Source organism: Mucilaginibacter sp. BGA-UO-ETr-C110 (assembly GCF_059567985.1).
Genome location: NZ_JCAQPB010000002.1, coordinates 3,920,492 through 4,151,177 on the forward strand (window position 1 = coordinate 3,920,492; position 230,686 = coordinate 4,151,177).

The 230,686-nt window shown below is 41.2% G+C and carries 186 protein-coding genes, 5 tRNA genes and 1 riboswitch (2 of these 192 cut by a window edge); of the genes, 66 read left to right on the top strand and 125 right to left on the bottom strand.

Annotated features, from left to right (window positions below):
* The 4 genes from AC57BQ_RS16890 to AC57BQ_RS16905 all read left to right on the top strand — a co-directional run.
* Positions 1-511, top strand: partial view of a Crp/Fnr family transcriptional regulator gene (locus AC57BQ_RS16890; RefSeq protein WP_496407403.1) — the 3' portion only. Its footprint begins 95 nt before the window's first position; 511 of the gene's 606 nt are visible here — the last part of the coding sequence; its start codon lies beyond the left edge, outside the window; the stop codon is at positions 509-511.
* A gap of 178 nt (positions 512-689) precedes the next feature.
* On the top strand, positions 690-1,622 hold the full coding sequence (locus AC57BQ_RS16895) for an NAD-dependent epimerase/dehydratase family protein (RefSeq protein ID WP_496407404.1): 933 nt from the start codon (positions 690-692) through the stop codon (positions 1,620-1,622).
* Positions 1,623-1,718: 96 nt separating this feature from the next.
* A complete protein-coding gene (locus AC57BQ_RS16900; protein ID WP_496407405.1) occupies positions 1,719-2,540 on the top strand; it encodes a universal stress protein in 822 nt (273 codons plus the stop codon).
* 120 nt (positions 2,541-2,660) lie between these two features.
* Positions 2,661-4,361: a M3 family oligoendopeptidase gene (locus AC57BQ_RS16905; RefSeq protein ID WP_496407406.1), complete on the top strand. Its 1,701-nt coding sequence runs from the start codon at positions 2,661-2,663 to the stop codon at positions 4,359-4,361.
* A gap of 97 nt (positions 4,362-4,458) precedes the next feature.
* Here AC57BQ_RS16905 and AC57BQ_RS16910 read toward each other — a convergent pair whose 3' ends face one another.
* Positions 4,459-4,980, bottom strand: coding sequence for a hypothetical protein (locus AC57BQ_RS16910; RefSeq protein WP_496407407.1), 522 nt, complete (start codon positions 4,978-4,980; stop codon positions 4,459-4,461).
* Between the two features lie 489 nt (positions 4,981-5,469).
* On the opposite strand from AC57BQ_RS16910, the gene AC57BQ_RS16915 reads away from it, so the two are divergent.
* A complete protein-coding gene (locus AC57BQ_RS16915) occupies positions 5,470-6,132 on the top strand; it encodes a hypothetical protein (RefSeq protein ID WP_496407408.1) in 663 nt (220 codons plus the stop codon).
* Between the two features lie 168 nt (positions 6,133-6,300).
* Here AC57BQ_RS16915 and AC57BQ_RS16920 read toward each other — a convergent pair whose 3' ends face one another.
* The gene (locus tag AC57BQ_RS16920; RefSeq protein ID WP_496407409.1) at positions 6,301-6,966 is read right to left on the bottom strand and encodes a phosphatase PAP2 family protein; all 666 of its coding nucleotides are present in this window, start codon (positions 6,964-6,966) and stop codon (positions 6,301-6,303) included.
* A gap of 80 nt (positions 6,967-7,046) precedes the next feature.
* On the opposite strand from AC57BQ_RS16920, the gene AC57BQ_RS16925 reads away from it, so the two are divergent.
* Positions 7,047-8,762: an amino acid permease gene (locus tag AC57BQ_RS16925; protein WP_496407410.1), complete on the top strand. Its 1,716-nt coding sequence runs from the start codon at positions 7,047-7,049 to the stop codon at positions 8,760-8,762.
* 98 nt (positions 8,763-8,860) lie between these two features.
* Entirely contained in the window at positions 8,861-9,277 is a 417-nt protein-coding gene (locus AC57BQ_RS16930; protein ID WP_496407411.1) for a DUF5655 domain-containing protein, read from the top strand.
* 109 nt (positions 9,278-9,386) lie between these two features.
* Here the strand turns inward: AC57BQ_RS16930 and AC57BQ_RS16935 are convergent, their stop codons facing one another.
* From AC57BQ_RS16935 to AC57BQ_RS16950, 4 genes are all read right to left on the bottom strand, one after another.
* Complete coding sequence (locus AC57BQ_RS16935) at positions 9,387-10,004, bottom strand: phosphatase PAP2 family protein (protein ID WP_496407412.1); 618 nt, start codon at positions 10,002-10,004, stop codon at positions 9,387-9,389.
* A 137-nt stretch (positions 10,005-10,141) separates the two neighbouring features.
* Entirely contained in the window at positions 10,142-11,077 is a 936-nt protein-coding gene (locus AC57BQ_RS16940; RefSeq protein WP_496407413.1) for a hypothetical protein, read from the bottom strand.
* A gap of 9 nt (positions 11,078-11,086) precedes the next feature.
* On the bottom strand, positions 11,087-11,974 hold the full coding sequence (locus AC57BQ_RS16945) for a FimB/Mfa2 family fimbrial subunit (protein ID WP_496407414.1): 888 nt from the start codon (positions 11,972-11,974) through the stop codon (positions 11,087-11,089).
* Positions 11,975-12,184: 210 nt separating this feature from the next.
* Entirely contained in the window at positions 12,185-14,134 is a 1,950-nt protein-coding gene (locus AC57BQ_RS16950) for a KUP/HAK/KT family potassium transporter (protein ID WP_496407415.1), read from the bottom strand.
* 266 nt (positions 14,135-14,400) lie between these two features.
* Between AC57BQ_RS16950 and AC57BQ_RS16955 the strand changes: the two genes are divergently transcribed.
* The 12 genes from AC57BQ_RS16955 to AC57BQ_RS17010 all read left to right on the top strand — a co-directional run bounded on the left by AC57BQ_RS16955 (position 14,401) and on the right by AC57BQ_RS17010 (position 27,196).
* Positions 14,401-14,850 (top strand): T9SS type A sorting domain-containing protein, encoded by a 450-nt coding sequence (locus AC57BQ_RS16955; RefSeq protein ID WP_496407416.1) that lies wholly within the window; start codon positions 14,401-14,403, stop codon positions 14,848-14,850.
* Between the two features lie 208 nt (positions 14,851-15,058).
* A complete protein-coding gene (locus AC57BQ_RS16960; RefSeq protein WP_090467506.1) occupies positions 15,059-15,670 on the top strand; it encodes a fumarylacetoacetate hydrolase family protein in 612 nt (203 codons plus the stop codon).
* A 3-nt stretch (positions 15,671-15,673) separates the two neighbouring features.
* The gene (locus tag AC57BQ_RS16965) at positions 15,674-17,392 is read left to right on the top strand and encodes a M23 family metallopeptidase (RefSeq protein ID WP_496407417.1); all 1,719 of its coding nucleotides are present in this window, start codon (positions 15,674-15,676) and stop codon (positions 17,390-17,392) included.
* Positions 17,393-17,513: 121 nt separating this feature from the next.
* Positions 17,514-17,975 (top strand): thioredoxin-dependent thiol peroxidase, encoded by a 462-nt coding sequence (gene bcp, locus AC57BQ_RS16970; protein WP_496407418.1) that lies wholly within the window; start codon positions 17,514-17,516, stop codon positions 17,973-17,975.
* A gap of 51 nt (positions 17,976-18,026) precedes the next feature.
* Positions 18,027-18,872: a transketolase gene (locus tag AC57BQ_RS16975; protein WP_496407419.1), complete on the top strand. Its 846-nt coding sequence runs from the start codon at positions 18,027-18,029 to the stop codon at positions 18,870-18,872.
* Between the two features lie 120 nt (positions 18,873-18,992).
* Positions 18,993-19,967, top strand: a complete 975-nt coding sequence (locus AC57BQ_RS16980) for a transketolase family protein (RefSeq protein ID WP_496407420.1) — start codon at positions 18,993-18,995, stop codon at positions 19,965-19,967.
* A gap of 16 nt (positions 19,968-19,983) precedes the next feature.
* Entirely contained in the window at positions 19,984-20,538 is a 555-nt protein-coding gene (locus AC57BQ_RS16985; protein ID WP_370997538.1) for an RNA polymerase sigma factor, read from the top strand.
* A gap of 61 nt (positions 20,539-20,599) precedes the next feature.
* Complete coding sequence (locus AC57BQ_RS16990; protein ID WP_496407421.1) at positions 20,600-21,544, top strand: hypothetical protein; 945 nt, start codon at positions 20,600-20,602, stop codon at positions 21,542-21,544.
* 12 nt (positions 21,545-21,556) lie between these two features.
* Positions 21,557-22,045, top strand: coding sequence for a hypothetical protein (locus tag AC57BQ_RS16995; RefSeq protein WP_090467519.1), 489 nt, complete (start codon positions 21,557-21,559; stop codon positions 22,043-22,045).
* Between the two features lie 133 nt (positions 22,046-22,178).
* Positions 22,179-23,372: an aspartate aminotransferase family protein gene (locus tag AC57BQ_RS17000; RefSeq protein WP_496407422.1), complete on the top strand. Its 1,194-nt coding sequence runs from the start codon at positions 22,179-22,181 to the stop codon at positions 23,370-23,372.
* Positions 23,373-23,728: 356 nt separating this feature from the next.
* Entirely contained in the window at positions 23,729-26,011 is a 2,283-nt protein-coding gene (locus AC57BQ_RS17005) for a glycosyltransferase family 4 protein (RefSeq protein ID WP_496407423.1), read from the top strand.
* Between the two features lie 177 nt (positions 26,012-26,188).
* Entirely contained in the window at positions 26,189-27,196 is a 1,008-nt protein-coding gene (locus AC57BQ_RS17010; RefSeq protein ID WP_496407424.1) for a glycosyltransferase family 4 protein, read from the top strand.
* Between the two features lie 285 nt (positions 27,197-27,481).
* Here AC57BQ_RS17010 and AC57BQ_RS17015 read toward each other — a convergent pair whose 3' ends face one another.
* Positions 27,482-28,084 (bottom strand): TetR/AcrR family transcriptional regulator, encoded by a 603-nt coding sequence (locus AC57BQ_RS17015; RefSeq protein ID WP_496407425.1) that lies wholly within the window; start codon positions 28,082-28,084, stop codon positions 27,482-27,484.
* Positions 28,085-28,382: 298 nt separating this feature from the next.
* Between AC57BQ_RS17015 and AC57BQ_RS17020 the strand changes: the two genes are divergently transcribed.
* Both AC57BQ_RS17020 and AC57BQ_RS17025 read left to right on the top strand, forming a co-directional pair.
* Positions 28,383-30,785, top strand: coding sequence for a mechanosensitive ion channel family protein (locus tag AC57BQ_RS17020; protein ID WP_496407426.1), 2,403 nt, complete (start codon positions 28,383-28,385; stop codon positions 30,783-30,785).
* A gap of 13 nt (positions 30,786-30,798) precedes the next feature.
* Positions 30,799-31,092, top strand: coding sequence for a hypothetical protein (locus tag AC57BQ_RS17025; protein WP_496407427.1), 294 nt, complete (start codon positions 30,799-30,801; stop codon positions 31,090-31,092).
* A 277-nt stretch (positions 31,093-31,369) separates the two neighbouring features.
* Here the strand turns inward: AC57BQ_RS17025 and AC57BQ_RS17030 are convergent, their stop codons facing one another.
* Positions 31,370-32,869, bottom strand: coding sequence for a glycoside hydrolase family 130 protein (locus AC57BQ_RS17030; RefSeq protein WP_496407428.1), 1,500 nt, complete (start codon positions 32,867-32,869; stop codon positions 31,370-31,372).
* A 188-nt stretch (positions 32,870-33,057) separates the two neighbouring features.
* On the opposite strand from AC57BQ_RS17030, the gene AC57BQ_RS17035 reads away from it, so the two are divergent.
* A complete protein-coding gene (locus AC57BQ_RS17035; RefSeq protein WP_090467532.1) occupies positions 33,058-33,735 on the top strand; it encodes a response regulator transcription factor in 678 nt (225 codons plus the stop codon).
* A gap of 95 nt (positions 33,736-33,830) precedes the next feature.
* Positions 33,831-35,153, top strand: a complete 1,323-nt coding sequence (locus tag AC57BQ_RS17040) for a sensor histidine kinase (protein WP_496407429.1) — start codon at positions 33,831-33,833, stop codon at positions 35,151-35,153.
* Between the two features lie 97 nt (positions 35,154-35,250).
* On the opposite strand, the gene AC57BQ_RS17045 is transcribed toward AC57BQ_RS17040, so the two are convergent.
* The 3 genes from AC57BQ_RS17045 to dnaE all read right to left on the bottom strand — a co-directional run bounded on the left by AC57BQ_RS17045 (position 35,251) and on the right by dnaE (position 41,183).
* Positions 35,251-36,171 (bottom strand): DUF58 domain-containing protein, encoded by a 921-nt coding sequence (locus AC57BQ_RS17045; RefSeq protein ID WP_090467742.1) that lies wholly within the window; start codon positions 36,169-36,171, stop codon positions 35,251-35,253.
* 110 nt (positions 36,172-36,281) lie between these two features.
* Entirely contained in the window at positions 36,282-36,602 is a 321-nt protein-coding gene (gene trxA / locus AC57BQ_RS17050) for a thioredoxin (RefSeq protein WP_090467536.1), read from the bottom strand.
* 996 nt (positions 36,603-37,598) lie between these two features.
* A complete protein-coding gene (gene dnaE / locus AC57BQ_RS17055) occupies positions 37,599-41,183 on the bottom strand; it encodes a DNA polymerase III subunit alpha (RefSeq protein WP_496407430.1) in 3,585 nt (1,194 codons plus the stop codon).
* Positions 41,184-41,416: 233 nt separating this feature from the next.
* On the opposite strand from dnaE, the gene AC57BQ_RS17060 reads away from it, so the two are divergent.
* The 3 genes from AC57BQ_RS17060 (at position 41,417) to AC57BQ_RS17070 (ending at position 49,436) form a co-directional block, all read left to right on the top strand.
* Positions 41,417-46,609, top strand: coding sequence for a translocation/assembly module TamB domain-containing protein (locus tag AC57BQ_RS17060; RefSeq protein ID WP_496407431.1), 5,193 nt, complete (start codon positions 41,417-41,419; stop codon positions 46,607-46,609).
* Positions 46,610-46,613: 4 nt separating this feature from the next.
* On the top strand, positions 46,614-48,869 hold the full coding sequence (gene tamL / locus AC57BQ_RS17065) for a translocation and assembly module lipoprotein TamL (RefSeq protein WP_496407432.1): 2,256 nt from the start codon (positions 46,614-46,616) through the stop codon (positions 48,867-48,869).
* A 141-nt stretch (positions 48,870-49,010) separates the two neighbouring features.
* A complete protein-coding gene (locus tag AC57BQ_RS17070) occupies positions 49,011-49,436 on the top strand; it encodes an aspartyl protease family protein (RefSeq protein ID WP_496407433.1) in 426 nt (141 codons plus the stop codon).
* A 319-nt stretch (positions 49,437-49,755) separates the two neighbouring features.
* Here the strand turns inward: AC57BQ_RS17070 and gyrB are convergent, their stop codons facing one another.
* On the bottom strand, positions 49,756-51,714 hold the full coding sequence (gene gyrB, locus AC57BQ_RS17075; RefSeq protein WP_496407434.1) for a DNA topoisomerase (ATP-hydrolyzing) subunit B: 1,959 nt from the start codon (positions 51,712-51,714) through the stop codon (positions 49,756-49,758).
* A gap of 429 nt (positions 51,715-52,143) precedes the next feature.
* Here gyrB and AC57BQ_RS17080 point away from each other — a divergent pair, with 429 nt between their 5' ends.
* On the top strand, positions 52,144-52,743 hold the full coding sequence (locus AC57BQ_RS17080; RefSeq protein ID WP_496407435.1) for an OmpH/Skp family outer membrane protein: 600 nt from the start codon (positions 52,144-52,146) through the stop codon (positions 52,741-52,743).
* A gap of 121 nt (positions 52,744-52,864) precedes the next feature.
* The gene (locus tag AC57BQ_RS17085; RefSeq protein WP_496407436.1) at positions 52,865-53,344 is read left to right on the top strand and encodes a nucleoside deaminase; all 480 of its coding nucleotides are present in this window, start codon (positions 52,865-52,867) and stop codon (positions 53,342-53,344) included.
* 196 nt (positions 53,345-53,540) lie between these two features.
* Here AC57BQ_RS17085 and AC57BQ_RS17090 read toward each other — a convergent pair whose 3' ends face one another.
* Positions 53,541-53,954 (bottom strand): RNA-binding S4 domain-containing protein, encoded by a 414-nt coding sequence (locus AC57BQ_RS17090; protein WP_496407437.1) that lies wholly within the window; start codon positions 53,952-53,954, stop codon positions 53,541-53,543.
* A gap of 497 nt (positions 53,955-54,451) precedes the next feature.
* Here AC57BQ_RS17090 and AC57BQ_RS17095 point away from each other — a divergent pair, with 497 nt between their 5' ends.
* Positions 54,452-55,888 (top strand): N-acetylneuraminate synthase family protein, encoded by a 1,437-nt coding sequence (locus AC57BQ_RS17095; RefSeq protein ID WP_496407438.1) that lies wholly within the window; start codon positions 54,452-54,454, stop codon positions 55,886-55,888.
* Between the two features lie 78 nt (positions 55,889-55,966).
* Here the strand turns inward: AC57BQ_RS17095 and AC57BQ_RS17100 are convergent, their stop codons facing one another.
* Both AC57BQ_RS17100 and AC57BQ_RS17105 read right to left on the bottom strand, forming a co-directional pair.
* Complete coding sequence (locus AC57BQ_RS17100; protein WP_496407439.1) at positions 55,967-56,764, bottom strand: DUF4249 domain-containing protein; 798 nt, start codon at positions 56,762-56,764, stop codon at positions 55,967-55,969.
* Between the two features lie 15 nt (positions 56,765-56,779).
* A complete protein-coding gene (locus AC57BQ_RS17105) occupies positions 56,780-59,104 on the bottom strand; it encodes a TonB-dependent receptor (RefSeq protein ID WP_496407440.1) in 2,325 nt (774 codons plus the stop codon).
* A 237-nt stretch (positions 59,105-59,341) separates the two neighbouring features.
* On the opposite strand from AC57BQ_RS17105, the gene AC57BQ_RS17110 reads away from it, so the two are divergent.
* The 8 genes from AC57BQ_RS17110 (at position 59,342) to miaA (ending at position 67,139) form a co-directional block, all read left to right on the top strand.
* Positions 59,342-60,418 (top strand): sensor histidine kinase, encoded by a 1,077-nt coding sequence (locus AC57BQ_RS17110; RefSeq protein ID WP_496407441.1) that lies wholly within the window; start codon positions 59,342-59,344, stop codon positions 60,416-60,418.
* On the top strand, positions 60,415-61,137 hold the full coding sequence (locus AC57BQ_RS17115) for a LytR/AlgR family response regulator transcription factor (RefSeq protein WP_496407442.1): 723 nt from the start codon (positions 60,415-60,417) through the stop codon (positions 61,135-61,137). Before AC57BQ_RS17110 ends, AC57BQ_RS17115 begins: the two co-directional genes overlap by 4 nt.
* Before the next feature lie 150 nt (positions 61,138-61,287).
* Positions 61,288-62,103, top strand: a complete 816-nt coding sequence (locus tag AC57BQ_RS17120) for a 2,3,4,5-tetrahydropyridine-2,6-dicarboxylate N-succinyltransferase (RefSeq protein ID WP_496407443.1) — start codon at positions 61,288-61,290, stop codon at positions 62,101-62,103.
* Between the two features lie 80 nt (positions 62,104-62,183).
* Positions 62,184-63,170 (top strand): glycosyltransferase family 9 protein, encoded by a 987-nt coding sequence (locus AC57BQ_RS17125; protein ID WP_496407444.1) that lies wholly within the window; start codon positions 62,184-62,186, stop codon positions 63,168-63,170.
* Between the two features lie 77 nt (positions 63,171-63,247).
* Entirely contained in the window at positions 63,248-63,814 is a 567-nt protein-coding gene (locus AC57BQ_RS17130; protein ID WP_496407445.1) for an L-threonylcarbamoyladenylate synthase, read from the top strand.
* A 189-nt stretch (positions 63,815-64,003) separates the two neighbouring features.
* A complete protein-coding gene (locus AC57BQ_RS17135; protein ID WP_496407446.1) occupies positions 64,004-65,422 on the top strand; it encodes a CCA tRNA nucleotidyltransferase in 1,419 nt (472 codons plus the stop codon).
* 34 nt (positions 65,423-65,456) lie between these two features.
* Positions 65,457-66,116 carry an IS1096 element passenger TnpR family protein gene (locus AC57BQ_RS17140; RefSeq protein ID WP_496407447.1) on the top strand — a complete coding sequence of 220 codons (660 nt, stop codon included), beginning with the start codon at positions 65,457-65,459 and terminating at the stop codon, positions 66,114-66,116.
* A 105-nt stretch (positions 66,117-66,221) separates the two neighbouring features.
* Positions 66,222-67,139 (top strand): tRNA (adenosine(37)-N6)-dimethylallyltransferase MiaA, encoded by a 918-nt coding sequence (miaA, locus tag AC57BQ_RS17145; RefSeq protein ID WP_496407448.1) that lies wholly within the window; start codon positions 66,222-66,224, stop codon positions 67,137-67,139.
* On the opposite strand, the gene rfbA is transcribed toward miaA, so the two are convergent.
* A complete protein-coding gene (gene rfbA, locus AC57BQ_RS17150; RefSeq protein WP_496407449.1) occupies positions 67,134-67,994 on the bottom strand; it encodes a glucose-1-phosphate thymidylyltransferase RfbA in 861 nt (286 codons plus the stop codon). The two genes, miaA and rfbA, sit on opposite strands and share 6 nt — an antisense overlap.
* 411 nt (positions 67,995-68,405) lie before the next feature.
* Here rfbA and cysD point away from each other — a divergent pair, with 411 nt between their 5' ends.
* Both cysD and cysN read left to right on the top strand, forming a co-directional pair.
* Positions 68,406-69,311, top strand: a complete 906-nt coding sequence (gene cysD / locus AC57BQ_RS17155) for a sulfate adenylyltransferase subunit CysD (RefSeq protein WP_090467578.1) — start codon at positions 68,406-68,408, stop codon at positions 69,309-69,311.
* 118 nt (positions 69,312-69,429) lie between these two features.
* Positions 69,430-70,674, top strand: a complete 1,245-nt coding sequence (gene cysN, locus AC57BQ_RS17160) for a sulfate adenylyltransferase subunit CysN (RefSeq protein WP_496407450.1) — start codon at positions 69,430-69,432, stop codon at positions 70,672-70,674.
* 432 nt (positions 70,675-71,106) lie between these two features.
* Here the strand turns inward: cysN and rfbD are convergent, their stop codons facing one another.
* The 9 genes from rfbD to AC57BQ_RS17205 form a co-directional block, all read right to left on the bottom strand.
* Positions 71,107-71,973, bottom strand: coding sequence for a dTDP-4-dehydrorhamnose reductase (gene rfbD / locus AC57BQ_RS17165; protein ID WP_496407451.1), 867 nt, complete (start codon positions 71,971-71,973; stop codon positions 71,107-71,109).
* A 41-nt stretch (positions 71,974-72,014) separates the two neighbouring features.
* Positions 72,015-72,569: a dTDP-4-dehydrorhamnose 3,5-epimerase gene (gene rfbC / locus AC57BQ_RS17170; protein ID WP_496407452.1), complete on the bottom strand. Its 555-nt coding sequence runs from the start codon at positions 72,567-72,569 to the stop codon at positions 72,015-72,017.
* Between the two features lie 104 nt (positions 72,570-72,673).
* Complete coding sequence (locus AC57BQ_RS17175; protein WP_496407453.1) at positions 72,674-73,759, bottom strand: mannose-1-phosphate guanylyltransferase; 1,086 nt, start codon at positions 73,757-73,759, stop codon at positions 72,674-72,676.
* Between the two features lie 130 nt (positions 73,760-73,889).
* Positions 73,890-75,299, bottom strand: a complete 1,410-nt coding sequence (locus AC57BQ_RS17180; protein ID WP_496407454.1) for a UDP-glucose 6-dehydrogenase — start codon at positions 75,297-75,299, stop codon at positions 73,890-73,892.
* A 104-nt stretch (positions 75,300-75,403) separates the two neighbouring features.
* A complete protein-coding gene (locus tag AC57BQ_RS17185) occupies positions 75,404-76,387 on the bottom strand; it encodes a UDP-glucuronic acid decarboxylase family protein (protein ID WP_496407455.1) in 984 nt (327 codons plus the stop codon).
* A 23-nt stretch (positions 76,388-76,410) separates the two neighbouring features.
* Positions 76,411-77,337, bottom strand: coding sequence for a GDP-L-fucose synthase (gene fcl, locus AC57BQ_RS17190; protein WP_496407456.1), 927 nt, complete (start codon positions 77,335-77,337; stop codon positions 76,411-76,413).
* An 8-nt stretch (positions 77,338-77,345) separates the two neighbouring features.
* Positions 77,346-78,461, bottom strand: a complete 1,116-nt coding sequence (gmd, locus tag AC57BQ_RS17195; protein WP_419701195.1) for a GDP-mannose 4,6-dehydratase — start codon at positions 78,459-78,461, stop codon at positions 77,346-77,348.
* A gap of 151 nt (positions 78,462-78,612) precedes the next feature.
* A complete protein-coding gene (locus AC57BQ_RS17200; RefSeq protein WP_496407457.1) occupies positions 78,613-79,857 on the bottom strand; it encodes a WcaI family glycosyltransferase in 1,245 nt (414 codons plus the stop codon).
* 224 nt (positions 79,858-80,081) lie between these two features.
* Positions 80,082-81,863 carry a hypothetical protein gene (locus AC57BQ_RS17205; protein ID WP_496407458.1) on the bottom strand — a complete coding sequence of 594 codons (1,782 nt, stop codon included), beginning with the start codon at positions 81,861-81,863 and terminating at the stop codon, positions 80,082-80,084.
* Positions 81,864-82,148: 285 nt separating this feature from the next.
* Here AC57BQ_RS17205 and AC57BQ_RS17210 point away from each other — a divergent pair, with 285 nt between their 5' ends.
* Positions 82,149-82,721 (top strand): WcaF family extracellular polysaccharide biosynthesis acetyltransferase, encoded by a 573-nt coding sequence (locus tag AC57BQ_RS17210; RefSeq protein WP_496407459.1) that lies wholly within the window; start codon positions 82,149-82,151, stop codon positions 82,719-82,721.
* Between the two features lie 31 nt (positions 82,722-82,752).
* On the opposite strand, the gene AC57BQ_RS17215 is transcribed toward AC57BQ_RS17210, so the two are convergent.
* The 36 genes from AC57BQ_RS17215 to AC57BQ_RS17390 all read right to left on the bottom strand — a co-directional run bounded on the left by AC57BQ_RS17215 (position 82,753) and on the right by AC57BQ_RS17390 (position 123,635).
* Positions 82,753-83,853, bottom strand: a complete 1,101-nt coding sequence (locus AC57BQ_RS17215; RefSeq protein ID WP_419702117.1) for an acyltransferase family protein — start codon at positions 83,851-83,853, stop codon at positions 82,753-82,755.
* Positions 83,854-83,884: 31 nt separating this feature from the next.
* Positions 83,885-84,916, bottom strand: a complete 1,032-nt coding sequence (locus tag AC57BQ_RS17220; protein WP_496407460.1) for an acyltransferase family protein — start codon at positions 84,914-84,916, stop codon at positions 83,885-83,887.
* A gap of 81 nt (positions 84,917-84,997) precedes the next feature.
* Complete coding sequence (locus AC57BQ_RS17225; protein WP_496407461.1) at positions 84,998-86,170, bottom strand: glycosyltransferase; 1,173 nt, start codon at positions 86,168-86,170, stop codon at positions 84,998-85,000.
* A gap of 9 nt (positions 86,171-86,179) precedes the next feature.
* Positions 86,180-86,767, bottom strand: a complete 588-nt coding sequence (locus tag AC57BQ_RS17230; protein WP_496407462.1) for an acyltransferase — start codon at positions 86,765-86,767, stop codon at positions 86,180-86,182.
* Positions 86,757-87,398, bottom strand: a complete 642-nt coding sequence (locus AC57BQ_RS17235) for an acyltransferase (protein ID WP_496407463.1) — start codon at positions 87,396-87,398, stop codon at positions 86,757-86,759. Before AC57BQ_RS17235 ends, AC57BQ_RS17230 begins: the two co-directional genes overlap by 11 nt.
* Before the next feature lie 37 nt (positions 87,399-87,435).
* The gene (locus AC57BQ_RS17240; protein WP_496407464.1) at positions 87,436-88,659 is read right to left on the bottom strand and encodes a glycosyltransferase family 4 protein; all 1,224 of its coding nucleotides are present in this window, start codon (positions 88,657-88,659) and stop codon (positions 87,436-87,438) included.
* Positions 88,660-88,661: 2 nt separating this feature from the next.
* Complete coding sequence (locus AC57BQ_RS17245; protein WP_496407465.1) at positions 88,662-89,936, bottom strand: oligosaccharide repeat unit polymerase; 1,275 nt, start codon at positions 89,934-89,936, stop codon at positions 88,662-88,664.
* Positions 89,937-89,980: 44 nt separating this feature from the next.
* Positions 89,981-90,943: an NAD-dependent epimerase/dehydratase family protein gene (locus AC57BQ_RS17250; RefSeq protein WP_496407466.1), complete on the bottom strand. Its 963-nt coding sequence runs from the start codon at positions 90,941-90,943 to the stop codon at positions 89,981-89,983.
* Positions 90,940-92,052, bottom strand: a complete 1,113-nt coding sequence (locus AC57BQ_RS17255; protein WP_496407467.1) for a glycosyltransferase family 4 protein — start codon at positions 92,050-92,052, stop codon at positions 90,940-90,942. Before AC57BQ_RS17255 ends, AC57BQ_RS17250 begins: the two co-directional genes overlap by 4 nt.
* On the bottom strand, positions 92,049-93,554 hold the full coding sequence (locus AC57BQ_RS17260) for a lipopolysaccharide biosynthesis protein (protein WP_496407468.1): 1,506 nt from the start codon (positions 93,552-93,554) through the stop codon (positions 92,049-92,051). Before AC57BQ_RS17260 ends, AC57BQ_RS17255 begins: the two co-directional genes overlap by 4 nt.
* A 61-nt stretch (positions 93,555-93,615) precedes the next feature.
* Positions 93,616-94,569: a GDP-mannose 4,6-dehydratase gene (locus tag AC57BQ_RS17265; RefSeq protein ID WP_496407469.1), complete on the bottom strand. Its 954-nt coding sequence runs from the start codon at positions 94,567-94,569 to the stop codon at positions 93,616-93,618.
* Positions 94,570-94,705: 136 nt separating this feature from the next.
* Complete coding sequence (locus AC57BQ_RS17270) at positions 94,706-97,057, bottom strand: GumC family protein (RefSeq protein WP_496407470.1); 2,352 nt, start codon at positions 97,055-97,057, stop codon at positions 94,706-94,708.
* 19 nt (positions 97,058-97,076) lie between these two features.
* Entirely contained in the window at positions 97,077-97,901 is an 825-nt protein-coding gene (locus AC57BQ_RS17275) for a polysaccharide biosynthesis/export family protein (RefSeq protein ID WP_496407471.1), read from the bottom strand.
* Between the two features lie 404 nt (positions 97,902-98,305).
* Positions 98,306-98,617, bottom strand: coding sequence for a DUF3467 domain-containing protein (locus tag AC57BQ_RS17280; protein ID WP_076374980.1), 312 nt, complete (start codon positions 98,615-98,617; stop codon positions 98,306-98,308).
* Between the two features lie 228 nt (positions 98,618-98,845).
* Positions 98,846-103,132, bottom strand: a complete 4,287-nt coding sequence (gene rpoC / locus AC57BQ_RS17285; RefSeq protein WP_496407472.1) for a DNA-directed RNA polymerase subunit beta' — start codon at positions 103,130-103,132, stop codon at positions 98,846-98,848.
* A 109-nt stretch (positions 103,133-103,241) separates the two neighbouring features.
* Positions 103,242-107,045, bottom strand: coding sequence for a DNA-directed RNA polymerase subunit beta (rpoB, locus tag AC57BQ_RS17290; protein ID WP_496407473.1), 3,804 nt, complete (start codon positions 107,043-107,045; stop codon positions 103,242-103,244).
* Positions 107,046-107,261: 216 nt separating this feature from the next.
* The gene (gene rplL, locus AC57BQ_RS17295) at positions 107,262-107,645 is read right to left on the bottom strand and encodes a 50S ribosomal protein L7/L12 (RefSeq protein ID WP_090473137.1); all 384 of its coding nucleotides are present in this window, start codon (positions 107,643-107,645) and stop codon (positions 107,262-107,264) included.
* A 63-nt stretch (positions 107,646-107,708) separates the two neighbouring features.
* Positions 107,709-108,227, bottom strand: a complete 519-nt coding sequence (rplJ, locus tag AC57BQ_RS17300) for a 50S ribosomal protein L10 (protein ID WP_090473138.1) — start codon at positions 108,225-108,227, stop codon at positions 107,709-107,711.
* A 2-nt stretch (positions 108,228-108,229) separates the two neighbouring features.
* Entirely contained in the window at positions 108,230-108,928 is a 699-nt protein-coding gene (gene rplA, locus AC57BQ_RS17305) for a 50S ribosomal protein L1 (protein WP_090473139.1), read from the bottom strand.
* A gap of 29 nt (positions 108,929-108,957) precedes the next feature.
* Positions 108,958-109,398: a 50S ribosomal protein L11 gene (gene rplK / locus AC57BQ_RS17310; protein WP_090473140.1), complete on the bottom strand. Its 441-nt coding sequence runs from the start codon at positions 109,396-109,398 to the stop codon at positions 108,958-108,960.
* Positions 109,399-109,603: 205 nt separating this feature from the next.
* Complete coding sequence (nusG, locus tag AC57BQ_RS17315; protein ID WP_076374894.1) at positions 109,604-110,146, bottom strand: transcription termination/antitermination protein NusG; 543 nt, start codon at positions 110,144-110,146, stop codon at positions 109,604-109,606.
* Between the two features lie 15 nt (positions 110,147-110,161).
* Entirely contained in the window at positions 110,162-110,356 is a 195-nt protein-coding gene (gene secE / locus AC57BQ_RS17320; protein ID WP_076374892.1) for a preprotein translocase subunit SecE, read from the bottom strand.
* A gap of 19 nt (positions 110,357-110,375) precedes the next feature.
* Positions 110,376-110,446, bottom strand: a tRNA-Trp gene (locus tag AC57BQ_RS17325).
* Positions 110,447-110,525: 79 nt separating this feature from the next.
* Positions 110,526-111,713 carry an elongation factor Tu gene (tuf, locus tag AC57BQ_RS17330; RefSeq protein WP_090473141.1) on the bottom strand — a complete coding sequence of 396 codons (1,188 nt, stop codon included), beginning with the start codon at positions 111,711-111,713 and terminating at the stop codon, positions 110,526-110,528.
* Positions 111,714-111,782: 69 nt separating this feature from the next.
* Positions 111,783-111,854: transfer RNA gene (locus tag AC57BQ_RS17335), tRNA-Thr, on the bottom strand.
* Between the two features lie 116 nt (positions 111,855-111,970).
* Positions 111,971-112,043: transfer RNA gene (locus tag AC57BQ_RS17340), tRNA-Gly, on the bottom strand.
* Between the two features lie 80 nt (positions 112,044-112,123).
* Positions 112,124-112,204: transfer RNA gene (locus AC57BQ_RS17345), tRNA-Tyr, on the bottom strand.
* Between the two features lie 65 nt (positions 112,205-112,269).
* Positions 112,270-112,342: transfer RNA gene (locus AC57BQ_RS17350), tRNA-Thr, on the bottom strand.
* Between the two features lie 240 nt (positions 112,343-112,582).
* The gene (gene hpf, locus AC57BQ_RS17355; protein WP_496407474.1) at positions 112,583-112,930 is read right to left on the bottom strand and encodes a ribosome hibernation-promoting factor, HPF/YfiA family; all 348 of its coding nucleotides are present in this window, start codon (positions 112,928-112,930) and stop codon (positions 112,583-112,585) included.
* 14 nt (positions 112,931-112,944) lie between these two features.
* A complete protein-coding gene (locus AC57BQ_RS17360) occupies positions 112,945-113,892 on the bottom strand; it encodes a tyrosine-type recombinase/integrase (RefSeq protein ID WP_496407475.1) in 948 nt (315 codons plus the stop codon).
* Between the two features lie 48 nt (positions 113,893-113,940).
* Positions 113,941-114,132 (bottom strand): 30S ribosomal protein S21, encoded by a 192-nt coding sequence (gene rpsU, locus AC57BQ_RS17365; RefSeq protein WP_076374884.1) that lies wholly within the window; start codon positions 114,130-114,132, stop codon positions 113,941-113,943.
* 160 nt (positions 114,133-114,292) lie between these two features.
* Positions 114,293-115,783 carry a SusD/RagB family nutrient-binding outer membrane lipoprotein gene (locus tag AC57BQ_RS17370; RefSeq protein WP_496407476.1) on the bottom strand — a complete coding sequence of 497 codons (1,491 nt, stop codon included), beginning with the start codon at positions 115,781-115,783 and terminating at the stop codon, positions 114,293-114,295.
* 20 nt (positions 115,784-115,803) lie between these two features.
* A complete protein-coding gene (locus AC57BQ_RS17375) occupies positions 115,804-118,989 on the bottom strand; it encodes a SusC/RagA family TonB-linked outer membrane protein (protein ID WP_496407477.1) in 3,186 nt (1,061 codons plus the stop codon).
* 998 nt (positions 118,990-119,987) lie between these two features.
* Positions 119,988-121,163, bottom strand: coding sequence for an acyl-CoA dehydrogenase (locus AC57BQ_RS17380; RefSeq protein WP_496407478.1), 1,176 nt, complete (start codon positions 121,161-121,163; stop codon positions 119,988-119,990).
* Positions 121,164-121,308: 145 nt separating this feature from the next.
* Positions 121,309-122,268, bottom strand: coding sequence for a hypothetical protein (locus AC57BQ_RS17385; protein WP_496407479.1), 960 nt, complete (start codon positions 122,266-122,268; stop codon positions 121,309-121,311).
* A 29-nt stretch (positions 122,269-122,297) separates the two neighbouring features.
* Positions 122,298-123,635 carry an MBOAT family O-acyltransferase gene (locus AC57BQ_RS17390; protein WP_496407480.1) on the bottom strand — a complete coding sequence of 446 codons (1,338 nt, stop codon included), beginning with the start codon at positions 123,633-123,635 and terminating at the stop codon, positions 122,298-122,300.
* Between the two features lie 913 nt (positions 123,636-124,548).
* Between AC57BQ_RS17390 and AC57BQ_RS17395 the strand changes: the two genes are divergently transcribed.
* Entirely contained in the window at positions 124,549-124,854 is a 306-nt protein-coding gene (locus tag AC57BQ_RS17395; protein ID WP_496407481.1) for a hypothetical protein, read from the top strand.
* Positions 124,855-125,140: 286 nt separating this feature from the next.
* Here AC57BQ_RS17395 and AC57BQ_RS17400 read toward each other — a convergent pair whose 3' ends face one another.
* Both AC57BQ_RS17400 and AC57BQ_RS17405 read right to left on the bottom strand, forming a co-directional pair.
* The gene (locus tag AC57BQ_RS17400) at positions 125,141-125,668 is read right to left on the bottom strand and encodes an adenine phosphoribosyltransferase (RefSeq protein ID WP_496407482.1); all 528 of its coding nucleotides are present in this window, start codon (positions 125,666-125,668) and stop codon (positions 125,141-125,143) included.
* Positions 125,665-126,531, bottom strand: coding sequence for a helix-hairpin-helix domain-containing protein (locus tag AC57BQ_RS17405; RefSeq protein WP_496407483.1), 867 nt, complete (start codon positions 126,529-126,531; stop codon positions 125,665-125,667). Before AC57BQ_RS17405 ends, AC57BQ_RS17400 begins: the two co-directional genes overlap by 4 nt.
* Before the next feature lie 80 nt (positions 126,532-126,611).
* On the opposite strand from AC57BQ_RS17405, the gene AC57BQ_RS17410 reads away from it, so the two are divergent.
* Positions 126,612-128,366, top strand: coding sequence for a bifunctional lysophospholipid acyltransferase family protein/GNAT family N-acetyltransferase (locus AC57BQ_RS17410; protein WP_496407484.1), 1,755 nt, complete (start codon positions 126,612-126,614; stop codon positions 128,364-128,366).
* A gap of 353 nt (positions 128,367-128,719) precedes the next feature.
* Here AC57BQ_RS17410 and AC57BQ_RS17415 read toward each other — a convergent pair whose 3' ends face one another.
* Together AC57BQ_RS17415 and AC57BQ_RS17420 are read right to left on the bottom strand one after the other, a co-directional pair.
* Positions 128,720-129,604: a hypothetical protein gene (locus AC57BQ_RS17415; RefSeq protein WP_496407485.1), complete on the bottom strand. Its 885-nt coding sequence runs from the start codon at positions 129,602-129,604 to the stop codon at positions 128,720-128,722.
* Between the two features lie 12 nt (positions 129,605-129,616).
* Positions 129,617-130,504 carry a FimB/Mfa2 family fimbrial subunit gene (locus AC57BQ_RS17420; RefSeq protein WP_496407486.1) on the bottom strand — a complete coding sequence of 296 codons (888 nt, stop codon included), beginning with the start codon at positions 130,502-130,504 and terminating at the stop codon, positions 129,617-129,619.
* Positions 130,505-130,702: 198 nt separating this feature from the next.
* Between AC57BQ_RS17420 and AC57BQ_RS17425 the strand changes: the two genes are divergently transcribed.
* Positions 130,703-132,106: an APC family permease gene (locus tag AC57BQ_RS17425; RefSeq protein ID WP_496407487.1), complete on the top strand. Its 1,404-nt coding sequence runs from the start codon at positions 130,703-130,705 to the stop codon at positions 132,104-132,106.
* A 165-nt stretch (positions 132,107-132,271) separates the two neighbouring features.
* Here the strand turns inward: AC57BQ_RS17425 and AC57BQ_RS17430 are convergent, their stop codons facing one another.
* From AC57BQ_RS17430 to rpsT, 8 genes are all read right to left on the bottom strand, one after another.
* Positions 132,272-135,577: a TonB-dependent receptor gene (locus AC57BQ_RS17430; RefSeq protein WP_496407488.1), complete on the bottom strand. Its 3,306-nt coding sequence runs from the start codon at positions 135,575-135,577 to the stop codon at positions 132,272-132,274.
* Between the two features lie 102 nt (positions 135,578-135,679).
* Positions 135,680-136,222 (bottom strand): Mpo1 family 2-hydroxy fatty acid dioxygenase, encoded by a 543-nt coding sequence (locus tag AC57BQ_RS17435; RefSeq protein ID WP_496407489.1) that lies wholly within the window; start codon positions 136,220-136,222, stop codon positions 135,680-135,682.
* A gap of 164 nt (positions 136,223-136,386) precedes the next feature.
* Positions 136,387-137,952 (bottom strand): ribonuclease Y, encoded by a 1,566-nt coding sequence (gene rny / locus AC57BQ_RS17440; protein ID WP_496407490.1) that lies wholly within the window; start codon positions 137,950-137,952, stop codon positions 136,387-136,389.
* 231 nt (positions 137,953-138,183) lie between these two features.
* Positions 138,184-138,474 carry a cell division protein ZapA gene (locus AC57BQ_RS17445; RefSeq protein WP_090473157.1) on the bottom strand — a complete coding sequence of 97 codons (291 nt, stop codon included), beginning with the start codon at positions 138,472-138,474 and terminating at the stop codon, positions 138,184-138,186.
* A gap of 20 nt (positions 138,475-138,494) precedes the next feature.
* The gene (locus tag AC57BQ_RS17450; RefSeq protein ID WP_076374860.1) at positions 138,495-138,785 is read right to left on the bottom strand and encodes a hypothetical protein; all 291 of its coding nucleotides are present in this window, start codon (positions 138,783-138,785) and stop codon (positions 138,495-138,497) included.
* A 124-nt stretch (positions 138,786-138,909) separates the two neighbouring features.
* Positions 138,910-141,309, bottom strand: a complete 2,400-nt coding sequence (pheT, locus tag AC57BQ_RS17455; protein WP_496407491.1) for a phenylalanine--tRNA ligase subunit beta — start codon at positions 141,307-141,309, stop codon at positions 138,910-138,912.
* A gap of 106 nt (positions 141,310-141,415) precedes the next feature.
* On the bottom strand, positions 141,416-142,114 hold the full coding sequence (gene radC / locus AC57BQ_RS17460; RefSeq protein ID WP_090473291.1) for a RadC family protein: 699 nt from the start codon (positions 142,112-142,114) through the stop codon (positions 141,416-141,418).
* A gap of 86 nt (positions 142,115-142,200) precedes the next feature.
* Positions 142,201-142,455, bottom strand: a complete 255-nt coding sequence (rpsT, locus tag AC57BQ_RS17465) for a 30S ribosomal protein S20 (RefSeq protein ID WP_076374856.1) — start codon at positions 142,453-142,455, stop codon at positions 142,201-142,203.
* 217 nt (positions 142,456-142,672) lie between these two features.
* Here rpsT and AC57BQ_RS17470 point away from each other — a divergent pair, with 217 nt between their 5' ends.
* On the top strand, positions 142,673-143,425 hold the full coding sequence (locus AC57BQ_RS17470) for a class I SAM-dependent methyltransferase (RefSeq protein WP_496407492.1): 753 nt from the start codon (positions 142,673-142,675) through the stop codon (positions 143,423-143,425).
* 3 nt (positions 143,426-143,428) lie between these two features.
* Here the strand turns inward: AC57BQ_RS17470 and AC57BQ_RS17475 are convergent, their stop codons facing one another.
* The gene (locus tag AC57BQ_RS17475; RefSeq protein ID WP_496407493.1) at positions 143,429-144,094 is read right to left on the bottom strand and encodes an HAD family hydrolase; all 666 of its coding nucleotides are present in this window, start codon (positions 144,092-144,094) and stop codon (positions 143,429-143,431) included.
* A gap of 85 nt (positions 144,095-144,179) precedes the next feature.
* Between AC57BQ_RS17475 and AC57BQ_RS17480 the strand changes: the two genes are divergently transcribed.
* Positions 144,180-145,145, top strand: coding sequence for a zinc dependent phospholipase C family protein (locus tag AC57BQ_RS17480; protein ID WP_496407494.1), 966 nt, complete (start codon positions 144,180-144,182; stop codon positions 145,143-145,145).
* 13 nt (positions 145,146-145,158) lie between these two features.
* Here AC57BQ_RS17480 and AC57BQ_RS17485 read toward each other — a convergent pair whose 3' ends face one another.
* The 11 genes from AC57BQ_RS17485 to AC57BQ_RS17535 all read right to left on the bottom strand — a co-directional run bounded on the left by AC57BQ_RS17485 (position 145,159) and on the right by AC57BQ_RS17535 (position 155,877).
* Positions 145,159-145,812 carry a DedA family protein gene (locus tag AC57BQ_RS17485; RefSeq protein ID WP_496407495.1) on the bottom strand — a complete coding sequence of 218 codons (654 nt, stop codon included), beginning with the start codon at positions 145,810-145,812 and terminating at the stop codon, positions 145,159-145,161.
* A gap of 161 nt (positions 145,813-145,973) precedes the next feature.
* Entirely contained in the window at positions 145,974-146,726 is a 753-nt protein-coding gene (locus tag AC57BQ_RS17490) for a DUF4397 domain-containing protein (protein WP_496407496.1), read from the bottom strand.
* Between the two features lie 11 nt (positions 146,727-146,737).
* Positions 146,738-147,442, bottom strand: a complete 705-nt coding sequence (locus tag AC57BQ_RS17495; protein ID WP_496407497.1) for a DUF4397 domain-containing protein — start codon at positions 147,440-147,442, stop codon at positions 146,738-146,740.
* 113 nt (positions 147,443-147,555) lie between these two features.
* Positions 147,556-148,680, bottom strand: coding sequence for a DNA polymerase III subunit beta (gene dnaN / locus AC57BQ_RS17500; RefSeq protein WP_090473165.1), 1,125 nt, complete (start codon positions 148,678-148,680; stop codon positions 147,556-147,558).
* 33 nt (positions 148,681-148,713) lie between these two features.
* Positions 148,714-151,119 carry a gliding motility-associated ABC transporter substrate-binding protein GldG gene (gldG, locus tag AC57BQ_RS17505; RefSeq protein WP_496407498.1) on the bottom strand — a complete coding sequence of 802 codons (2,406 nt, stop codon included), beginning with the start codon at positions 151,117-151,119 and terminating at the stop codon, positions 148,714-148,716.
* A gap of 244 nt (positions 151,120-151,363) precedes the next feature.
* Positions 151,364-151,720, bottom strand: coding sequence for a nuclear transport factor 2 family protein (locus AC57BQ_RS17510; RefSeq protein ID WP_496407499.1), 357 nt, complete (start codon positions 151,718-151,720; stop codon positions 151,364-151,366).
* A 523-nt stretch (positions 151,721-152,243) separates the two neighbouring features.
* The gene (locus tag AC57BQ_RS17515) at positions 152,244-152,747 is read right to left on the bottom strand and encodes an outer membrane beta-barrel protein (protein WP_496407500.1); all 504 of its coding nucleotides are present in this window, start codon (positions 152,745-152,747) and stop codon (positions 152,244-152,246) included.
* Positions 152,748-152,927: 180 nt separating this feature from the next.
* Positions 152,928-153,464 (bottom strand): hypothetical protein, encoded by a 537-nt coding sequence (locus tag AC57BQ_RS17520; RefSeq protein ID WP_496407501.1) that lies wholly within the window; start codon positions 153,462-153,464, stop codon positions 152,928-152,930.
* 162 nt (positions 153,465-153,626) lie between these two features.
* The gene (locus AC57BQ_RS17525) at positions 153,627-154,130 is read right to left on the bottom strand and encodes a hypothetical protein (protein ID WP_496407502.1); all 504 of its coding nucleotides are present in this window, start codon (positions 154,128-154,130) and stop codon (positions 153,627-153,629) included.
* A gap of 269 nt (positions 154,131-154,399) precedes the next feature.
* Entirely contained in the window at positions 154,400-155,110 is a 711-nt protein-coding gene (locus AC57BQ_RS17530; RefSeq protein WP_496407503.1) for an ATP-binding cassette domain-containing protein, read from the bottom strand.
* A 101-nt stretch (positions 155,111-155,211) separates the two neighbouring features.
* Positions 155,212-155,877: a flavodoxin reductase gene (locus AC57BQ_RS17535; RefSeq protein ID WP_496407504.1), complete on the bottom strand. Its 666-nt coding sequence runs from the start codon at positions 155,875-155,877 to the stop codon at positions 155,212-155,214.
* Positions 155,878-156,026: 149 nt separating this feature from the next.
* Here AC57BQ_RS17535 and AC57BQ_RS17540 point away from each other — a divergent pair, with 149 nt between their 5' ends.
* The 4 genes from AC57BQ_RS17540 to AC57BQ_RS17555 all read left to right on the top strand — a co-directional run bounded on the left by AC57BQ_RS17540 (position 156,027) and on the right by AC57BQ_RS17555 (position 160,130).
* Positions 156,027-157,508, top strand: coding sequence for a glycine--tRNA ligase (locus tag AC57BQ_RS17540; protein ID WP_496407505.1), 1,482 nt, complete (start codon positions 156,027-156,029; stop codon positions 157,506-157,508).
* A 630-nt stretch (positions 157,509-158,138) separates the two neighbouring features.
* A complete protein-coding gene (locus tag AC57BQ_RS17545) occupies positions 158,139-158,720 on the top strand; it encodes a hypothetical protein (RefSeq protein ID WP_496407506.1) in 582 nt (193 codons plus the stop codon).
* Positions 158,721-158,900: 180 nt separating this feature from the next.
* Positions 158,901-159,998, top strand: a complete 1,098-nt coding sequence (locus AC57BQ_RS17550; RefSeq protein ID WP_496407507.1) for an AI-2E family transporter — start codon at positions 158,901-158,903, stop codon at positions 159,996-159,998.
* Positions 159,999-160,019: 21 nt separating this feature from the next.
* A complete protein-coding gene (locus AC57BQ_RS17555) occupies positions 160,020-160,130 on the top strand; it encodes a hypothetical protein (protein ID WP_496407508.1) in 111 nt (36 codons plus the stop codon).
* Here AC57BQ_RS17555 and AC57BQ_RS17560 read toward each other — a convergent pair.
* From AC57BQ_RS17560 to AC57BQ_RS17575, 4 genes are all read right to left on the bottom strand, one after another.
* Positions 160,098-161,435: a M16 family metallopeptidase gene (locus tag AC57BQ_RS17560; RefSeq protein WP_496407509.1), complete on the bottom strand. Its 1,338-nt coding sequence runs from the start codon at positions 161,433-161,435 to the stop codon at positions 160,098-160,100. The two genes, AC57BQ_RS17555 and AC57BQ_RS17560, sit on opposite strands and share 33 nt — an antisense overlap.
* Before the next feature lie 14 nt (positions 161,436-161,449).
* Complete coding sequence (locus AC57BQ_RS17565) at positions 161,450-162,829, bottom strand: M16 family metallopeptidase (RefSeq protein ID WP_496407510.1); 1,380 nt, start codon at positions 162,827-162,829, stop codon at positions 161,450-161,452.
* Between the two features lie 152 nt (positions 162,830-162,981).
* Positions 162,982-163,677 (bottom strand): hypothetical protein, encoded by a 696-nt coding sequence (locus AC57BQ_RS17570; RefSeq protein WP_496407511.1) that lies wholly within the window; start codon positions 163,675-163,677, stop codon positions 162,982-162,984.
* 159 nt (positions 163,678-163,836) lie between these two features.
* Positions 163,837-165,681 carry a UbiD family decarboxylase gene (locus tag AC57BQ_RS17575; protein WP_496407512.1) on the bottom strand — a complete coding sequence of 615 codons (1,845 nt, stop codon included), beginning with the start codon at positions 165,679-165,681 and terminating at the stop codon, positions 163,837-163,839.
* A 208-nt stretch (positions 165,682-165,889) separates the two neighbouring features.
* Here AC57BQ_RS17575 and AC57BQ_RS17580 point away from each other — a divergent pair, with 208 nt between their 5' ends.
* The 4 genes from AC57BQ_RS17580 to AC57BQ_RS17595 all read left to right on the top strand — a co-directional run bounded on the left by AC57BQ_RS17580 (position 165,890) and on the right by AC57BQ_RS17595 (position 167,834).
* On the top strand, positions 165,890-166,726 hold the full coding sequence (locus AC57BQ_RS17580; protein ID WP_496409481.1) for a sulfite exporter TauE/SafE family protein: 837 nt from the start codon (positions 165,890-165,892) through the stop codon (positions 166,724-166,726).
* A gap of 79 nt (positions 166,727-166,805) precedes the next feature.
* The gene (locus tag AC57BQ_RS17585; protein ID WP_496407513.1) at positions 166,806-166,985 is read left to right on the top strand and encodes a hypothetical protein; all 180 of its coding nucleotides are present in this window, start codon (positions 166,806-166,808) and stop codon (positions 166,983-166,985) included.
* A 178-nt stretch (positions 166,986-167,163) separates the two neighbouring features.
* Entirely contained in the window at positions 167,164-167,547 is a 384-nt protein-coding gene (locus AC57BQ_RS17590) for a DUF1634 domain-containing protein (RefSeq protein WP_496407514.1), read from the top strand.
* 71 nt (positions 167,548-167,618) lie between these two features.
* Positions 167,619-167,834, top strand: coding sequence for a KTSC domain-containing protein (locus tag AC57BQ_RS17595; protein WP_496407515.1), 216 nt, complete (start codon positions 167,619-167,621; stop codon positions 167,832-167,834).
* 4 nt (positions 167,835-167,838) lie between these two features.
* On the opposite strand, the gene AC57BQ_RS17600 is transcribed toward AC57BQ_RS17595, so the two are convergent.
* Positions 167,839-170,292, bottom strand: coding sequence for a TonB-dependent receptor domain-containing protein (locus AC57BQ_RS17600; RefSeq protein WP_496407516.1), 2,454 nt, complete (start codon positions 170,290-170,292; stop codon positions 167,839-167,841).
* A 269-nt stretch (positions 170,293-170,561) separates the two neighbouring features.
* Between AC57BQ_RS17600 and AC57BQ_RS17605 the strand changes: the two genes are divergently transcribed.
* The gene (locus AC57BQ_RS17605) at positions 170,562-171,875 is read left to right on the top strand and encodes a serine aminopeptidase domain-containing protein (protein WP_496407517.1); all 1,314 of its coding nucleotides are present in this window, start codon (positions 170,562-170,564) and stop codon (positions 171,873-171,875) included.
* Between the two features lie 757 nt (positions 171,876-172,632).
* Here the strand turns inward: AC57BQ_RS17605 and AC57BQ_RS17610 are convergent.
* A complete protein-coding gene (locus AC57BQ_RS17610) occupies positions 172,633-173,100 on the bottom strand; it encodes a DinB family protein (protein WP_496407518.1) in 468 nt (155 codons plus the stop codon).
* Between the two features lie 300 nt (positions 173,101-173,400).
* Between AC57BQ_RS17610 and AC57BQ_RS17615 the strand changes: the two genes are divergently transcribed.
* Positions 173,401-175,194 carry a DUF885 domain-containing protein gene (locus AC57BQ_RS17615; RefSeq protein WP_496407519.1) on the top strand — a complete coding sequence of 598 codons (1,794 nt, stop codon included), beginning with the start codon at positions 173,401-173,403 and terminating at the stop codon, positions 175,192-175,194.
* Between the two features lie 257 nt (positions 175,195-175,451).
* Here the strand turns inward: AC57BQ_RS17615 and AC57BQ_RS17620 are convergent, their stop codons facing one another.
* Positions 175,452-175,709 (bottom strand): hypothetical protein, encoded by a 258-nt coding sequence (locus AC57BQ_RS17620; RefSeq protein ID WP_496407520.1) that lies wholly within the window; start codon positions 175,707-175,709, stop codon positions 175,452-175,454.
* A 155-nt stretch (positions 175,710-175,864) separates the two neighbouring features.
* Here AC57BQ_RS17620 and AC57BQ_RS17625 point away from each other — a divergent pair, with 155 nt between their 5' ends.
* Entirely contained in the window at positions 175,865-176,785 is a 921-nt protein-coding gene (locus tag AC57BQ_RS17625; protein WP_496407521.1) for a DUF6263 family protein, read from the top strand.
* A gap of 224 nt (positions 176,786-177,009) precedes the next feature.
* Here the strand turns inward: AC57BQ_RS17625 and AC57BQ_RS17630 are convergent, their stop codons facing one another.
* Both AC57BQ_RS17630 and AC57BQ_RS17635 read right to left on the bottom strand, forming a co-directional pair.
* A complete protein-coding gene (locus tag AC57BQ_RS17630) occupies positions 177,010-177,369 on the bottom strand; it encodes a hypothetical protein (protein WP_496407522.1) in 360 nt (119 codons plus the stop codon).
* An 8-nt stretch (positions 177,370-177,377) separates the two neighbouring features.
* Complete coding sequence (locus tag AC57BQ_RS17635) at positions 177,378-177,995, bottom strand: TNT domain-containing protein (RefSeq protein WP_496407523.1); 618 nt, start codon at positions 177,993-177,995, stop codon at positions 177,378-177,380.
* A 465-nt stretch (positions 177,996-178,460) separates the two neighbouring features.
* Between AC57BQ_RS17635 and ligA the strand changes: the two genes are divergently transcribed.
* The 3 genes from ligA (at position 178,461) to dapA (ending at position 184,070) form a co-directional block, all read left to right on the top strand.
* Positions 178,461-180,476: an NAD-dependent DNA ligase LigA gene (gene ligA, locus AC57BQ_RS17640; RefSeq protein WP_496407524.1), complete on the top strand. Its 2,016-nt coding sequence runs from the start codon at positions 178,461-178,463 to the stop codon at positions 180,474-180,476.
* Positions 180,477-180,582: 106 nt separating this feature from the next.
* Positions 180,583-183,039 (top strand): DUF5686 and carboxypeptidase regulatory-like domain-containing protein, encoded by a 2,457-nt coding sequence (locus tag AC57BQ_RS17645; protein ID WP_496407525.1) that lies wholly within the window; start codon positions 180,583-180,585, stop codon positions 183,037-183,039.
* 152 nt (positions 183,040-183,191) lie between these two features.
* Entirely contained in the window at positions 183,192-184,070 is an 879-nt protein-coding gene (gene dapA, locus AC57BQ_RS17650) for a 4-hydroxy-tetrahydrodipicolinate synthase (protein ID WP_496407526.1), read from the top strand.
* A gap of 77 nt (positions 184,071-184,147) precedes the next feature.
* On the opposite strand, the gene AC57BQ_RS17655 is transcribed toward dapA, so the two are convergent.
* From AC57BQ_RS17655 to AC57BQ_RS17665, 3 genes are all read right to left on the bottom strand, one after another.
* On the bottom strand, positions 184,148-184,327 hold the full coding sequence (locus tag AC57BQ_RS17655; protein ID WP_022830046.1) for a BF3379 family histone-like protein: 180 nt from the start codon (positions 184,325-184,327) through the stop codon (positions 184,148-184,150).
* Positions 184,328-184,637: 310 nt separating this feature from the next.
* The gene (locus AC57BQ_RS17660; protein ID WP_496407527.1) at positions 184,638-186,071 is read right to left on the bottom strand and encodes a glycoside hydrolase family 125 protein; all 1,434 of its coding nucleotides are present in this window, start codon (positions 186,069-186,071) and stop codon (positions 184,638-184,640) included.
* Positions 186,072-186,308: 237 nt separating this feature from the next.
* On the bottom strand, positions 186,309-188,045 hold the full coding sequence (locus AC57BQ_RS17665; RefSeq protein WP_496407528.1) for a phospho-sugar mutase: 1,737 nt from the start codon (positions 188,043-188,045) through the stop codon (positions 186,309-186,311).
* A gap of 155 nt (positions 188,046-188,200) precedes the next feature.
* Between AC57BQ_RS17665 and AC57BQ_RS17670 the strand changes: the two genes are divergently transcribed.
* On the top strand, positions 188,201-188,728 hold the full coding sequence (locus AC57BQ_RS17670; protein WP_496407529.1) for a hypothetical protein: 528 nt from the start codon (positions 188,201-188,203) through the stop codon (positions 188,726-188,728).
* A gap of 20 nt (positions 188,729-188,748) precedes the next feature.
* Here AC57BQ_RS17670 and AC57BQ_RS17675 read toward each other — a convergent pair whose 3' ends face one another.
* Positions 188,749-189,528 (bottom strand): heparin lyase I family protein, encoded by a 780-nt coding sequence (locus AC57BQ_RS17675; protein WP_496407530.1) that lies wholly within the window; start codon positions 189,526-189,528, stop codon positions 188,749-188,751.
* Positions 189,529-189,701: 173 nt separating this feature from the next.
* Here AC57BQ_RS17675 and AC57BQ_RS17680 point away from each other — a divergent pair, with 173 nt between their 5' ends.
* The gene (locus AC57BQ_RS17680) at positions 189,702-190,745 is read left to right on the top strand and encodes a LacI family DNA-binding transcriptional regulator (protein WP_496407531.1); all 1,044 of its coding nucleotides are present in this window, start codon (positions 189,702-189,704) and stop codon (positions 190,743-190,745) included.
* Between the two features lie 221 nt (positions 190,746-190,966).
* Here AC57BQ_RS17680 and AC57BQ_RS17685 read toward each other — a convergent pair whose 3' ends face one another.
* The 22 genes from AC57BQ_RS17685 to AC57BQ_RS17790 form a co-directional block, all read right to left on the bottom strand.
* Positions 190,967-192,211 (bottom strand): aminotransferase class I/II-fold pyridoxal phosphate-dependent enzyme, encoded by a 1,245-nt coding sequence (locus AC57BQ_RS17685; protein WP_496407532.1) that lies wholly within the window; start codon positions 192,209-192,211, stop codon positions 190,967-190,969.
* A 269-nt stretch (positions 192,212-192,480) separates the two neighbouring features.
* Positions 192,481-194,082, bottom strand: a complete 1,602-nt coding sequence (ftsZ, locus tag AC57BQ_RS17690; RefSeq protein WP_496407533.1) for a cell division protein FtsZ — start codon at positions 194,080-194,082, stop codon at positions 192,481-192,483.
* Between the two features lie 126 nt (positions 194,083-194,208).
* Positions 194,209-195,549, bottom strand: a complete 1,341-nt coding sequence (ftsA, locus tag AC57BQ_RS17695; protein ID WP_090473201.1) for a cell division protein FtsA — start codon at positions 195,547-195,549, stop codon at positions 194,209-194,211.
* A gap of 4 nt (positions 195,550-195,553) precedes the next feature.
* Entirely contained in the window at positions 195,554-196,420 is an 867-nt protein-coding gene (locus AC57BQ_RS17700) for a cell division protein FtsQ/DivIB (RefSeq protein ID WP_496407534.1), read from the bottom strand.
* The gene (gene murC, locus AC57BQ_RS17705; protein WP_496407535.1) at positions 196,413-197,771 is read right to left on the bottom strand and encodes a UDP-N-acetylmuramate--L-alanine ligase; all 1,359 of its coding nucleotides are present in this window, start codon (positions 197,769-197,771) and stop codon (positions 196,413-196,415) included. Before murC ends, AC57BQ_RS17700 begins: the two co-directional genes overlap by 8 nt.
* A gap of 54 nt (positions 197,772-197,825) precedes the next feature.
* Positions 197,826-198,935 (bottom strand): undecaprenyldiphospho-muramoylpentapeptide beta-N-acetylglucosaminyltransferase, encoded by a 1,110-nt coding sequence (murG, locus tag AC57BQ_RS17710; RefSeq protein WP_496407536.1) that lies wholly within the window; start codon positions 198,933-198,935, stop codon positions 197,826-197,828.
* Between the two features lie 77 nt (positions 198,936-199,012).
* Positions 199,013-200,158, bottom strand: a complete 1,146-nt coding sequence (locus tag AC57BQ_RS17715; RefSeq protein WP_496407537.1) for an FtsW/RodA/SpoVE family cell cycle protein — start codon at positions 200,156-200,158, stop codon at positions 199,013-199,015.
* 104 nt (positions 200,159-200,262) lie between these two features.
* Positions 200,263-201,639, bottom strand: coding sequence for a UDP-N-acetylmuramoyl-L-alanine--D-glutamate ligase (gene murD / locus AC57BQ_RS17720; protein WP_496407538.1), 1,377 nt, complete (start codon positions 201,637-201,639; stop codon positions 200,263-200,265).
* A 62-nt stretch (positions 201,640-201,701) separates the two neighbouring features.
* Positions 201,702-202,943 carry a phospho-N-acetylmuramoyl-pentapeptide-transferase gene (mraY, locus tag AC57BQ_RS17725; protein ID WP_090473208.1) on the bottom strand — a complete coding sequence of 414 codons (1,242 nt, stop codon included), beginning with the start codon at positions 202,941-202,943 and terminating at the stop codon, positions 201,702-201,704.
* Positions 202,944-203,065: 122 nt separating this feature from the next.
* Positions 203,066-203,407, bottom strand: a complete 342-nt coding sequence (locus AC57BQ_RS17730; protein WP_496407539.1) for a four helix bundle protein — start codon at positions 203,405-203,407, stop codon at positions 203,066-203,068.
* A gap of 68 nt (positions 203,408-203,475) precedes the next feature.
* On the bottom strand, positions 203,476-204,936 hold the full coding sequence (locus AC57BQ_RS17735; protein ID WP_496407540.1) for a UDP-N-acetylmuramoyl-L-alanyl-D-glutamate--2,6-diaminopimelate ligase: 1,461 nt from the start codon (positions 204,934-204,936) through the stop codon (positions 203,476-203,478).
* On the bottom strand, positions 204,933-207,044 hold the full coding sequence (locus AC57BQ_RS17740) for a penicillin-binding protein (RefSeq protein ID WP_496407541.1): 2,112 nt from the start codon (positions 207,042-207,044) through the stop codon (positions 204,933-204,935). Before AC57BQ_RS17740 ends, AC57BQ_RS17735 begins: the two co-directional genes overlap by 4 nt.
* Positions 207,034-207,447 (bottom strand): FtsL-like putative cell division protein, encoded by a 414-nt coding sequence (locus tag AC57BQ_RS17745; protein WP_496407542.1) that lies wholly within the window; start codon positions 207,445-207,447, stop codon positions 207,034-207,036. The genes AC57BQ_RS17740 and AC57BQ_RS17745 overlap by 11 nt, the downstream gene beginning before the upstream one ends.
* Positions 207,444-208,346, bottom strand: a complete 903-nt coding sequence (gene rsmH / locus AC57BQ_RS17750; protein ID WP_496407543.1) for a 16S rRNA (cytosine(1402)-N(4))-methyltransferase RsmH — start codon at positions 208,344-208,346, stop codon at positions 207,444-207,446. The genes AC57BQ_RS17745 and rsmH overlap by 4 nt, the downstream gene beginning before the upstream one ends.
* Positions 208,339-208,803 carry a division/cell wall cluster transcriptional repressor MraZ gene (gene mraZ, locus AC57BQ_RS17755; protein WP_166090265.1) on the bottom strand — a complete coding sequence of 155 codons (465 nt, stop codon included), beginning with the start codon at positions 208,801-208,803 and terminating at the stop codon, positions 208,339-208,341. Before mraZ ends, rsmH begins: the two co-directional genes overlap by 8 nt.
* Positions 208,804-208,972: 169 nt before the next feature.
* On the bottom strand, positions 208,973-210,337 hold the full coding sequence (locus tag AC57BQ_RS17760) for a hypothetical protein (protein ID WP_496407544.1): 1,365 nt from the start codon (positions 210,335-210,337) through the stop codon (positions 208,973-208,975).
* A 69-nt stretch (positions 210,338-210,406) separates the two neighbouring features.
* Entirely contained in the window at positions 210,407-211,579 is a 1,173-nt protein-coding gene (locus tag AC57BQ_RS17765) for a redoxin family protein (RefSeq protein ID WP_496407545.1), read from the bottom strand.
* Between the two features lie 117 nt (positions 211,580-211,696).
* Positions 211,697-211,882 carry a hypothetical protein gene (locus AC57BQ_RS17770; protein WP_496407546.1) on the bottom strand — a complete coding sequence of 62 codons (186 nt, stop codon included), beginning with the start codon at positions 211,880-211,882 and terminating at the stop codon, positions 211,697-211,699.
* Between the two features lie 282 nt (positions 211,883-212,164).
* Positions 212,165-212,344, bottom strand: coding sequence for a hypothetical protein (locus tag AC57BQ_RS17775; RefSeq protein WP_496407547.1), 180 nt, complete (start codon positions 212,342-212,344; stop codon positions 212,165-212,167).
* Between the two features lie 132 nt (positions 212,345-212,476).
* Entirely contained in the window at positions 212,477-214,141 is a 1,665-nt protein-coding gene (locus AC57BQ_RS17780; protein WP_496407548.1) for a vitamin K epoxide reductase family protein, read from the bottom strand.
* 453 nt (positions 214,142-214,594) lie between these two features.
* On the bottom strand, positions 214,595-215,845 hold the full coding sequence (locus AC57BQ_RS17785) for a PepSY-associated TM helix domain-containing protein (RefSeq protein ID WP_496407549.1): 1,251 nt from the start codon (positions 215,843-215,845) through the stop codon (positions 214,595-214,597).
* A 37-nt stretch (positions 215,846-215,882) separates the two neighbouring features.
* Positions 215,883-218,366, bottom strand: coding sequence for a TonB-dependent siderophore receptor (locus AC57BQ_RS17790; protein ID WP_496407550.1), 2,484 nt, complete (start codon positions 218,364-218,366; stop codon positions 215,883-215,885).
* 186 nt (positions 218,367-218,552) lie between these two features.
* Between AC57BQ_RS17790 and AC57BQ_RS17795 the strand changes: the two genes are divergently transcribed.
* Positions 218,553-219,866 carry a polysaccharide deacetylase family protein gene (locus AC57BQ_RS17795; RefSeq protein ID WP_496407551.1) on the top strand — a complete coding sequence of 438 codons (1,314 nt, stop codon included), beginning with the start codon at positions 218,553-218,555 and terminating at the stop codon, positions 219,864-219,866.
* A gap of 31 nt (positions 219,867-219,897) precedes the next feature.
* Here AC57BQ_RS17795 and AC57BQ_RS17800 read toward each other — a convergent pair whose 3' ends face one another.
* From AC57BQ_RS17800 to AC57BQ_RS17810, 3 genes are all read right to left on the bottom strand, one after another.
* Positions 219,898-220,353 (bottom strand): DUF2314 domain-containing protein, encoded by a 456-nt coding sequence (locus AC57BQ_RS17800; protein ID WP_496407552.1) that lies wholly within the window; start codon positions 220,351-220,353, stop codon positions 219,898-219,900.
* Between the two features lie 602 nt (positions 220,354-220,955).
* Positions 220,956-221,294: a cupin domain-containing protein gene (locus tag AC57BQ_RS17805; protein WP_496407553.1), complete on the bottom strand. Its 339-nt coding sequence runs from the start codon at positions 221,292-221,294 to the stop codon at positions 220,956-220,958.
* Positions 221,295-221,535: 241 nt separating this feature from the next.
* The gene (locus AC57BQ_RS17810; RefSeq protein WP_496407554.1) at positions 221,536-223,404 is read right to left on the bottom strand and encodes a CocE/NonD family hydrolase; all 1,869 of its coding nucleotides are present in this window, start codon (positions 223,402-223,404) and stop codon (positions 221,536-221,538) included.
* Between the two features lie 163 nt (positions 223,405-223,567).
* Here AC57BQ_RS17810 and AC57BQ_RS17815 point away from each other — a divergent pair, with 163 nt between their 5' ends.
* On the top strand, positions 223,568-224,251 hold the full coding sequence (locus tag AC57BQ_RS17815; RefSeq protein WP_496407555.1) for a DUF6624 domain-containing protein: 684 nt from the start codon (positions 223,568-223,570) through the stop codon (positions 224,249-224,251).
* 185 nt (positions 224,252-224,436) lie between these two features.
* Here AC57BQ_RS17815 and AC57BQ_RS17820 read toward each other — a convergent pair whose 3' ends face one another.
* Positions 224,437-225,513 (bottom strand): family 16 glycosylhydrolase, encoded by a 1,077-nt coding sequence (locus tag AC57BQ_RS17820; RefSeq protein ID WP_496407556.1) that lies wholly within the window; start codon positions 225,511-225,513, stop codon positions 224,437-224,439.
* 428 nt (positions 225,514-225,941) lie between these two features.
* The gene (thiD, locus tag AC57BQ_RS17825) at positions 225,942-226,778 is read right to left on the bottom strand and encodes a bifunctional hydroxymethylpyrimidine kinase/phosphomethylpyrimidine kinase (protein WP_496407557.1); all 837 of its coding nucleotides are present in this window, start codon (positions 226,776-226,778) and stop codon (positions 225,942-225,944) included.
* A gap of 55 nt (positions 226,779-226,833) precedes the next feature.
* Positions 226,834-226,926: riboswitch (TPP riboswitch) on the bottom strand.
* Between the two features lie 404 nt (positions 226,927-227,330).
* Between thiD and AC57BQ_RS17830 the strand changes: the two genes are divergently transcribed.
* The 3 genes from AC57BQ_RS17830 to AC57BQ_RS17840 all read left to right on the top strand — a co-directional run.
* Positions 227,331-228,281: an endo-beta-N-acetylglucosaminidase H gene (locus tag AC57BQ_RS17830; RefSeq protein ID WP_496407558.1), complete on the top strand. Its 951-nt coding sequence runs from the start codon at positions 227,331-227,333 to the stop codon at positions 228,279-228,281.
* Between the two features lie 33 nt (positions 228,282-228,314).
* Entirely contained in the window at positions 228,315-229,547 is a 1,233-nt protein-coding gene (locus tag AC57BQ_RS17835) for an endo-beta-N-acetylglucosaminidase H (RefSeq protein WP_496407559.1), read from the top strand.
* Between the two features lie 124 nt (positions 229,548-229,671).
* On the top strand, positions 229,672-230,686 hold the 5' portion of the coding sequence (locus AC57BQ_RS17840; RefSeq protein WP_496407560.1) for an EndoS/ChiA family endoglycosidase. 317 nt of this gene lie beyond the right edge of the window; 1,015 of the gene's 1,332 nt are visible here — the first part of the coding sequence; it begins with the start codon at positions 229,672-229,674; its stop codon lies off the right edge, out of view.

Consider the following 230,686-nt stretch of genomic DNA (forward strand, 5'->3'; position numbering starts at 1 on the left):
GGAGGTAAGCACGCTTAAGAAAAAGAAAAACTTTGCAGAGCCCGGTAAAGTGTGCAACCATATCGGTTTGGTTGTAAAAGGATCGGTACGTTTTTTTCACATTAAAGACGGCGAAGAAATTACCGGCTACTTCAGCTTTGAAAATGAATTCGTTAGCTCATACAAAAGTTTTTTAACCCGTCAGCCTACCATCAGCTATATACAAACGCTGGAGGATACCCAATTTGTGACCCTGAGTTATAATGCCATGCAGCAAATTTATGATCATGAGCAAATCGGGAAGAAAATGGAACGTTTTGGTCGCTTAGTAGCCGAACATTACCTGATCTGCTATGAAGACCGTGTGGCATCCTTCGTTACCCAAACCCCGGAAGAACGTTATCATAAATTACTGGAAACCGGCGGCGAAGTTTTACAACGCATCCCACAACATTATATCGCCAACTTTTTAGGCATAACCCCCGTTTCACTGTCCCGCATCCGCAGAAGGATCATGAAGATAAGCGCTTGATTAAGCTGAAAGCCAGAAGTCTAAAGCCGAAAGCCACTTTCTAAATCCGAAATCGAAATTCCCAATTCCGAAATCAAAATAACATCCCAATTCCGAAATCTCCCAAATTCTTATCTTAAGTTAACGTTTTGATTTACAAAGGGCGGCTACCTTTGTTATACACAAAACAAGAAAACATATGCATACTATATTAGGAGCCGGTGGCCCGGTAGCCAACGCCCTCACCCAGGAACTGATCAACAATAATGATACTGTACGTTTGGTAAGTCGCAAACCCGTACAAATAGAAGCGACTAACGTAACCTGGCAAAAAGCCGATCTGTTAAATTACGACGAAATATTGCAGGCATCCTTAGGTTCAACAGTCATATACCTTTGCGCAGGTTTAGTTTACGACAAAGAGATATGGAGACAGCAATGGCCTGTAATTATTCAAAATGTGATCAATGTAGCCAAAGCAACAAATGCACGCTTGATATTTTTTGATAACGTTTACAGCTATGGCCTGGTTAATGGCGCCATGACCGAGGATACCCCTTACCACCCCAGCAGTGTTAAAGGCGAGATACGTGCAGGCGTTGCCAACACCTTAATGGCCGAGGTTAAAGCAGGCAACATCAGGGCCAGCATTGCCCGTGGAGCCGATTTCTACGCCACCAATTCTATGAATGCCTTTTTTGATATGATGGTGCTGGAGCGCTTTTCAAAAAAACTGAGCGCACAATGGATAGGCAAAGCCAAAACCCTGCACAGCTTCACCTATATCCCCGATGCCGGCAAAGCGATGTTCCTGCTGGGGCAACATCCCGAAAGTGATAACCAGGTATGGCATATGCCAACCGCACCCGCCATAACCGGGCAACAATTTATTGAACTTGCCGCCCGTATTTACAAGGTGAAACCAAAATTTTTCGCGGTTAATAAATTCCTGCTCTGGGCATATGGCCTTTTTAACAAAACTGTAATGGGCACGGTAGAAATGTATTATCAATATGATCACGATTACATTTTTAATTCCAGCAAATTTGAAAAAGCCTTTAATTTTAAAACCACCAGTTATGAGGATGGTATCCGGGAGATGTCAAAAACCTTGTATAAGGCATCCTCCTAATGATCCCGATGTTGTATTCCGCAATATTTACCTTGGGATAACAATTGATGTCATAATTGCAGCTAATTTCAACCTTTATAATTTCATCCTTATATTATGAAAACCATATTAGCTGCAACCAATTATACAGATCTGGCCGAAAACGCCGTTACCTGGGCCGCTGGAATAGCCCGTTTAAACCATCATAAATTAATTTTACTGAACGACTTCAGTGTCTCCGTACATGTGGAGAACGCGCGCCTTTCGGCCCAGCACGTGGAAGAAATGATAGAAGCCAACAGGCTGCTCCTGGAGTCAAAAGCATTATTACTGGCCGACGAATACGGCATCGAAACAGTAGCCAGAGCTACCTTCTCTTTTATAGACAATGCCATTAAGGAAATAGTTGCCGAATATCAGCCGGAATTTATTGTGATGGGAATGGAAGAAAAATCATTGGAGCAGGAGCTTTTGGGAAATACCACTACATCAATCATCAAAAAACTGCGAACCCCTGTATTGGCTGTTCCTGCTAAGGCAAAGTTCAGTGTTCCTAAAAAGGTACTTTTTGCCTGCGATGTACTGAACGGGGTTTCTGAGGAGATCCTGGCCCAGGTTAAAGATGTTGCTTTGGTTACCAAGGCCGAGATCGAAGTGCTTTTGATCAATCAAACCGTGGAAGAACTGCAGGAAGCAGGCGGAGATGCACGCGCGTTAAATCGCATCGACGACGGCCTGGAAGGTATTGATTATTATTACAAAAACGTTAAATCCGACTCTATTATTGACGGCATAGCCAACGAGATCAAAAAATTCGGCGCCGATCTTTTAATCATGGTTCCGGAGCAGCACGGGTTCTGGGGCTCCATGGTACACCGTAGCAAAACACGGATCATGGCCTCGGGTTTAAATATTCCTTTATTTTCGATTCCTGTTTAAATGATTTTAAGTTATTGATCAGAAAGCGGAGAAATGCAAATTTTCCCCGCTTTCCGGTCTTTCTAACTTCCCGACTAATCTGCATATTTGCACATACGCATATCTGCATATTCATAAATTATGATCCACAAAAAAACAAGAACATACATCCCGGCTACACTCGAAATGAAGTGGGAAAACCTGGAACCTATTTATAAAGAACTGCTTAACCGCCCCATCAATTCCGTTCAGGAGCTTGAAAAATGGCTGCATGATAAAAGCGAGCTGGAAGCCGCTTTGGAAGAAGATTTTGCCTGGCGCTATATCCGCATGACCTGCGATACGGCCAGTGAAGAACTGTTACAAAACTTCCAGTACTTTGCTACCGAAATTGAGCCTAAAGTTGCCCCTTATGGTAACGAACTCAATAAAAAGCTGGTTGCCAGCCCATATGTCAACCAACTTGACGGCGAAAAATATTTTATCTTTTTACGTGCTGTAAAAAAGGCTCTCGAACTATTCAGGGAAGAGAACATCCCGGTACAAACCGAGATCCAGGTTGAACAGCAAAAATACCAGTCGATCACCGGGGCGATGTCGGTTCATATCGATGACAAGGAGTTTACCTTAGAGCAAGCCTCCGTATTTTTAAAAGGTACCGACCGTGTAAAACGTCACGAGGTTTGGGAAAAGATAACCAAACGCCGCCTGCAAGATAAAGATCAGTTGAACGAACTGTTTGATCATCTGCGTAAGTTAAGACACACAGTAGCTACCAACGCCGGCTTTGAAAATTTCAGGGATTATATGTTCCAGGCCCTGGGCAGGTTTGATTATACCCCGCAGGACTGCTATGCCTTCCATGCTGCTATCGAAACCGAAATTGTACCCGTCCTACGCGAACAGGCCGCGAAACGTAAAGCAGCCCTTGACCTTCCCGAGTTAAAACCATGGGATATGGATGTGGATATATCGGGCAAACCGGCACTAAAACCGTTTAACAGCGGTAATGAGCTCATCGAAAAATCAATCCAGTGCTTCAGCAATATCAACCGTTACCTCGGCGAGCGTTTGGAGATCATGAAGGATAATAACCTGTTTGATGTAGAGAGCCGCATGGGTAAAGCACCGGGTGGTTACAACTATCCACTGTCTGAAACAGGTGCACCATTCATCTTCATGAACTCAGCCAATACTTTCCGCGATCTGACCACCATGGTGCATGAAGGCGGTCACGCGGTGCATACTTTTTTAACTGCCGACCTGGAACTGAATGATTTTAAACATTGTCCGTCGGAAGTTGCCGAGCTGGCCTCCATGTCGATGGAGTTGATCTCTATGGATAACTGGGATGTGTTTTTTGATAATGAGGAAGACCTGAAACGCGCCAAACGCGACCAGCTGTTCGACGTATTGAAAACACTGCCATGGGTAGCTGTTGTTGATCAGTTTCAGCACTGGATCTACACCAATCCAAATCATACAGACGAAGACCGTAAAACAGCCTGGATGGATATCTATGAGCCATTTGGCGCCGGCTTTGTTGACTGGAGCGAACATCCTGATGCCGAAGCCAACCTGTGGCAAAAACAACTGCATATTTTTGAAGTTCCCTTTTACTATATCGAATATGGGATGGCCCAGTTAGGCGCTATAGCTGTATGGAAAAATTATAAGGAAAACCCCGAAAAAGGTTTGCAGCAATATTTGGATGCCTTGAAATTGGGTTATACCAAAACCATTAAAGAAATTTATGAAACCGCGGGTATCAAATTTGATTTCAGCGCGGCTTACGTAAAAGAACTGGCCGAATTTGTAAAGGCCGAAATGGATAGATTATGATGAATATGGAAGCTTGATACCCTTCCAAGCAATGCAAGCAAAAGGCTGTATCTTTATTTAGAATACAGCCTTTTTACTAACCTGATCGTAAATATTTTTATTTGGAATAATTTAAGCTGAATTTCCCATTCGTTATTAGTTTTTTAGGAAGGTCATTGCTTCCTCCCAACGCAATACCCCCCTCTACCCAACCTTTAAATGTGCCGATAATTTTACCGGAGCTTATCGAGGTTATAGTAACACTGGGCAGGTTAGATGCATCATCATCATTGTTCAGAAAACTGTCGGCATCATTTCCTGGAGGTGTGAATAAAATTAAAGGTTTATCATCGTCGTTTATTGCTGCATCACTATAAGTTTTTCCTGCAGTTGTGGTACCTGATAAGGTGATAGATAAGTTTGTTCCGTCCTTTGCTGTGCCAGTAATGATAGTGAAAGGGTGCCCCTCAACACTGGCGACAGTAGCTGTTGCATTGGTATTAAAAGAGATTGCCTTTCCGTCAATATCAGCAGTAATATAATAAGAAACATTAGTATCCTCTTTGCTCTTTTTGCAAGAAGAAAAGGTTAATACCCCGAAAGCTACGGTTAATACAATAAATAATTTAATAGTTCGCATACTTGTTGTAGTTGATAAAGTTTATGTTGCTAAAGATATATTATTAATTTCAGGATCAGTGAAGCATTTTAACCTCCACAGTAGGTTTAACGATAAAAAACAATACTTTGCTGAATACGCAACATATATTTGGATGCCCTGAAAGTGGGCTACACCAAAGCCCCCTTCCAAACAAAAGGGCTTTTTTTTATTTACAAACAACCCAAAGTGTATTGTTTTTAATACAAATCAATCATCGCCAAATTCTTCCCGGCGCAGTGGGATATGTTTATACTCATCATACTCTGTAACAGCGTTATCCGTCAGTCGCCAGCTTAGGCAGGGCACTTTAAAACCAGGTGCCGGATAGCCTTTGGCATAACTCTTGTATTAACCATGCAGACAAAAACTGCTTTATATCTAATTGATAATCAATAAGATAATTGTCATAATAAGTTCATTATTAACTATTATTTTAAACCAACCGCTCCTTTGGAGGTTAAATTAAGTATGAAAAAGATAATTTTAAGTATAACAATCATATGCTTGTTTGCAACACTGGGTTTTAGCCAGGCTTTAAAACCGGTACAGATAGATAGTCTGGTCACGATATCGTTACCTGCTAATTTTTTAAAAAAAGACACACTGGGCCAGCAGATCTATTCTGGAAACGGAGCTTCGGGTTATATGGTAGTGATCAAGGCTAAAAATCCAGCCAATACCAAACCACTGGATAAAGAACGCGACTTGAACGAGGTGCTTAAAAATACTGTGAATGATATCCAGAAACAATCACGTATCGGTCATATCATGAACCTGCGTGATACCACGGTTGGCTCATTAAAGGCTAAAGTGTTTACGCTGCGCGTGGATAACAGTAATACTACCGGCGAATCGCCGCAGTTAAGGAGCTTTATCCTGATATATACCCGGGAAGCTGCATATACCATCGAATATCTGATCCCTGAAGAACGTCAGGATATAGCTAAAGCTGAATTAAAAGCGTTTAGCAACTCATTAAAAATAGCGCCCGAACTGCAACGTCATGACCAGTACGTATCTAATGATAAGGGTATTTCCTTTGGCGCCAAAGTAGCTTTATATGGAGGTTTACCTATAGTGCTTATTATTGTGCTGGTAGTTGTCCGCAGAAACAAAAGATTGGCGGCTTAAATTTAAGGAAGTCGTCTAAATAAAGAAAAGGCCCGGTTTTAAAACCGGGCCTTTTCTTATTATCCGTCATGCCGAACTTGTTTCGGCATCCCATAAGCAAGGTGTACAACATAATAGCTAAATGTCCTGAGGGATCCTGAAACAAGTTCAGGATGACTTGGCTAGTATCTATTTACGTAGCGTGTGTATCAACCCCTTACTCCATTTATCAGTATGGATAAATGCCTTACTATCTAACCAACTCAACCAGATCACCGTAACTATTACGCCGATGACCGAACCGGTTACCACATCCTCAAAAAAATGCTGGCTCAGGTACATTCTGGAATAGCCTACCGAGATAGCCACCAGTAAAGCCGGTATGCCCCATAGTTTATTTTTACATAAATAAGTGATCACCACCGTAGCCGAAAATATGGAAACCGTATGCCCCGAGGGGAAACTGTGCGTACCCAATATATATATACCCTTCACAAAGTGGATATGATCTAACTGGCTGGCAAAATACACCCTTGGCCTAGGAGCATCAAAAATGTATTTTAATATCTGTGCCACAATACTGGTAACCGCGTAGCTTGTGGCTAACAGTAACCCCTTTCGGTAACTGAACAGGCCAATGACCAGGGAAAGGATCACCGCCGTGAGCCCCTCGCCAATATCGGTTACGTAAGGCGCCAGGGTATCTGCCCATGGCCTGTTTAAGCCATTTACGGTGAAATATATAGTTTCGCGGCTATAGGATAATTTGATAACTAAACAAACACACAGCAACAGCAGGTATAGGATAAAAAACGGCCTTATCCGGTACAAAACATCTTTTATTCCTATCTTCATGGCGCAAAATAAGCATATACTTATTCAATGCAAAAAAATGATTATGTTTGAATTTGAGTTGAACTAATTAGCTGAAATAAATGTCGAAAAGTATATTTCGTAAGAAATCTGTAGAAAAAATATTACATGATGTGGAGTGTGGATTTAGTGACAGTGAGCACCCGGGAACCGCAACATCGCAACTCAAAAAAGAACTTAATGTAAAAGACCTCACCCTCATGGGCATAGCCGCCGTTGTGGGCGCGGGTATATTTTCAACCATCGGCGAAGCTTCCTTTCAAGGTGGGCCAGGTGTAAGTATATTATTTGTTATAACTGCTGTAACCTGCGGTTTTTCGGCCTTATGCTATGCCGAGTTTGCTTCGCGCATACCGGTTGCTGGAAGTGCCTATACCTATGCTTACGCCTCCTTCGGCGAACTGATAGCCTGGATCATTGGCTGGGATCTTTTAATGGAATATGCCATTGGTAACATTGCTGTGGCCATATCATGGAGCACCTATTTTGTAAACCTGTTGGAGGGCTTTCACATCCACATGCCAAGTTACCTGTATACCGATTATCTTTCGGCATTCCGTGCACATACCGAAGTTGCCCGGCTTACGGCTGGTCATGATCTTGCAGCCATTACAGATACACTTAAAATTAATGCATCAGCATGGGCCAACGCTCCTGGCTTTGGTAATTTCAGGTTTATAGCCAATTTGCCGGCCCTGGCTATTGTTTTTATCATTACCTATTTGGTTTATATAGGTATACGTGAAACCAAACGCGCAACCAACGCTATGGTTTATTTAAAAATTGCCATAGTATTAGTAGTTATAGTGATTGGCTTTTTTTATGTAACGCCAGCCAACTGGCACCCGTTTATGCCTAACGGCTTTAGCGGTGTTATGAAAGGTGTATCAGGTGTTTTCTTCGCCTATATTGGTTTTGATGCCATATCAACCACCGCCGAAGAGTGCGAAAAGCCCCAGCGAGATCTTCCCAGGGGCATGATCTACTCGCTTGTGATATGTACTGTGCTATATGTTTTAATATCGCTGGTACTTACTGGTATGGTAAGCTATAAAGACCTGCAGGTTGGCGATCCCCTGGCTTATGTATTTGCTAAGGTTGGATTGCATAATATCAGCTACGTGATATCTATCAGCGCGGTAATAGCTACTGCCAGCGTATTGCTGATATTCCAGTTGGGACAGCCCAGGATATGGATGAGCATGAGCCGCGATGGTCTGTTGCCAAAAGTTTTCTCACGTATACATCCTAAATACCATACGCCATCATTTTCAACCATAGTTACAGGCTTTGTTGTTGGTATACCGGCGCTATTTTTAAACTTAACAGTGGTTACCGATTTAACCAGCATAGGTACCCTATTTGCTTTTGTACTGGTTTGCGGTGGTGTACTGCTTTTACCACGTGAATCAGCAGTTAAAGGGAAGTTTCATTTACCTTACATCAACTCGCAGTGGATAGCCCCGGTAATGTTTATTATATGCCTTGTTTTCTTTTGGCACGATTTTCTGAATCTTTTCTCGGGCGAAAACATCCACCAAAGATTTCCTATTTTCTTGTTTATTATACTATCAACCAGTTTAACTGTATTGTCGTTTATTAAAAAGCTTTCTCTTATTCCGGTTTTAGGTTTGTTAAGCTGCTTTTATCTCATGGCACAGTTAACTTACGATAGCTGGATCCGCTTTTTAGTATGGCTGATTGCTGGCCTGGTTATTTACTTTACCTACAGTTATAAAAACAGCGTACTGGGCAGGGAGGTAAGTTCTAAGTCTTAAGTTTGAAGTCTTGAGTTCTGAGTATAAAAGATAAAACTTTATCTTTAAGTCTATTATTTTTAATACTTCCAACTCAAGACTTAAGACTCATAACTTTTATGACGTGGATATGCCCCATATGTAACCGCGAATTTTCTGCTACCAACCAGGTACATTCTTGTCGTGAGCGCAACCTGGGCGATTTTTTGCAGGGTAAGTCGGAATACACGGTGGAGCTTTTTGATCATTTCATTACGGAATATCTGCAAATAGCACCCATAAAAGTTTATCCTACCAAAAGCATGATCGCTATAGGCGCCCGTGTAAACTTTGCCTATGTTACCCAATTAGGCAAAAACTTTATTGATGTGGTGCTTCCCTTTAAGGAGATATATGAGGATAACCTGTGCTTTACCAAAATAAAAACGGTACCAGGCACCAATGATCACAACCATTATTTCAGAATGTATCTTAAAGAAGACTTGAACGATGAGGTCAGAAAATACATGAAAATGGCCTGGGAAAAGGGACAGTAGTTTGGAGTCTTAAGTTCTGAGTCCTAAGTCTTGAGTTCCAAGTGTAAAGAAGAGTGCTTTCGCCTATGAGCTATAGACTTAAAACTCAAGACTCAGAACTTCAGACTATCTACTGCGGGTAGGTCTTATGTTTCTTTTTACCCAGGATCCATTGCTGGGCCTTAAAACTCAGGTAAGCTGAACCTGCTCCTACAAGTGCTCCACCTAAAACATCGCTCGGGTAATGCACTCCTAAATACATCCGCGAATATCCTACAGCACCGGCATATAAAAACGAAGGTGCTATTACATACCATTTGGGTATAGCCAAACTTAAAGAGGTAGCCGCCGAAAAAGCAAATGCGGTATGCCCGGAAGGAAACGAAGGGTCTGTAGGACCTGGCGATTCTTTCAGCGTAATCAGATCTGGGTGTGCTATGTATGGCCGTGTACGGTTAAATATTTTCTTTAACACATAAGTGGAGCCGCCGGCAATTACCAGGGAGGCTCCTGCCTGTAAACCGGTAATTTTAAGATCATCGTCATGGTTTACAAAACCAGCTACCAACAAACCAACTGGTACAGCGGCATCAACATAAATAGCTTTTTTGGTAACAAATCTCCAGGTTTTATCGCCACCGCTAACCGGGCCATTAATATCTTTTAACAGGTTAAGATCAAGCCCCTGGGCAAATAAACCGGTGGCAAAAAACAATGCCCAACACGTTAAATATATTTTCTTTTTCACTTACAGGATTTTACTCAAACGCCGTAAATGTGAAAAAACATTCTGTAGTAATATTGGATTAATATTATCCTAACATTAATCAGGATAATATATCGACATTTTACAAACTTAGAGCCCTATTTTCGATCATTCAATGGTCAAAACGGAACGATAGTGGTATTCCCCCAAACTGGGTTTACCTGTATCTGCCAGGCATTAGATACGCTTCCAAAAAACGCACCGCTAAGTACTAAATCCTGGTTTTTCTGTACACTGATATTTGTAAAAGTATGGCTTGAACCTGCGCATGAAATTGTAAAAGAAAAAGGGCTCACAGTATTCGGTGTAATCAAACTAAAAACATAATTTGGTTTATTTTTTACAGAATCAGGTATGGCGTAAGTGGTTGGTAAGTAATCAAATATACTAAAAAAGGTATCAACTGCTCCGGTATTCATATTGTACATAGCGGGTTCCCGGTTAAGGTATGTAATCCCGATGCTTGTCGCATTATTCGGCATATTATCTGTAAACCTTATATCTACCCGGCCAACTATTCGTTCAAGCGTTACGCTTTGATTGGCCACAGGACCTGTAACTGCTAAATTAAATGTTTTACCAAAAGTATCTTTCCAGAAATTCGTTGGATTAATATCATCACCCGAATATTCAGGGCGTCCATAATAGGCACCGGTAAACCCTACTATTCCCGTATTTATATTCGGTATAAAGCCTACTCCTCCGGCGTATATAGCTATAGTGTAGTTGCCTTTCATTAATGAATCGGCAATAGAACCCGAATTGAATGTACTTCCACTGAAGCTTTTATGCTTAATAATTTTTTTAGTTGAATCGAATACAGTGTAATAAACACTATCAAATACAGCCCAGTTTGGCGTAGTGTTTACAGAAAGCTTATTAGTGGTTAATTTACCATTGCTGCTAACCATTTGCTGTGTAAAAGTATTTACATTAAATGTTACCGCGTATTTATGTTTATCCGTTGACAAGGGTTGTGTATTGGAGTGCTCCTTTTTACATGAAAACAGCATCATTATCATCAACACCGGCATAAAGTATATATATCTTTTCATCGCTTTAAATTAAAAGGTACCGTTTGTTATATTCCAGTTCGGATCAAATGTTAATTGGAAATCTGTAGGTTGATTAGGAATACCTGAAGCAAACACATTTCCTCTCAATACTGTTATTTGATTGGGCAAACAAGTTACATTGTTAATAGTGATTAAAGGGCTGAAAGCACCTGAACTGTACTGCTGTACTTTAACCGTAAATGGTGTATTAATGCTATAATTAAGTATGGGTAACAGAAAATTAGCCTGCCCTTTCTCGGCCGGTAAAAACGTGTGTGTGATTGTCCGCATGTATGAGCTGTTTGCAGCTGGTGCGCCGGTTGAGCACAAAAAAGAGTTATTATCAGGTATTGTTACCCGCAGGCTGTCAATATTAGCCGGAACATTATTGGTTGACAAAAGCCTGAGCTGCGTTAAAAGCCTGTTTAATATTACCGTTTGAGTTATCCCGCTTGATGTTACAGTAATGGAAACTTTACTATAAAAAACCTCGATATTTGGATTTACCGGAAAGTTATCAGTACTCAATGTTCCCGAACCAACAAGGTTAACGTTGGTGTTAGCTACAAAAACTACGGTGTAAGTACCAGGAGCAAAACTATTGGATATAATTCCAAAACCAGCGGTAGTGGTATCCTGCACTGCCTGATTTATCAAGCTGCCTGAACTATTATAAACCAGGTAGGTTAGCTTGCTTACATATTTTTTTAAAGTATCATTGGTAGCGTTTACCTTAAGTTTTTTTACGGCAGCAGTAAGTTTAACTATATTACCTACAGTAAAGGTTACCGTATATTTTTTTCCATCGGGCGGGGGGGTATTACCTGACGAATGATCTTTTTTGCAGGAGCCAAGCAAGATCATGGCTATTACCGCATAAAGTAATTCTTTTTTCATTAACTTGGGTTTAGATAACAAATATTAATATAATTTCTTTATAAAAAAAAATATATTTCGCTTTAATATAAAGGGTTACGTAAATTTAACATAATACAGCCGCATTGGTTACCAGTCGGTAAAACATAAAACGGGATGAAGTATCTGCTGGCCTATGCCTAACAAACACTTCATCCCGTTTAGGATATCAAACTTAATATGTCTTTCCGTTTAATTTACCCGGTGTATCTCTATAGCTTCAGGGATCGACAACATCAGTGGTACTTTCTCTACCGTAACAAAGCTCAGATCCAGACCAAAGCCCCGTTCTTCAGATAAACTCACCTTTTTAAGCTGTACGTAGAAATCCATGATAAACCGCTCGTAAAACGACAGGCTGTGCGAGCGTGACAATACTTTTTCGATCACCACAAACCTGAAATCGCCAACGATCTTATGTTTGTTTAATGATTTATAATGACTGGTAATATCCACTTCGCCTTTTTTAACCAGATCTTCCACCACTTTGCGGAACAGCAGATTTATCTGTTGCTCCACCCGGAAACCCAGCTTAAAGTCGATCCTGATGAGCTTGTTGGGCACCAGGAATTCTACTTCATACTCGCGTTTGTAAGGCTCATCAACAACGTCAACGTGTACCAGCCAATAAACATCGGCCCGTTTGGGTTGCTTTTGTAATATGGAGTAAACTATTTTGGATTCAATTTCGGAGTTGAAATTAGCGCTGGTCAAATATACCAGTTGCGACGCGTATTTAGGTACGGTTTCGTCTGCACTCAGTTCTTTCAAAATATCAAAGTAATCGTCGATACTTACAAACTTCACATAGCGGTTCCTGATCTTACGGGCGGTGTGCCAGGTCCACATTACGGTGAACAGGACGAAACCTATTGACAGGGTAAACCAGCCACCATCCAGGAACTTGTGTAAGTTACCCGCCAGGAAAGTACCCTCGATAGACACGTAAACGATCAAAAATATAGTAATGATATAGTTTGGTACCTTTTTGCGCTTCAGGAATTTAGATACGAGTATAGTGGTCATGAGCATGGCCACGGTGATACTTAAACCATAGGCCGCCTCCATCCTGTCAGAATGACGGAATATGAGCACCACGCCTAAACAACCAGCCCAAAGTATCCAGTTTACGCTGGGAACATATAGCTGCCCTTTTTGCTCTGATGGATAATTGATACGCACTTTGGGCCACAGGTTAAGTCGTACCGCCTCGGCTATCAGCGTAAACGAGCCTGATATCAGGGCCTGGCTGGCAATAATAGCCGCCACCGTAGCAATACCAATACCATATAGCAGGAACCAAACCGGCATTATTTTATAGAAAGGGTTATTAATATTAAGGTCCATCACAGTGCCATTGCGCTGCAATAACCAAACTGCTTGTCCCAGGTAATTTAATATCAAACAGGTTTTAACGTATATCCAGCTGATGCGGATATTGGATTTACCGCAATGCCCTAGGTCGGAATACAAAGCCTCGGCTCCGGTAGTACATAAAAACACCGCACCCAGTACAATAAACGCATTACCGCTGGTACTGGAGCTTAGTAATTTATAAGCATAATATGGATTTAATGCTCTTATGATGATTGGATCATGTATGATATAGCTTATCCCCAGTACCCCCATCATGGTAAACCAGATAAACATAATAGGTCCAAAAGCTTTACCTACCAGCGATGTGCCAAATTGCTGTATCACAAAAAGCACCGTAATGATAGCCATTACAATTTCGACAGTTGGCAAACGAGGATAATAGGTTTGCAAACCTTCTATAGCCGATGATATGGTAATGGGTGGGGTAATAATACCGTCGGCAAGCAAGGCGCAACCGCCTACTACAGCGGGCACTATGAGCCATTTTGCTTTACGGCGAACCAGCGAAAAGAGTGAAAAAATGCCACCTTCGCCTTTGTTATCGGCCCGCAGCGTGATCACTACATATTTCAATGTGGTTTGCAGGGTAAGCGTCCAGAAGATGAGAGATACACCTCCGAGTATTAATGTTTCGGAAATTCGTTGCTGACCAACTATAGCCTTAAATACGTATAATGGGGAGGTACCAATATCACCGTAAATTATTCCTAAACTGATGAGCAGGCCTGCGGCCGTCAGTTTTTGCAGATCTTTATGGTTCGACACTATTATATTTTAAAAGCAGCAAAAATATTAATTTTTTCGGTTAAACTTAAATAAAGATTAAACGTATAAACAAAAAAGAAGTCTAAACTGTAAAATGGACATATTTTGTTAAAATTTGTTAAAAAGTTTTATAAAAGCATCATTTTTTAAATTGATGAGGGCTTTATTTATACTTTTGTAGGCGAAGACTTAAAATGAGGCGAAAAATAACTTATTCTTTTATTTACACCTATACTTGGTTCGTACTAATTGCGATGGCAGTTTTTATGAACTTTGCTTTTGTCTCCGATGCCCGACCTACCCATACTAAAAAGGATACTACCTATCTGCGTGTTTCCAAAGGCAAAGGTTCCAAACCTTCCTATTTAAAAAATGGCCTGCACCTGGTGCTACCGCCATTAAAACCGGCAGTAACCTCAAGCGTAAAAGTAAGCGTATCGCACCCTGAAGATAAATTATTGAATGATGTGCAGTTATACCCTAATCCGGTTACCGATCAAATCAATTTAAAATATACCCTATCCCGCAATACCAACGTCACCATTAAAATAATGGATATACTGGGCAACGATATTACCACCATGTTTTCATCAAGGGTTGATTCCGGCGATCATAACATCAACTACCCTATAACCAACAAACTTTCCCGCGGCTTTTACTTTGTACGCGTTGTAGCCGGTACAGAATCGGTTATCAAACGAATCTCGGTACTGTAATTCGTAACAATTCATCTTTTTATTTTGTCATCCTGAGGCACGAAGGATCTATCGTTTAACTGTGTCGGTTGTATAATTAGATGCTTCACTCCGTTCAGCATGACAAATCCGCCTGCTCAGAGAAATTTAAATCCTATCCATCATTTTACCAAAATCCCCATACCACAAACCAAGCTATTTTTTTAGATTTGGCGTTTAAGCTTTACTTATGAAGATAATTGCCATTGGCCGCAACTATGCCGAACACGCCAAAGAATTAAATAACCCGGTACCCGCAGTTCCGGTTATTTTCATGAAACCCGAAACTGCCATTATCAAGGATAACAAACCTTTTTACCACCCCGATTTTTCTGACGACGTACATCACGAGATCGAGATCGTTTTAAAAATAAGCAAGGAAGGTAAACATATCAGCGAGAAATTCGCCGGCAATTACTACGAAGAGATTGCCCTGGGTGTTGATTTCACCGCCCGCGATATCCAGAGCAAGCATAAAGAAAAGGGCTTGCCCTGGGAGCTGGCCAAAGCATTTGACGGCTCGGCGCCTATCAGCGCTTTCGTGCCTAAAAGCAAATTCCCACAGATCTATGATCTGAATTTTAAACTGGATGTGAACGGCGAAACCCGGCAGCAGGGCAATACCCGCGATCTGCTCTTCCCGTTCGAAAACATTATTGCCTTTGTTTCACGATACATCACCCTTAAAAAGGGCGACCTTATATTTACCGGTACCCCACAGGGCGTATCAAAAGTAAAAGTTGGCGACAGGCTGGAAGGATATTTAGAGGATGAAAAATTGCTTGACTTTTACGTTAAATAAAACATGATCAAAAAACAACTGATTATTACCGCGCTATGCCTTGTTTTTAATTTGTGCATACAGGCACAAACATCTATACAAAGCAGGCAATACCCGCAAAATTATTTCCGCTACCCGCTTGATCTGCCGCCAACCACGGCCGGTTCATTTGGTGAGCTACGGCCGGCCCACTTTCATTCTGGGCTCGATTTTAAAACCAACCAACGCACCGGCTACCCGGTACATGCCGCTGCTGACGGCTTTGTTTCAAGGGTAAGGGTGCAATTTGGTGGTTTCGGCAGGGCCGTTTATATCACCCATCCTAATGGTTATACTACCGTTTATGGTCACCTAGAAGCTTTTTCGCCCGCCATAGCAGCCATAGTAAAAGCCTACCAGTACGATCATCAAACCTATGAGGCCGACTTTAATCTCGATCCTAAACAGGTGCCACTTCAAAAAGGCGATGTATTTGCCATGTCTGGCAATGCCGGGGCATCCGCCGGGCCCCACGTGCATTTCGAGATTAGGGACACCCAAACCGAAGAGACTATTAACCCCCAATTGTTTGGCTTAACCATTCCAGATCGGGTTCCTCCTACCATCACCTCTATCGGCATCTATCACCTCAATGGCAACCCCTTTAGCGAAAAAACCCAGAAAGAATTTCTGGCAGTAACCGGGGCTACCGGCACAGGCAATTATCACTTATTAAAACCACAGGTATTACACCTGAGCGGCTATGTAGGCTTCGGTATCAATACCACCGATATGAACAGTACCTCGGCCAATCATAATGGCATTTACTCGCTGGAGTTAAAGCTCGATGGTCAAACCGTGTACACCTTTACCGTAGAACGTTTTGCCTTCGATCAAACCCATGCCATCAACGCTTATATTGATTACCCCGCTTTTGAATCATCGCGCCGATGGATGCAGAAATGCTTTATCTTGCCGGGCAGTCACATATCCCTCTATCCGCAATCCAGCAACCGGGGCATCATCACTTTTGATGACAACGCCCTGCATGAAGTAGAGTATGTTGTAAAAGATGTGGCAGGCAATACATCTACCTTAAAATTAAAAGTACAGTCCGAAAAATTCACACCTCCTGCTTATAAAGTAGCCGGTACCTTATTCCATTTTGATAAAAAGAGCGAGTTCAGCACCGATAAGGTGAAAGTGAGCGTTATGCCAGGCAATTTGTATGATGATCTGGATTTTATTTATTCCGTATCACCCAAACCAGCCTCTGGTTTTTCGCAGGTGCACCATATCCATAACCGCCTCACGCCCATTCATGACAGTTATGACCTTTGGATAAAACCCGACGTGGATCTGGGTAAATACGCCGATAAAGCGGTCATCGTAAGTATAGCCGGCGGTTGCCAGGGTGGTTATTTCCAGGATGGCTTTGTAAAATCAAAAGTGACTGCCTTCGGTGATTATTATATCCGGATAGATACCATACCGCCGGTTATCCGTCCGCTCAATATCATCAACGGTAAAAATATGGCCTCGGCCAAAAGTATCAACTTTAGAATGAGCGATAACCTGTCGGGTATTAAGAGCTACAGTGGCACTATCGACAATAAATGGGTTTTAATGGAATGGGATTATAAAAGTAAAATACTAAGTTATACCTTTAGCGGCGAAATTGCTCCTGGTAAGCACGTATTTAAGCTGACAGTTGGCGACAATAAGAATAATTTTTCGGAATTTACAGCCGATTTTTATAAGTAGTATAATTTAGTATCAAGTAGTTAGTATCAAGTATCACGACTTCTTAAACGCGGTATTTATAATTAGCAAAAAAATCTTGATACTTGATACTAACTACTTGATACTAAAAAAAACAAAACCTATGGCAACATTAAAAGAAGGCGATAAAGCCCCTGATTTTACAGCAAAAGACCAGAATGGCAAAACCATTTCTCTTGCTGATTACAAAGGAAAAAATGTGATCCTTTATTTTTATCCAAAAGATGACACCCCGGGCTGTACTGCCGAGTCATGTAACTTTAGGGATAACTATCAGGTTTTATCAAAAATTGGCTTCGAAGTGATTGGCGTAAGCACCGACGATGAAAAATCGCACAAAAAATTCGAGACCAAATACAGCCTGCCTTTTACCCTGATAGCCGATAACGAAAAACAAATTGTAGAGGCTTACGGCGTTTGGGTAGAGAAAAACATGTACGGCAAACAATATATGGGTACCGCGCGCACTACTTTCCTAATCAGTGCCGATGGTATCATCAGCAAAATAATTCACAAAGTTGATACTCAAAATGCTTCACAGCAAATACTCGACCTGATAGCATAAACTTTTAAAAAACCATATCAAGGCTATTTTAGCCCTTCCCGAACTTTATTAATGAAACCTACTATTCAAGAATTAGAAAAAACCGCGTCGCAGATCCGTCGCGACATTGTACGTATGGTACACGCCTGCCAATCGGGTCACCCGGGTGGTTCATTAGGTTGTACAGAATATTTCACCGCCCTTTACTTCTCGGTAATGAACCACGACTCCAATTTTAACATGGATGCCGTTGGCGAGGATATTTTCTTTTTATCAAACGGGCATATTTCTCCTGTATTTTACAGTACACTGGCCCACGCTGGTTACTTTGACAAGGCCGAACTGGCTACCTTCCGTAAGCTGAATACCCGTTTACAGGGTCACCCTACCACGCATGAGCATTTACCGGGCGTGCGTATCGCTTCGGGCTCATTAGGCCAGGGTTTATCGGTAGCTATTGGCGCCGCGCTTACCAAAAAACTGAACGGTGATAAATCACTGGTGTTTACGTTACATGGCGACGGTGAATTACAGGAAGGACAAATATGGGAAGCCGCCATGTTTGCACCGCACAACAAAGTAGATAACTTGATATCAACCATTGATGTAAACGGTCAGCAAATTGACGGGCCTACCAACCTGGTACTGTCACTGGGCGATCTGCATGCCAAATGGGAAGCCTTCGGCTGGGATGTTCTGGAAATGAAAGGGAATGACATGGCCGATGTAGTAAAAACGCTGGAGCTGGCCAAAAGCCGCACAGGTCAGGGCAAACCTATTATGATACTGATGCATACTGAAATGGGTTATGGTGTTGATTTTATGGTGGGCAGCCACAAATGGCATGGTGTAGCACCAAACGACGAGCAGTTGCAGCTGGCCCTCGGTCAACTGGAAGAAACATTAGGCGATTATTGATTTGCCCTTTTTGAGGTTATACGTTAAACGTTTTACGTAATACGTCTAACTTCATTACCATTGTTCAAATAAAAAACGTACAACTTAAAACGTTCAACGTACAACCCTCTCACAACAGAAATGAAGAAGTACACTTACACAGATAAAAAAGATACCCGCTCGGGCTTTGGCGCCGGGCTGCTGGAAGCCGGCAGAAAAAACGACCAGGTAGTGGCCCTTTGCGCCGACCTGATCGGATCGTTAAAAATGAATGATTTCATCAAGGAATTTCCTGAGCGTTTTGTACAGGTAGGTATTGCCGAAGCTAACATGATGGGCATTGCCGCCGGTATGACCATTGGCGGTAAAATTCCGTTCACAGGCACTTTCGCCAACTTTTCAACCGGCAGGGTTTATGACCAGATCCGCCAGTCGATAGCATACTCTAACAAAAACGTAAAAATTTGCGCCTCACACGCAGGTTTAACCCTGGGTGAGGATGGCGCTACCCACCAGATCCTGGAAGATATTGGCCTCATGAAAATGTTGCCGGGCATGACGGTGATCAACACTTGCGATTATAACCAAACTAAAGCCGCTACCCTGGCCATTGCCGAGTATGAAGGCCCGGTTTACCTGCGTTTTGGTCGCCCGGTGGTACCTATTTTTACCGATCCTGATCAAAAATTTGAGATTGGCAAGGCATGGATGGTGAATGAAGGTGCAGATGTGACTATATTTGCCACCGGTCACCTGGTATGGCAGGCTATATTAGCCGGAGAAATACTGGCTGAGGAAGGTATTGATGCCGAGATCATTAACATACATACCATAAAACCTTTGGATGCCGAAGCCGTATTAAAGTCGGTAGCAAAAACAGGTTGTGTGGTTACTGCCGAAGAGCATAACCGCCTGGGTGGTTTGGGCGACAGCATTGCACAGGTGCTGGCCGTACATAACCCAACGCCGCAGGAATATGTGGCCGTTAATGACAGCTTTGGCGAAAGCGGTACACCAGAACAGCTGATGACCAAGTATGGCCTTGATGCTGAGCATATTGTACTGGCAGCAAAAAAGGTGATGAAAAGAAAACAAAATGCGGTAATAAGCATTTAACTATAAAAATTGAAAAATGTCGTTGCAGGTTGAAGATTCAGAGATTTTAAGTAAGTTCCAGGACGAAAAAACACGTAACGAAGCGTTTAACCTGTTATTGAAAAAATACCAGCAAAAAATTTACTGGCACATCAGGCGCATGGTTGTTGACCATGACGATGCGGACGATCTGGTGCAGGATGTTTTTATAAAGGTTTGGAAAAACCTGCTGGGTTTTAGAAACGACGCGCAGCTATATACCTGGATGTACAGGATAGCATCCAACGAGTGTATTACTTTTTTGAATAAGAAAAAGCAAAAAAATAATATCCCGTTGGATGATGTGGCTTATGAACTGGCTGATTCGCTGGCCGATTCGAGCTATTTTAACGGCGACCAGGCACAGCGCAAATTGCAGGAAGCATTGTTAACCCTGCCCGAGAAACAACGACTGGTTTTCAACATGAAATATTATGATGATATGAAGTATGAAGAAATATCAGATGTTTTGGGCACGAGTGTGGGTGCTTTAAAGGCATCTTTTCACCTGGCTGTCAAGAAGATAGAGGCTTTTTTATTGTCGAGAGATTAAATTCAAAATTAATACAGAATCACGTTAAACCTTTTAGCAATAAATTCATCTATAGTACTGTATGAAAAGCGATATGGACAATAGGGAGTGGCTGGATGATTATGAATCATTGAAACGGATCGATGCCAAGAATCCGTTTCTGGTTCCGCCTGGCTATTTCGATGAATTAGCGCAGCATATAACATCACGCATAAGGCTGGAAGAGTTAAAAAACTCATCCACAGGGTTTTCCGTGCCTGAAAACTACTTTGATCAATTAAGCAGTAACATACAAAGCCGCATACGTGTTGAGGACGCTGTGAACACACAGGACTCCGGTTTTACCGTACCTGAGAATTATTTTGACGAGCTTGGCAGCAATATTCAAAGCAGGATAACTATTGAGGAGGCCTTAAACCCGGAGCACCAGGGTTTTAGTGTACCCGAAAATTATTTTGATGAACTGAGCAGTAATATCCAAAGCAGGATAACTATTGAGCAGCAGATCAGCAACGAAGCGGAGAGCTTTACCGTGCCTGAAAATTACTTCGAAACATTGAGCAGTAATATTCAAAGCCGGATAGCGATTGAAGAACATATTAACAGCGAAGCCGAAAGCTTTACTGTGCCTGAAAACTATTTTGAGCAGTTAAGCCAGAATATCTTGAATAAAACCGTTAACGAGGAACAGGTTACAGCCAAAGTGGTTACCTTGCCTGTTACCGTTAAAAAGAAAGGTATTGTACGCAGGATGTTCGCGTCTCCAACTTTCAGGTACGCTACCGCAGCCTGCTTTGCCCTGATACTGGGCATTGGCGTAGTGATCAGAAATGCCGACGCGCCAGTAAAGCACGATCAATCTTTTTTACATGAGCAGCTGTCAACCGTACCGGTTGACGAAATAAAAAGCTACCTTCAACTGCATGCAGATGCAGGTGATACTCCTTCCCTGATGGACGGCGGTCAGCAAATCAACAGCGCAAGCCTGGATGCAGACCTGTCCGACTATTTGGAGAGTACTAATTAACGATACATTTTAATGAGTAAATTGATCAGGCATATTTTTGTTTTATTATTGATGATAGCAGCAGGCTATGAGTCCTTTGCTCAGGCAAGCAATAGCCTGGTACAGCGGCAAGGGATAACGCCTGCGCCATTGCGTAACAAAAAAAATGTACGCCAAAAGCTTGATGCAGCTCATGACAGGTTTATCAATAAACAACTTGACTTGACCGATGAAGAATCGGCCAAGTTTTGGCCTATATATCGCCAGTATCAGCAGGAAATTACTGCCGTTAACATATTAAAACGTCTTAACAATTCAAGCGCTGCCACTAATGGAACCGAGCAAATAGATAAAGAAATTTACTATGAAAGCCAGCAGGTTGCCATTCGCAAACGCTACCGCGATGCATTCTCCAAGATCCTGCCCCCAGAAAAGGTAAGCAAACTATATAAAAGCGAGCAGGCCTTTCGCGATGAGCTCATCAAACAACTCAGCGAACGCAGCGAGAGAGCAGGAAACTAATTAATTAGTGAATTATTGATTTACTGAATTATAGAAGTGTTGATCAGAATGATGATTTTTGCATTTTCAATTCAATAATTTTATACCTTCCTTACTCAATAATTCAGTAAATCAATAATTCAATAATTGCCCCATGCCTACACTTCGTCAGCTGTTTTTAGCCAATAACGCGCAAACCACCAACTTTCCGCTGTTGCTGGAGTTTGAACGGGCCGAGGGCGTATATATGTATGATACCGCGGGCAAAGCCCATACCGACCTCATATCGGGCATTGGCGTAAGCAGCCTGGGCCACGGTAATCCAAAAGTTATAGCCGCCATTAAACACCAGGTTGACCAATACATGCACCTGATGGTTTATGGCGAATACGTACAAACCCCGCAAGTGCGTTTTGCCGAAAAGCTGGTATCTGTACTGCCTCAAAATTTGCAGTCGGTATATTTTACCAACTCCGGCGCCGAAGCTGTTGAGGGGGCTTTAAAACTAGCCAAACGCTATACCGGCAGGCAGCAGATCATCGCTTGTCACAACTCCTACCATGGCAGCACCCAGGGCGCATTAAGTGTTATGGGTAATGAAGAATTTAAGCAGGCTTACCGGCCCTTGCTCCCGGGAATAAGTTTTATCCGTTTTAATGAGACAGATGATCTGCACCTCATCACCGATCAAACCGCCTGCATCATCATCGAAACCGTACAGGGCGAAGCCGGTATCCGTGTACCCGATATCACTTATATGCAGGCCCTGCGCAAACGCTGCGATGAAACCGGCACTCTGCTAATACTGGATGAGATACAAGCCGCTTTTGGTCGTACCGGTAAACTTTTCGCTTTTGAACATTTTGGTATTATGCCCGATATATTGCTGCTGGCCAAAGCGCTGGGCGGTGGCATGCCGGTAGGCGCTTTTATCTCCTCCAACACCATTATGGGCGCACTCAAAGAAAATCCTATCCTGGGCCATATTACCACCTTTGGCGGGCATCCCGTATGCTGTGCGGCAGGACTGGCCGCTCTGGAGGTATTACTGGACGAAAATCTGGTATCCGGCGTAGCCGAAAAAGAAGCCTTGTTCCGCAAGCTGTTGGTTCACCCGGCAATTAAACAGGTACGAGGCAAAGGACTGATGCTGGCCGTTGAACTGGACAGTTTCGACCTTAATAAAAAAATAATAGACCGCTGTATTGAACACGGTATCATTACCGATTGGTTCCTGCATTGCAGCAACTCTATGCGCATCGCCCCCCCACTTATTATTAACCAGCAACAAATTGAACATGCTTGCAGCGTGATATTAGAGGCGGTTGAGTATTATACCACAAATTAATATATTGGCTATTTGACTCAGCCGATCAATACTTCGTTTACCGGCATGAGCCAATCGTGAGCCCCATAGCAGCTTACCGGATATTATTCCGTACCTTAACACAGATTAAAAAAGTCGACTCATCTATTGAAAGTAACTTTCAGGTTACTTTATTGAATAATATATCATTTTTTATAGTTTGAATTAAATTGGTATGGTTTATGCAATTATGGTATAGACTATATAAAAGGCTCTGAAAAAGCCTGTTTCCTATCCAAACAGATCAGTTTTGCTCTTTTTTATAGTCATAGTTTAAACAATTAATTAAAAGGAATTGTTTAATCAATAACCGTACGTTCTTAACATCCTACCTACATATGAAAATAGCATATATATCAACCTACCCTCCGCGCGAATGTGGCCTGGCCACCTTCAACCAAAACCTGATGCGGGCCATTAACGCCAATTTTCCCGAAAGAAACTCGCTTGCACACGGCGGTTTTGTGGTCGCGCTAAACGATTCAGAGAGCCTGCAGCATTATGAGTACCCGGAGGAGGTGAAATATGTTATTCGCCAGGACCACCAGAAAGATTATATCCGCGCAGCCAATTATATCAACACCAGCAATGCCGATGTATGTATCATGGAGCATGAGTTTGGCATATATGGCGGCGAAAGTGGTATATATATTCTACCCCTGATCAACCGGCTCGAAAAACCCCTGATCTCGATATTGCATACCATACTGAAAGATCCCAGCTATGTGCAGCGCATCATCATCCGCGAAATAGCGGAGCAATCATCAAAAATAATTGTGATGAGCCAGCGGGCCGTGGAGTTTTTAACCACCATTTATGATATCCCTGCCGAAAAGATCCAGATCATTGAACATGGTGTTCCGGATGTGGAAGCGATGGATGACAACCCGGTTAAAAACCTATCGTCGTTCAAAAAACACCGCGTGTTGCTCACCTTTGGTTTATTAAGCCGTAATAAAGGTTTAGAGACCGTGATAAAAGCCCTGCCCCGCATTGTGGCCAAACACCCTGATGTAATGTATGTAATATTAGGCAACACCCATCCGGGCGTGATCAAAAGCTCGGGCGAGGAATACCGTGATCACCTTAAAACACTGGCTACCCAGTTGGGTGTATCAGCCAACCTGGCTTTCATTAACAAATTTGTTTCGGAAGAGGAATTGGTGAATTACCTCACCGCTTGCGAAATTTATGTAACACCTTATCTGAACGAGGCACAGATCACCAGCGGTACGCTTTCCTATGCCGTTGGTGCCGGTGCCGCGGTAGTATCAACCCCATACTGGCATGCTACTGAATTGCTGGCCGATAAACGCGGGCGCCTGTTTGATTTTAAAAACTCCGATACCCTGGCTGATACGGTGATAGAACTGCTTGACCAGGATCGTGTGCTGAAAGAATTGAAAGAGAACGCCTACCAGTATGGCCTGCATTTACGCTGGCCTGTTGTAGGTGCCGAATTTATTAAAGTTGCCCAGGAGGCTATTGTCCGGTTCGACTTTAGCGATAAGATACTTAAAAACAGCATTGTCGATCCCGAAATACTACCCAAATTCAGTTTGACGCACGTATTGCGTTTAACCGATGATACCGGTATTGTGCAACATGCCAAATACGGCATCCCCAATTTAAAAGAAGGTTATTGCCTGGATGATAACGCCCGTGCGCTTATTATGGCACTGATGGCCTATCAGCGTAGTAAAAGCCGCGAAGCATTTGAACTGCTGCCTATATACCTCAGCTACATCCACTATATGCAAACGGATGATGGTAATTTCCGCAACTTCCTGAGTTTCGATCGTCGTTATCTGGATGAAGTAGGTTCTGAGGATTCTTTCGGGCGTACCATCTGGGCGCTGGGCCATCTGATCAGCTGCGCGGCCAGTAATTCTTACCGTGAGTTTTCGTTGGAAATATTTCATAAATCGGTGCCGCATTTTTCGGCCCTGAAACATTTACGGGGAATGGCCAATACCATTATCGGCGTCAGCTTGTACCTGCAGGTATACCCTACAGATGAGGGTATGGTTAAAATATTAAGCGAACTTACCCAACCGCTCATCGATGCTTATGAAAATACACAATCGGAAGATTGGCAATGGTTCGAAGAAAAAATGACCTATGATAATGCCATACTCCCACTGGCGCTGCTGCACTCCTGCGAAATTACCGGGAACGAAGATGCCAAACGCATAGCATTGGCTACGATGGCTTTCCTGGATAAACTCACCCTGTCGAACGGCTATTTAAGTCCGGTGGGTAACGATCGCTGGTATTATCGTGGCGGTAGTTTCCCTGCGTTTGATCAGCAGGCTATTGAAACTATGGCCATGGTGCTGATGCACTTCCAGGCTTACCAGATATTCCGGATACCGCAATACGTGGAAAAAATGTTCCTGAGCTACAAATGGTTCCTGGGCGAAAACACATTGCGAGCGCCTTTATATGACCATGAAACCAAGGGCTGCTGCGATGGTTTGCTGCCAACCGGCATCAACCGTAACCAGGGCGCCGAAAGTACGCTGGCTTACCTCATATCGCACCTAACCGTACTGAAAGCCTTTGAACTCGAATACGAATACAACAAATATGGCAGCAGCCAGAAAATGGAAACTTGTTAGATGTGCAGATATGCAAATGTGCGGATGTGCAGATATTTTGGGTGTGCAAATTATTAATGTTCAAATGACTGATTTAAAGATCCGTAAACAACTATGCGTTATATATTAGTTCTAAATTATCATTTGCACATCTGCACATTTGAAATCTGCACATCTGCAAAATTCACTAATTAAGAAATGAAGGTCGCCGTATTAGCGCCTGTTGCCTGGCGTACACCGCCCAGGCATTATGGGCCCTGGGAGCAAATAGCATCAAACATTGCCGAAGGCCTGGTAAAACTGGGTATGGAGGTTACTCTTTTTGCTACCGGCGATTCTATAACCGCGGGCAAGCTGGAATCGATTTGCGCCACGGGTTATGAAGAAGACCGCGGTCAGGATGCCAAAGTATTGGAGTGCCTGCATATCAGCAATTTGATGGAGCAGGCCGGGCAATTTGATATCATCCATAATAATTTTGATTTTTTGCCCCTTACCTATTCGGGCCTGATCAATACACCTATGATCACCACTATACACGGCTTTTCATCGCCCCGCATTATCCCGGTGTATAAAAAATACAACCACAGGGGTCATTACGTGAGTATCAGCAATGCCGACCGCAGTCCGGAGCTGGAATACCTGGCCACAGTTTATAATGGCCTGGATACCGCCGATTTTGAGTTTTACGAAAAGCCCGATGAATACCTGCTGTACTTTGGCCGCATCCACCCGGATAAAGGCACAGCCGAAGCTATTGCCATTGCTCAAAAAAGTAGGCGTAAACTACTAATAGCAGGTATTATTCAGGATGAAAACTATTACCGTGAAAAGGTAGAGCCTTTTTTATCCGAAGAAATAGCATACATAGGCCATGCCGGACCAGAAAAGCGGAAGCAACTTTTAGGGAATGCTTATGCCCTGCTGCACCCCATCAGCTTTAATGAACCCTTTGGCATGAGCGTAGCCGAGGCCATGCTCTGCGGTACCCCGGTGATCGCATTTAACCGCGGATCAATGCCGGAGTTGATTCGGGATACGGAGACCGGTTTTTTGGTGGATACCGTTGATGAAGCCTCAGAGGCCGTTAACCAGATCAATTCGATTGACCGGGTGGCTTGCCATACCTGGGCTGCCTCCAGGTTTTCGAAGGATAAAATGGTAGCTGATTATTTAGGTTTGTATCAACGGATATTAGCCCCATAACTCGGCTTCCGTTCAGCTGAAAGCTGAAACCATGTACACCACGAGTTGGAAACCATAAGTGTTAGGAAGAAATAAAAAGTGTGTCATTTCGAACGAGGAACGAGGAGAAACTATCTCTTGAGCGATAGCGAAAAATCTTCTGCGATTTGCAATTGGGGCTTTGTATGCAGCAGAAGATTTCTCTTTCGCACAACGCTCGTCCCCACTTCTTGCTCTATCGAAATGACATTTTTTATAGAAATTCATTCTTCCGAACACTTGTGGTTGAAAACCCGCGGAAGTAGTTTATGAAACCTCAATTGTGCTGATAATTCCTCCAATGGCTTTCTTTAATACCATATTGTTCATAGCCGGGTCTATATTTTTATAATAGCGATTTAGCGAGACGAGACCATGCACAAAAGACATACAGATGAGGTAATTACACCGAAAGGCTTCTTCTGTCAATATATTTTCTTTTACCAGGGGCTGCATTTCTTGCCGGAACAGGTTGATAAATGTCGACAGCGCCGGGAATGCTTTTCCCACATCCTCAACACCGGAACCCACCATATACATTAACTGGTAAAGCTCATTTTCTTTGTTGGCAAAATGTACAAATGCCACCAGCATGGCCTCCATCCTTTCTTTCGGATCGGTCACTGATACCAATCCCTGTTTTATGCAATTGATCAGCATGGTAAAACCCCGTTTCGATAGCTCGATCAAAACCGCTTCCTTATTCAAAAAATAGGAATATACAATAGTGGGGCTGTATTCAATAGTGTCGGCAATTTTCCTGATGCTTACGGCCTCGCATCCTTCATTTTTGACGATATCCATTGCAGCATCAAGAATAAGCTGATGGACCTCTGCTTTTAAACGTTCTACGCGTTCTTTGCTACCCATATGTTTTATCAATTGGTGAAGGTAAAGTTAAGGCTTTTTATAATGATGAATATTGTGCTAACCCCATCGTCTATGCTCTCACAGGCAATGGAAAAATATCTTTTAGCTATTATCTTAGTATATAGATACTGAACATCAATGCTAAAAAACGATTTGCCCAAAGTTGCCGAATTTATGTTGGAAGATAAGTTCATCCAACATACATATATCACAAATTTTGTAAATAATTTGCGACATATAATAAATGACTTCCTTTCATTGTTTAATTTTCATTGTTAAATACGTAAAAAGCGCCTTTATGAGGAACCTTCGTTACCTGATTTTATCTTACTTATTATTGTTATCCAGCCTTACTGTAATTGCCCAGGAAGCTCATAATCTTAAACAAAAAAAGACCCAGCCCGATTCGGTGAAAAAATCGAAGGACCTGCCCGGACGAAACCGGGCGTCGTCCCTGTTTGCAGACTCCGGCAAGCTGAGCAGCAGCGATTACCAGCAACACATTGAAAATACGTACATGATTCTCAATAATATTGAGAACAAAAGTGAATTGGGATTGCAGATCAGTACTATCAGAACAAAACTAAAAGATGCTGATTCCATATTGTTCGTCTTAAAAGATAATGTATTGAATAACAGCGCGGCGCTAAACCTGCGGAACCTGCAGGTATTCAGGACCCTGCTACAGAACATTCAAACCGATCTTAAGGAACACAGAGTAATACTGGATAATACCGACAATGAATTAACCGCTCTTAAAGGCGGCATGAAGGCATTAATGAAGGATACGGTACTACGGCAGCTGATACGAGATTCTGTAATTCGTAAACAATACGCGGCACAGTTAAAGGATCTGCGGGGAGTATGGCTCGGTAGTACAGGAAAGCTAAAGAAAAGCGCGGCTATTATAAACCGCTTGCAAACACATACCTCGGCCAGTATGATCACTACAGTACAACTACTGGAAAAAGTGAACACCCTGCTTACCACTTCTGCAACCCGCATTTTTGGCAAAGAATATAATTATTTGTGGGAGAAGGACACGGATACAACCACGGCACATACCCGTTCGTCGTTTGGTAAAGCTTACCAGGGCGAAAAGAAAGCATTGAATTATTATTTCAAAGATACCGGCAATAAGCGGTTATTCCTGCTGCTCATTGGTGTGTTGTTCTTTGTATGGATCTATCGTAACATCCGCGTGCTGAAGCAAAAGAAAGCTATGGAAAGCATCAGTAAAATGGGATTCACCTATTTGCCTTCCGGATATATTGTTTCGGCATTTGTGGTTATGTTTACCATTGCACCATTGTTTGATCTGTATGCGCCATCCACCTACATTGAGTCAATGCAGTTTTTTCTGATGATCATTCTTACGGTAATCTGCTGGAAAAAATGGCCGCGCGAATTATTCCGGTATTGGATAGTGATGGTAGTGCTTTACCTCTGTTTCTCGTTTACGCACCATCTGTCCGATCCCGGATTTTGGCAGCGTTTCATGCTGATACTCCTCAACGTATTCTCCTTCATTTTTGGTTTGCTCTTCCTTTCAAAAATGAGGCAACACCTGCATATGAAAGGTTTTTTACGGTTTGTGATCATCCTGCATAATGTAATGAATGTGTTGGCAATTATCTTCAACATATGGGGGCGTGTTTCCCTGGCGCAAATATTAGGTAATACGGCTATATTTTCTTTTATGCAGGCAATAGGGCTCGCTGTATTTAGCCAGATATGTGTTGAAGCAATATTGCTGCAGATAGTGGCCAGCCGTGTTAAACTGGGCTATGAAGGCGATTTTGAATACGAACATGTACTCAAGAGCTTCCGCCGGCTTATTCTTTTCCTGGTGGTTATTTTATGGCTCATCGTATTTACCACTAACCTGAACATCTATACGTCGGTATTAGGTGGTTTGACTGATTTTCTGCAACTCCGCCGTAGCATAGGCAATGCCACCTTTACTTTAGGGGGTATACTACTCTTCTTTTTTATTATTTGGGTGGCGCATTTGCTGCAACGATATGTAGGTTATTTTTTAGGCGATACCAATACGGAGGAGGACATCAATGATAAGGGGCAACGGTCAAGACTCCTGGTTACCAAACTTATTTTGCTTTGCCTGGGGTACTTACTGGCGGTGGCTGCCTCGGGTGTACCGGTTGATAAGATAACCATTGTAATTGGCGCGCTTGGCGTTGGTATTGGTTTGGGTTTACAGAATATTGTAAACAACTTTGTATCTGGTATTGTACTGATATTTGACAGGCCACTGCAAATAGGCGACGTGGTTGAAATAGGCGGACAAACAGGAAAAGTAAGAGAAATAGGATTACGGTCAAGCACTATATTAACACAGGAAGGCGCCGAAGTAATTATTCCAAATGGCGACGTACTTTCCCAAAAAATAGTGAACTGGACACTCACCAACAGTCAACGGAGGTTGGAGATGGAATTGTCTGTAAGTGGGAGCACGGACATGGAAGTGGTTTCTTCGGCTATCAAAAAAGCGATCCTCGCTTCAAAATACGTTTATCACAGTCGTGATCCGCAGATATTATTTACAAAGGTGAACGAGGATGGTTTTGATATGAAAGCATTCTTCTGGAGTATTGACGTTTCTAAATCTGAGGAAGCAAAAAGTGAAATATTGCTTTTGCTGCACGAAAAGCTGAGTGCTGAAAATTTAAATATGAAATAGATCTCGAACATTAATGCTGAAAAACAATTTGCCCAAAGTTGCCGAATTTAAGCTGGAAGATAAGTTCCGCATTACAGGAAGGGGTATGGTGCTTACCGGTCAAATTATTTCCGGAACTATTTCAGCCGGTAATTCCGTGTGCATTAAATATGGTAATGACCTTATCGCGGCTAAAATACAGAGTGTAGAAATTGGACACAGCAATACACCACCCACTCATTTTATTGGTTTATTAATGGAACCAGAAAATGACCATTTAGAACTCACATTTGAAAAACTAATTGGAGAAAATCTGCCGATAATTTAGTATATTTACAATACATCAACAGCCCGGTTTTTCTGATCAAAAAGGAAAAATCGGGCTGTTTGGTTAAGGGAAAAACAGCTCTAAAACCAACCATTTTACACTTAGTTATTTGACAATCAACTACTTAATACTTTTTAAAGTTTCAAAAACTGCTCAAAACCGTGTTAAAATTTGTTAAAAAGTGTTAAAATGAGGGTTTTTCGAGCAGTTTTTGAGTGATTTTCATCCAATTTCGGCCCGAAAAGTGTTAAAATAAGAGGTTTAAAAAGTTTTTTGGTTAAGCTTTGTGTTTCCTGGTTTTTGCTTTATGCTCCGCCGCGTCTTCTTTTAATTTTTTCAAAAGTTCGTCCAGGCAAACTTCGGCAAAGGCGGTTGATGAGTCCGACACGCCATATGGAATAATGAGCTTGTCGTTATGCACAATGGCTCCGCAAGAGTACAGCACATTGGGTACATATCCTTCGCGCTCGTCGCTGTTAGGGATCAGCAGGGGCTCTTTCAGACGTCCAATTTCAATGGTGGGGTCGTCCAGCTTTAAAAGGCTCGCACCAAGCACATAACGCCGCATAGGACCTACACCATGGGTGATCATGATCCAGCCTTCCTCGGTTTCAATCGGCGATCCGCAATTACCGATCTGGATGAACTCCCAGGTAAATTTAGGCTGTTGGAGCAACACTGGTTTTTCCCAGATGTTGATCTTGTCGGAATACATGATATAGTTATTGCAGCCATCAATACGCGATATCATCGCAAACTTGCCATTCACCTTACGGGGAAAAAGGGCCAGGTTCTTATTTTGGGCACCTGCTCCGTAAAGCGGCATTATTTTAAAATTGTAAAAATCAGTGGTTTGCAGCAACTTGGGCATAATCAGCGAACCATCATAGGCCGTATAGGTGGCATAGTATACGTAGCTGCCATCTTCATTGAAAAACTTTACAAAACGGGCATCTTCGATACCCTTGCGTTCATACTCAGATATCGGGAATATGACCCTGTCGGATATATCGGTATCCAGCGAAAATACGATCTCATAGTAAGAATCGGCCAGCCAGAGAACCTTATCGTACTCCAGCCGCTTCATATCGCTTTCCTGCAGCTTCTGCGAATCGAGAATGATACGGCGCAGGTTGGCATATTCAAAATGATGATCGAGCTTTGATTCCAGCTCACTGATCACATCAATGCTGATCTGGGTAATGGCCGCCTTTTCAAAGAACAGTTTTTTATTATAAACCGCGTTCCTTACAATTTCGGCCTCATCAATATAGCTACCTGAGGGTTGAATGGTAATGTTATTCTGTTTATCGATCAATGCCCTTCTGAAAGTGATAGAGGAGATATGTCCCTCACCCACTGCCCTGAAGCTGATGATCACCCGTTTCTGACCATCCTCCAACTCGGTTTGATCAGGATCCTCTACAATTGACGGGTTAAAGAACGCCGCTGACTCAATGGAATATTCATGCGTAAAATAGGAGCCTATCAGTAGTTTACGGTAAACCGTAAGCGTGTCAAAATCAATATTCAACTCGTTAAATAATGGCTTTAGCTTACTGCAATGGCGGTTTAATACCCGGGTAATGTTACGGTGCCGTTTGGAATACTCCTGCAACAATGGCGAAATGATGCCAAAGGCTTCTTCTTCGCTGATGTCCATTACGCGTTCTATCACTTCTTTAGCACGGTCGTTCCCATTAAAAAAGAATCTTGCTATAACGCGTTTGGGATCAGGATTAACTCTTATGGGTTTGCGTTCGATGGAAAGTCTCATATAGAAGGTAGTATTTATTCTTTAACAGCATTAACGACAAATTGATTTGGGTAATTTATATAAAGAATCAAGTGCCAAGATACTTTTTATATGCTGCATCATGTGAAGTATATTTTAGTGTAACGGTTTTTATCCCGACTCTTGTATCTTGGCACTTGATTCTTATATCTTTTGTAAATTGCAGGCGTATGAATGTATTAATTGTTGAAGACGAAAAGGGCCTGGCCCTTGAAGTAGATGAGTTTTTAAGTCATGAAGGTTTTACGGTTGAACACGCGCGTACCAAAAAATCGGCAGAGGAAAAGATATTTGTAAACAACTATGACTTTATATTGCTTGACCTTGGTTTGCCTGACGGTGACGGCTTTGGCCTGTTAAAGATGCTAAAAGGCCTTGAAAAACGCGAGGATGCCGTTATTATACTCACCGCGCGCGGAGCTGTTGATGACCGTGTAATGGGCCTGGAACAAGGTGCCGACGATTATCTGGCTAAACCCTTTTCATTAAGCGAGCTTTTGGCACGTATGCACGCCATAACACGCCGAAAACACCGTTTGGAAAGTAATGATATTAATATCAAAGGGCTGCGCGTTAATATCCAGAACCGTACGGTAATGTATAATGATGAGCGTATTAATCTGACAAAAAAAGAGTTTGAAATATTTAATTACCTGGTATTGAATAAAAACCGGGTAATATCCCGCACCAACTTAACCGAGCATGTTTGGGGTGATGTACTGGAGATCAATTCCGACTCCAACTTTGTGGATGTGCATGTTAAAAACCTCCGTAAAAAACTATCTCAATATATACCTATTGATTGGTTTGAAACCGTAAGGAGTATTGGTTACCGCATTAATATTTGATAGATATGCAGATAAAGCATTTCAAATGTACAGATGAAAACAACAATCTAATAATTCAAACGTTGCAAATTCACTAATTCAATAATTATCCAAGGATGAAACTTCAGGTAAAGCTGGCTTTGTATAATACACTAACCAAAGTGGCCATCATTTTATTTACCGGCCTGCTTATCCTGTTATCCATTGAAAAAATATCTTATAACCATATTGAGGTACGTTTAGAGAATAAAAAAGAGGAGACTTTAAGGAGCCTTGAATCCCGCGAAATCAATCACTCTTTAAGCACTCAACAGGTTTACACCGATAACAATATACTCAATGAGGAATTCATCAACATTACGCCCGCTAAGTATGACCCAAATGTATCAAAAGGAGTAAAATTCACAACAGAGGCCCGTAATCTGGATAAGAACTTTCAAACCTATCGTATCCTATCTCATAATTTTAATTTTAACGGGCACACTTACCTGCTTCAAATAGGCGAAACGATTGAATCTGTTGAAGAGCTAAAGTCGATCATCAAAAAGTTTACTTTATTGGTATTGTTTATCGCTCTGGCACTTACGCTTATCAGCGACCTGGTATTCACCAAATTTTTGCTTGCCCCTTTTTATAAGATCATTGACCGCAAGCTGATCAAAGTGAATGATCCCATGAACTTTGACTACGAAAAAATTAAAACCACCACGCAGGATTTTGAGCTGCTGGATGACAGTATAAGTTCGTTGATGAAAAAGATATCAAACCTTTTTATACTGGAAAAACAATTCATCGCCAATGTATCGCATGAATTGCTTACACCGATATCCATCATCAGCTCAAGACTTGAAAATATATTGCTGCATGAGGATTTAAGTGAAGGCAGTGAAAATAAGATGCATGCTTCGCTAAAAACGCTCAACCGTCTAAAATCTATCATCAACAGCTTATTGCTCATATCAAAGGTAGAAAACAACCAGTTTAACAAAGGAGATATGGTGATGATAGCTGGGGTTATTAAAGAAATACACGAAGAATTGGAAGATCGTATAGAGGAGAAACACCTCACGTTTACCAATCACCTCAAATACATTTTTTCTATACAAGGTAACCGCCCCTTAATGCATACCTTGCTGTTCAACATCATCAACAACTCCATCAAGTACAACAACCCTAAAGGCAGCATTACTATTAGTGATGACCTTACGGATGATATTTACGCCATTACCATTACCGACACCGGCGCGGGCATGGAGCAAAAGCAAATAGATAACGCCTTTAACCGTTTTGAGAAATTTGATACCGACGAAAAAGAAAGTTATGGTTTAGGCCTGGCTATAGTGAAAAGTATCACCGCCTTTCATAATATTAAGGTTAAAATAAGCTCTGTAAAAAATGAGGGAACCGCCGTAAAGCTGATATTTGATCACGCGGCTTAACTTCACTAAATCTTCATTCAAACTTTATTACTTTGAGGAGTTTTAGTAAGTGTTACCCCTATTAAGAGGGCTATTTTTATTTAAGAATAGCCTTTTTTTATATCATCTTATTCCGCTTTACCAGGTAAGTTTTCAGTATGTTCTGGTAACCTTCCTGTATATCGGCATCAATCAAATCAATATGATATTGCGCGCATTTGAGCTCCAGTTCATGCCGGTATGCCGCTAAAGATTTTTTATAAGCATCGCGTATTTTACCTGGATGTACTTTTATCTCGGCCCCGCTTTCCATATCGATAAAATGGTGCGGCCTATTATCAAAATTAAAATCGAGTTCTTTTTGCTTATCGTGCACATTAAATATAACCACTTCGTGCTTATTGAACTTTAAATGCTGTATCGCAGCAAATAGCGACTGTAACTTTTCAGTATCGAGGTTATTTTCCAGCATATCGCTAAAAATGATCACCATCGAGCGCTGGTGGATCTCCTGGGCAATATGATGCAGTACATCGGTTATATTGGTTACCGTATTTACCCGCGGACTGTTATACATTTTTTCGAGCTCGGCATACAAATGAAATAAATGTGTGCTGGTTGATTTCGCTGCACTCAGCCAATCGATCTTATCCGAAAAGAGGCATAAGCCAAAAGCATCGCGCTGCTTTTTAAACAGATACATTAATGAGGCGGTGGCATAAACAGAAAACTGTAGTTTATTCAATCCCTTTTCGGGGAAATTCATGGACGATGAGGTGTCCAGCAATAAATAACAGCGCAGGTTGGTTTCTTCCTCAAACTGCTTTACAAATAGTTTTTCAGTTCGGGCCAGTAACTTCCAGTCGATATTTTTTACCGATTCACCATTATTGTACAAGCGGTGCTCTGCAAACTCTACAGAAAATCCGTGGAAGGGGCTTTGGTGCAAACCGGTTATAAACCCTTCTACTACCTGGCGGGCCAGTAGCTCCAGGTTGGCCAGTTGCCTTATTTGCTGATCATCATTTAACCGGGACATAGGGCTAATATAGGGTATAAAAAAAGCGTCACCAAATAAGGTAACGCTTTTTAAAGTAATTTAAATATGGTGGATTAAGCTATTTTGCAAACTTAATTTTGCCTTGTTGATTAAGCTAATTGCTTAGCTAATTTATCGGTTAATACTGATTTTGGAACAGCACCAATTTGTTTGTCCACAATTTCACCGTTTTTAAAGAATAATAAAGCAGGGATATTACGGATTCCATATTTCACTGATATTCCAGGATTGTTGTCAACATCAACTTTACCAACAACAGCTTTGCCTTCGTATTCTTTTGCGATGTCTTCAACAACCGGACCTACCATTCTACAAGGACCACACCATTCTGCCCAAAAGTCAATAAGTACGGGTTTGTCTGATTTCAGCACAAGTTCCTCAAAGTTCGCATCAGTTATTTCTAAAGCCATGATTTCTATTTTTTAAATTTTTGTATTACAAATATATACTATTCAAATAGCTTGCCACAACTGTGACCTGACAATGTGACAATTATATTAATATAAATTTAAACATCCACCATGCCTGGCCACTAGTAAAGTTTTGAAAACATTTCGGAAAAAGTCTAAAAAAGTGGGTTTACATGGTTTACACTTTTCATGGTTTACATTATTTTATTTATTTGAAAATCAGATAATTAAATTAATTTTCTTTCTCAATAACGGTTTACAGTGTAAACCATAAATGCAAGGTATTCTACGTGATTGAACAGCTCTTTTTTTTTATTTTTGACCATTTGAATAATAAAGTCAAAAATTATAAAAATCAAATAATATAAAAAGTGTCCCCATACTACAAAATTTGGCTATAGGTTACTTTTAAGTATTACTTGTATTAATGGTATCAATCCTCAATTCAGCACAATGTTGGTTTTATTAATAATAATAGCGGCTCCCATTGCTCAGATCATACTTTCAACTTTAAGGGTTAAAGGGCACATCGCTTTACCTATAGGAGCCATCATGGCCCTGACATTTTTTTTGGGGATAATTTTATCAGTTAGTTTAACGGTCGTTATTCCTCCTTACATTACACCATCAGGATTAAGATGTGGAACTGGGCCGGTTGTCGTTGCTATGGCAAGTATTTTTATTCAACTTGTGGCATCACCCGTTATCGGTATCATAAGCTACTTAATATACCGTTTCAAACAAAAGGCAATACTATTTAAGAGCTGATGAAAAAATTCACAGACCCTTTAGTCGTAACTCAGACAAATAATCCCTTAATTCAACACCGGCTGTATATTTAGCCTGTGGTCGGTGTTATCACCGTACCACCCAACGCGCCTCTCCGTTTATAAAGTACTGCATAATAATAGTGGTACGGTGATAACACCGACCACGGGCTAAGAGCCGATGAAAAAATTCACAGACCCTTTAGTCGTAACTCAGACAAATAATCCCTTAATTCAACACTGGTTGTATATTGGTTAAATTAAAAATATCAGCCATCAGGTCGTCGCTGGGGTTTACTTTGAATAATTTGGAGGCGAGTTCCACCTGTAGAGCTTCTTCCCTATCTTTGATCAAAAAGCGTAGTTTACAGTTTTGCACAGGGTATTTTTCGTTGTTTACCATGATGGCTTGCTGAATATCATCAAGCAGTTTGGTGTTCAGGCTATGTACATCCAGGCATACGGTTAATGATTTGGTCATTTTATCGCGCATTTCTGACAACAGGCTCATCACCTGTATACGCAGATCCCAGTTATCCTTTTGCCTGAATTTTTCTTCGATGTTACCTTTAATATGCAGGAAATAACCATCCATCATCAGGTTACGGAATTTCACATAGTCTTCGCCAAACATGGCAAACTCGTATGATTCATTGTAATCTTCCAGCACAAAAGTGCCAAATGGCTTACCCGTCTTGGTCATTTTATGCTGCACGTTTGATACCAATCCGCCTATTCTGATCTCCCCGCGTTTGCGGAGTTCGTTAAATGCGCCCATGATATCATCACCACCCTCACCCGAGCGGGCTTTTTGCATCAGTTTAAGGTCGCTGATGGTACTGTTACAGAACCTATCCAATTCTACCTTATAATTATCAAGCGGGTGCCCGGTTAAGTAGATACCGATCACCGTTTTTTCATATTTCAGTTTCTCTATCAGCGGCCATTCTTCCACATCGGGCATGGCAGGCTCAGGTACATAAGAAGCTACCGAACCGCCAAATAATGATGATTGCGAACTACTTTGTACATTCTGATAATCATTGGCATATTTGATCAGGCGTTCCACACCGGTTAATACACCCAGCTCAGTCTTGGCAAAAAACTGTGCCCTTTTTGTGCCAAACTCGTCAAAGGCACCGCCGTAAACCAGGTTCTCATATGATTTACGATTAACACTGCGGGTATTGGAACGGCGGGCGAAATCATATAAAGAAACATACGGGCCATTAGCATCACGTTCTTCAATAATACTTTCAACGGCCTTATCACCTACACCTTTTACCCCGGTCAAGCCAAAACGTACCTGCGCCTTTTTATTTACCGCGAATGACATGTCCGACTCATTGATATCCGGACCTAAAACTTCCACCCCCATCCTGCGGCATTCTTCCATGAAAAAGGTGATCTTTTCCATGTTATTCTGGTTATTTAAAACCGCGGCCATGTATTCAGATGGATAATGAGCTTTCAGAAAAGCGGTTTGATACGCCACAAAAGCGTAACACGTTGAGTGCGATTTATTGAAAGCGTATTGTGCAAAGGCCTTCCAGTCGTTCCATATTTTAGTTAGTTTATCTTTGGGGTGTCCTTTGGCTGTGGCCCCATCCATAAACTGGGCTTCCATTTTATTCAACACCTCAATTTGCTTTTTACCCATCGCTTTACGCAAAACGTCGGCATCGCCTTTACTAAAGCCCGCTAACTTCTGCGATAGGAGCATCACCTGTTCCTGGTATACGGTGATACCATAGGTTTCACCCAGGTACTCCTCCATATCCGGGAGGTCAAATACAATAGGTTCCTGCCCGTGTTTACGTTTAATAAAGTTGGGTATGTACTCTATCGGGCCCGGGCGATACAGGGCGTTCATGGCAATCAGATCCTCAAACTTATCGGGTTTCAGATCGCGGAGGTACATTTGCATACCATCACTTTCAAACTGGAACGTTCCGTTAGTATCGCCGCGCTGATAAAGCTCATAAGTTTTTTGATCATCAAGCGCTATGTAATCAATATCAATGTGCACACCATGATTTTGTTTGATCAACCTCAAAGCATCCTTCAGAATGGTTAGGGTTTTCAAGCCCAAAAAGTCCATCTTGATAACGCCGGCATCTTCAATTACACGACCATCATACTGGGTAACCAACAGATCGGAGTCTTTAGCAACGGCAACCGGCACAATATCGGTCAAGTCATAAGGGGCGATAATGATACCCGCCGCGTGTACACCTGTATTACGAACAGAACCTTCCAGTTTCTCGGCCTCACGCAATACTTGTCCGCGCAGGTCGTTTCCCTTCACAATTTCCTTTAATTCGGGTACCTGTTCAATAGCCTCTTTAAGGGTTATCCCTAAAGTATCGGGTACCAGCTTCTTAATGGCGTTCATTTCGGCCAGCGGCATATCCAATACCCGGCCCACGTCCTGTATACTGGTACGGGCAGCCATAGAACCATAGGTAATGATTTGTGCTACCTGGTTCTTGCCATATTTCTCCACCACATAGTCGATCACCTTTTGGCGACCGGCATCATCAAAGTCGGTATCAATATCGGGCATCGACTTACGATCCGGGTTCAGGAACCTCTCGAACAGGAGATTATACTTCATCGGATCGATATTGGTGATCCCCGTACAGTAAGCCACCACCGATCCCGCGGCCGAACCACGGCCCGGGCCTATAAATACCCCGATATCACGACCATGCCTTATAAAGTCGGCTACAATTAAAAAGTAACCGGCAAAACCCATGGTACGTATCGTGAACAATTCAAAGTTGATCCGTTCTTCAGTTTCGGGCGAAATATCTATATAGCGCTCTTTAGCGCCTGTAAATGTTAAATGTTTTAAATATTCCCATTGGTTAAGCGTATCGGCATCCGGCGTGTTGTGGATCTTAAACTCCTCCGGGATAACGAAATTGGGAAGCAGGATATCGCGCTTTAGTTTTAATACCTCTACCTTATCAACAATCTCATTGGTATTATCCAATGATTCAGGGACATCAGAGAACAGCTTGCCCATTTCTGCCTGCGTTTTAAAATAAAACTGGTCATTCGGAAAACCGAAACGGTAACCACGGCCACCTTCTTCATCGGTAGCTATGGGTGTGCTTTGCATATCCCCGGTGTTTACACAAAGCAAAATATCATGCGCGTTGGAATCCTGCTGATCCACATAGTGTGAATCATTGGAGCATATCACCTTTACATTATACTTTTTAGCATAGGTAAGCAACACATTATTAATAGTGGTTTGCTCCGGAATTTCGTGGCGTTGCAGTTCGATATAAAAATCTTCGCCAAAAAGGTCAAGCCACCATCTGAATTCCTCTTCAGCCTTTTCAGGTGTTTCCCGTAATATAGCCTGGGGAACCGATGCACCAATACAACAGGTGGTAGCGATGAGGCCTTTATGGTATTTTAATATCAACTCCTTATCAATACGCGGCCATTTGCTGTACAAGCCTTCCATATAGCCTAAGGAGCATAGCTTTACCAGGTTTTTGTAACCTTCAGGGTTTTTAGCCAGCATCAGCTGATGGCGGCGTACGTCTTTTTTCTCCTTGGTGAATTGCTTTTTATGCCTGTCTTCAACCACATAAAACTCGCAGCCCACTATAGGTTTTACGTTATGCTTGCCGGCTTCGGCCACAAACTTAAACACACCAAACATGTTACCATGATCGGTTATGGCTAATGCTTTCATACCATCAGCTGCAGCCTTTTTATATAGTTTTCCTATATCGGCGGCACCGTCAAGTAATGAGAACTGGGTATGTACGTGTAAATGAGAAAAATCTGGCATAGTGAATCCTTTTCAGCAAAATCCTGTAGAAATACAAAGTTATCAATAAAACAACTTTGCCGCATCATGTGTTGAAAAACTAAGCCCTAATAATTTTTTTATCTATGGGTTGAGGTACTTGGTTATTATGCTGATGAAGCTGTAACTTAAACCGGATTAATCAAATAGCCATTTATAGTATGCTGTTTGAGTTTTAACATTGAACAATCATCGCCCTTGAAAAATTTATACAGTTGAAAAAAATTGGACGAATAGCCCTAAAAACCATACTCTGGATAATTGCAAGTATCCTTTTCCTGGTGCTGCTTGTAGTTGTTCTGATACAGGTTCCTGCCGTGCAGAATTTCGCCAAGGATAAAGCGGTGAATTTTCTGCAGGGGAAAATCCATACTAAAGTACAAATAGGGCACATCAGCCTGGGCCTGCCTAAACTACTGGTGTTAGAGAATGTTTATTTTGAAGACCAGAAAAAAGACACCCTGATTGCCGGCGAAAAATTAAAGGTAGATATCAGCCTTTTTAAATTACTTGATAATAAGGTGGAGATCAATGAGATCAATCTGCAGGGCATCACCACCAATGTAAGCCGTGGGGCCGATAGTGTTTTTAACTTCGATTATATTATCAAGGCTTTTGTAGGCGAGCAAAAAAAGGAGGTAAAACCCGAAGACACCACCTCGACCATGAAGTTCTCGCTGGATAAGATCATTCTTGACCGCATCAATATCAAGTATAAAGATAAGATCACGGGTAACGATGTTAAATTCCTGCTTGGGCATTTTGATACCCGGATCAAAGACTTTGATATGGATAAAATGAAATTTACCATACCTAAGATTACGCTATCAGGTGTTAACGCGCGTATCATCCAAACACCAACCGGCCCTCCTCCGGTTGATACCGCCACCACACCGCTGAATATGGATCTGAATTTGGGTGTTATTGATATATCAAAAATAAAGGTAGACTACCAGAGCAGCGAAATGACCGCCAATGTGGATCTGAACAAGCTTTTGGTTGATATGGATAAGATCGACCTTAAAAAACAAAAGGTAGGCATTAAAAGTATTGAGCTGAATGATACCAAAGCAGCATTAAGCCTGGCTAAACCCAAAACTGTACAGAAAGCTATTGTAAAAGCAGTTAAAAAGTTGGACACCCTGGTATCATCGCCACAAACATCAAAATGGGCGGTTACTTTGGGTAAAGTAAATTTCAGCAATGATAATATCAAGTTTGATAACGAGGCGCAAAAGGCCATACCCAAAGGGCTTGATTTTGGGCACATGGATATCCGAAACCTCAACGCCGGCGCCGAGAATATCTCCTATAACCCGGATACCATTTCAGGCAAGATCAATTCATTTTCTTTTAGTGAAAAAAGCGGACTAAAGATCAATAAGTTCCACACCGCATTCTTTTACGGGCCAACCAACGCCTATATGAATGACCTTTTGTTGGAAACGCCGCAAACGGTTCTTCAAAAATCGGTTCAAGTGCGTTATCCATCCATTGATGCTATTACCAAAAACATCGGTGCGCTGGGCATCAACGCTAATTTAGATGGCAGCCGTTTAGGTTTAAAAGATGTGTTGCTGCTGATGCCGACGATGGCTACTATGGAACCTTTTAAAAGTTCGCCGGGTACAGTTTTCAAAATAAACGGCAAGGTTAAAGGCCAGGTGAATAATCTGGATATCCCCAGCCTGGAAATAAGCGGATTAGGCATTACCCATATTAAGGCCTCAGCCAAAATGAAGGGCCTGCCCGATGTGAATAAGGCCTATTTTGATGTTAACATAGTCGATTTTACGACCAGCAGCACAGATATCGCCAAATTAGCACCGGCAGGCAGTATCCCCCCTAATGTAAGCATACCCGAAAAAATGAACCTGAAAGGTACATTTAAAGGCGGCATGACCAACTTTGATACTAAAATGGCCCTACGCTCCAGTTATGGCGCGGTTGACCTGGTTGCGGCCATGAAAAATGGTGAACATAAAGGCAAGGAAATTTATACGGCCAAAATCAAGGCCAATGATCTGAATGTTGGCGCTTTAACCAAACGACCACAAATGGTTGGCAAAATAACGATGGATGCCAACCTAAAAGGTGTAAGCCTCGATCCTAAAAAAGCCAGCATACAGTTTAATGGTAACCTGGTCAAAGCCTATGTAAAGGGTTATACTTACCAAAACCTGGTACTGAAAGGCAGTTCTGAAAATGGTAATTATACCGCCGTTGCCCGCATGAAAGATCCTAACATTAATTTTAGCCTGGATGCCAAAGCTTATTTAAACCGCAAATACCCATCGGTTAACGGAACCTTACTGGTTGATAGCATTAATCTCCAAAAACTGAATTTTGTAAAGGATGATATGCGTTTTCATGGCAAAATGGTGGCCAACGTACCTACCGCCGATCCCGATTATCTGAACGCCGACATACTGGCAACCGATCTATTGGTGGTAAATAAAGGGCAGCGTATACAACTGGATACGGTAAGCCTTAAATCCACCGCTAATGCCGATAGCAGCACCCTGCGTTTAAAAACCCCTATTATGACAGCGCACATGGCCGGGAAGTACAAACTAACCCAAATAGCCGATGCCCTGCAGGATGTGATCAATAAATATTTCAATACCGCTATTGCTGGTGGGCAGCAGGTGGCGGAGAAAAGTCAAAAGTTAAAAGTTAAAAGTCAAAAAATAAAGACATCATTGCCGGTGGCTAAGCCAAAGTACTCGCCACAACAGTTTGTGTTTGATGCGCGCCTGGTAAAAACACCGTTGCTCACTCAATTTGCGCCTGATCTGAAACAGCTTGATCCTGTAGCGCTGAATGGTAGCTTTAACAGTGAGTCGGGCGAATTGGTGGTTAAAGGTTCTATACCAAAGGTTATTTACGGCACCAATACGGTTAACAATGTCAAGCTTGACATTAACACCAACAACAACGCGTTGAACTACAATTTGGCCGCCGATGAAATAAAAGTAGGCTCATCTTTAGACCTATTATATACCAGTATATCAGGCAAGGCACAGGACAACAAACTTAACATTAGCCTGGAGGTACGCGACGCTGCCAAAAAAGACCGATACCGCCTTGCCGGGATATTTAGCGTTTTGCCCAACCAATACCAATTTAGTTTTGCACAGGATGGCCTGCTGCTTGACTATTTACCCTGGGCCGTTAGTCCCGATAATTACCTGCAATATGGGCCTAAAGGAATACTGGCGCATAACTTTACCATTTCCAACACCAACCAAATACTTAGTGTAAACAGTAACCCGCAGGAGTTTAACGCGCCTATTACCGTTAACTTCAACAATTTCCGGATCGAAGCCCTCACTAAAATAGCCAAGCAAGATTCATTACTGGTTGGAGGAACAATCAATGGTAATGCCGAGATCAGTAATTTCCAGAAATCGCCTGTTTTTACTGCAGCCATTGATGTTAAGGATTTTAATTTCAAGGGCGATACGGTTGGTAATATAGCCGTTAAAGTAAATAATCAAACCGAGAACGCTTATGCAGCCAGCATGAGCATTACCGGAAAAGGTAACCAGGTTGATCTGAACGGCACTTACTATACCAGCCCCGAAAGCAAGTTTGATATGAACCTGAATATCGTAAACCTCAGCATGAAAAGCATTGAAGGCTTTAGCTTTGGAAGCTTACGTAATTCATCGGGCAATATAACCGGGCAGCTCAAAATAGCTGGTACTACCAGCGCACCGGCTGTGCGGGGCGATATTAACTTTAACAAGGTTGGCTTTAATGTAGCCATGCTCAATTCGTACTTCCGCATGCCGCAGGAAAGCATCACCTTTAACGATGAGGGCATCCGTTTTAATGATTTTACCTTAGTCGATTCTACCGATAACAAAGCCGTTATCAGCGGCAGCATCCTCACCAAAACATATACCGATTTTGCTTTTGGCCTGGATATCAATGCCCGAAACTTCAGGGCTATGAACTCTACCCAGGCCGATAACAAATTGTATTATGGCAAATTGTTCGTGGACACCCGGGTTAAAATAAGGGGAAATATGGACAAACCCATTGTAGATGCCAACCTGACAGTAAACGAAAAAACAGATATGACAATAGTGCTGCCCACTACCGATCCAAGCGTAGAAGACCGGAAAGGTGTAGTGGAATTTATTGATCAGAATGCCCCTAAATTAGATTCCATCCTACTGGCCAAACAGCTTGATTCCCTTAAAAAATCAAACTTAAAAGGACTGGATGTATCAGCAACTATCAATGTAAATAAAAACGCGGCCTTCACCATAGTAATAGATGAAAGCAACGGCGATGTGGTACACCTCAAAGGCGAGGCAAGCTTAAATGCAGCCATTGATCCAAGTGGTAAGATCAACCTGACCGGAACTTACGAGGTAAATTCCGGCTCCTATGAACTCTCCTATGCTACGGTAAAACGTAAGTTCAACTTTAAAAAAGGTAGTACCATTGTTTGGACTGGCGACCCAACCAGCGCTAATATCAACCTGACAGCTATTTATGTGGCCAATGTGCCCCCTATTGATCTGGTTGAAAATCAAAATACTGATAGCAACTCTGGTCTATACAAGCAAAAACTACCCTTCAACGTAAATCTGAGCCTTAAAAACCAACTACTTACTCCTGATATTAGCTTTGATATTGTACTGCCTGATAGCTCCTATAATGTATCAAACGATGTAATTACTAACGTCAATACGCGTTTGGCCCAGGTACGGCAGGATCCTAATGAAATGAACAAACAGGTACTGGGTGTATTGGTACTGGGACATTTTATAGGAGATAACCCACTGCAAAGCCAGGGAGCAGGCTTTTCTGCCGAGGGTTTAGTACGTAACAGTGTAAGTGGCCTACTCAGCGATCAGCTAAACAAACTGGCAGGCAACCTCATTGAAGGGGTTGATCTTAACTTCGGTTTAACTTCAGGCGAAGATTATTCCACAGGAACGGCCACCAACCGAACGGATTTGAACGTTGGCTTGTCCAAGCGTTTCCTGAACGACAGGCTTACCGTAACCGTGGGTAATAACTTTAACCTGGAAGGAAATCAGCAAGGCCAAAAGGCAGCCAATATAGCGGGCGACGTATCCGCGAATTACAAGCTGAGTAAGGATGGGCGCTATACGCTGCGTGCTTATCGTCGCGATGAGTTTATTGTGTTCCAGGGTCAGATCATTGAAACCGGTTTAGGGTTCACACTTACGGTTGATTATAATCGCTTCAAGGAAATATTCCGCAAGCGCACACAACAGGAACGCGAAATGCGCCGCAAATACCTGCAGCAGGAAAAAGACAAGAAAAAAGCGCAGGACGACGCCACTAATAAAGCCAATGACGCGGCAAAAGCTGAGGAACAAAAAGAGCAGGAGAAGAAACAACAAACACCCACCTCAAATTAAGCTTATGATCAAACACTTTAGATATATACTCATACTAACTGTTTTGCTGAATGCCTGTAGCAATACCAAGTACCTGGCTTCTGGCCAGAAATTGTATACCGGCGGCGAAGTAAAAATTCAGGATAAGGATATCAAAAAAAGTGATGCCAAAGCGCTAAGCGAGGAGTTGCAACCCCTGCTGCGCCCTAAACCCAATGGCGCTATCTTGGGTTTAAGGGTTAAATTATGGATATATAACAAAACCCGCACAAAAAAAACCAAGGGCCTGGCTCACTGGCTCAATACCAAATTTGGCGAACCCCCTGTTTTAGCAAGTGCTGTTAACCTGGAAAATAATAGCAACATATTACAAAACAGGTTACAGAATGAGGGCTATTTCCAAGCCCAGGTTATTGGCGATACCATTGGCAAGAAAAAAACAGCTAAAGCTGTATATACCGCCCAACCAGGGCCTGCCTATAAAATACGAAAAGTGATCTTCCCGACCGGTACGGAAAGTATTGATACAGCTGTAACCGGGACGGCTGCACAAACTCTTTTAAAGCCGGGGAATAACTATAATCTGGATGTTATTAAAAATGAACGCATCCGCATTGATGCCAAACTAAAAGAAGAAGGCTTTTATTTCTTTGCCCCAGAAAACCTGATCATGCGGGTTGATAGTACCATAGCAGGTCACCAGGTTGATATTTTTGTGGCAATTAAACGCGATATTTCAGAGAGGGCACAAGAAATTTATACCATTAATAATATTTACGTATACCCAAGCTACTCCCTGCGCGATACTTCCCTAAACCTGGATAAAGCACAAAAATACCGCTGGTACAATATTGTTGAGAAAAGAAAAACAGTGAACAGCTATATTTTTGCAAATACTGTTTTACTGCACCCTGGCGAAGTATATAACCGTACCGATCATAATAATTCCCTGAACCGTTTTGTAAACCTGGGGCCATATAAGTTTGTAAAAAACAGGTTTGAGGATGTAACTGATTCATCTAAATTGGATGTGTACTACTTTTTAACCCCTTATAAAAAGAAATCCTTACAGTTGGAATTACTCGGCCGTACCACATCAGCCAATTATACCGGTACGCAGATAAACATCAACTGGCTTAACCGGAATGCCTTCAAAGGCGGCGAAGCTTTAAAAGTAACCCTGTTTGGTAGCACTGATGTGCAGCTTGGCGGCGACAACAGCGGCTTTAACGTGTATCAGGCGGGTATACAAACAACCCTGTCATGGCCACGTTTTATTAGTCCGATATATCCCAAAGCCGATAATGCCTATATCCCTCATACCAATTTTACCCTGGGATACACGTTGGTCGACCGTCAAAAACTATACAGGCTCAATTCCTTTAATGCCTCATTTGGCTACCAATGGAAAGAGTCGGTTCACCGTTCGCATGAGTTAAATATTTTCAATTTTAATTTTGTTAATCCACAAAGCATATCGCAGCTTTATATAGATAGTATAAAGAACTCACCAAATCCGGCTCTAAAACACGTTATTGACAAGCAGTTTATTTTTGGTCCGAGTTACAGCTACACCTTTACCAATACCACCGAAGATTACCGGACCAATACTTTCTATTACAACGGTAAAATAAGCCTGTCGAACAATTTGTATGGCATTATTGCCGGAGCTGATACCTTGAACGGTAAAGTAAAGCAAATTTTCGGGGCCGTATTTAACCAGTTTGTGAAGCTTGAAAACGAGATCAGGTATTTCCATAAAACCGGCCCCAACAGTACGTTTGCCAGCCGTTTAATTGTGGGTATTGGTTTACCTTACGGTAACTCTACCCAATTACCCTACAGCCAGCAATTTTTTATAGGCGGCCCAAACAGTTTACGTGGTTTCCAGGCACGTTCATTAGGTCCGGGATCATATGACCCAAGGATTGAAGGGGGGACAAATGGCTTCCTTGCTGATGAATCGGGCGATATAAAAATTGAAGCGAATGTCGAGTATCGCCCAAAACTATTCAGTATAGTACGCGGTGCGCTGTTTGTTGATGCAGGTAATATCTGGCTGTTGCATACCGGCGGCAGACCAGGAGCTGCTTTTGGTAAAAACTTTGTAAATAACCTGGCTGTTGATGCCGGTTTTGGTTTGCGCTTTGACTTATCCGTATTGGTGCTTCGTACCGATATGGGCTACCCGCTCCGTACGCCATACTTACCAGAAGGACAACGCTGGGGTTTTAATTCGCGCTATGCCGTATTTAACCTGGCCATCGGTTACCCGTTTTAATTTAATTAGTGAATTATTGAGTTAGTGAATTACTGAATAAATTATTATTTAAAATATAGATTTTTACACTCATCATTACTAAGAACATTTATTAACTCATCACTCGCTAATTCACTAACTCAATAATTCACTAATTAAAAAATGACATCTATCCCCCTACAGATCATTGACCTGCATGACGACGGTTTTCACCCGCTGCTCGAAGTTATCTTGTTTGGAAAAGCCTTTACAGTGGTACTGGATACAGGTGCTTCCAAAACAGCATTTGACCGCACAGCACTTTTCGAGGCCAATGAAGCTATGGCGGTATTAGCCAGCGACAGGCTCTCTACCGGATTGGGGACCAACACTATGGAATCTTTCACAGCAATCATCAGCGGGATGTTGATAGGCGATATGAAGATCGCTGATTTTGAGGTTGCAGTGCTTGATCTTTCTACCATCAACATAGCTTACAGCCAAATGGGGCACCCGCAGGTATTAGGTGTTTTGGGCGGCGATATATTGATGAAATATAAAGCAGTGATTGATTATGGCAAGCAGGTGTTGAAACTCAAAAAACGGTAACATCAATCCTGACCTAAAACTTTTTAAACCTTTTATTTTAACACTTTTCTGCTCAGAATTGGATAAAAATCACTCAAAAACTGCTCGAAAAACCTTCATTTTAACACTTTTTAACAAATTTTAACATGATTTTGAGCAGTTTTTGAAACTTTAAAAAGTATTAATATACTGATTTACAATAAATCAATCAAAATAAGCGCCATTTTCGGCCCTTTTAAAACCTCTTTAAAACATCAGCAGCCCCATACTTTTCAGTACAGGGCTGCTGGTATTTTATAAGATTTGGCTATCGCTCTCCCCCTTTAGGGGGCCGGGGGGCCTATGTATCTATCTTGGCGTATTTGGCATTGCGCTCAATAAACTCGCGACGTGGCGCTACCTCATCACCCATCAGCATGCTGAAAGTATGATCGCACTCGGCGGCGTTTTCAATGGTGGCGCGTTTCAGCGTACGGGTTGCAGGGTTCATGGTGGTATCCCAAAGTTGGATATCATTCATCTCACCCAAACCTTTGTAACGCTGTACGTGTACGCTATCCTCTTTACCTCCACCTTTCAAGCGTTGTATAGCGGCATCGCGCTGCACATCGTTCCAGCAATATTCTGATTCCTTCCCTTTTTTAACCTGGTATAATGGCGGCGACGCGATGTATACATAACCGGCCTCAACCAGCTCCTTCATATAACGGAAGAAGAAAGTAAGGATCAGCGTAGTAATGTGCGAACCATCCACGTCGGCATCCGTCATGATAATGATCTTGTGGTAACGCAGCCTGGTTATATTTAAAGCTTTATCATCATCAGGTGTACCGCGGCTTACGCCCAGGCCGGTAAACATGTTCTTGATCTCCTCGTTCTCGTATATCTTGTGCTCCATGGCTTTCTCCACGTTCAGGATCTTACCACGTAATGGTAAAATAGCCTGGTATTCGCGGTCGCGGCCCTGTTTGGCGGTACCACCCGCCGAGTCACCTTCCACCAGGTATATTTCGCAAAGTGCAGGGTCGTTATTGGCACAATCTGATAATTTGCCCGGCAAACCAGATCCGGTCATTACGCTCTTGCGTTGTACCAGTTCACGGGCCTTGCGGGCAGCGGCACGGGCCGTAGCAGCCAGTATCACTTTATTAACGATCAGTCTGGCTTCTTTCGGATTCTCTTCCAGGTAATTACCCAGAATTTCGCCCACAGCCATATCCACGGCACCCATCACCTCGTTGTTACCCAATTTGGTTTTGGTTTGACCCTCAAACTGAGGTTCCTGTACTTTTACCGAAATTACAGCGGTTAAGCCCTCACGGAAGTCATCACCGGTGATCTCGATCTTCATGTTTTTCAACAGACCTGATTTATCGGCATAAGCTTTCAATGTACGGGTTAAGCCCCTGCGGAAACCAGCTACGTGTGTACCACCTTCTATCGTATTAATGTTGTTTACGTACGAGAAAACATTCTCAGAGTAAGTATCATTATACTGAAAGGCCAATTCAACCGGGATGCCATTTTTTACCCCATCCAGATAAATAGGATCAGGAATAATGGTTGAACGTGTCCCGTCTAAAAATTTAACAAACTCACGTAGACCACCTTCTGAGTAAAACTCCTCGGTTGGGAAAGTACCATCTTCCAAAGGCTCACGCTCATCTGTTAGCGTAAGGCGGATACCCTTATTTAAAAAGGAAAGCTCACGTAAACGACCTGCAAGTGTATCGTATTTATACTCTGTAGTAAGCGTAAAGATGGTAGCATCCGGTTTAAAGATAATGGTAGTACCCCTTTTATCTGTTTCGCCAATTGTTTTTACATCAAACAAAGGCTTACCTTCAGAGTATTCCTGTGTCCAGACTTGACCTTCGCGGTAAACCAGCGCCGTTAAATGAATTGACAGCGCGTTAACGCAACTAACCCCCACACCGTGCAATCCACCAGATACCTTGTAAGTATCCTTATCAAATTTACCACCAGCGTGCAGCACAGTCATTACTACCTCCAGCGCCGATTTTTTCTCCTTGGTGTGCATTGCGGTTGGGATACCGCGGCCATTATCTTCAACCCTTATCGAGTTATCCTTTAATATAAAAACCTTTATGGTGTCGCAGTGACCGGCCAGGGCTTCGTCAATAGAGTTATCAACTACCTCATATACTAAATGGTGCAAACCTTTAACGCCTGTATCACCAATGTACATGGACGGACGCTTACGAACCGCCTCTAAACCCTCTAATACCTGTATATTATCTGCTGAATAATTGGATTTGTCCTGATTTTCTTCGCTCATATTTATTTAGTACAACAACCTTCAAAAGTACGAAATTAACACGAGATTAACGATTAGTTGTTGATAAAAAACGATGTGTTGATAGATAATATATTGATGTGCAAGTGTGCAGATTAACTCCGTTGAGGGCGACGCCGTTTTAGATGTGCAGATGATTTTGTCTGAATCAGAGTTTTCAGAATTGATGGAGTTTTCATTTGCACATCTGCACATTTGAAATCTGCATATCAACGTATCATCTGCACATCTGATTAGGATACTTGTAATGAAAGATTATATTTGTCAAAATTTTTACTTAAAAAAGATAAACCTTCGTGTGCAGCTGCACAAAACGTTATAATTGCACAAAGGAGTTTGATAAAAAATAAATAAAGGCGCAATTTTTAACGATCGCCAGCTAAATAAAACACGAAAAAATCAATTAATTAAATGAAAACTACGGCTTCAACATTAACAAAATTCACATTAGGGATATTAATTGCCGGAAGCATAGCCGCCTGCAATCAAAATAAAACTGCCGACAAACCTGCAACTGCCGCTACAACTGCGCCAACTACGGATAAGGAAACCATTGTTTATATCAATTCTGACAGCTTATTAAGCAAATACGATTATTCAAAAGACATGAATAAACGTTTGGAAGAAAAGGGTAAATCTGCCCAAGGCGATGTGCAGGCAAAAATTCAGGCCTTTCAACGGGAAGGTGCCGAATACCAGAAAAACGCAGCTACCATGCCGGCCGACCAACGCCAAGCAACCGAGCAGCGCTTACAACGTAAACAACAGGAGTTACAGGGTTATCAGCAAAATGCCGGTGCCGAGTTTCAACAATTACAGGCAACTGAAAATGCTAAACTGTATGATAAAATAGCTGATTTTACAAAGGCATACGCTAAAGAAAAAGGATACAAACTGGTATTAACTTATTCAAAAGCCAACCCAACGGTATTATATGGCGATCCGTCATTAGATGTCACTGCCGATGTGGTAAAACGCCTGAACGAAGCTTACGCTAAAGACAAGAAGTAAGTTTTCGGATGTGCAGATTTTAGATGTGCAAATATGCAGATGAGATCAGCCTTCAAAAAATCATAAAATATTAACTTTAAAAACCTCAACTTCGGCTGAGGTTTTTTTAATTTAGAAGTATATGCAAAATACGGTTCACGAAAAGTTTATGCAGATAGCTATTGAACTATCTGAATATAATGTAAAGCAGGGCACCGGCGGTCCTTTTGGCGCCGTTATAGTAAAAGATGGAATGATTGTGGCCCGCAGCGCCAACCGTGTGGTACCTACTAATGACCCTACCGCTCACGCCGAAGTTTCGGTGATACGCCTGGCCTGCCAGGAGTTGGAGACTTATGATCTGTCGGGCTGTGAAATATATACCAGCTGCGAGCCCTGCCCCATGTGCCTGGGCGCTATTTACTGGGCGCGTATTGATAAAGTTTATTATGCCAATACCAAGGCCGATGCTGCCGCTATTGGCTTTGACGATCATTTTATTTATAACGAACTGGAAAGCCCGATGGCCGAACGTAAATTACCTTTTGTTCAATTGCTTCGCGACGAGGCCATAAAGGCTTTTAAACTTTGGGAAACAACAGAAAATAAAACGGATTACTAAAAACTAACAGACTTGTCATCCTGAGCGCAGCGAAGGATCTATTAGGCACTTAGGATGACAATGTTGTAGAAGCCGTATAAAGAATATAGGCCTTGTCAGTCTGAGCTCCGTCGAAGACTCGCGCGCAGAGGCCTGCCCACTATGGTTCGACGGGCTCACCATGACATCCTGTTTTTATCCTTTAGAATATATCTCCCTATTCGCTCTCCTCTTCCTTCTTGTCAAAATAATCGTCTTTCAGATCATCAATTTCGCGGCGGTCGCGCTTGGTTGGGCGGCCCGTACCCCGGTCCCGCTTTAATACAGGCGCATGAAACATGGATTTGAAGGCCTGCGTTTGTTCCACAGGAGTTATATCATCATAAAAATTCACCGCGGTTTTGGCATCAACCCGATTTTCGAGCAAACCGGTTACGCGCACCACCTTACGTTCAATTCCTTTAGCTACCTGGTAAGTATCGCCAATTTTTACTTCGTATGATGGCTTGATATTTTTGCCATCCAGTTTTACACGCCCCGCCTTACAGGCATCGGATGCCAGCGTACGTGTTTTAAAAAGCCTGATGGCCCACAGGTATTTATCTATCCTCAGTTTTTCTTTTTCGGGCATGGGTAAAAGTCGAACTTCAAAATTAAGAAATCCTTAACATTAATAATGCGTGGAGGCAAAGCAAATTTTAAAAGCCGACTCACCTGATCTACCCTTCGCCTAATCCCTCTCTATGCGCATGCAGAGCATAAAATAGTACGTCATTGCGAGGTACGAAGCAATCTCTACGTAAGCAAATCAATCAGAAAGGTTAACTCTGTATAGCATAGAGATTGCTTCGTACCTCGCAATGACGCTTTAAGATACCCCAGATAAGCCTTCATCCACCTTGTAAATACAGGGTTAATTTACAGGCCATTACTTAATAATTTCATAATCTAAATTTCGCATTATGTAAAAGCTGCCGCCTTACATTTAATCAATTACAATAAATCCGGTTTGCCCGGTTTGTAAAGGAAAATATTTTTATAAAAATAAAAAGACCCCTGAAGGTCACAACCTAAAAAATGGATTTTGCGAAAGGCTTATGCCGATTGGCAATTTAATTCACAAACCCGATGAATGAAATCTTAAAACAAAAAGCGGCAGGTATCAAATTATTGATAACCGATTGTGATGGCGTATTAACTGATGCCGGAGTCTATTATGGCAGCAATGGTGAGGACCTGAAAAAATTTAACATGCGCGATGGCATGGGCGTTGAACGGTTACGCAAATATGCAGGTGTACAAACCAGTATTATTACCGGCGAACTATCACCATCCATAGCTAAAAGAGCCGAAAAATTACAAATAACAGAACTGCATTTGGGCATAAAAGACAAGGTGGCTGTTTTTAAGGAAATATGCGATCGCCTGAACTTAAAGCGCGAAGAAATAGCCTACATCGGCGACGATCATAATGATCTGGAAGTAATAAGGCTGGCCGGTTTAACCGCATGCCCTGCAGATGCCCTGCCCCGTATCAAAAACGAGGTGGACATTATTTGCACACTAAACGGTGGTGAAGGTTGCTTTCGCGAATTTGCCGAATTGATCATCGATGCTAAAAGTAACGCGTTTTCGAGCAGCAGCCTTAATGGCACCATTACTTTAAACAATGGCAAGGTGATCGGTAAAGGTCAGCCAAGCTATATTATTGCCGAAATTGGTATTAACCACAACGGCTCATTGGAAACAGCCAAAAAACTGATAGACGAAGCCGTAGCCGCTAAAGCCGACGCCGTTAAATTTCAGAAACGTACCCCGGAGATCTGTGTACCTAAAGATCAGTGGGAAATTATGCGCGATACCCCATGGGGCCGTATAACCTATATTGATTACAAACGCAAAACAGAGTTTGGCATAGCAGAATACGCTACCATCGATCAGTATTGTAAAAAACTGGGTATCGACTGGTTTGTATCGGCCTGGGACGTGCCATCGGTTGATTTTATGGAGCAGTTTGATACCGTTATGTACAAACTGGCATCGGCATCATTAACTGATTTCGCACTGATACAGCGCATCCTGGAAACCGGCAAACCGCTGATGCTGTCAACCGGAATGTCAACCATCAAAGAGATCGAGGCTACCATGAATTATGTGATGGCCTTTGATGAAAATTATCCGCTGTTCATCGCGCACTCTACCTCGGCTTATCCATGCCCGCTGCAGGAGCTGAACCTGAAAATGATACAAACCCTGGAAGCCAAATACCCGGGAATCCCGGTTGGCTATTCGGGTCACGAAACCGGGCTGGCTACTACTGTAGCAGCCGTTACCCTGGGTGCTACCTTTGTGGAACGCCATTTTACACTTGACCGGGCCATGTGGGGATCGGACCACGCCGCTTCTGTTGAGCCACAAGGCCTGCAACGCCTGGTACGCGATATCCGCGATGTGGAAACCGCCCTGGGCGACGGACAGAAGAAAGTTTATGAATCTGAGCTGGCTCCTATGAAACGCCTGCGCGTAAACATCAGCGACGAATATAAAGAGAAGCCAGTGGCTTAATTAACAGTAATCCCGTATACTTTTACTTCCATGCACGAAAAGTTAAAGTATACGGGATTATCCTCGTAAAGATTTTTATTAATTTACCGTAATAGTCTTAATTTGATTGGTATGGGCACTAAAATAGCCCAACGCTTCAGGAGTAATATTACTGGGTGGGTTTGATGGTGTTACCCCTCCAATGGGGCCTTTATAGCCCTGCTGCATTAACGTGAACCAGTAGGTATACATGGTTTTATCAACACTCTGCATTTCAACAGTTACTTTATCGCCTGCGTATATACCTATATCATCCTGTGCTAAGTCAAAAGTAACTTTATTGCCATCTGTAAAATCATCATTATTAGCAAAAACACGTTTAACCTGCACATCATTAACATACAGCAAAAAATTATATTGATTGCCAACACCTTTAGGATCGTGATAATAAACCGTTATTTTTCTCTTGTTATCATCAGTGCTAAAATTGTCTTTAAAAGCCCTCACATTATCTAAAGCCACCTGTGCCGGCATCGTTGAACTGGCATCATAGGTTTTACCCTTGATTGTTGCACTTAGCTTATAAACACCACCACTAATCCCTGCCATTGTGGGTATTGTGTAAATACCGGGCGAGCTTTCCTGGAACGTATAAACATTACCATACTGATCATTCACCTTTACCTGCGCACCTGTTACCGGCGGATAGGTATTTGTATTTGTAAAGGCAACATTGGTGTTTAGCTTTATGGTTTGAGTGCCCGATACATTGGTAATATTTCCTTCAATCACCAACTTATCAGAATCATTAACTAACTGTACATCAATCACCTTATCGCAGGCCGAGATGACCAGCATAAAGGGGAGCAACATCAAATAAAATAGGGGAGTTTTCATATGAGTATGTTTAAGTTAAAATTTAAAGTCCCAGGTAACTGATGGGATCAGCGTAGCAAAAATGCTGGTCTCAACAGCCTCCGTCATGTTCGGATCGGTTTTACTGTCCCTGAAGCTTATGCTATAAGGATCCCTGTGTGCATATACATTATAAACACTAAATGTCCAGCTGGAATGGTACCGCTTATGTTCTTTACCTTCAAGCGTGGCGCCTATATCCAATCTGTTTGATGAAGGCATGCGGTAGTTATTCCGTTTAGAATAAGAAAAAGTAGTTAGGCCGCCTACATTATATTTCCCGGTGGGATAAGTAACGGCATTCCCGGTGCCATAAATAAAAGTGCCCGAAAATGTCCAGCGTTTACTGAGCTGATAAATGCCTACAACAGAACCATCGTGCGTGCGATCCTGCCTTGCCGGATAATAGGCTCCGTTGTTAATGGCATCAAACCTTCTTTCGGTTCTTGACAGGGTATACCCTATCCAACCGGTAAAACGGCCATATTTTTTCTTTAAAAATAATTCAATACCGTACGCCCTTCCTGTGCCATAAGTTAACTGTGATTCTACATCCTGATTAACCAGCAGTTGTGCCCCGTCTTTATAATCAATTTGATTCTGCAGCCATTTATAATACACTTCGACCGAAAACTCGTAGCTATTGTCATTAAACTTCTTAAAGTAACCGGTAGATACCTGGTCGGCTATTTCTGGTTTAATGTTTTTACTGCTCATCACATAAAGGTCTACTGGGGTACTGCTGGTAGAATTACTGAGCAAGTGTATATTTTGGGTATTACGGCTGTAAGAGGCCTTGAGGGAGTTATCATCATTAATAGTGTAACTCGCCGAAAAACGGGGCTCCGGGTTAAAATACCGCCGCACCACCGTTCCTGCCCCATAGGTTATAGAAGATGTAGCGGCACCATCGCTGTTAAAGGTTTTAAATGTGCCGGGACCTAATAAAAACATACCACTAAGCCTTACCCCGTACAGTATTGTTAAATGGTCGCCGGCTTTCCATTCATCGCTTAAATAGGCGGCAGTTTCATATCCATAGCGTTGTTCTACATGTTTGTCATTGTAAGCCGACTTCTGGGTGGTTGTTATATCACCAGGGGCGATATCATGGTGTAAAATATTAAATCCAAATTTTAGGACATGATTATTGGCGATGGAGTATTGCAGATCTTCTTTCAGGTTAGCATCAGTTATTTTTGAGGTGGCTTTAAAGCCATCATTATTCTGAAAACTTTCTACCATGTAATTATAATTACTGTAGATTAATGAAGTATTGGAAAACAGCCTGCTGCCAAACAAATGGGTAAACCTGATAGTCCCCGCCGAGTTTCCCCAATTTGTTCCAAAAACATTTTTCAAACCCAAAACGTCTTTGCCTAAATACCCGGATATATAAATGGCATTTTTATCGTCGAACTGATAGTTTGCCTTGGCATTGATATCATAAAAGTATATGGAGCTTCCGTTGATGCTTGAGTCCGGTACCGCTTTTAAAAAAAGATCGATATATGTTCTGCGGGCGCTCACCATGAATGATCCTTTATCTTTTACAATCGGGCCTTCAACTTTAATTCTCGAAGCAATAAGGCCGATACCACCCTGTACCGTAAAGTCTTTATCATTACCATCATTCATCTTAACATCCAAAACCGAAGATAAACGACCACCATACTCCGCCGGCATGCCTCCCTTATAGATACTAACATCCTTAATAGCATCAGAATTGAATGTTGAAAAAAAACCCAATAAGTGCGACGCGTTATATATCGGGGCCCCATCCAGCAAGATCAGGTTTTGATCAGATCCGCCGCCACGCACATAAAAGCCGGTATTACCTTCGCCTGCCGACTTGATACCAGGCATCAGGGTTATCGTTTTCAGGATATCCCTTTCGCCTAAAAGCACTGGCACCTGGTTTATCTGCGTCATGTTCAATTTCTCAACCCCCATCTGTGGCGATACCACATTGTCATTGCTAAATCGAGTGGCCCTCACAACAACCTCCTGCAAACTATTTTTGGGAGATAAGGATATATTAATAACCTCATTTTTATGAAGAGATACTTTTTGAGTGACCGTTTTATACCCAACGCAGGTAAATAATAATGTATATTCCCCCTCGGTAACAGCCAGTGAATAAAAGCCATAATTGTTCGTAGCTGTTCCAACTGCCGAAAGTTCCTGAAGGGTAATGGAAGCGCCTATTAAGGATTCGCCTGTAGCAGCATCCTTAACAGTACCGTTAATGGTAACCTTCTTTTGGGCATAAGCGGCAATGGCGGTCAGTGTTATGAAAATAGTAAAGATCGATCTGGCCATTTGCATATAGCACTAAGGTATCTTTATCAGTCACTAAACTATTTTAATTTATACGAAACCCCGTATAAATTATAGCAAGTGCGCTATCGCTTATACTAAAAAACGTGAGCGTTAAGCAAATTCAGATGAGTATTAATAAAATTATTAAACTAACATTTGGTATAATAATTTACACATTTGGTATAAACAAAATTTACAACCTGTTTAAAATGTTTATTTTTAAAGATCATTCATTCAATGAAACCTGAAACCGACACAAAGCAGTTAAATAATGATATGCTGATACAATTTTTAAGCAGCACGAAATATAGAATTTACAGGCATATTGCACTGGTCTTATTTCTCGGGGCTATATTTTCAAGCACGAAGGACACCTTTATTGAGCCGGTTAACACCTATTTAAAAATTACCTTCTTTCTTATCCTGATGTTGCTGTTTTATATTAACATGTACGTGTTGATACCTCGTTATGTATACAATGCCAGCTACGTAAAATACTTTATTTGGGTAATTGTACTATTTGTGGTGGCTTTGTTGTTTTTTGTATCGGGAAGATACCTGATCAACCCTTATTTTAAATTCCATAATAAGACAAGCAACGAAAACCCCAGTGTGCTGCTCTTTACTTTTATAACGTTGATATTTCTGATCCTGATAGCGGCCTCTGCTGCCATTAAATTATTTCAGCATTCTATTATTGTTAACCAGCGTATCAATGATCTGGAAACGGTTACCATACAAGCCGAATTAGAGCAGTTAAAAAACCAGATCAATCCACATTTTTTATTTAACATGCTCAACAATGTTAATGTACTAACACAAACCAATCCGGAAAAGGCATCGCAAGTGGTTATGAGACTAAGCGACCTGCTCCGTTACCAGCTTTATGATAGTACCAGGAACAAAGTTTTGCTTACCGCGGAGATCCGTTTTCTGGAAGATTTTTTGAACCTGGAAAAAATACGGCGTGATAATTTTGAGTTTATCATGTCACGTGAGGGAGACATTAGTGGGGTGCAGGTATCACCCTCGCTTTTTATTACCTTTGTTGAAAATGCGGTGAAGCACAACATGGATGCCGAAAACACATCCTATATTCATGTATTTTTTAAAGTAAAGCATAACGAGATCAATTTTATTTGTATCAATTCAAAACCCCGGCTTGAAATGATCAGCAATAATAATAATGGTAATGGCGGCTTGGGGCTGGGAAATGTAAAGCGGAGATTGGAATTGCTTTATCACGAAAAGCATTTTTTCCGGATCCAGGATGATAAAGATAAATTTCGTGTAGACTTAAAGATTATCCTATGAATTGTATCATTGTAGATGATGAACCCTTAGCACGGGAGGCCATTCAGTTATTTATCAACAAAACCCCTAATCTACAATTACTTAATAGTTTTGGAAGCGCCAATGCTGCGGCAAAATTTATTAATGAGACCGCAGTTGATCTGATTTTTCTGGATATTCAAATGCCAGGCATCAGCGGAATGGAGTTTGCCAAAATGATACCCGCAAAAACCTTACTCATTTTCACCACCGCTTATGCAGAATATGCCTTAGAAGGTTTTGAGGTTGAAGCTATTGACTACCTCATTAAACCCATACGGTATGAACGCTTTCTGAAAGCGGTGAATAGGGCACAGTTTTACCAGGATATTTTAAAAGCCGATCATTCGAACAACAAAATTGAGAACATAGCGGAGGACTATTTTTTTGTTAAAGCCGACCGGAAATATATTAAGATCTATTTTAAAGACATCCTGTTTATAGAAGGACTTAAAGATTATGTAGTAATGCAAACCGACGATCAAAAGATCATAACGGCCATGAATATTAAAACCATTCATGAACAACTGCCCCAAAACCTTTTTGCCCGTATCAGCAAATCTTATATCATCAACATTAATCAAATAACCGCTTTTGATAATAACACGGTGAACATACGCAAGTATGAAATATCCATTGGCAATGCTTACCGCACTTACTTTTTTGATGAATTTGTGACCAAGAAAATATTAAGCAGGTAAAACTCTTCTTCCGAACCTTTAGGGTTTGCCTTTACTGCTCAACTTTAACTTCTGTAGTTTTACTTGTTTTAAAAGGTTAGCGACTAATCGCCTAATTTCAACCAATTCTCCCTAAAATTCCTTTAATTTGCCAAAAGTTTAATTTTACCAATGCAAGATCTTAAAAAACTGATTGAAGATGCCTGGGAAGACAGGAATCTGCTGAACTATAATGAATATACCACCGCTATCGAAACCGTTATTGAACGCTTAGATAAAGGCGAGATCCGTGTAGCCGAACCAATTGGTTCACGCTGGCATGTGAACGAGTGGATTAAAAAAGCAGTAGTGCTGTATTTCCCTACCCGTCAGATGGAAGAAATTAAGGTTGGCCCTTTTGTTTTTCATGATAAAATGAAACTGAAGACCAATTATAAAGCTACCGGTGTACGCGTGGTACCTCACGGTATTGCCCGTTATGGCGCTTACCTGGCAAAAGGTGTTATCATGATGCCATCGTACGTAAACATTGGCGCTTACGTTGATGAAGGTACTATGGTTGATACCTGGGCTACTGTAGGTTCATGCGCGCAGATAGGCAAGCATGTACATTTAAGCGGTGGTGTTGGTATTGGCGGTGTACTGGAGCCATTACAGGCTGCCCCGGTTATTATTGAAGACAACTGTTTCCTTGGATCACGTGCTATTGTGGTTGAAGGTGTGCATGTAGAACATGAGGCCGTATTGGGTGCCAATGTGGTTTTAACCGCGTCGACCAAGATCATTGATGTAACTGGTTCAACCCCGGTTGAATATAAAGGTCGTGTACCCGCACGTTCAGTAGTTATCCCGGGCTCATATACCAAAAAGTTCCCTGCCGGCGATTACCAGGTACCTTGTGCCCTGATCATCGGTACCCGCAAGGAATCAACCGATAAAAAAACATCATTGAACGACGCGTTAAGGGAAAATAACGTAGCGGTTTAATAATTGGTTGATTATGTTGGATTAAGTGAGTAGTTTAATCAACCATTCACTTAATCAACTACTCACCTAATCAACATAGAATGAAAATACTGATAAGGCTGCCCAACTGGCTTGGCGATGTGGTGATGAGCACCGCATTTGTTAACGCGGTTGGCCAGCTTTATCCTGATGCTCAGATCGATGTGATCATCAAAAAAGAGCTCAGCAACATAGCCCCCCTTATACCGGGCTTAACCCAAATCCATCCTTTTTCAAAACAGGAATTTAGCGGCCTGGGTGGTGTTTATCGCTTTGGTAAAAATCTGAAATCCGAAAAATACGACCTCTTTTTTAATCTGCCCCAATCCCTTTCGTCGTTGGTGATGGCCTGGGCCACGGGAGCAAAAAAACGGGTAGGCTTTGGTAAAGAAGGCGGCTTCTTTTTGCTGACCAACTCTCTCAAAAAGCCTGTTAACCAACACCGGGTTGATGAATATGTATCCTTATTGGAGCAATTTACCGGTAAAGCCATAACTCATAAACAGGTTAAGCTGAATGCCCCCGTAACAGAACCTAAACAAAACAACCGGGTGCTGATCAATTTTAATTCAGAAGCATCATCCCGCAGAATGCCGTTGGATAAAGGACGGGCACTGTTGAATAAATTAAGCACTGCTTTTCCGGACGTAATTTTTGGATTGATCGGTTCGCCTAAGGAAGCAGATTTTGTAAGTCAGCTTATTACCGGTTCCGAAAACCCCGAAAGGCTGGAGAATTATGCCGGCAAAACCGATCTGCCGGGTTTATGCAGCCTGATGGCGCAAAGCGTGGCCATGTTAACTACCGATTCCGGTCCGGCCCATTTGGCCAATAGTGTGGGTACGCCCGTTATCGTATTGTTTGGCGCCGGCAATGAGCATAACACGGCTCCTTATAACAAACAAAATTTAACCGTACTGCGTTATGGTAAACTAACCTGCGAACCTTGTGTACGCAATACCTGCAAGCTTTATGGCGTTCCGCGTTGTATGGAACTGCTGGATGAATTGCAAATTATAAACGCATTAAATCAAGAATTAAGATATTAGAACCAAGAATCAAGAGGAAAAAATATTTAACTATTTTCCTGGTTCTTGACTCTTGGTTCTAATAAAATATACCAACCATGCTTAAAGACGAAGTTGCCAAAGCGCTTAAAATAGTACAGGAAGGCGGCATTATCCTGTACCCTACAGATACCATTTGGGGTATTGGCTGTGATGCCACTAATACCGAAGCCGTGCAAAAGATATATCGCCTAAAACAGCGCGATGAAGCCAAAAGCATGATCATTTTGCTGGATACCGAAAACAAACTGGAAAGCTATGTACAGGAGGTTAATGCCCTGGCTTATGATCTGATCGAGTATACCGAAAACCCTTTGACCCTGGTTATGCCAGGTGCAAAAAATATTTCACCGGCTTTAATAGCTCCTGATGGCAGCATCGGTATCCGGGTTACCAGTCACCAGTTTTGCCAGCAATTGATACAGCGATTGCGCAAACCTCTGGTGTCAACCTCGGCTAATATCAGCGGGAAACCATCCCCGCAGTATTTTTCACAGATCGATCAGGAGGTTATTGATGGTGTTGACTATGTGGTTGATATTGATCAGCATAGCAAAGAAATTAAAAACCCATCAACCATTATGAAACTGGCTCCCGATGGCCGGTTTGAGTTTCTACGCAGGTAGAAGAGAGAGTCAAGAGGTTAGAATCAAAAGACAAGACTAAAGCGCAAATTAAAAGGTATAGCGACTTGTCTTGATTCTTGACTCTTAGCTCTTGATTCTTTTTTTATGTTTTAGAACTTAGGATTTACCATTACCTTTGACCTTCGTTTTAGAATTTAGGTTTTAGAACTCAGAATTTTATTAAGCTACATGAAAGCCCACCTTCAGCACCCTGTATTTTCTATAATATCAAAACTTGCGGCGCAGCACAATCTGCAGGTTTATGCTATTGGTGGCTTTGTGCGCGATATTTTCCTTAATCGCCCTTCAAAAGATATCGACATTGTAATTATAGGTAACGGTATTGCTTTTGCCGAAGCTGTGGCGACTAAACTGAAAGTAAAGGTAGCCGTGTATAAAAACTTCGGGACAGCATCCCTTAAATATCAGGACCTGGAAGTGGAGTTTGTAGGTGCCCGTAAAGAATCATACCGTCGCGATTCCAGGAAACCCATCGTAGAGGATGGCACTTTGGAGGACGATCAGAAACGCCGCGATTTCACCATCAACGCACTTGCTATTTCCCTGCACCCGGATACTTTTGGTGATCTGCTCGATCCGTTTAGCGGCATAGCCGACCTGGAAAAAAAACTAATTCGGACACCGCTTAACCCGAATGAAACCTTTTCTGATGATCCGCTGCGTATGATGCGGGCCATCAGGTTTGCTACACAGCTCAATTTCCGGATAGATGATATCGCCGTAGAAGCGATCAGGAACAATGCCGACCGCATCAGCATCATATCGCAGGAGCGCATTACCGACGAGTTGAACAAGATCATTTTGTCGCCGGTGCCATCTATAGGTTTCAACTATTTATTTGATACCGGCCTCTTGCATAAAATATTTCCGTTAATGGCCAACCTGTACGGCGTTGATTATATTGACGGTAAGGGTCATAAAGATAATTTTTATCATACCTTGCAGGTATTGGACAATATTTGCGAAACCACGCCCGATCTTTGGCTGCGCTGGGCCGCTATATTACATGACATTGCCAAACCGGCCACCAAACGTTTTGAACCCAGCCACGGCTGGACATTTCATGGCCATGAGGATCGTGGTGCACGCATGGTACCAAAAATATTTGCCCAGTTAAAACTGCCGCTTAACGAAAAAATGAAGCAGGTGCAAAAACTGGTACAACTCCATTTGCGCCCTATTGTATTATCACAGTCTATTGTTACCGATTCGGCTGTACGCCGGTTGCTTTTTGAGGCAGGAGATGATATTGAAGGCCTGATGCTGTTGTGTAAAGCAGACATCACCACCAAAAACGAATATAAAGTAAAAAAGTATCGTAACAATTTTGAGCTTGTTCAACAAAAGTTAAAAGATGTTGAAGAGCGCGATAGCATCAGAAACTGGCAACCACCCGTTACCGGTATTGATATTATGCAGCTTTTTGGCCTTAAAGAGGGTCGTGAGGTAGGAATTATCAAAAATCAGATACGAGAAGCCATACTGGAAGGCGAAATTCCAAACACCCGCGAAGCGGCTTTAAACTTTACAATTGCCAAAGGTTTAGAAATTGGCTTAAAAGTTGTGGCAGACACAAAATTGAATTAAAAGATTATTTTTGTCCCCAAAATTCACAAAAACAATGGCACTATACAGGTTCAGGGTAACTTTCGAAGATTATGATGATGTGATGAGAGAAATTGATGTTAAATCAAATCAAACCTTCGAGGATCTCCACCGCGCAATACACCAGTCAACCGGTTACAATCCCGAGTTTTCATCTTCTTTTTATATCAGTAATGATCAATGGACAAAGGGTGAAGAAATTACTTATTTACCCAATCAAAAAAGGATTGACCGTGGCGTATCATTAATGAGCAATGTAAAACTGCTGAGTTTTATTGACGATCCGCACCAAAAATTTTACTACACTTTTAATTTCGATCGTCCTTTTGATTTTCACGTCGAACTGATGAAGATCATCCTTGACGAAACACCGGGTACAACTTATCCAGCCGTTATAAAATCCGTTGGCGAAGCGCCAAAACAATTCGGTAACGTATTTAACCCAACCGTATTGCCGCCTGTAAACGAGGATTTCGACTTCCTGAATGAGATGGCTTTTACACCCGAGGATGCTGAGGATTTTTCGGAAGTAACAGACACAGAAGTTGACGAGCTGCCGGAAGAAAAACACGAGGCCGAAGAGGAAGAAGAAGATGAATTTGGCAACGAATTTGCCGACGACGAAGGCTTTGATGAAGAAGATCGCCCGCACCGTGGTGGTGGCGATGATTATTAATTAGTTGCTTCGCAGTTCATGGATCATGGTTAATGGTTCATTGTCAGGGAATATAGATTTTTCATGGCCTTGAAAAAACCGACTATGATCTATGAACCATTAACTATGATCCCAAAAAACAAAACCCTTATTGTAGTTGCAGGCCCTACGGCTGTGGGTAAAACGGCAGCAGCCATTGAACTGGCCAAACATTATCATACGGTAGTGGTATCTGCCGATTCCAGGCAGTTTTTTAGGGAAATGAGTATTGGTACTGCCAAACCCAGTGAGCAGGAGTTAGTTGCTGTAAAACATTATTTCATCGATTCGCATTCTATAACCGAACCATTTTCTGTAGGCGATTTTGAAAAACAAGGGCTTGCTTTGCTGGATGAATTATTTAAAACACATGACCAGGTGATTTTGGCCGGAGGTTCTGGTTTATATATTAAAGCGATATGCGAAGGTTTTGATGATCTGCCAACAGCCGATCCTGCTATCCGGGAAAGATTAAACCAGGAACTGGAAGAAAAGGGTCTCGCTCATCTGCAACAGCAATTACAATTGGCCGATCCTGTTTATTATAACGAGGTAGATTTGGGTAATCCGCAACGCATCATCAGGGCTTTGGAGGTTTTTGAAAGTTCGGGTAAACCTTTCTCCTCATACCGGCAGGCTACCGTAAACAAACGTCCCTTTAATATCATTAAACTGGCACTTAACTTGCCTCGTGAGGTATTATACAACCGTATCAACCACCGGGTTGACCTCATGGTGCAACAGGGCTTATTAGCCGAAGTAGAGGCATTACTCCCCTCCCGTCATCTCAACGCACTGAACACCGTAGGCTATGCCGAACTGTTTGATTATTTTGATGGTAAAACCAGTCTTGAAAAGGCTATTGAAATGATAAAACAAAATACCAGGCGATTTGCCAAAAGACAACTCACCTGGTTTCGTAAAGACAATGCTTTTCACTGGTTTCAGGCCAGCGATGCAAATGTACTCGATCAAATGACCGGTACTATTGATACAGTTTTATGATAGCAGGCTTTGCAAGTAAACACCATAGCCGCTCTTAATATATTTAGCTACCAACACTTTTAACTGTGTATCATCAATAAACCCACGACGGTAAGCTACTTCTTCAATACAACCAATTTTGGTCGACTGGCGTTTTTCAATCACGCGTACGTATTCGGTGGCATCGCTTAGGGAATCAAAAGTTCCGGTATCCAGCCAGGCTGTACCTTTATCCATTACCCCTACGTGTAAATTTCCCTGCTCCAGGTAATATTTATTCACATCAGTAATTTCATATTCTCCGCGTGGCGAAGGTTTAAGATCCTTGGCTATCTGGATAACGCTGTTATCATAAAAATACAATCCCGGTACCGCGAATTTGGATTTTGGCGCAGTTGGTTTCTCTTCAATTGATACGGCTTTAAAGTCCGCGTCAAACTCCACAACACCATATCTTTCCGGATCGGCCACATGGTAGGCAAAAATAGCCGCGCCATCCACGTCATTAAAGCTGCGTATCAATTCGCTAAAGCCCGTACCGTAAAATATATTGTCGCCCAGTATCAGCGCAACCTTATCGTTACCAATAAACTTTTCGCCAATTACAAATGCTTGTGCCAGGCCGTTTGGTTTTTCCTGTATAGCATATTCAAATTTACAACCCAACTCGGCTCCATCACCCAGCAGGCGTTTAAATCCTTCGTTATCTTCGGGGGTAGTGATGATCAATATCTCCCTGATATCGGCTTGCATTAAAACCGATAATGGATAATAGATCATAGGCTTATCATAAATCGGCATCAGCTGTTTACTTATTGCCCTGGTAATTGGATAAAGCCTGGTACCTGATCCTCCCGCTAAAATAATTCCTTTCATTAGATTGATTTGTATTATAGATTTTTAAAAGTAGTTATTTTTTACGCATAACCTATGCGTAGGTTGCTATAATAACATATTTTAACGGTAGAATATTATTATTGCCGCTTAACTTCATTTACTTTAATATACTAATAACATATTCGTCATATTTCCTGTCGATGTCCCGATTTTAGCACCCACTGAAATTTATAATGAGGATTGCTAATTTTCAGGTTTAAAATAGATTAGATAACGATAAAATGAGCATAATTTGCTAATATTGCAGTTTGATTGCCAAATACTACTATTTAGGTGGATTTAGCGGGTTTTTCATCAATATAAATTGTTTTTTAAAGGAGATGAAGCTATCATGAGCCGGTTTAACCATTCCGGTTTGTGCGCTTTAACTCAGGATGGTTTCATTTAAACATGCACAAATATTATCTTACTCATCTGCAGGAATTAGAATCAGAGGCCATATACGTTATACGTGAAGTTGTAGCCCAGTTTGATCGTCCTGCTATATTGTTCTCTGGCGGAAAAGATTCCATTGTGGTAACTCATCTTGCCCGTAAAGCTTTTTGGCCCGCCAAAATCCCTATGCCCCTTATCCATATTGATACCGGTCATAATTTCCCCGAAACTATGGCTTTTAGGGATAACCTGGTGGCCGACCTGGGCGTACAGCTCATTGTAGGTTCGGTACAGGAGTCTATTGATAAAGGTCGTGCTGTTGAGGAAAGCGGTATTAACGCGAGCCGTAACGAATTACAAATAGTTTCATTACTGGATACAATTGAGAGCCACAAGATCGACGCGGCTATTGGCGGTGCACGCCGCGATGAAGAAAAAGCACGCTCAAAAGAACGTTTCTTTTCGCATCGTGATGAATTTGGCCAGTGGGACCCAAAAAATCAGCGACCAGAGCTTTGGAATATTTTCAACGGCCGTAAACGCATGGGCGAACATTTCAGGGTATTCCCAATAAGTAACTGGACGGAGATGGACATCTGGAATTATATCCTGCAAGAAAACATAGCTATTCCCTCCCTTTATTTTGCTCATAACCGCGAAGCTGTTTACCGTGATGGTACCTGGCTGCCGGCATCAGAGTTTTTAGTATTGCGTGATGGCGAAAAAGTGGAGAACAAACTGATGCGTTTCCGCACTTTAGGAGATATCACCATAACCGGTGGCATCGAATCAGACGCGGATACACTGGAAAAAATAGTAGCAGAGGTATCAGCCACCCGCAGCACCGAACGTGGCAACAGAAGCGATGATAAGCGCTCTGACACCTCAATGGAAGACAGAAAAAAACAAGGTTATTTTTAAAGAGAGTATCAAGTAGCCAGTATCAAGTATCAAGACAGCTTCATTAAACGGAGTTGATCATTTTTAAAAATCGTGATACTTGATACTAGCTACTTGATACCCACCACCACATAAAAAAATGGAACTATTACGTTTTACAACAGCCGGCAGTGTAGATGATGGAAAAAGCACGCTTATTGGCCGGTTATTATATGATTCCAAATCGATATTTGAGGATCAGATGGCGGCCGTAAAACAGTCGAGCGAAAGAAAGGGACTACAACACATTGATCTTTCTTTATTGACCGACGGTTTACGTTCTGAAAGGGAACAGGGCATTACCATTGATGTTGCCTACCGCTATTTTGCCACCCCTAAACGTAAATTCATCATTGCAGATACCCCGGGACATATCCAATACACCCGCAACATGGTTACCGGTGCTTCTACAGCCAATTTAGCTTTGGTGCTGATAGATGCCCGTAAAGGTGTTGTGGAGCAAACCTGCAGGCACTCTTTTATCGCTTCGTTATTAAAGATACCGCATATTATTGTGTGCATCAATAAAATGGATCTGGTTGATTATTCCGAAGAAGTATTTAACAAGGTAGTGGAACAATACGAAGATTTTGCGGCCAAGATAGATGTTACCGACATTCGTTATGTACCCATCAGCGCACTGGAAGGTGATAACGTAGTAAACGATTCTGTAAATATGCCATGGTATAAAGGCGAAAGCCTGCTGCACACCCTGGAAACAATCCATATAGGCAGCGATGAGAACCACTCAGACGCCCGCTTCCCGGTACAAACCGTGATACGCCCACACGCGGCCGAATATCATGACTACCGTGGCTATGCAGGTCGTATAGCAGGTGGCATATTTAAACCGGGCGATAAAATCACCGTTCTGCCATCGGGTTTAACATCATCAATCAGATCTATCGATACCTATTCCGGTCCGGTTGCAGAAGCTTTTGCGCCCATGTCTGTATCTATTACGCTGGAAGACGATATTGATATCAGCCGCGGTGATATGATCGTAAAAGATGACAGTGAACCCGAAGTAAGCCAGGACCTGGAAGTAATGCTTTGCTGGATGGGCACTAAAGGGCCACGCCCCGGCGCTAAATACCACTTAAAAACCACCACCCGTGAGGTAATGGCTATTATTAAAGAGGTAAGCTACAAACTGGACATCAACACCATGGAAAAGCTGGAAAATGCCGGTGACATCAAAATGAACGAGATGGCCCGTGTACGCCTGCGTACTACCCAGCCTGTTGTATTTGATGAATATCGCAAAAATCGCATCACCGGCTCGCTCATCCTGGTTGACGAGGCCACTAACGAAACCGTAGCCGCAGGAACAATACTGGTTTAGTCCCCTGAAGAGGGTAATGGCTCATGATTAGAGAACATAAGTCAATAATATGATAAAAAGCGGGGCTGTCACCCTGAGCTCCGTCGAAGGGTAGAGCGCAGAGGTCACATCACCATGCTTCGACGGAGCATGACAGCCTTTTTTGGCAAATGTCTTATCATGGGCTATTACTCTTCCGTGGGGAGGGAATTAAAAATGACATTTTTTATCCCAAAAACATGGTTTACACTGTAAACCGTTTTTTATGACAAAATAAAAAATAATTAATTGATAATCAATTAATTAAATAAGTGTAAACCATAAAAAGTGTAAACCATGTAAACCCACTTTTCTAACAAAATGGGACACTTATTTAGGATTAAAAAAACAAAGCCATGTTTCTTTTGAGAAACATGGCTTTGTTTTTTATGATGCTAATCAAAAGCTCCCCCTTTAGGGAGTTGGGGGGCTAAGTCTTTCTAAACAGGTTATCAGGCTATCCCGCCAGTAAGGTATCTGGATATTAAAAGTAGTTTTGATCTTTGCTTTGTCCATGACCGAAAATGCCGGACGAGTTGCCCGTGTTGGATATTCGCTGGTACGTATCGGATACGTTTTCACCTGGGTTGCTGACAGATCAAATATCCCTTTTGCAAAATCATACCATGAGGTTACTCCTTCATTGCTGTAATGGTAAATTCCAAAACTTTCGCTGCCCGATGCAATGATATCTAATATAGCAGCAGCCAGATCAATAGCATAAGTAGGCGTACCTACCTGGTCGGCTATAATTTTCAGCTCATCACGTTCAGCGCCTAATTTGAGCATGGTTTTTACAAAATTATTACCATACTCAGAGTATAACCAACTGGTACGAATAATGAAGTGCCGGGGTAATAGGGTTACAACATCCTGCTCCCCTTCTAATTTAGTAAGGCCGTATATGCTTATAGGGTCAGCTATATCAGTTTCAACAAGCGGATAAGGCTTATTACCCTTAAAAACAAAATCTGTTGACGTATGAACCAGTATAGCGCCATATTGCTTACAGGCCTGCGCCAGGTTGGCTGCTCCGGTCCTGTTTATTTTACGGGCCATATCTACATCGTCCTCTGCCTTATCAACGGCGGTGTAGGCGGCACAGTTAATGACGTAAGCCGGTTTGTATTGTTCAAATACTTTTGATATAGCATCAGTATCCAGGATATTGGCTTCTGTTTCAGGGGGGAAAATGATGGAAGTTATACCTTTTTCGTCCGAAACTTTTTTAAGGCATTGCCCCAGCTGCCCGGAAGCCCCAAAAACCACAATGTTTTGCATATCAGTATTTATCTAAATTAAAAATTTATTGATGTTCAGCATTAAAACCCAAAGTCGGTAACATCCTTCAGAAAAGGTAGTTCTTTGTCTTTATCAGATACGTTGAGTTCGGCACCGGTTAGTTGCCAGTTGATGTTCAGGTCAGGATCAGCATAGTGCAAGCCTCCTTCAGATTGCTTATTATAACCATTATCGCATTTGTATTGAAATATAGCGGTATCGCTTAATACGATAAATCCATGCGCAAATCCCCGCGGAATAAAAAACTGATGATGATTTTCCGCAGATAATAATACACTATAATGCTGGCCATAAGTTGCCGATCCTTTACGCAAATCTACCGCTACATCCAATACTTCGCCCTGTGTTACCCTTACCAGTTTGGCCTGCGCGTGCTCACCCTTTTGTAAGTGAAGACCACGAAGTACCCCTTTGGTTGAAAACGACTGATTATCCTGTACAAAATGAACCGGGTGCCCTACAGCATTATTAAAAGTTGTTTCATTAAATGATTCAAAAAAATAGCCCCTATCATCATTAAAAACACGCGGGGTTAACACAATAAGCCCGGCAATCGGGGTTGGAGTAATGGTCATATAATTATTAATGTTTTGCACCGGTATTAACCCGGATAGTGCAAAGCTATTAGATATTATTAAAGCTGTAGGATATTATTTAAAATGAACAGGGCATGCTGTTATTAAATATACTTAGTACCAAATTTGGCTTTTACATCAGCCACTACCTGTTTTACATTCTGTTCCTGATCACGCGGACAGATCAGCAGGGTGTTGTTAGATTCTACCACGATAAAGTCATGCAGTCCCTGCAGTATCACCAGTTTCTCGCCCGGTACGTTCACCATGCAGTTGGATGAATCATACATGATCACCTTTTCTGAGGGGATCACTACATTACCTACATAATCCTTCTCACCCAGGTCATAGATCGAAGCCCATGTACCCAGGTCGCTCCAACCAAAGGCCGATGGCAGTACATACACATTGTCCGCCTTTTCCATGATCCCGTAATCGATCGAGATATTGATACATTGCTGATAGGCTTTATGCACATAACTCTTTTCCTCTTCGGTATTATAAACCGGCCGTGCTTCTGCAAAGATCTCATGCATCTCGGGCAAATGACGACCGAAAGCTTTTACGATTGCCTTAGCCGACCATACAAAGATGCCCGCGTTCCATAAAAAGTCACCGCTCTGGATAAATGTTTTGGCTATTTCCAGCGTGGGTTTCTCGGTAAATGTTTTTACTTTATGAAAATCCTGGTTGATGGCCTGATCGGTATACTGGATATAGCCATAACCTGTATCCGGACGTGAGGGTTTGATACCCAGAGTGATCAGACTATCGGTTGATGCCGCTGTTTGCAGTGATTTTTCGATGGCACTCACAAAGGCATCCTCGTCCAGGATCTGCTGATCTGAAGGGGCTACCACGATAACCGCCTCCGGGTTCAGGCTTTCGATCTTAAAGCAGCCATAGGCAACGCATGGTGCGGTATTACGCATCACCGGCTCGGTCAGAATCTGGCCATCGGCCATGTCCGGTAACTGCTGTTTCACCAGTTTGGTGTAATTCTCGTTGGTCACCACATAGATGTTTTCTTTGGGGCATACTTTCAGAAAACGTTCATACGTGTTTTGGATCAGGGTTTTTCCTGTACCCAGGATATCTATAAATTGTTTGGGATGCGATGACCGGCTTATGGGCCAGAAACGGCTCCCGATGCCGCCTGCCATGATGATCGCATAATTGTTTTTATTCATCGGTAGTAAGGGGGGTTAATAACATGTAATAGATGTTGTATACAATATCCGGATTAAAAATACGGAATAAAAAAGCAGTTACGAATTTCGCAACTGCCGGTAAACTTAAATTACTTCAGGGTGCAATAGATCACTTCTCTAAAACATTAGTACCTATTGACCTTACCTGGAATCCTATAGCCCTTAATTTATCGGCGTCAAGCAAATTCCTTCCGTCAAATATTTTAGCGGGTTTTAACATATTATCATAGATCCTTTGCCAGTCATAACCTTTAAATTCATCCCACTCGGTTAAAACAGCAATAGCATGCGAACCTTTGCAGGCCTCATAAGGATCTTTAAAAACACTAACTCCTTTTTTATTCTCCTCCTGCTCGCGGGTACGCAGATAATCCAAATCAGCATACACCTGGCTTTCCGGAACTTTCGGGTCATAAACAGCAATATCGGCTTGTTCATGTAATAAATGATCGGCTACATAAATAGCTGCCGATTCCCGGGTATCGTTTGTATCTTTTTTAAACGCCCAGCCTAAAAATGTTATTTTTTTGCCGTTAACTGTGTTATACAGGTTCTTGATGATCTGGTTGGCAAACCGCCTTTTCTGGTGGTCATTCATAATAATTACCTGCTCCCAATAATCAGCTACTTCCTGCAACCCATAGCTACTGGCTATATAAACCAGATTTAAAATATCTTTCTGGAAGCAAGAGCCACCAAAGCCTACCGAAGCTTTTAAAAACTTTGAACCAATCCTGCTATCTGTTCCAATTGCTCTTGCAACTTCATTAATATCCGCTTCTGTTTGTTCGCAAATTTCGGTAAGTGAGTTAATGGATGATACACGTTGTGCCAAAAATGCGTTAGCTGTTAGCTTTGACAACTCTGACGACCAAACATTAGTGGTTAATATACGCTCTCTTGGGATCCAGTTAGCATACACATCAACCAGGGCCTGTACAGCTATTTTACCTTCCGGGGTGCTGTCGCCGCCTATTAATACACGATCAGGAGCATCCAGATCTTCTATAGCTGTTCCCTCGGCTAAAAATTCTGGGTTTGATAGTATCTGAAACTGAACATTGTTACCTGTATGGGTAAGGATGTCTTTTATGGCACTTGCCGTTCTAACAGGCAAGGTGGATTTTTCAACAATAATTTTATTATCCTTGGCAACGCTCGCAATCTGCCTTGCACAAAGCTCAATCCACTTCAAATCAGCAGCTTGCCCTTTACCGGCGCCATAGGTTTTGGTTGGTGTATTAACAGATATAAATATCATTTGGGCTTCGTCGATGGCCTTGTCTACTTCGGTAGAAAAAAACAAATTACGTCCGCGCGCCTCAGCTACTACTTCGCTTAAACCAGGTTCATAAACAGGGATATTTTTTGTATCCTCATCATTCCAGGCTGCAATGCGTGCCACATTCAAATCCACTACGGTAACTTGAATATGTGGGCATTTTTTAGCAATTACTGCCATGGTTGGGCCACCTACGTACCCTGCTCCAATACAGCAAATCTTCGTAATATTTTTCATGTAGTTTAATTGTTAATGTTAAATGTAATACACCCGGATCATATCCACCTTCATCCGCTATATTACGATTGTTTTATGCTTCTTATATAGTATGGTAGTGTATGTTATTTATTATAGTATGCAAAATCTTTGTGGTTTATTTCTTTTTCGGGCAGGGATTTAAAATAATCCAGCGTGATCTTTAAACCCTCGCTTCTGGATACTTTGGGCTCCCAGCCTAAAATAGCTTTGGCCTTGGTGATATCCGGCCGGCGTTGTTTAGGGTCATCAACAGGCAAAGGCAGGCTGATGAGTTTTTGATCGGTACCGGTTAGCTTGATGATCTCTTCGCCAAATTGTTTGATCGTGATCTCATCCGGGTTGCCGATGTTCACCGGTTGTGCATAATCACTGTGCAACAGGCGGTAAATACCTTCAACCAGGTCATCCACATAACAAAATGAACGGGTTTGTGAACCATCGCCAAACATGGTTAATGATTCGCCCCTTAAAGCCTGGCCAATAAAGGCGGGTAATACCCGTCCGTCATTTAAGCGCATACGCGGGCCATAGGTATTAAAGATCCTTACGATACGGGTTTCCAGCCCATGAAAGGTATGGTAAGCCATGGTAATGGCTTCCTGAAAACGTTTGGCTTCGTCATAAACACCCCTTGGGCCTACCGGGTTTACATTACCCCAATATTCTTCGGGCTGAGGGTTAACGTTCGGGTCGCCGTAAACCTCCGATGTAGAGGCGATCAGCATCCGGGAACCTTTGGCACGGGCCAGTCCCAGCAAATTATGTGTACCCAATGAACCCACCTTTAAGGTTTGTATCGGTATTTTTAAATAATCAATAGGACTTGCCGGCGAAGCAAAGTGCAATATGTAATGCAATTCGCCGGGAACATATACAAATTTGGATACATCATGGTTATAAAACTCAAAATTCTCCAGTTTAAACAAGTGTTCAATATTACGCAGATCGCCGGTGATCAGGTTATCCATGCCAATTACATGGTAGTCTTCTTTTATGAACCTATCGCACAGGTGCGAGCCCAGAAAGCCGGCTGCTCCGGTTATTAATATCCGTTTACGAGTTGACATATTTAATTGTTCCTCTGACTTATTTATATTTTAGAAAGAAAATCCTGATAAGCTAACTTTATACCATCTTCTAACTCAATAGTATGTTTCCAGCCTTTGCTATGCAGTTTAGATACGTCCATTAATTTTCTTGGAGTTCCATCTGGTTTCGAGGTATCAAATTTAATCTCACCTTCATAGCCAACTATTTTTTTGATGAGCAGGGCCAGATCCTTGATCGACAGATCTTCACCTGTACCAATATTCACCAAACCGGCCTCGTCATAATTCTGCATCAGGTAATAACAAGCTTCAGCCAGGTCATCAGCAAATAAAAATTCGCGCATTGGTGAACCTGTACCCCAGAGAGTAACATCAGACGATTCCTGCACTTTCGCTTCGTGAAAACGACGGATAAGCGCAGGCAATACATGCGAATTTTGCGGGTGGTAGTTATCGTTATAACCGTACAAATTGGTAGGCATTACCGAAATAAAATTACACCCGTACTGGTCACGATAAGCATCGCACATTTTTATACCTGCAATTTTGGCTATGGCATAAGGTTCGTTGGTATGTTCAAGCAATCCTGTTAGCAGATACTCTTCTTTCAAGGGTTGCGGAGCCAATTTGGGGTAAATACAACTTGAACCCAGAAACATTAGTTTTTTCACCTTATTAACATAAGATGAATGAATAACATTGTTCTGGATCTGCAAATTTTCATACAGAAAATCTGCGCGGTATGTATTGTTAGCAATAATGCCACCTACTTTAGCTGCAGCCAAAAATACGTAGTCAGGTTTTTCAGTATCAAAAAACTCCGTAACTGCTCGCTGATCACGAAGATCTAACTCGGACGAATTACGGGTTATTATATTATCAAACCCTTCTTTATGTAATTTTCGATATATAGCAGACCCAACCATGCCCTTATGGCCTGCTATATATATCCTGGAATTTTTATCCATTATATCGTTTATTCGAACTGGTTTCTAATAGCGTAGCCTGAATCCTTTAACAATTTCTCTCTTCTGAAAAGATCCACATCAGATGCAACCATTTCTTTTACAAGGCGCTGCAGATCATATTTAGGCTCCCATCCCAATTTTGTTTTTGATTTTGTAGGATCACCTATTAAGAGATCCACTTCGGTTGGGCGGAAATATTTTTCATCAACGGCAACTACTTCTTTACCAATTTCAATTTGGAAATCAGGATTTGCACAACTTACTACATAACCCTTTTCTTTTGCACCTTCACCTTTAAATTCAACAACTATTCCAACCTCTGCAAAAGCCAGTCGAACAAACTCGCGCACTCTTGTGGTTACACCAGTAGCAATAACATAATCTTCAGGTGTTTCTTGTTGCAGGATCAGATACATCGCTTCAACATAATCTTTAGCATGTCCCCAATCTCGTTGTGCATCAAGGTTACCTAAAAATAATTTATCCTGTAAACCCATCGCTATTTTAGCTGTTGCTCTTGTTATTTTACGGGTTACAAATGTTTCGCCGCGCAAAGGGCTCTCATGGTTAAATAAGATGCCATTACAAGCATAAATGCCGTAAGCTTCCCTGTAGTTCACGGTTATCCAGTAAGCATACATTTTGGCCACCGCATATGGGGAACGAGGATAAAAAGGGGTAGTTTCTGACTGTGGAACAGCCTGAACCAAACCATATAACTCAGACGTAGAAGCCTGGTAAATTTTTGTCTTTTTCTCTAATCCTAAAATACGGATAGCCTCTAATAAACGTAATGTTCCGATACCATCAGCATTAGCTGTATATTCCGGCGTATCAAAACTTACCTTTACGTGAGACATTGCACCCAGGTTATAGATCTCATCGGGTTGAACCTGCTGAATGATACGTATTAAATTGGTGCTATCACTTAAGTCACCATAATGCAGTATCAACCTTTGGTCATCATCATGAGGATCCTGATACAAATGATCAATCCTATCGGTATTAAACAAAGAACTACGGCGTTTAACGCCATGCACTTCGTATCCTTTAGCTAATAACAACTCTGTTAAGTAAGCACCGTCCTGTCCGGTTATACCTGTAATGAGGGCAATTTTTTTCATAGTTTATATAGTAGTGACTTAAAATATTTAAACATCAACACCACAAAGTTCAGTTTTTTTTGACTATTTACATAATTAGCATTAAAAACCCTGCAATATAGCATTAAATCTGCTATTTAATTAATATTTTCATAAAAAAACAAGGACATTGTTAAATAATGTTACCAATAAAATCTCCCATAACATTATCTATACTGAGAAATCTTAAAGCGTAATCCCTCGCATTATTTCTTTTTAGTTCAATATCCGAATTCGTTTGAACTTCACCAATGGCTTTTGCAAGCAGTTCTTCATTTTCAGGTTCAACAATGTAACCCACATTATACTTGCTTACAACATTATACAATGATGTGCCTTCAGAAGAAGTAACCATGCAAACCCCACCTACAGCCAGAATAGTTGTTAGCTTTGATGGCATCACCAGGTCACTTGCGCCCGCTTTCTGCAAAATAAGGTGCAGATCGGCCATATTTAAAAACTCATTAAACACTTCTTTTTCCTGAACTGGTAAAAACTGCACATTTTCGAGCCCGCGCTCATTGGCTGTTTTAATAAGCTTGTCTTTATACGGGCCAGAACCACAAATTATAAATTTAATATTTTTTACATCAAGCAAAATCTCGGCAACCTTCAATATGCTATCAAGCCCTTGCTTTTCACCTATTGCACCAGAGTACAAACAAACTATATCATTTGTTTGATACCCCCACTTATTTTTTAATAAATGACGCGATGGAAGCGGAAAGAAAAGGGTAGTATCAACCCAATTCGGAAAAAACAAGATGTCCTTATCAACTTTAGCCCTTATTTTACCGATCATTCCTTCAGAGATGCTACTTACATGATCAGCTTTCGTCAATATATCTTTTTCGATTTTAAATATATAGTCAAACAGCTTTTTGCTCGATAGCATGTTCAAATCCTGTGCCGCTTCAATCTGAAGATCCTGAATATGGTAAAGTAATTTACCTCCATTTAATTTTCTAAGCATTAAACCTAAATAAGCTAAATGAAAAGGGGGCGCAACAGTAATGATCAGATCATACTTTTTACGAGTAATTACCAATTGAAGGATTTTCCAGAACATGGATGACCAAAACGAGAAGTCCTGAATCATTCTTTTTTTCCCGGTCGGATCTGCGGGTACGTATGACGGACAGCGGAATACTGTTAACAAATTACCATTTTGGGGGTACTTGATCACCTCCTTTTTATACCAGCGATTTTTATAAGGCGGCTGTACTTTCCAATATGGATAATAAGGGTATGTAGTAACAACAGTGCAATCGTATCCGTTCTTTGCCAACCAATCAATCATTTCGCCGTTATACTTACCGATGCCGGTTGGTTCAGGAGAGAAATTGTGGCTGATGAGAAGAATTTTTTTTTTACTCATCTTTAAATTAGAATACCAATAATTACTTTTTATATTATAAATTTTTCAATTTTATAATACCAAAAGTAAATTTATTTGATCAAATAACCGTAAATTTTATTAATTTTTATTGTATAAACTTTTCCACCATAATCATTACGTCTATCAACAGTCAATCTTTTTAAAGATATTATCCCATTAACAACAGGTATGATAATTAACTTTTAATGCGTTTAAAATTTGAGTTACTTATAAGAATTCGCCTTATACATCAAGTTTGTTTTAGTATCTACATTCTGAAAAAGCTTGTACTGGCCGGCAAATGATCCGTTTTTGGTTTGCTTACCCAAAACCTGTATGTTAGGGGCTAAAGAGAATACAAATACATCGCCGGGGTTAGGTGTCTGGGTAAAAGTACCCATAACCCCAATATTATCAGCATCGTATCTGAATACCCGTTTTACTACAAATTTATTACTCTTATTAGCTGTATAACCAATAGCATTAGGAGTTACCTGCCTGGAATTTTTATCACGAACAAATGCAGTGTATGGAACTGTTACGGTATTATTATCAACCACATTCCCAACAGTCATTTTTATTGAATTGGCAGGAGAAAACAACGCGGTGCGTGCTCCGTTTGTACAATTCCAGATATTAGATCCTATTTTGATTGAATCTGTACCTTTATTAAAAGCTATGCTTAATAATGATTGTGAGGTAGTACCTGTGGTATTAAAAGTATTACCATCCATATATATTACCCGTGGACTGGCATTAAGCGGTCCATTAAATGTGCTATTCAATAATTGTAATACATTTAAACCACCCGCATTTGTCATAGCGGTAATGTTGGAGTTCCTGATTATTGTTGAATCCAGTACTTTATCGGGTTCACAGTAATATTTAAATGTAGTTCTATTGATCATTAATTTTTTGCCCTGGCCTAAATATGCAGCAGGTGCATTTAAGTTTGAAATGGTAGCTCTAATAAACCCATAAAGTTCAAATCTGCCATTTCGGATACTTACTGCATATTTACCTGTCCAGCCATTAAATGGAAGAAAGGTAATATCATTCATCACTAAATTTTCCATTGTGGTAAAATTGTCCCTGTCCAAACTTATAATTCTTGGTGCCCCTACACCTCCTTTTAACAAGCCATCGGGCCATCCAGAATCATAACTGTTAACCAGCTTTCTGTCCAAATAAATGGTTCCTGAAGCCGCATTTATTGTTTTAACTTTAGCATATTCAAAATATCTTGGGTCGGGCGGAAATCCACCAAAATCTTCATGATGCAGCCCATAGAGCAGCACCCAATCGCCCACGTTAAAGTTACCGGCATCCTGCGGGCTTATGGTTTTTATAAGATTTGTTTTAGCCTGGGCGCTATTTATTTTATAACCATAGCTAACGTCGGATATGTTTTTAACGGTGTAATAATTATTATCCACATTATCAAAACATGAAGGAGAATAAAGACCGGCGTTGGCATGCGGGGATCCTAATGGATCAATAGCCCCGTGCGTACAGATCACATTACAACCATTTCCGTTAACGGTAAGGTTTTTAATGCCGCTTATCCAGTTGTTAAAGGAGGTTAGATAAGTTCCCGGCTGCATTTTTAAAATGACTTTTTTACCATTTAATGCCCGGGCCTTTTTATTAAACGCAATAAATGCATTGGTACAATCAGTACCGTAAGTAATGCCCGCACTGCTTACAGAGGTCATAGCATTAGCACTCAGGCTAGCTGATGAGCCCGAGTTCACAGATGAGATCTGGGCTATTAAAGTATTGCCCCCTGCACCAGCCCCTGTAATATAAATTTGCTTACCAACATCGCTTTTTTTAAATGCTCCACTTGGGCTTGTTAATACTGAACTCCCGGCATTAATATTGCCATCTGACAGGACAACGCCATCGGCTTTTGCCCCATAAAACTCCAGGCTTAGTGTAGTACTTTGAGCATGCGCTTTACAAATTTGAACTACAACTAAGAAAATAAAAATTGCTTTTTTCATTAGAAATTTATTTACTAATTTATCGCAGGAGTTATATGATAAACTAAAGTATTAACGTACTTATTGTATTTTAAGGTTAATTTAGCTGTGATAAAAAATCAATCCGTTTTATAACAATCAAATAGATTTACATATTTGTGCAACAATTAATTTATTCGATTTGAGCAATAAACAAAAGGAGCCTCTTTGTGTTTTCTTTTTTTTATAAATAAATTCTCTCTCTTAATTTATACTGCAGACATACAATAATAGTACATTACATCAACAACCCGATAACAATTATTAATGATTCCGGAAAACATTCAATCAAAAGTCAGGCTTAAGGATTTTAATCCTGCAACAAATTTTGACCGTAAGGCATCCAAGTTAAAAGTAGTAAGCTGGTATTTATTTAAAATGGTGTTTTTTCTGACCGCTTTCCCCTTCCCTAACGCGCTTAAAAAGTTTCTTTTAAAATTATTCGGAGCCAAAGTGGGCACCGGCGTGGTTATTAAACCCCGTGTAAATATTCACATGCCATGGAACCTTGAAATTGGCGATGATGTATGGATAGGTGAAGAAGTGTTTATATTAAACTTTGATAAAGCTGTAATTGGCAGTAATGCATGCCTCTCACAAAGAGCATTTTTGTGTGGTGGTAACCATAATTACCTTGATCCAACAATGCCATACCGCAATGGTCCAATCACCATTGAAGATGGTGCATGGGTTGGTGCAAGCTGTTTTATTGGGCCTAACGTTACAGTGGGTGTAGATACCATAGTAACCGCAGGTACAATTGTTGTATCAAGTTTACCCGCCAATAGCATATATAAGGGCAACCCCGCAACCTTTGTAAAAAACAGGTGGAAGAACTAAGCAAAAACGCTTATCAGAACATGCTGAAAAATTATTTTGTTTTGGGTTCAAACCGATCCTTTAGCTTTAAAAATTTCTTTTCATAAAAATAGTAGGATATACAAGCCACAATAACCAATAAGCAAATATTAAATGGCAGCTTGCTCATAAAAGGAGGCAGGTTTTTTGTTGTGGTAGTAAATAGTTGCTGCCATATATAAAGACTGTAGGAGAGCACCCCTATAAATCCCATTATTTTTGAATTTAAAAATTTAAAAATAAAATCGCTGCTATGCACCAGGTTTGAAATTATTAGATACGCCGCCAAAAATGAGATCAGGAGATTGGTGAATACAATTTTCACACTATAGTTCTGATCATACTGAATAAAGAAAAATGAGGCTATAATAAGCAGGTTAATAACTACTTTATATTTTGAGATAAACGTAAAATTAAAATAGTTTTTAAACATCAATACAGAAAATAGGCAACCTACAGCAATGCTTTGAAATTTAATTAGATAATGGGTACCAGCATACACAATACCTGTATTTAACTGGTGAACATAGTCAGCTAATAACAAAATAACGGGTAATAAAAACACTATAAAAATGATTATCCATAAGTAAACCTTAAAGTTCTTTTTTAGCAGGTAAGGGAAAAACATATAAAACTGCTCTTCAACCGATAATGACCAAAAATGCTGTGTAATTATGGAATTATAATGTTTAAGAAAATAAGAGAAGTTCATTATATAAAGCCCGGCAGCAACAAAGGTTACAAAACTTATATGTAATTTAAAGAAGTAATTCAGTAACAGAACTACAAATATATACAGATACGCAACCGGAAATATCCTTAGCAAACGTCTTATATAAAACCGTTTAAGAGATATCGTTTTGGTTTTAACCTTTTCTTTAATAAGCAACGTTGTTATCAGGAAACCGCTGATCACAAAAAAGATAGCTACTCCAAGGCCGCCGTTAAAAATTAAAAAGTTTTTCCCTTCGTTGATGTGAAAAATAATAACAAAGATTATGGAAACACCTCTAAAGCCATCAAGTGAAGGATAATGAGACTGCTTTAATATTTCGGGGATTTCCGTTATCTCCGAAAAGAGACTTGTACTGATTTTTTTTAACGAATTAACCATCTTTTCTTTAAAATTTTTATTTATATCAGTGTTATTTTTTGATTAAACTATGCTTTTCTTGTGGCCCCTTGATCTTTGACTCAACCCACTTTCTTCTGAGGTTATCAATTGGCTTATCATAAAATCTGAAAAGAAGATAAGAAAGCCCTAAAGTAATTACCAAATACCCTATTGTATAAGGTAGCCTTTGTACAAAGCTCAGATCCCTTGAATAATAATTATAGGGTGCTATGAGTGCCCAATGAGCTAAATAAAGTACAAATGACATTTCACCAATCGCTCTGTCGGTCTGGTCACTTTTACGCCTGACGCTGTTACTGAAAAAAGGGATTAAAAACAAGGGTAATGCCGTGTTCAGATAGTGATTAAAATCGCAATAGGGATCTTTTAATGTATGAGCCCTTAAAACAGGTATACAATAAATCAGCAATAGAATAAAAAAGAACATCCCATTAAAGATGAGCTCAGTTCGTGCCGAAAAAGTAAGTTTCTTCAAAAAAATGACCATCCCTACTATAAAGAAAAACAACAATGGGAATACCGTTGTCGGAATTTCTGTTACAGGTACCAATAGTGTATGAATTATTAAAACGATAAAACTTAGCGCAGCTATAATGTATAAAAAAATGTCTTTCTTTTTAAAGATCATGTATAGCAAAGGAAAAAGCAGATAATATTGTAATTCAAGATCCAATGACCATGCTGGTGCTAAAGGAAACCTTTTTACTGTATTTAGCCCCAGGATGAAAATATTTGACAGATAAAAGCCAACAGACCTGTTTGCCATTAAGGATAAAAAAACCTGATGATCATAAATTGATTTTAACAATATAGTGATGGCATTAAATAATATAAACACAGGAAGCAATCGCCAAAACCGACTTACATAAAAATTCACGACAGAACTTTTTGAATATTTATTTTCGTACATCAGTGTAATCCAGTATCCACTCAGCATAAAAAAACTAAGTACCGCAAATTCGCCCAAAGGAAGAAGCTTTGAAATATGGAAGGCAACTACTGTTAAGGCAAGTATTATTCTGACAACACCTGGTTTAAGCATAATTTTAAAAGTAAATATTTATAAAGTACATCGTTTAAATATAGACCGGCTTCAACTTGTAAATATGTATTAACAGGGTTATCAATCAAATTTTATCGTTGCAGGTGGGGGTGTATTATTAATTGCCCAACTATACACGTCTTTCATTTGTACCGCTATTGACTCCCATGTAAATTTTTGCTTTACCAGTTCATATCCGTTATTACCCATGGTAGTAAGTTCCTGATCAGACATAGCAAAAAACTCGTTTAATCCCCTCGCAATATCATCGGCATCGGGCTCAATTTTTAATGCCGCATTGGCCGTAAAGCCTTCCGGAAGGTTACAGGCCGGCGTAATTACAACGGGAAGATTATATGACCAGGCTTCAAGCACAGCCATTGGCATACCCTCGCTAAACGATGGCAGAATAAATGCATCAACCGAACGAAAACACATATCCTTCTCTTTATGAAACTGCGGTCCTATAAAAATAACATCCTTTTCCAAACCCAGCTTAGCTTGTAACTGTAATAAGGTATTTAAATACTCTTTACCATTGCTTTCGCCGGCAATGGCAATTTTCCAGTTCTTTTTATCACTACCTATTTTAGCCCAGGCATGCATTAAGTTTTCAATACCTTTTTTAGGGTGCAACCTGCTCAGGAACAATAGAGTTTTACGGTTGTCATTAACCTTCCAATCTGGTATTACACCATCAGCCGGAGGTGTTTTAGCAGGTAAAAAAACACCATTAGGAACAATAGCTATCGGATTTTTACAGCCAAAACTTCTGATTGCCTCATATTCCGGCTCGCCAAGAGCATGTATACAACTTGCGTTTTTCAGGTGCTCACTTTCGTATAAAGTAAGACCGATCTTTTTCTTCCAACCCCGTACGTTTAATATCCATTTATCTAACATACCTCGCGGGGCTATTAAGTAAGGCTTGTGGTTTTTTTGTGAATATTTTAAATTCACATAGGATGAATATAAATAAATTCCCTGAGTATGTGTAATATCAGGCATTATCTGATATACCTTACTCTTAAGATCGCGGGAGTAAGCTAACTTAGGGGTGCCGACTATATGATATTCCTCCAATTTAAGCGGTTCGTATGCTTTTATATCCAGGTCGCTGTACTCATCCCTGAAAGCTAATACAACAGGATCTATGTCATCTAATTTTAAAAGGGACTGCCCCAGGTTTCTGACACTGTTATACAAGCCTCCTGCATTACGAGAATTAGAGGCACTTAATAAAAGTACTTTCATAGCATATATTTATTTTCTGTAACGAATTATTTTAGCCGGATTGCCACCAACAATAGCCCATTCAGGTACATCCTTGGTCACAACACTACCCGCTCCTACTATAGAATGGCTGCCTACATGTACTCCCGGGAGTATTATGGTACGGGTACCAATCCAAACATCATCGCCTATAATTACAGGTTTACGAGGAGTGGCTCCCTGGTGTGTCATAGGTATAGTAACATCACTAAAATGATGGCTGGCCGACAGAATGGAAACATTGGGGCCCATCATTACTTCATCACCAATCACCGTATCGTTGCCTATCCAGGCTCCCTTATTTAAGGATGAATTCTCACCAATCTCCACATTTACACCAGTTCCAAAATCCACATCTGCGTGTACTTTGAAATTTTTAGCGGCTTTTCTAAATATCTTTCTGGCCAGCATTTTTCTTATCCGCATGCTCAACCCGCTTAAAGGCAACGGGGTATCAGGTAAATGTTTGGCAATGCAATAATAAAAAGTCAAGCAAATAGATTGCCCTAACGATAGTTTCTGACGCTTTCTTACATCTGATGATTTATCAACAAAAAAGCCTTTTAAATCATTCTCCATTGTTTCGCATTTTAATTACTTTGGCGGGTACTCCTGCTACTACCGAGTATGCAGGCACATCCTTACTTACAACCGAATTTGCTCCAATTACCGCTCCATCACCAATTATTACACCAGGTAAAATAATACAGCCCCGGCCTATCCAACAATCTTTACCAATTTCAATGGGGGCGCCGTAATAGTCCTGATTTTTTATAGTGGTATGTACATCATCAAATTTGTGATTGTAGTCTCTTATACTGGTATACTCACCTATGGATGTACTTTCACCTATGGTTATAGAAAAGAGTGAGGTAATATAACAGCCATCGTTTATGGACACCTTATTGCCAATAATTATTTTTGATTGCGGTGCTCCCTGGAAAACACACCGTTTGCCTATGCGTACGTTATCCATTAATCGGATATCGGCACAAGGCCAGATAAACTCCGGCATACCATCAATGGCTACATTTTTACCGATGTACCTAAATCCATACCGGCCGGCGGTGAGCATCCAGATCAGGTTAAACTTTTGTCTTATCCACCTGCCAAAATACCATACTAGTGCAAAAGGTAACCTGGGGCCGAAAGCACGCATTTTTTGAAGGGTGCTGCCAGTTGCAGGTCTTGCAAATTCTTTTTCGTGCATACTATCTTGTCCTTTTTAATAATTAATTTTAAGGGGGTTATTTATTTATTAAAACATCAGTCAGTTTTATTCCATATTCTTTGACTGAATAAAGAGCCGATTTTTCCAACGAACTAATAGCCATGTTAAATCTCAATTCGGGTTGAGCTAACAGTTTAGTGATACTGCTTTTCAACCCCTCTACATCTCCGGCATTACTTAAAAAACCGTTTAGGCCATCTTCAATAACACTTCCGCTTTGATAGGTTGTTACAATAGGCAATCCCCAGCTCATGGCTTCAATTAAAACTAAAGCCGAACCTTCCAGGTAAGATGGAAAGAAAAACAGATCGGCATTTAAATATTGTTTAGCCAACTCCTCATTTGATAGCTTCCCTAAGTAAGTTAAATTTTTGTTGGGATATTTTTGTACCAGTTCCTGAGCGTCATTTTCTAAAAGACCGGCCAAAAGAAATTGTACCGGTTCATTTTTAAATGCTTCGGCTATAGTTAAAATATCTTTAATGCCTTTCCTGTATCCCGAGTTGCCAGCAAACAAAATATTAAATGAGTCCTGCTTTTTCGCAAATTTCTGTTCTATCTGATTAAGAATAGTTTCCCGACTCACATTGGGTGTGTAACCATAGTTCACTACAGAAACTTTGTTTATATCAACTGATCCATCTTTAATCAGTTCGTTCTTCACATACTCGGATGGGACAATGATATTACTAGAATAACCCCATTCCTTACGTTCAATATCTTGTTGAAAGCGACAATAATCAATATGTGAAGAGTAATCAATCCCATATTTTTCCTGGAAAAGCTGCCACATTTCAATTTGACTACTTCGGGGAGCTACGCATTGTTCCAGATATGCTTTCCATCCTTTATCATGTGCCCATTCCAAAAAGTCGATACTAATGGTATCAAAGCCAAAATATTTACCAGGCTGCTTATCCTTTGCATAAGCTATCAATCTATCGCCTAAACGTTTATTTGCAGCTTTAAAGGCAGTTATCCGGTCGGAATACTTTAGCCTGAAACGAAATGACAATGCCCCAAGCCAATCACCAGACACCACATCATTGGTGAAACCCGGATCATATTTTTTATATTTTGCAGTTAGTTTTGGGCCAATTAATGGAAGATTAGCCAAACTTCCTTTTGTAGAAAAATAAGTATCAGTAACAAACTGATCTAATAACCCTCTTTCGTAAAGTGCTTTGGCAGCAGCGGAATGTCTTGGGACACCCAATTGCCCAACTATAAATTTTGTCATCTTTAAACCTTTTCCATTATATAAAACTTTTTATTAATGCGTGAATATCTTCTGGCCCCACCATATACAAGCAGATACATAATTATATTAGTGGGAATAAAAAACATTGAGTCATAAACCGAGAAAAGAATAAATGTGGAGAAGAAGCAATAAAACATAACAGCAGACACATTATCCTTCCTGATAGCTTTGAGGTAATATCTTTTAGTTATAGCCGCAAAAATAAAGAAGAAGATAAAACCGAAATATCCAAACTCAAAAAACACTGCGGCAAAGCCCGTGGGTGACAGGTAATTTCGATACTCATCTCCATCGTATTTTGCGTGTTTATCTCTCAACGTTTTTAAATCAAGATTATAAGGCAGCATTAATGATTCCTTAAATTTTTGACCAAAAACATTACTACTGGCAAATTGGTATACAAATACATTATAGGTAGTTACCCCCCAGTTAAAATTACCGCTTAAGTCTGCAACCTCCACGTTACGAGCGGCATCTACCACCTCATTCCTATTATCCCCAGCCACATATGATGCCATTAAAGCTGTTGGTGATATAGTAAGTAAAGAATTAAAGTTCCCTTTCAGGGTATAATTTCGGTAAGCCGGTAAAAAGGTGATAATGAATATGCCTACAAAAACCGCCGGCAATATCAGGCCCTTGCGTACTTTAATATTTCTTATAAAGTATAACGGAAAAACTAAGGTGATTATCAGGTTAAATACTTCGCTTCGCCGCCCATCAATAATAATTAACTTAAGTGAAAACAAAATTGATATAACCAGAAAAAACAATTTATCTTTTGTTGGCTTTAAAAGATAAAGCGTTAAAAGCATAATAGTTGCAGGGCGTAAACAGCGTGCAGGATACAGTAATATAGCATAAGTACCTCCATTACGGGATTCAGCATCGTACCCTCCCATAGCAATGAGGGCACCGAAAGATATGACCATGATCACATATAAAAACCGGCTCATTTTATCGGGATCATACGCACTTATAATTTCAACTTTCGGCTTGCGTTTATTACCATACGATATATAACCTACTATGGCAGCCCAATAACACAACACCGAGAATAAACAATACCTTATATACTCGGAATCTGTTATCAGTTTACTATTATCAATAACTCCTAATAAAGTAGGTAATATCCACACCATTACTGCCATACTATACAGAAATGGAAGCTGGTATATTTTATCCCTATCCTTATATGCCTGTATTACAGGAATAATAGTAGAAATCAATAAAAGTATAAACGAAAACTCTCTCATTATTTTACCACTTCAACATTGCACACTATTTGCATTTAAACTTATCAGTTACTCAAATTCATAAACCATTCATACAACGAGTTTAAGCCACTATCAATACTTACGGTTTCTTTAAACCCTATACGTTGTAATTTACTTATATCCGCTCTCCACTTTTCAGGATCACCGGTGCGAGCCACTCCGCCAAATTTAATATCAGGCAAACTTACAGCTTCTTTAAATAAACAATTCGCGGCCTCACCTATACTAGTTTCTTTACCGTTAGCAACATTATATACATTAAACTGTGTTTCTTCACTCGCATCGCAGGTTGCAATTAAAACAGCTGCCTGTGCCACATCCTTAGCATGAATAAAGTCTCTTGATTCTTTACCTGTGCCAAATAAACTTAATTCAACCACTTCATTGTTCTGAAGTTTATCCAGTGATGTCTTATACCTGTTAAGCACATCCCAGAAAAGCTGTTTACGCAAGCCCTCCCCATAAGCCGAGAATATTCGTAAAACACTGCTTCTTATGTTATAATAATTGCTGTAATGCTGAACCAGATTTTCGGCCAGTAATTTATGAATACCATAAGGAGAAATAGGCTTTAAAACAGCGGTTTCCTTTATAGGCAACGAATCTGGATTACCGTAAACCGCGGCACTTGAAAAAAGTACAAAATGTGCAGCAGAACAATATTGTTTTATCCACTGCAGGAATGCTAATGTTGGGGGTACCAGGTTATTAAAATCTTCGGAGGGGTTTTCTACCGATAATTGTATAGACGCACCACCTGCCAGATGGAATATATAGTCGAAGCTGTTATTTTTAAATAACAATTCTGTTTCATTATCTAATAATCCCGCTGTTGAAAATCCGCTCCATATTTCTTTTTTAAAAGGGTCCCGGATATCTATGCCATATAATATTGCATCTTCCTGACTACATAAATCGGCCAAATACGTACCTAAAAAACCTGAAGCTCCTGTGATTAAGACTTTTTTATTGCTAAATTTTTTCATGATACTGTCCTTTTACTAGCAGAGAAGTAACCTTTGGGATCACTAAGCATTTTTAACCAGGTCCTGTTAAATGCAAGATTGCTATAATTCTCTTCGTAAATATTATTTATATACTGGGCGCTAAACTTGTTCCCGTTTATCATATCAATAAAGCTACTAAAATTTGAATGCAGGCTATCTTTATCAATCTCTGAAATAAATAAGCCCTCCTTATTTGTTTCGCCTACTTCGGGCATTGCGCCAATTGTGGTTGCAAAAACAGGCCTTCCAAATCGCATAGATTCAATTAAAGCCAAAGGTAGACCTTCGGTGGCTATCGAAGGAATGATTATACTATGATGAGTACCAATGAGATCAGGAAATTCTGCATCACTATAAAACCCTTTCAAAGAGATCTGATTGTTCAAACCCTGGTCATCGATTTCCTGCTGGATACTTTTTGCTTCAGGTCCGCCTCCGTAAATATTCAGTGTTATACGTTGATTAGTTTTAAAAACCGCAGCCGTTGCCTTTATAAAATCCTTTAGTCCTTTATTCCAGGCTAAGCGTCCAAAATAAGCAATACGGATACCCTCATCTAAAGCTGGTATAGCTTTATAACTATCTGCCTCGTACTCTTTTGAAAAACAGGGAAGAAAATCAACAGGCTTACTCGTTGATACATTTAATGTAAATGGCTTGATCATCCCCTTTGTTTGTACCGCAACCGCATCAAAATCATTTACCATTTTTAACCTCAGTTTATCGGCTGTAGCTTCAAAATGCACTTCCTCAAATATTTTAAAGGTAGATTTTGGCAATTTAGAGGCTATCAGTGCATAACCATAGCCTAAGCCTGTTGCAATAAATACATCAGGAGCAAATGCTTTTGCCCTGCGCCCGGCACCGGCAAGTTTCAAAACCTTTTTTACCTTATCAATTATTGTAGTCGGTTTGTACGGAATAATAATTTCCTCAATACTTTCATTATTGAAAATCTTATCATTTGTGTCATTTATATTAATGCACATAATCTGGAAATCAGCCTGCTGTAAGTACTTCACCAAAGTAGTATAGTGAACACTCAGGCCACCAAGATGTCCGTTATTACCCATTACTAATAGCTTCATCTTCGTTTTTTCACTATGTTTAAGGTTTGTTTTCTTTGTTCTGCATTAAAACCGGTAAACCATAAAATTAACAGATAAGTTATAGCGGTGAACATTAATAAAACCAGATGTATTTTACCGGAAACCCGTTCATCTGCCATTAAAATTAAAACCGATACTGCACTAATAATAAATGTATATTTTAACGATGGTAATGCCTCCTTTAATCTATTTAGGATTTCAAGTTGTTTTGCTAATCGATAAAACACATAACAGGACGAAGGGGTAAGTACAATCAGGTTTCCTAACACGATACCTTTTAAACCAAAAAAGTAACCACCCAAAACGGTCAACAATAAACCTGCAATGGTGATACAAACCTGTAACCTTGCATACCACCTGATGGTGCCCAGTACAATTAGAACATTTTCATTTAAACTGGCAAGGGTAACTACTGCCATGTAAAAAGCAAGCAGTATAGTAAAGTAGAATCCTTCATACTGACTTGGTCCTACCCAAACCAAAACTATGTATTTGTGAAATAAAATCAGCCCCCAAAATGCCGCTATCAAAATAGTTATTTTTGACTTCAACGTTTGCAGGTATAGATTTCGTAAAGTTTCCCATTCCTCTTTTATTACCATTTCGTTCATTCCTGGTAATAAGTTATACATGATTAAATTTATATAAGTAAACATCATCATGGGCGGGGTAACCATTGAATAATAATGCCCTGCAGAAACAGCCCCTACCATTATACCGGCAATAAAAACAGTGCTACTTTGAAATGCTCTGGTTGCTATGTTTATCAAAAATGAGTCTATTCCGAAAGAAAAAAGTTGTTTAAATACAGATTTATCGTATATCTTCCAGGAGAATTTTATATCCGGATTCTTCACTTTGAAATATATCATCTGGGAAAATGCAGCCAGAAAATCGCCTATAACATTGGCTAAAACAATGCCTGTAATACCATAGTGAAGCTTAATAAAAATTAAGGTTAAAATAAATCGCAAACAAATACCTATAGTGAGGCATATATTTGCAACTTTCATGTTTTGTGTGGCATACAAAACAATATTGAACATGGTAAAATAATAACGGATACAATACCATATGGCTAATATGATCATTGCATTTCGTGCATCGGATTGTAAGGACCCTTTTAATCCTAATGATGAAGGCAAAATGAAACTTAACAAAGCAATGATAAGTCCCATGATGGCACAAGCAACAAACAGGTACCAACGGCCAATATTAAAAATATTTATAAATTTCTTTTTCCCATCAACCGGATCGTTAAAAGATTGGGAGAGATAGCGCGATAACATGCTTGTAAAGCCAAGATCAAGCAGGGTAAGGTAACCCACAATTTGCATGATAGAGGCATACCCGCCTAACGATGCTGAGCCGCCGTTTTTTATCAACAGTGGGGCTATCGTTATTTGCAGCACCATAAATGTAATCTGGAATAAGCCTTGCGTTAATAATCCAGAAAGAAATTTCTTTATCCTTTGGTCCAAATCTTTAAATTAATTATTTTGATAACTATACCTGATCCTACTGGTCCAAAGAAATCGACTACTAAATATTTTCCGATTCTTTCTTATACCATTCTAAAAAAGAAGATAAGCCTTCTTCTAACTTTACCTGGGGTTTATAGCCTAATAGTTTTTCGGCTTTTGCAATATCAGCGTAGGTCTGTGATACATCACCCGGCTGATTTGGCAATCTGTTTATGATCGCTTTCTTTTCGCAGATGTTTTCTATTGCTTCAATAAGCCCTTTTAATGTCACCGTTTGATGATTTCCAAGATTAATGATCTCAAATTCAGATCCGCTATACTCTATTGCGGCTTCAATACCCTGAATGGTATCAGTAACAAAAGTGTAATCTCTGCTTGTTGAACCATCACCAAAAACAGGTATAGGAGTATTATTGAGGATAGATTTAAAAAACTTATGAATAGCAAGGTCCGGACGCTGACCGGGGCCGTAAACAGTAAAAAACCTTAAAGCTATAAACCTTATCCCATATAAATGGCTGTATACGTGTCCCAGCATTTCACCTGAAAGCTTTGTTGAAGCATAAGGGCTGATGGGTAACAATTGCTCATTTTCATGCCAGGGCACATTTTCATTTACGCCATACACACTACTTGACGAAGCAAACACAAACTGCTTAATATCATTTTTCCGGGCAAATTCAAGTAAATTTTGTGTTCCGCTTACATTTACATCCTGGTATAATATAGGATCTAAAATGCTCGGTCGTACTCCGGCTTTAGCAGCCAGATGAACTATTACATCAATTTTTCCCGCTTTTTCTAAATCTTGCAGGTTACGGATATCGCCTCTGATAAGCGTGAAATTTTCATGATCTTTAAAAGAACTGATATTTAAGTCCTTTTGCTTTAATGAATAAAAATCATCAAAATTATCAATGCAAACTACATTATATTTATTGGTTGATAATAGCTTCTTTATAAGGTTACTACCTATAAAGCCAGCCCCTCCGGTTATCAGTATATTTTTCATGAACAGCTGTAATTATGAACCATGTTAACTTCAATATATCTTTATAGCAAAATTTAAGATATATGAATTTGAGATTTGATGAGCTACAATTGATACAAATTCAAATGCATAAATGTAGCTCGCCCCCTATATTTCGTTATTTGTTTCGACGTAAAAGCTTGGATAATCCTTTCGCTGGCTTAGCTTCATCATAATAACCATAGCCGTATCCATAGCCATAGCCATAACCGTACGCCTGATCAGCATCAACAGAATTGAATATGATATTCATGTTCTTAAATACTTTACGCTGATATAATTCGTCAATTGCTCTTAAATGGGATTTAACAGTATAGTTATGCCTTACTATAAACATGGTGGCATCAGCCCACTTGCTTAATATCTGCGCATCGGTCACTAATCCTACAGGTGGCGCATCAAGTAAAACATAATCAAATTCTTTGATGAGTTCGTTAATTAATATTTCAATCTTTCCATTAACCAACAATTCAGCAGGGTTATGTGGTACCGCCCCACTGGTAATAATAAAATAGTTATCCAACTGAGGTATTGTTCTTATAATGTCTTTATAATTTACTTTCCCTATAAGATAATTTGATAAACCTGTTGTATTTTCTATTCCAAGAGCCGAGTGTAATTTGGGTTTGCGAAGATCGAGTTCTAATATAATCACCTTTTTATCGGTGGTAGCTAAACTTGCACCTAAGTTCAGGGAAACAAAAGATTTACCTTCACCACTTATATTTGATGTAAATAACAATACTTTACGTTCCTTTTCGGGACTAACAAATTGCAAATTTGTTCTTAAAACCCTAATCTGTTCTGATATTTTTGACCTCGGTCTTGTAACCACCACCAATGGGGCCACTTCATCCAGGTGCGCAATTTCACTAAGAATTGGTGTTTTTGTGAACTTCTCAATGTCAGACCGGCGTCTTACCTTAATATTTAATAATTCTCTTAAATAAATTATCAGGAAGGGCAATAAGATACCGCCTAAAAAGAATACGATATAGATAACTTTTTTTACCGGTTTAATGGGCTTATCTACAAACTTAGCTACATCAATTGTACGGCTATCAGCTACTGATGAGGCCAATGACAGCGCTGTTTCCTCTCGTTTTTGTAAAAGGTAAGTAAACAGATTGTTTTTAATATCCTGTTCACGCATTACATCTATCAAACCTCGCTCTTTTGACGGAACGCTTTTGATAATACCTTCAAACTTTTTGCTTTGAGTATTTAATTGATTGCGGGTTATTTCCATACCCTGTTTAACGTTCTGTACAGTTTCTAAAAGCGATTGCTTTAACGATTTTATCTGATCATTAATAGAACTAACAACAGGGTTGGTTTCAGGTATAGTTCTAAGCAAACTCTCTTTTCTTATCTTCGCCTCTGCTAATTGCTGAACTAAACCCAATATTGTAGGATCATCAATTCCCATTACAGAGGGTAAATTTACCTTATCATCAGCAGAGTTACTTAAATACTGCTCCAGGTTTTTAATGCTACCTTCTGCAAGGTTCAACTTATTCAGCTCAACATCATTAGTTGCTACGTTTTGCAAAAACAATTGTGATTGGGCCGAAACATCTGTTATACTATTGGTAGACTTATAATTGGAAACATTTTTTTCGACCAGGTTTAATTCCTGGGCCAGGCCGTCCAGTCTTTCTTTAATAAACACAAGCTGAGCCGAAGTAATTTTATTTTTATCTTCAATTGCTGCATTGTTATAAACCTCAACCAGTTTATTCAGTACATCCTGACCCCGCTGCGGAACGGCATCTTCCAATGTTATAATTAATACGGTAGCATCTTTACTGGCCGGATCAATATTTAGTTTATCAATATATTGCTGCGCAACTTCAGCAACAGTCATAAAATCTACATAAACAATATAATGATATAATGATCCTTTGGGATTTTGTGGGGTGATCTGTATTAAACCTGCTTCAGTTTCAACCGGATGATTAAGCGGAACTTTTTTACCGTTAAGTAAAGCTTCATTATCATTTATGATCTGAACTTTCCAGGTTGTATTATAACTTTCCGAATTGCTTTTAAATAAATCAATTTTAAAAGGTTTGTTTTTATATAAAATCTTTTTTGAAATACGGTTACGTACATAATAATCCGTTTGAAGGTGCAAAGAATCAACCACCTTTTCCATTAAGGTATTGGACTTTAAAATTTGAACCTCATTATCAATAATTTTATTTGATGAATTAAGGTCAAGCTGCTTCAGGATATCCTTCTCATTGCCACCTACCGAGTTTTTATCATCTTTGATTAAAACATCGGTTTCAACTTTGTATTGTGGAATTTGGTAAGCGGCGAATATATAGGCCAGGCCCATAAAAATAATTATAGATACAGCAAACCACTTCCAGTTTCTTATATATTTATAACTAACCTCCCAAAAACTAACCTCATTCTCAATGGTATCCTTTACTAATTGGCTAGATAGATCGTTGATGCTCATGTATTGTTATACTTGTAAATTAGTTTTTTGTAAGAAGAATTATAGCAGTAATTAAACTAACCACTGATGGTACCAGAATGTATGTTCTATCATTAACCTGAGCCTTACTTTTACCCGGTTCAACATACACCACATCATTTGCATGTAAATAATAATAAGGAGAATTAAACACATCGCGGCTGTTCAAATTAATGGTGCCGAACTCCTTTTTTCCATTTACATCTCTAATTATCTGAACATTGTTCCTTTTAGCAAAAATGGTAAGATCACCTGCCATACTTAATGCTTCGGGAAGTGTGATCTGTTCATTTGGAATAATATAAACAGCAGGTTTGGCAACCTCTCCTAACACAGAAATCTTGTAATTTGAAATACGTACAGTTACAGTAGGTTCTTTCAAATATGTCAATAAATGTCTTTTAATAGTGTCTCTTGCATCAACAGTAGTAAGACCATTTACTTTTATTACTCCAATAAGCGGTAATTCAATATTTCCGGATGCATCAACCAAAAAACCAGGTGATGAAGACTGGGTAAGCGCCGGTGCCGTAGAAATACCTTGTGTTGAAGATTGGGAGCTAGCACTACTTGCAGCTACTGCTCCGGTTGCCTGGGTGTACGGATTAAAAAAGCTACTGGCTTCCGGGCTTAATGAATTTATATATATTGATAAAATGTCGCCCGTTTGAATATGCGGAACATATAAACGCGATGTTGAGATGGTATCTGATTGATTAGGTGCCTTCTGAAAATATGCTATTTTCTTTGCATCAAAACACGAAGAAAATAACAATATGATGGTCAAAAAGAGTATAGGTGCTTTAATTCTGTCGAAATTGATCATATTTTAGGCTATATTTTTAATTATATATTTCAGTTTTGAATTACTGAAAGAGGGTACTTTTTTAAGTATCATAAGATGAGGAGGGATAAAAAAAGTTGTTTCAATATCATACGAAAGATTTCCTGTGGTTAACTTAAACATTCATTCAACTATAGACGGTTATTACCTTATACATTAAAAACAAAATGATGAATAAATCTCTGAAAACAATATTTTTAGTATTCAATTTGTACAATCTCACTACGCTTATATCATAGCAGCGCTGTAAAATATACGCATATAAATCCATCGCAATCTACACACTTTTTTCTATAAATAAACAAAAAATAAAAATATTATCAAACAAATGCCTATTTTCATTATCAATTATCAATTCTAACGGCATTTTAATACAAATATCAAAATTAAGCTTGTCCCATTGTTCCACCAAAATTCATTGGAAATCCAGATGGTTCCTGCTGAACTTTAATACGTCCATTAATCGATTCAAACTTTTCCAGATTGTCTTCCAGTGCGGTTAACAAACGTTTAGCATGTTCGGGGGTTAAAATAACCCGAGACTTTACCTTTGCTTTTGGTATTCCGGGCATTACTCTGATAAAATCAAGTACAAACTCTGAACTTGAGTGAGTAATTATCGCCAGATTTGAATAAATTCCTTCCGCTATTTCTTCGGAAAGTTCGATATTCAATTGATTTTCATTTTGTTCTTCCATTTCACTAAAATAATAAAGCCATTCATTTGTCAAAAGGCTTATCAATAATAACAAATATTGTTCAACCTTATGTATAAATGCTTCATCGTAAGCAACGAAATTCTAAAACCATCTTGTTTACATTTTGTTTTATTTTTTTTAAAAATTTCCATTGTCCGATTATTTTTTGATCATAAAACAAAAAAGCCCCCCGATTTACGGGGGGCTTTGGTAAATATTGCGGATAAATTACGCTTCTATTTCTTCGGCTTTTGAAGCCATTAAGCGATCAAATTCTTCTTGTGAACCTACACGGATATTTTCGTATTCGCGTAAGCCTGTACCAGAAGGGATCAAGTGACCAACAATAACGTTTTCTTTTAAGCCAAGCATTAAGTCTTTTTTACCTGCTATAGCAGCCTCATTCAGAACCTTAGTAGTTTCCTGGAATGATGCAGCCGAGATAAACGACTTGGTGCCCAACGATGCCCTGGTAATACCTTGCAGTATCGGACTTGAAGTTGCAGGAATAGCATCACGAACTTCAACCAATCTCAGATCCCTACGTTTTAGAACAGAGTTCTCATCACGCAGTTTTCTTAATGAAACTATCTGACCGGCTTTTAATGTAGTTGAATCACCTGGCTCAACAACAACCTTTTTGTCAAATATCTCATCGTTCTCGGTCATGAAATCCCAGCTATCAACAGCTTCACGTTCCAGGAAGCGGGTGTCACCGGCATCTTCGATCTGTACTTTCTGCATCATCTGGTGAACGATAACCTCAAAGTGCTTATCGTTGATCTTCACACCTTGCAAACGGTAAACCTCTTGTATACCATTTACCAGGTATTCCTGTACTGCAGCCGGGCCTTTAATAGCCAGGATATCAGCAGGAGATATAGAACCATCAGATAATGGCATACCGGCTTTCACAAAGTCGTTATCCTGTACAAGGATGTGTTTAGACAATGGAACAAGGTATTTTTTAACCTGACCGTCTTTTGATTCGATAGTAATCTCGCGATTACCACGTTTAACGCCACCTAAGGTTACCACACCGTCAATCTCTGTTACTACAGCTGGGTTTGATGGGTTACGTGCTTCAAATAACTCAGTTACACGTGGCAAACCACCGGTAATATCCCGGGTTTTACCAGTTGAACGAGGAATTTTAGCAATAACCTGTCCTGTTTGTAGTTTTTCGCCTTCTTCAACAGCAATGTGTGCTCCTACAGGGATGTTATATCCTTTTATTACATTACCTTTTGTATCAGTAATTTGAATAACAGGGTTTTTTGTTTTATCCCTGGTATCGATAATTACTTTTTCACGGTGACCTGTTTGCTCATCAGATTCCTCACGGAAAGTGATACCATCCAATACAGCTTCAAATTGAGTTAAACCTGCAAATTCAGATATGATCACCGCGTTATACGGATCCCATGAACAGATACGGTCGCCTTTGGTTATTTTGCTACCATCTTTAATATACAGGTATGAACCATAAGGGATATTGTTGGTAACAATGATCTTGTTACTCCCCTCTTCCACAATACGGAACTCACCAGAACGGCCTAATACCACATCTACATCACCTTCTTCGGTTTTGTATTGAACGGTACGTACGTTTTCAAATTCAATGATGCCATCAAACCTTGCATTGATCTGTGATTCAGCAGCAATGTTTGAGGCGGTACCACCCACGTGGAATGTACGTAATGTTAACTGTGTACCCGGCTCACCGATTGACTGTGCAGCTATTACACCTACAGCCTCGCCTTTTTGCACGCGTTTACCGCTTGCAAGGTTACGACCGTAACATAAAGCACATACACCACGCTTGCTTTCGCAAGTTAATACGGAGCGTATTTCAATACCCTCTAAAGGAGAGTTTTCAATCTTTTTACCTACTTCTTCAGTAATATCCTGACCAGCTGATACCAACAATTCGCTGGTGATAGGGTCATGAACATCATGTAAAGAAGTACGGCCTAAGATACGGTCATATAATGGCTCAACAATATCTTCATTGTCTTTCAGGGCTGTTGTGTAGATACCTCTTAAAGTACCGCAATCAACCATACCAACAATCATATCCTGGGCAACATCATGTAACCTACGGGTTAAGTAACCCGCATCGGCCGTTTTCAACGCCGTATCCGCCAAACCTTTACGGGCACCGTGAGTGGAGATAAAGTACTCCAATACGGATAAACCTTCTTTAAAGTTTGAAAGGATCGGGTTTTCGATGATCTCACCACCTGAACCTGATTTTTGAGGCTTAGCCATCAAACCACGCATACCTGCAAGCTGACGGATCTGCTCTTTTGAACCACGGGCACCTGAATCAAGCATCATGTACACCGAGTTAAAGCCCTGATTATCGTTGCTCAGGATGTCCATTACATTCGCTGTTAAGCGGTTGTTGATACGTGTCCAGATATCGATAATTTGGTTATAACGCTCGTTATTAGTAATGAAACCCATGTTGTAGTTACCCATTACCTCTTCAACTTGTTTAGAAGCTGTTTCGATCAGTGTAACTTTTTCAGCAGGGATATTGATATCCTTCAGGTTAAATGATAAACCACCCTGGAATGCCATTTTGAAACCTAATTCCTTAATATCATCAAGGAACTGGGCTGCACGGGCCATACCGGTAATTTTAACTACCTCACCAATAATATCACGCAGTGATTTTTTGGTAAGTAGTTCATTAATATAACCTACTTCAACCGGTACGTGCTCATTAAATAACACACGGCCTACAGTAGTATCAATGATCTTGCTTACAATGCTGCCATCTTTTTCTTTGATCAAACCTTTAACCTTGATAAAGGCATGCAGATCAATCATTCGCTCGTTGTAAGCAATAATTACTTCTTCAGAAGAATAGAAAGTTAAGCCTTCGCCTTTTACAACACGGCCAGCATCAGTTTTACGGCCTTTGGTTATGTAGTACAAACCAAGCACCATGTCCTGTGATGGTACAGTAATAGGCGTACCGTTTGCAGGGTTAAGGATGTTGTGTGATGCAAGCATCAGGATTTGGGCTTCCAAAATTGCCGCATTACCTAGTGGTACGTGAACGGCCATCTGGTCACCGTCAAAATCCGCGTTGAAAGCCGTACAGGTTAATGGGTGCAATTGGATCGCTTTACCTTCAACCAGTTTTGGCTGGAACGACTGGATACCTAACCTGTGCAGCGTAGGCGCACGGTTTAGTAATACAGGGTGTCCTTTCAATACGTTTTCCAAAATGTCCCAAACTAATGGGTCTTTACGGTCAACTATCTTTTTGGCAGATTTTACTGTTTTAACCACACCACGCTCAATCATTTTGCGGATGATAAATGGTTTAAACAGCTCGGCGGCCATATCTTTTGGTAAACCACACTCGTGTAATTTAAGGTTTGGACCTACAACAATTACCGAACGGGCAGAATAATCCACACGTTTACCTAATAAGTTTTGACGGAAACGGCCTTGTTTACCTTTCAGGATGTCTGAAAGTGATTTCAGAGCACGGTTACCTTCGGTTTTTACCGCATTTACTTTACGTGAGTTATCGAATAACGAGTCAACAGCTTCCTGTAACATACGTTTTTCGTTACGTAATATAACTTCCGGTGCTTTGATCTCGATCAACCGTTTTAAACGGTTGTTACGGATAATTACACGACGGTAAAGGTCATTCAGATCCGAAGTTGCGAAACGGCCACCTTCCAGTGGTACTAATGGACGCAACTCAGGCGGGATAACCGGAACGATCTTAACGATCATCCACTCAGGGTTATTCTCGATACGGGTTTTAGCATCACGGAAAGCCTCAACAACCTGTAAACGTTTTAAAGCTTCGTTTTTACGTTGTTGTGAAGTTTCGTTTGCTGCCTGGTGACGCAGGCTGAATGATAACTCATCCAGGTCAAGGCGCTTCAATAACTCTTCAAGAGCTTCGGCACCCATTTTAGCCACAAATTTTTGTGGATCCTTGTCATCAAGGTATTGGTTTTCTTTTGGAAGGGTATCTAACACGTCAAGATATTCCTCTTCAGTAAGGAAATCCATTTTGTTGATGCCATCAGCTTCTTTGATACCTGGTTGTATAACTACATAACGCTCGTAGTATATGATCAGATCAAGCCTTTTTGTTGGTAAACCTAAAAGGTAACCAATTTTGTTTGGTAATGAACGGAAGTACCAGATATGAGCAACAGGAACTACAAGGTTAATGTGGCCCATGCGCTCACGGCGTACTTTCTTTTCGGTTACTTCAACACCGCAACGGTCGCACACGATACCTTTGTAACGGATACGTTTGTATTTACCGCAATGGCACTCATAATCTTTAACCGGACCAAAAATACGTTCGCAGAATAAACCATCGCGCTCAGGTTTATAGGTCCTGTAGTTGATGGTTTCTGGTTTTAAAACCTCACCGCTTGAACGCTCCAGGATGGACTCAGGAGAGGCCAGGCTGATCGTAATTGTGGTGAAATTACTTTTGATTTTATTATCCTTTTTGTAAGACATAGTCTCCTTTGTTTTTAATTATTGAAGGAATGAATTATTGAATTATCGAATTCGAAAATTACTGAAGGACTGAATTAATCAATAATTCAATCCCTCAATAATTCAATAATTATTCTAACGTGATATCTAAACCTAAACCTCTTAACTCATGAACCAATACGTTGAATGATTCAGGAACAGAAGGAGTTGGCAGGTTTTCACCTTTAACAATAGCCTCGTAAGTTTTGGCACGGCCGATAACATCATCCGATTTAACGGTTAATATTTCCTGCAGTATGTTTGATGCACCGAATGCTTCGAGTGCCCAAACCTCCATCTCACCAAAACGCTGACCACCAAACTGGGCTTTACCACCCAATGGTTGTTGTGTAATTAATGAGTATGGCCCGATAGAACGCGCGTGCATCTTATCATCAACCATGTGACCTAATTTCAGCATGTATATAATACCTACTGTAGTTTGCTGGTCAAAACGATCACCTGTTAAGCCATTGTATAAATAGGTACGGCCTGATTCTGGTAAGTTTGCCTTTTTAACCCACTCTTCCACTTCTTCATGGCTTGCACCATCAAAAATCGGGGTAGCGAATTTAATACCAAGCTCTTTACCGGCCCAACCTAATACGGTTTCATAGATCTGACCTAAGTTCATACGTGAAGGTACACCCAGTGGGTTCAACACAATATCAACCGGTGTTCCATCCTCAAGGAAAGGCATATCCTCGTCACGTACAATACGTGCAACGATACCTTTGTTACCGTGACGACCAGCCATTTTATCACCCACTTTAAGCTTACGCTTTTTAGCGATGTAAACTTTGGCCATTTGTACGATACCTGATGGCAGTTCATCACCCACACTGATAGCGAATTTATCACGACGATAAGCACCTAATTCCTCATTAACTTTGATGTTGTAGTTATGAAGTAAAAGCTTGATCTGATCGTTTTTATCATCATCAGTTGTCCATTTAGTTGGATTAATATTTTCGTAGCTAAGCTCAACTAAAATTTTCTGGGTGAATTTTACACCTTTTGGTACTAAAAGCTCTTTGTAAATGTTGTAAACACCTTGTGATGTTTTACCATTCACGATCTCAAATAACTTTTCGATCAAAGTATTTTTAAGTTCTTTTACAGCTCTTTCGTGTTTAGTATCCAGTTTCTCCAACTGTGCTTTTTCTTCGGCCTTAGAGGTCTTTTTAGCACGGCTGAACAATTTGGTATCAATAACAACACCTGCAATAGATGGCGGAGTTTTCAATGACGCATCTTTAACGTCACCTGCTTTATCACCAAATATGGCACGTAACAGTTTTTCTTCCGGTGATGGATCTGATTCACCTTTTGGAGTGATCTTACCAATCAGGATGTCGCCTTCTTTAACCTCAGCACCTACACGGATAATGCCGTCTTCGTCAAGATCTTTGGTAGCTTCTTCTGATACGTTAGGGATATCCGGTGTCAATTCCTCTTCACCACGTTTAGTATCACGTACTTCCAATTCAAACTCTTCAACGTGAAGTGAAGTGAAAATATCTTGTGAAACCACACGCTCAGATATTACAATCGCATCCTCAAAGTTATATCCCTGCCAAGGCATGAACGCCACTTTTAAGTTACGGCCTAATGCAAGCTCGCCATTCTGAGTAGCATAACCTTCGCAAAGAACTTCACCTTTTGATACTCTTTGGCCTTTTTTAACAATCGGCTTCAGGTTCATGGTGGTGCTTTGGTTGGTTTTCTTGAATTTGGTTAAACGATAGCTTTTTGAATCGCCATCAAATGAAACCAAACGGTCAAGCTCATCACGGTCATATTTAATACGGATCTCGTTGGCATCAACATACTCCACTACACCATCGCCTTCGGCGTTGATCAGTGTACGTGAATCTTTTGCCACACGTCCTTCCAGTCCGGTTCCAACAATTGGCGCTTCAGGGCGTAACAATGGTACGGCCTGGCGTTGCATGTTTGATCCCATCAATGCACGGTTAGCATCATCATGTTCCAGGAACGGAATCAGCGAAGCCGCGATAGAAGTGATCTGGTTTGGAGCGATGTCCATTAAATCAAGTTTCTCCGGATCAATGATCGGGAAGTCACCTTCAAAACGTGCTTTTACTTTTGGCAATGCAAACACACCTTTATCATCATAATGGGCATTAGCCTGACCAATGGTTTTTCCGTCTTCGTCTTCTGCAGATAAATAGATAACCGCTTCATCAACCTGTACTTTACCTTCAACCACACGTTTGTACGGTGTTTCGATAAAGCCTAAGTTGTTGATCTTGGCGTGTACGCAAAGTGATGATATCAAACCAATGTTCGGTCCTTCCGGAGTTTCAATGGTACACAACCTACCGTAGTGGGTATAGTGTACGTCACGAACCTCGAAACCAGCACGCTCACGTGACAGACCACCGGGCCCAAGGGCTGACAGACGACGCTTGTGCGTGATCTCTGCCAGTGGATTGGTTTGGTCCATGAACTGTGATAACTGGTTTGTTCCGAAGAACGAGTTGATCACTGATGATAATGTACGTGCGTTGATCAGATCGGTTGGAGTAAACACCTCGTTATCACGGATGTTCATACGCTCACGTATAGTACGTGCCATACGTGCCAAACCAACACCAAACTGAGCATATAACTGCTCACCCACTGTACGAACACGACGGTTTGATAAGTGGTCAATATCATCCACCTCAGCTTTAGAGTTGATCAGTTTGATCAAGTACTTTACAATGGCAATAATATCCTGCTTGGTTAATACCTTTGTTTCATCAGAGGTATTCAATTTCAACTTACGGTTGATGCGGTAGCGGCCCACATCACCCAAATCATATCTTTTATCAGAGAAGAATAAACGATCGATGATACCACGGGCTGTTTCTTCATCAGGTGGTTCAGCGTTACGTAACTGACGGTAGATGTGCTCAACCGCTTCTTTCTCCGAGTTCGAAGTATCTTTTTGTAAGGTATTGTATATAATAGTATAATCACCGCTGGTGGCAGCATCTTCCTTATTCAGGATGATGGTTTTAACACCGGCATCAATGATCATATCAATATGATCGTCTTCCAATACGGTTTCACGCTCAAGGATGATCTCATTACGGTCGATAGAAACCACTTCACCGGTATCTTCATCCACGAAATCTTCAACCCATTTTTTAAGCACCCTTGCAGCAAGCTTACGGCCAATGAATTTCTTCAGACCAGATTTGCTTACTTTTACTTCGTCGGCCAGTTCAAACAGCTCTAATATATCTTTATCAGAGTCATAACCAATGGCACGAAGCAGTGTAGTAACCGGGAATTTCTTTTTACGGTCAATGTAAGCATACATCACGTTGTTAACGTCAGTAGCAAACTCAATCCATGAACCTTTAAAAGGGATAACACGGGCAGAGTATAATTTTGTACCGTTGGTGTGGCGGCTTTGGCCAAAGAACACACCAGGTGAGCGGTGTAACTGTGAAACAATTACGCGCTCGGCACCATTTATAACAAATGTACCTTTAGGGGTCATGTATGGGATAGTTCCCAGGTACACATCCTGTACAATAGTTTCAAAATCTTCGTGCTCCTCATCATTACATGAAAGGCGAAGCTTGGCTTTTAAAGGCACACTGTAAGTTAATCCGCGCTCTATACACTCTTGTATATCGTAACGTGGCGGATCAATAAAGTAATCAAGAAACTCTAAAACAAAGATGTTTCTTGAATCCGATATCGGAAAATTTTCAGCAAACACTTTAAACAAACCTTCTTTATAACGGTTGTCTGAGGTGGTTTCCAATTGAAAAAATTCCTGGAAAGATTGTAACTGAACATCCAGGAAATCAGGGTAATCAAGTACCTTTCTGCTGGTTGCAAAGTTTACTCTTTGATTATTGTTGTTTGCCAAGGTATTATAATTTTAGTTTATTAATAAACCTGTGTGAGATATGAGTATTGTGATGTGAGACGAAGGGTTTGAATATCTTTTATCGGGCCACTATAACCTACAAAAAGAGGATCCAGGCCTCAGATCGAATATCTCAAATCTATTAACGTATATAAACAGCAATAGACCCCGACCAAAATAGGTCGGAGTCTCATGCTATATTTTTATTGGGTTAACTTATTTAACCTCAACTACTGCTCCAGCTTCTTCTAATTGAGTTTTCAAAGATTGAGCTTCTTCTTTAGTTACACCAGTTTTTAATTCTTTTGGTGCGCCGTCAACAAGATCCTTAGCTTCTTTCAAACCTAAGCCAGTTAAGTCTTTTACTAATTTAACAACTGCTAATTTTGAACCACCTGCTTCTTTCAGGATAACGTCAAATGCAGTTTGTTCTGCAGCAGCAGCAGGGGCATCATCGCCACCAGCAGGAGCAGCAGCAACAGCTACAGCTGCAGCAGCAGGCTCAATACCATACTCATCTTTTAAGATCTGAGCTAATTCGTTTACTTCTTTTACTGTTAAGTTTACCAACTGTTCAGCAAACGCTTTTAAATCCGCCATTTTATTTAAATTTTACTTTTAATGCTTTTTGTTTCTTAATATCGAACTTTAATAAGGTGTTCGTTAACCTCTTTCCTGTAATGTTTTTACAAGGCCTGCAATTGTATTTCCGCCTGATTGTAATGCAGAAATAACGTTTTTGGCAGGTGATTGTAGTAATCCGATTATCTCTCCGATCAGTTGTTCCTTTGATTTTAGTTTGATCAAAGTATCGATCTGGTCATCACCGATAAATATCGCCGAATCAATATAAGCTGCTTTTAAAACTGGTTTAGCACCTGCTTTTCTCAATTGTTTGATCAGCTTTGCCGGAGCAGTTGCTGATTTTGAGAAAAGTATTGATGATGAACCTTTTAATACATCAAATATTGGAGTGTAATCACCACCCGCAGCTTCCATAGCTTTTCTAATTAAGCTATTTTTTGCTACCTTCATCGTAATGTCGCTTTCGAAACATTTACGACGGATGTCATTGATCTTTGCAACCGTCAAATCTGAGGTATCAGTAATATAAAAATTACCAAACTCATTCATCTGCTCAGTAAGGGCAAGAACAAGATCGTGTTTTTCTTCTTTATTCATGATTAAATCCCCGCTACTGTTTTAGTTTCAATTGCAATTCCTGGCGACATAGTTGAAGAGATATGAATACTCTTGAAATATGTTCCTTTAGCTGCAGATGGTTTTAATTTTGAGATAGTTTGCAATACTTCTAATGCATTCTCATAAATTTTATCTGCAGAGAAAGATGCTTTTCCTATTGAGGCATGGATAATACCTGTTTTATCAACTTTGAAGTCGATCTTACCACCTTTTACATCAGTTACAGCTTTTCCAACTTCTGGAGTTACTGTTCCTGATTTAGGGTTAGGCATAAGGTTACGTGGGCCTAATATACGACCCAAACGACCTACTTTAGCCATAACACTTGGCATAGTGATGATAATATCAACATCAGTCCATCCACCTTCAATCTTGGCAATATAATCATCCAAACCTACGTAATCTGCACCTGCGTCTTTTGCTTCTTGTTCCTTATCAGGAGTACAAAGCACCAGTACACGTACAGTTTTACCGGTTCCATGAGGCAATGTTGCAATACCACGTACCATTTGATTGGCTTTACGCGGGTCAACACCTAAACGAACATCTATATCAACTGATGAATCAAATTTAGTAAGGGTTAATTCCTTTACCAAAGCTGATGCAGCTTCTAATGAATACGATTTGTTTGCCTCAATTTTGGAGAGTGCCACTTTTTGATTTTTTGTTAATCTAGCCACTGTCTTAAACTGATTTTAATATAAATTAATTAATTCCAGGGAGCCGTACCTGATACGGTTATTCCCATACTACGGGCAGTACCTGCCACCATTTTCATGGCTGATTCAACTGTGAATGCGTTTAGATCCACCATTTTATCTTTAGCAATAGTTTCAACCTGTTCCCAATTTACATTGGCAACTTTCTTACGGTTGGGCTCTGCTGAACCACTTTTTAATCCTGTTACTTCCAATAATTGGATTGCAACCGGAGGGGTTTTAATGATAAAATCGAAAGATTTATCAACGTAAACAGTAATCAAAACAGGCAACACTTTACCAGGCTTATCCTGGGTACGTGCATTAAACTGCTTGCAAAACTCCATGATATTCACGCCCTTTGCACCTAAAGCAGGTCCAATTGGAGGTGATGGGTTTGCAGCGCCGCCTTTTACCTGCAGCTTTACCATCGCACCGATTTCTTTTGCCATTTTAATTTACTTTAATTATAACTCAATGTTAGTAAGTGGAAGCTAAGTAACATTTAAGATTTTTATAGTTGTCAATTTTCGGTGATCGGTCCTGAGTTTTTTAACTCTAACTTAATACCTAAACTTCTTTCTTTTAATATTCATTGAGTAAGTTTATCACGTAAAGTTCTGCCTTTCCAACTCAGAACCCGTGACTAAAAACTTACTACTCTTTCTCTACCTGCATGTAATTCAATTCAAGCGGCGTACGGCGCCCGAATATCTTTACCATTACTTTCAGTTTCTTTTTCTCTTCGTTAACCTCTTCTATCACGCCGCTAAAGCCATTGAACGGCCCGTCCATAACTTTCACGTTTTCGCCTATATAATAAGGAACGTTCATTGTTTCGCCTTGCGCGCTCATTTCGTCAACCTTACCTAAAATACGGTTAACTTCGGCCTGGCGCAGCGGGATGGCGTTTCCGGCTTTATCGCCTAAAAAACCTATCACACTGTTTATATTTTTGATGATGTGTTCGGTTTCACCGTCGAGCACAGCTTCCATCAGCACATAACCCGGAAAATAATTACGCTCTTTAGCGATCTTCTTTCCGTCGCGCATCTGGTAATACTTTTCAGTTGGTATTAATACCTGAGGTACCAAATGCGTAATGCCCAAACGACTAATTTCGGCATCTATATATTGTTTTACCTTCTTTTCTTTACCACTGATGGCCCTAACTACATACCACTTCAATTGATCACTCATCGTTGTCTTCTGATATTATGTTAGTGAATGATAAAATATACCAAGCAAATAATTAATAATCTGGTCCATACCTACAATAACCAAAGCGATAATAATTGCAGCAACCAGTACCAAAATAGCACTGCTTTGCAATTCGCGCCAGGTTGGCCAAGTTACTTTTTGAGTTAACTCGATGTATGATTCTTTAATATATTCAGCTACGCCTGCCATTTTTTATTGTTTGCTTATGCACGGGAACAAGGATTCGAACCCTGATCAAAGGTTTTGGAGACCTCTATTCTACCGTTGAACTATTCCCGTGTATATTTTATAATAAGAAAACATAAGTTTTGCTTTTTACAGTCAAACTTATGTTTCCAATTAACCTTTTTTGAAATTCTTATTTTAAAATTTCAGTTACCTGGCCAGCACCTACAGTTCTGCCACCTTCACGGATAGCGAAACGTAAGCCTTTTTCCATAGCGATAGCGTTGATCAATTTTACAGTGATGGTAACGTTATCACCTGGCATAACCATTTCTACACCTTCAGCCAGTGAAATCTCACCAGTTACGTCAGTTGTACGGAAATAGAATTGCGGGCGGTATTTGTTGAAGAATGGAGTGTGACGGCCACCTTCTGCTTTTGATAATACGTAAACTTCTGCTTTGAAGTCAGTGTGTGGAGTTACTGAACCTGGTTTGCAAATAACCATACCACGACGGATATCAGTTTTTTCAATACCACGTAACAATAAACCTACGTTGTCACCAGCTTCACCACGGTCAAGGATCTTACGGAACATCTCAACACCTGTTACGGTTGATTTCAAGTTCTCAGCACCCATACCTAGGATATCAACAGCTTCACCTGAGTTGATTACACCACGCTCAATACGACCGGTAGCAACAGTACCACGACCAGTGATTGAGAATACGTCCTCAACCGGCATCAGGAAAGGAAGCTCAGTTAAACGTGGAGGGATAGGGATGTAGTTATCTACAGCATCCATCAACTCCATGATTTTGCCAACCCAGGTAGGATCGCCGTTAAGACCACCTAATGCAGAACCCTGGATAACTGGGATATCATCACCTGGATATTCGTAGAATGATAATAATTCACGAATTTCCATTTCTACTAATTCTAATAATTCCGGATCATCAACCATGTCAACCTTGTTCATAAATACAACAAGTGCAGGTACACCTACCTGACGTGCTAACAGGATGTGTTCGCGGGTTTGTGGCATCGGACCGTCAGTAGCAGCAACAACAATGATTGCACCATCCATCTGAGCAGCACCAGTAACCATGTTTTTCACATAATCCGCGTGACCTGGACAGTCAACGTGTGCATAGTGACGGTTAGCTGTTGAATACTCAACGTGTGCTGTATTGATGGTGATACCACGCTCTTTTTCTTCAGGAGCTGAGTCAATTGAATCAAATGAACGAGCTTCTGATAAACCTGCATCAGCTAATACTTTAGTGATAGCTGCAGTAAGGGTTGTTTTGCCGTGGTCAACGTGACCGATTGTACCGATGTTTAAGTGCGGTTTACTGCGGTCAAACTTTTCTTTTGCCATGATTTATAATTATTTTGTAGGTTAATTTATACTTAAAAATGTATTCTTGTTTTACTCTTTATTTTATTGAGCCAACAATGGGATTTGAACCCATGACCTCTTCCTTACCAAGGAAGTGCTCTACCCCTGAGCTACGTCGGCTTATTATTCTTTAGTTTGCAGTTGTTAGTTCTCAGTTTGCAGTGCTTGTTATCATTTACAGTTACCTGCCTCAATCAAACTGCTTACTGCCCACGGCTAACTGCCTACTGTAACCGAGCGGAAGACGAGGTTCGAACTCGCGACCTATAGCTTGGAAGGCTATCGCTCTACCAACTGAGCTACTTCCGCTTTTTTTAAATTCCAAAAACTAAACTCTAAACTCTAATGTGAATTAGAATTTAGAATTTAGCTTGTTCTGGAATTTCCAGTGGGGGGAGAAGGATTCGAACCTTCGTAGCCGAAGCAACGGATTTACAGTCCGTCCCATTTGACCGCTCTGGTATCCCCCCATTAGTTAGTTTCGGATTTAAAATGTCCAAAGTTGAAGCTAAACACTTCAATCCGAAAAAAACTGAGCCTCCTATCGGGATCGAACCAATGACCTACTGATTACAAGTCAGTCGCTCTACCAGCTGAGCTAAGGAGGCTTATATTTATTTAGCTTTTCTTATTTTATAACCCTAAAGAGGTTTCAAAATTGAGAGCGGCAAAACTAATAAGCTTTTTTATATTTTAAAGAACAATCCCAACTTTTTTTTCAGTGCTTAGCACCTCTCTGAAAGGGATTGCAAATCTACAAAAAATTAAACCTGTACAAAATTTTTTATCAAAAAAAATCGACGAGTGGAAAACTCGTCGATTTTTGCCTAAAAAAGGGCTTTTTTATACTATAAATCGTCCTCGGCCGCCATCAATATCGCCTTTTTGGCTGCGGTGTCGGCAATGGTTTTCTTCTGTTTATGCTTTTCTATCTGCTTGCGGAGACTTTCAATGGCCAGATCGGTAGCCTCCTCGAAACTTTTACACTTCTCTTTTGCAAAAATCTGGTTACCTGGAAGCAACAATTTTAGCTCCGCTATTTTATTTGCCTCATCTTCTACATTTTCCAGTTTTAAATAAACTTCCCCGCTAATTATCTGATCATAAAACGTATCCAGCTTATCAGCCTTTTTCTGAATAAAATCTAATAATTTCCTGTCTGCGGTAAAATGAATTGATTGCACTGTAATTTTCATGTTTCCTCCTTGAATTACGCCTTTGGATGGGCTTGTTTGTAAATAGACTTTAATCTTTCAACTGAATTGTGTGTATAAATTTGGGTTGCGCTTAAATTAGCATGGCCCAAAAGTTCTTTTATTGAATTTAAATCGGCTCCGTTGTTGAGCAAACTTGTTGCAAACGTGTGCCGGAGTACGTGGGGGCTCTTTTTATCCTGGGTTGATATGTTGGAGAGGTATTTATGCACTATTAAATATATTAGTTTTGGGTAAGCATCTGCGCCCTTATTTGTAACGATTAATGTTAGCGAATTGTTATTAAAATTTTGATTTTTCTTTAACTCCAGGTATTTACCCAGCAAGATACGCAGTTCGGTGTTCACCGGTATAATGCGTTCTTTGTTTCGTTTACCCAACACCTTTAGGGTACCCTCATAATTGTTAATATCCTGATCCTTAAGACCCAGGAGCTCGGCCAAACGCATACCGGTACCAAACAACATTTCAACCACCAGCTTGTCGCGCTGACCTACAAAATCATTTGTAAATATTTCGTTATCATCCAGCATCTGGGTCAAACGGGCGTCCTCAACAACTACCGGAAGATTCTTGGGTATTTTTTGTGACCGTATTTTGGATGTTGGATTATCTGTAATAATACCTTCCTGCAATAAAAATTTAAAGTACTTACGCAGCGTGGCCATTTTGCGGTTTACAGAACGGGCTATAATTTTTTGCCCCATGAGCTCCACCATCCAGTTACGGATATCCTGGTAGCTTATCTGGCCGGGATGGGTAATAATTGATCCAGAGGCGTCATTTACCCCTCCTGTATTGTTCAAAAAGCGCATGAACTGATCCAGGTCTGATCTATAAGCCGATACCGTGTGGGGAGAGTATCGCTTTTCGAACTTAATGTATTGGATAAAACGCTCTAAAAACATAAAAACTATTTGAACATCCAGAGATTGAATGTACAAATAGTTTTAATATAGTGTTAAGAAATTTGAAAAATTCTTTTACAAGAATTAAACAGTTTCCTGATTCATATTTTGCTTGTAGATTGCATGTTTAACAACATGACGACGAGTTACAGATTTTTTCTCGAATGCCTGACGGCTGCGAAGTTCTCTCAACACACCTGTTTTCTCAAATTTTTTCTTGAAGCGTTTCAATGCTTTATCTAATGATTCGCCTTCTTTTACGTTGATAATGATCATAATTCCTAAAATACCTCCTTTCAAGGAGGGTCAAAGGTAAGCACAAATATTTGAAAATCAAATAGGATGTGTATTTTTTTATACCTGTATCAATTATATAATGCTTACTATAAATAGCAAAGGCCGCCAATGGCAGCCTTTGCTATTTAAATAACTCCTGTTATTTTTTATCCCAGTACATCCTGGTGTTCATCAAATCAGCTCCCTGACGTGCTACTACAGCGTCATAATTAGCTTTATTTTGATTAGCCTCTGTTTGAGGATATTGTTGCCTGCGCGGAATATTCTGGCCCGGGCTTAATGATCCTGGTACAGGGTCAAGCAGTGTAGGTAAGCCTGTTCTGCGGTACTCTGCCCATGATTCCCAGCCATCACCTAAAAATCCTGCTATCCATTTTTGTAACAGTATTTGATTTAAGGCCGTGCCTGCAGAGAATTTTACTGAAGCTTGTGCCAAATAGGTTGAAGCATCAGTTATACCATTTTGAGCTAAAGATGCGGTTACACCTTGATTGTAATAATCAGCAGCAGTACCATCACCACCAGATATCCAGCCCAAATGCGCTGCTTCTGCCTGGGTAAACAATACCTGTGCATAAGATGTCCATACGGTTGGCGAACTCTGGTTAGAAACCGCCAATCCGATCAATGATATATTCCCTGGCTTAGTCCGGGTACCTTTAGTATAAGCACCCAGGGCATCGCCAAAGGTACCATAAGGTAAACCTACATAGGTGCTTGAAGCGGTAGGAGCCGCATAAACGCTTAATCTTGGATCATTAAGACCGCTAAGCGTATTTACCAATAAACTGCTTACCGCATAATCATAACGGCCATTACGGTAGTTAGTATAATATGGGTTCTCATTGGTTGAAGCGCCAAGGTAAGCGTAAGATGCATTATCATCATTTGAGCTCATTAAGCCACCTGCTACAGCTTTTGCATATTCTGTTTTTCCGGTAGTCGGATCAACTTTTGAAAGCCTTAAAGCCATTACGGCGTGTAAAGAATTTGCCCAGTGTTTCCATTTGGTATTATCACCGTTAAATAAAATATCGCCGGATAATGAAGCACCTGTGTCAAATTGATTTTGAGCTTCATCCAGTTCCTTCATCAAAGCGGTATATATATCCTTTTGAGCATCAAACACCGGAGTAACATTAGATATGCCACTTAAAGCCTGTGTATACGGAATATCTCCCCATCTGTCAGTTATGGTCAGATAAATAAAAGCGGTAAGGATACGCGCAGAGGCTATCTGATTAGCATTTGAACCGAATTTAGTAGTTGATGACAAAGCTTTCTTTGCCGGATCTGAATTGGTAGCAATAATAGTTTTTAAATCCTGTAAGGGGCCAGTATAATACGTTGCATAATCATATTGTTTTAAAGCAAACAATGATTCGTTTGTATAAAACGTTTCTGACATATACTGCGAGTATAACTCACCGCAAAAGGAGTTGATATTGGTTGTTGCACCAGCACCGTTAATGCCGCCTAAAAACTGTATGGCGTTGGTTAACATATAACCCGTTTGCACATTAGGCGATTGATTGGGACTGACGTTTACATCGCCCCCCACTTTACATGAAGCCAGGATAATTACACCAGCCCCAATAATATATTTACTTATATTGAATAGTCTTTTCATGATTTTTTGATCTTATCTTATTAGAAAGTTAATTTAAGGTTAAAACCTAAGTTTCTTGTGTTTGGTAACTGCCCGCCTTCATAAAAGGATGTTTGCAGTTGTGATGGATCGACACCTTTAACTTTGGAATAGATCATCCATGGGTTTTGAGAGGTTATACCAAAATAAGCAGATTGGAACGGAGTTTTAGCTAACATCTTTTTAGAGAATGTGTAACCAATGCTAACTTCTCTTAATTTCACATAAGAAGCATCATAGGTCCATTTTTCCCATATCTGGCTATATACCTGCTCGTATAATGAACGTGTTTCAACATAAGTGGTGTTTGGCGTTCCATCTTCATGAACACCTGCTACCAGGGTACCACCGCCATCTGCTACAGCATTACGTACCGGGTTACCTTTGGCATTGTTACCAACGGTTTCAGCACCAAGGCCCGAACCATTCAGGTTTTGCTGGGTAACTGATACAAATTTGCCGCCTTTTTGAAAATCAAGGGAGAAAGCCAGTGTAAAGCCTTTATAATTAACTGAGTTTGTAAAACCACCGGTATAACTTGGCAGCATGCTACCTAAATTAACCGTGTTGTTTACTATTGGCATACCTGTATCATCAACTACGATGTTACCACTCTTATCACGTGTAAAGCCAGAGCCAATGATTTGGCCATATGAGCCGCCAACTACACCATTAACACCAAAGCTTGGGGAACCAACAAAACCGAAACCTGTTGGAGCTGCCGCCAGATTGCCACCTGATAAGGTATAGGGAGCTGTACCATCAGGAGCAACAGGTAAGGTTGTTGTACCTGGATATAGCGATAAAATTTTGTTACGGTTAAACGCGATGTTAAAATCAACATTCCAGATAAAATCTTTTGATTTAACAGGTGTACCGCCAAGGGAAATTTCAATACCGTTATTTCTGATTGAACCTGCATTCACTACAGCGCTTGAGTAACCAGAGGTTCCGTTAACAGGTAATGATAATATTTGATCTTTTTGTGTACGTGTATAGTAGTTAAAATCAAACTTGATCCGGTCCTGAATAAAATGCAATTCTGTACCTGCTTCATAAGAGGTAGAAAGAGATGGTTTTAAATTTGCATTTGGTAAAGCGTTAGGTACGGTTTGTGTAGGCGACGTGCCGTAAGGGTTTGAACCTAAATTGTAGGTTTGATAAATTTGATATAGCCCTGCATCAGAACCTAACTTGGCTGCTGATAATCGTAATTTACCAAAAGTAAATATATCATTCTTCGGCATTAACTCCGTAAATACAAATGAAGTTGAAAGACCGCCATACCAGTATGAATTATTGTTTACAGGCAATGTTGACGACCTATCATTACGTGCATTAAAATCAAGATATAAGAAATTCTTATATCCAAATGAAGTATATCCGTAATAGCTATTTACCCTACTTAGGCCATTATAACTAATTGCTGTTGGAGCGTTTGAAGAGTTACCTAAGCTATAAAGATCTGGTATTGCCAAACCACCATTGGTATTACCACCGGTAAACAAATAACGATCCTGACGACTTTCGGCATATACACCGGCTTTTACAGACAGATCACCAAAAAGGTGATTGTAAGTAACATTTCCTACATAGTTATTTTCTTTGTAGGTATACTGGTTTTGAGTGTATTGATCGAGATTCAGCGTTCCTGAAGCTGTTCTGTTATTATCATCACGATTCAAAAGATCTTCCCTTGCAATCAATGACACAGATAAGTCTTTTGTGAATTGATAAGTAGCCGTTAAATTACCGTATATGCGGTTACTGTTTGATTTAGAAGTATTTTCATAAACCTCTGTATATGGGTTATCCCAATAGTGAGGAGTAAGATCGTCCGGACTGGTAATATTCCATGAAGTAAAAGTACCATCTGGTCTTTGGTAATTTTTTAGCTTGCTCATGTCAATATCCCTGTGAAACCACTGGCTGAATGAACCGGCGGTTTGAGTTCCGTAACCTTCATCAGGTATATTGCTTGAATTGATTTGCGAGAAGTTAACATTTGCACTTACCGTTAATTTCTTGGTAAGCTTTAACTCACCATTTAAACCTACGTTATTACGTTTTTGATCACTGTTTGGTGTAATACCTGTACGATCAATATTGGTGTAGGATACGCGGAAATTATAATTGTCGGCTGCTTTTGAAAATGCAGCATTGGTATTATAAGTAACTCCCGTTCTGTAAAAATCACGAACGTTGTTTGGCTGAGCTACAAATGGAACTAATTTACCATAACCCGGGTTTGATGGATCCCAGAAATACCATGGGGCATATAAAGTGCCGTCCATTTTAGGACCCCAGCTTTCATCAACACCATAATCATAATACTTTACCCCGTTAAAATTAGCATTAGAGGCCGGAGACGACGCCGGATCATAGGTATAAGTATTCCAATTTATACTGGTGCCACCACCATATTGATTTTGATAGTTAGGCAGCTGATAAACTTTTTCAAAAGTGGTTGATTGGTTAAATGATATACCTATACCTTTATCAACACCTTTTTTAAGTTGAATAACAACCGCACCTTCAGATGCACGCTGACCATACAAGGCTGTGGCTGCAGGACCTTTTAAAACCGTTAATGATTCAATATCATCGTTGTTTACCCCATTAGGGTCTGTAATAACACCATTTACTACATAAATTGGGTTACCTCCTGATAAAGAGTTAACACCACGGATACGAATAGTAGATGTTCCGAATTTAGCGCCAGAACCACCCAATACCTGCACACCGGCAATTTTACCGGCGAGGGCAGTGTTTAAGTCTGATTGCTTGGTAACCGTTAAATCATCGCCTTTAACCGCCTGAGCAGCATAACCTAATGATTTTTGCTCACGCGAAATACCTAAGGCGGTAACAATTACTTCATTTAAGCCTTTGCTCGATGACACCAAAACAACATTTAGCTGGCTTTTTCCACCCGCAGGGACATCCTGGGTGGTATAACCAATAAAACTAAATGATAAAATTGCATTAGGGGGAACATTTAAGGAAAACTTACCGTTGACACCGGTTTGGGTACCGGTAGTTGTCCCTTTTACTTTTACGGTTACACCAGGCAAGGGTAACCCATCTTCTTTAGCCGTTACCGTACCAGTAATGGTTTGGCTTTGCGCAAACAGCTGTGTAGCAGCCAATAATATACCGCACAAAACAAGGAGTATTCTTTTTTCCATAGAAAAAAATTAGTTAATAGTTAAGCGGGTAAATCTACAGATGGCTGTAAGAGAAAACCAAACAAAGTATGTAACATTTCTTTTACAAACATTTTTTTAACCAAAACGTTCTTTTTTTTCCAGTTCAATAAAACAAATTATTTTTTTTGTCGTTATACATGCATTACTGATCCATTCAGTTAATAATAAGACAGTTAATTTAGTTAATTAAAAAGGGAGAAAATACGCGAGGTATTTTCTCCCTTTATTTTTTTATAACCATCAGTAATACAGAGATATTCAATAGTTCCGTATCAGCAATTTAAAACAAGAAAAGGATGGGAAAACCCATCCTTTTCTTGTTTATCGGAATAATTCCGTTAATTATTTGGCCACTTTTTTTGCTGGGATCAATGGTAATATAATAACAGCTAAAAAGGCAACAACTTCTAATACAACTAACATAACTTTAATTTTTTGATTAATATTTAATTCTTTTCTACACCGGTTGCGGCTAAAAACATGCCATAGCTAAAAAGTTGTATTTATCAGAAAATCAGGCATTTTTTGATTTTGCTGAAATTTTTAAATGAATAAAAAAAAGGATGGATTATTAAATTTTAGAGCTAATTTTCGGTAAGTGATGATAAAAAACTGATTTTTAAGAGCAATAAATCCTGATTTATTAAAAAAACACAGGTGTTTATGCCAGATAAATCTGACATAATACCCAAAACCCCTTAAAACTAAAAAGCGAAAAAACTGGTTTTGCAGTTTAACTGTATCGACCGTTAAGCAATGGTCAATTTTTCATTTTTTTGTCAAACTAAATCAGGGAAACATATGGATTCCTTTTCAGTTAGTCATCAGTGTGTAAATATTGTCAATTTGTCAGCAAGCATGACAAAGCACAACTTACTGACAAACAGACATTTAAAAATAACTAATAAAGGGGGCAAACCCCAGGTAAACTGGGCACTAACAACAAGTAGGTTATTAGCTATATGTCGATATGATCTCTATCCTCTCAATACTTCCCTGCTGATCACGATCTTCTGTATTTCTGAGGTTCCCTCCCCTATGGTACACAGCTTAGCATCGCGATAGTATTTTTCAACCGGGAAATCTTTGGTATAACCATATCCGCCAAATATCTGTACAGCTTCGTTAGCAGTACGTACCGCTACCTCAGATGCATAATATTTTGCCATAGCCGATTGTTTGGTTACCGGCAGATGCCTGGTTTTCAGGTCAGCAGCCTGCATCACCAAAAGTTCGGCAGCTTCAATCTCAGTAGCCATATCAGCCAGTTTAAAGGATATACCCTGGAAATTGCTGATAGATTGTCCAAATTGCTTACGTTCTTTGGAATAAGCTACCGCTGCTTCAAACGCGCCCTTTGCAATACCTAATGATAAAGCAGCTATAGAAATACGGCCGCCATCCAATATGGTCATAGCTTGTTTAAAGCCTTCGCCCTGCTTACCTAATAAGTTTTCTTTGGGTACGCGGCAATTATCAAATATAAGTTCGGTAGTTTCCGAGGCGCGCATACCCATCTTATTTTCCTTTTTGCCATGGGTAAAGCCTGGCGTACCTTTTTCAATAACTAAGGCTGATATCCCTTTCGAGTCGCCTTTTTCCCCTGTTCGCACCATCACCACGGCCACATTACCCGATTTACCATGGGTAATAAAGTTTTTTGAACCATTTACTATATAATGATCGCCATCCAATACAGCTGTAGTAGCCATGCCCATCGCGTCAGATCCTGTGTTCGACTCGGTAAGCCCCCAGGCACCCAGCCACTCGGCTGTAGCCAGTTTAGGCAACCATTTGAGTTTTTGCTCTTCGTTACCGAAAGCTAGTATATGACCGGTGCATAAAGAATTATGTGCGGCCAGCGACAAACCTATCGAACCGCATACCCGGGCAATTTCTGATATGACGGTTACATATTCGGCATATCCAAAACCCGAGCCGCCGTACTGTTCAGGTACGACTACACCCATCATGCCCAGTTCGCCCATTTGTTTAAATAATTCAAGCGGAAAATGCTGTGCCTCATCCCATTCCATTACGTGTGGTCTGATATTTTTTTCGGCAAAATCCCTGGCCATCTGGCCCACCATGCGTTGGTTATCGTTAATAGAAAAATCAAACCCTACGGGGCTGTCTGTTAATAAAGAATCCATGTTTTATAATTGGTTATTAGCAAAGTAACGGATTAATTATCAACATAGTTTTATCCGGATCGGGGTCAAAAAAAAGTACAAATTGGTATCTGGTATAATTATCAGGTTTAGTTAATTTAAAGCTGCTAATTAGTGACAAATGAATTTAAAATTTATTTTTTATAATTCTGCTTCCTGGTGTTTTATTAGTGATCAAGAGTGGAAAATTCTTATTCTTACTCTTTTCTATCGTTAATAGTAAGCTATCAATTTTATAAGTGAGCTTCTTTGCGCCCAGGTCATCTAAATGGTCGGCGTCATAAAAATCACCTGCCTTAAATGAACCGTTGTTAAGTAAATTAATGTAAAAAACATTATCATATTTTTTACTTATTGTGTAAAGCATATTTATAGTACTATTAAGTTGTTCAGGATTTAAATTTTGCACGTAGGTTTTATAAGCGGGCGAGGTATACAACAAAACTTTAACATTATTTTTATTTGCGTACTCAATAATGGATCTTAAAACCTCCACATTTTCATTAAAATAGCCTTCTTTTATAACAAAATGTCTTTTTGCAGCTAATTTCCCGGTTTTAAGCAGATCCTTCTTTTTACTCGACAAATAATCAGTTCCCCAACCCAACCTTGAACAAAGTACGGCATGCTCATGATTTAAATAGGCAGACTTGATCCTTACCATATCCAGAAGCAATTTATTGCTCAACACTTCACTATTATCTGTATAGTTATGGCTGCTTATGCCGTAGTAAATATTATAATCCTTAACACGCCAACTTTCTATACCATTTCCAAGTTTTCCGTATAAAGAAAAGTAATCAACAGGCAGTATGATAAATTTCAAATTCTGCCAGTTTTTATCGTATTTCTTTATTATTTGCCAATCGTAAAATAAGGATTGGGCCACATAGGCCGCGTTAAAGCTTTTATGGCTCATAAGCTGTGGATCAATACCGTAGTAAGCATGCGAAGACCCTAAGACAAGTACATTGATGTTATTTGAATTTTTATCAAGGTAATTGCATTTATACTGATAATCATTCGGTATTTTTCTCAAGAGTACTTCCATTAAAACAGCCGATATAACTATGGGAGATAAAAACATCAGCACATAGGTGATAAACTTTTTCATAGTTAAAATTGAAAATAAATGAACTGCTGCTCTGAACCCGCAAAATACCATATGCCAAATACAAGGGCATAATAAAATGACCACCTCACAAATTTTGGAAAAGCAATTTTAGGACTCTCTAAAGCATATTGATGTTCGCGGCCTATCCATTCAACCATTAAAAAGAGACAAATAAGCAGTATAAACGGGTTGTTTAACTGGCTTGGATAGGTAAAAAAAGGGCTTGAAAACATTTCGGTAATGTATTTAATAGCATCCCCTACGCTTGCAGCCCTGAAAAATATCCAAGCAAAAACCGTAAGACTAAAGGTGATTAATATCCCTGCAAACTCCCTGGCGCTGGATAACAGTTTTCCCTTCGCTACAATTTCAAGGTTAGTCCTATTTTTATTTAAGATAAGCAGAGGCAAAAAGTAAATCGCATTTAAACCGCCCCATATAATATAGGTCCAGTTTGCGCCATGCCAGAAACCACTCACCAGGAATATGATAAATGTGTTCCTGATCTTCATCCACATCCCTCCTTTACTGCCGCCCAAGGGGATATACAGATAATCTTTAAACCATGATGAAAGTGAAATATGCCAGCGTCGCCAAAACTCTGCTATATCACGCGAAAAATAAGGGAAGGCAAAGTTTCTTAAAAGCTCAATGCCAAACAGCCGGGCTACCCCCAGGGCAATGTCTGAATAGCCAGAAAAATCGCAATAGATTTGAAAGGCGAAGAAAACAGCCCCTATAATATGATCACTACCCGAAAAATGCGAAGAATTGTTAAATATCAAATTTACATAATGCGAACACTGATCGGCAATAACTATCTTTTTAAATAATCCCCATAAAATTTGCCTTAATCCATCAATTGCTTTGGCGTAGTCAAAAAAACGCTTCTTTTTAATCTGGGGTAAAAGATGGGTAGCACGTTCGATTGGGCCCGCTACCAGCAGCGGAAAAAAACTAACAAACACCGAGTAGTCAATAAAACTTTTTTCGGGTTTGATGCGCCCTTTATAAATATCTATCACGTATGATAAACCATGGAAGGTGTAAAAGGAAATGCCTATCGGCAGGATCACTTTAATTATCCAGGGATCTACCTTAAAACCAAACTGGGCGGCAGCTTCGGCAAAAGAGACCGAGAAAAAATTGTAATACTTAAAGAAAGCCAGAAAACCAAGATTTACGGATATACTGATCCAGAGCCACATTATTTTATATTTAATATTGAGGGCTTCGGCTATTTTTATCCCGGTAAAGTAATCAAGTAATGTTGAAAAGATCAGCAGGAATAAAAACCTGTAGTCCCAGCTGGCATAAAAAAAATAGCTTGCAACAAGCAAGAGTATATTTTGGGCCTTTAAACTCCTATTAGTAACAAACCAGTACAGTATAAAAACCACCGGCAAAAAAAGCGAAAAGCTTATTGAGTTAAACAACATACTAATAAAGTAAAGGTAATTTATATAGCTTTTTATATCTCCTTCAACCTATCTCGTTTCACATAAACCGGTTAAAAGTAAAGTAATGATCGCGACTATAAAATGACGCACATCACGAATATTGATAATTGGGGGATTTAGCATAGTAACTAAAGCCGCCCAATATCCTTAGCGAATGATTTTAAAACAACAAAAAATGTAAGCAGGATTGTTACAGCTCCATTTCATTATGATTTAAGTAATAGTTTTATTGATAAAGTAAATTTTATTCTTTATAGTTTAATATAATCAACGCAACCAAAATGAACAATTTATAAATGAAGGTATTCAAAAGAACGGTTACAATCCTAAAACGAGGCGAAGCTTTCAATTTAGAACTCTTTTTTGACTTGTCTCCCAACCTGTTGTGCGTAACCAGAGTATGACGGATATTTTAAAAAGATCAACCCTATAGTTTCTAAAACATTAGGGTACACCAATGCAAAATTGTACTCCAGGCCGATTAGTTCATTTATTCATCCGGCAGATACGGATATTACCGCGAAAATCTTTTAAAAAACATCTCTCTTTTAAATTTCGAAAACGGGTATGTATCCAAAGAAGGTGAAATAGTTTGGCTTTCCTGAATCTCGATGCTCGTTGATAGCGAACAAATAGTGTTTGCTATCGCGAAAAACGTTATCCATAAGAAGAAACTTGAGGAGGACAGAAATACCTTGCTTGCCAATTTAACAAAGATCTTAAACAATTAACGGATACCACCTCACATGACCTCAGATCGCCGGTCAGTAACTTAATATCGGTTTTTCATTTGTTGGATGTATATAAAATTGAGGATGAGGAAACACTTAAATTTATAGGCTTGCTGAAATCGGCCACAGAAAATCTGAAGGATACTTTAAACAGGTATGTGGACGATTTGAGTCAAAAAGACATATTAAGTGTCCACATAGAAGAACTTGATTTAAATGATTGCTTCCAGATAGTAAAACGATCGTTAAGCACATTAATATCTAACTCCAAAACAATTATTAATGCTGATTTTTCTGAAATAAAAAAGATCAAATTTAACAGAGCCTACTTAGAAAGCATATTACTCAACCTGATCACCAATACGTAAAACGGGTTGTATTCCTGTTATCACCATATATTCGAAACAAGTAAACGGCGTTAATCAGTTAATATTCAAGGACGAGGGTTGGGGTTTTGATATAGATAAAGTAAAGGACAGAATATTTGATCTTAATCAAAAATTTCACGAGCATTCAGATAGTAAAGGCATTGGCTTGTACCTGGTTCATAACCATGTTACCAGTTTAGGCGGCTATATAACTATTGAAAGTAAATGAAGGAACAATGTTTGTTATTGTTATTTCATCTAAAGATTAATAACCGTCTTCCAATTCCTAATACTCGGCTAATACCACCAATGTATCACTGATAGGTGTTATCCGTTTACGGCCCTCCAAAAAGCCAAGCTCTACTACAAAGGAGAAACCGGCTATTTCGCAGCCCATTTCTTTGATCAGTTCGCTTGCGGCTGTAACAGTACCACCGGTTGCCAGCAGATCGTCGTGGATCAATACGTGCTGTCCGGCTTCAAAAGCATCTATATGACATTCAATAATAGCCGTACCATATTCCAGCTTATAGGCCTTCTGCTTAATAGTAAATGGCAGCTTACCGGCCTTCCGTATCGGCACAAAAGGTACCCCCAGTTTAGTAGCCAGTGTAAGTCCGAATAAGAATCCCCGGCTTTCAATTCCGGCTACCACATCTATGCGTTTGCCTTTTAATTGTTCAACAAAGGCGGTAACAATGTTATCGCACAAAACAGGATCTTTTAGTATAGGGGTTATGTCTTTAAAAATGATTCCCGGCTTGGGAAAATCAGGAATATCACGAATGGCAGACTTTATTTGCTGGGTTATCATTTGAAAGTTAAATATGGCTCAATTTTACGCAAAATTCCATCATCAAGTATGGCAATATTTTTCATATCGTCAATTGATGCATAATCACCATGCTGATTATGGTATTCCAATATAGCATTGGCCTGTTTAAAGCTCAGATACGGGAACCGCCTGAGTTCATTCAAAGAGGCCGCGTTCACGTTCATTTTGGTAATATGCTTATTATCTACAGTGATGCCGCCTTGTATTTCGGTGTATTTAGCTTCATCAATACCGAACACTTCTTTTAATTGCTCCTTATTATAAAAACCGCCCACACGCTCCCGATACCTGATAATGCGCATGGCAAACGCAGGCCCTACCCCCCTGATACGGATTAGCTTTGCCGAGTCGGCGCTATTCACCTCAATTACTTCACCTGGCGCGGCTTTTTCGGTATGATGATAGGTATCCGGAATATTGATAAAAGGCTCCAGGCGTTGATAGTCGGCATCAGTAATGGAATATATCTTTTTCACATCGGCCTTATTATAAAACCGACCACCTTTTTCCTCATAATTTTTAATCACTTTGATCTGACGCTCGCTTAAACCCAGTTTTTGCCAGCCGGCATCGGATAATTCATTCGGATTGAAGGTAAATAATTTGGCATTAGCTATTTTCGACTCATTGGTCCAGGAGTTACCCGTCGAGCTTACCTTTTTACCTTTACTTAGCAGGGCAACGGCCTTATCAAACTCATTAAAATTTATTATATTATCTTTGCGGAACATTTGATAAACATAAGGCGCTGCTAAAACCAATGCCATTAAAATAATAAGCACTACCATTCCGTTCCATTCTTTTTTGGTTACAGACAGGTAGTTTTTAAAATATGCCTTCATTTACAGCGTTTATCGATTGTTAAAATAAATAAATTTTCAGGATATTTATAAGTTAATTAAAACACCCCTTTTTATAAAAAATGAAAGTAATAACCACCGAAGAGTTTGCCAAAGCCACCAAACTGGATAAGTTGAAAATGCCGGGCCTGGCCGCTTTATTGATGGAGCTCATGAAAATTAACCAGGTCAATGAACTGTTTGCACAGGCCCAACCAAAAGAAGGCCCCGAGTTTGTTGATGCCATTTTAGAGGGTTGCGGAATTGATATTGAATTTGACGAACGCGAGTTACGAAACATACCCAAAACCGGTGCCTTTGTTGCCATTGCCAATCACCCCTACGGTGGCATCGAAGGTATGGTACTTTTAAAAATATTATGCATGGTAAGGCCCGATGCTAAATTGATGGCCAACTTCCTGCTTAAAAAGATCCCCAACCTAAGTGATTATTTTATAGCGGTTAACCCGTTTGAAAATGTAGAACATTCATCCAGCATCAGCGGCTTAAAAAACACACTTGAACTCTTAAATAATGGTACCCCAATCGGTATTTTTCCGGCAGGCGAAGTGTCTACCTTTAAAGTTGAACAAAAGCAGGTAACTGACCGCCTTTGGCACCCGGTGGTAGGTAAAATCATAGCCAAAGCAAAAGTGCCTGTAGTACCCATTTATTTTCATGGCAATAATGGCCTGCTGTTTAATTTGCTTAGCCTGATACATCCTGCCCTTCGTACAGCCAAATTACCGTCTGAATTATTTAACAAACACGGCCATACGATTAAACTGCGTATAGGTAAGCCTATTAATGTAGAGGATATACCTGATCATAACAACAGCGCCAAACTGCTTAACTTTTTACGTGCCCGCACCTATGCCCTCGGCACCGGACTGGAGGAAGAAAAAAAGTTATTCAGCCCGCGCAACCTGTTTAAAATAAAACGCCTGCCAGAAGCTGTGGCTCCCGAAATAGATTCGGCTATACTGGATAAAGAAATAGAGCCCCTGCGCGAAAATTACAAGGTATGGACAGAAAAAAACTACGAGGTATTTATAGCCCCTACTTCTGTTATCCCAAATGTTATACGCGAGGTTGGTCGCCTACGCGAGATTACTTTCCGAGAGGTGGGTGAAGGCACTAACAAGGCCATTGACCTTGATGAATACGATATTTATTATCACCACCTCTTTATCTGGGATTTTGAAGCTAAAATGATCGTAGGCGCTTACCGGATAGGTTTGGGCGACGAAATATTTTACAGCGTTGGCAAAAATGGTTTTTATATTACCGAACTGTTTAAGCTCAAAACTCAGTTTACGCCAGTATTGCGCAAAAGCCTGGAACTGGGCCGCTCATGGATCCGTAAGGAGTATCAGACCAAACCTCTTCCCCTATTTTTACTGTGGAAAGGCATTCTCAAATTCCTGATCGATAACCCGAGATACCGGTACCTTATCGGACCGGTAAGTATCAGTAACTCATTCTCCAAATTCTCCAAATCGCTTATTGTTGATTACATTAACCGTAACCATTTTGACCATGAAATGGCGCAGTATGTAAAACCACGCAAGAAATTCAAAGTCGACTTTGCCAAAATAGATACCGACCTGCTCATGGCCGGCGAAGATAGTTTCAAAGGGCTCGACAACCTGATATCGGAAGTAGAAACCCGCAATATGAAAGTTCCGGTACTGTTGCGCCAGTACATCGCGCTTAATGCCAAGATCATCAGTTTTAATATCGACCCTAAATTTGCCGATTGCCTGGATGGTTTCCTGGTACTCGACCTGGAAAAAGTGCCTCAGGATATTTTGGAAAAACTGGGCAAAAATCTGTAGTCAATAAATGGCATTTAACGATGGTTAAAAACTTTTTAAACCTTAAATTTTAACACTTTTTTAGTCAAAAACAGGGTAAAAATGTTTGCTTTTTGGCCATTTTAACAAAGTTTTAACGCATTTTAACACTTTTTAACAAATTTCTGATGGGTTTTGAAAGGTTTAAAAAGTATTAAATATTTGACTATCAAATAACTACGCACAAAACGGCCGGTTTTTGGCCGCTTTTGTTCTTTAACCAAACAGCCCGGCTCTCCTTTATTTAGGGGCCGGGCTGTTTGCTGATATAAAGATACAAAATATTTATCTGAATCGGAATTAGTATTTCCTCACGGTACCTACCCGGGAAACTGTTAAAAACTTACAACAGTAGGCGTAGGATTCCAAACCTGGTTTACGCTTGCTTGAAACCCATTGTTATTACTCGTTCCTCCAAAAAGGTTACCCGTGTAAATTGTTTGCTGATTTTTTTGTACGCTTACGTTTTTGGCCTCTCGATGTAAATACGTATGTAGCCCAATATAATCTAACGTAAATGAAATTGGGGTAGTTGAGCCTAAAGTTAGATGATCTATTTTAAAATTGCTTTGTCCTATTGCCGAAGCTGGTATAGTTATACTGTAGCTTGAAGATGCCGGCGTATATGGAACAGAATAGAATATGGAATAACTTCCCCATTCCTGGCTAAGTGCTAAATCAAAACGAATAGCATCTGCAGGAATTGGGTCCTTAATAATGAATTGAATATCTGCTACAATGCGTTCTAATGTAATTGTTTGGTTGAGATTGTTACTCGTTACGGTTACCGCCACTGTTTTCGCATAAGTATCCTTCCATATATTTGATGGATAAGATATTAAACCCTGGTACGTATTGGTAATAAGACCTGCCTGAAATGCGTAAAATGCTATTTTGTAGGTGGCAGATGGTAATGAATCTGTAATTGAATTGGTAAAGCTTTTTGTACTGAATGTTTTAAAATGAATCAACTTACCTCCGGAGTCATAAACTACATAGCCAATACTATCAAACATCGCTTTTATAGAACCCGTATCAGAAACAACACTGTTTGTATTTAACCTGCTGCTGTTACTCCCCAAAATTTGTTGTTTAAATCCATCTAAATTAAAACTAACCAGATATTTTTTCTTATTGGTTATTCCGGAACCTTTGTCCTTTTTGCAGGAAAACAGTACTATTAGTAAAAGTAATAATATATATGTACTTAAATTTTTCATGTTCTTAACGTTTTATAAGTTTGTGGTTTGGCTATTCCAGGCCGGATCAAATGAGATGTGAAAACCACCTGCTACCACCGAACCTGTAAACAGTTTACCGGTAAGTAAAGTGATTTTGTTTGACTGGCAGGTAACGTTATTTATTACGATAGGCGATAGGTAAAAAGATTTCGGAAAACGCTCGATAGTGACTGTAAATGGTATTGTTACATTATAAAAAAATGTACTTATTTTATAGTTAGCACTACCTTTTTCTGTCGGCTTAAACTTATGCGAAATTGTCTGGGAACCGTTGCCAAAAGGAGGCAAAAGGGTTGAAACGAAAAACGACCCATACGCAGGAGAGAGGGTTACTTTGATACTATCCACATTGGCGGGTACCACATCAGTAGCCTGTATCTGAACCTGTGAGGTAATTCTGTTTAAACTAACCTGCTGGTTAATATCTGCATTGGTAACCGTTATATTAAGCTTTTGATAAAAAAAATCTGGCAAAGAGCTGCCGCTAGTAAAAGAATCTTTGAAAAAATAATCCCCGGATAAACCCTGACTTATACTTACGGTCGCGTTTCCGATAAAAATAACGGTATAGGTTCCCGGGTTAAAAGAATCCGAAATATTGCCCAGGTTTGTTGTCGTAGAATCCTGCTTTATCCAGTGGACTAATACACCAGAGCTATTATAGACCAAATACCAATATGTTTTTACATACTTTTTAAAGGTATCTGCAACACTGTTTGTTTGGAGCTTGCTGCTGTTTGTTGCCATTTTTCCAAGATCACCTGCGGTAAAGTTGACAGTGAATTTTTGCCCGGATGGATCGTTGGCTTTTGAATGGTCTTTTCTGCACGAAGAAAGAAAAAAAGCGCCAATCAGTATTAAAAATAAATAATTTTTCATGTGTTAGGCTTGAGGTTAATAACAACTAATTGCATATGATGTGATGGCTTAAGGCGATTTAAATCTAATGATTTATTTATTAAAAACAAACCATATACTACGCTGTAAAGCAAATAGTTGGTCTATACTTTGATAGCTAAAGCTCCTTTTTATATTCGAAATTGAATATATTGCAAGAAACAACCTCAACCCTGCACCATGAATGAAAACCAGGCCGACAAGCACACCGAAACTCCCCAGCTAAAACAGGTACTAAGCTTACCTACCGGTATTTTATTGGTAGCGGGTATCATGATCGGCTCGGGCGTATTCAAGAAGATTGTGCCGATGTCGCAGGCTTTGCATAGCGAAACTTATATTTTACTGGCCTGGATCATTGGGGGTGTTATTACCATGTTTGGCGCTTTTACTTATGCAGGTCTGGCCACCATGACCACGCAAACCGGCGGCGTATATGAATACCTGCGGTTGATCTATGGAGATTTTATCGCCTTCCTCTTCGGCTGGACCATTTTTACCATTGTCGGCAGTGGTGCTGTCGCGGCATTATCCTTTGTATTCGCGCAATCGGTTAATACGCTGCTGCCCCTGCCCGAGTTTTTATCGTCCTTTAAAAATATAGGTATCGGAGATTCTATTTTCCCATTTGCTGATTCGGGCATCAAACTACTGGCGGTGCTCACCATTATCGTGTTAACCTGGGTAAATTATAAAGGTGTAAGTAAAGCCGGGGCTTTAAACAATGTGGTCACCTCGGCCAAAATACTGGGGATCCTGCTGCTCATTATTTCGGGCTTCCTGTACAGCGGTCACCCAGCCATTGTTAAAGGCGCCGAAGTGGTTCAACCTCCTACCGGGGCCGCTTTATTCAGCGGCTTGTTCGGAGCCATGCTCAGCGCGCTGTGGGCTTACGATGGATGGGCCAATATTACCTTTGTAACCGGCGAGATCAAAAACCCCAAAAGAAACATTCCACTGGCTATTGTTGGTGGTGTAGGTATAGCAATGACTTTATATGTATTGCTCAATTACGCTTACATGAAAGTTTTGCCGGTATCGCAACTGGCACTACTGGGCAGCAATAAAATAGCAGCGGCCGAAATAGCGGGGATCATCATGGGCAAACCAGGCGTTATCATCATAGCCATACTGATCATGACCTGTACCTTTGGCGCGTTAAATGGCTGCATTATCTCCTACCCACGGGTTTATTTTAGGATGGCGCAGGAAAAGGTTTTCTTTAAAAAAGCGGCCCTTATCCATCCTGATTACCGTACCCCACACATCTCCCTGCTTTACTCCGCCATCTGGAGTATTATACTGGTATGCAGCGGCACATTTGACCAGATCACCAACCTGGTTATTTTTGCCTCCTATGCCTTCTTCGCCCTGGCAACCTGGGGACTGATCCGGATGAAAATAAAAGGCGTAATCAAATCAAAAGTTATCGGTTACCCGGTGATCCCCGTTATTATTATATTATTTTGTATCGCGCTTACCATCAATACCATCATCACACAGCCACTGGCATCAGTTATGGGCCTCCTGCTCATTTTAAGTGGAGCACCTTTTTATTGGTATTTTAAAAAGAAGTTAGTCTGAAACAGAATTTACAGAATTAAGGGATTTTCAGAATTACGTTGAACTATTATTTTGCGAATTCTTTAATTCTGTAAATTCTGATTCAGACAAGAATATAAAACAAAACACCCTGCCATTTTACCGGCAGGGTGTTTATTTATTGTTTTAGTTGAGTTTTGTTCGGTGTTACCAGCTGTAACGGATACCAAACTGCATTTGCCAGCGTGATGCAAACAAATCAACAGAGTATGGTAATCCTGGATCCGCGAATGTATATTTAGGATAGGTTGTTGCCGCATTAGCAAATGATGGTGTTCCACCTTTTGCCGGTGTTAAGCCAACACTTGCTGATGAATTGAATGTGTTTGCCGAGAAATAATACTGACCCCATTTTTTGCTCAGTAAGTTGGTAAGGTTGATGATATCATAAGTAAAGGTGATCACCTGTTTGTGTTTACCATTACCAAATTTAAAGTCCTGAGTAAAACGGAAGTCAAGCTGATTATTCCATGGAGTAAATGCAGCATTACGCTCAGTAAAGTTACCACGACGAGTTGACAGATATGAATTCTTATCAATAAAGGCATCAAATGCCGCCGCTTGTTGGGCTGCAGTTTGGCCACCTACAATGTCAGAGAAGAAATTCACGGTTTCGCCACGTTTTGGAATATAAGCTAAGCTCAACTGCTGACCTGTTCCGTCAATAGCGTTAGGATAAGTATTAAAGGTATACGGGTTACCACTTTGCGCGCTAAAGAAGAAAGTAAAGTTAGCCGGATAGTTATGCCCAGCATCCCAATCGTGTTTGAAATTCAAATTTGATACAATACGGTGACGGATATCAAAGTTTGAATTAGCTAAACCTGGACTGTTAGGATTTAAAGCCTGGTTTAACTGCCAGTTTGATTCCATTGAGTTACGGATACCATTGGTAACATCTTTTGAATGGCCATAGGTATACGCAACGGAAACATTTAAAGCACTCTGTGGGTCAAACTGAGTGAATTTAGCTACCTGACCAGTTAAGCTGTAACGGTAACCTTCGCTGGTATTTGATAACAAATAAGCATTAGTATATAATGCATTGATCTTACCATTACCATTAACAGCGGTGGCAGTATTATTAAATATAGGCTGCAGGTGCTGAGTATCATAAGGATAATAGGTTACCTGGTCCTCAGTATTTACCTGTTGAAATTTTAAATCATGAATAACTTTTGTGTAAATACCTTCACCAGTAAATTTCCACTGATCATCAGTAGTGTAGTCAACCGCTAAACTACTTCTCCATACCTGCGGCATTTTGAAGTTGTTGTCGATCATATCCACTTGGGTGGCACCAGATGGACTAGTATTAAAACCTTGTTGATTAACAAAGTTTAAACCACCATTAGGGGCAACCTGTACAGGGTTAGTACCTGGCTTAATTGGCGATGTAGCCGATGGTTTTTTATCATAAGCACCATAAGTAACACCATTGTTGTAAAATGAGTAACCAAACCATGCAAACGGAACACGACCGGTAAAGAAGCCGCTACCACCGCGTACAATAACGCTTTGATCGCCGAGTGCATCATAGTTAAATGCTACGCGTGGGTTCCACTCTATATTACCCAGGTAATTTTGTTTGATGTCCTTTGGTTTGGTATAAGTATAGGTTGTACCATAGTTAGGATCAACCGGAGCATTCGTAGTTTTATCGCTCAATGGCTGTTTGTTTGGTACATCTGCATAATCAGCACGTAAGGCTAAAGTCAGTTTAAAGTTATCTGTTAACTGAATTTCATCCTGACCATATAAGCTCAACAGGTTAACTTTAAACTTGGCCGATGGATTAGCTAAGATATAGTCACGTGTGTTATTGGTATAGTTAAAATTAGCACGTATACGAGCTGGGTTATTGTTCAGGAAATCTTCGATGCTGTTATAAGCAATACGGCCATTCCATGCGTTTACGAAGTTGTAAGTGATATTGTAAAACTCGTTGTGTGTACCAAAAGTAAAGGTATGTTTACCTTTTGTCCAGGTTAAGTTATCGGTAAACTCAGCTGTTTTCTGGCGCATATCAAAAATCGCAGCCTCACGGTCGGTACCCATAAATATGGTAGTACCCGGAGTACGGCCGGTGATCTCGATCTGTGGTAAAGCCGGGTTAGAGTTAGGATCGCGATAATCATGTACGTTTGAATAACCCAATACCAAGCTATTGCTTACGCTGTTAGAGAACCTTGATTTTAACTCCGCAACGGTCGAAGTGGAGTTATTGTGCGAGGTATAGTCGATACCACTAAAGCGGAAGTTTTGCTGATCACGCTCTAAGTTGGTAGCGGTTGAGGTGATAGTGTTATTACGGATAGTTAACTGGTTATGATCATCAATATTCCAATCCAAACGGTTAAAGAACTTGTTTGAGTTTGAAAAAATAGTGGTATTGTTATATGTACCAGGATCTATCCCGCCAGTATAGTTTTTAAATGCAGCAACAAGTTTATCACCATCCGCCTGACTCAATATATTAGGAGAGCCATTGTGATCGAGTCCTCTGATAACGGGGTCCTGTCTGCGGGCAATCTCTTCGTTGGTGAAGAAGAATAATTTGTTTTTAATGATCGGGAAACCTATACGGATACCTGTTTGATAATCATGAAAGTCTGAAAGTTTTGAACCATCACCACCGGAAGCAGCAGCGGCATTGTTTGCGCCTACCATGAATGAACCACGACCATAACCATAAACGGCACCGCTAAAATCATTGGTACCGCTGCGGGTTACGGCGTTGATACTACCACCCAATACGTTACCAATTTTAATATCATAAGGCGCAACCAGTACCTGGATATCCTGTATCGCATCTAACGATATCGGGCTTGTACGGGTACTGCTACCTACTTGGCCCGATGCGTTGTTCTGACCACCTAATGATGGGCTAAAACCAATCGCATCGTTGTTGATAGCACCATCCAGCGTTACGTTATTGTAACGGTAGTTGGTACCCTGGAATGAGTTATTATTACTTTGAGGCGTGTTTCTGGTCAAATCCTGTAAGCTGCGATTGATAGAAGGTTGCGTGCGAATTTGATTTTGGTTGATACGGGTGCCTGCACCTGTTTTGGTGCCGCCTACTGTACCTGTAACCTTTACTTCTTTTAAAGTTGTTGTTTCGTCGGCAAGGGCAAAATTAAAAGTAGTACTACCCAGGCTCAGGGTAATATCTGTTCTTTCATCTTTTTTAAACCCGACAAAAGAGGCCGATATAGTATAGGGGCCGCCTGGGTTTACGTTAGTGATAGTAAAACGACCATCAGAGTTAGTCTGGGCGCCATAACGTGTTCCTGTACTTGTATTAAGCACGGTTACAGTTACGCCCGGCAGGGTAACACCCTTCTGGTCGGTAACTTTTCCGCTTACTACTGAGGTGGTAATTTGCGCCTTGGCAACATTAGCAACCCCAATAATCAGCACTGATAAAAGGATAAAGTAAAGCTTTTTCATTTGTGTGTTTTTAAAACACAAAGGTTCAGCTACAATATTAACAACATGTTAACAGAGGATTATATTTAATCCTTTTTGTTAACATTAAGTAAAAGTTGTTTATCAATACTTAACAGATAACTTTTTAAGTACCAGATGAAGCAGGTAAATAGGACCGATGAGCAGGAATTTAATATCATCTAAAAATGATGGCTTTTTACCTTCTATTTTATGCCCTATAAATTGCCCGATCCAGGAAATAAAGAAGATGATTAGTGAAACCAGCCATAAAGCAGGTCCTCCGACCTGGTGCCAATGCTCCAGCTGAATAATGCCATAACTAAAGCCAAATAATATCAGCAGCATAATGTATGACAATACCGGCGAAAGTTTCAGATAGTAATAAATACTAAAGGCAATTAAAAAAGAAGCCCAGTTAAACACACCATTATAAGTACCCAGGAATTTTAAGTATGGAAACGGGATAGACCATACCAGGCCCAGCAAGCTGAATACGATAAGCGGGATACAGATAAAATGGATAGCCTCGTTGGTTTTATTCTGATGACTCTCGGCGTATTTGGCAAAATAAAGATCAACCGGGCGGATAGGGTTAGCATCGCCGGCACCATGTTGTGGTGTATTTGATATATTACTGGAGGCCATAATTTAATCTAATATATGGAGAAAAGAATCAAGAGTCAAGAATCATGAGCCAAGACCGGGGAAATAAAAAAGAAGCAGGAGTTAAATCAAGACTGTGGAAACAAAAAAGAGTCAAGACCTGATAGATCCTGACTCTTGATTCTTATCTCTTGACTCTTTCCCTGTTACTTAGCAAACGCTACCGAACGGGTTTCCCTGATCACGGTAACTTTGATCTGACCAGGATAGGTCATTTCGGTTTGGATGCGGTTGGAGATATCCGCTGCCAGTACTTCAGACTGTGCGTCGGTTATCTTTTCACTTTCAACCACTACGCGCAGCTCACGGCCAGCCTGAATAGCGAATGTTTTTTCGACACCTGGGTATGAAAGGGCTAATTCTTCCAGCTCTTTTAAACGTTTGATGTAGCTTTCAACTACCTCGCGGCGTGCGCCAGGGCGTGCACCGGATATAGCGTCACAAGCCTGGATGATAGGTGATAACATCGAGGTCATCTCAATTTCATCATGGTGAGCACCTATGGCGTTACAAACTTCAGGATGCTCTTTATATTTTTCGGCCAGTTGCATACCCAAAATTGCGTGTGGCAGTTCCGGGTTATCATCAGGTACTTTACCAATATCATGTAACAGACCAGCTCGTTTAGCCATTTTAACATTCAGGCCCAATTCTGCAGCCATCGTAGCGCAGAAGTTAGCTACCTCACGTGAGTGCTGTAACAGGTTTTGCCCGTATGATGAACGGTAACGCATCCGGCCAACCATACGGATCAGCTCCGGATGTAGACCGTGTATACCTAAGTCGATCACTGTACGCTCACCTATTTCTACTATTTCTTCTTCAATTTGTTTTTTGGTTTTGGCAACCACCTCTTCAATACGGGCCGGGTGTATACGACCATCCGTTACCAGGCGGTGCATAGCCAAACGGGCAATTTCACGCCTTACCGGATCAAAACCCGAAAGGATGATGGCTTCAGGAGTATCATCAACAATGATCTCGATACCGGTTGCCGCTTCCAGCGCGCGGATGTTCCTACCCTCGCGACCAATGATACGGCCTTTGATCTCATCATTTTCGATGTTAAATATTGAAACCGTATTTTCAATAGCGCTTTCGGTAGCGGTACGTTGTATGGTTTGGATAACTATCTTTTTAGCTTCTTTGGTAGCGGTCAGTTTAGCCTCATCAACAATGTCCTTGATCTGGATCATCGCTTTGGTACGGGCCTCTTCACGCAGGGTATCTACCAGCTGGTTACGGGCATCGTCAGCAGATAAGCCGGCTATGGTTTCCAATTGTTGTACGTGTGAATTTTTCAGCACTTCAACCTCTTCCTGTTTTTTAACAACAATCTCCGTTTGTTTCTCCAGGTTTTTACGGGTAGTGTCCAGCTCGCTTTCCTTGCGGTTCATGTTTTCCAGGCGCTGGTTTAACGACTGTTCTTTTTGTTTAACGCCGTTTTCGCGCTGGTTGATGTTGTTATTTTTAGTATTTACTTCCTGCTCATGTTCAGCCTTCATTTGTAAAAACTTCTCTTTGGCTTCCAGCAGTTTGTTTTTCTTCAGGATCTCGGCATTGTTTTCGGCATCCTTCAGTATTTTTTTCACTTTGTTCTGCGCCGATGTTTCCTGGTCTTTAAAAAGCTTCCGTAACAGGAAGCGGCCGACGATGATGCCAATAATGGCACCAACAAGCAGCCCGATAATAATGTATAATAATACGTCCATCTTCTTTTAGGGTGTAAGGTTATATAAATAAAAAACCGCAACTAACTCTTAAGTATCATGTATTTAAAAACTTCATTTCGGATATTGGGACCATGGTTACGTTAGTATAAATAGCAACGCATGCCTCTTTGATCCGCTTAATATTGAAGCGTTAAGTTTTTAATAGTGAAACCTAAAATTTAACTGCGGTTAAATCTTAATTGTGCTCTGTATGTTATGTAAGAACGTTAATTACTTCGAGAAAAATTCAGACAGCAAATGATCTAATTGATAAACCTTTTCGGCTATATCGGTATCTTCAACGGTAACTTTCTTCTCGGCTTTTAATGATGATGTAGCATAATGCAACACCGCCATCGAAAGCAGATCCTGCTTATCTCTTACCGCGTAGTTTTCCTGATACTCCTTTATCCGGTCATTGATCAGTTTAGCCGCCCTGCGTATTATTTCTTCCTCCTCCATGTTTACCTTTAATGGGTAAACTCTGTCAGCAATATTTATTTTTATTGAGATTTCTCCCATTGAGCTTTTCACTTTTTGTATTATTTCTTCAATAATACAATACACTTATCTATTTCTTGCACAAAGTCGTTAATTTTTTGCTTTATGTCAAGACTTTTCTCATTTGTTTCTGAAAATGATTTTGCCAGCTTCAATACACGAAGCTTTTCTTCCAGCTCTTTTGTCTTGTTTTTACTGGCATCCAAGGCTACGGTTAAAGCCTCACTTTCCAGTTTTAACAGATCATTTTCCTCCTGTAAGGCAGCGCAAAGCTCAATTAACCGTTCGGTTTTATCTACAATTTTATTTAACTGTTCGGCTACAGAAGGCATTTCTTTTAATTAGTGAATTATTGAATTAGCGACTTAGTGAATTAATTATTTATTGAATTATTAAGTTAAAGATTTACAAACTTATTTATTTAATCAATAATTCAGTCATTCACTAATTCACTCCTTATTTTCTGATCTCCGCTCCGGCTTCTTTACCTAAGTTATAAATTAATTTTTGCATAATAGCATCTATCGCTTTATCGGTAAGTGTTTTCTCGATATCCTGGATGATAAAGCTTAAGGCGTACGATTTTTTGCCTGCAGGTAATTTGTCTCCTTCATAAACGTCAAATACACTAACTTCTTTCAGCAGCTTGCGTTCGGTTCTCTGGGCAATTTGTTTTAACTGACCAAAAGTAACCGCTTTATCTATCAGCATTGACAGGTCGCGCTTTACTGACGGGAATTTAGAAACCTCCTGGTAAACGATCTTGTTTTTGCGCACAGCGGATAGGATCAGGTCGAAATTAAAGTCGGCATAAAATACTTCCTTGTCTACATCTACCTTTTTCAAAGCCTCGCCGGCAACCGCGCCAAACTTAACCAGTTGTTTACCGTTCAGCATATATTGCAGCCCGTAAGCCATTTTCTTGCAGGTAGCATCTTCCACCGCGTAACCTGTGATATTCAAGCGTTCTAAAATGCTGTCAACAATAGCTTTCAGATTGTAAAACGATACCGGTTTTGGCTTTTGGTTCCATTGTTCGGCAGCGGTTGCACCGGTCAAAAATACCGAGAAGCGTTGTACCTCGTTATACTTATCGTCCTTTACACTGTAAACCTTGCCAAACTCATAAAACTTCAAGTCGGCGGCACGGCGGTTCTGGTTGTAAGTAATAGCTTCCAGGCCGGAGTACAGCATCGTTTGGCGCATAACATCCAGGTCGCTGCTCAGCGGGTTCAATATTTTTACGGCAGTATCCAGATTATCCGAATAAGCCGATTTAGTTAATGAGCTTGATAGTATCTCGTTAAAACCATTGGCAGTAAGCAAATCCGACAGTTGGTTTTGCACCGTATCTTTCTCGGCCCGTTGCGAATTATTTAACGATGCCCTGATCTGGGTTGGAATCTCGATATTGTTGTATCCGTAGATACGCAGTATTTCTTCTACCACATCCACTTCGCGGGTAACATCAACACGATATGGAGGTACCTGCAACGAAAGTATTTCTTCCGTTTCATTAACCACCTTAATGTCCAATGCTTCAATAATAGCCTTGATCTCAGCATGCGGAATGGCTTTACCTATCAGCCTGTGGATATTTTTATAACTTACATCAAAAGCAAATGGCGCCACTGGTGCAGGGTAATGATCAAAAATCTCTGACGACACCTCGCCGCCGGCAACCTGCTGTATCAGCAAGGCAGCACGCTTTAAGGCGAAAACGGTCATATCCGGATCGGTACCTCGCTCAAACCGAAACGAGGCATCGGTTTTTAGGCCATGTCTCTTAGCCGTTTTACGAACAGATACAGAGTTGAAATATGCGCTCTCCAAAAAGATGCTGGTCGTCGTCGCCTTAACACCCGAAGTGATACCGCCAAATACACCGGCAATACACATCGGCTCTTCGACATTGCCTATCATCAGGTCGTTTTCTGATAGCTTGCGGTCTACATCATCCAGGGTTTTAAAAACTGTTCCTTCCGGGTAGTTTTTCACCAGTACCTTGTTGCCTTTTATCTCATCGGCATCAAAAGCATGCAGTGGCTGCCCCAATTCATGCAACACGTAGTTGGTTACATCCACAATATTATTGATAGAGCGGATGCCGATAACAGCCAGCCTTTCCTTTAACCATTTTGGTGATTCTTTTACCTCCAGGCCGGTCATGGTTAAACCAGAATAACGTGGACTTGCCTGCTCGTTCTCGACCACAACCTCAACCGTTCTGTTGGTATTGGCAATTTTAAATGCACTAATATCCGGCCGGGTAACACCAATCTTTAAAAAAGCAGCAATATCACGGGCAGTACCCAGGTGCGACATAGCATCAGCACGATTTGGCGTTAAACCTATCTCGTACATATAGTCGTCGTTCACCTTAAAATAGTCTTTAGCTAGGGTTCCAACCGGAGCGTCGGCATTCAATACCATGATACCATCGTGACTGGTGCCTAAACCTATTTCATCCTCGGCGCAGATCATCCCTTCGGATACTTCACCGCGTATTTTTGATTTTTTTATAGCAAAAGGCTCACCGCTAACAGGATACACCGTAGTACCAACAACAGCTACTACTACTTTTTGCCCGGCAGCCACGTTAGCAGCGCCGCAAACAATCTGCAAATCTTCCGGGCTGCCTACATCAACTTTAGTTACGTGCAGGTGGTCGGAGTTGGCATGGTCGGTACATTCCTTTACATAACCAATCACCAGGCCTTCCAGTCCGCCGGGAATAGCTTGTACTTTTTCCAGGCTCTCTACTTCCAAACCTGTACCGGTAAGGATAATGGAGATTTCCTGAGGAGTTTTATCTGTATCTATAAATTCTTTGAGCCAATTATATGATATTTTCATTATTCAGAAATGATAATCGGCAAAGATACGATTTAGGCTGAAAGGTGAAAGCTGAAAGGGAAAAGGTATTGACTAGATTTTTGACTTTTTAATTTTGACTTTTGACTTAAATTATCCCCTCATCGCCAAAGCTGTAATACCCATTATCAGTGATGATCAGGTGATCAAGCACATTGATATCCAGCAAACGGCCAGCTGCGCTTATTTTTTTGGTGAGATCAATATCCTGGTGACTGGGTTTCAGGTTCCCTGATGGATGGTTATGAACCAGTATAATACCACTGGCCTGTTGCTGCAGCGCCATATAAAAAATGATCTTGGGATCGGCTACCGTGGCCGATAAGCCGCCTTTACTCACCAGCTCTTTAGCCAGTACTTTTTGCGAGCGGCCGACGAGCAATATCCAGAACTCTTCGTGGTTCAGATCCATCAGGTGGCGGCGCATAATGTTATAGGCATCGCGGCTGCTATTAATATATTCAATGGCTTTGGTTTCGGTATCGTTGCGGCGGCGGCCGATCTCCAGCGCGGCGATGATAGATATCGCTTTAGCCTCTCCTATCCCCTTAAATTTTGAAAGTTCACTGATGGAAGCCTTACCCAGCTTGTTCAGATCGTTTTCATAATGGTGCAGGATGCGCTTGCTTAACTCAACAGCGGTTTCGGTACGGCTGCCCGATCCAATGAGGATGGCGATCAGCTCGGCATCGGTTAACGCGCGGCGCCCTTGGGTGCTCAGCTTTTCGCGCGGACGGTCTTCTTCAGCCCATGATTTAATGCTGATCTTTTCATTGTAGTTTTCCACGGTATTAATGTATGGAAAAAAACTACCAAACAAAAAAGGATCGTACTGTTGGGTACGATCCTTTTTATATATTTTAAGTTAAGCGATTAGCTTAAGCCATTAACAAATTTAGTAAGCTTTGATTTATTGTTCGAAGCTTTGTTTTTGTGAATAACATTCTTTTTAGCTAAACGGTCTAACATAGATATCACTTTACCTAACAGTGCACTTGCATCAGCTTTAGTAGTTGTGTTTCTTAATTTCTTAATAGCGTTCCTGGTTGTTTTAGCCTGGTACCTGTTGCGCAGACGCTTCGCAGCGTTTGATCTGATTCTTTTTAAAGACGATTTATGATTTGCCATTGTATAGCTTTGTTATTCTTTTTTTCTATTATTTTAAGGACTGCAAATATATGCCGATAAATTTAAATATGCAAGTGCTTTTTTATTAAAGTTTTAAAGCTTTATTTAACCAATAGTGCTGACTGAATTTATTTAAGCCCCGCGATTGAATATTGTACTTCATAAAACAACTAAACTACAGCGCAAGCGTTAATTTAGCAGCAGCTTACTTCAAACCATGGACAGTACTAAAAGATTCAGCAACCGCGTGGCCGATTATGTAAAATACCGCCCCCACTATCCTGCCGCCATTGTTACCTTTTTACAGGATAGCTATCAGTTGAGCACCGATAAGCTGATAGCCGACATAGGCGCAGGCACGGGAATATCAACCCAATTGTTTCTGGATGCCGGTTACCGGGCCATCGCCGTGGAGCCCAATGCCGAAATGCGGGATAAAGCCACGGAGCTGTTGAGCACATACCCGGGTTTTACCGTCGCCGATGGAACCGCGGAAAACACGGGCTTGGCCGACAAAAGCGTTGATGCCGTTATTGCCGGGCAAGCTTTCCATTGGTTTAACGCGCAGAATGCCCGGGCAGAATTTAAACGCATCCTGAAGCCCGGTGGTATAGTTTCACTGATCTGGAATGAAAGAAAAACTACTTCCGCATTTGAAAAGGAATATGACCAGCTGATCATCACCCACGGGCAGGACTATGTAAAAGTTGGTCACCGTAATATCGACTATGATAACATCGGCGCTTTTTATGATCCCGAACCTTTTGAGTTACGGGTATTTGAAAACAAACAGGTATTTGATTTTGAGGGATTAAAAGGCCGTCTGCTTTCCTCGTCATACATGCCAACCAAAGATGACCTTGGATATGAGCCTATGATTAATGATTTGAGGCGCCTGTTTAATAAATATCAGCAAGATGAACTGATCACCATAAATTATGACACCAAGGTTTATGTGGGGAGATTGTAGCAATTACGCGATGAGTCCCTGTTCAATCAAATGTTCTTTTGCCGCTTTAAAATCAAGAAACAGTTTATCGGCTATGGTTAATTTGTGATGTTCATCGGTATTGCTTTGAATAGCGAAACAGGTAAGCCCGGCAGCTTTTGCCGATTTAACGCCGTTGATGGTATCCTCAAAAACAAGGCATTCTTCTTTTAGCACACCCAACTTTTCAACGCATACCAGGTAGCTCTCCGGATCGGGCTTGCTTTTGGTAACCTCTGTACGGGTGATGATCAGTTTAAAGTATCTACCTAAACCGTTCCTTTCAAATACAGCATCCACATCCTGCCGCGGACTTGAAGTTACCAGAGCCAGCGTTAGGTTTTTACTTTTAAAATACGCCAATACTTCGGCTACCTGCGGCATCAGGTTCACGTCTTTAGTTTTCAGTCGTTCCAGTGTTAGCCTTTCCCTTTTATCAATGATCTGTGGCAATGGGGCGGTAATACCATATTTTTCGGCCAGGCGGGCGGCATTGGCAGGCATGGGTACACCAGCATAGGTTTTCAGCCAGTCATCATAGGTTAACTGTACATCAAACTCCGTTAATATTTCGTTCCAGCATTCAAAATGAAAAAACTCCGAATCAATAAGGGTACCATCCAGGTCAAATAACAATGCTTTAAGCGCCATCTGTAATTAGGTTTAGATGGTAAAGCTATAAACTTTGTTATTTAATTAATTTAAAATTCAAAACTTAAGGGCATATTTATATCCTATGAAAGGGCGTATTATTTTAAGTTTATCAGCTATAGGTTTAATACTGCTATGTTCATCATGGGGATTCTTTGCGCATTACCGTATTAACAGGTTGGCCGTTTTTACACTCCCTAAGGGCATGTCCAGTTTTTACAAGGCCAACATCAACTACATTACAGAACATGCCGTGAGCGCCGACAAACGCCGTTATGTAGACTCGACCGAGATCCCTCATCATTTTTTTGATGCCGACCATTATGGCAAGAAGCCTTTTACAGTTATGCCCAGACGATGGGCCGACGCTGCGGCCCAATACTCTGCTGATACGTTGGACAAATACGGCACCATTCCCTGGACCATCCAATACCAATATTATAAGCTGGTACGGGCATTTAAGGCCCATGATACCACGGCTATATTGAACACATCCGCCAATTTGGGCCACTATGTTGCCGACGCGCATGTTCCCCTTCACCTTACGCTAAACTATGATGGACAATTGACCGATCAGATGGGCATACATGGCCTGTGGGAAACTCGCCTGCCGGAGCTGTTTATTAAACAATATCATCTTTTTGCTGGTCGTGCCCGTTATATTGATAACCCGCTGACGGAAGCATTTAAAATTTGCCAGGTATCCTTCAAAAGCGTCGACTCGGTATTACGATTTGAGCGGATAGTCAATAAAAACTTCCCGCCGGATAAAAAATACAGCCTGGTTATGCGGGGTAAAAGAAAGCTTAATGATTACTCTGTGGCCTACAGCCATGCTTATCAAAAAATGCTAAAAGGTATGGTGGAGCGGCAAATGCGGGCTTCTATACTTTCGGTTGGAAGTTTCTGGTACTCGGCCTGGATTGATGCCGGGCAACCCGATCTGAACAAACTGATAGCACAGCCCTTAAGCCAAGCAGATCGTGCTAACCTGCAGCACGAAGAAGCCATGTACAAAACCGGCAAATGTATTTATCAAACAACTAAATAAGCTCAAAAGCTTACTATACAGAAGCTTTTTTGCTACCCCTGCTTTTTATAGCCGCGTAAATTGGCGGAATTACGGATATCAATATAATAGCCATCACCACCAGTGTAAAGTTTTGCTTGATCACCGGGATGTTACCGAAAAAGAAGCCAATAAATAAAAAGCTCAGCACCCATGAAGCGCCACCTACAATATTATACAGGCTATAGCGTAAAAAAGCCATACGCCCTACGCCGGCCACAAAAGGGGCAATAGTTCTGATGATAGGTAAAAAACGGCTGAATATAACCGCCTTGCCACCGTGTTTATCAAAAAACGCTTTGGTAGTGAGGTAATACTCCAGCTTTAATATTTTGTTATTTTCTTTAAAAACCTTGGGGCCTAAATAATTACCCAGCAAGTAATTAACCGTATTACCTGCAAAAGCAGCTATAACCAATATAATGGCCAGCAAGACTATATCTAAGCCCGTTTTACCATTAGCGATAAGCGCGCCGGCTGCAAACAGCAGCGAGTCGCCAGGTAAAAAGGGAGTAACTACAAAACCGGTTTCGGCAAAAATGATCGCGAACAGTATGAGATAGGTCCAGCCCTTGTAATCACTGGTAATCTGGCTCAGATGCACATCAATATGCAGTATAAAGTCGATAATGCTTTTTATTACTTCCACGGTATTTTAAATTTTGGCCAAAAATAGGAATATAAATGAGAAGACATTAGAATCAAGAGCCAAGAATCAAGAATAAAAAATAAGTTGTGATTGTATTTCGCGGCTCTTCGCTTTAATATCTTGGCTCTTGATCCTTGGCTCTTGATTCTAATGTCTCGTCCCTATTGAGTAGTTTTAAGCAGTAAATTATTGGTAATTATAGCGGCGCCGAATGCAACCGAGTCTGTTCGGCCTACTATCCCCTGTGTATAAATAGTGTAAGCACGGCCATCCTGTATGGTAACATTGGGCAATTGGAATTGAACATTATCCGGTGAGCTACTTAAGTTAATGGTAAAATTGTAATTACCCACGGGCAACTGAACATATTTTGACACAGAATTAAAAGTTATAGATTTCCACTGTTTTGCGGTGCTGTCATTCGCTCTCAGATCAAGCGGGGCAGAAGTAGGCGAGCAATGAACAAACCGTACTATACCCCTGCCCAATGGAGGAATAGTAGCTGTATCAAGCAACAGGAGTGAGTTTTTTATAGAGTTATCGCTCCTGAAACCGGTAATGAACAAAGTGTATTTTGAGTTGGCTTTTAATGCTATTGTACTGTCGATAGTGACCAGGTTTATAGGTGCCAATGTTGCCGTACGTAACTGCATTGGCGGTTGCAGCGTGGATATATAAAAATAGCCCGAATTAGTAGGGTATGTATAATTGGTTGTATTCTCCTTAATAAAATTAAGGTATAAATTTACCGGCAGTATATCCGGGCTTAGATTAACAATCTGCAGTTGCGTATTCAACCCTGTAGGATTAGCATTGGCGCCCTTGCCGCATGAGGAGATAAAAGGCAATAGCAAAGTACCCATGGTAAGCAAAAGTAGGGAAACCAGGAAGCTGCTTTTATTTGGTTTAGTCATTAATTTTTACTTTACTGATTAACTATTAAACTGGTGCCAAGTGCCTGGTTACCCCCAGAACCTACAGTGCCATAACCAACTACAGTATAAATTCTTCCTGTACTAATTGTCACCGTATCCTTTTTGGCGGTTTTTATGTCCGACCCGACCTGGTAAACACTTAAAATAAGCGAACCTGTTGAACTTGGCGTAACATTCAAAAAATCAGTTGTTTTTTTATACTCGATATTACTAAACTGCGGGGTACTTACCGGGTTTGGATCGGGGGTTACAAAAGCAAGTACGAGGGGCCCGGCATCAGGTGAGGCATTTACAAACCTGAGCTTAGCAAATTTATTAGTGGTGGCCGTATCGTTAGTAAAAAAAACACTTTCCGGAGTCTGCCCGCTTACATATAATGAGTATACTTTTCCCGAATCGAGTGTAAGGGGTAAAGTAAATAAGTAATTAGGGGTAGATGGGCTTGCTAACTTAACCTGGTAGTTTTGCAAACCTGCTTTTACCGTTAAATTACCCAGCGAACCACCTGGATAGTAACTGGAAGTATTATTGATCCGGGTACCATTCTGGTAAAAATTAATCACATTGTTTGACGCGTTGATCACATTGACACTGGTAGTAGGCAGAATGGTAGGCGCGTCATTATTTTTTTTACAGGATGCCCAGCATGCCGCCGCGGCTATAATAAAAGTAAAAGCTTTGATCCTGATATTCATATATAATATTAAGCTATATAACTTCTTCCCGCGATTTTTGTTATCTGCGGCGAACAAAAAAGTCCGGTTTTTAAAGCCGGACTTAGTTTTGGATTTATAATTTAAGTTTACACTTAAGCATAACTATTGAGCATCACCGGCATAACCAGCATCAGCACATCTTCATTTTCATCGCCACCCTGAGGTAACAATAAGCCGGCACGGTTTGGTGTCGACATCTCCAAAGATACTTCTTCGCAACTTAAATTCTTTAACATTTCTATTAAAAAACGTGCGTTGAAGCCAATTTCAATGTCTTCGCCTTCGTACTGGCAGCTTAAACGCTCATGTGCTTCGTTGGCAAAGTCAATATCTTCTGATGATATATTGAGCTCGCTGCCGCTTATTTTAAGTCTTACCTGGTGGGTAGTTTTGTTGGCATAAATAGCCACGCGGCTCAACGACCCCAGGAAGGTAAGCCTATCGATACTTAATTTATTTGGATTCACCTGAGGTATAACCGCCTCATAATCCGGATAGCGCTCGTCAATTAAACGGCATACCAGGTTAATATTACCAAACTTAAAGAACGCGCTGGTAGAGTTATACTCTACTGATACATTCACATCATCAGTAGGTAATGATGATTTCAGCAACGTTAACGCTTTTTTAGGTAATATGAATGAGGTGGTGCTTGCTGCTTTGGCATCCTTACGGCGGTAACGTACCAGCTTGTGGGCATCGGTAGCTACAAAGGTGAGGTGCTGGGTGCTTAACTGGCAGTATACACCGGTCATGGCAGGACGCAGCTCGTCATTACTTACTGCGAAAATGGTTTTGTTGATCGCTTCGGCTAAAACTGATGCCGGTAAATTTACCGACGATGCGTTCTCCACTACCGGTATCTTTGGGAAATCCTCGCCATTTTCGCCGCTCAGTTTATACTTTCCGTCGCCCGCGTTTATTTCAATAGCAAACGTGTTATCGTCTACAGAAAAAGCTACCGGTTGTTCTGGTAACGACTTTAAGGTCTCTAACAATATACGCGATGGTATGGCAATGCGGCCATTCTCTTTAGCCTCAACAGCTAAGGATGTGGTCATGCTGGTTTGCAGGTCGGTTGCAGAAATGGTTAAGTTTCCATCCTTTATCTCGAACAAAAAGTTTTCCAGTATAGGCAAAACAGTGCTATTGCTTAAAGCCCCGCTTACAGCCTGCAGTTGTTTGAGTAATGTTGATGTAGAAACAATAAATCTCATATGGGTGTATTTAATCAATCAAAAATATAAAATTTAATGCGCATACTTTCGTTTACGGATGTAATGTTGAAAAATAGCACATATTAACACTAAAAGCAAAGGCCCAACCGTATTTACCAGCTGCCAGTACATTTTTTCGTTGCGGATACGGGCACGGTTAAGCAAACGGATCTTGATCTCTTTGGTACGCAGCGCTATCAGGCCCGAGTCGTCAGTCATATAATCGGCAATATTCAGCAGCAGGTTTTTATTGCCATAGGTTTGCTGGGTATAATGATCATAGCCTAATGGGTATGGTGATCCATCGCTGCCAACCTGATTTTTCAAAATATCCCCATCGCTGATCACGATCATTTTAGTAGGCACACTTTCGGGCTTTATGGCCGCTTGTTCGGTAAGTCCTTCGGGCAGCGGGCGGTTGCGCCAGTCGGATACAAATTTACCTTCCAGCAATACGCCTACTGTTTTGGGCGTGCTCTGAAAATCTTTGGGATTGGGTTCCTGCTCCAATGCCTGTAAGGACAGCATATGCGGCGCGCTCATCTTTTTGTTATAGGGCGACGAGGTAAGCAGGATAGTTTTCTTTACATTTTTAGTATCCAGCAGATCAATAGTGCTGGCAAATTCGCTGCTGATACCATCCAGGTTTTTCACTACCGGGTGTTTGGACAACGGGATAAATATGGGATAAAACAGCCAGGGGAGCATTTGTATCTGCGCTTGTCCGCCAACGCTGCCGGTACTAACCGGGATCTGCGAGCAATTCATATCAGCTATCAGGTCATAATTGATCCTGACGCCGTATCGGAAAAGCTGATCGTCCAGGTTGAGTTGCTTGGCAAAAGCCAGTTGTTCACCGCCATGCCCGCGCAGGCTGTCCAGTTCGGCACTTACCTGGTCTATCGTCCACAACACCCGGCCACCATGCATAATGTATTGGTCGAGTTTGAACTTTTCCAGTTCGGTAAATTTTTTATCAGGTTTGGGTATCACCAGCAGTTTTAATTTCTTAAGACTGTCAAACGGTATAAGATTCAAATCCACTCTACCAATCAAATACCCATCAGATAAAGTGTTGATGGCACCATTTAATTGCAAGTCAGTAAGTTCGTTATGACCTGTTGTAAACCCAATCCGAGGCTTGCCTCCACTGCCAGCTTTTTTTATAGCTGATACAAAAGCGTATTCAAGATTTTGTATAGAATTATTTAATTGTTCCGCATCCGAAAGTCCAATCCTTGTTTGCAAAAGATTAACCACAATCTCTTTTCCGTTAGCCGCCACAAGAGCTTCAGGAAATATCATTTTCTGAGATACACCGTCATCAGTTTTAACACTGAGATTTTGCGCTTTTATACCTTTCGTATCCCATTCTTCAAATTGCTGCTTTTGTTGATCCTGCGAAAGACCTTTTAAAAAATTAAGAGGATCAATAAATTCAAAGTCGATTTTTTTATGGCTATATGCTTTCAAATCATTAAGCATATCTTTTGTTGCAACCTGCAAACGCTTCATTCCACCCGGAAATCCGCTCCCATCCAAATAGACAGTAACTTTTACGGGCTGCTGCAAACCATCCATGATCTGGCTGCTGATGGGCGAAAGCGTATATCGTTTTTCGGTAGTAAAATCAAAACGGGTAAAAGTAATCCTGCCAAGAACAGCCACAACCAACAGCACCACTACATATCCCATCATAGTAACCGAAAAAAGTTTCTTTTTACGCTGACGGATGATTACAAACAGCGTAAGCCATATAAATATACCAGCTACTATTATAAAATAAGCCAGGTCGCGCGTATCCAGTACACCACGGCTTACGGATTGGTAATGCTCGGTAATACCCAGGTTTTGTAAACCCAGGTCCTGTAATGACAGCAATTGGCTCAATGAATCGAACCCACTGTAAAAAAAGAAACACAGGAAAACCGCTACCGTAAAAGCGATGATCTGATTTTTGGTGATAGATGATGCAAACAGACCGATGGCCGAGAATGCAGCGCCTAATAAAAACAAGCCGATGTATGAACCGATAACCGCCCCCGTATCAATATTTCCCTGTGGCGTACCCAGCGTACTGACCGAAAAATAATAAACCAGCGTAGGCAGCAAAGCGCAAAGCACCAGCAACACACCGGCCAGGTATTTTCCCAATACAATTTGCCAATCGGTAAGTGGACGGGTGAATAGCAACTCAAAAGTGCCCTCTTTACGCTCCTCGGCCAATGATCGCATGGTGATGGCCGGTATCAGGAACATGAACAGGTATGGTGCGGTGCTGAACAGGCTTTCGAGCCCGGCATAGCCATACTCCAAAATGCTCGAATCGGGGAATACCCACAAAAATAAACCCAGCACCAATAAGAATACGCCGATGGTAACATAGGCCACCAGCGAACTGAGGTAGGAGATGATTTCTTTTTTAAGGATGCTTAGCACTTTTTGATCGGGTGTTGAGCGCCGAAATTACAATATTTTTTTATTGGTTCATGGGTTCGCTGGTGCTAAATATTTAATGCGCTTATGGCTGGCGGTACGCGTAAGAGACCCTTTCCTCCTCTCCATGCGTCATTGCGAGGTACGAAGCAATCCCCGATAGGCAGAGCTGCTCTGTATAGTTAGGGATTGCCACGCTGCGCTCGCAATGACGTATTTTTTGACGTCCCTTAAGCCGTCTAAAAACCTATTCCTTTTTATCAACTATATAAGAGGTAACTATTTTTACCCTATCATTTTCCAGCTCATAAAAATCGGCGTAGTGCATATTTATTTCCTCACCGCTTTTGCCTTTGCATTGTATAAAGCCATCAACGGCTGCTTTATTACCATCAACAATGATATGATCGTGGGTTGATGAAACAATCTTTACATCCTCCATTCCGCCTAAAAACTTTTCAACCTCATCTTTCCCGTTGATGATGGTAAGGCTTGAGCCTTTCATTGTCCATATTACGTCGTCGGCAAAAAGCTTTAATATTTTATCTACGTCATTGTTATCAAAAGCGTCGATAACCTGTAACACAATTTCTTTAGTTGTCATGATAGTTTGATTTTGTTTATAACAAAGTTATCCCTTATATAACAAGGACAGAGGGGCTCAAAATGACATTATCAGGGTGTTTTACGACAAATGATATACTGCTGCTACCCAAGGCACGCGTGCGCCAGCAAGGGGCTGATGGCCTGTTTTTTTTCAAAAAGTGGGTTTACATGGTTTACACTTTTTACGGTTAACATCATTATAAAACATTAACAATCAATTAATTATATAAATTATTACTTTAATATCATGGAATATGTGTAAACCATCATTGACGCACGTACCGCGTAGTCATTTTTCCGGCATATCGCGTATAGTTTTCTATGTAGTCATATGCGTGCGCCAGTAGGGGCAACAGTAAGAAAAAACAGAGTTTGTCATGCTGAGGAACGAAGCATCTATTGTACGATATGCTCACTGAAGAAGATCCTTCGTTCCTCAGGATGACAAAAACAATCTTGAAAAATAAAAGCCCGCGGGCAATGCTCGCGGGCTTTTTAAATTTTAATTGTTAATTTTTTTCTTAGAAACGGTAAGCTAAACGTAAACCGGCCTGACCAAGCGTACCGTCTTTTGACCAGCCCTCATAACGGAGGCCCAGCTCAAAACCTTCGCTAAAGGTATAACCAATGCCTGGTGAATAGGCAAATGCTGTACCATCGGCTGCTCCGGTAAAAAACGCGGCGCCTATTTGGCCTTCAGCAAAAAAGCTCCTGTCAAAGTAGTATTTAACACCCACTTTTAGCGGGATGGCATTAATTGCAGGTCCGCCGATATCGCTGTATACCCCTTTTGGCTGGAAAGAATTATAACCGGCCGATATAGTAAACCAGGTACTTCGATCAATCGGAAGTTCGTATTTAAGTGAACCGCCTAATACCGAACCAAAAAGATGATGGGCGTCGCCGGTAGGCAAACCGGCCTCAAAGCCGATACTGAATTTACCGTCGCTCCGGCCCCTGGATTGCGCAAAGCTTTGCATTGCGGTAACTCCAATAATGAATAAGGCTAATAGAATTTTTTTCATGATTTTAGGGTTATATGGTTTCTATCAATACAGTCATGTAAACATATTGTTTGCCCTATGTTAAATAGTCGTGGCACTCCCACTATAATATTTCAAACAAAGCCCATATTCTTTAGCGCTGATGCATAAAAAAGCCCAGGCTAATACCCAGGCTTTCTTAAATTTTAATTGTTTCTTTTGTTAGAAACGATAGGCTAAACGCAATGCTGCCTGACCGATAGTACCATTGTTTGACCAGGCTTCATAACGAACACCTGCTTCAAAACCACCAGCGAAGGTATAACCTATACCAGGTGAATAAACAAATAAGGTACTGCTGCCACTGTTGGTACCAAAGGCAGCGCCTACCTGTGCTTCACCAAAAAAGTGCCCGTCAAAGTAATATTTGGCGCCCACTTTTACAGGTATTACACCCGCAGTACCGCCGTCAAAGTGAAATTGATAACTGAATTCCGGATCGTTAGAGGAAATGTCAAAACTCTTAACGTGCAAGCTGCTATAACCGGCCGATCCGGTAATAAATAAATTATCGGCAACAGGATACTCATATTTGAGCGAACCGCCGATAATATAATCAGAATAGTTGTGGGCATCGCCAACAGGCAGTCCGCCTTCCAAACCAATACTGAATTTACCGCCGCCGCCAGAATGGGTTTGCGCGAAGGTTGTACATGCCGTGCCGGCAATAAATGCTAAGGCTAATAGGATTTTTTTCATAAAATAATTTTGTAATAAGATTAATGCGGACTTGTTTTTTTACCGCTGTCGGTTTGTTTGACGCAGGCAACCGGTCAACGTTTAAAAGCCTGAAAAATATTTATAATAATAAAGCCCGGAGATAATATCCCCGGGCTTTATCATAAACTGTTAATCCTTCGCTTAGAAACGGTAAGCTAAACGCAGGCCGATTTGGCTGGTAGTTCCATTTTTAGACCATCCTTCGTAACGCACACCGGCTTCAAAACCACCATCAAAGGTATAACCGATGCCTGGTGAATAGGCAAATGCAGTACCATAACCGCTTTTTGTGCCAAAAGCTGCTCCTAATTGGCCTTCAGCAAAGAAGCCATTTTCGATATAATATTTAACACCTACTTTTACAGGAACAAATCCAACAGATTCACCGCCCAAATCTTTCCATACTTTTTTAGGGTGGAAGGAATTGTAGCCGGCAGAAATAGTAAACCAGGTACTTGGTGCAATAGGTAGTTCGTATTTAAGTGAGCCGCCAATTACATAGTTGTAAAAGTCTTTAGTGTTGCCTAACGGTAACCCACCTTCAAGACCGATACTGAATTTACCACTGTCGCCAGATTTGGTTTGCGCGAAGGTTGTGAATGCTGTGCCAGCAATAATAGCTAAGGCTAATAGAACTTTTTTCATAATTTATTAGATTGATGTTTGGTTGTTAATACAACGTTAATAGGATTTTCCTATAACGCAGTTTTTTCTTGAGAATATAGACGCTGCTTTTAAGCAAACGTTACAAACTCTTTAAAAAATATTTTTTATTAAATACGTGATTGAATATATTAATCAACAGAATAATATAAGCGTTACAGCAACCAGAAAGGCTTTTGTATCTATTTTATCTTGTAAATAAAGTAATTAGGCAGGGCAAAAATAAAAGATTATTTTAAAAATAAAAATATTTAATTATCACCGGTAAGTGATATAAAGATCTGCTCCAGCGTGTTATCATTATTTTTCTGGCGGAGTCCCTGCAGGGTATCGTTGGCTACGATTTTACCCTGGTTAATAATGATCACCTGGTTGCATACCGCCTCTACTTCCTGCATAATATGGGTAGAGAGGATAATGGTTTTGGTTTTCCCCAGTTCCAGTATCAACTGGCGGATCCCGATCAGTTGATTAGGGTCGAGCCCGGAGGTAGGCTCGTCTAATATCAGTACATCCGGGTTATGCAAAATGGCCTGTGCCAGCCCCACCCGTTGGCGGTACCCTTTTGATAGTTGACCGATCTTTTTATGCTGCTCGGGTCCCAGGCCTGTTTGCTCAATAATAGTGGCTATACGTTTTTCGGGCTCATGCAGCTGGTGGATACCAGCAATAAAACCCAGTGATTCTTTCACATACATATCCAGGTACAGCGGGTTACTTTCGGGCAGGTAGCCGATGCGCCTGCGTACCTCCAATGGTTGAGCTATTACATCAAACCCGCAAACTGATGCCATACCCGAGGTTTGAGGGATAAAGCAGGTGAGGATCTTCATGGTGGTGGATTTGCCCGCACCATTCGGGCCTAAAAATCCCAATACACCTGGCTCCGCACTAAAGCTGATACTATCAACCGCTTTTTGCGTTCCGTAAACTTTTGACAACGACTCAACCCGGATACTCATGGCGGTAAAAATAGATTTTAGATATGAGATTTGAGATATGAGATTCGAGATTTTGGTTTCTTGTCCTGATTCTTGTTTCTTGACTCTTGCTTCTGGCCAATCTACTTCTCAAACACAACAGCATCGGCGTTGGCACCCAGCTTAGTTAGTATGGCGGTTATTTCCTGTACCATAGGGTCGGGGCCGCAAACGTAAAAGTGTTTGGTAAAATCCTGTACTTCGGCTTTTAAAAAGGCCTCATCAATACGGCGTTGGTCATGGGTACTGTCCTTCTGATTAGTTATAGTGAATAGCGCGTTTTCACCTAAAATACTTTTCAGTTCATCGGCCAGGATAATGTCCTGATCTGTTTTATTAGAGAAGAAGAGTTTATTGTCGTCTATCGCACCTTGTTGATGAAGCTGCCTCAATATGGCTATAAACGGTGTGATACCCGCGCCGCCTGCAATAAAATAACCCGGACCTTTATATTCAATAGCCCCCCAGGCTTCGCGCAGTATCAGTTCATCACCCACTTCCAGCTCACCGAGGTGATTGGTAACGCCGGGATGATCACTGTATATTTTGATGGTGAATTCCAGGTAATGCTCAGCGGTAAGGCAGGTAAATGTGAAAGGGTTTTTCTGATCCTCCCACGCTGGTTGATTGATGGATAGTTCCGTTGCCTGTCCGGGTGTAAATGTAAAACCCTCGGGCTTTTCTACAATAAACTGTTTAACGTTGTGGGTAACGTTATGGATGTCCAATATTCTCACAATTTGTTCCATAGCTGCGGTAAATTAACTGGTTTTAGTATAATGAAATTAGAGGTGCTTTGGTTTTAAATTAAGGTAATTTAGCAAATTGAGACTTATCATTTTAAGGTTTTCGCCTTTCGCTTTCAGCTTTCTGCCTAAATTGTATCTTTGCAGCTATTATGAGCAAATCAACCGACGAACTTTTTAAAAATGTTATATCGCACGCCAAAGAATATGGCTTTGTTTTTCCTTCAAGTGAGATTTATGATGGCCTGAGCGCTGTTTACGATTACGGGCAGTTTGGCGCCGAATTGAAGAACAACATCAAAACCTACTGGTGGAAAGCTATGGTGCAAATGCATGATAACATTGTGGGTATTGATTCGGCCATATTTATGCACCCCAAAATATGGAAAGCCAGCGGGCACGTTGATGGTTTCAGCGACCCGATGATCGACAATAAAGATTCAAAAAAACGCTACCGTGCAGATCAGTTGATTGAAGATAAGATAGACCGCTACGACAAGGATGGCAAAACCGACAAAGCTGAACAATTACAGCATGATATGGATGAGGCCCTCAAAAACGAAGACCTGCCACGCCTGAAAGAGCTGATCATTGAGCACGAAATTGCCTGCCCTGTAAGTGGTACCCGTAACTGGACCGATGTACGCCAGTTTAACCTCATGTTTAGTACCCAGATGGGCGCTGTTGCTGATGATGCCGACGTGGTTTATCTGCGTCCGGAAACCGCACAGGGTATATTTGTAAACTACCTGAACGTACAAAAATCAGGCAGGATGAAGATCCCCTTTGGTATAGCGCAAATTGGTAAGGCTTTTCGTAACGAGGTGATCGCTCGTCAGTTCATTATCCGGATGCGTGAGTTTGAGCAAATGGAAATGCAATACTTTGTACGTCCTGGCACTCAAAAAGAATGGTTTAACCAGTGGAAAGAGGCCCGCCTGAAATGGCACCTGGCCCTGGGTACAGATGCCGCCAAATACCGTTACCATGAGCACGTAAAACTGGCACACTACGCTGATGCCGCTTACGATATTGAGTTTGAATTCCCATTCGGCTTTAAAGAAGTGGAAGGGATTCATAGCCGTACCAATTTTGACCTGAGCCAACATGAAAAATTCTCAGGTAAAAAAATGCAATATTTTGACCCAGAGCTTGATCCGGAAACCGGTAAACCATATGGTAATTATGTACCTTATGTAATAGAAACCTCTATTGGTTTAGACAGGATGTTCCTGCTTACGATGATCAATGCCTATGAGGAAGAAGATCTGAGCACCGAAGAAAAACAGGATAGCCGTACCGTACTGCACCTGCACCCTTGCCTGGCCCCGGTTAAAGCCGCTATTTTCCCGCTGACCAAGAAGGATGGTCTGCCCGAGAAAGCCCGCGAGATCATGGATAAACTGAAGATCGACTTCAACATACAATACGAGGAAAAAGATGCCATTGGCAAACGCTATCGCCGTCAGGATGCTATTGGTACACCTTTCTGTATCACGGTAGATCATCAAACCCTGGAAGACAACACCGTTACCATCCGTCACCGCGACAGCATGGAACAAGAACGCGTACCTGCCGACCAACTCGACAAAATCATTGGCGACCGGGTTAGCTGGAGAAACTTATTAAAATAAGATAATTTTAATTTATCATAATAAACGAACAAAGCCCGCTTTATGAGCGGGCTTTGTTCGTTTATTATTTATGTACTACAATCCATTTTTTTACAAAAGTGGGTTTACATGGTTAACCATAAATTGTCATTTAGAACGAGGCACGAGGAGAAATCTTCTTCGACATACTATTTCGACTTGCTTTAATGCAGAAGATTTCTCTTTCGCCCCAACTCTTTTTCCACCTCTGCTCTATCGAAATGACATCTTTTTATAGAATTTTGCTCTTCCCAACACCTGTGGTTAAACTCCGGAGGAGTAACATGTTTGTAGATAAAACATAGAAATAGTGTTGGCTCCGTAGGTGCCCCCTGTTTAAAAGAGATTTCTCTTGGAGTGTGCTTTATATCGAACTCGCGTTACCTAATAATCCTATACCTATTAATATACATCCCGATACTTATTAATATACATATTAAATTAAATACACTCCACTATTAAAGGACTAAACCCGTCGCATAACCCCTTTATTATCAATATATTTCAATTCCACATAGGGTATTTTTATGTTTCAATATTTCCAATGGCACAGCTATTGTTAATAATTTCTTATTAAAATAAACCTGAAGTTAAAAATCTAAAAGAAACACTATGAAAAAGTTTACATTATTAGTCCTATTGGCATTTATCGGATTCGCCTTCACCGCAAGCGCGCAAATACAGAAAGGCAACGTTTTAATGGGTGGCGATATCGGCAACCTGTCATTAGGCTTAAACAGCCCCAGCACTTTCACAGCAGACATTACACCTAAAGCAGCCTGGTTTATTAAAGACAATGTGGCACTGGGTGCTTACGGTCGTTTTGGTATCTCAACAGAAAAAGGAACGGGTAGCGATGTTCGTTATGGTATAGGTGCCCTGGGCCGTTATTATACCGGGTCTGATGTTGAAGTGTTAAAACATGGTCGTATTTTCGGCGAGGCCAATGTTGGTCTCGGCGGTCAGAACCTGCGCGGCCCCGGTGGATCAACAAATGGTTTAGAATTGGGCTTTGGCCCGGGTTTCGCCTATTTTGTTACCCCAAGTATCGGATTAGAAACACTGTTAAAGTATAACGGGGTTGTTGGTTTCGGGAGTTCGGCTTACCAACATAGCTTAACCTTAAATTTTGGCTTCCAGATCTATTTGCCTGGTCAAAGTACCCTGAACAAAGTAAAAAGGGACGTGAAATAACGTTGGACACCTCCAACAAAAAAGCCAGGCGGATATGCCTGGCTTTTTTGTTTTAATGGCGCTATTTATAGCCTAACACGTGTTTTACATTATTATTCTATTAGTTAGACACGGTAGGATTAAAACAATTCAAGTTGTTATTCCTTATTTGTTCAACCAAAACTTCACTCCAGCTTAAGTATGCCTGCTGTAAAAGAATATCCATTCTATTTAAAAAATACCGTTACCCTCTTTGGGCTTATTTTATTAGTATACACTTTTTCACAACTGGCAGATGTGTTAATACCGCTGGCATTCGCGGCTTTTATTGCCATCCTGCTTAACCCTGCTTGCAACTGGTTAATGGAGCATAAAGTGCCCAAAATATTTTCTATTATAATTGTCATGTTAATTGGCGCTATCCTATTAGTGGCGTTATTCTATTTTCTATCAACCCAGATCATACAATTCGGTGATTCATTACCAATGCTCAAGCAAAAGTTTGCGGAGTTGTTCACTACGTTTAAGGCATGGATTGCTACCACCTTTAACTTCTCTGTTCAAAAACAAGACCTCATGATCAAAGATGCCTTAAAGAATAGCCAGGCAATGGTAGGCCATACACTCGGCTCGGTAGTTGGGGTGTTCGGGTTGGTATTTGTGATACCGGTATATGTTTTTTTAACCCTTTTCTACAAAACCCTTATCCTTAATTTCGTTTTTGAAGTATTCTCAGAGGAGAACTCAAAACAGGTAAGTGAGGTTTTAAAAGAAACCAAAATGGCCATACAAAGCTATATTCAGGGTTTATTAATCGAGATGATTATAGTTGCTATCCTTAACTCAACAGCGTTGGTATTGTTAGGTGTAAAATACGGTATCCTGATTGGTGTTATAGGGGCTATATTAAACCTGCTGCCTTACATTGGCGGCATTATAGCTATTGCCCTGCCTGTGCTAATGGCTACGGTTACCAAAGACGGTTACACAACCCAGCTAGGGGTTGTTATAGCTTACCTGGTTATCCAGTTTATCGACAATAATATACTGGTGCCGCGTATCGTATCCTCAAAAGTACAGATCAACGCACTCATATCCATCATTGTGGTACTTTTAGGCAATATGTTGTGGGGATTATCAGGCATGTTCCTGGCCATACCATTCATAGCCGTAATAAAAATTATTTTTGACCGTATTGAAGACCTTAAACCTTGGGGTAAGCTCCTGGGCGATACCGTACCTACCCGTTACAGGGGAGAAATATGGGGACGAAAGAAAAAAAGCCAGGTTCCCGGATAAATAAAATCCACCCTTGTATGAGTGATTCCCAAAACAAAAAAGGTTAAAAGGGAAGGTGTAAAACCAAACCTTTTAACCTTTAATTTTATTTTAACAATATTAATGACTTACCGGGTTATCACCTTTATTTAAGGTACCATTGATATATAATATCTGGTTCACTTTTTTAGGATCGCCCTGGTAAACCCAAACAATGTTATTGATGTACTTGCGGAAAGCGTCGCTTACTTCTTCTGGTGTCAGCTTTTTAACATCATCAACCAGGGTTAATGATCGTTTCCAGTTGTTGAATAACACTTCATTAGAAGCCATGGAAAACGCCTGTGCGCTGTTGGTTTCGTTTTTATAATAAAAACCGGTAAGATAAGTAATCTTCATATTGGCAACCTCTTCGGGTTTAAAACCTTCTGTTTTTATTTTATCAACCAGTTTGTCAAACACAGCAATGTATTTATCTGGCTGGGTTGTTGATACCGAGAACCTGGCTGTAGATGTTTGCCCAACGCTAAACCAGGCCTGTGGCGCGTATGATAAACCATTATTGGTACGCACATCTAAAAAATGACGATTAGCAAATATCCTCATGGCCACATTAAACGCGTCAAAATCAGGAGTACCCGGCTGCGGACCACTGGTGATACCTTCTACATAGTTGGTTGCCAGGTCGCGCGATTCGGCGTTAAATGAGTTTTTGTAAACACGGAAGAATGATTTCTTAAACTCAAACGGAGCGCCTTGTTTTATACCGTTAAGCATGGCCTTCACTTTTGATTCAATAACTGCCTTGTCCAGGTCGGCTACAACCACAATAACCAGGCGCGACCGGGTTAATATTGACTGATAATAAGTCTTGGTTTCTTCGGGAGTTAGTTTAGATACGATCTCTACCGTACCATTAGGATCTTTGGCATAATCACGGTTGGCAAATGCCGTTTTATTGGCTAATTTATCGATCGCGTTATCAGGCTGCGAATCGGCTTGCTTAATGTTGTTGATCGCATCCTGTTTTATACGCGTAAACTCTTTGGCATCAAAACGGGGTTGTGTTAGTGCTTCGACATACAAAGGCCAAACTATATCAAAATCGGTCTTAATACAATTCATCCGCATGATAGAGTAGTTTTTGTTGCTGCTGCCATCAACCGTAGCGCTCACTTTATCCAACTGATCTTTAAAAGCATTTTTATCGTGCTTTATGGTTCCGCATTCTGTAAGCGCGGCCATCGCCATAGCTTCAATACCCATTTTATCGGCTTTGTAGTTTTGTACACCGCCTTTTATAATAGTTTGTATCTCTACAATATCGTTGCCGCTTGGCTGCACAATTACTTTTACACCATCAACCGTGGTTTCGTAAGCTTTATTTTGTGCCTGTACTGTTTTTATATTTCCTATCGCCGCTGCAATCAGCAGGGTGAACACATATTTCTTCATCATGATAAGATTTAATTTTACTTAGCTACAAAAAATGAAGCTACATTTTGTTGTTTACTTAACTCTGGTGCTATGATAATGCCGGCTGCGTATGGCTTACCCGATATATAGGTGCTCACATATTTTTGTATATCGGCACGGCTCACTTTCTGATAGTTATTGTCCAGATCGGTATAATAATCAAGTGAGGTGCTGCACCACTGGTAACTCATCTGACTTGGCAGCGTAGATGGTTTCTCCTTCCGGTGAACGCTATTTCTCAATAAAATAGCTTTGGCATCATTTAACTGTTCGTCAGTAAAATAATCAGATTTTACCCACTGGTTAACCTGGTTAAGCAGTTCGTCATAGCACTCTTTTAACTTACCTGGATTGGGCACCACAAAAATATCAATAGGGCCCACAAACCGACTGGTAGTATATCCCAAAGAAACGGAGCTGGCCAATCCTTTATCGATCAGTGATTGTTGAAATTTTGATGAGTTTAAACCAACAATTGTCGAAAACACATCGGCAGCAACTGTTGAAGCAGAATCGGTTAAGTAAGCCGGCCCCTGCCATGAAAGTTGCATATAAGGTGTTTGCGCGATAGTACTTTCTTTAATAAAATACTCGCTTTTGGTTAATGGTTTAAATGGAGGGATAGGATATTTTTCATGCGGATTAAAGCCACTGCTGGCCCAATCGCCAAATATACTTTCGGCCAGGGCAAACGCGGCGTCATGTTTTACATCGCCACAAATGGTCACCAGGCTGTTATTGGGGAAGTAATATTTGTCTTTGATCACCATCATCTTCTCTGGTGTGGCGGTATTGATCACTTCATGGATCCCGATAGGGTTTTTACGGGTGATCAGATCGCCCCAAAGCTTTTGCTGAATACCAAACCAAAGCTGGAAACCAGGATCGCTCTCGGCACGCTGAAACTCACCATCAACAACAGGGCGTTCCTTTTTCATATCTTCTTCGCGGTATATCGGGAAACGGATAGCAGCATTCATGAATTTTAAACCTGCTTTAAGGCTATCCCGGTCAAACGTAAAGAAGTAATTAACCCGTTCCACATCGGTAGTACCATTCCAGATAGCGCCTAGTTCCTGAGTACGTTTTAAAAATGCTTCCTGGTTGGGATAATCCTTGTTGGCCTTAAAAAACATGTGCTCAAAAAGGTGCGATAAGCCGCTAAATTCGGGGCCCTCTGTGTAAGCTCCGTTTTTTACAGCAATTTCAATGGTGGCCAGTGGCACCTTGCTGTTTTCAATAACTACTACTTCCAATCCGTTTGGAAGCTTTTTCCAGAAATAACCTTCCGGTAATCGGGGTTGCGCAATCGCGCAGCAAACGCTAAAAACCCCAGCAACACTTAGTGCTAAAATTTTGGTAAAGTTTCGGGTCATATACTATAAATATTTTATGCTCTATAAATATATTAGTATATTCTATAAAAAGTAAGGGTTTCTAATATTTAACCCAGCTTTTTAACTAAGCCCTTAATCTTAAGGTGATTTTCGCACATCCATTTCACAGTTCATCTGCTTTGAGGAGAATATTAAATACCCGACTTGATACTATTGTATGGCAAACCCAGATCGTCAATGGAATATTGGGTAAGTACGCTGTCTTTTAAGGTACAATAATCGCCCCGGTGGGTTACGATGAGCTTTTCGACACCATCCTTATTTTCGCGCATAGGTACCGTTGCTGATACCACCTTCCCGGTATGATCAAATTCAATAATGTACACTTCTTTTTTGGGATCATTCACCTCGGTAAAAGGGACTATGAGTGTTTGATTATTATCGTCGATAAACTTTCCCAGGATATTTTTACCATGGATCTCTTTGGGGTCAAGCTCCAGTAAATGTTTGGCTTCCTGGGCGGATAAACCTTTGATATTTAAGCGAACCACGGTACCATCCGGATCTTTCAGGGTATCCTGCATGGTGGTTACAGAAGCGCCGGGGTATTTGGCGATAGCATAAAAGTTATCGGGCCCTGTATTTTTATCATTGTGCCCGGGCAATATATAGCAAAGCTGTAAATTGTTTAATGCCGAACTATCCGCTTTAATTTTAGCGGCAATATTGAGCAGATCGGCCTGGCTTAAACGCCCTCCAATATTAACAGTAAGTTTACTGGCCGTATCGCTTTTAACTACTCTGGATATAGTAAAATGTGGTACATCTCTTTTTTTACAGCCAAAAGCAGCCAAAACGATTATTAAGCAAAGCAGGGTATTTTTCATATGGGGCAAAGTTAACCGTTGATTTTTGGGATTACGTTGATTGCGCTGATTTTCTTTTGTTATGAACCATGATTTACATGATTATGAGATTTTCATGATCATCAACTATTGATACTTTCTTTAGTCTTTGCTCCTTGCTCCAAAAGTCTTTTCATCTCGTTAAATGATTCCGTAAAGCGGTCCGCCTTTTTCGCCCATTTTATCAACCAGTTTTTCAACTTCGGGGTCTTTTTCCAGTACAGGGGCATGATGCGGTTTGATGCGGGCATCTATGATCAGCGGACCTGTACAGCCCCAGTGCTTATGTTCGGTGAAACTACCAACGCCATAAATATCATGCGAAGGGTTGCTGCGGGTAAAGGTTACCCAAACAAAATTGTTCACATTTTCGGCTGCAAAAGCGGCATCATCACAAAGCACGACCAGCGGTAGGCCATCCAGCTCTTCTTCCTCCTCTTTTAACCTGTATTCGATGATGCTTACTATGTTATCAATATCCTTATGATTTACATGTTTGGGTACTTCGACCATCAATACGCCAGGCATGGCCATTTTATAATTGTTGACGGGCCTTGGCAGGTCGAACCATGAAGGCAGCTCTGTCCACAGCTCACGTTTGATATCCCCAGCTACAGTGATGGCTACTTTACTGCCCGAATTTAATCCGCTTCCACTATAATCCAGCGTATCAATAGTGGTGCGGGTATAAAAATGCAGGTCGCGGGTTAGATCTATCCGTTGCAGGATATGGTTTAAAAACGCTTCAATATTATTTACATCCAATGTTGGATCATCTTCCTTTGCGGCAATCAGCAGGTATTTGGCCAGACTCAGCTGACTTTTACCCAGTATATGATTGGCAATAGTTAATATCTCCTGAGGTTTGCGCTCTTTAAGGTAAGGCGTATAACGCTCGCTGCCGATGGCAAACAATAGTGGATGTACACCAGCAGCATCAACGGCATTAACGGCGTGCAGACCAGGTATTTCTTTTGGAATAGCTGCACCGCTGATCTCATGTATAAGCGCCCCAAAACTGGTATCCTCCTGCGGAGGTCGACCTACTACCGTAAACGACCATACCGCGTCCTTACGATGGTATACGTTGTGAACTTTAAGTAATGGAAATGGATGTACCAGGCTGTAATAGCCCAGGTGATCCCCAAAAGGCCCCTCAGGCTTATTATCATGAGGCATTACTGTTCCGGTGATCACAAAATCAGCATCCGACGAAATACAGAAGCCTTCATCGTCATAAAAATAACGGAACCGACGATTACCCAAAGCTCCGGCGAAGGTCATTTCTGATAATCCTTCGGGCAGCGGCATCACCGCGGCTACCGGGTGCGACGGCGGGCCACCTATAAATATACTTACTTTTAAAGGCTGTCCTTTGGCGTTTGCTTTTGTTTGATGCACACCTATACCCCGATGGATCTGGTAATGCAAACCGATCTCCTTGTTCAGGATATAATCGTTACCTGCCAGTTGTATACGATACATACCCAGGTTGGCATTCATGATCCCTGGTTTGTCCGGGTCTTCGGTATATACCTGCGGCATGGTTACAAAGGGGCCACCGTCCATGGGCCAGTTCACTATCTGGGGGATATCGCTTATTTTGCAGCGACCGAAATTAACGTGTGCCCCGGCACGTTTTTTCATCGGCAGGGCCGATAAAGCGGTAAGGGCCACGTTGGTATATTGAAAAGGATGTTTAATGGCTTTTAAAGGATCGTTCTTGAGCTCAACCAGGGTTTTGATCTTATCCAGCGTATCCCTGAATATAAATTTAGAGCGCTCCAGGGTGCCAAATAAATTGGATACTGCCGGGAACTTACTGCCTTTTACCTGCTCAAATAATATAGCCGGCCCCTGATTTTCGAATACGCGTAAATGAATAGCCGCCATCTGTAAATACGGATCAACCTCCTCCTTAATGCGCACCAGGTGACCATTTTTTTCCAGATCGACAATACAAGCCTGTAAACTTTTGTAACCCATGCCACGAAAGTAGTAAATTTAGTGATTGGGACATTTGTACTTCAGTCATTTTTACTTTCAGGACATGTATTTAATGGTCAGGACATTAAGTGGTTAGTTATTTTATCTGTAGATCATATAGACATTTTTAATACCCAATGTCTTTATGATTCAACGACTTAAATGACCAAATTTTACTACTTTCGCAGTTCAATTTTGGCTGCAAATGATGTCGGTAATTGTATTAACGCTTATCCTTTTTATCGGCTCGTACTTTGCGGGTTTATTAGGTTCACTAACCGGTTTAGGTGGTGGATTTGTTATTATTCCGCTGCTTACCCTGGTGCTGCATGTTGATATTCATTATGCTATCGGAGCCTCACTGGTATCGGTGATTGCTACTTCATCAGGTTCGGCCGCGGCTTATGTTAAAGAGGGTATCACCAACATCAGGCTGGGCATGTTCCTGGAAATTGCCACAACTGCCGGCGCTATGGTTGGGGCCCTCATCGCGGTTTATATCCCCACCAACTTCATCGCTATTTTGTTTGGTATTATCCTGATCACATCGGCCATCATGTCCTTACGCAAAAAAGCCGAACTGATAAACCAGGAGAAAAGCCCACTGGCCGAAAAATTAAAGCTGAACAGCAGCTTTCCAACACCTAACGGTCCGGTAAATTACAGCGTAAAAAATGTAGGCGGCGGCTTTTTTATGATGGGCTTTGCCGGGATAATATCTGGTTTACTGGGCATAGGCTCCGGTGCATTAAAAGTGTTGGCGATGGATACCATTATGCGGATACCATTTAAAGTATCAACTACTACCAGTAATTTTATGATAGGCGTTACAGCCGCCGCAAGTGCCGTTGTTTACCTGCAACGAGGATACATCGATCCGGGTTTATCCATGCCTGTGGCTATTGGCGTGTTGCTGGGTGCTTTAAGCGGATCAAAAATATTGGTACATACCAACTCATCGGGCTGGTTACGTTGGGTGTTCGCAGTGGTAGTAAGCTTTTTGGCTGTGCAGATGATATATAATGGATTTATGGGGAAAATATAATTGATTAATAAGGGGGTATTATTTTCAGAATTTATATCTTCATTTTATAAAAATTCACTTATACTAATTTGTATTTCTTATGAAAAAACTAAAATTAAAAACGATTGACCTTGGAACTAAAAAAGTGCTTACGAGAGCTGAGTTGAAAAATGTACTGGGTGGCTTACGGGGCGAATCATGTACTGAAAATTCAGATTGCGGCACTCATCAATGCAGTTATTTAGGTAACCCTGAGGGCAACACTGGTACTTGTAGATAACAAGACTAAGTAATACATTTTTAGGAGAGATGATTATATAATCCTAATTAAACTTTGAAAATGTATTACTTAGTTTTTATAGTCAAATTTGGATAAAAGCTGGCTTTTTTTTATTCAGATTTATCTATAATCTATGCTAATAGCCTAATACTTAGGAATCAATAACACAAGTGAACTAATGAACAAAACCTTTAGAGATACCGACATGCAGGCCGTTATCGGCTGGATATTACGCCTTGGGGTGCTGCTGTCTATGAGCATTATTTTCATTGGGGGCATCATATACCTATACAGGCACGGCCAGGTTACTGCTGATTACCATACGTTTAAAGGCGTTCCTGATTTTGTACATAATACCAGGGGCATATTCAATGGTATCATTACTTTCAGGGGCAGGGCCATTATACAGGCCGGTATTATTTTGCTTATTGCCACGCCCATTATAAGGGTAATATTTTCGGCCATCGGTTTTATACTCGAAAAGGATTACCTGTACATTGGCATTACCTTGCTGGTTTTACTCATCATTACGGCCAGTATGCTTAGTGGTCATGCTGGTTAAATCCCTAAGCAATAATTAATTATAAATTAATTATTTAAAACTTTTTCCCGTCAACATATATTACAACATATATGCAGCGGCATGTAGTTGAATCATCAGCATTAAATAGCCTTGGCTACGATCCCTCAGCCAAAATTTTAGAAGTAGAGTTCAGGGATAGTGGCGATGTATGGCAGTATTTTGGATTTCCGGTGGCTGCTTATCAAAAATTCATCAATTCTGACTCCCTGGGTAATTATTTTTCCACTAAAATAAAAGGTAAATACCCCGAATTACGTATCAGGTAATCAACTAATTATTACCACCTGTACGACGTTGTTCATCATCACTGCCGGTATTATGTTTAATGGCCGATTTAACTGAGGTTTTACCAAAACGGTACGTAAAATTGATCATCACCCTGCGGGTTTCCCTTTTATCGATACCGGTAAGATCAACATTCTGATACCTTACATTATATCGATACCGATCGCTGTTAAAAATATCAATAACGCTTAATTTTAAATTACCGCGTTTATTAAATACCTGCTTGCCTATACCTGCGTTTACCCAATACTGTTGTTTAAGCTCATTTGTTCCATATAGTGTAGGCGATTCATATCTTCCGGATACTTCGGCGCTTATGGTATTGCTTAATGTAAAATTCTGTGTTGTTGTAAAAATAATATCCTGCATACCCCGGTTAAAATTACCATATATAGCATAGGAGGTATAACGCTGATAGGAAGCATCCAGGTTAAAATTACCATTCCACCAGCTATTAAATTGAACGGGGGCGTAAAATGTTGCCCCATAAACGAATACTCTGCCAAAATTCCGCTTGATGGTTATATTAACTTTTGACGAATCATTTTGCTCATATATCGGAAAATCATACACATCATTGGTCACATTATAATATAAAGTGGTTATAAATTTGTCGTTATAGGTATGTGACAGTTGTATAGAATTGGTATACTCCGGTTTTAAATTAGGATTACCGGAAGTATAGTCATACAGGTCGGAATAATATAAAAAAGGATTGATAGCCTGGTAATCCGGCCGTTCTATACCCCGGTTATAACTTAGGGTTAGCACGTTTTTCTTATTCACCTCATAATTGAGTTGCACTTGCGGAAACAGGTTAAAATAATTATTCTTGTTGGTTACGTTTTTGGTTTGATCCATTGCTACCGAACTACCTGTGGTGTTTGTTTTTTCGGCCCGCAGCCCGGTGGTGACATCAAGTTTTCCTATTTTACCAACGTAATTTAAATAAGCCGCGCTTACAATTTCGGTATAAATAAAACGATTGGTATAGTCCGGATCGGGCTGATAAGTATTATTTACCAGCGGACCAAAAATCAAATTGTTATTACTTTGAACATGATTATATTTCACACCGGCCTCCAATCTGGAGGTTTTTGAAAGGGGATTTACGTAATCTATCTTCCCCGTCCATATATGAATATCAGAAGGCGAAAGATTTTCCAGTTGCAACGAGTCTCGATATTTTACGCCGGCTGGGGTGTAAAAATTATTGGTTATATACTCATTCGAGTGGCGATGATAGGTTGAATAATTCGCATCGGCCGACAGCGTTTTACCGCTTTTGTCCAACACACCGTTATAATTGATATTATAATTCAAGAAACTGCTCTCCCTGTCAAGTGTTGATCTGGCAATGATCACAGAGTCAAGTTGTTTTTGGTTGGATATTTTCAGATTATTATTCTTTAAAAAATTATCTTCCCGCACAATCCCACTCACCAGCACACCTATAGTTTGTTTAGGAGCTATGGTATAATCTGCTCCGAGCCTAAAATTGTGATTGTGAATTTTTGAGATACTATTATAATCAACATTATAATTACTTAAAATATCTTTATAAATAATATTCCGGTTAGTGTTAAGGTACCTGTTGGTTTTGTTATCATCAAACGTATAATTACCAAAAACATTAAGCTTTGCCGAGCGGTTGTTAAATGTGATGCCTGCCCTGCTCTTGTAATATTTACCATATCCGCCACCCAGTGTAACGGTACCATTGGAGCCAATATTAGTCCCCTTTTTTGAAATGATATTGATGATCCCCCCTCCCGACGCGTCATATTTTGCCGATGCGCTGGTGATCATTTCTATCTGATCAATAGTACTGCTTTGCATGCTGCGTAACAGGTTTACCAGATCGTCGCCGGTTAAGTTGGTCGGTTTGCCATCAATGGTGATCAGGGCTGGTTGCCTGCCGCTGATCATCAGGGTTTCGTTGGTGCTGTTGACATGCACACCTGGCGACTGCCGAAGAATGTCATAAGCCGAGTTTCCTTCGGCGGTTAAGCTACTCTGTACGTTAAGTACTATCTTCCCGGACTTTACTTCAATATATGGCCTTTTAGCAACCACTTTAACCTCCTGTAGTTGATTGCTTATCCGCTTCAGCACTATATTTTCGACCGATATAGTTTGCCCTTCTAATACTTTATATGGATTTGAATAAACCTTATTACAGCCTATGCTGGTGGCTAAAAGGAGATATGCACCCGGAGCGATATTGGCGAACTCGAAATTACCAGCGGCATTTGCCAGGCCCGACTGCACTACCGATGAGTCGGCAGCTTTCAATAAAACAACGGTAGCAGCCTCGGCAGCCTCCTTGTTTTCCATCAGAACTTTGCCCTGTATTGCAGAAAGTTTTGTTTGCGCGAAAGAAAAAAAACACATCCCGACCAAAAATGCCGAGAATAAGCCCCCAAATAAAACCTTCATTAATAAGTAGTGTAGAAATTTCCTATAATCCCGATCTGCTATTGTACCGCAATATAGTAACAATATATTAAACCGTATAAATCAGATATTGGTAATTCTACGATACTTAAATAATAAATGTTGCCGGTATTTTAATTTTTATAATTTAGTGACAACCTGCAAATGCTATCTTTTTTTAAGTGAACATCTGTACCCAATAAGCTAAAAACAATCAATTTTTATTTAATTTCGGCCCAACAGACCACCATACTGTTTTGATTACCATAAACATGAAGAAAATAAGCCTTTTTATCCTGACCATTTGTTGTTTTACAACCAGCATTATAGCAGCGGCACAACCGGCACCAGCTAATTATGCAGTTGCCTTAAGCAAGTTTAAACGACTATACAATGCCAGTCAGCCTGATAGCATATTTAATATGTTTAGTTCCGAAATGAAGGCGGCTTTACCTGCCGACCAGTTCAAGACTACTACTGTACAGTTAAGATCACAGCTCGGCGACCTTACCGATGCTGATTTTGTAAAGTATGAAGCGCCGTTGGCCTACTATAAAGCTACTTTTCAAAAAGGTACCTTTTTGTTGAACCTTTCGGTAAACTCACAAACCCAGTTTACTGGTTTGCTTTTAAAACCTTACCAGGCCCCCGCAACTGAAGCCACTAAGGTAACCTCAACTTTACCTACCGACCCATCTGTAACCGAATCGCCAATAACCTTAAAAACCTTTTCGGGATCCATTTCGGGTACATTGGCTATGCCTAAAAACGCGACCGACAAAATTCCGGTTGTGCTTATTATTGCTGGTTCGGGTCCAACAGACCGCGACGGCAATAGTCCTAAACTGGGCTTAAACGGCAATACCTATAAAATGATTGCCAACGAATTGGGTAAGGACGGTTTTGCCTCCCTGCGTTATGACAAGCGCCTGGTTGGTCAAAGTGTAAGCTCTACCAAAGAGAACGAACTGCGCTTTGAGGATTATGTTGACGATGCCGTAGGACTCATCAACATGCTGAATGATGATCAGCGTTTTTCAAAGATCCTTATCCTGGGTCACAGCGAAGGATCATTGGTGGGCATGATGGCCGCTAATGGTCAGCCAATTAAGGCGTTCATTTCCGTAGCCGGAGCAGGCGACTCGGCTGATAAGATCATGACCGAACAGATGAAATCAAAAGGCGCCCTGATATCCGATGGCTTTAACCGCATGCTGGATAGTTTGAAGAAAGGCAAAACCACCGATAATATCGACCCTTCCCTTTACCCGTACGCCAGGCCAAGCATACAAAAATACCTCATGTCGTGGTTCAGGTATAACCCTATCCGCGAGATCAAAAAGATAAAAATACCTATCCTCATTGTTCAGGGTACAACAGACTTGCAGGTAACTGTGGCCGATGCCGAAAAACTAAAGAAAGCTAAATCAGACGCGGTGCTGGACATTATCCCGGGGATGAACCATATCCTGAAAGATGCCCCTGCCGATAAGGATAAAAATATAGCCACCTACAACGAACCCGAACTACCACTAAAACCCGAATTTGTAAAAGCCCTGATCAGCTTTTTAAATAAGCAGAAGTAAAATGTTAAATGAACCGGCGTTAAAACTTTTTAAACCTTAAATTTTAACACTTTTCTGCTCAAAAACGGGCCAAAAACGCTTGAAAATTGATTCAAAACCATCGATTTTAACACTTTTTAACAAATTTTAACACGGTTTTGATGTGTTTTAAAAACTTTAAAAAGTATTAAATAACTGATATTCAAATAACTACATATAAAACAGTCGATTTTTGTCCTTGTTTTGTCCTTAACCAAACAGCCCGGTCCTCTGATAATAGAGAACCGGGCTGTCGATTTATATAAATATACGAAAATTCCGGCAGAATATGCAGGCCTTTTATCAACTCTGATGTCATGCCCCCACTTTTTGATTTTTTCACAAACAGCTTGTATTTAAATTGCCTGTGAGGGACCCACACAAGTGTTCGGAAGAAATAAAAGGGTTGTCATTTCGAACGAGGCACGAGGAGAAATCTTCTGCTGTATGCAATCGGACTTTGCATACAGCAGAAGATTTCTCTTTCGCACAGCGCTCAACCCTACCTATGCTCTATCGAAATGACAACTTTTTTATTATTAGAAATATAATCTTCAGAACACTTGCCTGTGAGGACACACACAGGCAATGGAAGAAAACTGATTGGCTAAACCCCTTCCTCCCCTTCCCCAAGGAAGGAATCGCACATCCCCATCCTTTTAAAAGTTTTTCCTTCATTATTCGATATTCAACATTCCATGTTCAATATTAAAATTCCTCCTTCAGGGGGCAAGGGGGCTCACCACGCGCCCATCAGCCTTCTGATCACAATAATTTCGGCCACATGGTAAGCGTTATGATCAGCAACCTGCAAAGCCTCGCGCAGGATGGTTTGCCCATCGCCATGCGGTATTTTACTATACAGATCGCCGGTTTTTATTAAGCCGGCCAGCTCGTCCCGGTCAAGATCTATCTGTTTTACCGACTTTTCCCAGGCCTCATCATTTTTTGGCGCGGTTTCTTTAGGCCAGTAATCATCGGGCCAATTCGGCGATTCATGACTGCCATCCTTACTAAACTCCAGCATATCCCATTGGGCAATCCGGATATGCTCAACCAATTGCCAAATGCTATAAGGCAGCTTATCGGGCTTCGCTCCGCGCAAATCGGCAGGTAAGTCTTTCAGCGCACGTTTCAGATCCGCATGGGCATTGCCCCCGTTCAGCAGGTGCAGCAATTCATCTATCAATATCTGGTGTTCTTTCATCCTAATTAGTGATTTGGGGACATTGAGACTTCTGGACTTTGGGACACTTGGACTAAGAGAGTAAAGACTTTGGGAACAAAGATATTTGGAACAAAAAGCAAGAGGTGAAAGATCAAAAAAATCTTCTCCCATAATCCAAAAGTCCATAGTCTAAAAGTCCCAATATCTTTGCTCTAAAAGTCTTAAAGTCCAAAAATCCCAGAGTCCAAAAGTCCAATAAAGTAACAAATTAATCTATGGTTTGATTTATATGCCTTAAATGTTTTAAGTTTATCGTGCATTATTAAATCTTTTTGTCCCGTGATCATAAAAAATATATTCGTAAGGTTGGCTTTGGCCGTTATTATTTTCCTAATTGCTTTTACCGGCTGTAAAAAAGACATGGGCGGTGGCGGCAGCGGCGCGCTATTGGGTAAGGACGACGCGGCTTTTGTCACTTATGAAAACTCCTTCCTGGAGCATTTATGGAAACTGAATCCCGACTGGGCCACTTCGGTAGGTTATCATAAGTACGACAGCTTATTGTACATCCCCAGCGAACAAAGCCGGAGCAAAATGCTGGAGTTTGTCAAATTCCAGATCGATTCACTAAGTCGTTTTGAGGTGAACACACTTAACGAGAGCAACCGGGTTGATTATAAAATAATGCAAAACCAGCTGGATTATACCCAATGGCAAATTGAACGCCTCAAATCATACGAGTGGAATCCATCGTCATATAACGTTATCAGCACCTTCGCCTATATGCTCAATGAGCATTATGCCCCCCTCACTAAGCGCATGCGTAACTTTTATCAGCGCCTGGCTGGTGTACCCGCTTATTATAAAGAGGCGCAGAAACAAATTAAAAACCCGGTTACCGAACTTACTTCGCTGGCTATTGAACAAAACCTGGGCGGACTGGATGTGATCGATAAGGATTTTGCCGACTCGCTCAAAAAAACCGACATACCCAAAGCCGAAAAGAAGCTGATGACCGATCGTGCCGCGCTTGCGGTGCAGGCCATCAAAGGCTATACCGATTGGCTCAAGGCTTTAAAAAACGATCACCCACGCAGCTTCCGCCTGGGGAAAGATTTGTATGAAGATAAATTTAAGTACGAAAACGTGGCCGCCAGCAATGGGCAGCAAACCTATAACGCGGCCATGCTGCGTAAAAAATATCTGCACGGCCAGATGGCCAAAATAAGCCGCGACCTATGGCCAAAATATTTTGGCAGCAAAGCGATGCCTGGTGACACGTTAACACTCATTAGGGCCATGATCGATACCCTCTCGTCTAAACACGTGAAGCCTAATGATTTTCAGTCGGCCATTGTGCAGCTGATCCCCAAGCTAAAAGATTTTGTAAAAACCAAGGACCTGCTTACGCTTGATCCTACCAAACCGCTTATTATCCGTAAAGAACCTGGCTATATGGCCGGTGTAGCCGGCGCTTCCATGAGCGGCCCGGGTCCGTATGATAAAAACGGTAACTCCTATTACAACGTAGGCAGCCTTGCCGGCTGGAGCCCGGAGAAGGCCGAAAGTTATTTGCGCGAGTATAACCAGTACATCATCCAGATACTGAGCATTCACGAGGCTGTACCGGGCCATTATGTGCAGGGTGTTTATGCCAACAAAGCGCCAAGCATTATCAAATCGGTATTTGGCAATGGCGCCATGAACGAAGGCTGGGCGGTATACACCGAAGAAATGATGCTGGATAACGGCTATGGCAACAACGAGCCCGAAATGAGGCTGATGTGGTATAAATGGCACCTGCGCTCGGTTTGTAATACCATACTGGATTACAGCGTGCACAGTGGCGATATGACCAAAGAACAGGCTATCAAATTACTGACCGCCGAAGCATTTCAGCAACAGGCCGAAGCCGAAGGTAAATGGAAGAGGGTTAGCGTGAGCAGTGTACAGCTCACCAGCTATTACACCGGCTACAAAGAGATCATTGACCTGCGCGATGCCTACAAGACAAAAATGGGCGATAAATATAAACTGAAGGATTTTAACGAGAAATTCCTGAGCTACGGCAGCGCCCCGGTTAAGTTTATTAAAGAGGCCATGCTGGCCAAACCGGCTGCGAGTAAGAATTGATGCGGAAGTCGACTCATCGGATCTGCGCTTCTTCATTTCTCCAACATGTCATTGCGAGGAGGTACGACGAAGCAATCTCCTCGCTTGTTTACAAATGAGGAGATTGCTACGCTCGCAATGACATGATTGGTAAAGTTTATAGAAAGTTTAATTGATAGAGGTTTCCTAAAAAAAGAGATAGCCCATGAATAATAAAAACTCATGGACTATGAACCATAAGCCATCACCCATGAACTATCAAATTCTTGTATGCCTTATTATGCGTAATGATTTTTGTAATGATGTATTATCTGATGCTTCAGCTGGGCTAATACGTTATCTTCCAGCTTGCCATGGCAGCAAACCACGTTATGTTTGCTATTATCCAGATCAACTTCTGCAATAACTTTACCCTGATCAACCACGCGGAATCGTCCTGCTTCATTTGGTAAAACGGCTACAATGCGTTCATCATCCTTAAAATTGATCAACACATGAAACTGGTGCTGCGGTATAAATGCTATTTGCTGTAACATAAAAACCCCCTTTCCGTTGTTAAAAATATACTAATGAAATATAAAGAGCATTGATTACTATAAAGTTAACGAAATTACTTTTAAATAATTGTTATGTTTTACTGCATTTTTTGATGCAGATTTTTGTAATAACTTTAACCCGCAACAAATACACTATGAAATATCTTTTTAGCCTGCTTTTAATATCCGGCATCAGCCTGTCGGCTCAAGCGCAAAAAATAAAACTGGCCCTGCACCTCACCAAGGGCAACACCTACAACATGGTTACCAATACCACATCGGCTATTAAGCAAACCGTTAATGGGGTGGATAACCATATCGAGATCACCATTAGCGGTACCACCTCATTCAAGGTGTTGAATGCTGATGATTCGCTGTATTATATGGAGGTTAATTATAAAAGCCTGTCCTTAAAAATGCAGCTCCCCAACGGCCCCGTGAACTATGATTCGCAAAAGAAAGACCCGAACGATTTTATGTCGAGCATCCTGGGTGGCCTGGTGAACAAACCTTTTACGGCAACATTTACCAAAAGCGGCAAAGTGAAGTCGGTTGAGAATGTAGAGAACATGATCTCCGCGGTATTGGACAGCTTCCCGCAGGTACAGGGGCCGCAGAAAGAGCAGATCAAGAATCAGTTCCTGCAATCATTCGGCGCCAAGGCCATTAAAGGAAGTATTGAGCTGGCTACAGCAGTTTTCCCGGAGACACCGGTATCTAAAAACGACAAGTGGACAATCAACACCAGCCTGGAAAGCGCCATGTCGGCAAAGGTAAGCACCGTTTACCAGTTAACCGATATCAGCCCGACCAGCTATGTGATCCATGGTGAAGGCACGCTGGCTACCAACGCCGCCGATGATTTTAAAAAGGTAGGCGAGATGCCCATGAAGTATAATATGACCGGCACCATGACCGCCGACATTAAAGCCGATAAAGTGACCGGCTGGATCAGTGAATCCAAAAGCAAACAGGTGATCAGCGGTACGGTGGATATCAAAGATAACCCCAAAGTACCTGGCGGCGTTAGTTTCCCAATGAGTGTAGTGAATGAATCGGTAACTACGGATAAGTAATAGGCATATCTGTATAACACAACACGGCGGGCAGTAATAAAAAACACGTCATTGCGAAAGCCCCCTCTAAGTCTCCCCCAAAGGGGGAGACTTCAAAAAAGAGTTTTAAAGCCCTCGCCTTTGGAGAGGGTTGGGTGAGGCTACCTGCAATGACGCGTTGGTGAAAATTCTACTTTTGTCCCCTCAGGGTCTCCTGAAAGGGAGCCTGAGGGGCAGGGCAGTCCTTATTTAACCACCCACACCCCTTCCAGGTACAGCTTATACCGTGTTGGCTGAAATTCGCCGTAGGCAAAAACAACAACCGTTTTACCTCTTTTAAAGTAATACAGCTTCAGGTTATCGCTGCCTCGGTATTGGTGTAAAAAGCCGCCATCGGGGGTAAAATCACCTGTTTTGATAATGGATTCAAAATCATCATCGCCAATAACTCCGCGCAGATCCTCAAAATCATGTTTGACAGCATCATCAAATGCAATAGCGCCCCCAAGGTCTGTTTTGGTATCCGGTTGAAAGGAGCGGGGTACAACATCCTGTTCGTTTCCGTCAAAGATCAATGATCCTATCTTCTCATATTTTGTGATCATGGCTTTTGTTATTTAGTTTTTTTCTCTTCTGCTATATAACCTTCTTTTTTAAGGTCGTTAATAATATACGGCGTTTCGTACTGGATACCTAAACCCGGTTTACCAAACCAGGGGATAATGGTACCCTGCCTTACATTAGGTATAGGTTTCAATGTTTTATAAACACGGTAAGGCGAATTTAGTGTTTTATCGGGTAAAGCACGCTGCGGAAAAGGCACGCCGGTTTTGGATACGAAGGTACCACGGTCCTGGAACACGCTGTCGGCATCAAAATAACCGCCGTAACGATCAATGTCGATACCGGCAGGCAAGGTTACTATTTTCAGATCCACCGCGCCGCGGTTTGGCGGCCAGCCGCCGTTCAGGTTGTTAGCGGTAAAGAACTGCTCCAGTTGGGTCCATTTTTCTTGTTTCCAGAGCCTCCAGGCGGTGTCGGCCAGTGGTTTTTTGGTGCTGTCGGCAAAGTCCGATACCGATTTTACAAAGTCGGCATAGGCAATACCCCTTACCAGGCCATTTTTTTGGTGACCTTTAGCATGATGCGGGTGATGTTTTTTGGATACCTGTGCCTGTGCAAAGAAAGGCATCAGCAAAACTGCCAATAGCAGTAGTCTAATTTGTTTCATTTTTGTTTTGGTTTAAGTTGACTAATAATTAAATATGCCATAAATATTACACATAACGAAATTAAGCATTTAATATTAAGCAATAATTAAACTTTTCATTCATTTTATATTCCCTAAAACCAGTTTTATAAAGGTGTGGGTGAATTGTGGCGGAGTGTCGACTCACACCGTCTGCGCTTTGCGGCAAAGAGAAATAAAACGCCTTTTCTCCCGCGCGTCATTGCGAGGAGGAACGACGTGGCAATCCCCAATATGCAGGGCGTCTCTGTAAGTCGGGGATTGCCACGCTGCGCTCGCAATGACGTTACTTTTTGATATTTTGTTGGCCCCCTCTTTCCGCCGCAGGCGAAGAGAGGAATGTCGAGCGCAGCGATGACGGGGTGAGTTTACCGCGCGACAATTTGAACTGCACCAGTTTTATACTTTGTAAACTATGAAATAAAGTAATTTCTTAACTTCGCATCTATGTCACCAGCGGAAGCCAAAAACCAGATCAAGGCCTTAACAACCGAGTTAAAACAGCACAACTACAACTACTATGTGCTGGCCATGCCTACCATTGCCGATTTTGATTTCGATAAGAAATTAGAGCAGCTGAATAAGCTGGAAAAAGAATTTCCGGAGTTTGCCGATCCGGATTCGCCTACGCAAAAAGTTGGCGGCGACATTACCAAGGAGTTTGTGACTTACAGGCACCGCTGGCCCATGCTGTCATTAGGCAATACCTATAACGAGCAGGAACTGCTTGATTTTGACCAGCGCATCCGCAAGGCCATCGGCGATAATTTTGAATATGTGTGCGAGCTGAAGTTTGATGGCCTGTCCATGAGTTTAACTTATGAAGATGGCAAACTGGTACGCGCCGTAACCCGTGGCGACGGTGTGCAGGGCGACGAAGTGACCACCAACGTACGCACCATTAATACCATCCCTAAAAGGCTGCATGAGGGCAGCGAATACCCCAGCTATTTTGATATACGCGGCGAGGTTTTCATGCACCGCAAAGCCTTTGAGCGCCTCAATAACGAACGTTTGGAGAGTGGAGAGGTTGCGTATGCCAATCCGCGCAACTTTGCCTCAGGCACCATTAAAATGCAGGATTCGGCAGAGGTTGCTAAACGCCCGCTGGATTGTTTCCTCTATTTTCTGTATACCGAAAAGCCCGTATATAAAACCCATTGGGAAAGCCTGCAGGCTGTTAAAAGCTGGGGCTTCCATACCAACGAGCATAGCCGCCTTTGTGGTAATATTGATGAGGTATTTGAGTTTATAGCCAAATGGGATAAGGACCGGTTTGGCCTGAGCTATGATATTGATGGCATCGTGATCAAGGTAAATAACTACTCGCAGCAGCAGGAGCTTGGCTTTACGGCCAAATCGCCGCGCTGGGCCATAGCCTATAAATTTAAAGCCGAACGGGTACAGACCGAACTGTTGAGCGTAAGTTACCAGGTTGGTCGTACGGGCGCTGTTACTCCGGTAGCCAATTTAAAGCCGGTATTGCTGGCTGGTACCACCGTTAAACGGGCCACCCTGCACAATGCCAACGAGATCATCCGACTGGACCTGCACGAAGGCGATACCGTTTTTGTGGAGAAAGGCGGCGAGATCATCCCGAAGATCATCAGCATAAACCCCGAAAAAAGGGCGCAGAACGCCGTACCCGTAGTATACCGTACCACCTGCCCTGCCTGCGATACTCCGTTGGAACGTAAAGAAGGCGAAGCTGCTTTTTACTGCCCGAATGATGAAGGCTGTCCACCGCAAATTGTGGGCAAAATGCAGCACTTTATAGGTCGTAAGGCTATGGATATTGACGGTCTGGGCGACGAGACCATCGAAACCCTGTATTCGCGTGGGTTCATCAGCCATATCAGTGATATTTATAAACTGCATGAACACGCCGATGAATTAAAGCAGATGGATCGTTTTGGCGATAAGTCGATCACCAACATGCTGGATGGTATCGAAAAGTCGAAACAGATGCCTTTTGAAAAAGTACTGTTTGGCCTGGGTATCCGCTACATTGGCGAAACCGTTGCCAAAAAACTCGCTATCCATTTTAAATCGATCGACGGACTGATGGCTGCCACTCAGGAAGAACTGGTAACCGCCGACGAGATTGGTGAGCGTATAGCCCAAAGTCTTGTTGATTATTTCGCAGACGAAAAACACCGGGAAGAAATTGAGAAATTAAAAGCGCTCGGTTTACAATTTGTTGCCGACATCAAAGAAGTAAAACTAGCCAGTGAAAAATTAAGCGGACAAAGCTTTATCATATCCGGCGTATTTGAAAAATTCTCACGAGATGAGTTGAAGGATCTGATAGAGCAAAACGGCGGTAAAATACTGAGCAGCATATCGGCCAAACTCAGCTACCTGGTTGCCGGCGATAACATGGGTCCAGCCAAACTGGAGAAAGCGCAGAAACTAAATATCCCTATCATCAGTGATGAGGAACTATTGGCGATGATTGGTTAGTTGATCAGCGAGCGTCGGGCTGGTTTTGTCAATTTCACATTATTTAACAAAACTGTGTTGTAACATTTAGTAATTAAGCTTCATCTTAGCTTAAACTACCTGTTAAATGAGATCAGCCTTATTATTTGCCTTATTTTTAATATCGGGCGCCCGTGTTTTTTCGCAACAGCTTAACATCAGCGGCAAAATAACCGACGAGCATAACCAACCCGTTCCTTTTGCATCCATCTATGTCAAAAACACATCCAAAGGAACCTCGGCCAATAGCGAAGGGATGTACCAGCTGCAATTAAGCGCCGGTAACTATGAGCTGCAATACAAAGCAGTGGGCTATGGCCAGCAAAGTCGCCAGGTAAACCTTACCGCTAACCAGGTGATCAATATCTCGCTCCAAGCCGAAACCTACCAGCTTAAGGCGGTGACCATTCATGCCGGCGGCGAAGACCCCGCTTATGACATCATCCGCAAAGCCATCAAAAAACGTAAAACTTACCTGAACGAGGTTAAAGCCTACACCTGTGATATCTATATCAAAGGACTTCAAAAGCTACTGGCCGCACCCAAAAAGTTCCTGGGTTTTGATGTGCAGAAAGCTACTAATGAGGCTGGGCTTGACTCCAACCGCACAGGCATCGTTTATCTGTCAGAATCCGAATCGAAATATAGCTTTATACGACCCAACAAGGTACATGAGGTGCAGGTATCCTCCAAAGTATCGGGGCAAAACCGGTCCTTCAGTTTTAACCGGGCATCAGACATGGCTGTTAATTTTTATGAGAATTTTGAAACCTGGGATGGCCTGAGCAATCGCCCGCTGGTATCGCCCATTGCTGATAATGCCTTGTTCTATTATAATTACAAATGGATGGGGCTCACTGTAGAAAACGGCGAAACCATCAACAAGATACAGGTAACTCCTAAACGTGCGCATGACCCTTGCTTCGAGGGCTATATTTATATACTGGATGATAGCTGGCGGTTATCGGCCCTGCAACTGTTCATTACCAAAAAAGCCAATATCAATTTGGTTGATACACTTAAAGTAAACCAACAGTTTTACCCGGTAAATAATAATATAGCCTGGATGCCGGCCAGTATTAAGTTTGAATTTACCGGGGGCTTATTAGGTTTTAAAGTTGGAGGTTATTACATTTCGATATATAAAAATTACGACCTGGAACCCAGCTTTGCCAAAACCAATTTTGCCGAGGTTTTGCGTATAGACAAGGGTACTCATAAAGATTCGGCCTACTGGAATCAGCAGCGCCCTATCCCCCTCACTGGCGAAGAACAAACCGACTATGTCAATAAAGATAAACTGGCCCGTAAACGCGAATCAAAACAATACCTCGACTCATTGGATAAAGCTAATAATGAGGTAAAACCGATGGGTATATTACTTACAGGGGTTGACATTCGGAACCGGTATAAAAAGGAAACGTTCCATTATGATGGCCTGCTGAGTTCGGCGCTTTATAATACGGTAGAAGGTTTCGCGATCAACTACGGCGTATCCTACAGCAAGGTGATCGACACACTTAATAATCGTTCGCTGATGTTGGATGGCCATCTGCGTTATGGCTTTTCTAATCATTTGTTCAATGGCACTCTTGGTTCGAGTATACCTGTAGGCCAGCGGTTTACACTTGGCATTCGCGGTGGATCAGACATAACCGACCTCAATAATCAGCAGCCGGTATCTACACTGGTTAATTCGCTGTACAGTTTATTTGAGCGGCAAAACTATCAGAAGCTGTATCAAAAGCAATTTGTATCGGCTTCACTATCTGGTCGCGTTGTGGGCGGATGGCTGGCAGGCGCAACGGTAGAATGGGCCAACCGCAAATCACTGGGCAACAGTACTACCTATAGTTTCTTTAGTCCGCAAAACCACCAGTTCACCTCCAACAACCCTTTGAACCCGGCACTGGATGTTCCTTTGTTCCCGGAAAACCAATCGTTCAAAATAGCTTTACGCACCAGCTATAATTTTAGCGATCAGTATGAAACCTATCCTTCCGGTCGCCGGTACTTGCCATCAAAATATCCTACCATCGGTATAAATTATACCAAGGGCATAAAAAATGTACTGGGATCAGACGTTGATTACGACCTGCTGAGCGCCGATATATCCAAATCAAACATTGATATGGGCTTTTATGGCAAAACTTCCTTTTTTATAGGCGCGGGCAAATTTCTAAACGCTAATAAATTATACTTCCCGGATTATAAACATTTTGACGGTAACCAGTTATTGGCCTATACTCCCGGCATCAACCGGTTCCTGTTGTTAGATTATTACAACTTCAGCACACCCGATAAATATGCCGAAGGTCACCTGGAGCACAATTTCATGGGTTTTATCACCAACAAGATCCCACTCATCCGCAAATTGAAGTTGCAGGAAATTGTAGATGTAAATTACCTGTATACCCCTACGCTTAAAAATTATACCGAGCTGGGTTTTGGTCTACAATATTTAAATATCAGACTGATGTATGGCAAATCATTCAACAGCGGCAGCAACACCAATTCGGCCATCAGACTGGGGGTCTCTTTTTAGTATCAAGTAGCTAGTATCAAGTATCAAGACTTTAATATAAATCAGAGAGTAGCATCCTTATATCAAAATATCAAAGTCGGCCAGGGTATCTTGATACTTGATACTAGCTACTTGATACTAAAACGCTATATTAGCATCCTTTAATTTTACTCATGAATATATTTTACGGAACAGGGGTAGCCATGGTGACCCCTTTTCAGGCGGATGGTCAAGTTGACTACGAGGGTTTAAGAAACCTTATTGAACATTTGATTGATGGCGGGGTGCAATACCTGGTATCATTAGGTACAACCGGCGAAAGCGCCACATTGAATGCCGACGAGCGAAAGCAGGTTTGGGCATTTACTGCGGAAGTTGTCAAGAAGCGCGTAAATCTGGTTGCCGGTATAGGCGGTAATAATACTCATGAAGTAGTTGAGCAAGTAAAAGAGTTTGATGTTACCGGATACGATGCCATACTATCATCAAGCCCACATTATAACAAACCTACCCAGGAAGGTATCTATCAGCACTATAAAGCTATAGCGCAGGCAGCACCGCTTCCGGTAATTTTATATAACGTACCCAGCCGCACCGGCAGCACTATTGCTGCGGAAACAACCGTGCGCCTGGCCCGTGATTTTAAAAACATCATCGGTATTAAAGAGGCTTCGGGCAATTTCGACCTGTTTAACCACCTGATGCGCGATAAGCCGGAGGAGTTTTTAGTGATATCTGGCGACGATCCGGTTACCTTGCCTATGATGGCCATGGGAGCTGTAGGTGTGATATCGGTTATTGGCAATGCTGTACCAAAACCATTATCGGCTATGATCAGCCTGTTGCTGAACAACGATTACAAAGCCGCGCAAAAAATAAATGCCAGCCTGGTTGAGTTTACCCGACTAATGTTTGTGGAAGGCAATCCGGCAGGTGCCAAAAATGCCCTGAAACATCTGGGTGTTTGCGATGAACACCTGCGCCTGCCGCTGGTACCTGTAAGCAGCAAAATAGCCGATGCTATTCAGCTGGAAACAGACAAGCTTTCCTGAAAACAGGCAAATTATTTTAAACAAAAAAACCCGGTTATATGATAACCGGGTTTTTTATTGGAATAAGAAAAATCTTACTAAGCTTCTTTATTTTTAGCTTCCTGTACTTCCAGACGGATAGCCTGTGCCAGGTTTTTAAGATCTTGCATGCCTTTACGAACACGTGTTCCGGCTGCACTGTTTCCTTTGTTGTAGAATTTGTCGGCGTCGGCCTCCAATGAAGCTACAAGCTCTTTTACTTCAGTAAATTTTTTCATTTAATTACTCCTTTTAAAATTATTGAGGTTTATTGTTTTAACTAAAGCTAATCTATAATGTTTTTTTTTAATTAAAAATTTTTAAGGCGAAAAAATACTGCCTTAAAAGTGGTTTTTTTCCACATTTTAAGCGATTAATGAATATTTAAGCGGATATATATTATATTAAAAACAAACAGCAATAAAATATTTTTGATAATAATTCAATTATAGATATTAAATACAAAACATAAATTTAAATAATAGTATTTTATATAATTTTAGTTAGAAAAAATCATATTTTAATACAATTCATATATTAAAATCAGTATTAAATGATTTTCTGCAATATATCCGGATAATGTTGATGTGTTTTGATGATCAATTCGCCAAATAAAGTGTTGGCCCAGGCAAACCATTTACGGGTAAAATCATCGGCATTATCCTTATTGAACGACTCATGCATAAAGCCTGTACCGGCATGTGTGGTTTTTAATAATCGCAGACACTCGGTGATCTCGTCTTTATGCGTAGAGGTTAAACCACGCATAATAATAGCCATAGGCCATATATAACCTATACCTACATGCGGACCGCCAATACCTTCGGCTACCTTGCCTTTAAAAAAGTAAGGGTTGTTTTCGCTCAGCACAAACTTACGGGTGTTTTGATACAGCAGGTCGGTAACGGGCAACGAATCCAGGTAAGGCAAGGCCAGTAAACTGGGCACGTTGGAATCATCCATGAATAATTGATTTCCGTAACCATCAACCTCAAAAGCTAATATTTTGCCATATTCCGGGTGTTGGGCTACCGCGTATTTTTTTAACGCGGCGTCAACTTCGGCAGCAAGGGCACGGCAGGCAGAAGACGTTCCGCTATCATTACCGATGGTGGCATACATTTCGGCCATTTGGTTTAAGCTGGTAACCGCGAAATAGTTTGATGGTATCAGGAAAGGATAAATGGTAGCATCATCTGACGGGCGGAAGATAGAACAGATCAAACCAACAGGTTTAACCGGGTTACCATAACCTTTGTTAGGTGCGGTATCACTGGCTACTTCGGTTTTCCGTTGGAAGTGATAAGGGCCTTTGCTCTCTTTACGCTGCTGCTCCTTGAAAGTTTTCAGGATGATTTTACCCGATTTTTGCCAGCTTTCGTCAAAAAAGCTGCTATCACCACTGATCTTCCAGTAATTATAAGCCAGCCTTACAGGGTAACAAAGGGAGTCGATCTCCCATTTGCGCTCATGCAGTTCGGGCTTCATATCGGTGCGGTCGGTATCCCACTCGCTGCCGGTTGGGCCCTGGTTAAAGGCATTGGCATAAGGATCTATCTGTATGCACTTAGCCTGGCGGCTCAGTATACCTTGTATCAACTTTTTAAGCGCCGGATCGGTCTTGATCAGCGGCAGGTATGGCCAAACCTGTGCGGATGAATCGCGCATCCACATGGCGTTAATATCACCGGTAATCACAAACGTATCAGGCTTACCACCAGCTTCGGAATAGTTTACTGTAGTATCCAGGGTATTGGGATAGCAGTTTTCAAACAGCCAGGCCAGCTCCGGATCTTTAATATCTTTTTTCACCTTTTGAATAATGGCCTCAACCGCCTTACTGGTAAATTTACGATCGGCCAGTTTAGGGCGTTTACTTTCAAACGCGGGCAAAGTGCTGGCAAATAATGACGGTGTAACACCCAGGGTAATACCTGCGGCGGCCACGCCGTTCAGTTTGATGAAATGTCTTCTGGTGAGCATAAAGATTTTTTAATGGTAGCTGTAAAAATATAAAAGCCTTTGATTATCCGAAAGATATTAGGATTTTATTTTAAAAGGTTTTAGCAACAATGGGAGGGCTGTCATCCTGAGCCCGTCGAAGGATCGCGCGCAGAGGCCCACCCACCATGCTTCGACAGGCTCAGCATGACACCGCCCTTTATGAAACAGCAAAGGCGCCTGTCGGCGCCTTTGCTGTTTCATATGTTTTTACCAGGATTAAACTCCCAGATCCTTCATGATCGTATCAATTTTTGCTTCCAGTTGATGGTCGGTTTCATGGTAAGCGGCTTTGCTGGCCAGTTTACCATTTACGCTGCAATAGAACTTGATCTTAGGTTCGGTACCTGATGGACGGGCAGAAATAATGCTTCCGTCGGCGGTAATGAATTGGAGCACATCTGATTTTGGCAGTTCCAGCGCTTTGGTGGTATTGCTGTTCAGGTCTGTTTCTACACCTTTTTCATAATCTTTCAGGGTAATAACCTTTGATCCTCCTAATGTAGCCGGTGGATTGTTCCTGAATTTATCCATCATCGCTACAATCTCTTCGGCACCGGTTTTACCTTTTTTGGTGATGGAGATCAGTTTTTCTTTATAGAAACCATACTGTACATAAGTATCAATAAGGGCCTCGAACAAGCTGCTCCCTTTATCTTTATAAAAGGCGGTCATCTCGGCAATAAAGGCGCTTGATACAATGGCATCCTTATCACGTACCAGCTCACCTATCAGGTAGCCGTAGCTTTCTTCGCCGCCACCAATAAAGGTTTGCTTGCCTTGCAATTTGGTCATCAGCTCGCCAATATATTTAAAACCGGTAAGCGTATTATAATAGGTTACGTTTTTAGCTTTGGCTATCGCCTCGATCAGGTTAGTTGTTACAATGGTTTTAACAATGTACTCCTTGCCGGTAAGCTTGCCTTTATCCTGCCATGCGGTCAACAGGTAATTAATGAGCAAACTGCCGGTTTGGTTACCGTTAAGCAGTATAAATTCGTTCTGATCATTTTTAACGGCGATACCTACACGGTCAGCATCCGGATCGGTTGCCAGCACCAGGTCGGCGTCTGTTTCTTTGGCTTTTTTAAGGGCCAGGGTTAAGGCTTCTTTTTCCTCGGGGTTTGGATATACTACGGTTGGGAAATTACCATCGGGCGTGGTTTGTTCATCAACCAATATCACATTTTCAAAACCAAAAAGCGCCAGGGCTTTTGGTGTTAAAGTGATACCCGTACCATGAATTGGTGAGTACACAATTTTAAGATCTTTCTGTCTTTTGATGGCTTCCGGCGATACAGAAAGCTTCACAATTTCCGACAGGTACAGATCGTCAATGTCCTTACCTATTGTTTCTATATTTTCTTCAACGCGGTTAAATTTAACCTCATCAATACTTTTTATAGCCGCTACTTCGTCCATTACGGCTTTATCATGTGGGGCAACCAACTGTCCGCCGTCATCACCATAGGCCTTGTAACCGTTATACTCTTTTGGATTGTGCGACGCGGTAAGCATTACTCCACTTTTGCAACCCAGGTGGCGTACCGCGAAGGAAAGCTCAGGCGTTGGGCGTAAGGCTTCAAAATAATATACGTGGATACCATTTGCCGAAAAAACCTCGGCTGTAGTAGAAGCCAAAAGATCGGCATTGTTACGACTATCATGCGCGATGGCTACTTTAATTTTTTCGCCAGGATAAGTTTTTTTAAGATAGTTGGCCAGTCCCTGAGTGGCAGTACCGATGGTGTACTTATTAACACGGTTTGAGCCCGGGCCCATAATACCGCGAAGACCACCTGTTCCGAATTCCAGGTCTTTATAAAATGAATCTGTTAATTCTGTATATGCCTTATCATCCAGTAATTTTTGTATCTGTTGTTTAACATCAGCATCGTAGCTGCCTTGAAGCCATGTATTTACTTTTTGTAGTACGGAGGGGTCTAATTCTTGCATGTGTACCTATATTAATGGATAATTTGTTAAAATCAGTTTCATAACAAATATGGTAATAAAATGTGTGCGTGCAATTGAACAATAAAATATTTTGCTTTGATTTTTGTTGTTGTAAAACAATTATATTTAAACATTAAGCCTACACTACTACCTGCATGAAGAAATTTTCACTCTTGTTGCTGATATTACTATCTTCCTGTATCGACCCAAACACACCATCCGCAATAAATGGCAAATCGGTTAATACGGCAATTATTCAAACTTGTATCGATTCGTTGTATAGAGAATACTTAGTCAATATGAGTCCGACATATCCATATCATATTACTAAAGTAGTATTAAACAAATCAAAATATTTTAATGGAGATCAAAAATTCAACTGGGGCAAATACCCTATCACCTATAAGTTTGTACCTGATAGCCTGATGGATAAAGCCTATGAATATGATACCTTCTCAAATGTTGAAATGCCCTATATGTTAAAAGCAGACAGTATAACTGTTGGTGATAATAAGGCATACGCAAAAATACTGATGACAGGCGTTGGATCACAAGCCGAGTTTTATCTATCATATAAAAATGATCATTGGATCATAGAGAAAACGCTTGAGGTGGATTATAAGCTGACTCCAGGGCCAAATATCATTCGGGATACGGATAACCACAAAAAGAAGCCCCGGTAAACCAGGGCTTCTTTTTGTGGTTATTGAGCTACATCTGCATAACTTGTACCAATCCGTATCTTTTTAACAATATGGGTTGCTTGTGAAGCATCGCCGCCATATACACCCCATTTGGGATCGCAGGAATCGCTGTCGAAAGTGCGGCAGTAATATCGTTGACTACTATTAGTAAAAGTTTGTTTTACTCCGTTATACCATAGTTCAATATAGCCATCGGTGGCGCTATCTGATAATTTGATACGTAAGACAAATGATTGCCAGGTACTCACAGCAAGCGGAATTGACCATGGCACACTGGCCACATGATTAATATCAAAATATTGCAGTTCCAGATTGCCGTTATTGGTGCGCAGCATTAATGGATGATTGGCTGTGGTACTGGTGGGATAAGATTTCCACTGAAATACCGCATCCGTTTTTAGCGAGGTGGGCATATACAGTTTGTCTGTCCACCCGATATAAAACTCAGAGCCATTTAAGGCCTGGTAGTTTTGGGCGCCGTGACCTTCCGTGCGATGACTGCCTGCCGGTTTTGTAAATTGCCAGCAAAGTGTACCAGTTTCATCAGTAACAGTAGTCATCGCGCCTGTTCCTTCAATATTTACATTCTTCCACACATTGCTTGAGCCGAGGGAGGCATCACCGTTAAATAATACCGAGAATGTTTTTAGAGTTCCCGCGGTTTGTGAAGCATTGCCCTCATTGTTTACAGGATTAGTCTTTGCATCTTTTGTGCAATGCGATAGCAGCATTACGCAACCTGCACCCAAGGCAGTTGCCATTAGTTGAATTTTTCTCATGTTCTTCTTTTAGTTTATAATGGTAAATTATATATTTACGCAACCGGTTGCGTAAATATATAAAAATAATAATTAAAAAACTTTTGCTTATTAATTTTATATATCGTTAGGCTATCTGGATGATTATCTTTACCAAGTTTGGATATCAGCACAAATGATAAATTTAAGTAAGTATGAGTATAGAGGATAGTTATCGATCCAATAAAGAAATTACTTTAATTGACATAGCCAGGGAATTAAATGTTTCCAAAAGCACCGTGTCGCGTGCCTTGCAGAATCATCACTCTATTGGCGCTGCAACCAAGAAAGCCGTCCTTGAACTGGCCGAAAAATATAATTACCAGCCCAATGCCATTGCCTCCAGCTTATTTAAAAAATCAACCAAAACTATAGGGGTTATCGTCCCCATCCTGTCTCATTACTTTTTTTCGACGGTAATAGCCGGGATAGAAGAAGTAGCTTATAAATCGGGATATAAGGTGATCATTTGCCAATCGCACGAGCTGTATGAAAGAGAGGTGATCGTATCTAAAACATTATTATCGGCCAAGGTGGATGGACTAATCGTATCCGTTTCAAAAGAAACCGTTAATATGGATCATTTCCAATCGTTTTTAAACAAAAATATCCCTTTAGTTTTTTTTGACCGACTACCGACAGGTATCCAAAGTAATAGTGTATCGGTTGATGATTATGAAGGGGCCTTTAAAATTGTTGAACATTTGATTGAGCAGGGTTGCAAAAAGATTGCCCACTTTACCGGGCCTTTGAACATTACTCTGGCACAAAACAGGTTGCAGGGATACAAAGATGCTCTGCGCAAGCACCATATCCCCGTAAATGAAGAACTGATCTACGAATGTGGCTTTGAAAGAGCCCAGGGAATAGCCGCTACAGAGAAATTGCTGGCTGATCAAGTTTCTGTCGATGCCATATTCGCGGTTTGTGATCCGGTGGCTATCGGGGTAATGCTTACCTTAAAGCAAAAGGGAATAAAAATACCGCATGATATCGCGGTTGTTGGTTTTAATGATGACCCTACCGCTACGGTTATAGATCCCCCATTAACTACGGTTGCTCAACCGGCATTTGAAATTGGTGTGGCAGCAACCGATATTTTCTTAAAACAGGCTACCAATCCGGGTGGAGGATATATAAAAGAAATCTTAAAAACGAATTTAACCATCAGGCAATCCAGTCTTTGGAAAAATAGATAAATACATTCGGGATAAGAAATAAGGACCTTATATCAACAAAAAGCATGTCATTTCGAACGAGGTACGAGGAGAAATCTTTTGCATGGGATACATCCAGCGCAAAAGATTTCTCTCTTCGTTCGAAATGACATACTTTTTTTAATTAACGAAATCACCATCCAATCATTCTAAAATGAGAAAAGCCCCGGTAAACCAGGGCTTTTCTATTATATCATGAAGCATTAAGCTATCTCCAGCTTATCCTCTTTGTAATAACCTGATTTTAGTTTTTCGGCCATTTCGCTGTAGGCGTCAAGGGTGCGCTGTACGTCCTCTAAAGAATGCGCGGCGGTTGGTATGATACGCAGTACGATCAATCCTTTAGGGATAACCGGATAGATTACAATAGAGCAGAAGATGCCATAGTTCTCGCGCAGATCGCGGGTAAGGCTGGTAGCTTCAAACAGGTCGCCCTTTAAAAATACGGGGGTAACCATAGTATTGCTCGCGCCCAAGTCAAAGCCACGCTCTTTTAAACCTTTTTGCAAGGTAGAAGCGATCAGCCAAAGTTTTTCACGCAGCTCAGGCTGTGATTTCAGCATTTCGAAACGTTTCTTCAAACCCATTACCATAGGCATAGGCAGCGCTTTGGCAAAAGTTTGCGAACGCATATTATAACGCAAGAAATGAATGATCTGCTCATCAGCTGCTACAAAAGCGCCAATGCCGGCCATTGATTTAGCGAAGGTGGCAAAATAAACATCAACCCCGTCAATGCAACCCTGCTCTTCATGCGTACCGGCACCGGTTTTACCCATGGTACCAAAACCATGCGCGTCATCAACCAGTAAACGGAAATCGTATTTCTTTTTAAGTTCTATAATTTCCTTCAACTTGCCCTGAACACCCGACATGCCAAATACGCCTTCGGTGATCAGCAAGATACCGCCACCGGTTTGCTCAGCCAGACGTGTAGCACGTTCCAGTTGCTTTTCGCAGCTTTCTACATCGTTATGCTGATAAACAAAACGTTTGCCCATATGCAGACGCACACCATCAATGATACAAGCGTGCGATTCGGCATCATAAACAATAACGTCGTTCCTGTCAACCAGTGCATCTATAATGGATACCATACCCTGGTAACCGTAGTTCAATAAAAAAGCTGCTTCTTTACCTACAAAAGATGCCAGGTTGTTTTCCAGCTCTTCGTGATGAATGGAGTTACCAGACATCATACGAGCACCCATCGGGTAAGCCATACCATAATCGGCAGCGGCTTTCGCGTCGGCTTCCCTTACTTCGGGGTGATTGGCTAAACCCAGGTAATTATTCAGGCTCCAAACCAAATGTTCTTTGCCGTTAAATTGCATATGCGGGCCGATCTCTCCTTCCAGTTTAGGGAATGAAAAATAACCGTGTGACCATTTTTGGTGCTGACCGATAGGGCCGCCCAAACTTTTCGTTATTTTATCAAATAGATCCAAAATAGTACGCTTTTGTAGATAGTATTTTAAAATACAAATATAGCCGTTTATTCGGCTCGCAGCAATAGCTATAACTTTTTAGAATAGGTTATAACTTGGGTGAAAGAATCAAGACTATTAGAGTCAGGAATCAAGACTCGAAAACCTATATTCCTTTAAACAAGAACAGGAAAGTTATCTAAGAATTATTTCTGTGATAGCTTTCCTGCTTTTAATTACTAAGGCTTTCAATCCTTGTTCCTTTATCTTTTTATCCTTGCTCCATAATCTCAATCCGCATTATCATGCAGGAAAGAGTTATTTTTGCGAATCTCGGTATTACCTTCGTTATCCGGCATCAGGCTAAACCTCGAGATCTGGCTTTCGTCAGATTGCGGGGTTTCCTGTAACGCTATTTCCTTGCGTTTGTAGGCCGGTACATTTTCCAGCTCTTGTATATTACCACTGCGCAATTTCATGCTTAGGTCTTTCAACCTCATAATACGCTCGCGCGATTTTTTCAGTTGCTCCTCGATAGATTCATTTGTTTTATGATCATCGGCACCTACTACAGGCTCCGGTTCAGGAGCGGGAGCTGGTGGCTCAGGCATTCTTTCTTCTTTAACCGGCGCGTATGATTCAGGCTCACTCATTTTAAAAGTGAAACCAGCGGTATCCGGTTCGTTATCCTCTTCAGCTTCCTCTTCATCCAGGTTATATCTCATCACCACTTCTTCCTTTTCTTCAGCGCGGGCGGCAAACATATCAAACAAGCCGGTTTGTTTTGGCTCATCCTTTGGTTTAATATAAGGCTCGGCAGTAGCGGTAACTTTAACCGGGTTGATAAATTCATTTACCGGTTTTACCAAAGGTTTAGCCTCAGGCTCCAGCATAGAAATGATCTTTTTGTTGCTGTTCTCTTTTTCGCGCTCATCCTTGGTTTGGAAACCGGTAGCTATGATGGTAACCGATAGTTGGTCGCCCAGGTTATCATCCACGCAATTACCCCATATCAGGTCGGCAGCTAAACCAGCTTCTTCCTGTATGTAATCGGTAATGATGCTTACCTCATCCATGGTTACTTCATGTATACCAGAGCTGATGTTCAGCAATATATATCGTGCGCCTTCAATCTCATTATCTTTTAACAACGGTGATGCCAGTGCGCCTTCAACCGCTTTTAAAGCACGGTTCTCGCCTTCGGCAGAGCAACTGCCCATGATAGATACACCGCTATCTTTCATTACGGTGCGCACATCCTTAAAGTCAACGTTGATATAACCCGGTAAGGTAATGATCTCGGCTATGCCTTTAGCGGCTGTTGTTAATATATTATCGGCCTGTGCAAAGGCTGAGCTCATGGTTAAGTTGCCGAAGATCTGGCGTAATCTGTCATTCGATATCACCAGGAACGAATCGACATATTTTTTCAGCTCTTCCAAACCGGCATCGGCCTGCATTTTACGGCGTTTACCTTCAAATGAAAACGGGGTAGTAATGATACCTACCGTTAATATATCCATTTCGCGGGCTGCTTTGGCAATGATCGGGCTTGCGCCTGTACCTGTACCACCACCCATACCAGCTGTAATAAACAACATTTTGGTATTAACACCCAGCATCTGCTTAATATCGTCGATATTCTCAATAGCTGAGTTTTTGCCCACCTCGGGTATTGAACCGGCACCCATTCCTTCAGTAAGACTTGCGCCCAACTGTACCTTGTTTGGTATAGGACTTAACTCCAGCGCCTGGGCATCAGTGTTGCAAATTATAAAGTCAACACCGGTAATTCCCTGCCTGTACATATGGTTCACCGCGTTACCGCCGCCACCGCCAACACCAATTACTTTGATGATTGACGATTTTTCTTTTAACATCTCAAACTGCATAATCTTCGTTTTCAGCTATATGTGATTCAACCAATATTTAGATTTTACCATCGTAATAATAGTACTTTTTCCACAAAGGTTTTCCACAATTGTCAATAATGTGGAAAAGTTGCTTTATGTGAATAATTACTTCAAAAAATCCTCATCATTTATGTCATCCTTTATAAATGTGATGCTTTTTTTCAGCAACCTGTCAAACAAACCGCCTTCTTTTTTGGGCTCGTATTTTGGTTTTTCTGTTCTTGTATCTGTTGCAGGCGCCGCGGTCATGTATTCCGTTTTCTGGATACCTTTTATCAGCAAGCCAATACCTGTTGCAAAGGTTGGGCTCTGCAGCTCCTCATAAATATTTTTCGGCAACACTTCGTTTTTGGCCAGGTGCTCTGTTGGGTAACCTACACGGCAATCCAGCCCGGTAACAAACTCCACCAGTTGGCGCAGGTGTTTCAATTGAGCGCCACCACCGGTTATTACAATACCGGCTATCAGTTTTTTCTCGTAACCTGATGATTTAATCTCGTAGTACACATGCTCTACAATTTCTTCCATGCGGGCCTGTATTACATAAGCCAGGTTTTTTACAGAGATCTCTTTGGGTTCGCGGCCACGTAAACCGGGTACACAAACAATTTCGTTCTCTTTATTTTCATCAGCCAGGGCCGATCCAAACCTTACTTTTAACTGCTCGGCTATGTTACGCATCACAGAACAACCCTCGCGGATATCTTCGGTTACGCTGTTACCACCAAATGGGATCACCGCGGTATGACGGATAATACCTTCGTGGAATATGGCCACGTCGGTAGTACCACCACCAATATCCACCAATACCACACCTGCTTCTTTTTCCTCTTCGCTCAATACCGACTCGGAAGAAGCCAATGGTTCCAGGATCAGATCCTGACTATCCAAGCTGGCCTTGTTAACGCATTTTACAATATTTTTAATAGCCGTAACCTGGCCTGATATGATGTGGAAGTTTGCTTCCAGGCGCACGCCAGCCATACCAATCGGATCTTTGATACCCGGCTCGTTATCTACCGTAAACTCCTGCGGCAACACGTGGATGATCTCCTCGCCCGGAGGCATCACCAGGTTGTACATATCCTCAATGAGTTTATCAATATCCTTACGACCAATTTCTGATTGCAGGTCACGACGGGTTATCAATCCGCGGTGCTGCAGGCTTTTGATATGCTGACCTGCTATACCCACAAATACTACTTTGATATCTACATTGGATTGCGCCCCGGCCACATCAACCGCCTGGGAGATCCCTTGTACTGTTTTATCAATATTTGATACCATACCACGGGTAACACCCGCAGATTCGGCCTTGCCAATTCCTAATACCTCAATCTTCCCGTTCTTGCTCCTGCGCCCAACAATGGCACATATTTTAGTCGTTCCGATATCCAATCCTACTACAATTGGCGAACTTTTGTCTTGAGTTGAGCTTTTGTCCATATTCCTAATTTATTTGAGATGTATCCTTTTCCATTTTTACAGAATCGGGCTTCAGGCTTTTGGCCTTACTTGCCTTGATCGAATCTGCTTTCATATTTTCATTTTTAATACCAACCACCTGGCCGGAGTATTTTATGTTTATAGTGCTGTATTTATCCCAGCCCACTTTTGGTAATACCTGTTTATAAAACGCTATCAGGTTAGCAAATTTTACCTGCAGCGAATCGGCATTACCGATCAAGATCCTTTGACTTCCTACCCGCGGGATCAGTTCAATTTCATGGTCTTTATTGACATACAGCTGTGCTATCTGCGCGTCCCATAAAGAGTCTTTGCGGATAAAATCGGCGGTAAGGAACAGGTCCTTGGCCAATTTGGTATGCAATGAATCCACATGGTTGGTAAACAACTCGTCTATAAAACCATTGGCCACCAGTACCCTGGCGGTAAAATTTGGCGACAGCGGGATCTTTAAACCATGCTGGTCAACATAAAAATCCATATCATAATGGTTCATGATACGCAGTATAGGCTGACGCTGACTTACCTCGACCCTTAAAACACCATCCATTTCGGTATAAACCTTGGCAAATTCAATAAATGGATTCGCCCTTAACTTGTTTTCCAGGTCCTGTATATCGATCCCTTCCAGCCTGCGCCCTATCAATGTATGACTGTTGGTTTGCAAGATCTGGTCGACCTCCTGCTTATCAATAAAATACTGACTGCCGGGTATATTAACTTTTACAGCGGTGCAAAGAACACTGGCCTTTTTTATTTGAATAAAACTCATAAGCGTGATAAGGCCACCCAGGCAAATTACCCAGGCAGATATAATCAACACACGCCTCCAAATGAGTTTCCTATCCATTACCCAATATTTCTTTTAAAGAGTGAACCAAAGTATCAATATCACCAGCCCCTACGGTCAGTAACAATTCGGGCTTTTCATTGGCTACTGCATCCAGCGCTTGCTGTTTGCTTAGTTTCCGTTTATTTTGTAACTCCATTCTGTTCAGCAGCATTTCTGAATTAACGCCCTCTATAGGCAATTCACGTGCCGGATAAATATCCAGCATGATCAACTCGTCAACCATATCCAGCACTTCGGCAAAGCCTTCGGCAAAATCACGTGTACGGGTATATAAATGGGGCTGAAAAATGGTAGTCAGCTTTTTGTTTGGATACAGTTTTTTTACTGAGGATATGCATGCCCTTAATTCCTCAGGGTGATGCGCATAATCATCAATATAAATATGCTCTGGTATTTTTACAATATATTCAAACCGGCGCTTAACTCCTTTGAAAGACCCCAATGCGCTTTTAATAGCATCGGTATTGATATCCAACCGCAACACAGCCTCGATAGCCGCAACCGCGTTCTCCACATTATGCGTGCCGGCTATACCCATTCTGATATCAGGAATAGTAACATCGGCATTGATGAAATCGAAATAAAAATCACCGTTCTCGATCCGTACGTTAGCCGCATGCGCATCGGCGGTAGCATCACTAAGGGCATAAGTATAGCCGGTATCCAAAGGCAATCCTTTTTTATGAACCAGTGTACCGCCGCTTTTTATTTGCGAAGCAAACAGTTGGAACGACTCAGTCAAATGAGCATGATCACCATAAATATCCAGGTGATCTGCATCCATCGATGTGATGATAGCTACATCCGGAAACAGGGTGAGGAACGAACGGTCATATTCATCGGCCTCTACCACCATCACGTTGCTTTTGCCATACAGCACATTGCTTTGGTAATTGGATGATATACCCCCTAAAAATGCCGAGCAATCATTACCCGAATCTTTCAAGATATGCGCTACCATAGTTGAGGTGGTAGTTTTGCCATGCGTACCCGCAACCGCTATGGTAAAGGAGCTTTTACTGATCAAACCTAAAACCTGCGAGCGCTTGAACAACTCAAACCCCTTATTTTTAAAATAGTTTAATATAACCGAATCCTTAGGAACGGCCGGTGTATAAATAATAAGGGTATCATTACTGAGCTGCTGAAAACTCATCGGGATCCAATCAGACCGGTCATCAAAAATAGTTTGTATGCCTTCGTTGTGCAGATCATTGGTCAGATCCGTCGACGTTTTATCATAACCACAAACAACACACCCTAAATGATGGAAATAACGAGCCAGGCCGCTCATCCCGATGCCGCCTATACCTATGAGGTAAACTCTTTTGATGTTATGTAGCTCCATTGTTTTGATTTTAAAAAAGGCCCTCCTCTTTTTGGGAGAAGGAGGACCATAATTTTAATTGTTGTTGTTTATTGTTATTTTTAATAATTCACGTGCAATAACTTCGTCGGCATCTGGCATAGCCATTTTACCAATATTAGTACCTAATTTCTTTTGTAAATTCCTGTCGTTTAATAATTCAATTGCTTTATCAACCAGCTTTTCTTCGGCATCCCTGTCGGCCAGAAAAATTGCCGCATCTTCCTCTACCAGTGCCAGCGCATTTTTAGTCTGATGGTCTTCGGCCACATTGGGAGAAGGCACCAGGATCACCGGCTTTTTAACCATGCACAACTCGGCAATGGTACCTGCACCGGCGCGTGATATAATGATATCGGCAGCGGCATAAGCCAGATCCATACGGGTTAAAAACTCCCTGATCTTCACGTCCGGATGATGATCTTCACCTAATTGTTCAATGATTTGTTTATAATAGAACTTGCCTGTTTGCCATATTACCTGCACATCGGCAGCAATCAATTTATCTAAACCAAGGGCTATACTGTTATTTAGCGTACGCGCTCCAAGACTTCCACCGGTTATTAATACTGTTTTTTTAAATGCAGAAAGCTTAAACAGCTCCAGTGCCTGCATATGTTTGCCTGCCACGTTCACCGAATCGCGGCGGATGGGATTACCCGTTTTAATAATTTTTTCGGTAGGGAAGAACTTATCCATACCATCAAAGGCCACACATATTTTCTGAGCGTTTTTACCCAGCCATTTATTGGTAATACCAGCATACGAATTTTGCTCCTGTATGAGGTAAGGAATATTTTTCAGCGATGCCGCATATAACAACGGCCCCGAAGCATAACCCCCAACACCAACCGCGGCATCAGGTTTAAAATCCTTAATAATTTTAAGCGCCCGGCGCACACTGTTCATCAGCTTGATGGGGAACATCACGTTTTTCCAAACTGATTTTCGTTGTATACCCTGAATATCCAGACCAATGATCTTATAACCAGCCGCCGGAACTTTCTCCATCTCCATACGCCCGTTAGCGCCAACAAACAATATCTCGATAGTTGGATCAATATTTTTTAAAGCATTGGCAATAGCAATAGCCGGGAAGATATGTCCTCCTGTTCCGCCACCGCTGATGATTATTCTCTTTGCCATTTTTTTATAAACTCTAAAAACTAAATTCTAAACCCCCAACTCACTAATTCACTAAATCAATAATTCACTAATTAACCTCAGGCCGTCCTGATCTCTCCTACCACTACTTTCTTTGGCTCTTCAATATCACGACTAACCGATAATATGATACCAAACGCCACACTGGTAAATAATATCGATGTACCACCCATACTCACAAAAGGTAAAGGCACCCCGGTTACCGGACCCAAACCTACTGCCACCGCCATATTGGCAAACGCCTGTATGGTTAAGCTAAAACTTAAACCGCAGGCCAGTAACGCCCCAAACGCCTTTGGAGCCTTCGTCACAATTTTTATACACCTGTAGAGTAAAAACAGGTAAATGCCTATTAAGGCAAACCCGCCTACAAGTCCATACTCCTCAATAATAATGGCGTATATTTCGTCGGAGTAGGACTCTGGCAGATAATTTCTTTCGGTACTGTTACCCGGACCTTTGCCAAATAATCCGCCGCTGGCGATAGCTATTTTAGCATGGTCAGACTGGAATGATTTATCCGGCTTAGCCTGTTCCGGATGTAAGAACGTGCTTACACGGGTAGCATACATATGGCGGCGTGGCCCTAAGAACAAAACTCCCATTAACAATATAAAACCTGCCGCGCAAACCACCGCTATCTGTTTAATGCTGATACGACCGATAATCAACAGTAAAATACTTACACCAAACAACATCAGCGCGGTCGACAAGTTGGCCAGCGCAATAAGTATAAACACCAGGCAAACAGAACCCATGATGGGCAGAAAGGATTCTTTAACATCCTTAATATTTTCCTGCTTCCGCGATAGTGTACGTGCCAGGTAAGTGATCAAAGCCAGCTTAGCCAAATCGGATGTCTGGAAACTCAGACCGATTACCGGGATATTGATCCACCGGCTGGCGTTATTGATGTGGCTACCGAACAACAATGTGTATAACAACAGGGGTATAGTCACGATCATCATGATCTTGGAAATACCGGCGTAGTAACGATAATCGAGCTTGTGCGAGATATACATCAGCGCGATACCGCCTACCACCATAGCCAGGTGCTTCATCAGGATCGACTCGACCCCAACGCCTCGCTTATAAGCCAGCGTACCGGTTGAACTGTATACCGCCAACAGGGATATAACAGAAAGCAATATGACTATAAGCCATATCCAGCGGTCGCCTTTTGTATTACTGAGTATCCTGTGCATTTCCTTACTTTTTACTTTTTTTGTCCATGGATCATAGTCGATAGTCCATAGATCTTCTTTTCTTTTTCCATGGACTATTGACCATAGTCTATGGGCCTCTTTACCTATAATTCCCTTACCGCGGCTTTAAATTGATTACCGCGATCTTCATAATTTTTAAACAGATCAAAACTGGCGCATGCCGGTGATAACAATACGGTATCGCCTTTTTCGGCCAGGTGAAACGCCACCTGCGCGGCTTCCTGTGCCGAGCCTGTGTTCACGATCACTTCCACATCATCTTCAAAGGCATCATGGATACGTTTGTTATCCTTGCCTAAACACACAATAGCTTTTACCTTTTGCTTTACCAGCTGTTTCAACATACTGTAGTCGTTCCCTTTGTCAACACCACCCAGGATCAATACCACATCTGTAGTCATGCTTTCCAACGCGTACCAGGTTGAGTTAACGTTGGTAGCTTTAGAGTCATTAATAAAACTAATGCCCGAAATTTTACCAACCGACTCCAGCCGGTGCTCGATGTTTTTAAAGTTGCCCATGCTCTCTCTCATCGTTTCGTTGCGCAGCTCCAGCACCTTTGATACAATACCTGATGCCATGGAGTTGTAAATGTTGTGCTTGCCCTGCAGGGCTAATTCTTTAATTGACATTTGAAAATGTTCTTGTTGTGTGTTGATGACAATATTGTCGTTTTCGAGATATGCTCCCGGTTTAATCGTAGTTTCAATTGAAAAGGGTAATTGCTGCGCTTCAAACGTACGCCCGGCCATCCCCTTGATGGTTTCCGGATCATCGGCGCAATAAATAAAATAATCGGCCGCTGTTTGATTCTGTGTAACACGGAATTTTGATGCCGCGTAGTTTTCCAGCTTGTAATCATACCTGTCTAAATGATCAGGCGTAATATTGAGCAAAACAGCAATGTCAACCTTAAACCGGTACATATCATCCAGCATAAAGCTGCTTAGCTCCAACACATAATATTCAAATTTTTCAGTAGCCACCTGGTAGGCAAAGCTTTTACCAATGTTACCTGCCAAACCCACATTTAATCCCGCGTTTTTAAGGATATGATAAGTTAAGCTGGTGGTAGTGGTTTTCCCGTTTGAGCCCGTGATGCCAATGATCCTGGCATCGCAATACCTGCCTGCAAACTCTATCTCGGATATAACAGGAACACCTTTTTCTTTAAGCTTTTTAACAATAGGTGCTTTGTCAGGTATCCCCGGACTTTTAATCACTTCAACCGCGTTCAATATTTCTGTCTCGGTATGCTGGTTCTCCTCAAAGCGGATCTTCCAGTCCTTCAGTTGTTTTTTATAGTTATCGGCAATAGCACCAAAATCCGAAACAAAAACATCATACCCCTGCTGTTGGGCAAGGTATGCCGCACCCACACCGCTTTCGCCAGCGCCGAGAATGGTCAGCCTTTGAGTGGTGAGTGGTGAGTTTTGAGTTATATGTTCCGACTGATTCATTATTCTATTACACTATATATTTTTTGTCTTATATCTTGATTCTTATCTCTTGCTTCTAAAATCTATCTCAGCTTCAATGTTATGATCGTTATAATAGCCAGCAGTATCCCAATGATCCAGAATCGGGTTACGATCTTGGCTTCATGGAACCCTTTTTTCTGGTAATGGTGATGCAGCGGCGCCATTAAAAATATCCGCTTGCCTTCGCCCGACCTTTTCTTGGTGTATTTAAACCAGCCCACCTGCATAATCACCGATATATTCTCGATCAGGAATACACCGCATAGTACCGGGAGCAATAACTCTTTACGTATCACAATAGCAAAAACAGCAATGATACCACCGATGGCTAAACTGCCGGTATCGCCCATGAACACCTGCGCAGGATAGGAGTTGTACCATAAAAAGCCTACGCAAGCCCCCACAAATGCACCGGCAAATATTACCAGCTCGCCCGAGTTGGGTAAAAACATGATGTTCAGGTAATCGGCCATGGCAATGTTACCGGATACATAAGCCAGTAGAGCCAGCGTAATCCCTATAATGGCCGAAGTTCCTGTCGCCAATCCGTCGATACCATCGGTAATGTTTGCTCCGTTTGATATAAAAGTGATGATCAGTATGACAAAAAACAGGAATACTACCAGTCCGTATTGCTCATAACCCGGCCCAAGAAATTTGAGCACCTTGGCATAGTCAAACTCATTGTTCTTATAAAAAGGCATGGTGGTTTTTGTCGACCGTACATCCTGTGTATAAACCGGCACATCTCTTTTCATGTGGAACTCAACCGGGGCATCAACCTTTACGGGTAGCTTCACTTCCTGCCTGATCACAATGTCGGTATTGAAATACATTGTCCAGCCGATGATGAGCGAAAGCCCTACCTGACCAATGATCTTAAACCTGCCTGCCAGGCCCTCTTTATTCTTTCTGAAAACTTTGATATAATCATCCAGAAAGCCGATAGCTCCCAACCATACCGTAGTGATCAGCATCAGGATAATATATACGTTACCCAATTTGGCAAACAACAAAGTAGGGATCAGGATACCTAATAAAATGATGATACCACCCATAGTAGGCGTACCAGATTTTTGCATTTGGCCTTCCAGACCCAGGTTCCGTACTGTTTCACCAACTTGTTTAAAACGCAGGTAATCGATCAACCGGCGGCCATATACCGTAGTGATCAACAATGATGTTATTACAGCCAAAGCCGTACGGAAAGTGATATACTGAAATACCCCCGCTCCCGGAATACTGTAGTTTTTACTTAGATATGTAAATAAATAATATAACATCCTTTTTTCAATGTGCAGATGTGCAGATTTCAAATGTGCAAATGATATATTCGCAGATTTTAGATGTGCAGACTTGCGGTTTTATGTTTTGATTATTTCTTATCGTTACTTGTTAACTTATATTAATTGGTTGATGCAATTATCTTCCCTAAAACTTTAACTATTGACTGTATATCGTCAAGCATTCCTTGTTCAAATGGGTAACTTTCTGCTTGCTGACATAATTTTAACCAGTACCTTGTTTCTTCCGCTTCCTTATAAGCTATTTTACATTTGTGTTTAAAATCAACCTTACTCTGTGCCCCCTGTGCTTCACAAACATTAGCTCCGATTGATGTACCGCTTCTAAAAAGCTGATTTGCCATATTAAACTTCTTTTGAGTTTCCAGTTTTTCTGTAAAGCTTATTATCTTCAAAGAAAACTTAAATGTCAGGTCAACTATCAGATTAGGTTTCTCATCCATTTTTATTATTTCAATCCATTCATTTTTTCATTCTCGTCTGCACATTTGCACATCTGAAATCTGCACATCTATGACATTAATTTAAACTGCGCTTCCAGTTCTTCCATATCATCAAAGTGATTTTTCACTCCGTTTATTTCCTGATATTTCTCATGCCCTTTACCGGCTACCAGTATAATATCGCCCGGATTGGCCAGCATGCATGCTGTTTTAATTGCTTCGCGACGATCAACAATACTTACCGTATGTCTTTTGAAAGCCGGGTCAACCCCTTCTTCCATGTCCTTGATGATCTGGTCCGGATCCTCCGACCGCGGGTTGTCAGCAGTTAATATTACTTTATCGCTCCATTCGCTGGCTACACGTGCCATGATAGGGCGTTTGGTTTTATCCCTGTCGCCACCGCAACCAATCACCGTGATCACTTTCTCGTTACCCTTACGGATATCATGAATGGTACTCAGTACGTTTTGCACAGCATCAGGCGTGTGGGCATAATCAACTATGCCTATCACCTTGTTGGGCGCTACTATATATTCAAAGCGACCTTCGGCTCCGGTCAGTTTGCTCAGGCTGGTTAATACTTTTGCTTTATCCTGATCAAGCAGCATGGCTGTGGCATAAACCGCCAACAGGTTGTAAGCATTAAACGTACCCACCATTTTAAACCAAACTTCTTCGCTATCAATGTGCAGCAATAAACCATCAAACTGATTTTCCAGTATGCGGGCCTTATAATCAGCCATTGATTTTAGTCCGTACGTTTTTTTATGCGCCTCTGTGTTTTGCAACATCACACCGCCATTTTTATCATCACTGTTGGTAAGCGCGAAGGCTGTTTTTGGCAGCCCATCAAAAAATGCCTTTTTGGCTTTCAGATAACTATCGAACGTTTTATGATAATCTAAATGATCATGCGTAAGATTGGTAAATATCCCACCAGAAAATACCAGGTTGGCAATACGGTGCTGGGCTATGGCATGTGAACTTACCTCCATAAAGCAGTAATCACATCCCTGCGCCACCATATCTGCCAGTAAGCTATTCAGCTCAATAGGATCAGGAGTGGTATGGGTTGATGGGATTACTGTATCATTGATCTGATTTTCAACGGTTGACAATAAACCGCATTTATAACCCAGGTCTCGGAATAACTGATATAACAAAGTAGCAACGGTAGTTTTACCATTGGTACCGGTAACGCCAACCAGTTTAAGCTGCTCAGATGGTTTGCCATAAAAATTGGCGGCAACAATGCTTAATGCTTTACCAGAATCGGCCACCATCAAAAAGTCGACCTCTGCTACGGTACGTGCAGGCAGATCTTCACAAATAACCGCTATGGCACCACTTTTAATAGCCTGATCAATATAATCATGACCATCAACCAGCGTGCCTTTTACGGCAACAAACAATGAACCGGGCTGAACTTTGCGCGAATCAAAGGTTACAGACGTAATTTCCACATCAGCGCTTCCCTGTAATTCAGTAAAAGCCAATCCATCCAATATATCACTTAAATACATCATTGTAATTCAATTGTTATTCGTGATCCTTTTGGTATGAGGCTGCCACCAGTAACCGATTGGGTGGTTACTACGCCGCTGCCGCGTACCGTTACTTTATAACCCGCATTGCCCAAAACATACAGGGCATCACTAAGACCCATACCGGTAACTGCCGGAACGGTGCCGTTCTTATATCTTACTTCTTCAAAAGGGATCCCGTTGCTGGTATCAACCCCGCCCGCATCAGCATTTGCCGAAGCATACAGTGGTTTTACACCCAGTTTGGTATACACCTGTTTTAATGCTTTTAAATTACCCTGCTTTACTTTTGGCATGCTGGTATTACCCACCAGGTGCTCAGCCGGGCTTTGGTTTATCTCCATATCGTTGGCATAAACCCGATCTGCCACTTCCCTGAAAACCGGACCTGCAACCAGGGCCGCCAGATAATTACCTTTTGTTGGGTTATTAATAACCACGATCATCGAATATTTAGGATGATCGGCCGGGAAATAACCGCAAAATGAAGCCTGGTATGTTTTATGGGCAGTATAACCTTTCCGTCCGTCGGCTATTTGCGCTGTGCCGGTTTTACCAGCTACACTATAAAGCTTGTTTTTAATTACGTTTTTAGCAGTACCGTTAAGCACCACGCCTTCCAGCATGCCTTTTAATTTACCTATTGTAACATCTGAGCATACCTGCTCATTAATAACCCGTGCCTGAAATTGTTCAATAGGATTACCCAGGCGGCGTATCTCACGTACAAATAAGGGCGCTATCAATCTGCCATTGTTAGGTACTGAGTTATAAAAAGCCAGCATTTGCAGAGGAGTTAAATTCATTTCATACCCATAGGCCATTTCGGGCAGTGTATAGTTTTTGTTCCAGCTACGGTTTGACGGATTTTTGATCACCGGTTGGCCTTCGCCTCGTATTTGCAACTGCAACTTTTCATTTAAATGATAGCTATACAGCTTATTGATGTATTCCCAGGGATTGCCGCTATAATATCTGGTGACCAATTTAGCTGCAGCCACGTTTGACGACTCTTCGAACGCGCGTTTAACACTCATTTCATAATTATCATGCTCGGTATCGGTGATGGTTGGCCCTTTCGGGAATTTATATTTACCGCCTTCGGCATTAACAATGGTGCTGGTATCTATCTTATGCTGATCAAGTAAGGTCATGTACGATGCCAGCTTAAAGGTTGAACCCGGGTCAATAGCGTTACTGATAGCATAGTTCATCCTTTCTTCGTAATCACCCTCCTTGGTACGGGTAAAGTTGGCTATAGCACGAACCTCGCCGGTAGCTACTTCCATCAATACCACACAACCATGATCGGCCTCGCTTTTGATCAATTGCTTCATCAAAGCATCCTGCGCCACATCCTGAAAATTCACGTTAATGGTAGATATGATATCGGCACCATCTTTGGCGGCTATCTCTTCATCATCATCAACAGGCATCCAGGTTCCACCGGGGATACGCTGCATTAACCTGCGTCCGTTTTCGCCATTGATATAAGCCGAATAGGCCCCTTCCAGGCCTACAGCATTTTTAACATTCTCATTTTTATAACCAATAGTACGGGCTGCCAACGAGTGAAATGGTCGTATACGTTTGTTTTGCTGCAGCACGATGAGACAATTCCTGGTCTTCCTTTTTTTGAAGATTGGAAAGTCTTTGATCTTTTTTAATTCCTGATAACTTACCCTGCGTCTTAACAACTGATAACGCGAACCATCTTTTCGGGCTTCACGAAATATCCTGGAATATTCGCGGGCCGGTCTGTCGTTATACATTTTTGACAGATTCATGGCCAGCTGATCAATGTTATCATTAAACACACTGTCCTCGGCAATACCACCGGCCAGCATATCCATGTGCAGCTCATACTCCGGAACAGAGGTAGCCAAAAGACTACCATCTACAGAAAAAATATTACCACGGGCAGCTTCAACGGTTTGATACTGTGCCGATAGACTGGCAGCCATATCTTTCCATTTTTTGCCCTGCACAAATTGCACCCGGCAAAGCTGCACCACTACAGCAAAAGCAAACAGCAATATCAGCCCGAAAGCGATATACACCCGCAGCAGAATGTTGGTTCTAATTCCCATCCTGATCCTCCTCCTTTACTGTTATCTTTTGTGGCGGCTCAACAGACTGCCTTACCCCCAGGGTATCGGCACGCTTAGCAACCTCGGTTAATGTACTTTTAAAGGCCATATCGGCTTTGGCGGTTTTGTAATCCCAGCCACGCTCCTTTACCTCTTTGGTAATATCACCTATGTCACGTATCGTTTTTTCGGCCAGGTGCATATTCCCAATGTAAATCATCCCCAACAGGGCTATGTACATAATAAAGGGCAAAGCACCTGTGGCTGTTTCTTTGGTAATAAAGCCTTTGGCAAAAAATTGGGTAAAAAGATTGTCCTGGATTTCGCGCGCAGGTTTTTCCTCCACGATAATATCCTGTTCTAATTCTTCGTCCTGAATTTCTGTACGTAAACGATTAGTCATTTTTTTACAGCTATCCTTAATTTAGCGCTCCGTGCTCTGTTATTATTCTTTATTTCCTCATCCGATGCTGTTATAGCTCCACGGCTTACCGCATCCAATGGTTTATTGTTATTACCGTAAAAATCCTTTTCCACCTCGCCACTGAATTTGCCTTTGGCGATGAAGTTTTTTACCAGCCTGTCTTCCAGTGAATGGTATGACATCACCACCAATCTGCCGCCAACAGCCAACACCTCTGCCGACTGAACCAAAAACTCTTTCAATGCTTCTAGCTCCTGGTTAACCTCAATGCGTAATGCCTGGAACACTTGTGCCAGGTATTTATTTTCCTTACCCCGGGGGATACGGTTACTGATCGCATTTTTCAGATCGGCGATAGTTACTATCGGTGCATTTAAACGAGCCGTCGCGATGGTTTCGGCCAGCGATTTCGCGTTCTGTATTTCACCGTAAATACCAAAAATGCGGTGCAGTTCGGCTACTGTATAGTTATTGACTACATCCTTGGCAGTAAGCTCGCCCAGCTGGTTCATCCGCATATCCAACTCGGCATCAAACCGGATCGAAAAACCCCGTTCGGCCTGATCAAACTGATATGACGAAACACCAAGATCGGCCAGTATACCATCAACCGGAATAGCGCCATGTAAGCGGCAAAAGTTTTTGAGATAGCGAAAATTTTGATCAACAAATACAAAACGCTTATCCTCAATCAAATTCTGCTGCGCATCGGCATCCTGATCAAAAGCCAGCAAAGTACCTTCGGGGCCCAGATGTTTTAATATCTCACGCGAGTGGCCACCACCACCAAAAGTAACATCCACATAAGTGCCGTCCTTTTTAATGGCAAGTCCCTCAATACATTCATTGAGCATTACCGGTACATGATACTCACTCATCACCCCTCCTTGCTTTATTACCCATAACCCGCTGCGCTAATGCGCTAAAGTTTTGCGGCTCATTGGAGAACGCGGCTTTATGCGCCTCCGCATCCCAAACCTCAATTTTATTTAACTGACAGGCCAGCACTACATCATTTTTTATACCTGCATAATCCAGCAAAAACTTCGGCAACAACACCCTGCCGGCAGCATCAAGCGAAAGCTCGGTAGCGCCACGGGTGAAATATCTGATAAACTCTATGTTATCTTCCTCGTATTCGTTAAGTTTGCTCAGTTCATCCAATCTTTTGTCCCATTCTGTTTTAGTATAAATAACCAGGTAATTTTTGAATCCGCGATTGATCACCAGGCCCTCAGTTTCAGCTTCAGGAAGCTTTTTTTTGAGCCCAGCAGGTATCATCATCCTTGATTTAGGATCCAGCTTACATTCAAATTCACCGGTTAAATAGGACATTTTAAGACTATGGCATAATATAATGAGTAAAAGTAAGGTACTTTTACCACTTTCTACCACTTTTTACCACCAAAAAGTTTTCAACATTTCTGGAGGGTATTTTGCTATACCTGTAAAACCAAAAATCCGGCGGGCGCCGGATCCAAAAGTTTTTATTTTCTACATTAATCTATATATCAACTGAATTATATTTTTGATGCGCAGCGTAGATTGTATTTAATTTTTTATTACTCTCCTCAAATAATCTGTTAATCAAATTTTTATTTTCATTATGAATCTCTGTAACATCTGAATATCCAAAATCACGTTGTCTGGAAACAAATGGATACAGTACCATTTTTTTGCTTGTCATTTCAGAGAGCAATCGGTCGGCAATGACTTCATCATCAAAAGGTTCATCAATAATTTGTTGGAAAAAACTTTTATAAAGAATAATAAACTGTGTGGCCAGGCAATTGCTTACCCAAAATCTATTATTGGCAATAAGTATTTCATTGTCAGTATAGCTACTGCCACCTGATAAGTAATTTATTCCCTGTGCGTGGGCCTCTATTATGTTTTTTATCAAATACTCTTTGGAGTAATACTCCGTAAACTCATGATCGTCCTCGCATATAATTATCACGTCATCGTCGTTTTCCATTGCTAGGTTAATAATCTTTCTGATACTTTGCCACAAGCCTACAGAACCTATATCATGTGTGCAAGCCTCTACAATAGTTATATCAAACTCTGACCTCCCTTTAAATTGCTTTTCTATATGCTCAAGTCTGTCTGTTCTTTCACGCAGATTAATAACATAAGTTGGGATGATTAAATTATAATAGGCATCTTCATCGCTTTCACCTCCAACTTGGAGGTTAATATTTTCATAATACGAAGTAACATTTTTCAGATTCTGAACCCATTCTGAACTTGTTTCAAATAGCTTTTCAACATGCCCTTCCTGGTTGTTATTAGATGTAGCGTCAGAATATCCAAAATCCCTTTGCACAGAAATAAAAGGGTGTATAAGAAATTGATTCCCGGTAAGCTCCGATATTTTAAAATCAGCACTATCATTATCATTAAAGTTGGCATCCAGCAATGGGACAAAAAACTTTTTGAATATGATCAGAAATTGTGTTCCATTAAAATTTTTCACCCAGAATAAAGAATCCTCAATTTGCACAATACCTTTAAACCAACTTATGCCTCCTAACAATATATCTGCATTTTTAGCACGGGCACGGGCTATACTATCAAACAACAACTCTTTTGAATAAGAATCCGTAAACTGATGATCATCTTCACAGATCAGCACATATTCATCATTTTCGCTCACTAAATTTTGTAGGATGTGCCTGATTGTATTCCATAAGCCAATAGCTCCAATTTTGTGCTTACAGGCTTCCACAACATGAATAGTAAATTCAGAGCGACCGGCAAATTCTTTTAAAATATGTTCTTTACGATCTACCCTATTCTTTAAGTTGATAATAAAAGCAGGAATAGCTTTCATTGTATTATCAGCTCTTTCTTTTTCTTTAAGCATTTTGTATATAAGGAAGTATTATAAAAATTAAAGAATATTAAGATCAGACAACAATCTACCAGAATCACACTACTGCAAAACCTCATCTATTTTTTTCATCATGGCATCTTCATTATCCGAAGCTAAAATCACTTTCCCTTCTTTATCCAGCAACACATAAAAAGGCAAAGAGGGTGTTCTATATAAATCATTTACCCGGGCCGCTGAATTTTTAGAAGGAAATTCATCTATGACTTGTGTCCAAGGCATTTGTTCTTTATCCAGCGCGGGCAGCCAATCCTTCCAATATCTATCGCCAGATACACTTACGATAGTAAAGCCTTTTTGATGATATTTGGCATATACTTTTTTCCAGTTAGGGATAGCCTTTCTGCAAGGCACACACCAGCTCGCCCAAAAATCTATCATCGTAAAACTTCCACGCATTGCAGAAAGTGTAAATTTACTTTTATCTCTTTTTTGCAGTGTAAAATCCGGTGCCAGGCTACCTACCTTCACATTTTTCAAATCGGCCACTGCACGGGTTAGCTGCTGATAATAAACAGAAGCCTTTGCCGGACCCGAAAACCGGTTAACAAAAGGCTGTAAGTAAGTTAATGGTGCATCATGAAATGCTAAATGATAAAACTCATTAAACATGTAAACGCCAGCTATGGATGCAGGATATTGATTAATGTAGTTTTCAATCCACGCTTTTTGTCTTGCAAGCATAGGTTTTCTCATAGAATCCAGTTCGATCTTGATATTTGCCGCGTCGGCATTGGTCTTAACGGCTTTAAGCTTTTTCAAAAGCGAAATAAAATTGGTTTGGCCGGTTTCCTTTTGATATTGGGCATACACATCTGCCATTTTTGATCCGGTTTGTTTAATTTCCCATATCAATGCATAAGAATCGTTTCCATGCGCTGTTTTATAATTATAGCGTTGAGCACCGGTGGTATCAATGGCAAATGTTATCACCGTATCTTCAACAAATGCCTGAAGCGACCAATTGCCCGGAGCAATCTTAAATATCCGCCTCTCTGGCAAACCAATTTTTCCCCGCATAATAAATTGGCCGTTTACAATGACTGAGCTATCTGCTACACTACTTCCATCAGTTGAAAACATGCGCACTACGCCCGAGTCTATAACATTTATAGTTCCTTTGATCAGGAAGGCCTGACTGTTATTCTGGGCATTTGCCCGAACTATAAACAATAGTAAAAAAGCGCAAATGGCGACACTCGTTAGTCTCCTCATAAAATAGTTTTATTTCGAAATGCAAGATTCGCTCTTACAAAATAGTTATGAAAATAAAACGGTCAAATTTTGGTTCAACCGCTTTTTGCAAGTAATTGCCTGACCCTCTGTTTTGGCCTATGCCGGAGGACGGCCACAAACGGATGCAATACAAATACCACAACATGGTGGATTATTAAAAAACGAACAAGCTTCACCGTCTTTAACGCAACTACTACCACCCCCTGATACTTTTTTTAATTGTGCTCTGGTAAGCACTTCATTAACATTTAATCCCAATGCTTTTAATTTTAGTTTTTTCATTGCTTTATAAGTTAAATTGGGTAATGATTTTTTGCTTCTTTTATGAAGCGTCGGAACATTTAATACTTTGGGCTACTTTTGTATCAGTGCACCCTTATTACATACCCATACACTTGGTTATTTGTATTGAAAGGCAAACTTTCCCAGTATCTATCTGTACACTAAAATTTGTAAATAAGTGAAAGATTGTCTTCTGTTTATGAGCAAATTATAGGAGAAAAACGGCCAAGTTTTGGCTCAACCGTTTTTCGTAGGCAATAGTCTTACTCTTCTATTTTCGGTTTATGCGTATTTACCACAGGAGAATGTTGGAAGACAAGCGTTACAGCATGGTGTAAAAAATCCACAGGCATCACCATCCTTAATACAACTACTGCCACCACCCGATATTTTTTTTAATTGTGTTCTGCTAAGTACTTCATTAGCGTTTAATTCCTGTGCTTTTAATTTTAGTTTTTTCATTGTTTTATAAATTGTATTGGTTAATGGTTTTTGCTTCTTTTTATTAATCCCAGAAGCATTAGGGACAATCATGTGAGTTGCTGATCAGGTTACCTCCTTTTTATATTATCCGATACATTACGAATAGCTATTTTATACAGAAAAGAAATATTGCAAATCAGCCACATTATATACCTCAGGTAATTGATAGTATCTTGTTACCTCTTCATCATTGTTTTCAGAGAGCGACACAAAAAACGTAGGTGTATAGACTATATCTGTTTTATTGCACCATTGGGTCATGGCTTCTACTTTATCATTTTGCAGTTTTAACTCTCCATTCATCGGATACTTTTTAGCAAAAGCCTCATAATCTCCTTTCCCCCCTATATACCAATCGTCTAACGCTTGTTTCGTTAATACTTCATCATTCTTTCCGGCTATGGCTAATAAATGCTTTACGGGAGGCGCTGTATGGTCGCCTTCTTTATTGGTAGCAGTAAATATGATTTGTATTTGCAGGTCATCATTGTTATGCAGCAGTCTTTCCATAGGCTCATGGGCCCGCACACAGGCCCCGCAATAAGGGCTACATACTTTAATTAGCTTATAAACGCCATTCGGATTGCCTAGAACTATACCCAGGCCTTCGGTGTTTCCGGTTATTCCTTTTTGTTTTTGCAGTAAAGCTCCAAATATCTCCCGGTTATGTTTTAACTTTTGCAGTTCGGTATTAATCCGTTTACTTTCTTTAACTTTTTGAAAAGCAGGCACTAACAACGTGGTAACGATAAATGGGATAACAAGGGCCGTTAAAGTTGAAATGATCAATCCAGGTTCAATGGTGCTAAATGATAGTAAAGTATGCCAGCCGCCCAAAAGTGTAGTTGCCAGCTGCAACACCAATAAGCCCTGCACACATAAGCACAATATACACCACTGTTTGGCTACACGCCATTGATAATAAACAGAGAATACAACATAGGGTACAGCTATTACATTTAGCCAGGATGCCACAAACAAAACAGCAGGATTGGTGATGCCAGAAAACAATAACAACAGCAATACCCCCATGAAATAACTAAAACCTATAGCGCTCCAGCTAATACCCCAAATTTTTGCAGCTTTAGATTGTAATATAGCTCCACAGTTTACCTTTTTACCGGAGCTACAGATTTGCTGTAATACGGGGTTATGTTGATCCAATTCATACCAAAGTAATAAAGCCCCGGTGATAGTCCCCGCAAGGGTTAACAAAGAAAAGACAAACGGAAGTAAAGCATTTGTCCCCAACTGTACTAAGGCCAATAACCCGGTAACAATAGCTATAACAGGTATGCAAAAAGCGCTTAAATATTGAATGGTATTTTTCCTGTTTTCTTCCTTAATGTTTTTGTTATAATCCTTTTCACCCGCATCATCTTTGGCTTCAGCTAATAGTGCAATTCCTAACCACTGTTTTAGAAAATCCTCTTTAGCAAGAGAAGTCCATCGATATTTTTCCGGATCAAAAAAATGGATAATATTTTCTTTCACTTCTTTTACAACTGTAAACAAATTTGTCGGCCCCTTTCCCCACCGCATCTGAGTAATAAATGGACAGGGGAGTTCCTCAAATTTTTCGGGATCAACTCTTATCCCCATATTTTCAACGCCGTGATTGTTTAACACATCGCTTATGCTCAACAGACTTGGATAATCCGGATGCTCTTCTATTTCCCTGGACAGTGTTGTTGCGGTAACTTTAACATTCAAAATGTCAAGTAATAGTTTTGCTGCCTTTGGGCCGTTAGTTTTAGATTCAAAAAAAGAAATCATAGTTAGTTTATGTTATTCGGTTTTAGGCTTGACTATTTAAATAAGTGTAAATTCAATTACAGATCAAGAAATTAAAAGATCTGATATTTGATTTACTAAATAGTAAGGTACATAGGTGAAATTTATTATTTTTTTATATTTCTACGCAAACGTTTGTTTTGATATCGAACGTTAAAAAAGCGACTAAATCATTTTTTAGTGCATATTCTTATAATTAATCAGGAATCATCTGAAAAAATTATAAAAAAAATTAATATTATTAAATTTTCAATAATCATAACATATTAAATATGCAAAATACATATCAAATATATAAACAAACGTTTGCGTGTTTTTAATTAATAAGTGTAATATTTAAGAGCGTTTGGATTGATCGTAAAAATCAAAGCTATATTGGGGAAGTTATATAGCTCAACTTGTCCAGAAGGTAGAGGTCTTGTTATATCTAGTAATTTAAGCTGCGACCGCGGTCTTGGTGCGGGGCTTCTTTTTCTTCGTACGGTTTAACCACATCATTACCCCTGTTACCGGGAATATGAGCGACAAGGCACAAACCACAAAACTGAGTATCTGGGTAGGCAAACCATACACCGCCCCGGTATGTACCGGCTTTATAAAAGCCCTTACCCGCTGACCCAAACTCTTAGAGGCAAACGTTTGAGATCCCGCCAGGCTGCCGCTATACTGATCAATATAATAGATATCCGCGGTGGTTTCCAAAGCTCCTTTTGGCCAAACATTTACTGCATAGGTGGCCGATGAATCGCGCGGGAGGCGAACGGTATAGTAGTCGGCTGTGGTAATTGTTTTACTCATATCAGCTAAAACCGCATCAGCAGATAAAGCAGCTGTGTTGGGTTTGTAGACAGACAGCGGTGCTTTGACTTGCTCCTTAACAGGTGGCTTTGACCCCAGAATAGCGAACAAGGTAACATTGGCCCATTTAAAAGTCATGATCAACCCGGTTAATACCACCACGATCAAAAACACCGAAGTATAAAAGCCGGTGACTATATGCAGATCATGCACTAACCTTTTGGTGCTGCCATCCCACTTAATTTTAAGGCGTTGCCGCATGATCGCTTTTGTCTTGGGCCACCATAGTATCACCCCAGTGATCAATATAAACAGAAAAATAAGCGTAGATAACGATACTACCCAATCGCCAAAACTATTCTTTGCTCCCAGTAAAAAGCGGTGAAACATCTCTACATTATACAGAAAAGTTTGGCGACGGTTAAACTGCTCAATTACCTGACCTGTATAGGGGTTTACAAAAAGAGTAAGGTTAGGCTTTTCATCCGCCTTTGGTTTCTTGTCTTTATGGTCATGGCCTTTCCCTTTTTCTGTTTTCGGAGCCGAATGCTCTGCGTCTTTTTTGTTCTTCTTTTCAGGAATTATTACCGCTATCTCGGTGGCGCGCTCAGGGTCGTTATACACCATAACCGATGAGAGTTTAGCCCGGGGCACCTGTTTTAAAGCTTCGGGCACCAGGTTCGCCAAAGCCATCCTTGGCCCCTGTGGTTTTATAGAGTAACGCTGTGGATGAAGCGCGTGCTGTATCTCCTTTTCAAAAACCAGCATGGTACCCGTAAAACACGAGCAAAAAATGATAATACCAGCCGCCAGGCTCAGGTAAAGATGTATCGTGCGGAAAAAAACCTTCATAGCTGCTGTATCTGCAAAAACCGGTATGCAAAGCATAACCGGTTCTTATATTTTATTTTGTGGGTTAAAAATCTTAAAACTTATAAGCTAATGTGGTTAAAAACTGTCGTGGTGGTATTGGGTTTATGCTGTAGTTTTCGTGCACATTGTAATTAAGCACATTACCTATGTTTGATATTTTGCCGATGATGGATAATTTTTTATAACTGTATCCTACCGATGCGTCAACCGTGGTAAATCCTGGAACATTAACCAGTCTTGATCTGGGTTGTGTTGAGGTTGGTGTTTGTCCAACGGTATTGGCATTACCGGCAATGCGATCGCCCAGGTAATAAACAGAAGCGCCAACTTTAAAACCTTTCAGATCGCCATTATAAAAAGTATAAAATAAGCTGGTATTTGCGGTATGCTTAGGTACATTCACCAATGGCTGACCAGCTATATTGCTGCCTACCGCTGTTGGTGTTTTGGTATACCTGGCATTGGTATAGCTATAACCTGCCAATATATCAAGCCCCTTTACCGGATGGCCCGCAATATCCAGTTCAACACCATCGCTTTTGGTTTGCCCCGTTAATGTTTTAATGTTGGTATTGGTATTAGGTGTAACACCATCGGCCTGAAAAACTGCTGTTTGCGCCAGGTTATTATTCAGTATCCGGTAAGCTGTTACATTTACCGACAAGTTACCGTTTAGGAAATCGTTTTTAACACCAAATTCATATTGATCAAGCAGCGAAGGATCAAGTGGATTGTTATTAACATCTGTACCGGTATTTACAACAAACGAATTTGAATAGCTGGCAAATAAAGCAGTATTGGTTAATGGCTTATAAACTATGCCAACCCTTGGCGAAAATGCTTTATCCTCTTTACCGGCTGCGGGTTGTGCTAAAGCAGGGCTTGTGTTATAATAAGTGCTAACCGTTGTTGGCGATATGTATTGATATGACCAGCGTAAACCTGCCAACACTTTTACTTTATCCGATAAGCTGATCAAATCATTAAAATAAGCGCCAAAACGGTTTGTAAGCGTTAAAACGTTATAAAAAGGGTTCATGGTTGGCTTATCTGTACGCTGGGTATATTTAGCAAGATCAAGAATGTTGATCTTATCATAAACTGCATTTTGAAGTGCATTATTCTGATCAAGATAACTTGATACTTTATTTACTGTGGCCACATAGGTATAGTTGGTGTTTCTATACCAGTCGGCATCAACACCCACTAAAATATTATGTTTGATAGAGCCTGTATTGAACTGACCGGTTATATTAAACTGGCCGGTATAATAATCCTCCAGTGTTTTAGCACGATTTAAGGTACGCGCCCAGTCGCCGGTAAGTGTATCAGGCAGCACACGTTCGGTAGTTTGATACTGACGGTCAAAATGCTGATAGGAAAACCCACCACTTAGCTGCCATAAACTATTGATCTGGTGGTTAATAGTAGCCGTAGCTGTTGTTTGCTTGGTGTTACCGGTTGACCATAACGCCCCCAGGTAACGATTACGTGGCACTTTAGCAATTACGTTATTGATTTGCCCGGTTCCAAAATCAGGTGTAAAATCATAGTTCAGGTAATCACCTTCAACAATGATTTGGGTTTTATCACTGATCTTGTACAGGAACGAAGGGTTGATGTATTCACGTTCTGATTTTACGTTATCGCGAAAGCTTTTAGCATTTTCATAGGTTCCGTTTACGCGGTATGCCAATTTAGATGATATAGGACCATAAACATCAAAAACCGGCTTATACAGATCGTAACTACCATAGGTCATAGATATCTGGCCACCTTGCTCAAACTTTGGTTTTTTGGTAACCAGGTTCAGTATACCGCCCGGTGCAACGTTGCCATAAAGCAAAGCGGCACTACCTTTTAAAACTTCCACCTGCTCAAGCGAACTGATCTCAGGCATTACACCTGAGTTTATACGGAAACCATTCTTAAACATATTGGTGCTTGAAAAATTATACCCACGCGCGCCAAAGGTTTCCTGGGTATTGCCACGGGCACTGTACAAATAAACGCCATTGATGTTTTTAGTTACATCACTTAACCGTAATGATTGTTGCTGATCAAGCACATCGCGCCCTATAACAGTAACACTTTGGGGCAGATCTATGGGCGATACATTCATTTTGCCCACACTTAGCTTTTTACTGTTGATGGTTTTTGTAGAAGATACAACCACCTCATTAAGTTGCGCCGCACTTTCACTCAGTATAAAACTGACAGTAGTAGTTTGTTTAGCCAGCACCTCTACCGTTTTCTCCTCACTTTTAGTACCTATATACGATGTTGTTAATAAATAAGTCCCGGGTTTTATGTTGTTAAAGATGAAGGAACCATCGCCAATGGTCATGGTGCTTTTATTTAAACCTTTTATGGATACATTAACAAATGCTGCCGGTAAACCGTCGCTTGTTTTAACAAATCCGGATATTTTTCCGTTAACGCCTTCGTCATCGGCTTTTGCTGTTAAAATAGTTATGAATAGAACTAAGAGAAGGAAAGAGATTTTTTGCAGGGTGTTGTGTAAGTGTTTTGCCATTTAATTTAGATTGAGTCTAATTAAGCGCAAAAATAACAACGCAATCCTGATTTGCAAACATTATTTAGAATTAGTTTAAATTAATAAGAACATAATCATCGCATCATTAACTATTTTGTTACAAAAGCATTAATGCAGTACATCATTGTGTAAGTGTGTTATATTAGCTACATAAACCTTTTTATAATGAAAAAACTGTTTCTGCTGGTTATCGCTATCTTGTTTTTAGGTCAGTTGGTAAATGCCCAAGCGGGTAAAACCCAAATAACCAAATGGCAGTACGGTCGCAATGGCGCGGTATCTATCACCTGGGATGATGGCTCCATCAATCAGTTCAAAGTAGCGCTACCCATACTCAACAGGCTGCAATTACCGGCTACATTTTTTATCATCACCGGGCAAATACCGGGCTCACAATATCATGGTAAATTCATTGGACGCCCAGTAAAAGATATCATCAAGGAAACAGCTACCATACCAACCAATAAGGACAACTTTTCCGAGCGGGCTTCAGCAGCAGGCTATCTGGGGCTGGTCGGTCCACTGGATTATCATTATAAAGCCGGATCATTAGTAGATGCCGGTAAAACCGAAGCCGCCTATAAAGCCATTGATGAATGCTATGCTAAAGTTCGTAACGGCGAATTTAAACCCGGCGTACAGCATAACGACGAATATAAAGACGCTCATGGCACTACCTGGGCACAGATCAAAACTTATGCGGCGCAAGGCCATGAATTTGCCAGTCATATGGTAACCCATCCCCGCCTGGCCGCCCTTGATGAAACCAATTTAATGTACGAAGCCGAAAAAAGCCGGCTGGATGTTTTAAATCATTTAGGCCTCGCATACACCTTCAGTGCCGAAGGGCCCTTTGGCACCGAGAATGAGCGTGCCGTAGCTTACCTGGCTAAGGTATATCCTGCCCTGCGCAACCGTATGCCCGAACCCTGGCTCAAAGAAATAAGCCGTGGTAACAAGGATACTCCCGGCAATACCAATAAGGAATATGTACAATACCAGCGCGGTGCAACAACCAAAACTCCATTACCCATGATGAAAGCCTGGGTAGATACCACCATGAACAGGAAAGATACCTGGCTGGTACTTACCCATCACGGTGTTGACGGTATAGGTTGGGAAGCCCTACCCCATCAGGAGCTGGACGAATATTTTACCTATATTAAAGATCACCAGGATAAACTTTGGGTGGCCACTTTTGGCGATGTAACCAAATACATGCGCGAAAGGCAAAGCGCCAAAGTACAAAGCAGTTTAAAAGGCAATAAAATAACTGTTAATATCAGTCACCCGCTTAGCAAAGTTTTTTACAACATTCCGCTTACACTTAAAACCTATGTACCGGCCGGCTGGAAAAATGTAAGTGTGGCACAAGGCAATAAAAAACAAGGCCTTAAAGTGGTTACAGACAGCAATGGCGCTTATATATTATACCAGGCTTATCCTAATGTTTCGCCGGTAACTTTGTCGGGAAGCTGATCAATTTTATCCCAACCTGAAACTGGCTTAATTACTGTTTGCTGTTCAGGTATTTTTCCGAAAACTCACCCGTTATTTTTTTGGTTCGTAAATTATGGACTGCCCAATCCTCTACATCGGCTTGTTTAATGCTGATCTTATCGCCGAGTTTAATATTTTTAAGCGTAAAAGGCGAGTCGATAAATATGGCTTTAAAAACCCCATTACTATAGCCAACCACTTCAGACCACATATGTTCATGAGTGTCGCCCTCTACAAAGTCGGATTTTACTACAAAACGGTAGCCCTGACTATCACCTCCGTGCTTTTGCAGGCTATCAATAAACTGAGGCAAGTATTTTTGAGCAGTCCGCTTTAACGCCAAAAAACCCGCATCATTTTTAGATAATGGTACCGATTTATACACCATATTATTTTCGACCTTGGTTTGTTGACCATAGGCACCGCTTATAACAAACAGCAATAAAATAAACAGTAGATTTTTCATGCGTTTTTCACTGATAAGTTTGGATCTTCAGGTTTCAACTCCAAAACTATAGTTTAGCACAAATTCTGCATTATACCACAACCGTTATTTTTACACCGGACTTGCGTTGACCTGCGGGTAGCAAAAACTTTTTAAAGCTTTATTTTAACAATTTTTTAACTAAAAACAGGGTCAAAACGCGTCGAAAACTGCTCAAAATTCATTCAAAACCCCTCATTTTAACACTTTTTAACAAATTTTAACATGGTTTTGAAAGGTTTAAAAAGTATTAGTTTATTGATAATCAAATAACTACATACCAATCGGTCGATTTTTGGGTCTATTTTTCTCTTAACTAAACAGCCCGGTTTCCTAAAAAAATAGGAAACCGGGCTGCTTGTACTAATATACGAAATATTGGCCGATCATACAAGAAGATGGGGGCATCAAATAGAGGTCATGCCGAATTTATTTCGGCATCCCACTTGCAGGTAAGCACAGGATAGGTCTGCAACAGGCAAATCGCAGATCCGGCAGGCGTGAATATCCTGTGGGATGCCGAAATAAATTCGGCATGACATGCTGCATTTTCAACTCGATTTCCTTGATCGCAGCATATTCGCTTAGCCCATTACCGTCTCTGTGTTTTTATGTTCGATAGTGAGGTTTACAGATCGCTCCCCGCCGGGGCGGGTGCGGTGACGTGTATTTTTAGGGATAGTTAACAGTTGCCCGGGCTGCAATTCGAGGGTGCCGGTCTCCAGGTCGATTAGCAGGGTGCCTTCCAGCACCAGGAAGGTTTCGTCGGAATTGGGATGCAGGTGCCAGAAATAGGCTTCGGTCATGATCCCGATCCGCACGATATGATCATTCACGTTACTCAGGATGGTATTGAAATAATCCACCGGGTGTTCTGCTGAGATCACTTTTGTATCTATAACTGTTAATTGTGAAGGTTCCATAAATCAAAATTATACAAAGTTTCAATAGCGATCCGGCAAATGGCTACTGCAGATACAGATAACAATCACAAGGAGCAATTTATGCAAGTGACAACGTTACCGTTCTATCCCATAAACCCCTTCCTCCCCTTCCCCAGGGAAGGAATCGCGCTATCCCTTGCTTTTTAATTTTTTCTATACCGGATGCTGAACAATAGACTTTCGGTATTCTACATTCAGCATCCGGTGTTCGACATTCACCCTATTCTATCACCCTTACTTTCAAAAAGCTTGGGCTATCTTTTGAGGTATAAACGCGGTGGGTCGCCTTTTTAAAGTCGGTATCTTTTGCTTTCATGATATCCTGAAACTGCTGGGTATTCCTGTCGATAAGCGGGAACCAGGTACTTTGCACCTGCACCATTAAGCGGTGACCTTTTTTAAAGGTGTGCAGCACATCCTGCAGCTCAAAGTTAACCGGCGTTACCTGGCCTGGTACAAATGGTTCGGGTTTACCAAAATCATTACGGTATTTACCACGGATAGCCTCGCTGCGTACCATTTGCTGATAGCCCGACAGGTAAACATCCTTGCCTGTCCATTTATTGTTTTTGGTTGAATCGGGATATACATCAATTACCTTAACCACCCAGTCGGCATCGGTACCAGTGGTTGATACTTTCAGATTGGCCCAGATGTTACCGGCCAATGTTACATCCTTATCCAATACATCGGTTGCATACGTCAATACATCGGGCCTGCGGGCGGCAAAACGCTGATCGCCGGTCATGTACTCCCGCTTCATATCCATGGTAATATCATTGGTAAAAGGCACAGGTTTGTTCGGATCAGATATAAATTCGTCAAAAGTACCAGCCGTAGTTGCCGGTGCATCAAAAGCCAGTTTTCCGCCAGGCAGCAGGTACAGGTTCTTTTCGGCAGCTTCTTTTGCCGGCCACGCATTATAGGTTTTCCACTGATTGGCGCCGGTTTCAAATGCAGACACAGGCGCCAGGTTCAGGTCGGTACCTTTGAGGTAATGACTAAAAAAGGCGAACTCTATCTTCTCGCGATAAAAAGGTCCGGTTGGCCCGCCAAAATCTACATCGCCTAAATGATCGCCATCGCCGCGGGCCCAGCCGCCATGCACCCAGGGGCCCATGGTAAAGTAAACGGGTGTTTTAGGATTTTCTTTCACCAATGTTTTGTAGGTATTGATAGCGCCGTACAGATCTTCGGCATCATACCAGCCACCGGTAACCAGTACAGCGGTTTTAATATCGTGCAAATGAGTTAACACGTTACGGTCTTTCCAGTGCTGATCATAATCAGGATGATCCAGCATCTCATTCCACAGCCGGATGGTATCTTTATAAAATTTATCGTTCGTATTTTTTACCGACCCCATCCGAAGGAAAAAATCATAACCATCTTCGGTTCCTGCATTAAGCCCGGGTGCACGGCGTTGTGTAGGCTTATCGTCCTGGCGATTGGTAAAAAACGGATAAAATCCAAAGTTAGCTACCAGCATAAAGGCCCCGTTATGAAAAGCGTCATCGCGATACAGATCGGCCATAGGGGCTTGCGGTGATGCGGCAACCAATGCCGGATGGCGGCTCAGCAATGAGGCTGTGGTATAAAAGCCAGGATAGGATATACCCCATACCCCTACCTTACCATTGTTATTGGGCAGATTTTTAAGCAGCCAATTGATGGTATCATAAGTATCGGTGCCTTCGTCAACATCATTCTTGGTTTTGTGCACCTCTTTTTCGGGCGTCATTTCTTCAAAAACACCTTCGCTCATCCAGCGGCCACGCACGTCCTGGTAAACAAAAATAAAACCATCATGCACAAATAAGGATGATGGTCCCAGGCCCCCTTTATACAGATCGGTCCCATAGGGTGCAACGCTGTAGGGCGTACGGTCCATCATGATGGGGTACTTTTTCGACTGATCTTTGGGTACATATACCGAGGTAAACAGCTTTTTACCATCGCGCATAGGTATCTGGTATTCGTATTTCTGATAATTGGCCTTGATGTATTCGGCATCAGGTGCCTGGGGCTGGGCATATACGCTGATAGCCGTTATCGTCAGCCATAAATAGGTAAATAAAGTTCTTTTCATTTAATTAGTCAATCAAGCCCTAAATGTACCTGAATAAAATAAAAGAGGCAACTGGTGTTTGGTCATGAGTTTGAACGCGAACGAGCCAGCTCGAAGACAATTTTAAAAACGGGCTCCCGTTAACATTATTCATCTTATGGATATAAAACATAAATTTATCACGATGAAACTGAAACATATCTATCCGGCTCTTATCCTGGTCTTTTTGCGATCCGTATCTATTGCACAGGTAAATTCCTTTACCATCGACAGCAATAAATTCAACAAACCGGCAATGCTCATGCTTGACACCATTTATAAGGATGATCAGGGAGGCAGGTACAGAATGCAGGAACTTTCGAAAAATAAAGCAAATGGCGCCCAGATCGATTCTGCAATAAAGGCTATGCGGGAAATTGACGCTAAAAATTTAATTAAGATAAGAGGAATTATAAAAAAGTATGGCTGGCTTGGCCCACAGGATGTAGGAATGAATAGCAGCCAGGGCTTGTTTTTAGTGATACAGCACGCCGACCTGGCCACGCAGGAAGAATACTTACCCATGATCAGGAACGCGGTAAAAGAAGGCAAAACACTATCGAGTAATTTAGCACTGTTAGAAGACCGCGTTGCTATGCGCGAAGGGAAGAAACAGATTTACGGCAGCCAGGTATTCAGAAGTAAAACTACCGGCAAAATGTATTTCTACCCGATAGAAGATCCCGATCATGTTGATGAAAGGCGCAAAACCGTGGATCTGCAGCCTATTGCCGAGTATGCCAAACTGTTTAATTTAAACTGGGACATAGCCGAGTATAAAAGATCGCTCCCTGAAATTGAGAAAGCAGCTAAAGAGCAAAAGCTGTAAGTACTGGTAAATTACCTCATCAATAAAAGCTACCTCCTATGTGTTTATGATTAATTTTCGTCCTCTCGGTACCTCTGCGATAGACCTTGAAGATTAAAAAGCTCCCTATTTAAGCGTTTGGCCTAAAAAGGGAACTGAGGTGCAGCGAAGACAAGTCAGTTCAAACACACCAGCGACTCTTAGCTTTAGTTCACCATGATTTTAATGGATGATACATTATCGTTGAAATTAAGACTGCTTAAATCATTGTTCTCTCCTGTTACAGTTATGTTATTCCCCAGGAAGTTATCATCTGCATATAAAATAGCTTTGTAACCATCAGGAACGGATATTGATGATAAACTATCATTACTAATTCCTAATGCGGTTAATTGTGCCATGGTGTAATTGCCAACTCCCAGTCGTGCTGATGAGCCGGAAAAATTATTATCGCCATAAACAAATGTTTTAATGGGCTTGTAAACTTTTACGTAATCGAAATTAATAAAATCGGGATAAGTGCCGGCAAAACGGTTGCCGCCAAAGCCCGTAATTTCCATACTTAAAAGGACAAACTCACTGCGGTGAGAAATAGGTGCTGTAGATTGAGTGACGGTGCGCTTCACTACACCATCAACGTAAAAAATATATTGTGAAGGAGTCCATTCTAAACCGAAGGTGTGGTAACCACTTTCGATGCCCGGGATCGTTTCATTTGTACCGGATGATTGATGATTTGCCCCATAACCGTTCCAATGAATGGTATGGTAAATCCTGTTTCGGATGCCACCTGCATCATGGTGTTCCATGATATCAATTTCGGTACCATCAACGCCTGGATTTAAGGTAGCGCCCATTGTTGGTGATTGAAGCCAGAAACCACTATGTGGCCCTTGAGTTGTATCTAATTGGGCCCTGCACTCGAAATAACCATATTTTTGCAGAAAATTTTGATCCGTAGCGAGCTGGCTTGCGGTAAAACTACTGTCGCCAACACGTCTGGCCGCTAATTGCAATACACCATTTCCCGTTAATGAAACATTTGATTTTAAAATCAGAGCATAAGTACGCGTAGTATTGGCAGCCCGATAATCCCAGCGCGGATCTAGTACCGTACCATTAAAATCATCCTGCCAAACCAATGAATAATCATCCAGTGGAGTGCTCTGTGTACTGCTTTTTGGGGTCAAAACATCTGTTTTTAACTCCGCAGGAGTGTTGCTTTTTTTGCAGGAAATGCTGCCAATAGCAACTAACCCGATTAACAAAGTAATGCTTCTCATTTTTATTCTGGTTTAATTGTAAATGCATATAACCATAGAAAAACTACAATCTGCCCATTATAAACTAGCCTAACTCCCGGTCATCCTGGTTAAAAATTATCCCTTAAGTTTATTAATTGGTTTTGGTAGATTATTGGTATAGCAAGATTACCTATTGAATAGTATATAGGAGGGGTAAAATCTTAAGTAGATAGGGGTAAAATCCTAAACTGGATAAACCGCACCTGCTTTCAGCAATTCGCCCATGTTTAGGACTACAGCAAAATCTGTTATAAGGTATTCGACATGAGTAAAGACTGAATGCTGAAGCGGGGAGGGGACGAAAAGGGGTGTCATGCTGAACCTGTCGAAGCATGGTGGACAGGCCACTGCACTCTACCCTTCGACGGAGGTCAGGGTGACAGCCTCTTTTTAAGACATTATTTATATTAAATCATCTGCTTAATTAGTTCCACAGGATCAAAAAAGTGATTTAGAGGACCATTGCCTTTACCGGTTTGTACATCTTTACCGGTCAGTATGGCCTGGTGCACATATTGCTGCGCCAAAGCTACCGAGTCTGGCAATGACCTTCCCCGGGCTATGTAGCTGGCTATGGCCGATGACAGGGCGCATCCGGTGCCTCGGGTATTTTGGGTGTCTATTTTTTCAAAGCTGTATTCCTGTACCTTACCATCGTTTGTAAAATATAAGGAGGTTAATTGCGTAGCATCCAAATGACCGCCTTTTAACAATACGAAGCGTGCTCCCAGTTCCATGAGTTTTTTACCGGCTATCCGCATATCATCCAGGGTATGTACAGGCATCCCGGTTAAAACAGCGGCTTCGTCCAGATTAGGGGTAATAACAGCCGCCAGTGGAAATAACTTTTTAACAATTGCTTCTATCGTACTATTCTCCAAAAGCCGGTGCCCGCTGGTTGATACCATGACCGGATCAAATACCACCGGAACCTCCGGGTACTGCTGCAGGGTGTTTATAATGACCTCAAGCACCTCAGTTGTATGCACCATACCTATCTTAATAGCATCCGGGAAAATATCATCCAATATGGCTTGCAGTTGTGCTCCCACCACTTCAGCAGGGATAGGATAAACGGACCTCACCCCGCAGGTATTCTGCACCGGGAGCGCCGTAAGCACCGAAGTGGCATAGCACCCCAGCGCCGAGATAGTTTTGATATCGCCCTGTATACCGGCGCCTCCGCTGCCGTCGAACCCCGCGATCGTTAAAACGGATGGATAGCTATAGGCTTTTTTATTCATGGTTTACAATTTCATAAAAATATGGCTTCGGGGCTCAGGACTGAGCAAACGGGCAGAATGCATCCCGACTTTTCCCTACGCCGGTATCAGCCGGATCAGGTTCAAAGGGTTTATCTCAATTCTTTACAGAATACCCCTAAAGCCATGGCAAATGTAGTTTTTTTCCTGGTGGCATACTATCGGCTATAGCGGCAAACGATGTTATTAAACCATATATAGCCATAATATGTATATTAATATAATTAAATTTTAATTACTTGTAGGCAATTGTTATTTATTGTTTGTCTATATACCTGTAAACCAATTAAATCATTACGCATATAAACCCATTAATATATGCCCAATACATTACCGGATAGTAAAAAATACCTAACATTTATTAGTTATTTAACTAAACATATTATAATGCTAAATCGTTTAACACCCAACCCTCCCTATTAATTTACCCCAATTCTTTCTTTGTTGCCACCAATAAACCAATACGCTTATGGATAAATACCGCTCTTAATACCCATTAAAAACCTATAAAAAAACCAATTTAAAAAACCGACAATGAGAAAAACATCTAATTTATTATTAACCAAAGCCTCAGTGGCCGTATTAGGCTTTTCGCTGCTGTTTACAGCAGCCTGTAAAAAGGATTTGGCCCCAACACCACAGGCGGACAATGCTTCATCAAAATTAAGCACCAGCGCCATTGGTGTTAGCGGCCCCAAAGGCGTTTGCTATGTGGAAGTGAATAGCAACGATATTCTTAATGTGGGCAAGTATACCTTATCAACCGGGCAGCAGCTTTTTGATATAGGCATTATTTTCGCCGCCAATATTAATTACAACACCACTACCCACAAAGCCGAATTGTTTTTTAATCCACAAGTAACTACTGTACTAAATAATGCGGCCACCAAGATTCAACCCTTACAGGCCAAAGGCATTAAGGTAATGCTTTCTATATTGGGTAATCACCAGGGCGCCGGGATCACTAACTTCCCAAGTCAGCAGGCCGCACAGGATTTTGCACAATTGTTAGCTAACGCCGTAACCACCTACGGACTCGACGGCATCGACTTTGATGATGAATATGCCGATTATGGCACCAACGGCACCGGACAACCCAACTCCAGCTCATTTGTATACCTGGTAACCGCCTTACGTCAACTGATGCCTACCAAACTCATCTCTTTTTACTTTTACGGCCCGGCGGCATCGCGCTTAAGCTTTAACGGCGTAACCGTAGGCTCAAAAGTTAATTACAGCTGGAACGCCATTTATGGCTCGTACTCGGTACCAAATGTTCCGGGATTAGCTAAAAGTAACCTGGGGCCTGCCGCTATTGATATCCAGAGCACCAGCTCATCAACCGCTGCTTCACTGGCTACTCAAACAGTAAACAATAGCTATGGTATTTACCTGTATTATAACCTGCCCAATACAGATGCTCATACTTACTTAACAAGCGTATCCAACAAGCTTTATGGTAAGGCTACCGTGAAATTGCCCTAACATTTACCCTAAAAAGACCAATAAAAAACCGACATGAAAACATCTATGAATTTATCCTTTAACAGGATAGCTATGGCCGTACTAGGCTCCGCGCTAATGTTCACAGCCGCCTGTAAAAAAGACCTTGCCCCCACTCAGCAAACAAACAATGCTTCATCAAAACTGGGCACTAACGCTATTGGCGTTAGCGGCCCCAAAGGTGTTTGTTATGTGGAGGTGAACAATAACGACATTCTAAACGTGGGCAATTATACCCTGTCAACCGGGGAGCAGCTTTTTGATATCGGCATTATATTCGCGGCCAATATCAATTACAACACCACTACCCAAAAGGCCGAATTATTTTTTAATCCGCAGGTAACTACGGTATTAAACAATGCCGCCACCAAGATACAGCCGCTCCAGGCCAAGGGTATAAAAGTACTGCTCTCTATACTGGGTAATCACCAGGGGGCGGGTATAACTAATTTCCCGAGCAAGCAGGCCGCGCAGGATTTTGCGCAGCTACTGGCCAATGCCGTAACCACCTATGGTCTTGACGGTATTGACTTTGACGATGAATATGCCGACTATGGAACCAACGGAACAGGTCAGCCAAATTCAAGCTCGTTTGTTTACTTGGTAACCGCCTTGCGCCAGTTGATGCCTACCAAGATCATTTCCTTTTATTTTTATGGCCCGGCGGCTTCCCGCTTGAGCTTTAACGGGGTAACCGTAGGCTCAAAAGTTGACTACAGCTGGAATGCCATTTACGGCAGCTATTCTGTACCGAACGTACCGGGATTAGCCGCCAGCAACCTGGGACCCGCTGCTATTGATATCCAAAGCACCAGTGCATCAACAGCGGCATCCCTGGCCACCCAAACTGTCAATAACAATTATGGCATATATCTGTACTACAACCTGCCTAATGCCGACTCACACACTTACCTGAGCAGTGTTTCCAACGCGCTATATGGTAAAGCAACGGTATTTGGGACTGGTGGTGGTACTACGACAGGTGTTACTTTTTACCAGGATATCAATTATGTTGGCACCGCTACCAGTACTATAGCTAAGGGTAACTACACCTTATCGCAGTTGCAGGCCCTGGGTTTTGTGAACGACTGGGCATCGTCGGTAAAAATACCTACGGGATGGACGGTAACCATGTACAGCAACGATAATTTTGCTGGTACCTCCTGGACGCTAACCTCCAACACTACCAATTTCACCACCCTGTCGCCCAACGCGAACGATGTGGTAAGTTCTGTTAAAATTCAATAATTAAAAAAGAATCAAGAGTTAAGAGTCAAGAATCAAGAGGGGAGTGAAATTGATCGAGGATCATTTTTAACTCCTGATTCTTGCCTCCTGACTCTCTCTATTACCTATTTATAAAACCCCCATTATGAAAAAAAGATTGCTCTCTCTTAAAACCGGTCTGCTTATGCTAAGCATGTCGGCTCTGGCCCTCACTCAATCCTGCAAAAAGGATAATGGAAATGCTGCCGAAAAATTACAAGCCGCAGCTGCGTCCAAAAATGGTTTAACAACCCAGGCGGTCACTTCCAATGCCGACCTGATCGCTTACAAAAATAGCGTACATAAAATATTTGTAGGCTTTTTGGTTGGTGATGGTGCCGACCCTGCTGCCAGTTATAATCCAGCCAATGCGCCTGACAGTACCGATTTCCTGGAGTTTTTTGCCGGGAATGATGCCACCAGGTCACATTGGCGCGCAGCCCAGGCAAAAGGAACCAGGATTGTAGTGTGTCATTTTCTGGGCGATGCCTATTTTGATGGTTCATCCAAGGATCCGGCAACGCCAACTTCAACCGCCACTGTAGCAAGCTCAACCAGCACTTATGATCATTGGTCGCAGGCGATGTATAACCAGCACATTGTAGCCGATTCTTTAGATGGTATCGATCTGGATATCGAGTCCGGCACCATCGACAATAAAAATGTAACCAGCAGCAGTTATCCTAATTTATTAAAATCGGTAGCAAAATGGTTTGGACCGAACTCCACCTCGGCGGTTACATTAAGTATGGGTAAAAAACCAGTGTTTTTTTATGATACCGACGGATCACTGGATAACAATAGTTTAACCGGCACCAAAAGCAATTATGACTATATATTATTCCAGTCTTATACCACCGGAAGTCATTTCTGGAGCAGCAGTTCCTTCCCACTATCCTCGATAGCTTCTACTTATGGATCGGATAAAACTATTTTGCTGGTTAACGGCGATAGCTTTAAACATGCCGATGGCACTGAAGACCAATCAGGTGGGGATGCCAAAGCAACATCAGATCTGTACAGTTATGCCACTAATTGGGCCAAAACCAATAAGGTTGCCGGCGTTGGCGCTTACCGCATGAGCCGCGACTACAATCACACCCCTCCGTTTATAGTTTCCA

Bases quoted from the DNA above. Each gene is read 5' to 3' on its own strand.
- AC57BQ_RS17090 (WP_496407437.1), bottom strand. From the start codon at position 53,954: ATGCCCGAAAAAGAAAAACTGAGGATAGATAAATACCTGTGGGCCATC.
- AC57BQ_RS17375 (WP_496407477.1), bottom strand. From the start codon at position 118,989: ATGGAAAAAAGAATACTCCTTGTTTTGTGCGGTATATTATTGGCTGCT.
- AC57BQ_RS17205 (WP_496407458.1), bottom strand. From the start codon at position 81,863: ATGAAAAAAGCAATTTTTATTTTCTTAGTTGTAGTTCAAATTTGTAAA.
- rsmH (WP_496407543.1), bottom strand. From the start codon at position 208,346: ATGAGTGAGTATCATGTACCGGTAATGCTCAATGAATGTATTGAGGGA.
- AC57BQ_RS17445 (WP_090473157.1), bottom strand. From the start codon at position 138,474: ATGGGAGAAATCTCAATAAAAATAAATATTGCTGACAGAGTTTACCCA.
- AC57BQ_RS17110 (WP_496407441.1), top strand. From the start codon at position 59,342: ATGAAACCTGAAACCGACACAAAGCAGTTAAATAATGATATGCTGATA.
- rplJ (WP_090473138.1), bottom strand. From the start codon at position 108,227: ATGAATAAAGAAGAAAAACACGATCTTGTTCTTGCCCTTACTGAGCAG.
- AC57BQ_RS17100 (WP_496407439.1), bottom strand. From the start codon at position 56,764: ATGAAAACTCCCCTATTTTATTTGATGTTGCTCCCCTTTATGCTGGTC.
- fcl (WP_496407456.1), bottom strand. From the start codon at position 77,337: ATGGATAAAAATTCCAGGATATATATAGCAGGCCATAAGGGCATGGTT.
- AC57BQ_RS17235 (WP_496407463.1), bottom strand. From the start codon at position 87,398: ATGCACGAAAAAGAATTTGCAAGACCTGCAACTGGCAGCACCCTTCAA.
- AC57BQ_RS16915 (WP_496407408.1), top strand. From the start codon at position 5,470: ATGAAAAAGATAATTTTAAGTATAACAATCATATGCTTGTTTGCAACA.
- AC57BQ_RS16910 (WP_496407407.1), bottom strand. From the start codon at position 4,980: ATGCGAACTATTAAATTATTTATTGTATTAACCGTAGCTTTCGGGGTA.
- AC57BQ_RS17040 (WP_496407429.1), top strand. From the start codon at position 33,831: ATGAAACTTCAGGTAAAGCTGGCTTTGTATAATACACTAACCAAAGTG.
- AC57BQ_RS17540 (WP_496407505.1), top strand. From the start codon at position 156,027: ATGAGCAAATCAACCGACGAACTTTTTAAAAATGTTATATCGCACGCC.
- tuf (WP_090473141.1), bottom strand. From the start codon at position 111,713: ATGGCAAAAGAAAAGTTTGACCGCAGTAAACCGCACTTAAACATCGGT.
- AC57BQ_RS17265 (WP_496407469.1), bottom strand. From the start codon at position 94,569: ATGAAAAATATACTGATAACCGGAGGGGCTGGCTTTATAGGTAGTAAC.
- AC57BQ_RS17415 (WP_496407485.1), bottom strand. From the start codon at position 129,604: ATGAAAAATTTAAGTACATATATATTATTACTTTTACTAATAGTACTG.
- AC57BQ_RS17760 (WP_496407544.1), bottom strand. From the start codon at position 210,337: ATGCTTAAAGAAAAAGAAAGAGCTGATAATACAATGAAAGCTATTCCT.
- AC57BQ_RS17230 (WP_496407462.1), bottom strand. From the start codon at position 86,767: ATGGAGAATGATTTAAAAGGCTTTTTTGTTGATAAATCATCAGATGTA.
- AC57BQ_RS17425 (WP_496407487.1), top strand. From the start codon at position 130,703: ATGAATGAAAACCAGGCCGACAAGCACACCGAAACTCCCCAGCTAAAA.
- AC57BQ_RS17670 (WP_496407529.1), top strand. From the start codon at position 188,201: ATGAAGAAATTTTCACTCTTGTTGCTGATATTACTATCTTCCTGTATC.
- thiD (WP_496407557.1), bottom strand. From the start codon at position 226,778: ATGAATAAAAAAGCCTATAGCTATCCATCCGTTTTAACGATCGCGGGG.
- AC57BQ_RS16925 (WP_496407410.1), top strand. From the start codon at position 7,047: ATGTCGAAAAGTATATTTCGTAAGAAATCTGTAGAAAAAATATTACAT.
- AC57BQ_RS17115 (WP_496407442.1), top strand. From the start codon at position 60,415: ATGAATTGTATCATTGTAGATGATGAACCCTTAGCACGGGAGGCCATT.
- AC57BQ_RS17490 (WP_496407496.1), bottom strand. From the start codon at position 146,726: ATGACTAAACCAAATAAAAGCAGCTTCCTGGTTTCCCTACTTTTGCTT.
- AC57BQ_RS17795 (WP_496407551.1), top strand. From the start codon at position 218,553: ATGAAAAAACTGTTTCTGCTGGTTATCGCTATCTTGTTTTTAGGTCAG.
- AC57BQ_RS17550 (WP_496407507.1), top strand. From the start codon at position 158,901: ATGCCTGCTGTAAAAGAATATCCATTCTATTTAAAAAATACCGTTACC.
- AC57BQ_RS17655 (WP_022830046.1), bottom strand. From the start codon at position 184,327: ATGAAAAAATTTACTGAAGTAAAAGAGCTTGTAGCTTCATTGGAGGCC.
- AC57BQ_RS17630 (WP_496407522.1), bottom strand. From the start codon at position 177,369: ATGATCACAAAATATGAGAAGATAGGATCATTGATCTTTGACGGAAAC.
- AC57BQ_RS17620 (WP_496407520.1), bottom strand. From the start codon at position 175,709: ATGTTACAGCAAATAGCATTTATACCGCAGCACCAGTTTCATGTGTTG.
- AC57BQ_RS17450 (WP_076374860.1), bottom strand. From the start codon at position 138,785: ATGCCTTCTGTAGCCGAACAGTTAAATAAAATTGTAGATAAAACCGAA.
- AC57BQ_RS17570 (WP_496407511.1), bottom strand. From the start codon at position 163,677: ATGAAAAATACCCTGCTTTGCTTAATAATCGTTTTGGCTGCTTTTGGC.
- AC57BQ_RS17220 (WP_496407460.1), bottom strand. From the start codon at position 84,916: ATGCTTAAACCAGGTGTTGTCAGAATAATACTTGCCTTAACAGTAGTT.
- AC57BQ_RS17530 (WP_496407503.1), bottom strand. From the start codon at position 155,110: ATGAGTATCCGGGTTGAGTCGTTGTCAAAAGTTTACGGAACGCAAAAA.
- AC57BQ_RS17595 (WP_496407515.1), top strand. From the start codon at position 167,619: ATGCAGCGGCATGTAGTTGAATCATCAGCATTAAATAGCCTTGGCTAC.
- rfbC (WP_496407452.1), bottom strand. From the start codon at position 72,569: ATGACCATTACTCCAACCCCGATTGCCGGGCTTATTGTGTTAACCCCG.
- AC57BQ_RS17680 (WP_496407531.1), top strand. From the start codon at position 189,702: ATGAGTATAGAGGATAGTTATCGATCCAATAAAGAAATTACTTTAATT.
- dnaN (WP_090473165.1), bottom strand. From the start codon at position 148,680: ATGAGATTTATTGTTTCTACATCAACATTACTCAAACAACTGCAGGCT.
- AC57BQ_RS17105 (WP_496407440.1), bottom strand. From the start codon at position 59,104: ATGGCCAGATCGATCTTTACTATTTTCATAACACTGACCGCCATTGCC.
- AC57BQ_RS17130 (WP_496407445.1), top strand. From the start codon at position 63,248: ATGCTTAAAGACGAAGTTGCCAAAGCGCTTAAAATAGTACAGGAAGGC.
- AC57BQ_RS17255 (WP_496407467.1), bottom strand. From the start codon at position 92,052: ATGAAGCTATTAGTAATGGGTAATAACGGACATCTTGGTGGCCTGAGT.
- AC57BQ_RS17660 (WP_496407527.1), bottom strand. From the start codon at position 186,071: ATGCTCACCAGAAGACATTTCATCAAACTGAACGGCGTGGCCGCCGCA.
- AC57BQ_RS17605 (WP_496407517.1), top strand. From the start codon at position 170,562: ATGAAGAAAATAAGCCTTTTTATCCTGACCATTTGTTGTTTTACAACC.
- AC57BQ_RS16945 (WP_496407414.1), bottom strand. From the start codon at position 11,974: ATGAAAAAAGAATTACTTTATGCGGTAATAGCCATGATCTTGCTTGGC.
- AC57BQ_RS17245 (WP_496407465.1), bottom strand. From the start codon at position 89,936: ATGAGAGAGTTTTCGTTTATACTTTTATTGATTTCTACTATTATTCCT.
- AC57BQ_RS17200 (WP_496407457.1), bottom strand. From the start codon at position 79,857: ATGAGTAAAAAAAAAATTCTTCTCATCAGCCACAATTTCTCTCCTGAA.
- AC57BQ_RS17045 (WP_090467742.1), bottom strand. From the start codon at position 36,171: ATGTCCCGGTTAAATGATGATCAGCAAATAAGGCAACTGGCCAACCTG.
- AC57BQ_RS17180 (WP_496407454.1), bottom strand. From the start codon at position 75,299: ATGAAAAATATTACGAAGATTTGCTGTATTGGAGCAGGGTACGTAGGT.
- AC57BQ_RS16990 (WP_496407421.1), top strand. From the start codon at position 20,600: ATGAAAAGCGATATGGACAATAGGGAGTGGCTGGATGATTATGAATCA.
- rfbA (WP_496407449.1), bottom strand. From the start codon at position 67,994: ATGAAAGGAATTATTTTAGCGGGAGGATCAGGTACCAGGCTTTATCCA.
- AC57BQ_RS17765 (WP_496407545.1), bottom strand. From the start codon at position 211,579: ATGAGGAGACTAACGAGTGTCGCCATTTGCGCTTTTTTACTATTGTTT.
- ligA (WP_496407524.1), top strand. From the start codon at position 178,461: ATGTCACCAGCGGAAGCCAAAAACCAGATCAAGGCCTTAACAACCGAG.
- AC57BQ_RS16980 (WP_496407420.1), top strand. From the start codon at position 18,993: ATGAAGAAGTACACTTACACAGATAAAAAAGATACCCGCTCGGGCTTT.
- dnaE (WP_496407430.1), bottom strand. From the start codon at position 41,183: ATGCCAGATTTTTCTCATTTACACGTACATACCCAGTTCTCATTACTT.
- rfbD (WP_496407451.1), bottom strand. From the start codon at position 71,973: ATGCAAAACATTGTGGTTTTTGGGGCTTCCGGGCAGCTGGGGCAATGC.
- AC57BQ_RS17580 (WP_496409481.1), top strand. From the start codon at position 165,890: ATGTCGGTAATTGTATTAACGCTTATCCTTTTTATCGGCTCGTACTTT.
- AC57BQ_RS17625 (WP_496407521.1), top strand. From the start codon at position 175,865: ATGAAATATCTTTTTAGCCTGCTTTTAATATCCGGCATCAGCCTGTCG.
- AC57BQ_RS17280 (WP_076374980.1), bottom strand. From the start codon at position 98,617: ATGGAAGAACAAAATGAAAATCAATTGAATATCGAACTTTCCGAAGAA.
- AC57BQ_RS17380 (WP_496407478.1), bottom strand. From the start codon at position 121,163: ATGGATTCTTTATTAACAGACAGCCCCGTAGGGTTTGATTTTTCTATT.
- AC57BQ_RS17435 (WP_496407489.1), bottom strand. From the start codon at position 136,222: ATGGCCTCCAGTAATATATCAAATACACCACAACATGGTGCCGGCGAT.
- AC57BQ_RS17140 (WP_496407447.1), top strand. From the start codon at position 65,457: ATGGCACTATACAGGTTCAGGGTAACTTTCGAAGATTATGATGATGTG.
- AC57BQ_RS17715 (WP_496407537.1), bottom strand. From the start codon at position 200,158: ATGCACAGGATACTCAGTAATACAAAAGGCGACCGCTGGATATGGCTT.
- AC57BQ_RS17740 (WP_496407541.1), bottom strand. From the start codon at position 207,044: ATGGGAATTAGAACCAACATTCTGCTGCGGGTGTATATCGCTTTCGGG.
- AC57BQ_RS17835 (WP_496407559.1), top strand. From the start codon at position 228,315: ATGAAAACATCTATGAATTTATCCTTTAACAGGATAGCTATGGCCGTA.
- AC57BQ_RS17000 (WP_496407422.1), top strand. From the start codon at position 22,179: ATGCCTACACTTCGTCAGCTGTTTTTAGCCAATAACGCGCAAACCACC.
- AC57BQ_RS17565 (WP_496407510.1), bottom strand. From the start codon at position 162,829: ATGACCCGAAACTTTACCAAAATTTTAGCACTAAGTGTTGCTGGGGTT.
- AC57BQ_RS17700 (WP_496407534.1), bottom strand. From the start codon at position 196,420: ATGGATAGGAAACTCATTTGGAGGCGTGTGTTGATTATATCTGCCTGG.
- AC57BQ_RS17270 (WP_496407470.1), bottom strand. From the start codon at position 97,057: ATGAGCATCAACGATCTATCTAGCCAATTAGTAAAGGATACCATTGAG.
- AC57BQ_RS16895 (WP_496407404.1), top strand. From the start codon at position 690: ATGCATACTATATTAGGAGCCGGTGGCCCGGTAGCCAACGCCCTCACC.
- hpf (WP_496407474.1), bottom strand. From the start codon at position 112,930: ATGAAAATTACAGTGCAATCAATTCATTTTACCGCAGACAGGAAATTA.
- AC57BQ_RS17745 (WP_496407542.1), bottom strand. From the start codon at position 207,447: ATGACTAATCGTTTACGTACAGAAATTCAGGACGAAGAATTAGAACAG.
- gmd (WP_419701195.1), bottom strand. From the start codon at position 78,461: ATGAAAAAAATTGCCCTCATTACAGGTATAACCGGACAGGACGGTGCT.
- AC57BQ_RS17810 (WP_496407554.1), bottom strand. From the start codon at position 223,404: ATGAAAAGAACTTTATTTACCTATTTATGGCTGACGATAACGGCTATC.
- AC57BQ_RS17475 (WP_496407493.1), bottom strand. From the start codon at position 144,094: ATGGCGCTTAAAGCATTGTTATTTGACCTGGATGGTACCCTTATTGAT.
- AC57BQ_RS17520 (WP_496407501.1), bottom strand. From the start codon at position 153,464: ATGAAAAAAATCCTATTAGCCTTAGCATTTATTGCCGGCACGGCATGT.
- AC57BQ_RS17590 (WP_496407514.1), top strand. From the start codon at position 167,164: ATGAACAAAACCTTTAGAGATACCGACATGCAGGCCGTTATCGGCTGG.
- AC57BQ_RS17120 (WP_496407443.1), top strand. From the start codon at position 61,288: ATGCAAGATCTTAAAAAACTGATTGAAGATGCCTGGGAAGACAGGAAT.
- AC57BQ_RS17005 (WP_496407423.1), top strand. From the start codon at position 23,729: ATGAAAATAGCATATATATCAACCTACCCTCCGCGCGAATGTGGCCTG.
- AC57BQ_RS16905 (WP_496407406.1), top strand. From the start codon at position 2,661: ATGATCCACAAAAAAACAAGAACATACATCCCGGCTACACTCGAAATG.
- AC57BQ_RS16960 (WP_090467506.1), top strand. From the start codon at position 15,059: ATGAAGATAATTGCCATTGGCCGCAACTATGCCGAACACGCCAAAGAA.
- AC57BQ_RS17800 (WP_496407552.1), bottom strand. From the start codon at position 220,353: ATGAAAAATCTACTGTTTATTTTATTGCTGTTTGTTATAAGCGGTGCC.
- AC57BQ_RS17585 (WP_496407513.1), top strand. From the start codon at position 166,806: ATGAAAAAACTAAAATTAAAAACGATTGACCTTGGAACTAAAAAAGTG.
- gyrB (WP_496407434.1), bottom strand. From the start codon at position 51,714: ATGAGCGAAGAAAATCAGGACAAATCCAATTATTCAGCAGATAATATA.
- rny (WP_496407490.1), bottom strand. From the start codon at position 137,952: ATGGACGTATTATTATACATTATTATCGGGCTGCTTGTTGGTGCCATT.
- AC57BQ_RS17275 (WP_496407471.1), bottom strand. From the start codon at position 97,901: ATGATCAATTTCGACAGAATTAAAGCACCTATACTCTTTTTGACCATC.
- AC57BQ_RS17125 (WP_496407444.1), top strand. From the start codon at position 62,184: ATGAAAATACTGATAAGGCTGCCCAACTGGCTTGGCGATGTGGTGATG.
- AC57BQ_RS17010 (WP_496407424.1), top strand. From the start codon at position 26,189: ATGAAGGTCGCCGTATTAGCGCCTGTTGCCTGGCGTACACCGCCCAGG.
- murC (WP_496407535.1), bottom strand. From the start codon at position 197,771: ATGGAGCTACATAACATCAAAAGAGTTTACCTCATAGGTATAGGCGGC.
- rpsT (WP_076374856.1), bottom strand. From the start codon at position 142,455: ATGGCAAATCATAAATCGTCTTTAAAAAGAATCAGATCAAACGCTGCG.
- AC57BQ_RS17015 (WP_496407425.1), bottom strand. From the start codon at position 28,084: ATGGGTAGCAAAGAACGCGTAGAACGTTTAAAAGCAGAGGTCCATCAG.
- AC57BQ_RS17175 (WP_496407453.1), bottom strand. From the start codon at position 73,759: ATGAATAAAAACAATTATGCGATCATCATGGCAGGCGGCATCGGGAGC.
- AC57BQ_RS17400 (WP_496407482.1), bottom strand. From the start codon at position 125,668: ATGATAACCCAGCAAATAAAGTCTGCCATTCGTGATATTCCTGATTTT.
- AC57BQ_RS17035 (WP_090467532.1), top strand. From the start codon at position 33,058: ATGAATGTATTAATTGTTGAAGACGAAAAGGGCCTGGCCCTTGAAGTA.
- cysN (WP_496407450.1), top strand. From the start codon at position 69,430: ATGGAACTATTACGTTTTACAACAGCCGGCAGTGTAGATGATGGAAAA.
- AC57BQ_RS17070 (WP_496407433.1), top strand. From the start codon at position 49,011: ATGACATCTATCCCCCTACAGATCATTGACCTGCATGACGACGGTTTT.
- AC57BQ_RS16985 (WP_370997538.1), top strand. From the start codon at position 19,984: ATGTCGTTGCAGGTTGAAGATTCAGAGATTTTAAGTAAGTTCCAGGAC.
- AC57BQ_RS16920 (WP_496407409.1), bottom strand. From the start codon at position 6,966: ATGAAGATAGGAATAAAAGATGTTTTGTACCGGATAAGGCCGTTTTTT.
- AC57BQ_RS17665 (WP_496407528.1), bottom strand. From the start codon at position 188,045: ATGCAAGAATTAGACCCCTCCGTACTACAAAAAGTAAATACATGGCTT.
- AC57BQ_RS17525 (WP_496407502.1), bottom strand. From the start codon at position 154,130: ATGAAAAAAGTTCTATTAGCCTTAGCTATTATTGCTGGCACAGCATTC.
- pheT (WP_496407491.1), bottom strand. From the start codon at position 141,309: ATGAAAATATCATATAATTGGCTCAAAGAATTTATAGATACAGATAAA.
- miaA (WP_496407448.1), top strand. From the start codon at position 66,222: ATGATCCCAAAAAACAAAACCCTTATTGTAGTTGCAGGCCCTACGGCT.
- rpsU (WP_076374884.1), bottom strand. From the start codon at position 114,132: ATGATCATTATCAACGTAAAAGAAGGCGAATCATTAGATAAAGCATTG.
- tamL (WP_496407432.1), top strand. From the start codon at position 46,614: ATGATCAAACACTTTAGATATATACTCATACTAACTGTTTTGCTGAAT.
- AC57BQ_RS17430 (WP_496407488.1), bottom strand. From the start codon at position 135,577: ATGAAAAAGCTTTACTTTATCCTTTTATCAGTGCTGATTATTGGGGTT.
- AC57BQ_RS17560 (WP_496407509.1), bottom strand. From the start codon at position 161,435: ATGATGAAGAAATATGTGTTCACCCTGCTGATTGCAGCGGCGATAGGA.
- AC57BQ_RS17515 (WP_496407500.1), bottom strand. From the start codon at position 152,747: ATGAAAAAAATTCTATTAGCCTTATTCATTATTGGAGTTACCGCAATG.
- AC57BQ_RS16975 (WP_496407419.1), top strand. From the start codon at position 18,027: ATGAAACCTACTATTCAAGAATTAGAAAAAACCGCGTCGCAGATCCGT.
- AC57BQ_RS17185 (WP_496407455.1), bottom strand. From the start codon at position 76,387: ATGTCAACTCGTAAACGGATATTAATAACCGGAGCAGCCGGCTTTCTG.
- AC57BQ_RS16965 (WP_496407417.1), top strand. From the start codon at position 15,674: ATGATCAAAAAACAACTGATTATTACCGCGCTATGCCTTGTTTTTAAT.
- AC57BQ_RS17025 (WP_496407427.1), top strand. From the start codon at position 30,799: ATGCTGAAAAACAATTTGCCCAAAGTTGCCGAATTTAAGCTGGAAGAT.
- AC57BQ_RS17730 (WP_496407539.1), bottom strand. From the start codon at position 203,407: ATGGATGAGAAACCTAATCTGATAGTTGACCTGACATTTAAGTTTTCT.
- AC57BQ_RS17780 (WP_496407548.1), bottom strand. From the start codon at position 214,141: ATGATTTCTTTTTTTGAATCTAAAACTAACGGCCCAAAGGCAGCAAAA.
- AC57BQ_RS17470 (WP_496407492.1), top strand. From the start codon at position 142,673: ATGGACAGTACTAAAAGATTCAGCAACCGCGTGGCCGATTATGTAAAA.
- AC57BQ_RS17600 (WP_496407516.1), bottom strand. From the start codon at position 170,292: ATGAAGGTTTTATTTGGGGGCTTATTCTCGGCATTTTTGGTCGGGATG.
- AC57BQ_RS17610 (WP_496407518.1), bottom strand. From the start codon at position 173,100: ATGAAAGAACACCAGATATTGATAGATGAATTGCTGCACCTGCTGAAC.
- AC57BQ_RS17250 (WP_496407466.1), bottom strand. From the start codon at position 90,943: ATGAAAAAATTTAGCAATAAAAAAGTCTTAATCACAGGAGCTTCAGGT.
- AC57BQ_RS17635 (WP_496407523.1), bottom strand. From the start codon at position 177,995: ATGAAACAAATTAGACTACTGCTATTGGCAGTTTTGCTGATGCCTTTC.
- AC57BQ_RS17495 (WP_496407497.1), bottom strand. From the start codon at position 147,442: ATGAATATCAGGATCAAAGCTTTTACTTTTATTATAGCCGCGGCGGCA.
- AC57BQ_RS17210 (WP_496407459.1), top strand. From the start codon at position 82,149: ATGATTCCGGAAAACATTCAATCAAAAGTCAGGCTTAAGGATTTTAAT.
- secE (WP_076374892.1), bottom strand. From the start codon at position 110,356: ATGGCAGGCGTAGCTGAATATATTAAAGAATCATACATCGAGTTAACT.
- AC57BQ_RS16955 (WP_496407416.1), top strand. From the start codon at position 14,401: ATGAACTTTGCTTTTGTCTCCGATGCCCGACCTACCCATACTAAAAAG.
- trxA (WP_090467536.1), bottom strand. From the start codon at position 36,602: ATGGCTTTAGAAATAACTGATGCGAACTTTGAGGAACTTGTGCTGAAA.
- AC57BQ_RS17510 (WP_496407499.1), bottom strand. From the start codon at position 151,720: ATGACAACTAAAGAAATTGTGTTACAGGTTATCGACGCTTTTGATAAC.
- AC57BQ_RS17080 (WP_496407435.1), top strand. From the start codon at position 52,144: ATGAAAACTACGGCTTCAACATTAACAAAATTCACATTAGGGATATTA.
- AC57BQ_RS17790 (WP_496407550.1), bottom strand. From the start codon at position 218,366: ATGGCAAAACACTTACACAACACCCTGCAAAAAATCTCTTTCCTTCTC.
- AC57BQ_RS17135 (WP_496407446.1), top strand. From the start codon at position 64,004: ATGAAAGCCCACCTTCAGCACCCTGTATTTTCTATAATATCAAAACTT.
- rplK (WP_090473140.1), bottom strand. From the start codon at position 109,398: ATGGCAAAAGAAATCGGTGCGATGGTAAAGCTGCAGGTAAAAGGCGGC.
- murG (WP_496407536.1), bottom strand. From the start codon at position 198,935: ATGGCAAAGAGAATAATCATCAGCGGTGGCGGAACAGGAGGACATATC.
- rpoC (WP_496407472.1), bottom strand. From the start codon at position 103,132: ATGTCTTACAAAAAGGATAATAAAATCAAAAGTAATTTCACCACAATT.
- AC57BQ_RS17545 (WP_496407506.1), top strand. From the start codon at position 158,139: ATGAAAAAGTTTACATTATTAGTCCTATTGGCATTTATCGGATTCGCC.
- AC57BQ_RS17410 (WP_496407484.1), top strand. From the start codon at position 126,612: ATGAAAGTAATAACCACCGAAGAGTTTGCCAAAGCCACCAAACTGGAT.
- AC57BQ_RS17805 (WP_496407553.1), bottom strand. From the start codon at position 221,294: ATGGAACCTTCACAATTAACAGTTATAGATACAAAAGTGATCTCAGCA.
- bcp (WP_496407418.1), top strand. From the start codon at position 17,514: ATGGCAACATTAAAAGAAGGCGATAAAGCCCCTGATTTTACAGCAAAA.
- AC57BQ_RS16995 (WP_090467519.1), top strand. From the start codon at position 21,557: ATGAGTAAATTGATCAGGCATATTTTTGTTTTATTATTGATGATAGCA.
- AC57BQ_RS17675 (WP_496407530.1), bottom strand. From the start codon at position 189,528: ATGAGAAAAATTCAACTAATGGCAACTGCCTTGGGTGCAGGTTGCGTA.
- ftsZ (WP_496407533.1), bottom strand. From the start codon at position 194,082: ATGCAGTTTGAGATGTTAAAAGAAAAATCGTCAATCATCAAAGTAATT.
- AC57BQ_RS17785 (WP_496407549.1), bottom strand. From the start codon at position 215,845: ATGCTTTGCATACCGGTTTTTGCAGATACAGCAGCTATGAAGGTTTTT.
- AC57BQ_RS17820 (WP_496407556.1), bottom strand. From the start codon at position 225,513: ATGAGAAGCATTACTTTGTTAATCGGGTTAGTTGCTATTGGCAGCATT.
- AC57BQ_RS17645 (WP_496407525.1), top strand. From the start codon at position 180,583: ATGAGATCAGCCTTATTATTTGCCTTATTTTTAATATCGGGCGCCCGT.
- AC57BQ_RS17215 (WP_419702117.1), bottom strand. From the start codon at position 83,853: ATGGTTAATTCGTTAAAAAAAATCAGTACAAGTCTCTTTTCGGAGATA.
- dapA (WP_496407526.1), top strand. From the start codon at position 183,192: ATGAATATATTTTACGGAACAGGGGTAGCCATGGTGACCCCTTTTCAG.
- AC57BQ_RS17770 (WP_496407546.1), bottom strand. From the start codon at position 211,882: ATGAAAAAACTAAAATTAAAAGCATTGGGATTAAATGTTAATGAAGTG.
- AC57BQ_RS17535 (WP_496407504.1), bottom strand. From the start codon at position 155,877: ATGGAACAAATTGTGAGAATATTGGACATCCATAACGTTACCCACAAC.
- AC57BQ_RS17775 (WP_496407547.1), bottom strand. From the start codon at position 212,344: ATGAAAAAACTAAAATTAAAAGCACAGGAATTAAACGCTAATGAAGTA.
- AC57BQ_RS16940 (WP_496407413.1), bottom strand. From the start codon at position 11,077: ATGAAAAGATATATATACTTTATGCCGGTGTTGATGATAATGATGCTG.
- nusG (WP_076374894.1), bottom strand. From the start codon at position 110,146: ATGAGTGATCAATTGAAGTGGTATGTAGTTAGGGCCATCAGTGGTAAA.
- mraZ (WP_166090265.1), bottom strand. From the start codon at position 208,803: ATGTCCTATTTAACCGGTGAATTTGAATGTAAGCTGGATCCTAAATCA.
- AC57BQ_RS17020 (WP_496407426.1), top strand. From the start codon at position 28,383: ATGAGGAACCTTCGTTACCTGATTTTATCTTACTTATTATTGTTATCC.
- AC57BQ_RS17575 (WP_496407512.1), bottom strand. From the start codon at position 165,681: ATGGGTTACAAAAGTTTACAGGCTTGTATTGTCGATCTGGAAAAAAAT.
- murD (WP_496407538.1), bottom strand. From the start codon at position 201,639: ATGAATCAGTCGGAACATATAACTCAAAACTCACCACTCACCACTCAA.
- AC57BQ_RS17735 (WP_496407540.1), bottom strand. From the start codon at position 204,936: ATGATGTATTTAAGTGATATATTGGATGGATTGGCTTTTACTGAATTA.
- cysD (WP_090467578.1), top strand. From the start codon at position 68,406: ATGCACAAATATTATCTTACTCATCTGCAGGAATTAGAATCAGAGGCC.
- AC57BQ_RS17030 (WP_496407428.1), bottom strand. From the start codon at position 32,869: ATGAGACTTTCCATCGAACGCAAACCCATAAGAGTTAATCCTGATCCC.
- AC57BQ_RS17240 (WP_496407464.1), bottom strand. From the start codon at position 88,659: ATGACAAAATTTATAGTTGGGCAATTGGGTGTCCCAAGACATTCCGCT.
- AC57BQ_RS17480 (WP_496407494.1), top strand. From the start codon at position 144,180: ATGAAAGGGCGTATTATTTTAAGTTTATCAGCTATAGGTTTAATACTG.
- AC57BQ_RS17385 (WP_496407479.1), bottom strand. From the start codon at position 122,268: ATGTTTTTATCTCCCATAGTTATATCGGCTGTTTTAATGGAAGTACTC.
- AC57BQ_RS17405 (WP_496407483.1), bottom strand. From the start codon at position 126,531: ATGAAGGCATATTTTAAAAACTACCTGTCTGTAACCAAAAAAGAATGG.
- AC57BQ_RS17815 (WP_496407555.1), top strand. From the start codon at position 223,568: ATGAAACTGAAACATATCTATCCGGCTCTTATCCTGGTCTTTTTGCGA.
- mraY (WP_090473208.1), bottom strand. From the start codon at position 202,943: ATGTTATATTATTTATTTACATATCTAAGTAAAAACTACAGTATTCCG.
- AC57BQ_RS16900 (WP_496407405.1), top strand. From the start codon at position 1,719: ATGAAAACCATATTAGCTGCAACCAATTATACAGATCTGGCCGAAAAC.
- AC57BQ_RS17830 (WP_496407558.1), top strand. From the start codon at position 227,331: ATGAGAAAAACATCTAATTTATTATTAACCAAAGCCTCAGTGGCCGTA.
- AC57BQ_RS17225 (WP_496407461.1), bottom strand. From the start codon at position 86,170: ATGAAAGTACTTTTATTAAGTGCCTCTAATTCTCGTAATGCAGGAGGC.
- ftsA (WP_090473201.1), bottom strand. From the start codon at position 195,549: ATGGACAAAAGCTCAACTCAAGACAAAAGTTCGCCAATTGTAGTAGGA.
- AC57BQ_RS16930 (WP_496407411.1), top strand. From the start codon at position 8,861: ATGACGTGGATATGCCCCATATGTAACCGCGAATTTTCTGCTACCAAC.
- AC57BQ_RS17085 (WP_496407436.1), top strand. From the start codon at position 52,865: ATGCAAAATACGGTTCACGAAAAGTTTATGCAGATAGCTATTGAACTA.
- AC57BQ_RS17095 (WP_496407438.1), top strand. From the start codon at position 54,452: ATGAATGAAATCTTAAAACAAAAAGCGGCAGGTATCAAATTATTGATA.
- AC57BQ_RS17370 (WP_496407476.1), bottom strand. From the start codon at position 115,783: ATGAAAAGACTATTCAATATAAGTAAATATATTATTGGGGCTGGTGTA.
- AC57BQ_RS17420 (WP_496407486.1), bottom strand. From the start codon at position 130,504: ATGAAAAATTATTTATTTTTAATACTGATTGGCGCTTTTTTTCTTTCT.
- rplL (WP_090473137.1), bottom strand. From the start codon at position 107,645: ATGGCGGATTTAAAAGCGTTTGCTGAACAGTTGGTAAACTTAACAGTA.